This window comes from Faecalibacterium sp. I3-3-33, assembly GCF_023347295.1.
Lineage (GTDB): Bacteria > Bacillota > Clostridia > Oscillospirales > Ruminococcaceae > Faecalibacterium.
In genome coordinates this window covers 2,287,487-2,518,172 of sequence record NZ_CP094469.1, presented here as the reverse complement: position 1 = coordinate 2,518,172, position 230,686 = coordinate 2,287,487, and the positions used below count along the sequence as shown (strand labels likewise).

Genomic DNA, 230,686 nt, shown 5'->3' with positions numbered 1-230,686 from the left:
GCAGGGACGAGGGCAAGGGCGGTTCTTCCGACTTTGCGCTTTCTTGCTTTTTACGGAAAAATGCGCAAACAAAAAGCAGGCAGTGTCGTGGAAAGGAGGAGGAAAGCGACACTGCCTGCTGTATAGGAACCCCTGAACATTGCGGCTTGGTCAGGAGGGATTTGGTAGTCTGTCCGCCGTTCTGGCTATTGCCTCGCATAGAAACGGGAGACAGTTTTTTATGGGCCTGCTGTGCGCCGCTGCTGCGGCCGCACCCGCAGGGAAATGTGCCTGCATGGGCTTTGCGGGGAGAACCTTTCGGAGGTTATGGGGGATGTCCGTTCCGTTCTCCCTGAGTGCACCCTTATTATGCCAGACAATCGTGGCAATTCTTTGTGGTAAATTTGAACAGTTTGCAAATAAACGCCCTGCCCATGAAAAAAGACTGCTGAAAAGTCCGCGCCTCTCAGCAGTCCGAATCTGAAATTTTTGCGTTACACCCCAAAGAACTCCTTGGCGATGTCGGCGCTGCGCTTGGCGTCCTTGGCGTACCAGTCCGCGCCGATCTTCTCGGCGTATTCCGGGGTCAGCACGGCACCGCCTACCATGATCTTGCAGTCCAGCTGCGCCGCGTGCAGGGCGGCGATGGTCTCCTCCATGCTTTTCAGGGTAGTGGTCATCAGGGCCGAAAGGCCTACCAGATGCACATCCTTTTCCCGCACGGTATCCACCACCGTCTCCACCGGCACGTCCCGGCCAAGGTCCAGCACCTCAAAGCCGTAGTTTTCCAGAATGACCCGGACGATGTTCTTGCCAATGTCGTGCACATCGCCCTTAACGGTGGCAAGGACGATGCGTCCCTTGCTGGCGCTGCCCTCGCCCTTTTGGGCAATGGCGGTCTTGATCTCCTCAAAGGCGCTCTGGGCGGCGCTGGCGGCCTGCAGCAGCTGCGGCAGGAACAGGGTGCCTTTTTCGTACTTGGCACCCACGATGTCCAAGGCGGGGATCAACGCCTCGTCCACCACCTCCAGCGGCTGCTTTTCTGCCAGCAGGGCGCGGGTATGGGCGGCGGCATCGCCCTTCAAGCCCTTTTCCACCGCTTTCATCAGGGCGGCGTAGGGGCCGGTAAGTTCTGCTTCGGCGGCACTGGCGGCAGGCGCGGCTTTTGCAGCCTGTGCCAGCGCGGTGCTGGCGGGCACGCGGTCGGCAAAGCGCTCGATGTACTTTGTGCTCTGCTTGTCCCGGTTGGTCAGCACGTTGTAGGCGTACACCGCCGCCATCATCTCCTCGCTGGAAGGGTTCATGATGGCAAGGTCCAGCCCGGCGTACATTGCCATGGTCAGGAAGGTGGTGTTCAGGTAGGTGCGGCAGGGCAGGCCAAAGCTGATGTTGGACACGCCCAGCACGGTGCGCACTCCCAGCTCCTTTTTGCAGGCTTCCAGCGCCTGCACCGTGGCCAGAACATCCTCCTGCTGGGCGCTGGCGGTCAGGGTGAGGCAGTCGATGTAGATATCCTCCCGGGGGATGCCCGCTGCCAGCGCGGCCTCGGTGATGCGGCGGGCAATGGCTACGCGGTCTGCGGCCTTGGGCTGGATGCCTTTTTCATCGATGGCCAGACCCACGATGGCTGCGCCGTACTTCTTGCACAGCGGCAGGATGGCGGCAAGCTTTTCCGGCTCGCCGTTGGTGGAGTTGACGATGGGCTTGCCGTTGTACACCCGCAGACCCCGCGCCAGCGCTTCCACGTTGGAGGAATCCAGCTGCAAGGGCAGGCTGGTCACGCTTTGCAGCGCCTTGACCACCTGCTCCATCAGCACCGGCTCGTCCACGCCGGGCGCACCCACGTTCACGTCCAGAATCTGCGCCCCGGCCTCTGCCTGACTGACGGCCTGTTCCAGCACATAGTTCATGTCGCCCTCCCGCAGTGCCTGCTGGAAGCGCTTTTTGCCGGTGGGGTTGATGCGCTCGCCCACCACCGTGATGCCGTCCACTATGACCGCATCCACCGGGGTGCACAGCACCGAGGGCATCCGGTGCGCGGGACGCCCCGGGGTGCAGCCTGCAAAGGTACCGTTGAGCAGCTTGATGAACTCTGGAGTGGTGCCGCAGCAACCACCCGCGGCAAATAGGTGCAGCTCCCGGTAGGGCTTCATCTGTAAGGCAAACAGCTGCGGGGTGATGTCGTAGCCGCTGCCGTCTGCCCGGGGCAGACCGGCGTTGGGCTTGACGAACACCGGGAAGTTGCCGGGCACGGCTTCTGCCAGCCGCTTTGCCATGGGGAAGATCTCCTTGGGCCCCAGAGAGCAGTTGATGCCCACGGCGTCTGCCCCTAAGCCCCGGGCGGTGGCAGCAAAGCTTTCCACCGTGCAGCCGGTAAAGGTGCGCCCGCCCGCTTCAAAGCTCATGCTGGCCAGAATGGGCAGGTGAGTGTTCTCTTTGGCAGCCAGCAGGGCGGCTTTCAGCTCGTACAGGTCGGTATAGGTCTCAAAAAAGATCAGGTCTGCCCCGGCGGCTTCGCCCGCCTTCACGATGCGGGCATACTCGGCCACGGCATCCTCAAAGGCCAGCGTTCCGCTGGGTTCCAGCAGCTCGCCCAGCGGGCCCACGTCCAGCGCGGTCAGCGCACCGTAGGGCGCACAAGCGCGCTTGCAGTTGGCAATGCCTGCGGTGATGATCTGCTCCAGCGTGTAAGCACTGCCTGCCAGCTTGTGGGCAGAAGCGCCGAAGGTATTAGCGTTGACGATGCGGCTGCCCGCCGCAGCGTACTGCCCATGGATGCCCTCGATGAGCGCCGGGTCGGTGATGTTCAGCTCCTCCGGGCGTGCGCCCAGCTTGAGCCCGGCAGCTTGCAGCATGGTGCCCATGCCGCCGTCCAGCAGGATGGTATTGCTCTGCTTGAAAAGTTCATTCACTTGCACAGGTCTTTCCCCTCTTTCTGTATTCGCAGCGGGTGCGCAGCACACAATGGCCGCACCCGGCCAGCTGTCCCTTTACCGGGTGGTCGCTGACCCCCAGCAGGGCAGTCACGCTCTTGCGCGGGGTCATCAGGTTGGTGTCGGTGACGCACAGCCCGGTCTTGCGCACCGTGTCCAGTGCCGCTGCCACCAGCGGCTGCACCGCGATGTCCCAATCGCCGTAGCCGGGCGAAAAGCGCCCGGTCAGATACTTTCCCTCCGTGGCCGCCCACTGGCGCAGCTGCGCCTCGGCGGCATCGGCGGCCTGCTCGGCCAGTGCGCTGCCCAAGGCATCGGAGGCTACCCCGGCGGCAATGTCGCCCACGCCCGCCCGGCGTATCTGGGCATCCACTCCGGGTCCCAGCGTCACCGCCAGCAGAATGGCCTGCCCGCAGCCTGCCAGATGCTTGTGCACGTCCTCGCCGGGCAGAAGTCCGGCCTCGGTCAGGGCGGGAGTGTCTGCCAGCAGCCACACCGCCCGGGGCGTCGCCGCCGCCAGCAGCGGCACCGCGCACTTTTGCAGCAGTGCCAGCGTGGCGGCGTCTGGCGCGCCGCGTGCGCCGAAATACCGCGCTGCCTGCGCCAGATTTACACTCTGCGGCTTTTCTATCGCCAGCGGGCGGGGAACACCGATCGCCATGGGCCGCACCTCCTTACTTTGCTCGAATAAAGTACTATTCAGTATACCGCACTTGTGGGCTTTTATCAATCCCGCAAAAGAGGGGGAAAAGAAAAAAGGCTGCTCTGTTTTTTGAAAGCGGCCTTGCAGTGCGCGCGGTTTTTGCACACTTTCGGAGAGCACCGGCAGGTTTACCGGCAAAACAAAAACGCACGCTGATCCTCATCGAATCAACGTGCGTTTGCAGTATCGGAGTGGCGAGACTCGAACTCGCGGCCTCCTGCTCCCAAAGCAGGCGCGCTACCAACTGCGCAACACCCCGGCATCTGGCGGCACGGCTGCACCGCCAGAATATAGTATATCGTTTTTTACGCGGTTCGTCAATACAGAATCCGCAGTTGACAGCGCTGCACGGTCTGCTTTTTTCAGTCGGCAGAATCGGCAGCTGGCAGCAGCGGAAAAGGGCGCGGTAGCAGGCGCTTTTTGAAGAGCTGGGCGCGGTTTTGGTGCAACTGCCAAAAAGAGAACGCAAAAAATAGATAGAGTGCAAAATTTGTTGCGCTCTAGTTGCAAGATGGCCGGAAAGGTGCTATCATAACACTATATCGCCGGGAAGTGCGGCGGTAGGAAATTAGGCGGCAACTGAAAAAGAAAGGCACGGCGTAAGCGATGACGATACAGGAATGCTATAAAAAGATGGGCGCAGACTATCAGGAGGTGCTGGGGCGGCTGTATAACGAAGCCATGATCAGCAAATTTGTGCGGATGTTCTTGCAGGACGACAGCTTTCAGATTTTGGAGGAAGCGCTGCGCAGGGGAGACGTGAAAGAGGCGTTCCGCGGGGCACATACCCTCAAGGGCGTGTGCCAGAATCTGGGCTTTTCCAATCTGTACGCGCCTACCTATACCCTGACCGAGACCCTGCGCGCCGGGCAGCTGGAGGGCACGCAGGAGCAGTTTGCAAAGGTGGCAGAGCAGTATCAATGCACGATGGACGCCATCCGTGCGCTGGACTAAAAATCAATGCGGTGTCGGGAAGCTTTCGGGCTGCCCGGCATTGTTCTTTTATGGGTGCGGTTGAAAACGCAGAACCGCCCCTTGTACCGCCGCGCAGTTTGCGGTATGATAGACAAAAAGAGGGAAGGAGATCCCATTATGTCCAAACATATCCTTGTCTGCCTGCCCATCAGCGCAGAGCAGAGGGCCCGTATTGAGGCGGTGCAGGGCTTTGCATATCGCTTTACCACCCCGGATACTGCCACGGCAGAGGATGCCCTGTGGGCCGATGCAGTGCTGGGCAATCTGCCGGTTCCGCTGATCCGGCAGAACGATCATCTGGAGTGGTTCCAGTCCAACGCAGCAGGCCCCAATAACTATCTGGAGCCGGGGGTGCTGCCGGAGGGCTGCATCGTGACCAACGCCACCGGTGCTTATGGGCTTGCCATCAGTGAGTGTATGCTGGCAATGTGGCTCAGCCTGCTCAAGGAGCTGCCCACCTACCGGGATAACTAGCGGGAACACCGCTGGGCTCCCACCGGCCACTCTATGGGCAGCATTGTGGGCAGCCGGGTGCTGTGCGTGGGCATGGGCGATATCGGCTCTAACTTTGCTCGGCGGGCGTATGCGCTGGGCGCAGAGGTGGTGGGCGTGCGCCGCACGGTGCACCCGGACACCCCCTGCCCGGACTACTGCACCCGGGTGGTGGCGCAGAGCGAATTGGACGCAGAGCTGCCGCAGGCCGACCTTGTTGCGCTGAGCCTGCCCGGCACGCCGGAGACGCTGCATTTGTTCAATGCAGCGCGACTGGCGCTCTGCAAGCGTGGCGCCATCCTGCTCAATGTGGGCCGGGGCACTGCCGTGGACGGCGAGGCACTGGCAGCCGCCGTGCACAGCGGGCAGCTTTCCGGTGCAGGGCTGGACGTGACCGACCCCGAGCCGCTGCCGCCGGAGCATCCCCTGTGGGCAGAACCCAACGTGATCATCACGCCCCACGTCACCGGTGGCTTCAGCCTGCCCAAGACGCTGGACAACATTGTGGATATCTTTGCACATAACCTCAAGCGCTATGCCGCCGGCCAGCCGCTGGATAACCAGATGGACCGCCGCACCCAGTACGCCAGCGGCGCACGGCTGCAAAGCACGCTGTAAAACCGGCGCTGCTTGACAAAACGGCGTGGGGGCGTTATACTATAAATAGAAAAGGTGCTGTCTGCAATGGTCAGCTTCCTTTAGCTAAGTATGTCAATAAGAATGACCGCTCAGATTTGGTAAGCTGGGGCGGTCATTTCTTATTGTTATGGATCTCCTGAAAGATCGCCCACGAAATCTTGAACGTGATCCCGACTGTGCCGCCAATAATGACGAACAGCTGCAGAACGTTATCCAGTGTCATGTGGCATCCCCCCTTTCGCGTTTGCGTCCGGGGGAACCAGACAATAAGGTTTCACAGCCCCCGGAAGCTTGCCGGAGGAAGCTAGACCACCTTTTGTGCAGACAGCACCTGCCGCTTTTGGTGCGGCGGATTAAGTATAGCATAATCCAACGGGTTCTGCAATGAAAAACGCCCTGCGGCACAGTGCTCGTAGGGGAACGCAATATGCAGCTTGCCCTTACGACCCCAGCCGTGAAAATGTAGTGCCGGAGCGTCCGCAGACGCCCCGGCACTACGAAATTATAAATGGTATTTCCGCACGAAGAAAAAACTGCCGCACAACTGTGCGGCAGTTTTTTTGTATCTATGGTTTACAGCATCACTGCGCCTGTGCAAGGCAGGCGTCCATGGCGGTAAAGATGGCCTCGCTGGTCATGGTGGAGCCGGTGATGGCGTCCACACCGGCGGTGGAACCGGTCTGCGTCAGCTGGGCAGCCAGTGTCTCGGCGGCCTTGCCGCCCAGCTCCGGGGTCTCGGCGGAGGCGTCCACCTGCACGGCAGTCACCTTGCCGCCGGTCACAGTGACCGTGACGGTCACTTCACTCAGGCAGCCCTGTGCAGAGGAGGTGTAGCTGCCATCGGTCAGGGGTGCGGCGTTGTCGGCGGCGGGTACGGTGCCTGTGTTGTGGATATACAGGTTCAGCACAATGCCCATCAGCACGGTGGCTGCCAGCATGAGCAGGATATTACGGGTCATTTTTGCGGTCATGGTATGGTATCTTCTCCTTGGGGGTGATTATTTTGCGGGCTTGAAGCTGTCGCGCAGGGTGACCACCCGGTTGTACACGCCGGGGTTCTTGCTGTCCGGGGTAAAGAAGCCGGTGCGCACGAACTGGAACTTTTCGCCGGGCTTTGCGTCCTTCAGGCTCTCCTCCAGCTTGCAGCCGGTGCGCACGGTGACGCTTTCCGGGTTCAGGTAGTCCTTGTAGTCGCTGCCCTCGGGGATGCCGTTCATGTTGGCTTCGGTGAACAGCTTGTCGTACAGGCGCACCTCAGCGTCCACGCAGTGTGCGGCGCTTACCCAGTGGATGGTGCCTTTGACCTTGCGGCCATCGGCGGGGTTGCCGTTGCCGGTCTCCAGGTCGGCGGTGCAGTGGATGGCGGCAATGCTGCCGTCGGCGTTCTTATCTACGCCGGTGCACTTGACGATATAAGCACCCATCAGACGCACCTCGCCGTCCACGGTCAGGCGCTTGAACTTGGGAGGCGGCACCTCGGCAAAGTCCTCGGCATCGATCCACAGCTCGCGGGTAAAGGCTACCTTGCGGGTGGTGGTATCGTTGGCTTCGCGGTTGGGGTTGTTGGCTACGTCAAAGTACTCGGTCTTGTCGGCGGGGTAGTTGTCCACCACCAGATTGACCGGCTCCAGCACGGCAATGCGGCGCTGTGCGGTCAGGTCCAGCTCGCTGCGGATGCAGGCTTCCAGCTGGCGCATATCGATCAGGTTGTCAGACTTGGAGATACCGGCCTCCCGCACAAAGGTGAAGATGGAGGTGGGGGTGTAGCCGCGGCGGCGCAGACCGCACAGGGTGGGCATACGGGGATCGTCCCAGCCGTCCACGATGCCCATCTCCACCAGCTCGCGCAGGTAGCGCTTGCTCATGACCGTGTTGGTCATGTTCAGGCGGGCGAACTCGCGCTGCTTAGGGAACTCGGCACCAAAGATGTTCTCGATGACCCAGTTGTACAGCGGGCGGTGATTCTCGAACTCCAGACTGCACATGCTGTGGGTGATGCCCTCGATGGCGTCCTGAATGGGGTGGGCGAAGTCGTACATGGGGTAGATGCACCACTTGTTGCCCTGACGGTGATGCTCGGCGTACTTGATACGGTAGATGGCCGGGTCACGCATATTCATGTTGGGGCTTGCCAGATCGATCTTGGCACGCAGGGTCTTTTCGCCCTCCTGGAACTCACCGGCACGCATCCGGCGGAACAGGTCGAGGTTCTCCTCCGGGCTGCGGTCGCGCCACGGAGAGGGACGGGAGGGCTTGCCGGCATCGGAGCCGCGGTACTCGCGCATCTCTTCGCGGGTCAGGTCGTCTACATAAGCCTTGCCCTCGGTGATCAGCTTCTCGGCGTACTCATAGCACTTATCAAAGTAATCGCTGCCGTAGAAGATGCCGCCGTTGGGGTCGGCACCCAGCCAGTGCAGGTCCTCGATGATGCTGTTGACATACTCCTCGCCTTCGCGGGCGGGGTTGGTGTCGTCCAGACGCAGATTGAACTTGCCGCCGTACTGGTTGGCAATGGACCAGTTGATATAAATGGCCTTGGCGCTGCCGATGTGCAGATAGCCGTTGGGCTCCGGCGGGAAGCGGGTGTGGATCTGCTGCACCTTGCCCTCGGCAAGGTCGGCGTCGATGATATCCGTCAGAAAGTTTTTATCAGCCATATAGGTTCCCCCTGTCAGGGCACAGTGTGCCCTCTTATACTCATAATACTATATAATACACTATTTTGCGTTTTTCTTCAAGTACGGAGTTGCGCGGAACACGGGGGCAATCCTCTGAATAAAGGCTTCCCCCAGCCGGGAGAAGCCTTTAGCGAAAAATGGATGAAAAAAGGATACGAAGCGGTCTTAGTTGAAGGAGCGGAAGCCCTTGCCGATGATCTCGCTGGAGTTGACGATGGTGATAAAGCTGTGGGGGTCGTTCTCCCGCAGAAAGTTACGCAGCTGCAAGGCCTGACGGCGGGTCAGCACGGTCACCAGCACGCTGAGCTCGTGGTGGGTGTAGGCACCGTAGGCCTTTTCCACCGTGGCGGAGCGGTTCATATTATGGATGATGAAGTCCAGAATGGGCTGCGGGTTCGCGGTCATGATGGTGCACACCTTGCGCAGGCGGATATTTTCAATGGCACCGTCCACCACGAAGGACTTGCCGATGAGGCCAAGGATACAGTACAGACCGGTGCCCATGCCGAACCGCACGGCGGCAGCCAGCACGATGAGGATATCGCTGACCATCAGCGCCTTGCCGATCTCCATGGAGGTGTACTTGGCAAGGATCAGCGCCACGATGTCGGTGCCGCCGGTGGAGGCGCCGATGTCAAACACGATGGCGGCGCCCAGCGCGGGCAGGAACACCGCGAACACCAGATCCAGCATGGCATCGCCGCTCAGGGACACGCCAGAGGGGTACAGCCACTCGCAGCAGGACACGAAAAAGGAGAGTGCAAAGGAAGAGTAGATCGTCCAGCCCATGCACTTGATGCCCAAAAAGATAAAGCCCAGCACCACCAGCACCAAGTTGATGATCCACATAAAGCCGCCCACATTGATGCGGGGGAACAGGTCTGCCAGCAGAATAGATAGACCCGAGGTGCCGCCGAAAGCAAAGTGGTTGGGATTTTTAAAATATACGATGCCCACTGCCGTGAGCACAAGGCCGAGGTTCAGCAGGACGAAGAAATTTAGATTCTTCAGCAGATTTTCGCGGCTGAAGGCTTCTTTTAAACCGTTCATGGGTTCCCTCCATCAAAAAATGCAGTGATTTGGCCAGAATGCCATGCAAAAATATACTCCCCCTGTACAAGGAAGTCAAGGGATAAAAGAGAAGTTGTAGAAAAAGCCGGAAAACAGCCGATAAAAGGTGAAAAAACAGGCACATCCGGTGCATTTTGAACGTAAAAGGGCAAAACAAAGCGCCGCCCGCAGACGGTTTTGTCTGCGGGCGGCGCGGAGATTCAGTCCGGGAAAATGGAAAAGGACTTACAGGTTGAAGTAACGCTTTGCGTTGTCGAAGCAGATGCCCTTGACGATCTTCTCCAGAGCCTTCTCGTCGTTGGGGTACTCGCCGTCCTCGACCCACTGGCCGATGATGTTGCACAGGATGCGGCGGAAGTAATCGTGGCGGGTGTAGCTCAGGAAGCTGCGGCTGTCGGTCAGCATACCCACAAAGTTGCCCAGCAGGCCAAGGCTTGCCAGACGGATCATCTGATCCTCCATGCCGATCTTGTGGTCATTGAACCACCATGCAGAGCCGTGCTGGATCTTGCCCGGCACTTCGCTGTTCTGGAAGCAGCCCAGAATGGTGCCGATCTGTGCATCGTCGGCGGGGTTCAGGCTGTAAATAATGGTCTTGGGGCACTCATCGGTGTCGTTCAGGGCGCTGAGCAGCTGTGCGATCTGGCCGCCGCAGGTGGCGGTGTTGATCATGTCAAAGCCGGTGTCGGGACCCAGCAGGCTATTCATCTTGCGGTTCACGCCGCGCAGGCAGTTGTAGTGGAACTGCATGACAATGCCCAGACGATGATACTGCTTGCCCAGATGGATCAGGATGTAGGTCTGGTACTTCTCGGCCTCTTCTGCGGTGCAGCTCTCGCCCTTCATCACCTTCTGGTAGATGGCGTTCACCTCGTCCTTGGTGGCCTCACGGTAGGGAACGTAGTCCAGACCGTGGTCAGAAGCGCGGCAGCCCATCTCGGCAAAGAACTCGATGCGCTTGGTCAGGGCATCGGTCACGCAGTCGATGCAGGCCAGCTTTTCCTTGCCCACAACGGCAGCCAGCTTTGCCATATAATCGGCAAAGCCGGGCTTGTTGATGTTGATGGCCTTATCCGGGCGGAAGGAGGGAGCCACGGTGAACTTGATGGTGGGATCTTCCTTGATCTTCTTGTGCCAGTACAGGTCATCAATGGGGTCATCGGTGGTGCCGATGAAAGCCACGTTGCTCTGCTCGATCAGGCCGCGGACGGTCAGCTTGGGATCATGCTGCAGCTTGTCGTTGCACAGGTTCCATACTTCCTCAGCGGTGTCGCCGTTCAGCACGCCGTCGTAACCGAAGAAAACGTGCAGCTCCAGATTGGTCCAGTGGTACATCGGGTTGCCGATGGCCATGGGCAGAGCCTCGGCAAACTTCTGGAAGCGCTCGCGGTCGGGCTTGTCACCGGTAATGTACTCCTCGGGCACGCCGTTGGAACGCATCACGCGCCATTTATAATGATCGCCGAAATAGCTGCCGTCCGGGTTGCGGCCGCCCAGCCACACCTGCGTGATGTTCTCAAAGCGGCGGTTCTCGTAGATCTCGCGGGGAGGGATGTGGCAGTGATAGTCGCAGATGGGCATAGCGGCTGCATAGTCGTGATACAGATGCTGTGCGGTAGCAGACTGGAGCATGAAGTCCTTATCCATAAATGCTTTCATGGGATTTTAACTCCTTTTCTCTGATGAATTTGTTAAAATTTAGACAAAAACGGGCACGAAATTGCACCTGCCTGAAAAGGGCAGGCTGCCTTATCCTTAGTATACCGGAAAACGCCGATGTATACAACTGAAAAACTGCCAAAATTTCACCCTTAGAATTGTATAAACCGCTGGAAATGCGCTAAATAGCCATTTTTGGACTAAAAACATTGCACAAAGCACTTGACTTCTTTGTATACAACAGCATAAAATAGGAACAGAAGATGGCAGGGAAAACGAGAGCCTGCCATGCAAAGCAAGTTTATAAAGGAGATCAATGAAGATGGAAACTTTGAACTACAAGGTTCTGGAAGGCACTGGCTACAACGGCTACATCCTGAAGGATGCTCCCGTTAAGGTGATGCAGTTCGGCGAGGGCAACTTCCTGCGCGCATTCGTGGACTACTTCTACGATATTGCAAACGAGAAGGCTGGCTACAACGGCAAGGTCAAGCTGGTGCAGCCCATCGGCAACTTCCCCCAGATGGCAGACTGGATCAACGAGCAGGAGGGTCTGTACACCCTGTACCTGCGCGGCAGCGAGAAGGGCCAGAAGGTGGACGCAAAGCGGGTGATCTCCTGCGTGTCTGACTGTGTGTGCCCCTACATTGATGGCAAGTGGGACGAGGTTCTGGCTCTGGCTCGCTCTGAGGATCTGGAAACTGTTGTATCCAACACCACCGAGGCCGGCATTGCCTACACCAAGGGCGACAGCCAGTTCGATCAGGTTCCTCCCAACAGCTTCCCCGCAAAGCTGACCCGCGTGCTGTTCGAGCGCTACAAGGCTTTCAACGGCGCTGCCGATAAGGGTCTGGTCATCCTGAGCTGCGAGCTGATCGACAACAACGGCAAGGAGCTGCAGAAGTGCTGCAACAACTACGCCAAGGATTGGGATCTGGAGCCCGCCTTCATCGACTGGATGAACACTGCCAACACCTTCTGCTCCACGCTGGTGGACCGCATCGTTCCGGGCCGCATCCGTGACCCGCAGGAGCTGGCCGCTCTGGAAGAGGCCAACGGCTACCACGATACCGCTCTGGACGTGGGCGAAGTGTTCGGCGTCTGGGTCATCGAGGGCCCCGCAGGTCTGGAGGACAAGCTGCCGTTCAAGAAGGCCGGCGTCAACGTCATGGTCGTGCCCGACGTTACCCCCTACAAGAAGCGCAAGGTCCGCATCCTGAACGGCGCACACACCGGCTTTGTGCTGGGCGCTTATCTGGCAGGCTTTGACATCGTCCGCGACTGCATGCACAACGATACCGTGCGCGGCTTTATGAACAAGATGCTGCACGAGGAGATCATCCCCACCCTGCCGCTGGACAAGAAGGATCTGGAGGACTTTGCCTCTGCTGTTGAGGACCGCTTCAACAACCCCTTCGTCAACCACGAGCTGATGAGCATCTCCCTGAACTCCACCTCCAAGTGGAAGGCCCGCAACATGCCTTCCTTCCTCGCTTACATCGAGGAGCAGAAGCAGCTGCCCAAGTGCCTGACCATGTCTCTGGCTGCTTACATCGCCTTCTACTCCAACGATATTCAGGAGCGCACCGCTGACGGTCTGATCTGCAAGCGCCCCGCAGGCAACACCTACAAGATCCAGGACGACGCATGGGCTCTGGACTTCTACTTCGCACACAAGGATGACACCGCTGCGCAGCTGGTGCATGCTGTGCTGACCAACACCCAGATGTGGGATCAGGATCTGACGCAGATCTCCGGTCTGGAAGCCGCTGTGCTGGCAGATCTGGAAATGATCCGCACTCAGGGTGCCGAGGCTGCTTACAAGAGCTGCCTGTAAGCTGAAAAATCAACCTACCCGCACAACAAAAGGGCTGCTGCTTTGGGCAGCAGCCCTTTTGTGCGATACGATAAGGAGAAAAACTATGCCGCAGGCAATTCATATCAGCCCCATCGACAATGTGGTCGTTGCCCTGCACCCCATTGCCAAGGGCACGCTGGTGGAGGTGGACGGCCTTGCCGTCACCGCACTGGAGGATATCCCGCAGGGTCACAAGATGGCAGTCAAGCCCATTAAGAACGGCGAGAACGTCATCAAGTATGGTTTCCCCATCGGTCACGCCACCGCAGACGCCGCCCCCGGCACCTGGATGCACACCCACAACGTGCACACCAACCTGTCCGGCGAGGTGGAGTACAGCTATAACCCCGCCCCGGATCTGGCTCCGCTGCCTAAGGTCGAGCCGGAGACCTTTATGGGCTTCCGCCGCAAGGACGGCCGCGCCGCTATCCGCAACGAGATCTGGATCATCCCCACCGTGGGCTGCGTGAACGATATCGCCAAGAAGATCGTTGCCGACAATCAGGATCTGGTCACCGGATCCATTGAGGGTCTGTACACCTTCACCCATCCCTTCGGCTGCAGCCAGACCGGCCACGACCACGCACAGACCCGCAAGCTGCTGGCTGCGCTGGTGCGCCACCCCAATGCTGCCGCCGTTCTGGTGCTGCATCTGGGCTGCGAGAACCTGCAGCACGATCAGTTCGTGGAGGAACTGGGCGAGTACGACCACGACCGCGTCAAGTTCCTGACCTGTCAGGACGTGGAGGACGAGTTTGCCGCCGCCCGCGATATCCTGAAGGAACTGGCTGCCTACGCTGGGCAGTTCAAGCGCGAGCCCATCCCCGTGTCTGAGCTGGTGGTGGGCATGAAGTGCGGCGGTTCGGATGGCCTGTCCGGCATCACCGCCAACCCCACCATCGGCCGCTTCTCCGACATGATGGGTCAGCGCGGCGGTTCTACCGTGCTGACCGAAGTGCCCGAGATGTTCGGTGCAGAGGGCTTTTTGATGGATCGCTGCATCAACAAGGAAGTGTTCGTCAAGGCCGAGCACATGATCAACGGCTTCAAGGAGTACTTTATCAGCCACAACGAGGTGGTGTACGATAACCCCTCTCCGGGCAACAAGGCCGGCGGTATCACTACGCTGGAAGATAAGAGCTGCGGCTGCGTGCAGAAGGGCGGCACTGCCCCCATCATGGACGTCATCGGCTACGGCGACCCCGTGGTGACCAAGGGCTTGAATATGCTCTACGGCCCCGGTAACGATCTGGTGTCTGCCACCGCTATGACGGCAGCAGGCGCACACCTGATCCTGTTCTCCACCGGCCGCGGCACCCCGTTCTCCGCTCCGGCTCCCACCCTGAAGATCTCTACCAACACCCCGCTGGCAGAGAAGAAGGGCGGCTGGATCGATTTCAACACCGGTGTCATCGCCGACGGCGAAAAGACCATCGACAAGGCTGCAAAGGATCTGCTGGATCTGGTCATCCGCGTGGCCAGCGGCGAGCAGACCAAGGCTGAAAAGCACGGCTTCCGCGAGATCTCCATCTTCAAGGACGGCGTGGTTCTGTAACTGAAAAAGGGCTGCTGTACGGCAAAATGCGGTACGGCGGCCTTTTTGTGCTTGAAAATACGGAAAGGAAGTGTATTCTATATGATGGGTGCAAATGGCGCAGTATTGCTTTCTCTGCTGATCTATGCGGCGCTGATCTACGGTGCTGTGCGTCTGATCAAGTATTTTATCCGCTACGGCATCGATTACTACTTCCAAAAGCTGGAGCAGCAGCAGTCGCAGCAGACCGAGCACAAGGAATGACCCACCGGGGCGACCCGGAGGCAATAATAGGAGGCTTACTTATGAATCAGATCACCACCCGGTACATCACCGAGAACGGCGCCTGCTACGAGCAGTACGTCATCACCGACCCCGAGGCAAAGACCGCCCTCACCATCACCCCCGAGCGCGGCGGTATGATCACCAGCTTTACGCTGGACGGCGAGGAGTTTGTCTGGACCCGCCGCCCCAATTTCTCGGAGTGCAACCGTCCCCGCTTTGGCGTGCCGGTGCTGTTCCCCAGCTGCGGCAACCCGGATAACGGTGTGCACATCTTTGACGGCAAGGCTTACCCCATGGAGACCCACGGCTTTGCCGACCTGTGCGCATGGGAAGTGGAAAGCGTTGGCCCGGACGGCGTGACGCTGGCACTGGAATCCACCCCGCTGACCAAGTTCCTGTACCCGTTCGATTTCACCCTGCTGCTCAACTATAATCTGGAGGGCAACAAGGCTCTGGTCAGCCTGACCGTCATCAACGAGGGCAACACCGATATGCCTTTCAGCTTTGGCTACCACCCCTACTTTACTGCCTCCAAGCTGGAGAACGTGGAGTTCGATATCAAGTGCGCCACCTGCTCCGAAAACGCCAAGGGCGAGCAGCCCGCCGCCCCGGAAAAGATCACCCTTACCCGTAAGGAGGGCGCAGACAACACCATCCGTCTGCTGACCGGTGTGCAGTTCCCCATGACCCTGACCGACAAGGGCAACGGCCACAAGGTGACCGTGGACGCCGACGAGACCTTTGAAAACGGCGTGCTGTGGCAGCAGGATGCCGAGAGCTTTGTCTGCATGGAGCCTTGGAACGGCTGGGCCAACAGCGTGAATGAGGAAGGCAAGCACGAGGTGCTGGAGCCGGACGAGGCCATGACCAGCGAGTGGAGCATCACCATCGAGAAGGCCTGAAAAACCATTTGAAATGCGCGCCGCGCTGCTTTGCGCATAGTCAGCGGAAAAATTATTCTTAATTTGGGGCTCAGGAAAGTCTGCGGACTTTCCTGAGCCCCTTTTTCACGGGAAAGGAGCACTCTTTTCAGGATGGTGCAAAGCTTTTGATTTCAGTAAAGAAAATTTAGCACGCTGACCCGCAGTGCCGCGCTTTCGCAGAAAGCGGCGCTGCGAATGCCGTTTTCAGCCACGACCTACCTGTGAAAATGGAATACCGGAGCGTCCGCAGACGCTCCGGTATTCCAAAATTATAAATATTTTTTCCTTAGCTTATGCCTAGAGCGCAAGCGGAGGGCATTCAAAATCGTCCCGCCCGGAAAGGAAAACGGCCTTTAGTGGCAATTGCCGGTGCAGCCGCCCTTGTCGGCGTGGCAGGCGTGAGCGCCGCAGCTGTGGCCCTCCTCGTGGTCATGATGGGTGCAGCGGGCGTTGGGGTCAAAGACCAGCGTGCCGGCAAGATATGCCGCCGCAGCGCTGTCGGCGTCGCCGGTGATGCCGCCGCACAGCCGGATGCCGGCCTGTGCCAGTGCCATCTGTGCACCGCCGCCAATGCCACCGCACAGCAGCACATTTACGCCGTTGCGCACCAGAAAGCCCACCAGTGCGCCGTGGCCCTGCCCGTCGGTGGAGACCACCTCGGCGCTGGTAATGCGGCCATCCTCGGCGGTGTAGAGCTTGAACTGCGCAGAGTGGCCGAAGTGCTGGAACACCTGACCGTTTTCATAAGGAATTGCGATCTTCATACTAAAAACTCCTCCCTGTGTACGAGATTTTCTATCCCTATTCTAACAGATTGCGCTGAAATAGGGAAGGGCACCCGCGGTTTTTGCGCCTTTTGGAGCGGAAAACATAGCCGGTATGTAAAAATGATATCAGAAACTGCTGCAAAATGTATTATAATAGAGCCCGAAAAGAGGGTACAAGTATGAAAACAAAGCATCGCGGACAAATGTCCGAGTCCTTTCTTACGGCGGTGTTCCTTTCGCTGTCCGGCGGCTTACAGGATGCCTACACCTATCTGTTCCGGGGCAAGGTGTTCGCCAATGCCCAGACCGGCAATATCGTGCTGCTGAGCGCCAATATCATGGATGGCCGGTGGGATAAGGTGCTGCACTATTTGGTGCCTTTGTGCGCCTTTGCGCTGGGGGTTCTGGTTGCGGAAAAAATGCGGGAGCGCTTTCAGGCAATGCAGCGGCTGCACTGGCGGCAGCTGGTGGTGCTGGGCGAGGTGCTGCTGCTGTTCGCGGTGGGCTTTCTGCCGCAATCGCAGAACCTGTTGGCCAATGCCATCGTTTCCTTCTCCTGCGCCATGCAGGTGCAGGCTTTCCGCAAGGTGGACGGCTACGCCTTTGCCAGTACCATGTGCATCGGCGACCTGCGCAGCGGCGTGGAGGCTTTCTGCATCTGGCGCAAGACCCACGAGCCCCGCGCAAAGGACAGGATGGTGCGGTACTTCGGCATCATATTCCTGTTCGCGCTGGGGGCTGGGCTGGGCAGTAAAAGCGCGGCGCAGCTGGGCGGCAGAGCCATCTGGATCTCCTGCTGCTTTTTGCTGGTCAGCTTTGCGCTGATGTTCATCCGGGAGGAGCTGGAGGAGAACCCGGTCATCGAAAAAGACCTGACCGCTATCCGGCAGGAGACCCGGGAGATCGACCGCACCCTGAAACAGGAATTGCAGGAAGAACAGCGGGAACTGAAACAGAGCACCCGGAAATAACAGAAAAGGGGCTGCTGCACATCATTGGTGCAGCAGCCCCTTGCTGTATTGGTTTATTTGTGTTCTGCGCTCCGGGCACCGGCCTTGGTCAGCAGCTGCTGGAACTTGCGGGCGGCGGTGTTCAGCGGACGGTGATGGTCGTACACAAGGCAGATGGAGCGGGAGGGGATGATCTCCTGCAAGTGCAGCTGCACAAGTTCCCCGCTGGCCAGCAGGGGCGCTGCCATGGGCTCCGGCATAAAGGCAAGCCCCAGTTCGCTTTTGACCAGCGTAAGCATCTGGTCGGTGGTGGCGGCCTCGGTGTCCGGCTTCAGCACCGCGTCGTGTTCCAGAAAGAACTGCCGGTAAAAGCTGCGGGTCATGCTCTCTTCGTTCAGGCAGATCAGGGGATAACCGGCCAGTTCCTTTAGGTTCAGGGTCTGGCTGGCCAGCGCCGTAAAGGTCTTACCGCCCACAAGGACTTCATAAAAGGGCATCAGCTCTACCATTTTTAGCCCGTTTTCCACCTCTGCGGGGGTGGTCACGATGGCAAAATCCACCTCGCCGTTGCGTACCGCCTGCACCGCCTGCGGGGTGGAGTGGTTGGAGATGCGCAGCCGGATGCCCGGGTACTCGGTATGGAAAGCGCGCAGCTTTTCCGATAGGTAGATGTTCAAAGCGGTCTCGGTAGTGCTGATGCTGATGGCACCGTGCTCCAGCGTGGCGGTGGCGCTCAGCTCCTCTTCGGCGTCCTGGATCTGCACCGCCGCTGAGGCAATGCGGGAATACAGCAATTCGCCCTCCGGCGTTAAGGTGACGCCCCGGTTGGAGCGGATGAACAGCACGCAGTTCAGCTGGCTTTCCAGCCGGTTCATGGCGTGGGTGATGTTGGGCTGATTATTGCCCAGCACCCGCGCCGCGCGGGTAAAGTTCTGATACTTTGCTACATAGTAAAAGATTTTGTAGTATTCCCAGTCCACATACATGAGTGCGGCCCTCTTTCCTGTCGGGCTTCCGGCGCGGCCTGCGGCAGAAGCGGCTTTATGCTCTTCTTGTATCATAGCACGGCGCGCCGGAATTGCAAGCGCTTTTTACGGCGCGGTTGTGCCGGATGTGGGTAGCAGCCTTTGCAATGTAAAAAACATATTGCTGCTATACACAGGATACTTTTTACATATTCTCTGCACGCTCGTATAATATACACCGCGAACAGGAAACAAGAATGAAAAAGAAGGTAAATGAAGTTTATGCTGACTGCTGTTACTGGAATCAACTGGGGCGATGAGGGCAAGGGCCGCGTCATCGACCTGCTGGCCGAAAATGCCGATATCGTTGCGCGCTATCAGGGCGGCAACAATGCCGGCCATACCGTTGTGACCGAGAAGGGCAAGTTCATCCTGAACCTGCTGCCCTCCGGCATCCTGCACCCGGAGGTGACCTGCGTGCTGGGCACCGGTATGGTGATCGACCTTGAGCATCTGGCCGGGGAGATGGAGGCTATCGAGGCGCGCGGGGTGAAGGTGGAGCCGGAGAACCTGAAACTCTCCGATAAAGCTACCATCTCCATGCCGTGGCACAAGGTACAGGACGGGCTGGAAGAGGACCGCCTTGCCAAAAAGGGCAGCGCGTTCGGCTCTACCCGGCGCGGTATCGCCTATGCTTACAGCGACAAGTACCGCAAAAAGACCCTGCGTCTGGGTGATCTTTTGCATCTGGACGAGGAGCGCACCCAGAACCGCCTGCACATGATTTTGGACGCCAAAAACATGGAACTGGCGGGCTGCTACCATCAGGAGCCCATGAGCTACGATGCCCTGCTGAACTGGTGCAGGCAGCAGGCGGCGTACTTTGCGCCCTTCATCTGTGATGTGGGTGTTTTCTTGCAGCAGGCGCACGACAGCGGCAAGCGCATCGTGCTGGAAGCACAGCTGGGCGCGATGCGGGATATCGACTACGGCATCTTCCCGTTCACTTCCAGCTCCAACACGCTGGCGGCCTACGCGCCGCTGGGTGCGGGCATCCCCAACTGCAAGCTTGACCATGTGGTGGGCGTGCTGAAAGCCTACTCCACCTGTGTGGGCGCTGGCCCCTTTGCGGCAGAGAACGCAATGGACGAGGCGTGGAACGAAAAGCTGCGCAAGGCCGGCGGCGAGTACGGCGCGGCTACCGGACGTCCCCGCCGGGTAGGTCCCTTTGACTGCGTTGCCAGCCGCTACGGCCTGCAATGTCAGGGTGCGGATAAGATCGCGCTGACCAAGCTGGACGTTCTGAGCGGGCTGAAACAGATCCCGGTCATCACCGGTTACAAGCTGGATGGAGTGGAAGTCCCCCGCTTCGACACCCTGTCCGACCTTGACCGCGTGCAGCCGGTGGTCACGCTGCTGCCGGGCTGGAACAAGGATATCTCCGGCTGCCGCAGCTGGGCAGAACTGCCCAAGGAAGCCAAGGCCTATGTGGAGTTCCTTGAAAAGCAGCTGGGGCACGAGATCCAGTTTGTTTCCACCGGTGCCGAGCGCGAAAAATTTGTGCTGAAGGGAGAATGGCTGTGAGACATTTCATTGAGCCCGGCAGCTTTTCTCTGGCCGAGCAGCTGGCACTGCTCGACCTTGCCGACCGGATGGAGGCCGATCCCGCCCCCTACGCCCACCTGTGCGACGGCCGCATTCTGGCAACCCTGTTCTACGAGCCCAGCACCCGCACCCGTCTTTCCTTTGAGTCGGCCATGCTGCGGCTGGGCGGCAAGACGCTGGGCTTTGCAGGAGCCCAGCTTTCCAGCGCCAGCAAGGGCGAAACGGTGGCCGATACCGCCCGCGTGGTAAGCAACTATGCAGACGTCATTGCCATGCGCCACCCCAAGGAGGGCGCACCGCTGCGTGCGTCCATGTATGCGCGGGTGCCCGTCATCAATGCAGGTGATGGCGGCCACGCCCACCCCTCCCAGACCATGATTGACCTGATGACCATCCGCCAGCGCAAGGGGCGGCTGGATCATTTGACCATCGGCTTCTGCGGCGACCTCAAGTTCGGCCGGACGGTGCACTCCCTCACCGCCGCGCTGAGCCAGTTCGAGGGCAACCGGTTCGTGTTCATCTCGCCGGAGGAGCTGCGCATCCCACAGTACGTCAAGGACGAGACCCTGACTCCACTGCATCAGAACTACAAGGAGACCGCCGACTTGGAAGCCGAGTTGCCCGGGCTTGACGTGCTGTATATGACCCGCATCCAGAAAGAGCGCTTTTTCAACGAGGAGGACTACCTGCGGTTGAAAGGCTGCTATGCGCTGGACGAAAAGCTGCTGCAGCAGGCACCGCCTACCATGCCGGTGCTGCACCCGCTCCCCCGCATCGACGAGATCAAGCCGGACGTGGACAACGACCCCCGCGCCGCTTATTTCGATCAGGTGCATAACGGTGTGTATATCCGCATGGCAATTATACTGGCGCTGCTGGGCATCCCCGACCCGCTGACCGGGAAAAAGGTGCTGGAAAGTATATAAGTTGGAAAACAGGGCTGCTGCACAAAGCAAAGTGCAGCAGCCCTGTTTTTGCGTCTGGTATTTTTGCAGACTCACCTTTACGCCCCTCCCGTGAAAAGGCAATTCTGGAAAATCCGCAGATTTTCCAGAATTGCGAATTTTAAATAATTCTTCCGCTGAATATGCGCAAAGTGCAACAACGACGACCGCCGCCAGTGGCGGAAACAGGGAGAAGTTGTTGGGGCAGCGGCCAGCAAGACGCGAGTGCCGCCCAAGGCACGATGCGGATGTTGGGTGCCGCAACCCGGAAAACGCGGAGGGCATTCCCGATCGTCCCGCTATCCCCGCAGCGGCGGGTCTGGCACAAAAATCATGGTGCCCCGGGCAGAAAAAAGCAGCTGCGGCATCATGCAGCTGTACCCCAGCCACAGCACCGCCAGAATGCACAGCACCAAGAGCACCCGGCGCAAAAGCACCGGATGCCGGGCGGGGGAATAGCGTTTTCTGCGGTCTCGCTGCATAGGCTGTGCCCTCCTTTTTCAAGGCTCTGCCCAGCTTATGCCGCAGCAGAAAGAATTGTGCACCGGCGGGGTTTGTGGTAAGATAACAGGGAAGAACCACGGAGGAACTGCTTATGCTGACCATTACACTGCTGGGCACGGCTGCCACCATGCCGCTGCCGGAGCGCGCCCTGACCGCCGCTGTGGCCGAGTGCGGCGGGCACAGCCTGCTGCTGGACTGCGGCGAGGGTACCCAGACCGCCGCCCGCCGTGCCGGGGTGAACCTGATGCGCGCGGATGCCATCTGCCTGACCCACTATCACGGAGACCATATCTTTGGTCTGCCCGGGCTTTTGCAGACCCTTGGGGCGCAGGGACGCACCCGTCCGCTGGTGCTGCTGGGGCCGGAGGGGCTTTTGGAGGTCTGGCGGGCGGTGTCTGCTCTGACCGGGCCGCTGCCCTACGCGGTAAAGCCGCTGGTCTGCCGCGCCGGGCAGCCGGTGGCACTGGATGCTCTTTCGGATGGATGGCCCGCCGGGGCAACGCTGCTGCCGGTGGCAACAAAGCACCGGGTACGCAGTCTGGGCTACCGGCTGGACTTGCCCCGGGCGGGCAGGTTCGACCCGGAAAAGGCGCGGACGCTGGGCGTACCGGTGACCCAATGGCGGCTTTTGCAGCGGGGACAGGCTGTGCCGCTGGCAGGGCGCATGGTGCAGCCCGCCGAGGTGCTGGGCGCACCCCGCAAGGGGCTGCGGTTCGTCTTTTCCGGCGACAGTGCGCCCTGCCCGGCGCTGGAACAGGCGGCGCAGAGCGCAGACCTGCTGCTTTGCGATGCCACCTATGCCCTGCCGGAGCAGCAGGAGCAGGCCGCGCAGTGGGGGCACAGCACCTTTGGGCAGAGCGCGGCGCTGGCAGCAAAGGCTGGTGTAAAGCGGCTGTGGCTGGTGCACTATTCCCCCATGATCACCGACCCGGAACAGCAGCTTGCGCAGGCGCAAAGCATCTTCCCGGCGGCAGAATGCGGCTTTGACGGCAAGCGCATCACCCTGCATTACGAGGAGAACGAAGAATGAAGCTGACACTTGACCCCGGGGCAGCCACTCTGCTGGACGCCCTGCACGCGGCGGGCTACGCAGCCTATGCTGTGGGCGGCTGCGTGCGGGATAGCCTTTTGGGACGCACCGCCCACGACTGGGACCTGTGCACCAGTGCCCTGCCGCAGCAGGTGATGGAGCTGTTCGGGGCAGAGCAGTGCATCCCCACCGGTTTGCAGCACGGTACGGTCACCATCAAATACGGCGGGCAGCTGTACGAGACCACCACCTTCCGCACCGAGGGCAGCTATACCGATGGCCGTCACCCGGACGAAGTGCAGTTCGTACCGGACGTGCGGGAGGATCTTGCCCGGCGGGATTTTACCATCAACGCCATGGCGTATAATGAGGCCGAGGGTCTGGTAGACCCCTTTGGCGGGCAAAAAGACCTGCAAAACGGTCTGCTGCGGGCGGTGGGTGAGCCGCAGCAGCGCTTTACCGAGGATGCGCTGCGCATTCTGCGGCTGTACCGCTTTGCCGCAAGGTTCGGCTTTGCGCTGGACGCAGCCACCGCCCGGGCGGCGCGGCAGCTGGCACCGCACTTGGACTGCATCTCTGCCGAGCGCATTCAGGAGGAACTGGCAAAGCTGCTGGCCGCCCCGCAGCCGGGGGCGTATCTGGAGCCCGCCGTACTGGCTGTGGTGCTGCCGGAGCTGACCCCGGCGGCGCTTGAAGCCGCAAAGCCGGTGGTAGATGCCTGCCCGGCGGGGGAGGAAAACCTGCCGGTGCGCTGGGCGGCGCTGCTGGGCGCTCTGGGCGAGGCCGATACCCGCCGGGTGCTCAAACGGCTGCGCTGCTCCAACGCCTGCATTGAGGAGACCGCAGTGCTGGTGCGGGAAACTGCAGGGCAGGGCGTGTCCGAGGAGAAAGCTTCTGCACACCCCGGTGATATCCACATTCGGCAGCTTTTAGGCCGATACGGGCTGTGCACCGTGGAGCGGCTGTGCGCGCTGTGCGCGGCGCTGCACCCGCAAGCTGCCCCGACTTGCGCCCTTGCAGCGCAGCGGGCACGGCAGCTGGAAGCCGACGGCGTATGCTGTCGGGTGAGCCAGCTGGCGGTGAACGGACGCGACCTGATGGCGGCGGGTATCCCGGCAGGGCCTGCGCTGCGCCGGGTGCTGGAAGCGCTGCTGGACGGCGTCATCCGCGCAGAATATCCCAACGAAAAACCGGCGCTGCTGGCTGCGGCGCAGAAAATTATAGCGTCTTGACAAGCGGTTTATGCTGCGGTAGTATTATACTACTGTTTTAGTATGTTGAACTCATAAAAGGAGAACCTATGACCACTCAGAACCCTGCAAACCGTCCCCGCGCCCTCATTGCCATGAGCGGCGGCGTGGATAGCTCGGTGGCGGCCTGCCTGATGCAGCAGGCGGGCTACGACTGCACCGGCATCACCATGCGGCTTACCCACAACGAAACGCTGGGACAGTCCGGCTACCAGACCTGCTGCTCGGAAAAGGATATCGAGGACGCCGCCGAGGTGGCCTTTGCACTGGATATGCCGTATCAGGTGCTGGATTTTACAGCCGACTTCCGCGCGCAGATCATTGAAAAATTTATCCGCGTCTACGAGGCGGGCGGCACCCCCAACCCCTGCATCGACTGCAATAAATATATGAAGTTTCGCCACCTGCTGGACTGGGCGGAGGAACACGGCATGGAGTATGTGGTCACCGGCCACTATGCCCGGGTGGAACAGGACGCAGCCACCGGCCGCTGGCTGCTGAAAAAGGGGCTGGACGAGGGCAAGGATCAAAGCTATGTGCTGTATAACCTTACGCAGGAGCAGCTGGCGCATATTCGCCTGCCGCTGGGTGCGCTGCACAAGACCGAGGTGCGCGAGATCGCGCAGCAGCACAGCTTTATCAACGCCCAGAAGCACGACAGTCAGGATATCTGCTTTGTGCCGGACGGCGACTACGCCCGCTTTATGGAGCAGTTTACCGGCAAGCACTACCCCGCCGGAGATTTTCTGGATCAGAGCGGCAGGGTAGTGGGCACCCACAGCGGCGCAGTGCGCTACACGCTGGGGCAGCGCAAGGGGCTTGGCCTCGCACTGGGTGCACCGGTGTACGTCTGCGGCAAGGATATGCAGGCCAATACCGTCACGGTCGGGCCGGAGAGTGAACTGTTTGACCGCATCGTCTACGCAGAGGATGTGAACTGGATCGCCATTCCGGCGCTGACCGAGCCGCTGCGGGTCACCGCCCGCACCCGGTACCATCAGGCTGAGCAGCAGGCCACCGTTTACCCCGCAGAGAACGGTTTCCGGCTGGAATTTGACCAGCCCCAGCGTGCCCCCACCCCGGGGCAGGCTGCCGTGCTGTATCAGGGCGATGTGGTGCTGGGCGGCGGCACCATCACCCGCGTAGAAAAGTAAGGAGAACAAAATGCAGGATCAGTATTCCCGCACCCAGCTGCTGCTGGGTGCAGAGGCTATGGAAAAGCTGCACCACGCCCGGGTGGCAGTGTTTGGCATCGGCGGCGTGGGCGGCTATACGGTGGAGGCGCTGGCACGCAGCGGCGTGGGCGCACTGGATCTGATCGACGACGATAAGGTCTGCCTGACCAACCTCAACCGTCAGATCATCGCCACCCGCAGCACGGTGGGACAGTATAAGGTGGATGTGGCAGAACAGCGCATCCACGACATCGACCCCAACATCAAGGTGACCACCCACCGGTGCTTCTTTGGCCCGGAGACGCAGGACGACTTCGATTTTACCCAGTACGACTATGTGGTGGACGCCATCGACACCGTTACCGGCAAGCTGGCGCTGGTGATGAAGTGCAAGGAGGCGGGCACCCCCATCATCTGCTCCATGGGCGCAGGCAACAAGATGGACCCCACCCGCTTTGAGGTGACCGACATCTACAAGACCTCGGTCTGCCCGCTAGCAAAGGTGATGCGTACCGAGTGCCGCAAGCGCAAGATCAAGCACCTGAAGGTGGTCTACTCCAAAGAGCCTGCCATGACCCCCATCGAGGACGACTCCATCAGCTGCAAGAACCACTGCATCTGCCCCCCGGGCACCCAGCGCAAGTGCACTGTGCGCCGCGCAGTGCCGGGCTCCAACGCCTTTGTGCCTTCGGTAGCCGGTCTGATCATCGGCGGCGAGGTGGTCAAAGACCTTGTGGGCTTTGTACCGCTGAAGGGATAAAACAGACCGCAGCTTCCTTGCTGCGTGGGACGATTTGGAATACGCTCCGCGTTGCTCTGCGCATCATCAGCGGAAGAACGATTTGAAATTTTGAGGTTCTGAAAAGCCCGCGGGCTTTTCAGAACCTCTTTTTTACGCGCTGCAGCGTTCCATAACATAAAATTGCAACCAATTTGCAATTTGGTATTGCAATTGGGAAGGATATCGTGTATAATCTTCCCTGCACGAAAATGCAAACTGATTGCAAATTATTGAAAGACGACCCCCATGCGGGTCTTTGGAGCGATTATTTATGGAACTGTTTTTGGATGTTCTGGGCGAGACTCTGGTGGATACCGCTAAGATGCTGCCCTTTCTGTTTTTTGCCTACCTGCTCATCGAGTATATCGAGCATCGCCACGGCGAGCGCATCGAAGCGCTGCTGGCGGGCGGCGGACGCTGGGGTGCTGTGCCGGGCGCAGTGCTGGGCTGTGTGCCGCAGTGCGGCTTCTCCGCCATTGCGTCCAACTTCTACGCCTCCCGGGTCATCACGCTGGGCACACTGATGGCGGTATATCTTGCCACCAGTGATGAAGCTATCCCGCTGCTGGTGTCCATGCCCGCCTACTGGGATAAGCTGGCCGTCCTGATGGTCATCAAGGTGGTGTATGCCATCGTGGTGGGCTTTGTGCTGGACTTTGTGCTGCGGGGCGTGCTGCCCAAAGGGCTGCGGGGCGGCTACACCGGCCATGCCGACGAGGTGGATTGCCACGAGGAGCACAGCGATGCCGAGGGCAACGAAAAGCCCATCTGGCAGGCGGCGCTGCGCCACACGCTGGAGATCTTTGTGTTCATCTTCGCCTTCGGTCTGGTGTTTGGCATGATCGTGGAAGGCGTGGGCGAGGATGTGTTTGCCGAGGTGCTGGGCGGCATGGGCTTCTTCCAGCCGGTGGTGGCAGCTCTGGTGGGTCTGATCCCCAACTGCGCCGCCAGCGTGCTGCTGACCCAGCTGTATGTGGAGGGGGCGCTGCGCTTTTCCAGCCTTGTGGCGGGGCTGTGCACCGGTGCGGGTGTGGGCTTGGCTGTGCTGTGGCGCGCCAACCCCTCGTGGAAGCAGAACCTCTTCATCACCGGCCTGACATGGGCTGCTGGTGCCTTTGTGGGCGTAGCCATGCAGGTGGTCGTGGCGGTGTTTGCCTGACAGGTAAAATATTTTGGATTTTGGGACAGTGGAATGCCTGCGGGTATTCTGCTGTCCCATTTTTCTTTTCCCCCTCTCCCGCTGGACTTTGAAATGTGTTATACTGGGAGAAAACGATGCACACAGGAGAGATGACCATGCAATATAAGATTCTGGCAAGCGATTACGACAACACGCTGATGCCCTTTGGGGAAGCAAAGCCCCGCCCGGCGGTGGTAAAGGCGGTAAAAAAGCTGCAAGCCGCCGGGGGCAAGTTCGTGCTCAGTACCGGCCGCTCCTACCCGGGTATCCGGGATAAAAACCAGTTGGGCGGCATCCGGTACGACTACGCCATTACCTGCAACGGTGCCTGCGTGGTAGACAGACAGGGCAACGTAATAGCCGAGCATCCGCTTACCAGCGAGGAGATGTATGTGCTGGTGGATTTTTGCGAGGATTATAACTACCCGCTGCAATTCAACTTCCGGGATGCCTGTTACGCCTACTGCGAGTACGAGTATCTGCACACCGGTTATCAGATGATGAACAGCCCCGGGCTGGACTGCGTGGACGGCGAGGATCAGGACAGGCATCTGGTGGATATGCCCCACGCTGCCTTTGCCGCCATGCCGCCGCAGGAGGTGGAGCGCTTCCACGAAAAATACGGCTACCTTGGCCTGCACTGGATGCAGGTGGGTGCGCAGAACGCGGACGGCTACTGCTACTACGATATCGTGCGCGGCGGCATGGATAAGAGCGTAGGACTTGCCGACCTGTGCGCACAGATGGGGCTTACGCTGGCGGATGCCGTGGCCGTGGGCGATTCTGCCAACGATGTGGGAATGCTGAAGGTCGCAGGTCTGAGCGCTTGCATGGCAAACGGCACCCCAGACGCCAAGGCCGCTGCCGACCGGATCATCGGGGACGTGCGGGAGGACGGCGTGGCGGCGCTGATCGAGGAGCTGTGGTTCGACGGCCCCCGCGCGGAGCCCTCCGGCAAGGACTTTGGCTCTGCATGGGGCAATATTGAAAGTGCAGGCGGCAGCTTATGAGCTTTGCACCGGTGTACGATGACCGCAGCCGGGCGCTGATCTTGGGCACATGGCCCAGCCCCAAAAGCCGGGAGATGGCCTTTTACTACGGCCATCCGCAAAACCGGTTCTGGCCGCTGCTGGCGGCGCTGACCGGGGAGCCGCTGCCCGCGCGGGAGGATATCGCAGCCAAAAAGCAGCTGCTTTTGCGCCACGGGCTGGCGCTGTGGGACACGCTGGAAAGCTGCACCATCACCGGGGCATCAGATGCTTCCATCCGGGATGTGGTGCCCAACGATATCGCCGGGCTGCTGCGCAAAGCACCCATCCGGGCGGTGTTCTGCAACGGTGCCACGGCTTACCGTATCTACACAAAATATCAGCAGCCGCTTACCGGCATCCCGGCTGTCCGTCTGCCCAGTACAAGCCCCGCCAATGCTGCCTGCAGCCCTGCCCGGCTGGAAGCGCTTTGGGGCGCAGCGCTGGCAGACTGGATCGTAAAATAATGACAAGGCTGTAAATTCTTTTGCGGGATACTTGCGTTTTTTTGCGGACGTTGTATTATGGATATCATAAGGGGCGCACTGCCCCGGACAAGGAGAAATGACCATGAGCAAGATCATCCGCACCCAAAAGCCCAGCGTGCTGCCTTTTTACGCTATGGCGCTGGTGTTCGTGGTGCTGTGCGCGGTGCTGCCGGTGTATAAATTATGGGCGCTGCTGGTGGCGCTGGGCGGTGCCGCCGTGGCCTTTGGCGTGGCAAAAAAGACCTGCCCGCCCCGGGTGGTGGAGCACGAGGTGCCTTTCCACACCGGTGTGGAGGATGTGGACCAGATGCTGACCGATATCCAGCAGAAGCTGGACACCCTGCATGCGCTGAATGAAGCGTTGCCCGACCCGCAGCTGTCCGCCGCTATGACCCGCATGGAAAAGGCGGGACGCTCCATCGTGGAAGCGGTGGAAGCAAACCCCGCCAAGGCAAAGCAGGTGCGCCGGTTTGCCAACTACTACCTGCCGGACGCCGTAAACGTTTTGCAGCAGTACGCAAAGCTTGCAAAGCAGGGTGTGCGGGGAGAGAATGCCGCCGCCATCCGCGCCGAGGTGGAGCACAACGCCGCCTCCATTGCCACCGCCTTTGAAAACCAGCTGGATGCCCTGTACGCGGCAGAGAGCATGGACCTGTCCGCAGACCTGACCGTTTTGCAGAATATGCTGAAAGGGCAGGGTCTGAGCAAGTAAAACTGGAATATCCCCTTGGGATTTTGAAAGGAAGGAATCACTTATGGCTGACAATAACCTGAACTTTGATCTGGATGCCCCCCGCAGTGCCCACCCTGACGCTGGACCCCCCCCCGCTGCTGTGCCGCAGGAGGAAAAGCCCGCCGCTGCCCCCGCCCCGGAAGCACAGGTGAACCTGACCCCCGAGGAACAGGCCATGGTGGATCAGTTTGCCCAGAAAATCGACATCACCAACAGCCAGCAGGTGCTGCAGTATGGCTCTGCCTGCCAGAAGAAGATCGGCGATTTCTCCGAAGCTGCCCTCTCCAAGGTGTCCACCAAGGATCTGGGCGAGGTGGGCGATATGATCACCGACCTCATTGGCGAACTGAAGAGCTTTGACGCCAACGAGGAACAGCAGAAGGGCATCATGGGCTTCTTCAAGAAAAAGACCAGCCAGCTGGATGCTCTCAAGACCAAGTACGACAAGACCGAGACCAACGTGGAAAAGATCCAGTCCATGCTGGAAGCCCATCAGGTGCAGCTGCTCAAAGACATCGCCATGCTGGACAAGATGTACGAGCTGAACATGGCCTACTTCAAGGAGCTGAGCATGTATATCCTTGCAGGCAAGAAAAAGCTGGCCGATGTACGCGCCAACGAATTGCAGCAGGCTATGGATAAGGCTAAGGTCTCCGGTCTGCCGGAGGATGCACAGGCCGCCCGTGACCTTGCCGACCAGTGCGAGCGCTTTGAGAAAAAGCTGTACGATCTGGAACTGACCCGCAACATCAGCCTGCAGATGGGCCCCCAGATCCGTTTGCTGCAAAACAACAACACCATGATGGCGGAAAAGATCCAGTCCACCATCGTGAACACCATCCCCCTGTGGAAGAACCAGATGGTGCTGGCACTGGGTCTGGCACACAGCCAGCAGGCTATGCAGGCCGAGCGTGCCGTGACCAACATGACCAACGATCTGCTGAAGAAGAACGCCGAGGCGCTGAAGCTGGGCACCATCGAGACCGCCAAGGAGAGCCAGCGCGGCATCGTGGATATCGAGACCCTGCAGCAGACCAACAAGAGCCTGATCGAGACGCTGGACGAGCTGAACAAGATCCAGAGCGAGGGCCGCGCAAAGCGTGCCGCCGCCGAACAGGAACTGACCCGCATCGAGGACGAACTGAAAACCAAAATGATGGAGATCCGGAGCTGAAATGGCAAACGCTGATTTTTCTCAGAACAAACAAACCGCGCCCGGCGGCTTTGACGCGGGCAGCTACCGCGAAAAAGCAAAGCCGGAGCAGGCCGTAAGGCTGACGCCCCGCCAGCAGAAGCTGGCCGCACTGGAAGCAAAGCTGCCCGCAGCGCTTTCCACCCGGGCAGCGGCGCTGGCGCTGTGCGTTGTGGTGATGCTGGCAGCCTTTTTCGGCTTTGGCAGCGCCAAGCTGCGCGGCAAGTACAACACCGCCCGCCAGTGGTTCACCGCAGGGGTCGCCGCCGACAACGGCTATAACCTGAGCGAGGAGCTGACCACCCGGGAGAATACGGCAGCAAACATCCTGACCACCGCCTCCAACACCCTTGGCGCAGACAACGCCGAGGTGCTGGCTGCGCAGACGGCGCTGAACGATTTCTCCGCTTGTCTGCAGGCGGTGCAGAACGGCGGCAAAAGCCAGTCGCTGACCTCGCTGCCCTATTATCAGGGCAGCACGATGCACGCGCTGTATCAGGCTGACCAGGCGCTGGGCGCTGCCATCGACCAGCTGTATGCAAAATTGCAGGAGCAGGCCGCAGACCCCATGAAGATGGGCGCGGTGCAGGGGCAGTACGGTCAGTTCAACAGCGCAGCCACCATCATTGGCACTTTGCAGTACAATACGGCGGTGTATGAATATCAAAAGGATGTCGGCGGCTTTCCGGCCAGTGTGCTGGGCGCAGTTGCTGGCGTGAAGGAGGTTGAGCCCTTCGCATGAAAAACTTTGCAAAACGCATCAGCGCACTGGTGCTGGCCGTGGTGGTCAGCGCGGCAGTGCTGTGCCCGGCGGCCTTTGCCGCCCAGCTGCCCAGCCTGCCAAAAGACCAGTGCGTGGTGGACGATGCCGGTGTGCTGAGCAGCAGCACTGTGCAGACCATCACCGAACTGAACGCCCAGCTGGAATCCAGCTGCAGCGGCGCACAGATCGGTGTACTAACAGTAGAATACACCGGCAATGATTCCACGGAGGATTACGCTGTGCAGGCGGCCAATGCCTGGGGCATTGGTTCTTCTACCGGCAAAAATGGTGTGCTGATCCTGTTGGTAATGGAGACCCAGCAGTACGCCGACGGCGATTACTATATTGCCACAGGTGACGGCTTCCGCAACACTACCTTGGAAAAGCAGGCCAGCGCCATTGCCCAGACCATGGAAGATCAGTTTGCCGCAAAGGATTATGACGGCGCAGTGACCACCTGTGCCCGGAATGTGGCAAACACCATCGCAGATATTTACGGGGTCAGCCTTTCCGGCAGCGCCGGCAACGGCAGCACCGTGCAGCCCGGGCATCAGGGCAGCCAGAGCAGCGGCGGCAGCGCCCTGACCGACATCCTGACCCTTGTGGTCAGCGTTGTGCTGCTTATCGTCATCATCCGGTCTGTGGCCTATGTTTTTGCCAGCCCCTGCGGCTGGCTGTGGTGCTTCGGCGGCCCGCGGCCTCCTCGCAGACGTCGCGGCCCGCCGCCGCCCCCACCGGGCGGCTTCTACGGCGACTTCCGTGGCCCCCGGCCTCCGCGCGGTGGCGGCTTTGGCGGCATGGGCGGCGGCTCCTTCGGGGGCGGTGCCGGACGCGGCGGTTTCGGCGGCGGCAGCTTTGGCGGCGGCTTCGGTGGCATGGGCGGTGGCAGCTTCCATGGCGGCGGCGGTGGCCGTGGGCGGTAATGAGAATAAAAAGAGAAAGGCGGTGGCGCTTTACCACTGCCTTTCTCTTTTTTATGCCGTTTATCGTGAATGAAATTCATTTGACAAAACAATTTTTGTAACTTATACTGGATGACATCACGAAAAAATAAAGGAAGTATCTGTCATGCTGACTCTGGATAAGATCTACCACGCCGCCTTTGTGCTGAAGGACGTGGCGAGAAAGACCGACCTCATCGAAGCCCCCAAGCTGTCCAAGGACTGCCAGCTGTACCTCAAGACCGAGAACCTGCAGGCTACCGGCAGCTTTAAGGTGCGGGGCGCTTACTATAAAATCAGCCAGCTTTCCGAGGAGGAGAGCGCCAAGGGCGTCATTGCCTGCTCTGCAGGCAACCATGCGCAGGGCGTGGCGCTGGCAGCTACCCGGCGCGGCATCCGCAGCATCGTCTGTATGCCGGACGGCGCACCCCTGATGAAGGTGGAAAACACCAAAAATCTGGGCGCGGAGGTCTGCCTTGTGCCCGGCACCTACGACGAAGCCCACGATAAGGCCGTGCAGCTGCAAAAGGAGTATGACATGACCTTTATCCACCCCTACGATGACGAGCAGGTCATCGCCGGGCAGGGCACGATCGGTCTGGAGATCCTTGACCAGCTGCCGGATGTGGACGCTGTGGTGGTGCCGGTGGGCGGCGGCGGACTGATCTCCGGCATTGCCTTTGCCATCAAGACCCTGCGGCCGGAGGTCAAGGTGTACGGTGTACAGGCCGAGGGTGCCCCCAGTATGTACCGCAGCCTGCACGAGCACAAGTATCAGACCCTGAAAGCTGCCTCCACCTTTGCGGACGGCATTCAGGTCAAGACCCCGGGCGAGTTGACCTATCAGCTGTGCGAGCAGTATGTGGACGATATCGTTACCGTGACCGAGGACGAGACGGCGGCGGCCATCCTCTCCCTGATGGAGAACCAGAAGCTGGTGGCCGAGGGTGCAGGCGCTGTGCCGGTGGCGGCGGTGCTGTTCCACAAGCTGCCGGTGGAGGGCAAAAAGGTGGCCTGCGTCATCTCCGGCGGCAACATTGATGTGAATATCCTGAACCGCGTCATCACCCGTGGTCTTGTCATGAGCGGCCGCAAGGCAAACCTGACCATCGCGCTGGAGGACAAGCCCGGCCAGCTGAAAAAGGTGGCCGAGGTGGTATCCCGCTGTGGCAGCAATGTGGTGTCGGTGCAGCATGACGGCTCCGACCCCAATATGCCCATCTCCAGCTGCTTCCTCAAGCTGACGCTGGAGACCCGTGATGCCGCCCAGATCGAGCAGATCCGCACCGAGCTGACCAAGGCCGGCTTCCAGCTGGTCAGCGAGCGGGTGTAAACTTTATCGTTTGCCAGAGCGAAAAGAGAACTTGTCTTAAACTTAAAGTAATATAGAGGAGAAAATATACTATGAAAGTCATTTCTACCACCAACGCACCTGCCGCCATCGGCCCTTACAGTCAGGCACTGGATCTGGGCAATATGGTGTTTGTGTCCGGGCAGATCCCGGTAGACCCCGCCACCGGCACCATGGCCGATACCGTGGAGCAGCAGGCCGCACAGAGCCTTGCCAACCTGAAGGCGATTCTGGCCGAGGCGGGGCTTTCCATGAACAATGTGGTCAAGACGGTGATCTTTCTGGCCGACATCAACGATTTTGCCGCAGTGAACGCAGAGTACGCCAAGGCCTTTGCCGAGCCGTTCCCCGCCCGCAGCTGTGTGCAGGTGGCAGCCATCCCCAAGGGCGCAAAACTGGAGATCGAGTGCATCGCCGTGCGGGACTGAGCCAAAAAAGATAAGCAAAACGGGACACCGGAGCATCTGCGGATGCTCCGGTGTCCCGTTTTTTGATAATGTTTAAAACTGGTGCGGTTACTTCTGCACACCGGCCTCGCATTGCTCGATGAATTGCTTGGCCACCCGGGGGCTGCGGCCACCGGCGCGCAGGGCGAAGGCCTCGGCCTTGAGCAGTAGCTGCTCGGTGGGCATCTGGATGTTGTGCTGCTTGGCCAGTTCTTCCAGAATGGTCTCGAACCGGGCCTTTTCCGGCCGCTGGAAGGTGACCGTCAGGCCGAACCGGGCGGAAAGGCTCATCAGCTCCTGCCGGGTGTCGGCTTCATGGATGTCATCGCCGGTGCGGTCCGAGAGGGTCTCCTTGATGAGGTGGCGGCGGTTGGAGGTGGCGTACACCGCAATGTTCTGGGCGCGTCCGCCTACGCTGCCTTCCAGAATGGCCTTCAGGGCGGCAAAGTTGTCGTCGTTGGCGGTAAAACTCAGGTCATCGATGAACAGGATAAACTTGAGCGGGTTTGCCGCCAGCTTGTCCATCAGGTCGGGGATCTGGTACAGCTGGTTCTTTTTTACCTCTACCAGCCGCAGTCCCTCGGGCGCAAACTCGTTGGCAATGGCCTTTACCGCGCTGGATTTGCCGGTACCGGCATCGCCGTACAGCAGCACATTGTTGGCGGGCATCCCGGCCAGCAGCGCCTTTGTGTTGGCGATCACCTTTTCCCGCTCCTTCTCGTAGCCGGGCAGTTCGGAAAGGCGCTGCGGGTCGGGGTATTTTACCGGCACAAGCTGGCCGTTCTCCACCGTGAATACATGGTGCTTGGCAAACATACCGTAGCCCTTTTTGCCCACCTCGCTCATGCGCTGGGCGTAGGCGGCGGCAAGGTCGAGCTCACAGGTCTGCCACCGGGGCAGAAACGCCAGTTCCGGCCGCTGCGCCTGCTCCGAGTAGGCGGTCTGGAACAGCTCGTCCAGCGTCAGCCCGCACAGCTGCTGCAAAAATTGCAGCTCGCTGTCCAAGGCGCTCTGCAGCAGCGCGTCCAGCTGCCCGGCAGCGGCCTGTCGCACACAGATGGTCTCGGCCTCCAGCACAGCATTGCTCAGGTAGCTGCCCCAGTTGGTGGTGTACTCGAACAAAGCGGCCTCAAAGGCGGCTACGGCATCGCACACCGGACCGTAGGAAGAACTGCCGGCCTCCATGCGGTCGGTCAGGTCTAAAAGCCTTGCCACAACAGGGTCGTTCAGCAGGGCGCGGAACACAACAAGCCCATGCAGATGGGCATTCCATTCTCTTAATTTCATAGGTCGATCCCTTTTCCTCTCCATTAGCACATACCCTACAAAACGCAGGTACGCGGATATCAAAAGTATACAGCGGTTCGGGCGGGGATGCAAGGGGTGTTAAAAACGCTTCATCTTTGGGCTGATTCAGGTTACAAATTGTCGATTGACAAAAGCCCGGTTTATAGTATAATTTACATCAACAAATGCGCAGATGGGAAAAAGTACCACACGATCCCCACTGTTCAGAGAGCTGCCGTCTGGTGCAAGGCAGTCAGCGTTTCGTGCGGAAAATCATCCCGGAGCAGCCTGCCCAACGGGTGCAAACCCCTGTAAGCAGCGCCGGTTGCAGCCGTTACCGTGCAGGGCTTTGTTGGAAGCCCGTGAGAGGGTGTGCACAGCACGCCAACGAGAGTGGTACCGCAGAGAGCTTGATGTTACAAGGTCTTTGTCTCTTGAAAGAAGCAGGGGACAAGGGCTTTTTCTTTTTCGGAAGCTCTCCCTGAGGGAATGGATAAGAAGTGGAACAGGAATAGGAGAAACACCATGCAGTTGAATGGTTCTCAGATCTTTGTAGAGGTCCTGTGTGAGCAGGGAGTGGACACTCTTTTTGGCTACCCCGGCGGCGCTGTGCTGAACCTTTACGACGAGCTGTATAAGAATGCCGACCGCATCACCCATGTGCTTACCGCCCACGAGCAGGGCGCGGCCCATGCAGCGGACGGCTACGCCCGCGCCACTGGCCGCACCGGCGTGGTGCTGGCAACCAGCGGCCCGGGTGCCACCAATCTGGTCACCGGCATTGCCACCGCCTATATGGACTCGGTGCCCATGGTGGCCTTTACCGGCAACGTGCCCACCAGCAGCATTGGCAAGGACGGCTTTCAGGAAGCGTACATTGAGGGCATCACGGTGCCCATCACAAAGCATAACTTCACGGTGCGCCGGGTAGAGGACTTGGCTGACACCATGCGGGCAGCTTTCCGCATTGCGCAGAGCGGCCGCAAGGGCCCGGTGCTGGTGGATATCCCCAAGGACGTGACCGCAGCAGTGTGCGAGTTCACCCCCAAGCAGCCGGAGCCCATCCGCACCGTGACTACCTATAATGAGGAGCAGGTGCACTGGGCGGCAGACCTCATCAACGCCGCACAGCGTCCGCTGGTGTACTTTGGCGGCGGCGTGCGCAGCGCAGCCAGCTGCCAGCCGTTGCGGGATCTGCTGCACAAGGCGGAGATCCCCGCCACCTATACCCTGATGGCCGCAGGCGTTGTGCCCTATGGTGACCCGATGAATCTGGGCATGCTGGGTATGCACGGCTGCTACACCTCCAACCGGGCGGTGGCAGAGTGCGACGTGCTCATCGCGGTGGGCACCCGCTTTTCCGACCGCGTGGCGCTGAACCCCAAGACCTTTGCCAAAAACGCCACCATCATCCAGATCGACATTGATGCCAGCGAGCTGGGCAAGAACGTGGATGTGGATCTTTCCATCGTGGGCGATGCAGCCTATGTGCTGAACGCCATGCTGCCCCAGATCAAGCCCGCCAAGCACCCGGAATGGATGAAGATGATCCAGAGCTGGCAGGCACAGGATTACCACCCCGTGTCCGACCCTACCCGGCTGATGCCCCATCAGGTCATCGGCGAGGTGTGCAACCAGTGCGGCCCCGACGCCGTGTATGTTACCGACGTGGGTCAGCACCAGATGTGGGCGGCGCAGTACCTGCGCCACACCAAGAGCCGTGGCTTTATCACCAGCGGCGGCCTTGGTACCATGGGCTTTGGCTACGGTGCTGCCATTGGTGCCCAGATGGCACTGGGACGCCAGCAGCGTGTGGTGATGTTTACCGGTGACGGTTCCTTCCACATGAACCTGAACGAAGCCTGCACCGCTGTCAGCTACGAGCTGCCCATCATCACGGTCATCTTCAATAACTCGGTGCTGGGCATGGTGCGCCAGTGGCAGACCAGTTTTTACGGCAAGCGCTACAGCCAGACCGACCCCCACCGCAAGACCGATTTTGTCAAGCTGGCAGACGGCTTTGGCCTGAAGGGCTACCGCTGCACCAACCTGCCGGAGTTTCAGGAAGCCTTTGCAGATGCCTTGCAGCAGAAGGGCCCCACTTGGATCGAGTGCATCATCGACAAGGACGAAAAGGTGCTGCCCATGATCCCCGGCGGCGGCGATATCAACGACATCATCATGGAATAAGGAGGACACAGCATCATGGAATCTGATCAGCGCAGGGTCATCAGCCTGCTGGTGGACAACCAGAGCGGCGTTCTGGCCCGGGTGTCCAACCTGTTCTGCCGCCGCGGCTTCAACATCGACAGCCTTACGGTGTCTGCCACCAACGACCCGGCAGTCAGCCGCATCACAGTGACCATTACCAGCGACGAAAAGGCTTTGCAGCAGCTGGTATTGCAGACCGAGCGTCTGGAAGTCACCCGGCAGGTGTTCGTGCTGGACAGCGAAAAATCGCTGGAGCGGGAGCTGCTGCTGCTCAAGGTGGAATCGGACGTGCACAACCGCACCGAGCTGCGGGAGATCGCCTGCATCTACAAGGCAAAGATCATTGATCTTTCCCCGGACAGCATGGTGTTTGAACTCATCGGTCGGCCGGACAAGCTGGACGCTTTCCTGAAAATGTTCGAGGGTTACAACATCCTTGAGCAGTGCCGCACCGGCGTTACCGCACTGGAGCGCGGCGGGATGCACCAGCATATCCAGAAGCCGCCGCAGGAGGTGCGCTCCGTCCAGCTGCCCCCGCCGGGCGCAAGACGGGCATAAATCATATTGCTTTTCCGCTCAGGGTGAGCGAAAGATAGAACAGAGCATACAAGACCGGAAGATAAATCAACCAGTTAATGTAAAAGGAGACTAACGATTATGGCTATCAAGAAATACTACGATTCCGACTGCAACCTCGGCGTGCTGGACGGCAAGACCGTCGCTGTCATCGGCTTCGGCAGCCAGGGTCATGCACACTCTGAGAATCTGGCCGAGAGCGGCGTCAACGTTGTGGTGGGCCTGCGCAAGGGCTCTGCTCACTGGGAAAAGGCTTCTGAGTTCGCTGCCACCCACGAAAACTTCAAGGTGATGGAAGTGGAAGAGGCTGCCAAGGCCGGTGACGTTGTCATGATGCTGGTGCCCGACGAGCTGTGCGCCGATATCTACAACACGCAGGTGGCTCCCTACATGACCGAGGGCAAGGCACTGGCCTTTGCACACGGCTTCAACATCCACTTCAAGACCATCACCGCTCCCAAGAACGTGGACGTCATCATGATCGCCCCCAAGGGCCCCGGCCACATCGTGCGCCGCCTGTACACCGAGGGCGAGGGCTGCCCCTCTCTGATCTGCGTGGAGCAGGACTACACCGGTAAGGCCAAGGACATTGCTCTGGCTTATGCTTCCGGCATCGGCGCAGGCCGTGCAGGCATCCTGCAGACCACCTTCAAGGAGGAGACCGAGACTGATCTGTTCGGCGAGCAGGCCGTGCTGTGCGGCGGCGTTTCCGAGCTGATCCACGCCGGTTTCGATACGCTGGTGGAGGCCGGCTACGAGCCTGAGATGGCCTACTTTGAGACCTGCCACGAGATGAAGTTGATCGTTGACCTGATCAACGAGGGCGGCTTCTCCAAGATGCGCTACTCCATCTCCAACACCGCAGAGTACGGCGACTACCGCACCGGCAAGCGCCTGATCACCGAGGAGACCCGCAAGGAGATGAAGAAGGTTCTGACCGAGATCCAGGACGGAACCTTTGCTTCCGAGTTCCTGACCGAGATGAGCCCCAAGGGCGGCCGCAAGGTGCACTTCCTTGCCAAGCGCCGCATGGAGGCCGAGCTGCCCATCGAGAAGGTGGGTGCTGAGCTGCGCAGCATGATGAGCTGGCTGAAGAAGTAAGAGGAGAACCCTCTCAGGCCGCCTTTCGGCGGCCAGCTCCCCCGAAAGGGGGAGTTTTTGTTGAAAAGGGAACCTTATAGCTCCTCCGCGAAAACCTCTTCCTCTCGGGAGAGGTTGCACGGCGCAGCCGTGACGGAGAGGGCTTTATCAGAAAAGAGGATTTGCAATGAGAAGTGACAACGTGACCAAGGGCTCGGAGCGCGCGCCCAACCGCAGCCTGTTCTATGCGCTGGGCTACACCCCGGAGGAGCTGGAGCGCCCCCTCATCGGCGTGGTGAGCGCCTACAGCGAGATCGTGCCCGGCCACATGAATCTGGATAAGATCGCCGAGGCCGTCAAGGCCGGTGTGCAGATGGCCGGTGGTACCCCCATCCTGATCCCCGCCATCGGTGTATGCGATGGCATTGCCATGGGTCATGTGGGCATGAAGTACTCTCTGGCCTCCCGTGAGCTGATCTGCGACAGCGTGGAGACCATGCTGATGGCACATCAGCTGGACGGCCTTGTGCTGGTGCCCAACTGCGATAAGATCGTGCCCGGCATGGTGATGGCAGCGGTGCGCATGGATGTGCCCGCCGTGGTCTGCTCCGGCGGCCCCATGCTGGCCGGCAGCTACGGCGGCGAGGAAGTGAGCCTTTCCAAGATGTTCGAGGCCGTGGGTGCCTATAAGGCCGGTATGATCACCGACGAGCAGCTGGAGGACTGCACCTGCAACTGCTGCCCCAGCTGCGGCAGCTGCTCCGGTATGTACACCGCCAACAGCATGAACTGCCTGTGCGAGGCCATCGGCATCGCCCTGCCCGGCAACGGTACCATCCCGGCCGTGTACTCCAAGCGCCTGCAGCTGGCAAAGCACGCCGGTATGGCAGTGATGGAGATGGTGCGCAAGGGCATCACCGCGCGCCAGATCATCAACGAGCGCTCCATCCGCAACGCGCTGACCTGCGATATGGCGCTGGGCTGCTCCACCAACACGGTGCTGCACCTGCTGGCCATCGCCTACGAGGCCGGTGTGCCCATCGACCTGAAGCTGTTCAACGAGATCAGCGCCAAGACCCCCAACCTGTGCCATCTGGCACCGGCTGGCCCCACCCACATGCCGGATCTGTACGCAGCGGGCGGCATCCCGGCGGTGCAGGCAGAGCTGGCAAAAAAGGGCCTGTTGGACTTGGATGTGCCCACCGTCACCGGCAAGACCCTTGGCGAGAACATCAAGGGTGCCCGTATCCTGAACGAAAAAGCCATTCGTCCCATCGAGAACCCCTACTCTGAGACCGGCGGTCTGCAGATTTTGTGGGGCAACATTGCCCCGGACGGCTGCGTTGTCAAGCGCAGTGCGGTAGCCCCGGAGATGCAGCAGCATTCCGGCCCGGCGCGGGTGTTCAACAGCGAGGAAGAGGCCATTGCCGCCATCTACGCGGGCAAGATCGTTCCGGGCGATGTGGTGGTCATCCGCTACGAAGGCCCCAAGGGCGGCCCGGGTATGCGGGAGATGCTCAACCCCACCTCTGCGCTGGCTGGCATGAAGCTGGATAAGACGGTAGCCCTCATCACCGACGGCCGCTTCTCCGGTGCATCCCGCGGTGCTGCCATCGGCCACGTCAGCCCGGAGGCAGCCTCCGGCGGCCCCATCGGCCTGATCGAGGAAGGGGACACCATCACCATCGATATCCCCAACGCCTCCATCACGCTGGAGGTCAGCGATGCAGTGCTGGCAGAGCGCAAGGCAAAATACGTTGCGCCCGAGCCCAACATCAAGACCGGCTGGCTGAGCCGTTACGCCCGCATGGTCACCAGTGCAAATCTGGGTGCGGTGCTGAAATAAACGTAACGAAAGCGCCTGTTGTGCGGATGCACAACAGGCGCTTTTTTCACTCTCCGTATTTCATGAACATGGCGCGGACGGTGAGGAAGATGATCTTCCAGTCCACCCAGAAGCTGCGCTCCTGGATGTATTTCAGATCCAGCGCCACCCACTCGTCAAAGCTCATCTCGTTGCGGTGGGGTGCGATCTGCCAGTAGCAGCTCAGCCCGGGAGTGACGTACAGCCGCTGGCGCTGGTAGTCGCTGTACAACTCCACCTCCCGGGGCAGCGCGGGACGCGGCCCCACGATGCTCATGTCGCCCCGCAGCACGTTGAGCAGCTGGGGCAGCTCGTCCAGACTGGTCTTGCGCAGAAAATGCCCCACTCGGGTAATGCGGGGGTCGCCCTTGATCTTGAACACCGGGCCGTCCATCTGGTTCTGGCTCAGCAGCTCATTCAGCTGCTCCTCGGCGTCCGGGCACATGGTGCGGAACTTATACAGCCAGAACAGTTTGCCGTCCCGTCCTACCCGCCGCTGCTGGAAAATGGCTCCGTCTCCGGGGCTGTCCAGCACGATGGCAAGACTGATCACCAGCGCCAGCGGCGCAAGCAAGATCAACGCCAGCAGGGAGAATACGATATCCTGTGTGCGCCGCAGCACCCAGTAACGCCGATGGCTGCGCAGCATCTTCTCCCGGTCGATAGAAATTTGCGGGGCGGCGTTGATTGTTGACTCCATGCGATGACCCACTCCTGCCTGTAAAATCTTTACATTATTTTAACATAAAACAGGACGCAATTCAACCAGATAAAGCGCGGCGGACGGGGGCAGAAAGTATGCTGAAAAAAGTGCTGAAAAAAGTGAAAAAGGTAGTTGACAAAACCTCTTTCTCATGCTAAAATAAACAAGTCGTCCGGCACACAGATGCACAACAAATGAATATGGGCGTGTTCCCGAGTGGCCAATGGGGACAGACTGTAAATCTGCTGCTTTCAGCTTCGGTGGTTCGAATCCACCCGCGCCCACCAAACAAGAAAAATCCGAACCTGTTTCCGATTGGAGAAGGGTTCGGATTTTTCGTTTTCTTCGGGTACGATAACGACGGCTCCCGTGGAAGATACAAAACCCCGATACCTTGTCATAGACCGTAAGTCAATAACAAGATTTGGAGGGTATGATTATGAAGTACGATGAAAGAGCCTGCAAGTTTAACATGGATACCGGGTGTGTGGAACTGCTGCTCCGGGATGGGAGAAAAATCTCCATTGACTGCACCGGGGTTGAGGATGCACTGAATTTGACTATGGCACAGCAAACGGAATTGGACTACCTTATCTATAATGATCCACTGGGCTATGCAGATTTGATTCTGAACGGTGACCCAGAGGAATATTTGAAGAATGTGGCCGGGAGCCATGGGTTAGAAGATTAAGGGCAAAAAAATAAGAGGTGCGCCCAACTGGACACACCTCGGCGAGATACATCTATGTAAGACAGGGCGTTCCCTTTTCCGGGAGCGTCCTGCTGTTTTTATGCTGCGATGGGTGCGGCGTTCAGAGCCTCCTGCTCTTTCAGCCATTCCTCATATTCACGCTGACCTTCCTCGCTGTTGAAAAACTCAACCATGGAGGGATAAAAGCAACGTGCAAGGGTCTTGATTGCTTCATCCGGGTAGCCGGATTTGTTTGACTTCTTCTTTTTGTTCAAATAGTATCCTCCGAAAATCAAAGTTCCATATCCTGCCCACGCTTGCGGTTTTTCTGCGGCACATTCATGGTGCGCTCCTGCTTGGGGGCAAGAATCTTTTCCAGAAAGCTGCGAACCAGTTCAGGCGCACGGTGGAGGGCGTCCAGATAGGGCTTTACATCGTACCACAGGTCGTGGTACTTGTTGCTCCAATGAATGGTTTCCTTCTTGGCGGTGGAAAGTTCTTCTTTCAGGCGGCGGTTCTCCACGTCCATCATATAGCCGTGGTCGGCTTGCTTTTTCAGCTTGGAGAATTCTTCTTCGGTCAGCGAGTAGTTACCGAGAAAGGTGCGCTTGCCGATATAATCAAGATCGCGCGCATGAATGAGGGCTTCTTTCGTGAGCGTGGCCTTTTTCTGCACAGCGGCAAGTTCCTTCTCCTTTTTGGAGAGGGTCTGACTGGTTTTGGCAAGCGACTGCGCCTTTTGGTCGGCTTGGGCGGTCAGGCTGTCCAGCCGCTCCTGCTCCCGCTGGACTTTGAACTGGGTGACGGTCAGGTGTTCTTCGGTGCTGCCGCGCTCACCGCGCTCTACATCCGTGTACCCGGCATTGCGCATATAGTTGAAGAAATCGTCTTGCAGGACACTGTACGACTTCTTCAGGACTGGCTTGCCGCTCTTTTGCAGGACAGGCTTTCCAGCATCGTCCAGCAGGGGCTTGGAAGCCCACTTCTTGCTTCGGCTGACCTGCATGACGGTCTCCTTGACGGTGCCGACCAGTGCCTTGTCCTTGCAGCGTTTCGACCAGAGGATTTGCTTTTCCACCACAGGTACATAGACCACATGAAGATGGTAGTGGTAGACCTCCCGGCCTAGTGCTTCGGTCATGGCACGGTTGACTTCATCGGCGTGCATGACTGCCGAGAGAACATACTGCTCACCACCCACGATCTGAACGGCTGCTTTGTAGGCATCCTCATAGAACTGCTTGGCGAACTCATAGCCGCCGTGATTGTCAAAGTAGGCAGAGTTGACATCAAAGACAAGCTCGCAATAATGGGTGGCATCCGGCTTCAGGCCGCGCGTGGAGATGGTTCCGGCGGTTTCCAGTTGGGCGAACAGGTCAGTGTAGCTGGCGGTTGGCTTTTTGAAGTGGACGTTCCATGAGGTGCGCTGGGGGATAATGTCGGGGTTTCGATAGCTGTCCTTTTCGCGCTCGTTGTGCTGTTGGGTGTTGCCAACGGCCTTGTCCGAAACGGCGAGATTTCGGACACTGGTGCGGTCAACGCCATCGTTTCTTGCCAAAGGGCATCCCTCCTTTCAAGGTTCATCGAGAGGTGACGGGGAACGAAGATGCACTTCTTCGGAAGTGTAATAACCCACTATGACACTTTCATCCCTGCGGTCTGCAAAGTGTAGTGGGCTCTTCGAGGACTCTCCGAGGGGGAACGTCTCCTGCGGGAGAGTTACAATCAAGTTCGCACAATGCGAACTTGATCGCTCCGTACGCATCTGAAAAAATTGCGTACGGACTTCAAATAACCCGTACGGTCTGTACGGTGTACGGAAATCCGAAATATAAACGATACCACGTTTTAATTTGCTTCGATTCGCCGTACAGGTGCGTACAAGTACAGACCGTACAGGTTGTACGAACTTCTTCCGTAAAAAAATGCACTTTTTACGGGCAGGGGTGGACAAGCGGTTCGATGCCGACAAAACCCCGCACCCTGCGGCCACCGGGCAGATAGATGTTGTTGGTGGCTTCAAGGTTATAGCGGCGGTCATTCTGGCGCAGTTCTGCGCTGAAACGGATGGCAGACACGCTGTGACAGGCATTGTCCTCGCACCACTGCTTGTAAATGTCGTAGAACTCCTTGGAGCTGATGGAGTAGTCCGCCTTGAAGCGGAAATAGCCCTCGGACTCCATAAAGTCGATGACATTGTTGCTGCTGCGTTTGATGGTGTCCACGTTGGCGGCGGCTCGTTCGCTGACCGTGAAGCGGAAATCGTTCTGCACCAGCCGGTGCAGACCTTCCAGACACCAGAGCAGGATGCCTTCCAATTCGGCGCACATCTTTTCGACAAGGAAGGGGTCATCCGTGCGGTCAGCAGGCTTGTCCTTGGTGGTCAGGATGAGTTGGCGGCGAAAGAAACCGTCCGAATGGTCATACAGCGAGGTCAACGCGCCGTTGCCGAAGCAGAGAAACCGGGCGTAGATGTCCCGCTGGTAGCTCTGGACACCTTTGCGCTCCAAGTCCAGCTTGGCTTCGGCGGTCACGATGGTCTTGATATAGTTGGTCTTGGGCAGGGCGTTCATGTCCATGTCGTCGTCGATCATCAGCAGGCGGCGTTCCAGATCGGCACGGGCAAAGCGATTGTTCTCCACTTTCTGGACGCTGCCGTTGCTGGCGGCATCTCCCATGAGCCGCTTGAGCACCAGCCCAATGCGGGATTTGCCCTCGCCGCCCTTGCCAACGATGAGCATCATCTTCTGGCCTTTGGTGCTGGGGATCAGGCAGTAGCCCAGATATTCCTGCAAGGTGGGGATGTCAGCATCGTCCAGCAGCTCGTGCAGAAAGGTCAGCCAGCGGTCAGGGCTGGCGGCTTTGGGGTCATACTTCACAGGCAGGCGGTTCTGGCAGAACAGGCGGCTCTCTTGAAAAGAGCCGTCCGGCAGATGGTACACGCCGTTCTGGAGGTGGATGCAGTCCTGTTCAATGGGGAACGGGTCGGAAAAGGCCAGCAGCTTGATGGTCTCCAGAATGTTGGTGACCTTTTTGGACAGGCCGGAGGTGACATATTCCTCGGTGTTCTCCAAGATGCGCTGCTTGATCTCGCTCTCATCCTCTACCGGGCCGTCCAGCGTGTACAGCGTACTGTTGACGCATTTCAGCGGCCACTGTTCCAGAAAGGCGCGGCCAAACTGGACTTCATCGATCTTCTTGCCGTTGTACCAGTCCGGCCATAAGGGGTTGCGGGAAATGTTTTTCTTCATAGGGTGGTTCTCCTTTAGAAAAGTGAAGTGGCGGGTCTCACCGTGAGACCTGCCACTTCAGGTGAATGAATCGTCAGGCACACTTTGCCAGAGCAAGGCGGTCGGTGCGCTCCTCCAGCATCAGCAGGTACGACCCGGACAGCAGCTGTGCGGCGGCAGCGGCCTTCTGCTGGGGCGTTCCAAATGCAACGCAGTCCGTCAGGTGCTCGATGGTCTCGGTCGTGTGGAGGGCTTCTTCAAACCGTGGGTCATGCGGTTCCTCCGGGGTGGCGGGCTTGTAGCGCTCCTGCCAGTCGTGCAGCAGGTCGAGATAATCGGTCAGCACCCGCAGGCAGTAGGCGATGTCTGCCCACTGCTCGTCCGTCAGGCCACGCTTGGGCGGCAGTAGTGCGATGGCATTGGCGGGCGGTTTGTCCGGGTCAAGCCCGAAGTCGTGTATCAGCTTCTCGGCGGCTTGCCGGGGGTTCAGGTCAAACAGCTTGACGGTGAGGTCGATGGCATCTCCGTTGGCTCCACAGCCAAAGCAATAATAATAGGTGTCGTTCAGCTTCATGCTGGGGTCGCTGTCGGAATGGAACGGACAGCACACCATGCCATGGCGGTCGGGCTCCATGCCGTACATCTCTCCCACCTGCCGAACGGTGATGGCGGACTTGATCTTTTGATACAGGCTCAAGGGCATTCCTCCTTTGTTTCGTGCGTTGCACCAGAGACCCCAAAGTGGGAACTCTGGTATTTTTTGTCTTGTGCCTGAATATACGGAGAATTTTGCAGAAAGAGCAAAAAAGCGGCAAAACTGCAACGGAAAAAGAAAAAAGCCCTTACCGGTTGCAGGATTGCAACAGCAAGGGCGGAGAGGAAACCGTATATTGAACAAAACGGCAGAGCGTATTATAATGAGGAAAAAGCTCAAAAAGGAGGGCCGACCACATGGCACAGGAATATCTGCCCGCACCATCCAACATCCGTCTTGCGGACTTGATGAAAGAGCACAACATCAGCCAACCAGAACTTGCCAAGGAACTCGGCTGCTCTAAAAGCACTATCAGCCGTTTTATCAGTGGCGCAAAAGGAACCCTGACACATGAGCAGGTGCTGAAGATTGCAAGGCTGTTCAACGTGTCTACGGACTTTCTGCTGGGAGAAACCAACATCCCCGACCGCAAGAACTACGACATTGCCGAGTTGGGGTTGTCCGTGGAAGCGGCAAAGAACCTCTACACAGGCCGGGTCAATACAGAAGTGGTCAATCTGCTGCTGGAAAACGCCCGTTTTGCAGAGCTTACATACCGCGTGGCGCAGTATTTTGATGATACTTTTGCATCCGGCATCGCAGCACAGAATGCTATGCTCACGACATTGAGCACCCTGCTGCGTACAAGGGTCAAGACCCCCGGAAGCAGCCAAAGCCGCAAAGGACATCAGCCTTCGGAGAAAACCAGTGTATCAGGGCGACCTTGATGACATCGAGATGTACTTTATGGCGGCGGTCAAGGAAATCAAAAAGGGCATCGGGAGCCATTACGCCGAACAGGAAGCCATGAGCAAGAAAGTGGCCGAGAAGATGTTCAATGAACTGACCAAGGGGCAGGATGTGCAGCACCCAACGATCACGGCAAAGCAGTTGGCGGATGCAATGTTGGACAGCGTTTCAGGCATGGAAGGAGCCACGCCGGAAGCACTGGAACAGCTGCGAAGCGGTCTGTTGGGAATCTTGCAGTCTGCCGCAGAGCAGGAAAACGCCCATGAAGCAGACGAATGAACGGCTTTGTGCGCTGGCACAGAAAGGCGATGCAACTGCGCTGGACAGCCTGATCGACAACAACAAGTCCTTTATCGGCAAGGTGGCGAATGACCTTTTTCGCAGCATGAATCTGGCACAGGCTGGCTTGAACCTTGACACGGACGATTTGAAACAGGCGGGCAATCTGGGCTTGTGGAAGGCCGTGCCAAAGTTCGATGCAGCGCGCGGCATGAAGTTTATGACCTATGCGGCTCTTGCCATCCGCAACGCCATGATGGACATGGTGCGGGATGCCTTTGCCGCTTTTGAGCAGCGGATGGTGACGGAAGACAAGGACGGCGTCTGCTACCAGCGCGTTTCGCTGGACGATGTTCTGCCGGGAGAAGAGCAGCTGCGGCGCATCGAAGCCATAGCCGACCCTTATGCCATGCAGCCGCAGAGCATTATAGAGGAACAGGAATCGCGCCGGGAGCTGTACGATGGCCTGAAACGGCTGACCCAGCGAGAGCAGACCTATCTGCTGTACCGCTATGGCTTTACTGATGGCGAGGAACATCCGCTGATCGGCACAGCGATATACTTTCACCTGACAAAAGGCCGCGCCAAAAAGACAGAGGAACAGGCCATGGATAACCTGTGGCTGGAACTGCCGTGGTGGTTTATCTGAATTGGCAGAGAGGAATTGTGTCAAGTTGACATAATTCCTCCCGATAAGAGGGATGGGGGCGAAAATGCTGGCAATGTATCTGGCAGTTCTGGATGACCGGAGCAGCGAAGAACAATTTATAGATGTATATAATACCTACAAGCGGCTGGTCTACCATACCGCTTACAAAATTATGGGCGATTCGTATCTGGCAGAAGACGTACTGCAAGAAGTGTTTTTGTACGTTGCCAAAAATTTTTCTAAAATTCATCGAGAAAACTGTCACGAACTCGCCGCTTATCTCGTTAGTTGTAGTAGAAGCCGTGCATACGATATGCTTCGCAAGCAGCGAGAAGAACCGCTGGAAGAAGTCCCGGACGCACCAGACGATGCCCCGGTGCCGGACGATGCAGTAGTCAGCACCGATAACATCCAACACCTGACAGAATTGATTGGACAGATGAAACCAATGTATCGTGACCCACTGCGCCTTTTGGCAATGGGCTATACCAACCGGGAGATTGCCGAATCGCTTGGACTGACGGATGAAGTGGTTCGGATGCGGCTTTTCCGTGGAAGAAAACTATTGTGGAAGGAGCTAAACAGCCATGAGTGAGCGGACAGAAGTTTCTTTTGACGCTGCATTGATGATGGCACTCCGTGCAGATGCACAAAAAGAACTGGACGAACTGCCAACTCCAGCACAGCTTAAGGAACGCTACCCGGATACTTCCCGATGGGATGCTCGCCTGAAAGCGGCATTGCATAAACGCCGTCCGGTGCTGAAACGAGTGCTTGTTGCAGCCATGACGCTGGTAATTTTAACTCTCGGCGCACTTGCAGTAAGTGCGGACTTCCGCAAGGCAGTCTATACGATGATTCAGAAGTTCCTGCCCATTGAGATGCAGCTGACGTATCAAGTGGACGGCGAACCGTTGGAACGATTACCGGATGGATACAGCGATCATTATGTGCCGGACGGCTTTGAAATGGACGATGCGCAGAAATTTGAACGAGCAGAAAACTTTTTACATGTTTACTCGTCAAAAGAAACAGAGGAAAGCTACACTGTCCGTTGTTCAATTATCCAGCCGGGGCAGCAGTCCCTATTTGATAATGAGCATACAGTGTACGAAACCGTAAAGGTCGGAGAAGCAGATGCAACTTTGGGAACGAGTGCAAGCGAAAACGGAGACACCGTTTATATTTTAAGCTGGGAGCAAGGAGGCGTTTCAAACACGATTATGGGAAACATTTCACGAGATGAGATTATGAAAATTGCTGAAAACGTATTTTAATATGAAACTCCATGCTATTTGTTAGAATCAACAAATAGCATGGAGATTCTTTGTATAAGCGTACAAACATAACGAAAAGCAGAGATTTTTTCAAAAAAGCTGTCACAAACATAAGGCGAGCTACGTTGACTAAGCAAAAGCTCCTATTAGGAGCAAAAGATTGGAGGTGTATTGTCTATTTATGATGAGAAAAAAAGAAAAAGTAATCACAATGACTGTGACCTTGATTTTGGCGGTCATACTGATTTGTATAAAAGTCACTCACTTTGTGATAATAGAACGTCCATTGAAACAATGCAGGATAGTATCAGCATACCATCTTACAGTAGACACTAATGGTGCTCAAATTGACCAGTCTTGGCTATTTGAAAAGGATGACCTGACATATATAGATATTGCCAAAACTTTTGAGCAGACATATTTTGTCACTGATTATGCTGGTGGTTCTGGTGATAGCGGTGCACTCAATGAACTCACGATAGCTTTTGGTGAAACAATGGACGGAATGCCAGATATTCGCATAACGGTTTCTGAAAATGGCTACATTCAAATCAATGGTAAAAGAGCATATCCGCTTTCTCTTAAATATGCAGGCAAGAGGCTTTACGTACATCTTTTGGGGTGCTTACAGGATGGAGCCGATCTGCAGCAATAAGAATGACTAAGCAGAAGTTCCTGTGGAAGGTAAATGCATAAAAGTTTGCATGGAGGTGATTCCGATGCAGGATAAAAGTGAATCTTAAAAATAAATAGCTATTATGATGGATGATGGACGGAGCGAAACCATTACTGGAAACACCAGCAGATAATGTAAGGAGATTCTTTTATGAAAAATATTACTAGAAAAACTTTTTTGAAATCGGAAATAATCCTACCATTACATTTGCTCTAAATAAATGAGGCCGTCAATGAAAGCAAGGATTGTTCGTTATGGTTTTATAGGTGTCGTTGCAGTGCTTATAATTCTATGTGGAATGAAATTTAGCAATATGTACAAAGATTACCAAAAGCTTCAATTCAACCAAGAACAGATCGATACACAAGTATCTGTTTTGATGTCTATGCTTTTTTCAGACTTGTACTATTCCGACCCCATTGATTTGGGCGAGACCAAAGAGCATGCAGATGAACTTAGCGTTTTGCTTCAAGTAACATCCTATGATGAAATTCCTCATTTTAACGATATTGCCAACAAATTGATTGAAATATCGAAGAATGTTGAGTCACGTCCGGCATTTAGTGAACAGACAATTGAACTGTTTCAAAGTTTTATTTACAATCTTGGAAAACCTCTTTCCGATGATATAGATACGTTGAGTACATCTCTATATGAATCGATAATGTCAGAGAGCGTTGAAGGATAGGACTATTTTTACATAGTTTGAATTTATTATGCGTGGAACTAAAAAATATAAGATTGTTAAATTTTTCAGACATTTCGGTGCTATTATAATATTGCTATGGCTAATTTCTATCGTAAGATTTCCGTATTCTTTTGATAAATTGCAAGTGTTATCAAATAAAAATTTTGAAAGCGTTTCAAATTCTGTGTTAACTCTTGTTGATTGTAAATCGACCGAATCGAAGTCTTCAATTGATTTTTTACTAACTGATGGAAAGCAATATTACATTATAACGGCAAAACGTTTCTTTATAGGGAATCGATATGATTTATCCCAGCTGATGCCTTTCTCAGAAGGAACAAGTTATAGCTATACAGACTGTTTCACCAAGGTGAATGTTATTCAATCAGGCAATAAATTGTGTTTAGATGAGGAAAGATATGTTCAACCTTATATCTTATCGTTTCTCTTTTTGTGCGTTGTGCTAATGCTCAATATTTTGGGAGATAAATCCACTCCAGAGGAATAGAGATAATGACGTGCATTTATAAAGCCCTTGAAATATGGTGGAAAAAGTGTGAATAGCAATTTGATTTCCCTTCCAAAAGCAACTCACACTCAATTTACTACATGGTGGGCGCAATATTAAAAAAGGGGTAGCCTGGAATGAATGGTTTAGATAAAGTTATAGAGCATCTGAATCATGCGCATTTAGATGCTCTATTAAATCCACCAACCAATGATATGATATTGGAACACTTAAAAAAAGAAATGGGACATATTCCAGCTGATTATATTGAATTTCTGAAGCAATGTAATGGACTGACTCTCTATCATAGCGGAGACTATTGTTTATTTGATGCTCAAGAAATTCTTTCGTTCCATTTTAGTAATGATAATTTATTATGTAGGTCGGCATGGAAAATTGGATATTGGATGGGATATGATATTGTCATTAACGTGGATGACATAGAAAAAGAGTATCTTTATGCGGGGGACTGTTGCTCAACAGATGAATTTATATGTGTTGGAAATATACTGAATTTCATTGAAGAAATTGTTAAAAATGGAGGTGATCCTTACTGGACAATCAACGAAAATCAGTACAGAGATTTTTCAAAAAAATAATTTCAAAGTCAAATACTTTCGTCAGTTGATCCGATACCGGACGGAAGATGGTATTGCCCGGATTGTGGGAACTTAAATGATTCTTACGAACTTTTGCAAAAACTGTGGAAAAGTCCGATAAATGAATAAGTCGGTATGAGAGGTTATTTTGCATCCGTTAAACGCTTTTGAAAATATGAAGTTTTTGCTATGAGAGAGATAATTATTGAACCGCATATTAGAATTGGACAATTAAAATTAGGCATGACATCAGATGAGCTAGAAAATGCTCTTCTACAAATGAAGAAACAGTGGTCAAATTCTTCTGATGAAGCAATGCAAATGGAATGTTGTGCGGAAACTGATGATCCTAATTTGATAACCGGACGATATATGGATAATGATTCGTTCTTTCTTGTGCAGTATCGGAACGGAAAAGCTACTGAAATCGGCATCCAGAGAGATTTGTCTAAAGTGGTATCAATAAAATTGTTCGGGATAGATATGTTTAATACAACCGCCGAGTGTATTATTGATAGCTTAATGAAAAAGGACAACGTTATTTGCAACGAAAAGGACTTGCAACTTGGAACGGAATATCTTTTCCCTGAAATTGGAGTCCGACTTTGGAGAGAGCGAGCATTTCATCTCAAACTGTTGAAAGACCCGTTATACATGGAAGAGATGCAGGCTGTATTAGAAGACGAATATCAGTATCAATACTTCCAGATGGTTACTGTGATGGGGTGAATTGCTAACGATCAATGGGATTTGATATAACTTTTCCGCTTGTGGTACATAGCGATGACCACAGCTATCTGCTAATACGGGTGAACTAATTTGAAGTATTTTATTGACGAAGATCAAAGAAAAGCCTTACACAGCAGCTGCTATTTGGAATTTCAACAAGGGCAGTATCATGACAAGTGCTGGCTTGACACATCTATTAGCATCAGTGATGAAGTATGGAATAGCCGCCATGTTTCAGATCTGATTCTTGAAGTGATTCCAGAGTTTGACTTTTATGGAATAACAATCGTTACAAAAGTACAATGGGATAATATTTTAACAAAAAGTCAATCGGATGGATGTACTTGCAAAGAGATTATTGCAGAAGCAGTTCCTTGGGCAGCAAAGTGTTTTGAAACGAATGATGTGTTCACTATCATAGGGATGTGAGTCGAACTTTCTCGGAGAATAACAGTGATACACAAAGGAGAGTGTAACATGAAAAAAATTCTTACAGCAATCGTATCGGTAAGCATATTTATTGTTGGAATTTTGCTTATACTTTGTGCGGACACTAATTTTTTATGGTATGCCTTTAATCAAAATGTTCGCCTTACAGTAGTTGCAGGGATTCTCATTGCACTTGTTGGTGGCGTTGGTTTGATAATGAATCTTTGGTGTATTCTAAAAGAATTGTACAGTAAATAGTTTATTGAAGGTTAAACTTCCAGTCTGCCATGGTCGCAGCCAAGAGAGATAATATTCAAACTTACTACTCAGCAAAAGCTAGGCACACTCCAAGAATTTATTATAGAGGGTGAATATCCCGCGCTTTGAACAATTTAACGATGAATATATTGTGCGATATGGAGAATTTCATTTGCGCGTTCACCTCGAATTGACTTGCAACGCAAAATGCGTTACAATGAAGACGAGGTGATAACCATGGAAAAAACGATGACACTGAATCTTCGTGTCAACCCTACTGTCAAGCAGCAAGCCGAGGATGTCCTAAAGCAGCTCGGCATCCCGATGGCAACCGCCATTGATATGTACCTGCGCCAGATCACCCTGACTGGCGGCATTCCCTTTTCGCTGTCCCTGCCGAAGGCTCCTGCGGCTCTGAACGCCGATACCCTGACCGATGACCAGCTCCATGCAGCCTTGCAGGTGGGCATCAAGGAGATTCAGAACGGTGATACCGTGGATGCTGCAAGCGCATTCGCACAGTTCAGGGAACAGCACAGATGAAACAGTATGACGTGAAAATTTCTCATGCGGCCCTCAGCGACATGGAGCAGATTTACAACTACATTGCTGACCGTCTGCTTGAACCTGATACGGCTATGGGGCAGTACAACCGCATTGCAGAAGCTATCCAATCGCTGAACATCCTGCCGGAACGCTGCGCGCTGGTGGAAAGTGAACCAGAGCGTACCCAAGGGCTGCGGCAGATGCTGGTGGACAACTACTCGGTGTTCTACATTGTGGGTGAGGATGCCGTGTCGGTGGCCCGTGTGCTGTACAGTGCATCCGACCTTGTACGCCGCTTGCGGAGAATGAAGTGAAAGGGGTGTTTGCATGACCGCCGTAATTTACGCCCGCTATTCCAGCGACAACCAGCGTGAAGAATCCATCGAAGGTCAGATTCGCGAGTGTACGGCCTACGCCGAAAAGAACGGCATTACCGTGGTCAAACACTACATTGACCGCGCCCTTTCCGCCAAAACCGATAACCGCCCGGACTTCCAGCAGATAATCAAGGACAGCGAGAAACGGTTGTTTGACATTGTGCTGGTCTGGAAGCTCGACCGCTTTGCCCGGAACCGTTACGATTCAGCGCACTATGAGTACCAGTTAGAGAGGAATCATGTCAAGCTGGTATCTGCCACCGAGCCGATCTCGGAAGGGCCTGCCGGAATCATGGTCAAGAGTATGCTGACTGGCATGGCCGAATACTATTCGGCAGAGCTGTCCGAAAAGGTTGTGCGCGGCATGACCGAGAATGTCCTCAAGGGCAAGTACAACGGCGGCACCGTTCCCATTGGCTTCAAGGTAGATGAGGAGAAGTTCTTTCAAATCGACCCGCTGAAAGCTCCCTTTGTGGTAGAAGCCTTTCAGCGGTACAACGATGGCGCAACTATGAAGGAACTGATGAACTGGCTGAACGACAGTGGCGTGACCACCAACCGCAATCAGAAGTTTACCTACAACAGTGTTCAGAAGCTGTTGACGAACAAACGGTACATCGGAGAAAACCACTTCAAGGACATTGTGATGCCCGACAGCATCCCGGCCATCGTGGACAGGGACTTGTTTGAGGAAGTGCAGCTGAAAATCAAAAAGAACAGCCGCGCTCCTGCCCGCCACAAGGCCGAGGACGATTATCTGCTGACCACCAAGCTGTTCTGCGGAATGTGCGGCGCGATGATGTTCGGGGAGTGCGGCACGAGCAGGAACAAGACGGTACATCATTATTATAAGTGTGCCAACGCCAAGCGCACCAAGACCTGCAAGAAAAAGACCGTCCGTAAGGAATGGCTGGAAGATCTGGTCGTGGCCGAGACCATGAAGCTGATTCAGGACGATGCCGTGATCAATGCCATCGTTGCAGAAGTCATGGAGTTGCAGGATCAGGAAAACACCACGCTTCCTTTGCTGGAAAAGCAGATGCGCGAGGTGGAGAACGGCATCGAGAATATGCTGAACGCTATTCAAGCAGGTGTGCTGACCAACTCCACCAAATTGCGGCTGGAAAAGCTGGAAGCCCAGCAGAAAGAACTTGAGATTCGGATCGCCGAAGAAAAAATCGCTCGGCCGCGGTTAAGCGAAAATCAGGTTCGGTTCTGGCTGACCCGGTTCCGCAAGCTCGACCCGAATGTGAAAAGCCACCGTGAAACGCTTATCAATACATTCGTGAATGCTGTTTATCTCTATAATGAAAAAGTTTTGATTGCATTCAACTACAAAGACGGCACAAAAACCATCGCTTTCGATGAAATCGCCGCCAAAGATGCCCCAGAGGGCAATGGTTCGGATTTAGGTTGCTTCGCTCCACCAAAAAGCCTCAACGTATACAAGTACGCTGAGGTTTTTGTTTTGTGACGAGGTTAAACTCATAAAGCGGGTGGATTCGAACAGCAGCGGAGCCGACCGCCGCCTGCGGCGGAAACAGGGAGGCGAGGCTGGGGCAGCGCTCCGCTTTTTCAAAGCCCTGCCAAGGGGCTGCGGAAAAAGCGGCAAGCGCAACTCGTAAGACCCGCCGAATAGTCCGGCGGGAAAAAAGCCCCTGTGCAACAGCGACGACCGCTGCCAGCGGCGGAAACAGGGAGGAGCTGTTGGGGCTGCGGCCAGCAGGATGCGCGTGCCGCCCAAGGCACGATGCAGCCGCTGGGAGCCGCGACCCGGGTTCCTTTTCTGCGCGGCTCGCGCAATCCACCCGCGCCCACCAAAAAAACGCAACGTATCAAAATACGCTGCGGTTTTGTTTTACGATACTTTTTCCTGCTATTTCTGCTTCACCCGCCTGTCAGAGCAGCTGCGCTAGAATACTGTTTTGAACAATAAGCCCGGCGGGGGTCAGGGCGAGGGTGCGGCCATCGAAGGTGGCGTACCCGGCGCGGACGCAGTTTTGCACAAAGGCCAGCTGTGCGGTGGAAAACTGCTTGCCATACAGAGTTTTGTAAGCTTCAAGGTCAAGCCCCTTGCGCAGTCGCAGCTGTAAAATAAGGTAGTCCTCTGCACCGCAATTGCCGTCCATAATGGGCGCGGCGGCGTCCTGCAGAAAGGCGGCGGTGTCCGGCGCGTAGCAGAACCGCTTGCCGCCCATGCAGGAGTGCGCCGCAGGGCCAAGGCCCAGATAGTCGCCGCAGTCCCAGTAAATGAGGTTATGCTTCCCCTCGTAGCCCGGCTTTGCAAAGTTGGAGATCTCGTACTGGCGGTAGCCGTGGTGCTCCAGCTGCTCCACGGCGTAAAGGTAGAAATCAGCAGCTTCATCGCTTGTGGGCAGACCCTCTGGCGGGTGCTTGCCGAAGGCAGAGTCCGGCTCGATCTTTAAAAGGTAAGCCGAGATGTGGGTGGCACCGCCCTTTTCGATCAGTTCCAGTGTCTCGTCAAATTCGGCCTGCGTATAATGGGGCAGCGCCAGCATGATGTCGCCGCTGATATTCTCGAACCCGGCACGCCGGGCAGCGGCAAAGGCTGCCCGTGCCTGCTTGGCATTGTGCGGGCGGCCAAGGGTGCGCAGCTGGGTGTCCCGGGCGGACTGCACCCCGAAGGAGATGCGGTTCACTCCCGCCGCCCGGAAGCCCCGCAGGCTCTCCTCAGTAACGGTCTCGGGGTTTGCCTCCAAGGTGATCTCTGCACTGGGCACGGGGGCTGCTGCCCGGATGAGCCGCTTGGCCTGCGCAGGGGTGAGCAGGCTGGGCGTGCCGCCGCCGAAATAGACGGTATCCGGTCGTAGGGGCGCGTCCGGCGCAAAGCGGTGCAGCTCCCGCAGCAGTGCGTCTACATAAGCGTCCGGTACGCCCCGCTCCCCGGGGTGGGAATAAAAATCGCAGTACCGACATTTGGAAAAACAGTAGGGAATATGCAGATAAAGTCCAAGGGACATACAATATCACAGCCTTTTTCATGAAACGTTCATTTCTATGCAGTATACTATATTCCGTAGACCGGAGCAAGAGAGAAATGCTCCGGCAGAATAGACTGGAGGAACCCAGATGAGTTACAACAATTACAACCGTGGCTATGCAGAGCCTACAATGACCTCGGCTGATTATATGACCCGCACCTACCGCTGGATGGCGCTGGGACTGCTGATCACCTTTGCAGCGGCCTTTGTCACCGCGACCACCCCGCTGTTCTACGTGGTCAACTCGCTGTATCTGCTGTTCACCATTGCCGAGCTGGCGCTGGTGTTCGTGCTGAGTGCCCGGGTGCAGAATATGTCCGTGGGCACGGCAAGAGGCGTGTTTTTGGGCTACGCCCTGCTCAACGGCATGGTGCTGAGCTATTATTTCCTTGCCTTTGATCTGGGCACACTGGTGCTGGCCTTCCTTGCCACCTCGCTGTATTTCGGCCTGATGGCAGTTTACGGCACCACCACCCACAAGGACCTGTCCGGCTGGGGCCCCAAGCTGATGATGGCACTGTTTGCACTGATCGTTACCGGCTTCGTTGGTGTGCTGTTCGGCATGGGCTTTATGACCACGGTGCTGTACTCCGGCATCGGTCTGGTGGTGTTCATGCTGCTGACCGCCTACGACACCCAGAAGCTGAGCCAGATGTACTCCTACTACGCAGGGGACAGCGAGCTGGCGGAAAAGGCTTCCATCTACGGCGCACTGACCCTGTATCTGGACTTCATCAACATCTTCCTGTATGTGGTGCGTCTGCTGGGTCTTAACAGCCGCCGCCGCGACTAAGCGTACAGCGCTGCAAAAGCATTGATAAGTTGAAAATCGGTCAGGCCAGCGGGTCTGACCGATTTTTTTGTTCTATAAAGAATGGGGCCGGGATTTTCTCCCGACCCCATTTTTTATGATAGAACCTGAAATTTTAAGTTGATACTCAAAGCATCTTTACAGCCAGCGCCTCGGTGGTGTGCTCCTGTGCTTCGGTGCTGCCGGGCTTATCGTCTAGAATGTACCGCAGCACAAGCACCTCGGCCACATACAGCACCGCCACCTTGATGGGGATGCTTCCGGAATCCAGCGGGCTTTCCTGTGCGCCGCACAGCAGCACGATGTCTGCCAGCTTTGCGCCGGGGGAGTCCTCGTAGTGGGTGATCAGGATGATCTTTGCGCCGTTGGCCTTGGCGGTGCGCAGGGTCTCCATCAGGTCGCGGGTAGCGCCGGAGTAAGAGACGAACAGCACCACGTCCTGCTCGGTCATCAGGCTGGCAGCCATGATCTGCATGTGGCTGTCGGCGGCGGCGCGGAACTTGTTGGTGATGCAGGCGAACCGGGCGCAGATCTCGTTGGCAGCGGCCATGCTGCCGCCCTGTCCCATGCAGAACACCTGCCGGGCGCTGTGCAGCAGCGCTACGGCCTGCTCCACGGCCTGCGGCGAAAGAGCGTTCTGGGTGCCGTTGATGGCGGTCATGAACAGCGCCGAGGCGTGCTCGCACAAAGTAGCAGTGTCGGCGTCCGGGGCGGGCTCCTGCTGGTTCACCAGCACACCGGTGGCGTTGGCCTGCGCCAGCGCAATGCGCATTTCGTGGTAGCCCTCAAAGCCCAGCGCCCGGCAGAACCGGAACACCGTGGCCTCGGCCACCTGACACTCTCTGGCCAGAGATGATATGGACAGATACTGTGCCTCCGCAGCGTGCTGCACCAGATATTCGGCCACCGTGCGGCCGGATTTTGTCAGGTCGCCCTGATGCTGCTGCAGCAGCTCCCAAAAATTTGTAGACATTCTTTTCCTTCTCCTGACTTGGGCCGCCGGCGGGTGCCGGTGCCGTGTTCGTGCTTACCTTCTTATATAAAAGTATAAGAGAAACCGCACTGCTGTGCAAGAGGCGTAATGAACACATTTTACCCGCCAGTTCTGTGCAGAGGGCACAGTTTTGGCGGAAAAAACGATTCAAAATGTGAAAATACTTTTCATTTTTGCGATTTTGAAACTGAAAGTGATTTTCAGAATAGAAGGGGAAAGTGTACTGTTTTGTAACTATTTTGACAAGTGAAGTGTGCGAAATTATTGTGTTTTTTCTAATATCCCACAATTTTGTGCAGACTGCCGGGTTTGAAAATGAAAATTTATGAAAAGAATGAATAGACAAAATGAAAATAATTTTCTATAATTAGGCTACAAACAACGGCTGCGGACACGAGCAGCCGCTACGGGCAAAACGGAGCACGATCCCCGATGGGTCGAAGAAGATGAACAAGGAGAATCTACCATGAAAAACTGCATTTCCCGCCGTTCGTTCCTGAAGGCTGCCGGTATTCTGGGCGCTGCCGGTGCACTGGCCGCCTGCGGCGGTTCCTCCTCTAGCAGCACTGCTGCTTCCTCCACCGCTTCCTCTGCTGCTGCAAGTGCCGCCAGCACCGGCGCAAGCATCAAGCTGTGGACATACCCCATCGGCGGCTGGGGCAATGACGATACCGTCCAGAACCTGATCTCCAGCTTCAACGCAAAGTACCCCGACATCAAGGTGACCGTGGAGTATCTGGACTACACCAACGGCGACGATCAGGTGAACACCGCCATCGAGGGCGGCAGCGCACCCGATCTGGTCATGGAAGGCCCCGAGCGTCTGGTGGCCAACTGGGGTGCCAAGGGTGTTATGGCTCCGCTGAATGATCTGTGGACCGACGATGCCAAGAAGGACATCTACGCTTCTGTGGAGTCTGCCTGCCACAATGAGAAGGGCGACTACTACGAGTACCCCCTGTGCATGACCGCACACTGCATGGCCGTGAACATGACCAAGGTCAAGGAAGTGGGCGCGGACAAGTACATTGATACCGACAAGCACACCTGGAGCACCGAGGGCTTCCTGAACACCGTGGACGCACTGTACAAGGGCGGCTACGAGAACGTGGCAGCCATCTACTGCAGCGGTCAGGGCGGCGATCAGGGCACCCGCGCCATCATCAACAATATGTACGGCGGCACCTTTACCGATGCAGCCCACACCAAGTACACTGCCGACTCTGCCGAGAACATCAAGGCCATTCAGGCTCTGTATGATGCAAAGGGCGTCAACTTCGATCCCTCCATCAACGGCGGCGAGGAGATCACCCTGTTCCGCAACGGCACCCTGCAGATGGCTTTCTGCTGGAACATTGCACAGCAGCTGAACGCTGACACCGCTGCCGCAGGCCAGACCATCAGCGGCGACGAAATCTTCCCCATGGCATTCCCCACCGCAAGCGGCGATCCGAAGCTGTGCGGCGGCATCTGGGGCTTTGGCATCTTTGATAACGGCGACGAGGCCAAGATCAAGGCTGCAAAGACCTTTATCGAGTTCATCGCTGCCGATCCCGATCAGGTCAAAGACAGCGTGCTGGCTTCTACCTACTTCCCCGTCCGCACCAGCGTGGGCGACATCTACGCCGGCAACGAGGTCATGAGCGAGTACAGCAAGTTTATGAACTATCTGGGCGACTACTACCAGATCACCCCGGGCTGGACCACTGCCCGCACCGAGTGGTGGAATATGCTGCAGCGCGTGGGCTCCGGCGAGGCCGTCGAGACTGCTGTCAAGACCTTTGTGGACAACGCAAACGCAGCCGCTGCTGCCGAGGCATAAGCGCTACTTTCTCTGAACTGCATCACAGCTGAACCGCAAGGCCCCTTCCTCCGGGTGAGGGAGGGGCCTTTTTACGGAAAAAACACTCTCAAACGAAAGGTCTGGTGATCCTCTTGGCTGCAAAGACGGCAATGAAAGAGCCCAAACGCAGCAGTGCGCTGGTACGGCGCGAAACCTTCGCCTCCTACTGCTTCCTGCTGCCCAGCCTGATCTTCTTTCTGGGGTTCGTCATCTACCCCATGATCCTCTGCGTGGTGACCAGCTTCTTTGACTCCACCATGAACCGCGCGGACATCTTTGTGGGTCTGGCAAACTACAAGACCCTGTTTGCCGACCCCATCTTCCTTGGTGCATTAAAGAACACCTTCGTCATCGTCATCGTGTCGGTGCCCATCACCTGCATCTTCTCGCTGTGGGTGTCCTCCGCCATCGTAGACCTGCCGGAGTGGGCGACCAGCCTTTTCCGCTGCGTGTTCTACCTGCCCGTGGTCACCGGCTCTGTCGCCGTTACCGTGGTGTGGAAGTGGATGTACAACAACTACTACGGCATCTTCAACTATCTGGGCAAGAGCCTTGGCATTCTGGACAAAAACATCAACTGGCTGGGTGACGAGCGGTTCGCACTGGGCTGTATCATCCTGATCTTGCTCACCACCTCCGTGGGTCAGCCCATCGTGCTGTACGTTTCGGCACTGGGCAACGTGGATCAGTCCATCGTGGAGGCTGCCGAGGTGGACGGCGCGACCGACTTCCAGTGCTTCTGGAAGATCAAGTGGCCGGCCATCATGCCCACCACCCTGTACATTCTGGTCATCACCACCATCAACTCCTTCCAGTGCTTTGCACTGATCCAGCTGCTGACCTCCGGCGGCCCCAACCACAAGACCGATACCATTATGTACTACATCTACTACACCGCCTTCAAGCAGTATAAGTACGGCTACGGCAACGCCATGGGCGTGGTGCTGGCGGTGATCATCGCCATTCTGTCTGCTGTCCAGTTCAAGATGGGCAACAAGGATAATTAAGGAGGTGCGGAACAATGCGTGCAACTGCTGCAAAAAAGCAAAAACCGTTGGAGCGCCATCCCAGTAAACTGAAAAAGATGAGCGCCTACGCCATTCTGGCGATCATCCTCATCAGTATTATGGCGGTGCTGTTCGCCTTCCCGCTGTACTGGATCATCACCGGCTCCTTCAAGACCGGTGCCGCCATCAATGCCACTACCCCCGAGTGGTGGCCCAGCCAGTGGGTGTTGACCAACTACCAGAAGCTGTTTGCCGGCAAGCGTGCCCCGCTGTGGCAGCTGGCTGTGCCCTTCGGCTCCAAGTTCAGTACCAACGGCGAGCCCATCTACTTTTCGGTGGGTCCCATGGCACCCGCTGCCATCCGCTGGATGATCAACACCGTGTTCATGGCCGTTATGTCCATGATCCTTACCTGCCTGACCGCCGCCATGGCCGGTTATGCGCTGGCAAAAAAGCGCTTTGTGGGCCGTAAGCTGCTGTTCACCCTTATCGTGTGCGCTATGGCGCTGCCCAAGCAGGTCATCCTGATCCCCCTGCTGCGCGAGATGAGCGCCCTGAACCTGTACAACACCATCTGGGCGGTCATTTTCCCCATCGTGGGCTGGCCGTTCGGCGTGTTCCTGATGAAGCAGTTCAGTGAGGGCATCCCCACTGAAATGCTGGAGGCTGCCCGCATCGACGGCGCAAGCGAGGCACGCACCTTTGTCAAGATCGTGCTGCCCATGGTCAAGCCCGGTATCGGCGCGCTGGCTATCTTTACCTTCATCAACAGCTGGAACGACTACTTCATGCAGTTGATCATGCTGTCCAGCACCAGCAACCTGACCATCTCTCTGGGCATTGCAAAGCTGCAGGCAGAGAACAGCACCGACTTTGGCCTGATCATGGCAGGTGCCGCATTGGCTGCTGTGCCTATCATCATCATCTTCCTCATCTTCCAGAAGTACTTCACCAAGGGCATCGCAATGGGTGCTGTCAAGGGCTAAAATTGCGACCGCCGCCTGCGGCGGAAACAGGGAGCAATTTTTGGCGCAGCGGTCTGCAAGACGCGAGACCCGCCCAAGGGTCGAAGCGGATGCAGGGCACCGCAAGAGGGCACTGAAGCCGTTACCCGAAACAGAGAGCGTTGGAGCATGATGTTCAGGGAGCAATTTTTGGCGCAGCGGTCTGCAAGACGCGAGACCCGCCCAAGGGTCGAAGCGGATGCAGGGCGCCGCAAGAGGGCACTGAAGCCGTTACCCGGAACAGAAAGCGTATAAGCTTGATACAACCTACAATTATAATTAAAGAAGGGCTTGAAACATGAAAGATATCAAAAAATATCAGGGTGTCATCCCTGCCTTTTACGCCTGCTATGACGCAGAGGGCAACATCTCGGTGGGGGGCGTCAAGGCACTGACCCGCCACCTGATCGCCAAGGGCGTCAAGGGCGTGTATGTGGGCGGCTCCTCCGGCGAGTGCATCTACCAGAGCGTGGCAGAGCGCAAGACGGTGCTGGAAGCCGTGATGAGCGAGGCCAAGGGCAAGCTGACCGTCATCGCACACGTTGGCTGCAACAACACCGCCGACAGTGCAGAGCTGGCCCGCCACGCCGAGAGTGTGGGCGTGGATGCCATTGCCTCCATCCCGCCCATCTACTTCCACCTGCCGGAGTACGCCATTGCCAAGTACTGGAACGATATGTCCGCTGCCGCTCCCAACACCGAGTTCGTTATCTACAACATCCCGCAGCTGGCAGGCACGGCACTGACCATGAGCCTGCTGAACGAGATGCTGAAGAACCCCAACGTGGTGGCTGTGAAGAACAGCTCCATGCCCACGCAGGATATCCAGATGTTCAAGGATGCCGGTATCGCCGCCCGCGGCGAGGGCAACTTTGTGGTGTTCAATGGCCCGGACGAGCAGTTTGTTTCCGGTCGCGTCATTGGCGCAGACGGCGGCATCGGCGGCACCTACGCCGTGATGCCGGAGCTGTATCTTGCCATGAACGAGCATCTGGAAAAGGGCGAGATCGCAAAGGCACGCGCTATCCAGTACGAGGCCAACCGCATCATCTACAAGATGTGCTCTGCCCACGGCAACCTGTATGCGGTGCAAAAGGAGATCCTGCGCCGGATGTACGGCTTGGAACTGGGCAGCGTGCGCGCCCCGATGCCCGGCCTGATCCCCGAGGATGAAGCCGTTGTGGCCGAGGCACAGGCCATGATCGAAGCCGCCATCGCAAAGCTGTAACAAAATAAAAGCGCCCCTCTCCGTCTCTTTTTCAGAGGGGAGGTGGGCGCTTCTTTTATTGGAGGAAACGCGAATGATCTGCGATACCCTGCAGCATCTGGGACGGTACAGGGGACTGCACCCCAACTTGGATACCGCCATTGACTACCTGCTTACCCACGACCTTGCCGCCCTGCCGCTGGGGCGCACCGAGGTGGACGGCGACAAGGTGTTCATCAACCTGATGGACGCCACCCTGCACCCGGACGCGGGCTACCACCCGGAGTACCACAAGCGCTACGCCGATCTGCAAGTAGACCTTACCGGCAGCGAGGGCTGGGGCTACACCAATCTGCCCGGCGCGGAGATCGGGGAATTTACCGGGGACTGCGGCTTTCAGGACAGTACCAGCGTAGTGACCGGTGCACTGGGCGAGGGACGCTTTGTGCTGTTCTTCCCGGAGGAGCTGCATAAACCCGGCCTTGTACAGCACGGCTGTGTCAGCGTGCGCAAGGCGGTCGTCAAAATCAGAATGGAGGAGTAAGACCATGGATAAGGAAAAGCTGTTTGCACAGATCAAGGGTGGGCTTATCGTGTCCTGTCAGGCACTGGAGCACGAGCCCCTGTATACCAAGGAGGGCGGCGTGATGCCCCTGATGGCAAAAGCTGCCGCCATGAGCGGCGCTGTGGGCATCCGTGCCAACACTGTGCGGGACATTACCCAGATCAAGCAGGTGGTGGACCTGCCGGTCATCGGCATCATCAAAAAGGACTACCCCGGCACGCCCATGTACATCACCGTCACCATGAAGGAAGTGGACGAGCTGGTGGCCTGCGGGGTGGATATCCTTGCCGTGCAGGGCACCGGTGCGCTGCGCCCGGACGGCTCCACCTCGGCACAGTTCATCCGCGCCATCAAGGCAAAGTACCCTGAGCAGCTGGTGATGGCTGACTGCGATAACCTTGAAAACGCCATGCTCTGCGCCGAAGCCGGTGCCGACTTTGTGGGCACCACCATGCGTGGCTACACCCCCGAGACCACCGGCATTGACGATATCGACTTTGACTTCATCCGCAAGCTGTCCGCAGAGTGCCCGGCAAAGATCATTGCCGAAGGTCACATCCACTACCCGGAGCAGGCGGTCAAGGCACTGGAAGCCGGTGCCTTTGCACTGGTGGTGGGCGGTGCCATTACCCGCCCGGCAGAGATCACCGCACGCTTTACCGGTGCCATCAACGCCGCTAAAAAGTAACACAGGGGAGTGCCTGCTATGAAACACTATCTTGGTATCGACATCGGCGGCACAGCCGTAAAGCTGGGCATCGTGGACGAAGCCGGCGCGGTGCTGGCGAAAGCCGAAGAGAGCGTAAGCTTTGACGGCTACCGCACCCCCATCCTGACCAGCGTGCTCAAAGCCGCGCAGGCCTTCCTTGCCGCGCAGAGCGTCCCGGCGGAAAGCCTTGCGGGCATCGGCGTGTCTGCCACCGGGCAGATCGACAGCCGCAAGGGCATCGTGGCGGGCACCTGCGGCAACCTGCCCAACTACATCGGCGCACCCATCAAGGAGGAGCTGGAAAAGACCTTTGGCTTGCCCGTCACGGTGGCCAACGACGCCAACTGCATGACGCTGGGCGAGGTGTGGGTCGGCGGTGCACAGGGCTATACGGACGTCATCGGCGTGACGCTGGGCACCGGCGTGGGCGGCGGCATCCTGACCGGCGGCCGTCTGCTGGAAGGTGCGCGGGGTCTGGGCGGCGAGCTGGGCCACTACCGCACCCACGCGCTGGACGGCGTGGACTGCACCTGCGGCGCAAAGGGCTGCTGGGAACGCTACGCCGCCACCACCGCACTGGTGCGCGCCACGCAGGAAAAGGATCCGGCATGGAAGGATGGCCGCGCCATCTTTGCCGCCGCCGAGGCGGGCAGCGAGACGGTGCTGGCGCTGCTGGACGCATGGACGGACGAGATCGCACAGGGACTGGCGGGCATGGTGCATATCTTCAACCCGCAGCTGATTTTGATCGGTGGCGGCGTGTCTGCCCAGCAGAAGCTGCTCATCGACCCCATTGCTGAAAAGGTGAAAGCATCCGTCATGCCCGCCTTTGCCGAGGGGCTGGAAATTCGTGCCGCGCAGCTGCACAACGATGCCGGGATGGTAGGCGCGGTGTACTACTTCCGGCAGACGATGGAAAAGGAGTGATTTGGCTATGAAAAAGCATATTCTCTGTCTGGGTGATTCCAACACCCACGGCTATTGCGCCGATCCCAACGACTGCGCCGACCACGGTATCCGCTTCAACGAGGACGAGCGCTGGACCTGCCGCCTGCAGAAGGCGCTGGGCGAGGAGTATCTGGTCACCGAGGAGGGACTTTCCGGCCGCACCACCGTGTTCGTGGACCCGCTGCATGAGTCCATGGATGCGCTGAGCGTGGCCTACGCCCTGCTCAAGAGCCACGAGGTCATCGACCTGCTCATCATCATGCTGGGCACGAATGACGTGAAGGAGCGCTTTGGTGCAAACGCCGCCTGCATCGGCGCGGGCATGGAGCGGCTGCTGCTCAAGGCGAAGAGCGTGGACTGCTGGGGCGGCAAAGCACCCAACATTCTGGTGGTGGCACCGCCCTGCATCAAGGACGGCTTCCACGATGCCGTCATGGGCGCAGGCTGCGTGGAAAAATCCCGCGGGGTCGCCGAGCAGCTGCGCATCGTAGCCGAGCGGCAGGGCGTGCACTTTATGGACGCCGCTGAGTGCGAGTTCAACGAGGTGGACTTTATGCACCTGACCCGCAAGGGTCACGCCCGGCTGGCAGAGCTGCTGACCGCAGAGGTGCCGAAGCTTATCTGAGTAAAAAGATGTCAGAGCGATCCCGGAAGGCCTGCGGGCTTTCCGGGATCGCATTTTCATGCAAGCAGGGGAGAAAGCGCGATTTCCGGGACTGCATGGAAAAGCCACGCGGCAAGCGCTGCTTTTTCCTCCATACTGCCGCCTTTTTTGTTGACAAGGCACCGGCTTGCTATTATAATAGTGTAGTCAAAATGGCATTCCTGTGCGGCTTTGTGGCTGCGCGAAAGAAATACAGCTAATAACAAGGAGAGATTCTCAAATGGCACAAGAGATCAAGATGTCCGCTGCCGGTCTGAAGGCAATGCAGGAGGAGCTGGAATACCTCAAAACCGTCCGCCGTAAGGAGCTGGCTGAAGAGATCAAGGAAGCCCGCAGCCACGGCGACCTGTCTGAGAACAGCGAGTACGACGAGGCCAAGAATACGCAGGGTCTGGTGGAGAACCGCATCACCGAACTGGAGCAGACCATCAAGAACGCAGTTATAATCGACGAGAGCGAGCTGAGCGTGGATAACGTCTCCGTGGGTACCCACGTCACCATCCGCGAGACCGGCGAGGACGAGGCCGAGGAATACGATATCGTGGGCCGCACCGAAGCTGATGCCTTCAACGGCAAGATCAGCGATGAGAGCCCCGTGGGCCACGCCCTGATGGGCAAGGCTGTGGGCGAAAAGGTCGAAGTGCTGCTGCCCACCGGCCAGACCGTGGAGTACACTGTGCTGGCTATCACCCATTCTGCAAACTAAGTAGGAGTAACCATGGAAGAGCAAAAGAGAAACCCCGCTGCGGGTCTGTCCGAGAGCGAGCAGGTACAGGTGCGCCGCCAGAAGCTGGCCGACCTGCAGGCCGCCGGCAACGACCCCTTTACCCTGACCAAGTTCCCGCAGGACGCTTATTCTGCCGACCTGAAGGAAGAATTTAAGGAACTGCCCAACGAGACCGACAGCGGCAAGCTGGTGGCACTGGCAGGCCGTATGATGTCCAAGCGCGTCATGGGAAAGGCAAGCTTTGCCCATCTGCGCGACGACAAGGGCGATATCCAGCTTTACGTCCGCCGCGACGAGCTGGGCGACGAGGCCTACGCTGCCTTTAAGAAGCTGGATGTGGGCGACATTATCGGCGTGAAGGGCGAGGTGTTCCGCACCAAGACCGGCGAGCTGAGCGTGCGCGCCACCGAGCTGACCCTGCTGGCCAAGAGCCTGCGCCCCCTGCCCGAGAAGTTCCACGGCCTGACCGATACCGAGATGCGTTACCGTCAGCGCTATGTGGATCTGATCGCAAACCCGGAGGTGAAGGACACCTTCATCAAGCGCAGCCAGATCCTGAAGGAAATCCGCGCCTATCTGGACGAGAAGGGCTTCTTGGAGGTTGACACCCCCATCCTGACCCCGTTCGAGATCGGCGCTTCTGCCCGTCCCTTCTACACCCACCACAACAGCCTGAACATGGACATGGTGCTGCGCATCGAGACCGAGCTGTACCTCAAGCGCCTGATCGTGGGCGGTATGGATCGTGTGTACGAGGTAGGCCGCATCTTCCGCAACGAGGGCATGGACCCCAAGCATAACCCGGAGTTTACCTCCATTGAGCTGTATCAGGCCTTTACCGATTTCCATGGCATGATGGATCTGGTGGAGGAGCTGTACAAGCGCCTTGCCCTCAAGATCTGCGGCAGTTTGGTCATTCCGTATCAGGGCAAGCAGATCGATATGGGCCACTGGGAGCGCCTGACCATGGTGGAGGCCGTGAAGAAGTATTCCGGCGTGGACTTCAACGACTGGCAGACTGATGCGGACGCCATCGCTGCCGCCAAGGCGCACCACGTGGAACTGCCCGAGGTGCCCACCAAGGGTGCCATCCTGGCCGAGTTCTTCGACGCCTTTGTGGAGGACAAGCTGATCCAGCCCACCTTCATCTACGATTATCCTGTGGAGATCAGCCCGCTGGCCAAGCGTAAGCCGGATGATCCCGCCTTCACCGAGCGCTTCGAGTATTTTATCGACTGCACCGAGTACGGCAACGCCTTCAGCGAGCTGAACGATCCCATCGACCAGAAGGGCCGCTTCGAGCGTCAGGTGGCCGAGCGCAAGGCGCTGGAGCCCGAGTGCAAGGCACAGGTGGATTACGATTACATCAACGCACTGGAGTACGGTCTGCCTCCCACGGGCGGTCTGGGCTTCGGCGTGGACCGTCTGGTGATGCTGCTTACTGATAGTGCATCTATCCGTGACGTGCTGCTGTTCCCCACGATGAAGCCGATTGAGCAGTAAAATGCAAAATTAAAACGCAGATACGATGAATTTCAGAACGATATTCAAGCAACATCTGCGGTACTACACCACAACTACACCAATTTTGGGACGTTTTCCCGAAAAGGAGCCTTACAAAGCGGTGTGGTGTAACAAGTGAATAGGTGGATTGGTGTAGTAGCCAAACCTATAGAATGAAACCCAGCAAACGCTTTATAGTGGCTATGAAGTGTTTGCTGGGTTTACTTGTATCTTGCAATATTTTAAATCGGCTTATGACAGTTAATATGCTTACAGTAAAAGGAGAAAATTAAATGCCATATATAAGCGATTATAAGCCGCTGTTTCCGGAAACAGGTTTGTTTGAGCGGAGCATTACCACTTCTGTATATAAAAACATTCTTCAAAACTATGAGGATAATTCCGAAGATTTACAATATATTGAGGACATTATAGAGATTTTGCAATACTATATTTTTGAAGGCAAAAACGAGATAGTGGATGAAGATGAATATTCTGATGACGAGATATTTTCCAATAAAAAACAGGCAGCATTGTTAGTGATGAACATAGCTACGGCTTCCATTAAAAATAATGATATTCTTTATATGGATTATCTGGCAATAATGGCACAGAACAGTGTTATTGTCGGAGATTGGAATCGTGCGATTTCCTATTATTTTGAATTATTAAATGAAGACGGTGTTCTAAACGCAGATTACGATGAAAGCTACTACACTGGAGAGTTAGAGCTTGCGGCTAAAATAATACATAATATTTGTGTATTGTATTTTGTTGGATTGAAATCTGATGAATTTTCTCATATAAAACAAAAATATAATTATATTTTTAAACTTGAATCCGAATGGACGAAAAAGTTGATTAGAAGCAATCCGAACTTAAAAGAAAGCTTTGAAAAAAATTATAATACACTGTATGACTTTACGAATGGAATCTTATATTATGATTCTGATTATGAATCTAGTCCTATAAATTCTCCTAGCTTTATGAAAGCTATTTGTTTGGATGCTGAAAAATCGCGCCAGAAACATATACCTAATTTAGAAGCGGAAATTCTAATTGTCAATGATGATGACGACATATATCTTTTGGATCCGTCTATACCGTTTGATATGGAGGTTGTTACTAAGATTTTAACTGATTCCCTATTTGGACATGATCAAGCCGACGAGAATACCGTTGTTGCAGAAGATGTAGACCAAACAATGCTGCCCATCGATAAAAAATGCGATTCGACTGACAGCTTGCTCAGTGAACTTGAAAATCTTACAGGGTTGCAGGAAGTAAAGAAAGAAGTATCTTCAATTATCAATCTCTTAAAACTTCAAAAGATTCGTAAAGAAAAGGGACTTCCGGAACTTCCTGTTTCCCGACATCTTGTATTTTCTGGCAATCCCGGCACAGGCAAAACAACAGTTGCCCGACTGCTGGCACAAATTTACCACGAACTGGGAATTCTTTCTAAAGGTCAGTTAATCGAAGTCGACCGTTCAGGATTGGTTGGTGGCTATGTTGGGCAGACTGCAATCAAGACGCAGGGCGTTATTCAGCAGGCTCTGGGCGGAGTACTGTTCATTGACGAGGCGTATACACTGGCTAGAGGAAACGATTCTAATGACTATGGTCAAGAAGCAATTGACACAATCCTGAAGGCAATGGAAGACCACCGAGATGATTTGGTAGTCATTGTTGCAGGCTATCCTGATTTGATGGAACGTTTTGTGAACTCTAATCCGGGTTTGAAATCGAGATTTAACAAGTACATTTATTTTGAGGATTATACGCCAGAGGAACTTCTGGAAATCTTTGATTCCATGTGTAAAAAGTGTGGGCTTACCGCCACGCAGGATGCGCGAGATTTGGTACTGAAGCATTTTGAAAAAGAATACGCAAACCGAAATGAAACCTTTGCCAATGGTCGTGAGGTTCGCAACTTCTTTGAAAAGGCCGTTGTTAATCAGGCGAATAGACTAGCACTGGAATTGAATATTAATGATGAGGATGTTTCAACATTAACAGCTGAAGATGTTAAATAAAGAGGAAACTAGATGTGAATGAAAGCAAATCAGAAGAAAAGAAGCAGCTGGGATTTACGAAAGAAATTCTGGATTATTTAAAGAAAAATCCATCTGTAGCGATTGCAGTTGTTTCTGCGGCAATTACCATAATGTCTATTCTTAGTAGTTATGCGGGCAGACTTGCAAATATTACTTTTCTGAAATATTGGGGAATCGATAGTTCGTATGCAGGACTTGAAAAAGAAAATGTTCTGTATCGTGTGGTCAATTCCGCTATATGGATCGCAGTAATTTGGAGCATAAGCATACTTCTTCAAAATGTGTTTATTCGCATTTATCATGATTCTATATCATACCACTATGCAAAAAATGAGATAAAAAATCTGGTAAAAATACATAAGCGCGGTTTGGAGGAATTGAAAAAAACAGAAAAGGCATTTTGGAGTGACAAAAGCGCAACTGAAGCAGACTATGCGAGATGGTTGATAATTAAAGCACATAAAATGCACTTAGAAAATCAATCCACGGAACTTAATCAATTACAAAAAATTGTCCATTGTGACATTCGAGGATTTCAAAAACGTGTTCTTGTATATCTCATTGTTGCTGAAGTTGTTCTCTTTCTTGCAATGTGGTTATCTACACTTTCGTCTAATTTATCAACGATATTAACCACATTTATTGGTAGTGCTTCCATCCTTATTATCATTTCATTATTGTCTTTTCATGTCACTAAAAATCAACGAGACACCCTGAAAAAGCAACCTGCTGATGATTTAGAGAAAGATTTTTCAGAGCGTGCAGAGGCAATACGAAAGTTAGAACGTGAACAGTATGAATTAAATTATCTTATTTACAAACCACAGTTAAAAGATTTTATCTTTAATCTGCTAGTGGCAACTATCATGATACTGTTATCTATGCCTATTGAGGGCTATTTTAATGCTCGTCTTTCTCAAACTTTTTTAATTGTCACCGAAAATGAAAAAAGTGAAGCTATTCTCTTTCACGGAGGCGACACATATATTCTTGAAGAAGCAAAGATTGATGAAAATACAATTGTTATTGATACGTCAAAACAGCGAATCTTGAAGACCGATGATATTTCTTTTGAAAAGAAAACTTTTGAGTCTGTTGTAAAGAAATAAATGTCATACAACCTTGTCAAGAGGGCTGGCACCGTCCAGCCCTCTCTCTTTTTGCCAAAGTTTCCCTTGTCTTTTCTTGCAAGTTGCCGAAAACAACGCGTTTTCAAAAGTTTTTGTTGACACGGCTCGATTTTTGTGGTAATCTATCCCAACAATTGAATATAACATATTTTTACATATTCGTTCAGACCCTGCGGGGCTGAACATTTTGGCTTTCAGCCGTTACATAACCGACTAGCATGACCTTCCAGAAAAAGCGAAGGCAGGGCTGGTCTGTTTTGTGACGGCTTTTTTGTTGCCGTTTTGCTTGTTGCACCTTGAAAACCGCATGACCGTCTGCATGGGATACCCGGCCATGACCCCAAAATGGGAGAGCCGGAAAACGCCGCCGGAAGGGGGCAGGAAATCCATGCGGGGAGAACGGCAGGACGTTGATTTCCCAGTTGCGGAGAAAAACGATGTACTCAAAATGAGCACATCGTTTTTCCGTAACGCCAATGAAAGGATGGAATGCCTATGAGTAATTTTACCCCTGCATGGATCAAGAAAGGCTTCTTCAACGAATCCCTGTTTTGTGACGATTTTCTCAGCACCCACCAGCTCCTCTATGTGAATGGCACATTTTTCACCCCGGACGGCAGGGTCACAGACACCATGAACCTGCGCTGTGAAATTTTCGATATGCTGCGAGACCATATCGGCGCAAATATCGCCAAACGGGTCAGCAATGTCGTGGACGTACTGAAGCTGGCGGCACAGGTGGAGGACTTCCCGCCCATCACCGACCGCATTGCGCTGGCAAACGGCACCCTGTATCTGGACGGCACCTTTCAGGAAGGCAAGCCGGAGATCGTCCGCAACCGGCTCCCGGTCAAATATGACCCGAAAGCTGCCCAGCCCATCCACTGGCTGCTGTTCCTGTCCGACCTGCTCTACCCGGAGGACATTCCCATGGTGCAGGAGTTCATCGGCTATTGCCTGATCCCCAGCAACAAGGGGCAGCGCATGATGGTCATCAAGGGCAACGGTGGCGAGGGCAAGTCGCAGATCGGCGTGGTGCTGTCCCGGCTGTTCGGCTGCAATATGAAGGATGGCAGCATCGGTAAGATCTCGGAGAACCGCTTTGCCCGTGCCGATCTGGAGCACACCCTGCTCTGCGTGGACGACGATATGCGGATGGAAGCCCTGCGTCAGACCAACTACGTCAAGTCCATCGTGACCGCACAGGGACAGATGGACTTGGAGCGCAAAGGCAAGCAGAGCTATCAGGGCTGGATGTATGCCCGCCTGCTGGCGTTCAGCAACGGTGATCTGCAGGCATTGTATGACCGCTCGGACGGTTTCTACCGCCGACAGCTTATCCTGACCACCAGAGAGAAACCTCTGTCTCGTGCGGACGACCCGGACATTGCCGAGAAGATGGCTGCAGAGGTCGAGGGTATCCTGCTATGGGCATTTGAGGGCTTGCAGCGGCTGGTGAAGAACGGCTTTCAGTTCACCGAGAGCGACCGTGCCAAGCGCAACCGGGAACTGGTGAAGCGGGATAACAACAATGTGTTCGATTTCCTCGAATCCGAGGGCTACATCCGCCTGAAGGCGGATGCCTGCACCAGTTCGAAAGAGCTGTATGAGGTTTACAAGATGTGGTGTGAGGAGAACAGCCTGAATGCGATCAAGGCCAGAGGGTTCAGCGATGCGCTGATCGCCAACCAGCGCAGGTATAATCTGGAATCCACCAACAACATCGTCAATTCGTCCGGGCGGAGAGTCCGAGGCTTTGTGGGCATCGAAGCCCTTGTGCAGCCCGACCTCACCCCCAATGGCTGGCGGACGTGACCCCCATAAAGGAGAATATGGGCGTTTTGCTGCGTACGTGCGTACGCGGCAGATGCTTTTTCTCTGTACGCACGTACGCAGCGATTGACCGAAAACGCGCCATATAAGGGGCTTTGGTTGGTGGTCAAAACGACCACCAACCAACCCCATAGCGTTAAGTGCCGGAAAGCGGCACTTGCCAGCATCCACCCAAATCCCCAAAATGGGAATCAGGGTGAGATGGCCGTTATCAGACCGTTTATCTGCCTGTTACCATTTTGGTAACAGGCAAAATCAGAGGGGCAAAATGACCCTCTGAAAACCGGACGAGCTGTCCATACGGGACAGCTTGCCCGGTGCAGGAGTGCAGAGGACGCAGTCCTTTGCCCCAGTGATATGATGCTGTGCGTCATATCCTACTGGGTATTATCTGGCGCAAAACGGCGGCAGATCCAGCAGCTCCGCTGCTGCGTTTTTCCACGCCAAGCTGTTGAAACGGAGGGATGTCTATCTGAAATTAACGCGACACAACGGACGAGCCGGAACCCACGGCACCTATAACCCAAAACACAATGACCGCAGTTTCAACCTTGCCAACAGTGAGCACATCGACCCGGAACGAGCCAAGGGCAACATCTACTGGGATTGCTTCCACGGTTTCCGTTCGGCTCTCGATCCGCAAGACCCGGACGATCTGGCAGCGACCTTCTCAGATGTGGAACGGCAATTCTACGAGACCCACTACACGGCCTTCATCGAAAACCAGAACGAGCGTAACGCAAAGATCCGGCACGCCGAACGAAACCGCAGCATTCCCGACCTGCTGTCAGCCGCAAGACCTGCCCGGAAGAAACCATCTATCAGCTGGGAACGCTGGATGAACACGCTTCCGCAGAGGACTTGCTGAACATCGTCACCGAGTTCATTGACGAGTTCAAGTCCAAGTTTGGCGACCATGTTCATGTGCTGGACTGGGCGTTGCATCTGGATGAAAGCACTCCCCACATCCATGAGCGTCATGTGTTCGACTGTGAGAACAAGTACGGAGAGGTCGCACCCCAGCAGGAAAAGGCACTGGAAGCGATGGGCTTCGACTTGCCCGACCCGGACAAGCCCCTCAGCCGCCGCAACAACCGCAAAATCACCTTCGATGCCGCCTGTCGAAAAATGCTGTTTGAGATTGCAAAACGTCATGGGTTAGATTTGGAGGAAGAAGCGGAGTACGGCAACCGCAAATATCTGGAAAAGCAGGACTTTATCCTTGCCAAGCAGAAGGAGCAGCTTACCGCCCAGCAGAACAAGCTGGACGAATTGACCCTCAAGGTCAACGACATGGAAGCGCTGATCGATGAAGTTTCGGCTGCGGCCTACGACAAGGCGGTGGAGGTCGTGACGGACGTAGTGCGCACCGAGACCCGGAAGGAAGATATGCGGATGATCGAGGACACGAAGAAGTGGGTGCTATCCCCAGAATGCAAGGCTCCCAAAGCCACGAGGGAATATGCCGCCCACCGTTTGGATGGCGTGCTGGACAAGTTCCTCAAGACCATGCAGACCAATGCTATTCGCTTGCAGGAAAAACTCCTGAGACCGGAAATCCGGCAGAAAGGCAAGGAGCAGGTCAGGGAGAAAGCGCGGGATTCCGTTCTGCAACTGCTGAGCCGTTTGCAGGCAGAACAGGCACAAAACAAACCAGCGGCACAACTCCGCACACAGGAGGGGCACTCGGAAATCTGAACTCATCGGGAACGTTTGGGGCAGAAAGCTGGCACTTTCTGCCCCGGCACCCGGTTACAAGGAATTGGAGGTGCAAGTGAAAGAAGTTCCGATTTGGCAAAAGAGTAATCTGACCTTGGAGGAAGCGGCGGCTTACTCTGGGATCGGTATCAATAAACTGCGGTCAATGACCGATAGCGATGAATGCAAGTTCGTCCTTTGGAACGGAACCAAACGGCTGATCAAACGCCGTAAGCTGGACGAATATCTGGACAAGGCATTCTCGATCTGATGCGGTTCAAAAATTGATCGTTTGATGTTGCAGGGAGTCTTGCGTCATGGTATACTCATGGCGTAAGGCTCCTTTTCAACATTCTGTGCATGAAAAGGAGAGTTTATATGCAAAGACGTAAAGATAATAAAGGCCGTGTTTTGAAGGATGGCGAGGTCTACCGCAAGAGCGACGGGCTGTATATGTACCGTTGGACTGCGAAAAACGGAAAACGCCATACCATCTATGATGCAACCTTGGAGGGGCTGCGCGAAAAGGAAGAGAAGATCCAGCATGACTTGGCAGAAGGCATCCGCATCCCGGAGTGCAGTCTGACTCTGAACGATCTGTTTGAACTGTGGCGTAAGAACAAGGTGGGCTTGAAAGAACATACCTTCGCCAATTACGTCTATATGTACAATCGGTTCGTCCGGGATGAGATCGGCATGATGAAGCTCAGGGACATTCGCAAGTCGGATATCCGCAGCTACTACAATGGCATCGTCCGTAACGGCAAGATGGCGTTGAACACGCTGGAAACAATTCAGAATGTTCTCCATCAGGTCTTTGCGGTGGCGGTGGACGATGAGTACATCCGTGTGAATCCCACGGATGGTGTCCTGACGGCTATAAAAGCCGCCCACCAGTACGAAACGCCCAAACGCCACGCTCTGACCCTGCCCCAGCAGCAGGCGTTTCTGAATTTCATCAAGAAAACGCCGAAGTTCCAGCACTGGCTCCCGATGTTCACCTTCATGCTGGGTACCGGATGCCGCATCTCGGAAACGGTTGGCCTGTGCTGGGGTGACATCGACTTCGAGAGTGGGTTTATCACCATCCAGCACAATCTGGTGTACCATGACCACGAGGTCGGCGGCTGCTATTTCACCATGTCCACACCCAAGACTGCCGCAGGCAAGCGGGCGATTCCGATCTTGCCCGAAGTGCGGAAGGCACTGGAGCAGGAGCGCACCAACCAGCAGGAGCTGGAACTGGTATGCGAATACGAAATCGACGGAATCTCGGACTTCGTATTCCTGAACCGCTTCGGCCAGCCGCAGAATCCGCAGACGGTTAACCGTGCCATCAAGCGCATCAGCGTGGCATACAACGAAGCCGAACTGGAAAAGGCCGAAAAGGAAAAGCGGGAGCCGCAGCTGCTGCCGCCCTTCTCCTGCCATAATCTCCGGCACACGTTCTGCACCCGGCTGTGCGAAAATGAGACCAACCTGAAGATCATTCAGGACATCATGGGACACAAGGACATCAGCACTACGATGGAGATTTACGCAGAAGCCACCAAGGAAGCCAAAGCCCATTCCTTTGCAAATCTGAACGGTAAACTGGGCATTTCGGTCTGAAATCTACTACACCAACCACTACACCACTTTTACACCAAATTGCCGGTAAGTTGTGGAGAGTTGCGTAGGGTGACGTACGGGAGCAGGAAAAAGGAAGCCGCATGGATAGGCTTATAACGGAAAATAAAGCCATTTGTGAGCCTTCCTTGACCTGTCCCCACGATGAAGCCGATTGAGCAGTAAATTTCCAATTTGTAATTAGAAAAGCCTGAAACTTCTTGATGTACCGAGAGGTTTCAGGCTTTTTCTTTTGATGAATTTCCAGTAAAAACTACGCCATACGCCAATTTTACGCCAAACGATGCAGGATTTTGTGCAGAGCAAAAAGAGCGTTGTTCTAGTTTTGGTGTAAGAATCGGGCGTGTGGTGGATGGGTGTAGACCTGTAAAGGGCTGCATCACAAAGTGGATTCATGGATCTGCAAACGGACAGCCGGAACTTTTCACCACAGAAGAAGTAAATGTGAAAAACATGGAGGTTTTCTTATGAACAAACTACTTTCCTGCCGCTACAACATGGACACCAACCGGGTGGAAGCCCGGTTCGAGGATGGCACCACCGTTGCCATCGACTGCACCGCCATCGAGGACGAGTACGGCAATACTCCGACGCAGCGGGCAGAGTTGGACTGGCTGCTGTTCAACAGGCCGCTGGAGTACGCGCAGCTTGTGCTGAGTGATAAGATGGAGCATTATCTTTCCCTTGGCTGCGAACACGGCAGATTAGAGGACTAACCTTACATAGAAGCAACAACAGCCCCGCTCTGGTGAAGGAATCCAGAGCGGGGCTGTGTTGATGAAGGAGAAATGAAGGGAATATCAGGTTTTACAGATTCAGTTCGTACTGCTCCACGGTCAGGTTGACATCACTGCCGGTGGCCGCAAAGGTGATGTCCTGCGCCGACTGCGGGGTATAGATCCATGCGGTCATGGTCTGCTCGCCATCGTTGGCGAAAACTTCGATGCTGTTTTTATCCAGCAGGATGCGGAGCTTGAGTGCACCGTTCTGGCTGCGCACCTTGCAGCTGCGGCGGTGAACGATGTCGGCACGGGAACCGGCATAGCTGCGATCCAGCGTCAGCTCGGAAGTGTATGGATCGTAGGTCAGGCTGGTGTGATGGTCTGCATCGGCGGCCAGCTTCAGGGTGAAGGAGCGGTATTCGCCGGGCTGCACCGTGACGGTCAGGTCGGCCACACGGCCTTTGATGCCTTCCAGAGAAGTTTCGTTTTGCACCGTCACATTTTCGTGGAAGATGCGCTTGCCGTGGACGGCATCCAGCTCCCGCACCGGGGCCTGAACAATGCGCCCGTCCTTGATGTGCAGTTCGCGCGGGCAGATGGTCTGTCCGAACCACTTGCAGCCCTGAGGCTTATCCTCGGTGTCCGACCAGGTCTGCAGCCATGCGGTCATGATCCGGCGGCCATCCGGGGCAAGGGTGGTCTGGGTGGCGTAGAAGTCGATGCCGCCGTCCATCAGCTGCACGTTTTCCTTGGTGAAGGTGTGGGTGGCTTCGTCGTAGCTGCCGATGAAGGCAATCACGTTGTGACCGTTGTGGAACTCGCCCTTGGGCAGCATCTCCATGGGGCCGAGCATCAAGACCTGCTTGCCGTCCAGTGGGAAGAAGTCCGGGCACTCCCACATTTTGCCGTACTGATTGTTGCAGCGTTCCAGCACCGTGACAAAGTGCCAGTCGAAGCCGTCCTTGCTCTGGAACAGTGCCGCTGCGCCGCTGCCGTCCTCGGTCAGGCAGACGGTGACGGCGGAGTAGGTGCCATCGGCCTCACGCCAGATCTTGGGGTCCCGGAAATCGAACCTGCTGAAGCCTTCCGGCAGGTCTTTCTGGGTCAGCACCGGGTTGCAGGCAGGCTTTTCGTAGTCGAGACCGTCACCGATGGCAATGCTCTGGGTCTGGATATCCCGCATCTCCCCATTGGGCTGCTTTTCTGCCACCACGCTGGTGTACATCAGCAGCTGCCTGCCGTCGTCCATCTCGGTGGCAGAGCCGGAGAAACAGCCGGGGCCATTGTCTGCCGGGGAATCCGGTGCGAGCGCGCAGGGCAGATACTCCCAGTGCAGCAGGTCGGTGCTGACCGCGTGCCCCCAGTGCATGGGGCCCCAGTGGGTCGCATAGGGATTGTACTGATAAAACTGATGATACTGCCCCTTATAATAGGAGAAGCCGTTGGGGTCGTTGAGCCAGCCCACATAGGGGGTCATGTGGTAGACAGGGCGTTCCGCCGGGGAAATGGCAGCGCCGTGCTCGGCTTCGTAGGCACGAGCTTTGTTCAAAATTTCACTTGGCATCGCGGATGCCTCCTTGCGTCTTAGAATCAGGCGTTAGCCTTGTAGCGGTCGTATGCGCCCTGGTAAGCTGCCAGCAGCTTATCCATGCCGCAGCTATTGGTCAGGGTGTCCAGATAGGCTGCCCACTCGCTGTCGGAGGGGCCACCGTCCTTCAGCCACAGACCTTCCTGCTCAGAGACTGCATTCTCAAAATCTGCACGGTAGCGGTCAATGGTGTCCAGTTCCTCGCTGGTGAACACGCAGTCGATGGGGTAGGTGGTGGCGTCGTCCACAAAGGGCATCCAGTAGTTCTCAAGGTCGGTAAGACGCTCGATGGCACGGTCCTCCATGTAGAAGTACTCGTCGTAGTACTCGCTGAGAATCAGCTTGGGACCCCAGACCTCGTAGGTAGACTTCAACTCACCGGCACCCTTGTTGTACTTTGCCTTGGCCTCCTCCTCGGTGATGGACTTCCACTTGCCGTTGGCGTCCTGCTCGGTGAAGAACACGCCAATGGGGCCGTACTGCAGCTGCATCACGGTCTCGCCGTCATACCACTGGTCAAAGAACTTCAGCAGGTTGGCAGGGCTCTGGCACTTGTTGGTCACATTCAGGTTGCCACTGTTGGTACCGCCGCCGGTACGTACGGTGACGTTGTGGGTGCCGTCCGGGCCGTCCAGCACGGGCAGGAACACATAGTCCTTGGCGTAATCGCCCATCAGTTCCTCGATGTACCACCAGGTGGAAACGCCCAGATAGCCCTGTGCGCCCTTAGCCAGCAGCTGGTTGGCATCCTGACTGAACATCTCCACGTCCATCAGACCCTCGGCGTACCAGTCGTGGAAGTAGGTGACCGCCTTGCGGTAGTTGTCCTCGGCGCAGACAAAGCGGCACTTGCCGTCCTTCTGCAGAACCAGATCGTTGCACACATCGTTAGGCCAGTTGGTGAAGCCGAAGCCTGCGTAGAAGATGTTCTGACCCCAGCACCACTCGTCAAAGCCGGTGGACATGGGGATGGTGCTGCCGGGTGCATTACCGTAGACCTTGGCAGACATATCGTTGTCCTTGAAGGCCTTCAGGGCGGTGTGCAGCTCGTCCAGCGTGGTGGGCACTGCCAGCCCCAGCTCGTCCAGCCAGCGCTTGTTGATCATGGAGAACTGCGGAATGGTGAAGATGCTGTAATCCTCGTCGTCACCGATACCGGCAGTGCCCATCTGCTCGGCAGCGGGCAGACCGTAGATGCAGCCGTCGCTCATGGTGATAGCGGCGCGGATGTTGGGGTGCTCGTCCAGGATCTTGGTCAGGTTGGGCATGATCTCGGCGTTGATATAGGGGGTCAGGTCCAGGAAGGTGCCGTCTGCACCGTAGTTGGCGATATCGTAGTTGGAGAAGCCCACACCCATAAAGGCATCCGGCAGCTGGTCGCCTGCAATGCGGATGTTCACCTGCTCGCTGAGGGAGTCGCTCATGGTCTCGTAGTTGAGTTTAACGCCCACGTTATCTGCCAGCTTCTTCAGCACCTCGTTGTCGTTGTAGCCGGGGCTCAGGGCAGACTGACCGCCCACGATGTCAAAGCTGGTCTGGTCGGTGTTGGAGGGGTCCGGTCCAGCGGCCTTTTTGCTGCCGCCGCAGGCAGACAGTGCCACGGCAGAACCGGCAACGGCGCAAACCTTCAGGAAATTGCGGCGAGAGATCATCTTTTTCATGGTTGTTCTCCTTTTCTGTAATGTTATATCAGATTCTTTTCGTTTTCTGGAATGGGCAGCGGCTTCAGTGCCCTCTTGCGGTGCTCTGCATCCGCTTCGTGCCTTGGGTGGCACTCGCGTCTTGCAGGCTGCGGTCGAAATTTTAGCCTTTCACGGCACCTGCCATGAAGCCTTTTTCAAAATACTTCTGTACAAAGGGGTAAACGATCAGCATGGGGGCAGCTGCCACGATGATGGAAGCAAACTTGATCATTTCGGTCAGCTTATTCAGTTCTGCAAAGCCGCCCGCTACCATGGAGGATTGGCTGGCACTGGTGGAGCTCTTGATCAGGATATTGCGCAGCACCAGCGGCAGCGGAGCCTGATCGGCTCTCAGGTAGATCAGAGCGGTGAACCAGTCGTTCCAGTAGGCCACCATGCTGTACACCACCATAACTGCCATGATGGAACGGCTCAGGGGAATGACCATCTTTACAAAGACGGTCCACTTGGAGGCACCGTCGATCTCGGCGGCTTCCAGCAGTTCTCTGGGAATGTTGTTCTCGAAGAAGTTGCGGACGATGATCACGTTGCCCACAGCCACCACACCGGGCAGGAACAGCGCCCACATACTGCCCAGCAGACCGGTCTGCTTGACGATGAGGTAGGTAGGCACCAGACCGCCGCCGAAATACATGGTGATGACGAAGAACAGGCTGATGTACTTGCGCCCGGGCAGATCCTTCACGCTCAGCGGGTAAGCCACAAGATAGATCATGACCACCGAGTAGATGGTGCCGATGACAGTGTACTTGATGCTGTTCAAAAAACCGGAGAACAGCGCACTGTCTGCAAACACAGCCTGATAGCCCTTCAGGGTGAACTGGCTGGGCAGCAGGAAGGTCTTGCCGGCGTACACATCGTAGGGATCCGAGAAGGATGCCACCAGAACGTAGTACAGCGGGTAAGCCACAATGAGCATGACGGCGGCGCAGATGACCACCAGAACGATGTCGCTGACCTTATCGGACAGACCGCCGGGCTTCTTTTGACGGGATGCTGCAATGTTTTTTGCCATAACGGTTCGCCCCCTTTACACAAAGCTGACGTCTGCCGCCTTCTTGGCGATGCGGTTGACGATGATAAGCAGGATGATGTTGACCACCGTGTTGAACAGACCCACAGCGGTGGAATAGCTGTACTTGGCGTTGATGATGCCCTGTTCATAGACGTACACGGCGATGATATCACTGGTAGCCTTGTTCAGCTCGGTCTGCAGCAGCAGCACCTTTTCAAAGCCCACGTTCATCAGGTTGCCTACACTCATAATGAGCTGCAAAACGATCATGGGTACCAGCTCCGGAATATCAATGTGCAGGATGCGCTGGAACATGGAAGCGCCGTCGATCTTGGCTGCTTCGTACAGGCTGGTATCCACAGCAGCCAGACAAGCCATATAAATGATGGTACCCCATCCGGCTTCCTGCCAGATGCCGGAGGCCACATAGATGGTGCGGAAGGCGGTGCTCTCCGAAAGGAAATCCACGCTGGTGCCGAGGATCAGGTTCAGCAGACCGCCCGACGGACTGAGGAAGATCTTGATCATACCGCAGATGACCATGGTAGAGATGAAGTGCGGCGCATACAGCACCGTCTGCACCACCCGCTTGAACTTTGCAAAGCGCAGCTGGTTGATGCACAGGGACAGGATGATGGGGATGGGGAAACTCCACAGCAGGCTGTACAGGCTCAGCAGCACGGTGTTTTTGATCATGCGCACACAGTTGGGTGCGGTGAAGAACCGTTCAAACCAGTACAGGCCGACCCACTCGCTGCCGGTGATGCCGCGGCTTGCCTTGAAATCGCGGAAGGCGATCTGGATGCCGTACATGGGCCAGTACTTATAAACGATGGTCAGCACCACCGGGATCAGCAGCATCACATAGAGCTGCCAGTTTTCCCGCAGCCGTTGGCTGAGGCTTTTGCGGTGGACCGGGATAGCGTCCAGCTGACGTGCAGCAGCTGGCGAGGTCTGCGTCATAAAAACTCCTCCTTCTGTTTTTACGCTGCCCACAGACCCGTGGGCGGGGTTCCCTGCCGTTCGGGGATCGTTTTTGCCGTTTCTCGTGAAACGTTACACGGCTTGCAACACAAAGATAGCACGCCAGCGTTTTTGTGTCAACAGGATTTTACGCAAAAAACGCCTTGTATCCATGTTTTCAATGTTTTGCACACTCGGAGTAGGATGTTTTTGTGCAAATTGCAGCATTGTGCAGCCGTGAAACGGTTCATGAAATTTCACGAAAAAAGCCTTTACATTCTGGAAAAACCATGCTATACTGAAGCTGCAAGAACCTCAGAGTTAGCAGGAATACAGCAAAATTTCCTTTGATATATATCCACTTGAAATAGAAACGTTTCACGAACAAAGGAGTGGCCCGCATGGCAAAACAGAACACCGCCCCTACTATGAAGGATGTGGCCAAGGAGGCAGGAGTCTCTCTGGGCACTGTATCCAAGGTCATCAACGGCATCCCGGTGGGCGAGGAATACCGCAAAAAGGTGGAGCAGGCCATCAAGGAACTGGACTACCACCTGAACGCCTATGCGCGCGGCCTGAAAAGCAACCGCACCAATACCATCGCCGTCATCCTGCCCACCATCGCACATCCCTATTTCGGCCTGATCGCTCATTGCATCAACAGCTCGCTGCAAAAGCGCGGCTACCGGATGCTGCTCTGCGATACCGACTATGACAATGAAAAAGAGCAGGAAATGATCCGCATGGCCGAGCAGAACAAGGTGGACGGCATCATTGCCCTGACCTATGACCCGAAGCTGGAAGTACCCTCGGAGATCAACTCCGTCTCCATCGACCGGTATCTCGGCACCAACATCCCCTGCGTGGCATCAGATAACTACGCAGGCGGGCGGCTGGCCGCCGAAAAGCTGATGGAAAACGGCTGCAGGAAGCTCGCCTTCCTGCGCGTCGGTTCCAGCATCGTGGGCGAGACCAACAAACGCAAGGACGGCTTTGTGGCCGCCTGTGAAGCCGCAGGCGTTCCTTATGAAATAAAGAATCTGGAAGATGCGCGGGACGGCACCGTCTTTGACCCCATGGCCGAGTTCGCGGTGTTCCTGGACGATCATCTGCAGGACGGCGTGTTGGAGTTTGACGGCATCTTCTGCGTGACCGACCGTCTGGCCTACCAGATTGTTCAGCTGCTGCGTCTCATGGGGTTTCGGGTGCCCGAGGACGTGCAGGTCATCGGCTTTGACGGGCTGCGCACCTTCGGCGACATGGATTATTACTGTTCCACCATCGTTCAGCCCGTGGACGCCATCGCAGAGACCTGCGTGGAAGTCGTGCTGAACGAGAACCGCGCCAATACCCCCTCCCTGCTGTGCCTGCCGGTCAGCTATGCTTACGGCGGCACCACCAAGGCATGACCGCCCCGGAAAAAGGCCGGTGGTACTGGGCAAAAAACTGGCTGCATTACCACTGGGTCTATCTCGTCATCGCAGCCCTGGTGCTTTGGGTCGGCATCAGCTGGCTGGCCAACGCCCTGCACTGGGGCGAGACCCTGCCGGACTATCAGATCGCCTATGTGGGCAAAAGTTCTCTGCCGGAGGATACCGCCCATGCCATTGAAGCAGCCTTTGCACAGTACGGCGAGGATCTGAACGGCGATGGCGTTGTCTGCGTCAGGCTCAACCAGTACGTCAGCGACACAGAGGACGTGGAAAACGCCTCGACCTATGCACTGGCGGCGCAGATGCAGTTTCTTTCCGACATGAACGCTGAGGACAGCTATTTCCTGCTGTTGGACGACCCGGCGCATTTTCAACTGGACTATCAGGCACTGGCAAACTGGGACGGCACCCCGCCGGGCGACAACGACTATACCGCCACCGGAAAGACCGTGCCTTGGGCAGACTGCCCGGTGCTGGCCGGATACGACCTTGGAACGTATCAGACCACCGTGTTGGGAACCACCGTTACTGGCAGCAGCGCAGAACTGGTAAACGGATTATTTTTAGGCCGCAGGGCCTTTTATGAAGAGCCCACGAACGAAAAAGCCGCTCATGCCCGGGAAGGAGCACAGCGGCTATGGAAGATTCTGACGGAAGGAGCAACTCCATGAAACGGAAATGGTTGTGTGTTGTAGCACTGGCGCTGGCGGCAGTGCTCTGTACCGGCTGCGGTGTGAAGGATGAAGATTTGAAAAGCGACCCGCTGGTAAATGCGGATGGCACCGCCCCGGTGGGCAAAACACTGGTTGCCCCTGCTCCGCCGGAGGGCTTTACCCTGCTGGACAACAAAGACATCCTTGCAGCCAACGGTCTGTACTATGCTTCCTGGGTCAGCGGAGACCCCCAGCCCTACGAAAACAGCGAGGGGAAAACCGTAGACCTCTACGATGCCCAGCTCACGCTTGTCGTGCAGGAAAACAAGACGGAGGACAAAGCCGCCTCTGCGGTAGAGGGCTGGCAGACGCTGGCACAGCAGAACTACGATATTTCCGACACACAGACCCTGACTGCCGCCGGGCAGGAATATACGGTCATTCAGTTCACCTATCAGGATGAAAGCAATCCGTATGCGTCCGGCGTTGCGGCCTTCGCACAGCGCGGCACAAGTGCAATCGAGTGGGAACTTTCCTGTCAGGACAGTTATTCCGGCGATGCGCTGAAAGTCCTGACCGATTTTCTGAACAGCTGTACTTATTAAAGGAGGGCTTTCCATGGGACTGTTTTTTCCGAGTGACCCCATCGTCCACGGCCAGCGCGCTAAGGGTCTGCCCCGTTATCAGGAACTTCTGGAACGCGACTGGAAAAGTTTCCTCTTCGCCGACTTCGTGACGCTGGGCCTGTGCATCCCGTATGGTCTGGGCGTGGGCTACGCGCTGCTTTCTTCCAGCCTACTGGTGCTGCTCCCGGTCTGCATTCTGGGCGGGCTTCTGGTCGGCCCGGCGATCTCCGGCATGATGGATGCGTTGTTCCGCAGCTACCGGGATGCACCCCGCGGCTGGTGGGAAAATTACTGCAAGGGCATGAAGCAAAACTGGAAAGCATCCCTTCTGCCCGGCATCGTATTCTGCCTTGCGCTGGGCATCGAGCTGTTCTTCGGCATGGTGCTGTTCTCTGCGGAACAGCTGCCGGGCATCGGGACACTGGCCGTTTTCTTTGTCGGACTGCTGTTGCTGCTGATGCTGTTCACCGCCTTTTGGCCGCAAGTGGTATTGTTTGAAGAAAGCAACCTTCACCGCCTGCAAAATGCCGTGCTGTTCTGCCTGAAATACGGCAAGCACGTTCTGGGTGCAGCCGCACTTCAACTGGCATGGTGGCTGCTGTTTGTGTTGTTTTTGCCGTGGACGGGCTTTCTGGTGCCCTTCCTCGGTGTGTGGTTTATCTGGTTCGTCTGCTTCTTTTTGCTGTACAACGATTTCAATGCCGCCTATGGCATTGAAGAAAAGATCAGCCAACAGTTCCCGGAGCAGACACCCCGCTACGATGAATGATAAGGAGAAGGACTCATGGACATTTTAACGATTGGTGAAGTTTTGATCGACCTGACCCAGACCGGCAAGGATGAACGCGGCATCCCGCAGTTCGCAGCAAATCCCGGCGGTGCACCGGCAAATCTGGCGGTGGCAGCCGCCCGGCTGGGCGCACAGACCGCCTTTATCGGCAAGGTGGGGGCGGATGCCTTTGGCCGCTACCTGAAAGAGGTTCTGGCAGAGAACAAGGTGGACGTTTCCGGCATGGCGGTGGATACAGACCACCCCACCACCATGGCTGTTGTTTCGGTGGATGCCACCGGTGAGCGGGATTTCAGCTTCTACCGCAGTGCCAATGCCGATGTGATGCTGTGCAAAGAGGACATTTCGGAGGGTGCTCTGAAAGCTGCCAAAATCGTCCACTTTGGTTCTGTCAGCCTGACCGCTGACCCCTCCCGTACCGCCACGCTGGACGCTGCCGCCCGTGCCAAAAAGCTGGGTGCTGTCATTACTTATGACCCCAATTACCGTGCAAACCTCTGGAAAAACAAAGAGGAAGCCATTGCCCAGATGAAAGCTCCCCTGCCGCTGGTGGATATTCTGAAAGTGTCCGATGAAGAACTTCCCCTGCTCACCGGCACGACCGACTGCGAGAGCGGCACGGCACAGCTGGCACAGAACGGCATCAAGCTGATTTTCGTTACCCTCGGCCCGGACGGTGTGTTCTATCGCTTTGGCGAAAAGACCGGTCATGTGGCGGGCGTTCCCTGCAAGGTAGGCGACACCAACGGCGCAGGGGATACCTTCTTTGGGGCTGCTCTGTCCAAACTCTGCAAGGAGGAGCTGGACACCCTGACGGTGGAAAAGCTGGAAAGCATTCTGGCCTTTGCCAACAAAGCCGCCAGCATCACCACCAGCCGCCACGGTGCGATTCCCGCCATGCCGACGCTGGCGGAAGTGGAGGGCTGACCAATGGCACAGGATTTTTCTGCCCGCCTTGCCAAGCACAAGGACGAACTGGAATGGCTGTTCATGGAGCTGTACCACAACCGGGAAGGGCTGGAAGTTCTGGAGCGGGAGATGGCAGAAGCCTACAACGCCCGCAGCGCTGAGCTGAAAGCACTGGACAAAGCCCGCACCGCCGACCCGGAGTGGTACAAGCGGGGCAATATGTTCGGCATGACCATGTACACCGACCTCTTTGCCGGAAATCTGAAAGAACTGGCAAAGAAACTGCCCTACCTCAAGGAGCAGAAGCTGACCTATCTGCACCTGATGCCCCTGCTGCAGATGCCCCACCCCCACAATGACGGCGGCTATGCGGTGGAGGATTTCGACACCGTAGACCCTGCCCTTGGCACCAACAAAGACCTCGAAAACCTGACCCGTGAACTGCGCAAAGCCGGCATCAGCCTGTGTCTGGATTTCGTGATGAACCACACCGCCAGCACCCACCGCTGGGCGATGGCGGCAAAGGCAGGCGACCCGTGGTTTCAGGCGTATTACCACCTCTACGAGGACCGCACCATCCCCGACCAGTACGAGCAGACCGTTCCGCAGGTGTTCCCCAACACTGCGCCCGGCAACTTTACATGGTGTGAGGAGATGCACAAGTGGGTGCTGACCACCTTCCACGACTACCAGTGGGATCTGAACTATGCCAACCCGGCGGTGTTCGTGGACATGACAAAGAGCATCCTGCACCTTGCAAATCTGGGCGTGGAAGTGTTCCGCATCGATGCCGTGCCTTATATCTGGAAACAGCTGGGCACCACCTGCCGCAATCTGCCGCAGGTGCACACCATCGTGCGGATGCTCCGCATGGTGCTGGAATGCGTCTGCCCCGCGGTCATCCTCAAGGGCGAGGTGGTCATGGCTCCCAAGGAGCTTGCGGCCTATTTCGGCACGCCGGAAAAACCGGAATGCCACATGCTCTACAACGTATCCACGATGGTCAACCTATGGAGCGCCCTTGCCAGCCGGGACACCCGGCTGCTGAAAGCCCAACTGGATGCCCTCCACGCCCTGCCGGACAACTGCTGGTTCGTGAACTATCTGCGCTGCCACGATGACATCGGCTGGGGTCTGGACGAAGCGGTGGAAAACCGGCTGGGCATCGACCCACAGAAACACAAGGAATATCTGTACCATTTCTATGAGGGCAATTTCCCCGGCAGCTGGGCAAAGGGCGAGCTGTACAACTACGACCCCGCCACCGGCGATGCCCGGAGCTGCGGCACCACCGCCAGCCTGTGCGGCGTGGAGCAGGCACTGGAAAAGGACGATAAAACCGCACTGGACTATGCGGTGAAGCGTGACCTTTTGCTGCACACTGCTATGGCATTCTTGCAGGGCTTCCCCATGCTGAACTGCGGAGATGAGATCGCACAACTCAACGGCTGGGATTACAAAAACGACCCCGACCGTGTGGAGGACAGCCGCAATTTGCATCGCAGCAAATTCAACTGGGAGGACGCAAAGCAGCGCACCCAAAAAGGCACGCTGCAAAACCAGCTGTGGCAGGGCATGGATCAGCTGCGCCAAATGCGTGCAGACCCCTGCTTTGCCCCGGATGCGTGGGTAACAACTTGGGACAGCCACAACCCCGGTGTGCTGGCGCTGGTACGCAAGCGCGGCGAGGAAACGCTGGTGGGACTGTTCAACTTTACCGAGTACCCGGCAGGCGCCAGTCTGGACGCTCTGGGTGGCGAGTATCACACCCCGGAGGGCACTTCCGTCTGGCTGGCGGATGTGGAACTGGAACCCTATCAGGCGCTGCTGGTAAAAAACAAATAAGTAAAATGGGTCATCCGGCTCTCTCTTTTCGCCAAAGTTTTCATTGTCTTTTCTTGCACACTGCCGAAAGTGGCGTGTTTTCAAAACTTTTTGTTGACACGGCTCGATTTTTGTGGTAATCTATTCCAACAATTTAATATAACATATTTTACTTAGAGTTCCAGCTCGGCTCCCAAAGGAGCCGGAGCAAGTTTTTAACTTTCTGATCGCTACATAGCAAACCCGAACCAAGGCTATCCCGGAAGGGATGGTCAGGTTCAGGTTGTTGTGTGGCGATTTTTTATTGCCAAATCCAGCACCGCACCTTGAAAACAGAAAGACCGTCTGCATGGGATACACGGCGATGACCCCGCAAGGGAGAGCCGGGAAACGCCGCCGGAAGGGGGCAGGAAAGCCATGCAGGGAGAACGGCGCACCCAATATCAACTGGTCAAAATGGCCAGTTGATGTGGTGAATGACGCAAAACGTCATTCACCAGAATAACCTTCTGCGTTACGGCTGACCCCATGTGGACATTTTGACCACATGGGGTGAATTGCCGCAGCTTGAATCAATGTAGACAATTTGTCCACATTGACTCTGTCCGTGTTACAGCTGACCTCGACTTGACATTTTGTCAAGCCACGGTGAAATCCGGTAAGTGCTGCTTTTCAGTACTTACCAAATGACCGTAACACGGTCGCTCTGTGGTGGGTTACGAAAACCGTAACTCACCACTTGGAAGTGGTAAATGGACAAATTGTCCACTTACCACCCAGCTATAACGCACAGATTTTAGTTGGTGATCATTTTTGATCACCAACCAGACAATCGTAACGCTTTATTGTGCGAAAGTGGCTGTTACCATTTTGATAACCGCCACGCATCTGTAACGTTTGGGCAAATAATGCTTTTCATTATCCACCACACACCCGTAACAACCAAAGGAGGATTTCTATGACAACAGAACAATGGGAACGCGAAAATCAGGACACTCTGATGGAATATTTCATTGATGGCGACCCCAGTGTGCGCAGAATCCAGTGTGAATACTGCCGCAAGGTCATCTACACCCAGACCCGAAACCGCAAATATTGCAGCTTTCAGACCTGCGGCCACAAGATGTTGAATCTGCGGAAAAGCCTTAAAAAGCGTGCCGAACGTGGAACGTACACCTGCGCTTGCTGCGGGGAGCAGTTCTTACCGATCCGGGCAGATGCCAGATATTGCAGCAATGCCTGTCGGCAGAAAGGCTACCGCCAGCGTAAAGCGAATGCTGCTTCTATCCTGTAAAGTGGTGCTTCCCATTTTGGGAAGTACCACTTTACCGTAACGCCTAATCGCTTACTCCCAAATCCCCACAGTGGGAATTTGGACTGTCATCTGAAATCAAGTTCCGCTTTCCGTAACTTGATTTTAGCCGTAACGAAGCCACCGGAGTTATCATTTTGAGAACTTCGGTTTTATCTGTAACACGTCACCCCCACTCCGTAAAAATCAGGTGATCAAAATGAGCACTTGATTCTACCTGTAACGCCTCAAGGTCGTTGAAAATCAGGTTGCCAAGATGACAACCTGATTCTGACCGTAACAGAATCAGTGGGTCAAAATAGCCCACTGAAAAAGCCGGACGAGCTGCGGGCAGGGATTCGCAAATCTGTGCCTGTCAGCTTGCCCGGAGCAAGAGTGCAGAGGTGCGGGTCGCCAGTGGCGACTTCAAAAGGCCGCAGGCATTTTGAAGCACCGACCGAGCCGACAGGCGAGACCGCAGCCCTGTGAAGGGAGTCAAGGGGGAACGCCTTGCCCAGTGATATGATGCTGTGCGTCATATCCTACTGGGTATTATCTGGCGCAAAACAGCGGCAGATCCAGCAGCTCCGCTGCTGCGCTTTCCCCGCCAAGCTGTTGAAACGGAGGGATGTCTATCTGAAATTAACACGACACAACGGACGAGCCGGAACCCACGGCACTTACAACCCCAAGCACAACGACCGCAGTTTCAACCTTGCCAACAGTGAGCACATCGACCCTGAACGAGCCAAGGGCAACATCTACTGGGACTGCTTCCACGGTTTCCGCTCGGCTCTCGCTCCACCCAACCCAGATGATCTGGCGGCGACCTTCTCGGATGTGGAACGGCAATTCTACGAGAGCCGGTACACGGCTTTCGTTGAAAGCCAGAACGAGCGCAACGCCAAAATCCGGCACACGGAGCGCAACCGCTCCATTACTGACCTGTTGTCCAGCCGTAAGACCTGTCCGGAAGAGACGATCTACCAACTTGGAACGCTGGATGAACACGCTTCGGCAGAGGACTTGCTGAACATCGTCACGGAGTTCATTGACGAGTTCAAGGGCAAATTTGGCGAACACGTTCATGTGCTGGACTGGGCACTGCATCTGGATGAAAGCACGCCCCACATCCATGAGCGCCATGTGTTCGACTGTGAGAACAAGTACGGCGAGGTAGCTCCCCAGCAGGAAAAGGCGTTGGAAGCACTGGGCTTTGAACTGCCCGACCCGGACAAGACCCTCAGCCGCAGGAATAACCGCAAGATCACCTTTGATGCCGCCTGCCGGAAAATGCTGTTCGAGATTGCAAAACGGCATGGGCTGGATCTGGAGGAAGAAGCAGAGTACGGCAACCGCAAGTATCTCGAAAAGCAGGATTTTATCCTTGCCAAGCAAAAGGAGCAGCTTGCCGCCCAGCAGGACAGGCTGGACGAGCTGACCCTGAAAGTTTCGGATATGGAGACCTTGCTGGAAGATGTTTCGGCTGCGGCCTACGACAAGGCAGTGGAGGTCGTGACGGACGTAGTGCGCACCGAGACCCGGAAGGAAGATATGCGGATGATCGAGGACACGAAAAAGTGGGTGTTATCGCCGGAGCGCAAAGCACCACAGGCTACACGGGAGTACACCGCCAAGCATCTGGACGGTGTTCTGAACAAGTTTCTCAAGACGATGCAGACCGCTTCTGCCCGTTTGCAGAAGGCTCTGCTGAAGCCGGAAGTCCGGCAGAAAGGCAAAGAGCAGGTCAAGGAAAAGGCACGGGATTCGGTGTTGCAACTGCTGAACCGTTTGCAGGCAGAACAGGCACAACGGAAGCCATCTGCGCCGCCTACCGCCGAAAAGCCAGATAATTGTTTTCAATAATAGTACGAGGTGATGTTTATTGAGCAAAGAAGTCAACGAAGAACGCACTCCCCGAACCGTTGCGGACGTGAAAGAAATGCTCACCAAGCACTCCAACGGAGAGATCCAGCGAACGATTCAGAACTGCATCACGATTTTGCAGAACGACCATGTGCTTGCTGATGCCATCCGGCTGAACCTGTTGAGCGAGCGCATCGACATTGTAAAGCCTGTAGGTTGGCCCCGCTCCGGCAAGACCCTGAACGATACCGACATGAAGTATATTCTGCGCCGAATGGAAAAATACGGCATCTCCAGCGAAAAGAAAATCGAATCTGCTATCCGCATCGTTGCCAACGAGAACCGCTATCATCCCACCCGGGACTATCTGAACAGTCTGAAATGGGATGGAACAGAGCGGATAGCCCACGTCCTACACCATTTTCTCGGTGCTGCGGAGGACGAGTACACTTGCGAAGCCATGAAGATCTTCCTGCTGGGAGCCATCAAGCGGGTATTCCAGCCGGGATGCAAATTTGAGACCATGCTCTGTCTGGTGGGCGGTCAGGGAGCGGGAAAGTCCAGCTTTTTTCGTCTGCTGGCGGTCAAAGACGAGTGGTTCTCGGACGACCTGCGGCGGCTGGACGATGACAACGTGTACCGCAAACTGCAAGGTCACTGGATCATTGAAATGTCAGAGATGATCGCCACCGCCAACGCCAAGAGCATTGAGGAAATCAAGAGCTTTCTCAGCAAGCAGAAGGAAACCTATAAAATCCCCTACGAGACCCATCCTGCCGACCGTCTGCGCCAGTGCGTCTTTGCTGGTACGACAAATCGGCAGGATTTTTTGCCCCGTGACCGCACGGGCAACCGTCGATTCATTCCCATTCCGGTTGATGCGGAACTGGCCGAAGTTCACATTCTGGACAAAGAGGAGGAATCCCGTGCCTATATCGACCAGCTCTGGGCAGAAGCTATGACCATCTACAACAGCGGAGACTATAAGCTGGCGTTCAGCCCTGCCATGCAGGAAACGCTGCAAGCCCATCAGCAGGACTTCATGCAGGAAGATGCACAGGCTGGCATGATCTATGCCTTTCTGGAAGACTACACGGGTGATCGGGTGTGTTCCAAGCAGCTCTATGCGGAGGCGCTGGGCAACACCAACATCCCGGCAGAGTGGGAAACCCGTGCTATCTGCGAGATCATGAACACGGGCATTTCGCGCGGCGATATCCAAGGCTGGCAGGCGCACAAGACCGCCAAGCGTTACCCGAAGTACGGCGTTCAGAAAGGCTGGGAGCGCGTAACCAGCCCCGAAACCGGGGCTGAAAATTTCTCCGAAATAACGGATGCGGAAGCCAAGCAACTGGGCTTTCCCTTCTGATGGACAGCGGTTACACGGTCAGTTACAGATTCGGTTACGCAGCAGTTACAGCGCAAAAGCCGCATGATTGCTGCGTTTTCCGCTTTCTGTAACCATGTAACCTTAAAAAGATAATAAAAAGTATAAAGTCCACCGAATGTCCTGCGTACAGAAAAAGAGAGTTTTCCTGCCCGGTTACAGGCGTTCGGTTACAAGGAATTGGAGGTCTGCCTATGAAAGATGTCCCGATTTGGGAAAAGAGCAATCTGACGCTGGAAGAAGCTGCGGCTTATTCCGGCATTGGCATCAACAAGCTGCGTTCATTATCGGATAACGAACATTGCCAGTTCGTGTTGTGGGTGGGTTCCAAGCGGCTCATCAAGCGGCGCAAGCTGGATGAATATACGGAGCGAATGTACTCGCTTTGAAAATGTCCCGGATATTTTTCAAAACGTCTTGCAGAGAATGGCGTATCTGTGGTACTATGAACACAGAACAACGCTCTTTTCTGTACCGCAATGTAGAAAGGAGCGACGCTCATGGCAACAACTCAGAATACGAAACGCAAAGACAAGGCGCGTGTGGTTCTCCGCAAAGGGGAATCCCAGCGCAAAGATGGCAAGTACGATTTCCGTTGGACTTCCCCGGATGGCAAGCGGCATTCTATTTATGCCGCGACCTTAGAGGAACTTCGGGAAAAGGAAAACGACATTCAGCGAGATTCGCTGGAAGGCATCAAGGCAGAAGCACGGTACGTCACCCTGAACGATGTGTTCACCCTGTGGGCAAAGGTCAAGCGTGGTCTGAAGGACAACACCTTTCAGAATTATCTGTACCTTTATCGGCAGTTCGTGGAGCCGGATTTCGGCAAATCGAAGGTGTCTGCGCTCAAGAAGTCGGACGTGAAGCAGTTCTACAACACGTTGGCGGATGAGCGGGGCTTGCAGATCTCTACGATTGACAGCGTACACACGGTTTTGCATCAGGTGCTGGACATGGCGGTGGATGACTGCTATCTGCGGAGCAACCCTTCGGACAATGTTCTGCGGGAGCTGAAAAAGGCACACCAGTTTGAAACCAACCGCCGCAAGGCACTGACCGTGGCAGAGCAGAATCTGCTGCTGTCCTACCTCTCCAAAACGCCGAAGTACCAGCACTGGTATCCGATTTTCGCGGTCATGCTGGGAACTGGTTTGCGCGTAGGAGAAGCCACTGGTCTGCGCTGGTGCGATGTGGATTTTGAGGAAGGGACGATCTCCGTCAATCACACGCTGGTCAACTACGACCACCGTGAGAACAACGGCGGCAAGAAGGGCTGCTACTTCAACTGCCACTCGCCCAAAACAAAGGCCGGGGTCCGCACTGTTCCGATGATGGACTTCGTGAAAGAAGCCTTTGAAAAGGAACGTGCCTATCAGGAAGAAGCAGAGATCCATTGCACGGTAACGGTGGATGGCTATACGGACTTCATCTTCATCAATCGTTTTGGTGAATGTCAGCATCAGGGAACGCTGAATAAAGCGATCCGCCGCATCATCCGCGACTGCAACGATGAAGTTCTTGCCAAAGACCCGGACAGTACCGTTCTTCTGCCGCGTTTCAGTTGTCATACCCTGCGGCATACGTTCACGACCCGGATGTGCGAAGCGGGCGTGAACATCAAGGTGATTCAGGATGCGTTGGGACACTCGGATATTTCCACCACTTTGAACATCTATGCAGATGTGACCAAGGAACTGCGGAAGTCTGAATTTGAAAACCTTGACCGCCAGTTCGCGCAGTGGAAAGACCCTGAAGAATAAAAATAAAGCGTACGCCAAATACGCCATACGCCATTTACGCCAATTCATACGCCAAACGATACAGTTCGGATAAAGGCTTGTGTAGAGATGTAAATGGAAGGGTAAAAATCAACCCTTGCGGTGTAGAGTAATATCAAGAAATAAAGGCTTATAACTGTTCGTCGATGACATCCCCACGATGAAGCCCATTGAGCAGTAAAATACAAAATTAAGGCGCAGATACGATGAAATTTTGAACGAATTTCAAGCGGCATCTGCGGTACTACACCACAACTACACCAATTTGGGGACGTTTTCCCGAAAAGGAGCCTTACAAAGCGGTGTGGTGTAAGAATCGAATAGGCGGATTGGTGTAGTAGGTACACTGAACTCGTAAAGACGAAAAAGGCAGGTACACTGTGGAAACATGGTGTGCCTGCCTTTGTGCTTATTATTGAAAGATAATACGAGAAAGTTGTGGAAAGAATGTTAGACCACGCATCAAATGTACATTCACAACTATAATTCATGGCAGGGAGCTTAGGACACAAAAGTTCATCCGATGCAGTTTTCTATGCATCCGATGAACTTTTTTCAGTAGCGTTTCCTTTTAAGCCACCTTGGTCTTTCGCAGATACCCCCATGCTGCCAATCCAACGAGCAGAACGATCTTGATCGGTGCCGATGCCAGCAGTACATCTGCCTGAAAGAAGGCATGCCCGCCTGCATAGAGAAAATCAAAGCCGATCATTTTATACAGTAATGCGTTGGAAAGTCCAATGCCCCCTGCCGGAAGCAGGGTGGATAGCCATTCTCCGAAGGAGCCCGGCACGACCATATAAACAATCAGCGGTGCCACCACACTGATCAGCGCCACAGACAAAGCGGTCAGGTTGTTCTTGGCCCATACGGATGCCATCAGCACAAAGGCCACCTCCGCAAAGAAGATCAGGAAGTTTGCCACCAGCATGACCCACTCCATCTGGCCAACGGTATACGGCAGCAGGCTGGTCACAGAAAACAGCCATTGCACGGAAGTTTGGGTACTTTCCCAACCAAACAAAGCATTCGTGACCAGGATCCACACCACGCCGCAGAGCAGATACGCCGCCCCTGTGATACTGAACGCCGCCGCCAGCTTTGCCGCTGCAAGCCGCAGACCGCCGTTTTTTGTGCACAGTTGGATGTCCTGCGCTCCGGTCTGTGCATCCGATGCAAACACCGGGGCTGCAATCACTGCGCACAGCAGGGTGAGCAGCAAGCTCAACAGGGTCTGGTAATCCATTGCGTCTGAACTGACCCCAAATGAATAGGTGAACGGTTTTTGTACAGCATCGAACTTTTTCTGTGCAATGGCCTGCGCCTGCTCATAGCCGGGCTTTCCGCTTTGTTCCAGCCAGATCACCGATTCCAGCCGTTTGGGGAGCTGGCTGTAAAAGTTCTGCATATCCTCTGCGGTCAGCCCCATCACGCCCGGTGCCATGCCGGTTTTCAAGTCGGCAAAGGCTTCCTTTGCGTTGTTCACAAGAGGCTGATACCGGGCAAGTTCTTTATAAAATACCTCGACCGGGATATCGTTGATGGAGCTTGCATCATACTGCCGGTACACCCGCTGATAGGCTTCCAGTGCTTCCTGCATGACATCCGGCGTGATGGTACCGGATACCTGCTGCTCCTGCCGTTTCCGGATTGCTTTCAGACCCGTGTAACGCACTTCGTTTCCGCTGGCATCCAGTTCCGTCCAGCCGATAAAGGTCACCGGCAGATATGCCATGACCACGGCCAGCACCAGCGCAATGGCCAGCAGAATAGCTGTCATACGGGTTTTGCACACACGTTTCAATTCCAAACGATACAGGTTCATTTTGCTTCCTCCATTTCCTCCGGGAACAGCCACAGATACAGATCTTCCAGCCGGGGCTGTGCCGGGACGCTGTCCGGCAGCTGCGGTGCATCCGCCAGATACCGCAATGTTACCGTTCCGTCCGGCTCGTTGCGCAGGTTCACTACTCGCAGCCGGTATTCCCACCGGGCAAGCTGTTCCATCGGGATATTCCCCTGCCAGACTTTGGCTTCGATCTGCTTTACCAGCCCTTCGGTGGTGTCCTGTGCAATGATTTTGCCAGCCTTCATCACGGCATTTTCGGCCGCAATGTATTCCACATCCGAAACGATATGCGTTGAAATGAGAACGATCCGTTCCTGCGCAAACTCCGACAGCAGATTGCGGAAGCGCACCCGTTCTCCGGGGTCCAGCCCTGCCGTGGGCTCATCTAGAATTAAAATTTCCGGGTCGTTGAGCAGTGCCTGTGCGATGCCTACCCGGCGCTTCATACCGCCGGAAAGCTTTATGATCTTTTTGCGGCGCACCTCAGTGAGGCTTACCCGCTCCAGCAGCGCGTCGATCTGCCGGGCAGCCTCTGTGCGCGGCAGACCCTTGAGCGCCGCCATATATTCCAGATAGTCCTGCACCGTGAATTCCGGGTAAAACCCGAATTCCTGCGGCAGATACCCCAGCTTTTCCCGGTAGGCCGCACCAAGCGTCCCAATCTCCACCCCATCGCACAAAATCCGGCCACTGCTAGGCCGCAGAATGCCCGCCAGCATCCGCATTAAGGTTGTTTTGCCTGCACCATTCGCCCCCAGCAGTCCCCACACACCCGGCGTGAGAGTGATGGACACATCATCCACCGCCGTTTTATCCCGGTATCGCTTTGTAATATTCTGAATTTTCAGTTCCATGACTTGCTCCTTTCAGCCTTCTGCAATATATTCTGACCGGGCGGCAAGCCGGATGCACTGCAACACCATACAGAGCACCAGCACGCCCGCCGCCAGCGGCAGACCTTTCGGCAGTTCCGATAATTGCACGAACCGCAGCAAACACAGCTGCCCTGCAAACAGCGGTACAGCCCCGGTCATCATCCATTCCGGGCGCACCCAGCGCAGCAGCAGAAGCAGCTCATTGTTTGCGGTCAGGAATGGCACGGTCAGCACCGCCAGCAGTTGCCCGATGCTCCATGGCACGGCTGCCCGCACATTGAGTACCAGCACTCCCAGCAGGATCGTTTCCCCCGCCAGCAGCAGCAAAAACCGCATCACCAGCGGACGACCGATTCCTGCATATGTGGCTTGTTCCAGTTCAAGCATCTTATATTGACTTGCCCGGTATAAAAACGGCAGACCGAGCAGGGCTGTCAGCATGGCAAGTGTGCTCAGACCAAACAGTGCATTGCGTAATGTCCATGCCTTCTCCCACAGGGCAAGTTCCCGACCCACACTGTACAACGTCAGTGCCGCCATTGCTTCCAGCGCCCAGACCTTCCAGCCCAGCAATTTGAACTGGCAGTGCAGCAAATCACGCCAATCACTCCGTTGTTTTACGACATGTTCCGCCCGGCAGCGGCGCAGCAGCGTTTTCGGTGCGGCTGTGTCAAGCTCTGTCGCCAGTGCTCTGGACAGTTCTTTTTCAAAGGCTCGATTCATCTCCAGTCCTCCTTTTCCAATTGCATTTTCAAGGTTTTCAATGCGGCACGCAGGCGGGACTGCACTGTGCGCAGGGGCAGACCTGTGATCTGCGCGATCTCCCGCAATTTAAGCTGTTGTGCGAACCGCAGCAATACCAGTTCCCGCTGTTCTGGCTCCAGCTGGGCCGTCAGCGCTCGCAGGTTTGCTTTCTCCTCTGCCGCAGCAAAGCCGCTTTCCTGATAGGCGGGTTCGCCCGGCAAGCTCTCCAGTGATACCTCCGTCCGCTCCATCGTACGGTTCAGATCGATGCAAATGTTTTTTGCGATTTTGTACAGAAAGGGACGGAATGCCCCCTGAAATCCACCACAGGAATCCAGCCAGCGCACCGCTTTCAAAAAGGTTTCCTGTGCTGCATCCTGCGCCTGCTGCTCGTCCGCTGTATGCCAACGGCAATAGTTCAGAATTTGTGGATAGTACGCTGTAATCAGAGTGTCCAGCGCACCTGTATCTCCGCTCTGCGCTTTCCGCAGCAATAATTCTGTCTGGATACGGTTCACCCCCTTCCTGTCTATTAAAACGTTCCACATCATCAAAATGATTTCTGTTTTTTCAAAAATTTCAAATAATTGCCTTTATTATGTTCTTATAGCTTTATTATAATAAAGAACCTTGTGTTTTTCCTTGTCAAGAGCGCTGGCATCGTCCAGCCCTCTCTTTTTTATCTTCTTTCTCCTTCATCATAAAAAGCCGCACCCCGCAGGCCGATCCCACGGCAGCGGGGTATGGCTTTTATACGCTCTGGCGCTGCGCAAGACCCGGAGCGCATAAAACGAAAAAAATTCTCAAAAAGGGTTGACATTCTGCCTGCCCTGTGGTATTATACTTGAGCAGTCAGCGAGAACCGCTGAAAGGCAAAAAGTAAATATCGCGGGGTGGAGCAGTCTGGTAGCTCGTCGGGCTCATAACCCGAAGGTCGTTGGTTCAAATCCGGCCCCCGCAACCACCAAACAGGTTGAACTTTATAAGTTCAACCTGTTTTTTGCGTTCCTATACTTATACATAAACGGTCATTTTTGCGATTTTGCACGATTCCGTCTGCACGGCATCCAGAAGATATCGTGCTTGTTGACCACGAAAAAGCGTAAAATATTCCCATTTTATAATAAGAATGTTCTGGCAAAGACCGTCTTTTTCTGTTATACTCTAGCCAATGAATACGGCTGTAACAGGAGGATGTTATGGAAAAGAATGTACTGAACACCGATCTCACCGGCAAGGTAGCCGTTGTCACCGGCGCAAGCGGCACGCTGTGCTCCATTTTTGCCAAGGCGCTGGCACGCGCCGGTGCAAAGGTGGCGCTGCTGGGCCGCAACATGGATAAGCTCAAGGAGCTTGCGGACGAGATCGAAGCCGAGGGCGGCATCGCCAAAGGCTACACCTGCAACGTGATGAACAAGGCCAACTGCCTGCAGGTAGCCGAGGACGTGCTGGCAGACCTTGGCCCCTGCGATATCCTTGTGAACGGTGCAGGCGGCAACAACGCCCGTGCCAACACGGACAAGGAATATTTTGAGATGGCCGATCTGGAAAGCGACACTGTCACCTTCTTTGATCTGGACGAGAGCGGCGTGGAGATGGTGTTCAACCTGAACTTCATCGGCACGCTTCTGCCCACGCAGGCCTTTGCCCGCCAGATGGTAGGCCGCGAGGGCTGCAACATCCTGAACATTTCCAGCATGAACGCCTACCTGCCCCTGACCAAGATCCCTGCCTACTCCGGCTCCAAGGCTGCTGTGACCAACTTTACCCAGTGGCTGGCGGTGCATTTCAGCAAGGTGGGCATCCGGGTCAACGCCATCGCGCCGGGCTTCTTTGCCAGCGAGCAGAACGCAAAGCTGCTCTTCAACGAGGACGGCACCCCCACCGACCGCACCAAAAAGATCCTTGCCGCCACCCCCATGGGACACTTCGGCGACAGCGAAAAGGACCTTGTGGGTGCACTGCTGTTCCTACTGAACAATGATGCAGCGGGCTTCATCACCGGCATCTGCCTGCCGGTGGACGGCGGCTTCTCGGCCTATTCCGGAGTGTAATAAGTACTGCGAAATATAACAAAAACCACCCCTGTCTCCCGGTGCAGCAGCCCGGCGGGACAGGGGTGGTCGTTTTCAGCGGGGTGGAACAAAAGGCTTCCCCCAGCCGGGGGAAGCCTTTATGTGGAAAATTTATGAGGTCACTTCTTCGGGTGCTTTTTGCGCCACGCAAGCGCAAGGGCGACCGCAGCGCACGCCAGCACGGCCAGCGGCCAAACGGAGGCCAGCGCCACCACCAGCTGCTGCAAGCCGTTCACAAAGTTGCCCCAGCCGGAGGTAAAGGCGGTGCCGATGCGGGAGAAGAAGCCTTCGTCCGCAGGGGTGTAGGTCTGCACCTCGTTCAGGTCGATATACACGGTGCACTGCTGCACCTGGTTGCTGTACCAGTCCAGCTGGCTCTGCCAGCTCTCGATCTGGGACTGCACCTCGGTGAGGGAATCCTCGATCTGTAACAGGTCGGAAAGAGTTTCGGCCTGTGCCTGAAGCTGCTGTAAGCGGGTGCGCTGTGCCTGCAGATTGGCAAGCCGCGCGGACACGTCCATATACTGGGTGGTCACATCATCGGCCTGCTGGCTGCGGTAGGTCACATTGCCGGCAGCGGCAACAGCGTCCAGAAAGCTCTGGTAGTTGGCCTGCGGCACCCGGTAGGTCAGGTTGACCGAGCGGCTGGAACCGGTGCGCGTGTACTCGCTGCTGGATTCCAGATAGCCGCCCGCCTCGGCAAGGGCGCTGTCCAACGCACTGCGGGCTGCTTCGTAGTCCTTGCTTTCCAGCGTCAGGTTGGCGGTGTAGATGATCTTGGCACTATCCACCGCAGGGGCAGCAGCCTCGGTGCTGCCGGTGCCGCTGTACTCCGTTTCCAGAGAACGGTCGTCTGCCTCCAGACTATAATTCACCGCCTCGGGGGCGCTGTCCAGCGCGGCGTGCTGGAGATCAAACCCGCCTGCTGCCACAGAGGCAGCGGAGCTGTCGGCAGCGCCTTCGGCTGCGTACAGGGCGGGTGCGCTGCTTTTGGCGCTGCCCATCCCGATGCCCAGATGCAGGGTGCTGTAACCTAGCACGCACACGGCCAGACAGGCGGCCAGCGTGCCCAGCTGCTTTACCGGGAAGTGGATGGGCTTTTTCTTCTTGGGTTCGATATTCAGGGGTGCTGCGGGTGCAGCGGTCTGCGGGGCAGGGGCGGCCATCATGGGTTCAGCCTTTTCCTCCGCAGTCAGGGTGTCGGTCATGGCCAGCAGTTTTGCCTTCAGATCGTCCGGGGCAGTCAGGTCATCGACCTCCATCTTATATTCATACCACCTCATCTTCGATCTCCTCCTTCAGCATCGTATGTAACTGTGCCCGTGCGCGCCGCAGCCAGCTTAGTACCGTGTTTGTGGGCACCGCCATCATCCGCCCGATCTCTGCCGCAGTGTATCCCTCGTAGTAATGCAGATAGATGGCATTGCGGTAGTTTTCCGGCAGCGTGCGGATGGCATCCAGCACGCTGCCGTCCTCTTCCAGAACATCGGGGGCGGGCAGGTTCTCGTCCAGTTCGGTGTCCTTTTGGTGGGCGGCGCGGGTCAGATCCCGGCAGCGGTTGATGGCCACCCGCAGCAGCCATGCTTTGAGATGCTCCTCACTCTCAAAGATGCCGTTGTAGTGCAGCAGCTTTTCAAACACATCCTGCACCACATCTTCAGCATCGGCTGCGCAGCGGCAATTATGCACCGCAGTGCGGTAGACGGTGTCGCTGTAACGCTGCACCGCCAAGGTAAATACTTCGTTTCTGGTCAGCTGTCCCATTGTTATAAACTCTCCTTGGATGCCCGGAAGCGGGCTTCTCGATGGAATGTTTGTGGTTCTCACGGGGACGTTCACTCAATATACGGCTCAGCATCCCCGATTATTGCAGAACAAAACCCGGATCCTTCCATTTTTTGTGTGCTGGACGCACCGGGCCGCAAGGTACGTCCACGTTCTCCGACAGAGGTTGGATATCCTGCCGGTTTACCGGTCAGTATACCACGGAATCGCAAAAAAGTAAAAGAGGAGACCCCGTGTAAAAAACTAAGAATGTGTTTGTCGCACTCCGCAGAGTGCGACAAACACGAATATAAATAATAGTCTTTCCGCTGAATATGGCCAGAGCAACGCGGAGGCCATTTAAATCGTCTCATGGACAAGGAATTGCTGCACACGGGGATGTACGGCGGTTCCTTCATTATTTATAGATCCTTTGCAGCAGCGCCAGCCGCTCGGAGAGAAAGGTCTCGGCCTTGGGGTGGTGCAGCCAGCATTTGCCATCGGTGCTGTGCACCAGTTTTTGCGCCAGTGCGGCAGGGGCGGTGTCGATGGCCATCACGTCCTGCATGGTCAGTTGCAGGGTGAGCGCCGCCGGAACATCCGGCAGCGGCGGCAGCGGGTCCTCCCACACAAAGGGCGGCAGCAGCTGCACTGCCACGGTCAGGCGGGTGCACTCCTCGGTCAGCAAAAGGGCGGCGGGGGTGCCGTCCGGCTGCACCTGTAAGCTGCTGTATAAAAGCTGCATCCGGGCAGGGGAGAGCAGCCGGGTCAGGCCCTCGGCCGGAGCTGCCGCAAGCTGTAAATACCCGGCGGCTTCCTCCCGGTAGATACGCCGGGCGGGGGCGTGCAGCCCTGCGTAGAGGGCGGGCAGCATAAAGCTGCCGCTTTTTTCCAGCGCCTGCTGCGCCAGCAGATAGAATTCGGTCAGCGGGTACGCCGCATCCGGCTGCGGCATCCCGAAATCCGGCCGCGATACATGACCTCCACCCATGGGAACCTCCGTGTTTTTCTTGACATTTCGTGCAAAATGGGCTATACTGCAAATAGAAAGGGTGCTGGCTGCAAGGGTCAGTTTCCTTCGGCTAAGTAGTCAATAAGAATGACCGCTCAGTGTTTGCGAGACTGTGGGCGGTCATTTCTTATTGTTATGGATCTCCTGAAAGATTGCCCATGAAATTTTAAACGTGATCCCCACTGTACCGCCGATGACGACAAGCAGTTGCAGAACATCATTCAACACCATGACGCATCCCCCCCTTTCGCATTTGCGTCCGGGGGAACCGAGCAATAAGGTTTCACAGCCCCCGGACACTTGCCGGAGGACGTTAGACCACCTTTTTATGCAGACAGCACCCGCCGCCGTTTCCGGCGGCATTTTTATTTTAACATACTTTCCACAGTATTACAATCAAAAATCTGATTGTAAACCCTTTGCAAACTTTTCCGTTGACCTGCGGCGCACCGGTGCGGTATACTCGGGCACAGATGCCTTGCAAAACGAAAAAACAGAGGGGAAAACTGACTATGAAAGACAAAAAACTGACTACCTACCAGATGGCTGTTACCGCTGTGATGGCTGCCGTGCTGTGCGTGCTTGGCCCGCTGACCGTGCCCATCGGAGCCGTGCCCATCTCGCTGGCAAACTTTGTCATCTGCCTGACCGCATGGCTGCTGGGGCCGAAGTTCGGCACCCTGAGTGTGGTTATCTATCTGGCGCTGGGCGCCATCGGCATTCCGGTGTTTTCCGGCTACGGTGCCGGTCTTGCCAAGCTGGCAGGCCCTACCGGCGGTTATCTGGTGGGCTATCTGCTGCTGGCTTTCATTGGCGGTATGTTCATTGAAAAGAGCAAGGGCAACCCGGTGATCTCCGCTGTGGGTCTGGTGCTGGGCGATGCCGCCTGCTATGTGCTGGGCACCGCATGGTTCGTGTTTCAGATGCAGTGCGAGCTGGGCTACGCGCTGACCGTCTGCGTCTACCCCTTCATTGCACTGGACTTGGGCAAGATCGTGGTGTCCTGCATCGTGGGTGCGCTGCTGCGTAAGCGCCTGACGCAGGCAGGCGTGCTGAAACTGCAGAATGCAGTTTCAGAATGATGAGCCTGCGGCAATGATGTGCTGCGCAATGAGGTTGTTCCTGCGGAACAAATGATGCACCTGCTGCGCAGGCATGAATATAATGGAAAACAACAGCAAAAACCCTGCGTGAAAAATCACGCAGGGTTTTTGCTTGCGCATTTTATCATTTGTACGCACCGCACACAACATCATTGCCGTAGGCTCATCATATTCCGCATAAGCGGAATACATCATTCCTCATACCCCAAGGTGGCTGCCATGACCGCCTTGATGGTGTGCATCCGGTTCTCGGCCTCGTCAAACACGATGCTCTGGGGGCCTTCGAACACCTCGTCGGTTACCTCCATGGCGTCGCGGCCAAAGCGCTCGCCCATCTCCTTGCCCACGGTGGTCTTGTGGTCGTGGTAGGCGGGCAGGCAGTGCATAAATACTGCATCAGGGCCGGCAATATTCATCAGATCCTGATTGATCTGGTAGGGGGCCAGATCGTGGATGCGCTCAGCCCAAACCTCTACCGGTTCACCCATGGACACCCACACATCGGTGTACAGCACATCTGCGCCCTTTGCGGCCTTGACGGGGTCCTCTTCAAAGGAGAGGGTAGCCCCGGTCTGGGCGGCAATGGCCTGACACTGTTCCACCAGCGCGGGGTCGGGCTGATACTTTTTGGGTGCACAGGCGGTGAAGTGCAGACCCATCTTGGCGCAGCCCACCATCAGGCTGTTGCCCATATTGTAGCGGGCGTCGCCGAAGTAAACGAAGTGAATGCCCTTCAGATGGCCGAAATGCTCCTGAATGGTGAGGAAATCGGCTAAGATCTGAGTGGGGTGAAACTCGTTGGTCAGGCCGTTCCACACCGGCACACCGGCGTAGTGCGCCAGATCTTCCACGATCTGCTGGCCGTAGCCCCGATACTCGATGCCGTCAAACATCCGTCCCAGCACCCGGGCGGTATCGGCGATGGATTCCTTTTTGCCGATCTGGCTGCCGGAGGGATCCAGATAGGTCACTTCCATGCCCAGATCGTGGGCGGCCACCTCAAAGCTGCACCGGGTGCGGGTGGAGGTCTTTTCAAAGATCAGGGCAATGTTCTTGCCCCGCAGCTGGTCGTGACGGATACCGGCCTTCTTTTTGGCCTTCAGGTCAGCGGCCAGCTCCAGCAGTTGCCCGATCTCAGCAGGGGTGTAGTCCAATAGCTTCAAAAAGCTCCGATTTTTCAGTTCCATTGTATATTTCCCTCTCTATGCAAACGCTCTTGAATATTTATTCAAGTTGTGGTTCTATTATAGTACGTTGCATCGGGAAGGTCAAGAGGGAGCTTACAACTCCAGTTCTACCCGGCGTCCGGTGGGCTTATAGGGGGTCAGCCGGACACCGGCGTGCTCGAACATGAACCGCGCTGCAATGCTGGAATCACTGTCGTGGTATTTGTCGCCGTAGTACACCACCTCGGCAATGCCGGACTGGATGATGGCCTTGGTACACTCGTTGCAGGGGAACAGGGTCACATACACCCGGGCACCCTTCAGGTTGTTGTGGGCGCTGTTGAGGATGGCGTTCAGCTCGGCATGGCAGACATACATATATTTGGTCTGCAAGGGCGCACCCTCCCGCTCCCAAGGCATCTCGTCATCGCTGCAGCCCATGGGCATGCCGTTGTAGCCCAAGGAAAGGATCTTGTTTTCCGGGCTTACGATACACGCGCCCACCTGACTGTTGGGGTCCTTGGAGCGCATGGCGGTAAGCAGCGCAATGCCCATAAAATATTCGTCCCAGTTGATATAATCCTCGCGTTTCATCGCGTAAAACCTCCTGCCCCTTCATGTGGGTCTGCGGCTTGACAAACCCGGAAAAATAGACTATACTACGAATAGAAAGAGCGCTGACTGCAATGGTCAGCTCCTCATCCGGCTAATCAGTCGTAAAGAATGACCGCTTGCTTTCTGAGGGCATGAGCGGTCATTTCTTTTTGCCGTTGGAAATCGTCCATGTAATCTCGAAGGTAATGTAAACTGCTCCGCCAAGAAGCGTGAGCAGCAACACGACCTGTTCAAACGTCATGAAGCATCCCCCCTTTCCGCTTTCGCGTCAGGGGAAGCAAAAAGTTTTTCGTCCCCTCTGGCGCGCAGCCGGAAGGAGCTAGACCACCGATTATGCAATCAGCGCCTTTTCACCGCCGAAGCGGCACTTACAGCATACCACAAAACCCGCATATTTGCAACGAAAACTCCCGGTCTCGCACCTGTACGCGCTGCCGGGAGTTCTGCTTTTTCTACCCACCCGTTTTGCACCCGAATGTCAACTTGCACAAAACAGTGCCCGGAAGTTTGGCAGGCGCTTTTGCTAAAATTTGAAACGATATATTTAAAAATCGTTTCAGATGTGGTATTATCTTTGTAAAATATGCCACAAAAACGGAGAGAACGCTCCGTGCGGCGGAAATGAGGGAAAAACCGATATGAAATACGCAAGCAACAACATCCGCAATATTCTGATTGCCGGCCATGCCGGCAGCGGCAAGACCACGCTGACCAAAGCACTGGTCTATTTTTCGGGCGCTGCCGAGCGTATGGGCCGGGTTGAGGACGGCACCACGATTTCGGACTTTGATCCCGAGGAAGCAAAGCGCAAGGCCAGCCTGTCGGCGTCCGTTGTGCCGGTGGAGTACGAGGGCATCAAGTACAACCTGATCGATGCACCGGGTCTGTTCGACTTTGAAGCAGGCGAGTACGAGGGCATCCGCGCCGCCGAGAGCGTGCTGGTGTGTGTGTCCGGCCGCAGCGGCGTTACCGTGGGCGCAGAAAAGGCGTTCCAGCTGGCACGCAAGAACGGCAAGGCCACCATGGTGTTCGTTTCCAAGTGCGATCTGGAAAACGCCAACTACTTCAAGATCCTTGAGGATATGAAGATCCGCTTCGGCTCCACCGTCTGTCCCTGTGTCGTGCCCGCAAAGCTGGATGACGGCACCCCCGTGTACATCAACCTGTTCAGCCAGAAGGCCTTCAAGTACGAGGGCGGCAAGCAGATCCAGGTGGACCTGCCTGACATCGGCCACCGCTTCCAGGGCTTGATCGAGGCCATGGGCGAAGCCATTGCAGAAACTGACGATGAACTGATGGAAAAGTTCTTCGGCGGCGAGCCCTTTACCACCGAGGAGATCGTGGAGGGTATGCGCAAGGGCGTTAAGGACGGCCTGATCACCCCCGTGTTCTGCGGCAGCGCCGTGAATATGCAGGCATTGGATATGCTGCTGTTCAATATGCACAAGCTGCTGCCCAGCCCGGAGCACGAAGCCAGCACGCTGGCCGAGGATGCCAACGGTGAGCCGGTGGAGCTGCACTGCACCGAAGACGAGCCCACTGCCGCCTACGTCTTTAAGACCGTGGCCGACCCGTTCGTGGGCAAGCTGAGCTATCTGCGTGTCATCAGCGGCAAGGTGACCGCAGGCGAACCGCTGACCAACGCCCGCACCGGCGAGGTGGAAAAGATCACGAAGCCCCTGACCGTCCTTGGCAAGAAGCAGATTGAAAACGACGGCATCGGTGCCGGTGATATCGGCGCAGTGGCAAAGCTGGTGAGCGCAAAGACCGGCGATACCCTGTGCGATGCAGACCGCGTGGTCAAGCTGCCCGCACCTGTGTTCCCCAAGCCCAGCCTGTTCATGGCTGTTACCGTGGCCAAGAAGGGCGACGAGGGCAAGATCTCCAGCGCACTGGCACGCCTGATGGAAGAAGATCCCACCCTGTGCTACATCAACAACGCCGAGACCCATCAGCAGGTCATCGGCGGCTTGGGCGAGCAGCATCTGGACGTGGTCAAGGCCAAGCTGAAGAACAAGTTCGGCGTGGAGATCGGTCTGGAAGCTCCCCGCATCGCCTACCGCGAGTCCATCCGCAAGGCCTGCCAGAAGCAGGGACGCCATAAGAAGCAGACCGGCGGCCACGGCCAGTTCGGCGACGTTATCATCAACTTCGAGCCCTGCGACAGCGAGCAGGTGGTGTTCGAGGAGAAGGTGTTCGGCGGCAGCGTGCCCAAGAACTTCTTCCCCGCCGTGGAAAAGGGCGTGCGTCTGGCTGCCGAAAAGGGCGTGCTGGCCGGTTACCCCGTGGTTGGCCTGAAGGCTACCCTGCTGGACGGCAGCTACCACCCGGTGGACAGCTCTGAAATGGCCTTTATCATGGCCGCAAAGCTGGCCTACAAGGCCGCTATGCCGGAGGCCGGCCCCGTCATTCTGGAGCCCATCCACACCCTGAAAGCTCATGTGCCGAACGACAACACCGGCGACATCATGGGCGATGTGACCAAGCGCCGCGGCCGTGTGCTGGGCATGGAGCCGGACGAGGACGGCTTGCAGACCATCATTGCCGAGGTGCCGCTGGCAGAACTTGCAAACTTTACCACCTTCATCCGTCAGACCACGCAGGGTCGTGGCTGGTTCACCACCGAGTTCGCCCGCTATGAGACCCTGCCCGAGATGCTGGTGCCTGCCGTTGTGGAGCAGGCCAAGAAGCTGGGCAATCTGGACGAGGCCGCAGACGACTGAGCCCTGAACCCCTGATTTGACATTTTCCTGAGCCCCCGCCGACACTTTTTTCCCTCTGTCGGCGGGGGCTTTTTTGCGTAAAAATGGAACACCGGAGCGTCCGCAGATGCTCCGGTGTTCCGCAATGATAAAGACTTTTTTCTGCTGAAAATGCTCTGGCCGTTACACGCCCGAGGCACCGTAGTTTGCCAGCACGCGGGCAGAGGGATCGTTGACGTTGCAGCCCGGCCATGCCTTGTTGGGCATCCAGAAGCCCACGATGGTGCGGCTCTGGTCGTGGTAGTACTTCTCAAAAATTTCGCGGTAGAACAGGCTTTCCTTGGTAAAGGGCATGCAGTGTGCCGAGTAGTTTGCCCGGCGCATCTGGAACTCCTCTTCGGTGTACAGGCTCTCGGCGTACTCCTTGATGTCGTCCACCATGCTGTGACCCACGGCGTCCGAGAAGGCGGCCTTTTCGCGCCACAGGATCTCCGGCGGCAGCCAGTCGCCCTCAAAGGCCTTGCGCAGCAGATACTTGCCCTTGCCGTAGCGGTTCAGCTTCTTTTCCGGATCGATGGCCATGACGTAGCGCACAAAATCCAAGTCGCCAAAGGGCACCCGCGCCTCGATGCTGTTGGAGGAGATGCAGCGGTCTGCCCGCAGCACATCGTACATGTACAGCTCACGGATGCGCTTCTGGCTCTCCTGCTGGAAGGCGTCGGCGGTGGGGGCGTAGTCCGTGTATTTGTAGCCGAACAGCTCGTCCGAGATCTCGCCGGTCAGCAGCACACGCACATCGGTCTGCTCGTGGATGGCCTTGCACAGCAGATACATACCCATGCTGGCGCGGATGGTGGTGATATCCCATGTACCCAGCAGCCGGATGACCTCCTCTAAGCTGCTGAGCACCATCTCGCGGTTGATGATGATCTCGTGGTGCTCGCTGCCAAGATAGTCCGCAGTCTGCCGGGCGTATTTCAGGTCAATGGCATCGGTGTCCATGCCGATGGCAAAGGTGCGGATGGGCTTGCCCAGTTTCTTGGCGGCAATGGAGCACACCAGCGAGGAGTCGAGCCCGCCGGAGAGCAGGAAACCTACGGGTGCATCGGCGTCCAGCCGCTTTTCCACACCGGCGATCAGCTTCTCGCGGATGTTCTGCAGGATGGTGGGCATGTCGTCCTGCATGGGGGCGGGCACATCGGCGATGTCCTCGTAGCGCACAAAGCGGCCGTCGCAGTAGTAGCTGCCAATGGGGAAGGGACGGATATCATCGCACCAGCCGATGAGGTTGCGCATCTCGGAGGAAAAGGCAATCTTGTGGCTGGACTTGGAGTAGCCGTAGAACAGCGGACGGATGCCGATGGGGTCGCGGGCGGCGATGAGCCTGTCCTTGCGGGAATCATACATAATAAGTGCAAACTCCGCGTCCATGTGGCGGAACATATCCAGCCCGTACTCGTAGTACAGCGGCAGCAAAATCTCGCAGTCGCAGTCGGAGCAGAACTTGTAGCCACGGCGCTTTAAGATCTCTTTCTCGAACCGGAAGCCGTACAGCTCGCCGTTGCACACCACGCAGTCAGCGCCCCGGTAAAAGGGCTGCATCCCCTCCGGGGTCAGTCCCATGATGGCAAGCCGCCCAAAGCCCATCAAGCCGTAGGGCCCCTCCACCACCCGCTGGTCGTCCGGCCCGCGGTCCACGGTGCGCAGCAGATACTCTTTGAACTTTTCGGCACTCAGGTCGTGCCCCGTATAACCCATAACACAACACATACTTCTTACCCCTCTTGTAAAAACGATAAAAATAAAAATACGGCAGCACATTCATCCCATAGTCCTAGGACGAATATGCTGCCGTATCCGTGGTGCCACCTAAATTACCGGCATACGCAATACGCCGGTCACTTTTGTGCGCTCTCCCCGTTGAAAGCACTGCCGCGATAACGAGCGGCGCACGTCTGCCCCTACTGCTGCACACGCAGGTTCAGGGAGCGGCTCACGGGTGTTCTTCGGGCTTCGTTTTCTGCGCGGTTTCCACCGTCCCGCGCTCTCTGCAAGAAAAACCTGAGGCCTTACTTTTCCCGGTCAACGCTTTTATTGTCTGCATTGTATCACGGGTTTTTGTCCGTGTCAACACAGCAGGCGCATTTTTTTGCAGGCTGTTCTTCCGCTGCGGACGGTGCCGCGTTCTGCGCGCAATGACGGCACAGCCCGTACAGCACACTGCCCTCGCATTGCAGGGTAAAGCCGTGCTCTGCCATCAGGTGGGCGCGCACTTCATCCATAAAATGGCAGTCCAGGTGATAGATGCGCCCGCACTGCACGCACTTGAGGTGCAAATGCTCCCGGCAGTGGCGTCCCTCGTCCACATACTGGAACACCGCCCGCTCGCCCTTGTCAGCTACATATTTCATAATGCGCTGCTCGCCCGCCAGCTTGTCCAGATAGCGGTACACGGTGGTGGGGTTGGGGCTTGCGCCCTGTGCCTCCAGATGCTCCAGAATGTTGGAGGCGCTTACTGCATGCTGGCGGTTGTTGATGAGGTAATCCAAGATGAGCTGCCGGGTGCGGGTGTTGTAGCCATCGCTTCGTGCCATGAGAAATTCGGTCCTTTCCGGTGTAGATGTGTTGTTTTTTATTCCTATTGTAGCACAGTTTGCTCTTGGATGCAAAAGAAGCAGGCAGAAAGTCGGTCTGTTTGGCGACAAGCACAAAAAACATTGTAAAAAGCAGCAAAAATGGGGTGTAATCTTTGTGTAAAACGGAAAACACGCCAAAGTTAAGCAAAAAGTCTTGTAAAAAATGCCCTAATGTGAAATAATATACTGGATAAAGTGGTTGGATTGCAGCCGGGATACAAGCTGGCTGAACATGAAGAAGAAGAAACCGGCCGCGGTGGGTTTGCGCTGCCGGTTCGGACGTTTTGGAACGTTTTTGGAGAAGAAGACAACGAAGAATAGGAGAGTGTGCTTATGAAAGAGCAGGAAGCACAGGCAAAGCTCAGCCTGAAGCTACAGGCGTACCAGTACCTCAAAACCAAGATTTTGAACTGCGAGTACCGCCCCAACGAGTTTCTGAACGAGCAGAAGCTTTGCGCCGAGATGGGCAACATCAGCCGCACCCCCATGCGGGATGCGCTGGGGCGTCTGGAGCAGGAGGGGCTGATCACCATTCTGCCCAAAAAGGGCCTGATGGTCTCCGGCATCACCGAAGAGGACGTGCACAGCATGTTTGAGATGCGTCTTTTGGTGGAGCCCTACGCCCTGCGTACTTACGGCAACGCCATCCCCCGGGAGCAGCTGGAGGCCTACGCCGAACTGATGCACCACAGCGAGCGCATTGAGGATTTCTGCGAGTCGGACGATGACTTCCACGAACTGCTGATGAGCACCCTGCCCAACAAGTATCTGCGCGCTGCCTACGACCGCATTACCGGTCTGAACACCCGTTTCCGCATTATGACCGGCAAGGTGAGCATGATCAATCAGGAGCAGACCTGCGAGGAGCATCTGCAAATTCTGGACGCTGCTCTGGCAGGGGACTGGGACGGCGCAGCCATGGCGCTGCAGCACCATCTGGAGCTGGCCCGCGATAAGGCCGAGGGCGTTATCAAGGTCATCCGCCTGTGGTAAAAGAATAAAAATTAAAAGGTCTGCTGCACCGTACCGGTGCAGCAGACCTTTTTCGCTTTTACGAGAAGGAACACAGCATAGAAGGAAGTCTCCCTCAGATAAGGTGGTTTTCAAGGCAGTAATGATAGACCCCGTCCTCTTCCACAGAGCGGCAGCGGACGGCAGCTCTGGTCTTGACCTCTTCGAGCGCGTTTCCCATGGCAACGCCTGTACCGACTGCTTCCAGCATTTCAATGTCGTTCCGTCCGTCCCCAAAGGCAATGGCTTCGGACTTTGAAAATCCATAATGCGCCAAGACCGCCCTTACAGCGTTTCCCTTGCCGCAGGAGAGCGGAATAATATCTACTGCCTTGTCCCACCATGCGGTGATCTGTGTGGCGTGCGTCCCCTGTAAGATCTGTGTGTATTCGGCGCTGTTGCAGGAGCACATGATCTGATAGATCTCCTCCTCGCACAGCGCATCAAAATGCTCGGAAATCACCAGCTTTTCGCTGCCAAAGGAAAAGTATTGTGCCAGATCGGGGTCTGTCCCGTTTGTTACGATAAAGTGCTCATTGCTGATAGCAGCTGCCCGGTGCATCTGCTTCAGGTTTTGTAGAATCTTGTGTTTGTCGTCAGCGTCCAGCGGATTTTTGAAGAGCACAGTATCCTTGCTGCGGACATAGGAGCCGTTGAAGGTAAGCCAGATATCAAAATCGACACCTTCAAAATGCGGGATGGAGAGATAGCCTCTGCCGGTCGCCATGCACAACAAGACCCCGTTTGCTTGCAGCTGCTGTAAAGCCTGCACAGTTTTTGGGGATGGCTCCTTGCTGCCCAGCTTGAGCAAGGTTCCGTCTACATCAAAAAAAGCAATTTTTATCATACGACACCTCTGGTAAAAATATTTTTATTTCTCCACCTTGCTCAGCAGGATGCGGTCGTTATCAAGGTTTTTGCCCGCGTTTTCGCGGAACTTTTCCAGCAGGTCGTCCACGGTCATCCTGCTGCGCGCGGCACCCTTTACATCAAACACGATGCGTCCGGCGTCCATCATCAGGGTGCGGTTGCCCAGCTCCAGCGCCTGATGCATATTGTGGGTCACCATCAGGCAGGTGATCTTTTTCTCGGCCACAATGCTCTTGGTCAGTGCCAGCACCTTTTCGGCGGTGGCAGGGTCCAGCGCGGCGGTGTGCTCGTCCAGCAGCAGGAGCTTCGGGGTGACAAGGGTAGCCATAAGCAGGGTAAGCGCCTGCCGCTGCCCGCCGGAGAGCAGCCCCACCGGCTGCTTCATGCGGTCCTCCAGCCCCATGTCCAGCAGGGCAAGCTTTTCGCGGAAGAGCGCCTTATCCTTGCGGGAGATGCGGGAGAAGATGGCATTGGGCGCAGTGCCTGCCCGCAGGTAAGCCAGCGCCAGATTTTCCTCAATGGTCATGTTGGGCGCGGTGCCCTTGAGCGGGTCTTGGAACAGATGCCCGATGACCTTGCTGCGCTGGTGCTCCGGCGCAAAGGTGATGTCCTGCCCGCCCAGCAGAATGCTGCCCTCGTCGGCGATAAAGCCGCCGGTGATGGCGTTGAACAGGGTGGATTTGCCCGCGCCGTTGGAACCCACGATGGTGGCAAAATCTCCGGCTTCCATCTGCAGGCTCACCCCATTCAGCGCCACCTTTTCGTTGACGGTGCCGGGGTTAAAGGTCTTGTGCAGGTCGTTCAGCTGCAGCATTTCCATTTTACTGTCCCTCCCTGTTGGTCACGGTGCGGCGGGCGGCGTGCCGGCGCTTTTCAAAGGCAAAGTGCTCCCGGATGGCGGGCATGGAGATGGCCACTGCCACAATGATGGCGGAAACCAGCTTCATGGCGGCGGCGGGCACGTTGAACCGCAGCGCCACTGCCACGATAAAGCGGTACAGGCAGCTGCCGAACACCACGCCAAGAATGCGGCGCAGCATGGTGCGCTTGCCCACCAGCGTCTCGCCGATAATCAGGGAAGCCAGTGCAATGGTCACCATGCCGGTGCCCACGTTGATATCGCAGCTTTTCTGGTACTGCGCCAGCAGCCCGCCGGACAGCGCACACAGCGCACCGGACACGCACAGACCCACCGTGATGGTAAAGGCGGGGTTGATGCTGGAAGCCCGCACCATGGCGGCATTATCGCCGGTGGCGCGGATGGAAAGACCCAGCCGTGTGCCCAGAAAGCCCAGCATCGCCGCGCAGGCGATGGCGATAATGACTGCCGCCAGCGCCAGCTTGTACCAGCTGCCCAGAAAGCCCAGCGAAGTTTTTGCCATCGAGAAGATGGTAGGGGTCTTGACCAGCGACATGGTGGAAGAAAAGCCCATCACCGCCAGATTGATGGTGTACAGGCCGGTGTTGACGATGATGCCCGCCATGATGCTTTCCACCCCGAGCCTTGTCTGCAAAAAGGCGGTGACAAAGCCGGAGCACACCCCCGCAGCCATGGCTGCCGCCAGCGCAAGGATGGGGTGGCCGGTCAGTGCCACCTGACAGGCCACGGCGCAGCCCAGCGTAAAGCAGCCGTCGGTGGAAAGGTCGGCAATATTCAGGATGGAGTAGCTCAGAAACAGTGCCAACGCCACCAGTCCGTAGATGCAGCCCAGCTCCAGCGCTGTCTGCAAGACGTTGAGGGAAAAGATACTCGCCAGCATGGTGTATGCTCCTTTTATATTATTTTGAATGCGCGCCGCGTTGCTCTGCGGAGTGCGACGAACGCATTTTCACGGGAGAGGGGAACCACTTTCCCCAGAACCGCCAAAAGCTCTCCCTTGCGGGAGAGCTGGCAAAACCGTCAGGTTCTGGCTGAGCGGGGCGTTCAGGAGAAGTTCTCGGCGGTGGTCACTTCGGTAATTTCGGTGCAGTAGGGCTTGAAGGCTTCCTTCAGGGCTGCCAGATCCAAGCCCAGCGCCTCGGCGGTCTCGGTGTTGATGGTAACGATGCCGTTATCAAAGGTCTGGTAGGGCAGGTCTGCGGGGGTCTTGCCGTCGCACAGCAGCTGGCTGACCATATCGGCGGTGGCCTCGCCCAGCTGGACGTAGTCCACGCCGTAGCCCACCAGTGCGCCGTTCAGCGCAAAGCTGTCGGCACCGGTGTAGTGCTGCACACCGGCCTCGATGAAGCTCTCATAGATGGACAGCTCGGCGGTCATGATGGTGTTATCGGTGGGGGTGAACACGGCCTTGACCCCGGCGGCTACCAGTGCTTCGGCAGCCATCTGCACCTCGGCGGTGGTGGTGCCGTTCTTTTCCACCACCTTGATGCCGTTCTTCTCGCAGAAGGCCTTGGCGTCCGCAATGGCCTGGGTGGAGGCATCCTGACTCAGGTCGTACAGCAGACCGATGGTGTCGATGCCGGGGTTTGCCGCCACGATCAGGTTCATGATGGCATCGGTGTTCAGCGCATCGGAGGTGCCGGTAATGTTCTCCTCGCCGTCAAAGCCTGCGGCGGCGGGGTCGGTCACGGCAGAGTAGACCACCGGGATGTCGGTGTCCTCCACGGCAGCCAGCATGGTAGCGGCGGTAGGGGTGGCCACAGCTACGATCACGTCCACGCCGTCAGCCACAAGGTCTGCGCCGATCTGGTTCAGGTTGGACTGGTCGGCCTGTGCGTTGGCGTAGTAATCAGCGTAATCAAAGGTGACGCCCTTCTCCTTGCCGATGGCATCCAGACGGCTCTCCACAGATTCTACAATCTGGTTGAGGGAGGCGTGGTCCACATAGTTGACGATGCCCACCTTGAAGGTCTCGCCAGCGGTGCTGCTGGAAGCAGCTGCGGAGGAGGAGACCGATGCACTGGAGGCAGAGCCGGAAGCAGCGCCGCCGCAGCCGGTGAGTGCCATGGCAGAAACAGCGGAAGCAGCCAGAGCGGCCTTCAGGAAGCTGCGGCGGGAGATCATGTTCAGGTTTTTCATAGTGGTAACTCCTTTCCCGGAGCGGGCGGCAAATCAAAAGACCCGCTCCCTTTGCGGGACGGGTCTTAAAACAAAACGACCCTGTCCCTGTGTGTTATCCACAAGGACAGGATCGGTAAATACGATTCTGCGGTGCCACCTTGCTTGCTCTGCATCCAATACAGCAGAGCCACTCACGGAGAGCCAACACTCCCCTGTCCTGTAACGGAGACTTCCGTCCAAAGCTACTAGGGTTTGTGCCCGTTTGCCCGGCCCTCGGCGGCCCACGAAACTCTGCCCCGCTTTCGCCCGTTTGCACTGTCCGGGCTCACTGCAGATGCGCTGTGCAGGTTCTCTTCCGCCTCATCGGTTTGATTGCATTATACACTTTATCTTCGTAAAGTCAAGAGGGAATTTGAAATTTTTATTTTCCTGCCCGGTCAAAGTCATTCTTCTGCCGGGGTGCCGGTGCTGCGGCGCTTGCGGCGCACAAAGCAGGCAACATACACCACCCATACCGGAATGGTCACGGCGGTCACCACCCGGCTTGCAGAAAGCCCGGCGGCCTGATACACAAAGTCGATGCTGCTTGCGCCCGCCGGGCAGAGCACCGCCATCAGTCCCTCGTCCACACGCAGGATGCCGGTCTTTTCGCCGTTGACGTAGGCGGTAAAGCCGTCATCGTAGGGTACGGAGAAAAAGACTAGGTTTGGCTTGTCCATCGTGATCTCGGCATGGAAGCCTGCATTGTTCATCTGGAACACCGAGCAGCTGTGGGCGCGGCGGTCGGCGCAGTCCTGCGTGTAGCTGTCGTAGTGCAGGTCATCCAGCAGGGCGTCCGGCAACTCGGTCAGGTAGGAACTGTATTTTTCTACGTCCTCGTCCTCCAGCACCAGCGCCCGCAGCAGCAGGTTGGAGCGCAGGGTCTTGATCGAAGCCTCGTAGGTGGCCTCGGTCACATAGTAGTCGTAGGTAAAGCCCATGGGCACATAGTTGTCGTTGTGGTACAGCGCGTAGCCGTCCACATCAGCAAGATAGGTCCAACCCTCGTCCGCCTCGTCCTCAAAGCTTTCGCGCTTTTCCGGGGTGGTGATGAGGTACTCCACGCTCAACAGACCACGCAACGCGTAGTTTGTGATCTCCGGCTCGCTGCGCACGTCCCGCTTGACCCCCAGCCCCGGGTAGAAGCTGAGGATGCTGGGAGCCGCTGTGCTGCCGAAATATTGCAGGCAGCTTTTATCCAGCCACATCCCGATGTTGTCGTGGATCTTGTAGGTGTCGATGCGGTAGTCACCCTCCGGCAGGGCGTTTTTCAGCAGCAGGGCGTTAGTGTCCTGCTCCACAAGGTCGCTGTCGGTGTGCCACTGGCCAAACTTGCCAATGCCGATGTGCACCATGGTGAACGCGCAGGCAAATACCAGCACCGCCGCCGTCATGCGCTGGGCAAAGCGGCTGTCCTGCCGCCATACGCCGCAGAGGTAGCGGTACAGCATAAGCCCCAGCAGGCCAAAGCCCAGCACGGTAAAGAACTGTCCCGGGTTCTTCAGCACGCCGAAGGACCATGTCTCAGTGGTGTCGTCCCGCACGGGCACAACGGCAAAGACCAGCGTAGCCAGCATGATCCAGCTGATGCCCCGGGCAGGCGCGTCCAGATCAATGTCCGGGTCCTCCAGCGCATTCACGGTCATGGCGGCAAGGATGAGGGTGGGCATATAGTACCAGCGTGCGTAGTAGCTGGAATTCAGGGCGTAGAAGGCGCTGTTCAGCACCGGCACCAGTGCGCACACAGCGCATACCGCTACGATGCGCTTTTTGCTGTCGGCTTTGCGGCTGCGCCAGTAGGCCATGGCACCGGCCAGACTGCACAGCGGCAGATAGGCCGTCATGCTCGTCCACTTGATGACGCCCTCCGACCAGACCGAGGTGAGGTAAGGGGAGTCCGGCGGCAGGATCCAGCTGAGCAGGATGGCCAGATACTGCTGCACCTTGGCATAGGTCAGAAAGCCCCAGCCGGAGGAAAGGTCGATGGTGCGCGGGTTCTGCAGCAGACTGAGCACCGCCGGGAACAGCAGCAGACAGCCCATGGCAACGCCCAGCACGCTCTCCCACAACAGATGCCCGAACTTGCGCCCGGTCAGCCGGAAGTCCTTGGCGGTCAGCTTGCACACAAAGTAGATACACAGGAAAATTACCTGTCCCACAAAGAAGAAATAGTTGTTCAGCAGGTTCACCGCCACCCAGAAGGCGAACAGGCCGTGACGGTTTTCATAAATGGCTTCGTCCAGCGCCCAGAGCAGGTAGGGGAACAGCGCTACCACATCCACAAAGTGGTTGAAGAACACGTTGTACACTGCAAAGCCGGAAAGCGCGTACAGGCAGGCACCCAGCACCGCGTAGTTCGCGTTTTTAACGTAGCGGCGCAGGTACAGGTACGCGCCGCCGCCCGCCACGCCGAACTTGAACACCAGCAGCGGCACCATCATATAGGGCAGCCAGCTTTGCGGCAGCAGCACCGACAGCCAGAAAAACGGCGAGCCGTACAGGTAAAAGGAGTAGGCGTTCATCACCCCGCTGCCAAGGTCGGTCGCCCACGAAAAGGTATTGTGCGGCGCACCGTCAAAGGCGCTGTCCGGGTAGCCTGCGCCCTTGACGAAGCCATTCATATACCGGTAAAAGCTGATCTGCTGGCTGTTGAAATCGCCTGCATAGTGGAAAAAGCCGCCGTCAAGGAGATAGAAGGGCAGAAAGAATACTGCCGCCGTCAGGGCGCACAGTCCCACCGCCTGCCAGAACTTTTTACGGTCCTGCTCCCTTGGTGTGAGCAGCCGTGGTTTTATAAACTTTTCCATAGCGTTCCTCTTTCTCCGCGCACCGGCGCGGAAGTGGATTTGATGTCACCTTGTAGTATAGCACGGCGGCGGGCAAGAAAAAAGGGCTTGACAACCAAGCGCGGGGCGGGTATGGTGAAGAAAAGGAGACGTTTGCCATGCTGTATCCCTTCAGCGCCTTGCTGGCGCGCATGAAGTATATTACCCGGTGGAGCCTGATGCACTCCACCCGGGCGGAATCCCTCAGCGAGCACACCTGTGACACCGCGCTGCTGGCGCACCTGCTGTGCCTCATCGCCAAGCACTACACCGGCACGCCCTGCCGCCCCGAGGTGGTGGCGGTGGCGGCGCTGTACCACGACGCCCCGGAGATCATCACCGGGGATATGCCCACGCCGGTCAAATACCACTCCCCGGCGCTGCGGGACGCCTACAAGGCGCTGGAGACCGAGAGCGTGCGCTCCATGGCGGCCCTGCTGCCCGCAGAACTGGCCGCAGAGCTGACCCCCTGCATGGACGGCAGCGCCCTGACGGCAGAGGAGCACCGGCTGCTCAAAGCCGCCGACCGGCTGAGCGCTCTGATCAAATGCACCGAGGAGCAGCGCAGCGGCAACCACGAATTTGACGCCGCACTCACGCAGCAGCGCGCTGCGCTGCAAGCCATGCACTGCCCGGAAGCCGACTGGTTTCTGGAGCACTGCCTGCCCTGCTACACCCAGAATCTAGACGAGCTGACGAAGTTGTAACCATACGTCTTGCCGCCGGGGAATGTTCTCTTTTGGTGGCAAAAGAGAACCGGAAAAGTGCATTGCGCTCTGCGGGAGGACTTTCTGCTTGTTTTCAGCGTGCAAAGACGCTCCGCTGGGCCAGAGGCAGGGAGGGGTGTTCCGACTCCCCCCTCCCTACCTCTGGACTCCACCCACCCCGCAACGGGTCAAGGGCTGCACGCCCTTGACAAACCTAAAGAAGAAGTCGAAGCACAAAAAAGCTAGCGCTGCGCCAGTCGGCGCTATCGCTTTAACGCTTTTTTCGCTTCTCCATTTATAGCCCCTCAGTCGCTGCGCGACAGCTCCCCCCGGGGGAGCAAGTTTGCCCGCCGCAGCGCCGCGCTTTCGCAGAAAGCGGCGCGGCAAATGCCGTTTCCGGTCACGACCCCTCCCGTGAAAATGCAATACCGGAGCGTCCGCAGACGCTCCGGTATTGCTCTATTTAAAATATTCTTTCCGCTAATTATGGCTAGAGCGCAGCGGAAGCCATTTTAAATCGTTACTCAGCCCGCAGCTTACGGGAACGGTATTTCCCGCACATCGTCGGGGTCCAGCCCGGCTTTGCGCTGCTCTTCAAACACGGCAGCGATCAGCTCGTCCAAGTCCTCTAAATGGGTCAGGGTGCAGCAGTAGCGGCGCAGGGCGGCAGCGCCCTTCAGCCCCTTCATGTAGTGCATGGTCTGGGCACGCGCCTGCGGCATGGCCACAAATTCGCCCTTCTGCTCTACCATCTCCTCCACCTGACGGCGCAGCGCGTTCATCCGCGCCTGCAGGTTCGGCTCCTTGGGAGCGGGCAGACCCTCCAGCGCGGCGTTTACCCGCTCAAACAGCCACGGGTCGCCCAGTGCGCCCCGGGCGATCATCACGCCGTCGCAGTTTGTCTCGCGCACCATGCGCAGCGCGTCCTCGGCGCAGTGGATATCGCCGTTGCCCAGCACCGGCACTTTTACCGCATCCTTTACCCGGGCGATGATCTCCGGGTCGATGCCCGGGGTATACATCTGCTCCCGGGTGCGGGCGTGCACCGCCACCAGCGCCGCGCCCGCCTGCTCGCAGGCTTTGGCGCACTCCACGGCGGTGATGTGGTCGGCGTCCCAGCCCTTTCGCATTTTTACGGTGACGGGGCGCTTAGTGTGCGCCACTACCTGCTCCACGATGCGCCCGCAGCGGTCGGGATCCAGCATCAGCTTGCTGCCCGCCCCGCCGGAAACGATCTTGGGGGCAGGGCAGCCCATGTTGATATCCACAAAGTCAAATTCGTACTGCTCGATGGCGGCGGTGGCTTCGCCCATGATCTCCGGCACCTCGCCGAAGATCTGCACCCCATAGGGGGCGCCGTTAGGCTCTGCCTTCAGCAGGCTGACAGTCTTATGGTCGCCGTACACCAGCGCCCGGCTGGACACCATCTCGCTGACCGTAAAGCCCGCGCCGTGCTGTGCCATCAGGCGGCGGCAGGGGGCATCCGTAAAGCCCGCCATAGGGCCGAACACCGCCCGGTGGGGCAGGATGATATTGCCGATCTTCAAAGGTTCCATGGGTTCTCCTTGTATTTGTTTTGGGGTAGACGATTTGGAATGCGCTCCGCGTTGCTTTGCGCATATTCAGAGGAAAAATTATTTTTAATTTCGCGTTTGGAGCGACCGCGTTTGCGGAGCGCAGCGCAGCAATGAAAGCCCCAGTGGGGCTTTTAAGCGGCAGAGCAGTCTGCGCTAGCAGATGGAGGGGCTTTGCCCCGACAAGCTCTGCGGAGCGCTCCAAACGCATTTTCACGGGAGGGGTCGTGACGGAAGCGGCAGCTGCTTTCCTACCATACACCGTAAAAAGGGGCTGTTGCGCCAAATGCTGTGCAACAGCCCCTGTGGTTTTATGTTACATCTTCTCGGGCACGTTGATCTTGAACATGGTGAGCACGTTGAAGATGGCGTTCTTCACGCCGATGCACAAGGCAAGGCGCGCCTGCTGCACGGCGGGGTCTGCGCCCTGAATGCGGCAGTTGCCGTAGAAGCGGTGGAAGGCGCTTGCCAGATCAATGACAAAGCGGTTGATGCGGCTGGGGTCGTACTTTTCAGCAGCCATCACGATCTCCTGCGGGAAAGCGGCCAGCATACGGATCAGATCCATCTCGGAAGGCTCGGTGAGCAGGGTGGCGTCGATGTGCTCTGCACCGGCAAACTGCACACCCTCGCTCTCCATCTTTTTCAGGATGGAGCAGATGCGGGCATGGGCGTACTGCACATAGTACACAGGGTTGTCGTTGTCGGTCTTGACGGCCTGATCCAGGTCAAAGTCGATGCCGCTGCCTGCGTCGTGCATATTGAACAGGAAGCGTGCGCTGTCGATGGGCACTTCCTCCAGCAGGTCGGTCAGGGTGATGGCGTTGCCGGTGCGCTTGGACATACGGACAGGCTGACCGTCCCGCATCAGGTTGACCATCTGCATCAATACAACGTCCAGATCCTCGCCATTCAGGCCGATGGCATCCATGGCACCCTTCATGCGGGCCACATGACCGTGGTGGTCTGCGCCCCACACGTCAATGGCCTTGGCAAAGCCGCGGGTAGCCAGCTTGTTGTAGTGGTAGGCGATATCGGCGGCAAAGTAGGTGGGGATGCCGTTGGCGCGGACGAGTACCTCGTCCTTGGCCTCTTCCTCGGTGCCGTCCTCGGTCTTTTTCTTGTTCACAGTGCCGTACTTGGCAGCATACTGGGCGCTGCGGTACATGATGGCACCGTCCTCGGCTTTGTAGCAGGCACCCAGTTCCAGCAGCTTGTCCACCACAGCCAGAACTGCGCCGGACTCGTGCAGGGTGCTCTCGTGGAACCAGACATCGTAATCAATGCGGTACTTGCCGAGGTCCCGCTTCAGGGCGGCAATGTTCTTGGGCAGGGCGTAGGCCACCAGTGCGTCCTTCAGGGCGGCAAAGGCTTCGCTCTCAAACAGAGCTTCCTCGTCCATACCCTTGCAGGCGGCAACGTACTTGTCGCCGTTCAGCTGGGCGAACTCACCGGCCAGCACCTTGATGTCGCCGCCCTGATAGCACTCTTTGGGCAGGGGATAGGCCTCCTCGCCGCAGAACTGCTGCAGGTAGCGCACCGCCAGACTTTTGCCGAACTTCTGGATCTGGTTGCCGGCGTCGTTGATATAGAACTCGCGGGTCACATCGTAGCCGGACCAGTCCAGCACAGCGGCCAGACAGTCGCCCAGTGCGCCGCCGCGGGCGTTGCCCATGTGCATGGGGCCGGTGGGGTTGGCAGAAACGAACTCCACGTTGTACTTTGCACCCTTGCCGTGGTCGGTGCGGCCATATTCCTTGTTGGCACAGGCACCCAGCACCACGCCTGCCCAGAAGCTCTGGGACAGGAACAGGTTGATGAAGCCGGGACCGGCGACCTCCACCTTGGAGAACACGCTGTTTTCAAGAGAGGGCAGATGTGCCAGCAGGGCGTCTGCGATCATCTTGGGAGCCTTGCGCCAGGTGCGTGCACCGGCCATGGCGAGGTTGGAGGCGATATCGCCGTTCTTCACGTCGGCGGGGATCTCCACGATAAAGGCGGGCAGCTCTGCCTCGGGCAGGGTGCCGTCTGCCATAGCAGCCTTGGCGGCTGCGGTCAGCAGAGCGCGTGCCTCGTCCAGCGCAGCCTGCCGGGGGTTGTAGTTCTGGTAGGTCTTTTCAAAATCAGTCATGGGTCGGATTCCTTTCACAGTCTCAGGGAACTTCATCAATTCACATGGGTCACGGTAACTTCCAGACGGTTGCGGCTCACCAGCTCGGCGCTGTCGGCATCCAGCAGGTAGGCAAACCGGGCGGTGCCGCCCTTTTCGGTCAGGTGACAGTCGATCTCGTCCGCAGTCACGCCCAAGGTCATGGAGCCGAAGCCGGTCTCGTAGTGGCACAGGTTGCGGCGGCCTTTTTCGATCAGCAGCTGGGTGCCTGCCCCGCCGCCCTTGCCGAACCGCAGCATGGCCACCCGGCTGCCGTCTGCGGCGATCTTCAGGGTGGTGGTGCAGCCCTCGTAGCCGGTGGTCTCGGTCTCGCGGTAGGTCACATAGTAGCTGCCGCCTTTCAGCACAAAGCTGCCCCGGGTCATCAGCTCCACAAATTCTTCTTTTTCCTCTTCCGCAGCCGGTTCGTCCAGCCGCTGCTCAATGCGGCTTTTAATGCGGATGATATAGTCTTCCTTCAGTGGCTTGCTCACGTTGTTTTTCCTTATCAATATTTATCAATGGCGATCTGCTCCACCGGGCCGCCCTTGTACTCGCCCAGAAACAGGTCTGCCGTCTGCACAAAGCAGTCCGGCACATCGCTGACGTAAAAGTGTGCCTGCCCGTTCTCGTGGTCGGCGCGCAGCCCGCGCTCGGCGAGCATCCGCTCCAGATGATGGGCGGCGGTCATGGCAGGGTCCACCAGCGTGACCTGCGGCCCCATAAACTCCCCGATCATGCTTTTCAGCAGCGGGTAGTGGGTGCAGCCCAGGATCAGGGTATCCACCCCGGCCTCGCGCACCTCGGTCAGGTACTGGGCAATGACCAGCTTTGTGACCTGCTGCTTTCCGGCCTCACTGTGATCCACATACCCGGCCTCCACCAGCGGTACGAACAGCGGGCAGGGGCGGGCGGTGATCTCCACCCCGGGCACCAGCTGCCGCAGCAGCTTTTCGTAGCTGCGGGAGCGGATGGTGGCGGCTGTGCCAATAACGCCGATGCGGCGGTTGCGGGTGACAAAGGCTGCCTCCCGGGCGGCGGCGTCCACTACGCCAAGGTAGGGCACCGGCAGCTGGGCTGCCTCCGCAGCCGGGTAGGTGCTGCTCACCGTACCGCAGGCGGCCATGATGCACTTAACGTTTTTGGAAAGCAAAAAGGCCACGTCCTGCCGGGCGTACTGCAAAATGGTCTCCGGGCTGCGGCTGCCGTAGGGCACCCGGCCGGTATCGCCGAAGTAGATGATATCCTCATGGGGCAGGCGCTTGCGCAGTTCCCGCACGCCGGTCAGGCCGCCCAGACCGCTGTCGAACACACCGATGGGGCGATTATCCATGCTGCTTTTCCGTCCTTTCCACCGCCAGTGCGATCAGGCGGTCGATGAGCTGCGGCACCGGCAGGCCCTCGTGCTCCATGAGCTTGGGGTACATGCTGATGGCGGTAAAGCCGGGGAAGGTGTTGATCTCGTTGATGAGCACCCGGCCGGTGTTCTTTTCCACAAAGAAATCGCACCGTGCCAGCCCCTCGCAGTTCAGTGCAGTGTAGGCCATGGCGGCGTAGGTCTTTACCTCGTCCAGCTTGGCCTCCGGCAGGTGTGCCGGGATGACGGTCTGGCTCACGCCGTTCTTGTACTTATCATCATAGGTGTAGAACTCTGCACCGGCAAGGATCTCACCGGGACGGGTGGCAACAGCGGGGTCGGAGCCGATGACGGCGCACTCCACTTCCTGTCCGTCCACAAAGGCCTCAAACACCACCTTGCGGTCGTTTTCCAGTGCAAGGGCGATGGCGGCCTTCAGCTCATCCTGACTGGACACCTTGGAGATGCCCACACTGGAGCCTGCGTTGGCGGGCTTGACGAACACCGGCCAGCCCAGCTTTTCTTCCACACCAGCGCAAACGCCCTCCAGATCCTTCTCGATCTCCCAGCGGTTGGCGGCTACCCACTTGGTGTGGGGCACACCGTTGGCTTCAAACAGGGCGTTGGCTACGGCCTTATCCATGCACACAGAGCTTGCCAGCACGCCGCAGCCCACATAGGCGATGCCTGCCAGTTCCAGCAGGCCCTGCACCGTGCCGTCCTCGCCCCACAGGCCGTGGAGCACCGGAATCACCACGTCAAGGTGCATCTTTTCCACCCGGCCGTCCGGGGTAAACAGGATCATGCCGTGGTCGGCGCGGTCCGGGCTGATCACGCAGGGCATATTGCCGGGCAGCTCTTCCCAGCTGCCATCGGCCATCTGTTCCGCCGTGGCCTCGGTATAGAGCCAGCGGCCCTCCTTGGTGATGCCCACGGTGAGCACCTCGTATTTGCTGCGGTCGATGTTGCGGACAAAGTTGCCCACAGAGACACAGCTGACCTCATGTTCGCTGGACATACCGCCGAACAGCAGCGCCACACACATTTTATTTGCAGACTGCATGATATCTCACTCCTATTTATAAAGCCCCCGGTAAAGGGGCGGCTTCAAACCGGTAAAATGCCGTTTCGATTCATTATACAATATCTACGCCCGCGATGCAAGCAGAATGCAAAAAAGCTGCCTTGGGACAAAAAGACGCCGGCTGCGAAAAAAGTTTCTCAAAATCGCTTTTTTCTGCTTGACGGATTGAAAAACGCGTGGTACAATGATATCACCTCTTTTGCGGGGTTATTAAGTGCGCCTGTTTTTACAGCTGCCACCCGCACCCGAGGGAGGTTCAAAACAACCGTTATAATGGAGGTGTCAACAAATGACCGTTAAAATCACTCTGGCCTGCACCGAGTGCAAGCAGCGCAACTACAACACCACGAAGAACAAGAAGAACAACCCCGATCGTCTCGAGATGAAGAAGTATTGCCGTTTCTGCAAGAAGCACACCGTTCATCGCGAAACCAAGTAAAAGAAAGGCGGAGCATAATGGCAGACAAAACCGAGAAAAAGCCGGGCTTTGTGGCCAAAGCTAAAGCCGCTGTGAAGGGCTTCTGCGCACGGGTCGCAAAGTTCTTCCGCGATACCAAGAGCGAGCTGAAGAAGGTGGTCTGGCCGTCCAAGCAGGACGTCAAGACCAACACCATCGTCGTGCTTGTGACCGTCGCGATCGCAGCGGTTGTGATGATCCTGCTGGATGCCATCTTTGGTGGTATTCTGGGCCTGATCATCGGCGCCTGAGAATCATCTTGAAACGGAGGGTCAACCAAAATGGAAGAATCAACCAAGCTGGTAGATGAGTCCACTGAGGCTCTTTGGTATGTTGTGCATACCTATTCCGGTTACGAGAACAAGGTCGCCAACGACCTGCAGACCATGGTGGAGAACCGTCACCTGCAGGAGCTGATCTGCGACATCAAGGTTCCCGTCGAGATGGTTCCTGAGATCGACAAGAACGGCAAGCAGAAGATGGTGGAGCACAAGCTGTTCCCCGGCTACGTTCTGGTCAAAATGGTGATGAACGACGATACCTGGTATGTCGTGCGTAATACGCGCGGCTGCACCGGCTTTGTCGGCCCCGCCTCCAAGCCCGTTCCGCTGACCGCTGAGGAAGTGGAGAAGATGGGCGTGGAGAAGGCTGCACCGCTCAGCGTCGATTTTGCTGTCGGCGATACCGTGCAGATCACCGCCGGTCCTCTGGAAGGCTTTATGGGCCTTGTGGAGGCCATTGATACCGAGAACTTCAAGGTGAAGCTCAAGGTCAATATGTTCGGCCGCGAGACCCCCGCAGAGGTGGAGATCGGTCAGGTCGAGCTGCCGTAACCAACCGGCAAGTTCCGTTTACCAAGGTAAGACCGCAGTGCGGTTCTTATAGAGCGTGTGCAGCGTGCACGCGCTCGTGGGAGGCGCAGAGACACTGCGCCGCAACTCACCACAGATTTTTGGAGGTGCATTTATCATGGCACAGAAAGTTACTGGCTACATTAAGCTGCAGATCGAGGCCGGCAAGGCGACTCCGGCTCCCCCTGTTGGCCCTGCTCTGGGTCAGAAGGGCGTCAACATCATGGCGTTCACCAAGGAGTTCAACGAGCGTACCAAGAACCAGATGGGTTATGTGATCCCCGTCGTCATCACCGTGTACGCTGACCGCTCCTTCAGCTTCATCACCAAGACTCCTCCGGCAGCTGTTCTGATCAAGAAGGCCGCTGGCATCAACACCGCTTCCGGCAAGCCCAACAAGGAAAAGGTTGCTTCTCTGACCGCCGCTCAGGTGGAGGAGATCGCCAAGACCAAGATGCCCGACCTGAACGCTGCTTCTCTGGAAGCTGCCTGCAGCATGGTCCGCGGCACCTGCCGTTCCATGGGCGTCACCGTCGAGGGCTGAGACATAAACAGTGGGAGGGCATAACACTGCCCGCATGACCACACAGGAGGATATACAATGAAACATGGCAAGCACTATGTCGACGCTGCAAAGCTGGTCGATTCTACTAAGGCATACGATGTGAACGAGGCTCTGGAGCTGGCTTGCAAGACCGCTTCCGCCAAGTTCGACGAGACCGTCGAGCTGCACGTCCGTCTGGGCGTTGATGGCCGTCACGCTGACCAGCAGGTCCGTGGCGCTGTCGTTCTGCCCAACGGCACCGGCAAGACCGTCCGCGTCTGCGCTATTGCTAAGGGCCCCGCAGCTGCTGCTGCCGAGGCTGCTGGCGCTGATATCGTTGGCGATGACGAGCTGATCGCAAAGATCGCCGGCGGCTTCATGGATTTTGACGTCGTCGTGACCACCCCCGATATGATGGGCCGCGTTGGCCGTTTGGGTAAGGTTCTGGGCCCCCGTGGTCTGATGCCCAACCCCAAGGCCGGCACTGTGGCTCCCGATCTGGGCAAGGCTGTCAGCGAGGCTAAGGCTGGTAAGATCGAGTACCGTCTGGACAAGCAGAACATCATCCATGTGCCCGTGGGCAAGGCTTCTTTCGGTGCAGAGAAGCTGTACACCAACCTGGACACTGTGATGGAGGCTATTGCCAAGGCAAAGCCCGCTGCAGCTAAGGGTACCTACTTCAAGAGCGCTACCATCGCCACCACCATGGGCCCTGGCATCCGTCTGAACACCCTGAAGTACGGTGTCTGATTTTAGTTTCTGATGTTTTTCTGCCGTTCTGCGGAATGGCAGAAAATTTTGTCAGAAAATTCAAAAAAACACTTGACAACGCCGCACGTTTGCGGTATTATAATCATGCTGTTTTTAAGACAGCAGGCGCTGGAGTCCAGTGTAAAGTTTGACCGCCTGCCGAGAAACGTGCGTAAAGTTGCTTTATGCCTCTCTCTCGGCGCAGTGCGCGGGAAAGAGGCTTTTTTCATTGCTCCGGCTTTCGATACAAGTTTTTGAAACGAGGTGAAACCGAATGCCCAGTGCAAAGATTCTTTCTGAAAAGCAGGCTTACGTCGCTGATCTGAAGGCAAAGTTTGAGAGTGCGGTTTCCGGCTGCGTCGTCGCTTACGGCGGCATTAACGTCGAGAACGACACCAAGCTCCGTAAGGAGCTGCGTGAGGCAGGCGTTGATTACATGGTCGTGAAGAACACCATGCTGCGTCTGGCAGTTAAGGGTACCGCTCTGGAGGGTCTGGCTGAGAACTTCAAGGGCGACACCGCTGTCGCTTTTGCTCACGAAGAGGATCCCATGGCTGCTGCCCGCATCCTGTGCAAGTATCAGGATGGCGATAAGTCCAAGAAGTTCGTCGTGAAGGCTGGCTTCATGGAAGGCAAGGCTATGAACGCCGCCGAGACCAACGCCATCGCAAAGCTGCCCAACCGCGAAGGTATGCTGTCCATGTTTGCAGGCGCCCTCACCAGCACTCTGTCTGGTCTGGCCGTTGCAATGCAGGCTTATGCCGACAAGCAGGAGGAGCCCGCTGCCTAATGGCCGCGTGACCGCCGCTTAACAAAAAACTGAAACAAACTAAAACCATTGATATTGGAGGGTTATTACCATGGCTTCTGAGAAGATTACTGCCATCATCGAGTCCGTCAAGGGCCTGACCGTTCTGGAGCTGAAGGAACTGATCGACACCTACTGCGAGGAGTTCGGTGTTTCTGCTGTTGCTGCTGCTGCTCCCGCTGCTGCTGGCGCTGCTGCTGCCGCTGAGGAAGAGAAGACCGAGTTCGACGTCATCCTGGCTGAGGCTGGCGCTACCAAGATGCAGGTCATCAAGGTCGTTAAGGAGATCACCGGTCTGGGCCTGAAGGAGGCTAAGGCTATCGTTGATGGCGCTCCCAAGGCTGTCAAGGAGAAGGTCTCCCAGGCTGAGGCTGACGACATCAAGAAGAAGCTGGAAGAGGCTGGCGCTAAGGTTGAGGTTAAGTAATTTAACCCCTTCTCTTACCGTTCTTTCTTGAACATCAAGAGGTCTGCTCCGTAAGGTGCAGGCCTCTTTTTTCTCCCGTGAAAATGCAATCCCGGAAAGTCCGCAGACTTTCCGGGATTGCTCTATAAAAATATTTTTCCGCTGAAGATGCCCAAAGCACAAGCGGAGGGCATTTTCAATCGTTTCCTTATCAAAAAAGGCTGCCGCACAAAATCTGTGCAGCAGCCTTTCGCGTTATTCCTCCGGTGCAGCCTTGCACTTCTCCACATAGGCTGCGATCTTGTCGATCTGGATCTGTGCCACGGCACGACCGGTCTCGTATACGCGGCGCAGCTGGGCGGCATCGCGCTCCATAGAGGGAATCTCCAGCGGGATGGGCGGGCGGATGACGAATGCCCGGCCGGACTGCTCCAGCATGGAAATATAGGCCAGCGTTTCATTGTAGCGCTGGTGCCGGTCTGCCACGGCCTCCACAAAGGCGGGGTAGCGCACAAACTTCGCCCGGATAAGGGGCAGCATCTTGTTTTTCTGCTTTACAAAGCCTTTGGGCTGGGTCAGGATGATCAGGTTGCGCTTGTAGCCGATGGACTCAAAAAAGCGCACAGGAATGGAATCCGCAACACCGCCGTCCAGCAACTGATAGTGGCCAATCTTCACGATCTTGGCCGCCAGCGGCATGGATGCCGAAGCCTGCATCCACTGGATATCCTCGGCGTCGCCGGTGCGACACTTGCGGTAGATGGGCTCGCCGGTGCGTACATCGGTGCACACCACAAAAAAGTCCATGGGGTTCTCCCGGAAAGCCTCGGTGTCAAAGGGATCCAGCTTTTCCGGCACGATATGGTAGCAGAACTGCTCGCTGTACAGGTTGCCAGTGCGCAGCAGGTTGCCAAAGCTGGCGTAGCGCTTGTCGGCGCAGTATTCCGTGTTGTAGCGGATGGTGCGTCCGATCTGGTGCGACTTGTAGTTGCAGCCGAACACTGCCCCCGCCGACACGCCAACGGCACCGTCCAGCTGGATGTTATGCTCCATCAGCACATCCAGTACGCCAGCGGTGAACATTCCGCGCATAGCGCCGCCTTCCAGCACAAGTCCTGTTTTCATACCATTTTCCTCCTCGTCCGGTCAAAAATCCCGGATATTACCCTTCTCCTATTAAGAATAGTATACTCAAAAACCGCGAAAGAACAAGGGAGGATAAACCAAAAATGACCCGACAACCTCACGAAGTTTCGGTATTTTTGGACAAGGTCATACTTTTAGAAAAAACGAAGAGGTTTGGTGTCGTATTTTTACGAATTTTGGCAAGAAAACCCCTTGTCAAAGCGGAGTGCTTCCGGTATACTAGGTGAAACATTATATCATGGGTGCGTGTGGCGCGCGCCCGGGAATGGAAAACAGGCGGGCGCTTTTCGCGGCGAGAAAGCCGATGGCAGAAAACGCGCCTATAAGGGTTGGAGGATATACTTTATGAAGATGCTGGAAGATCGTATCCGCAAGGACGGCATTGTGCGCGAGGGCAACGTACTCAAGGTGGACAGCTTTATCAACCACCAGATGGACATCCCGCTGTTCCGCGAGATGGCACGGGAGTGGAAGCGCCTGTTTGCGGGCAAGCCCATCAATAAGGTGCTCACCATCGAGGCCAGCGGCATCGGCATTGCGGCTGTGGTAGCCAGCGAGCTGAACGTGCCGGTGGTGTTTGCCAAAAAATCTATGAGCATCAATCTGGACTACGACAACTACAAGACCCAGATCCAGTCCTTCACCCACAAAAAGATCTACAACGTCATCGTCTCCAAAAAGTTCCTCACCCCGGAGGATCATGTGCTGATCATCGACGATTTTCTGGCCAACGGCTGCGCCCTGATGGGCCTGCTGGAACTGGCCGAGGAAGCTGGTGCTACCGTAGAGGGCATCGGCATTGCCGTGGAAAAGGGCTTCCAGCAGGGCGGCGAATTGATCCGCAGCAAGGGCATCCAGCTGGAAAGCCTTGCCATCGTGGACGCTATGGACAGCACCACCGGCGAGATCACCTTCCGTCCCCAGCCGAACCAGAACTAAAAATCATTATACATTTCAGCGTAACGGAATGTCTGCGGACGTTCCGTTATTTTTTTTGCACCTGCCGCTTCCCTTTACGACCCCTCCCGTGAAAAGGCAATTCTGGAAAATCCGCAGATTTTCCAGAATTGCAAATTAAAAATCATTTTTCCGCTGACTATGGCCAGAGCGCAAGCGGAGGCCATTCAAAATCGTCACGCCCCATCAAAGCTGTCCCCATCAGCGGGCAGGGCAGCGGCTTGCGCGTCTGCGCTGCCGCTGTCCGCTGCTCGGGGGACGCCTTTGTATACCAGCGTCTGTTCCAGCACCTCCGCGCAGACCGGTGCCGAGAGACTGCCACCGGCGGTGGTCCAGCTGTGGGGCTCATCCAGACAGACCAGACACAAAAACTGCGGGTCATCGATGGGTGCTACCGCCACAAAGCTGGCAATGCGGGCTTTCTCGTCGGCGCTGTCCAGCTTTTGGCTGGTGCCGCTTTTGCCGCCCACCCGGTAGCCCGCGATCTGCGCGTTGCGCCCGCCGCCGTACAGCACCACTGCCTCCATCATCTCCCGCATGGTGGCAGAGGTGGCGGGCTGGATGACCTGCCGCTTGCACACCGGGGAATTGTGCTGCAAAATGCTGCCGTCCGGTGCGAGGATATCCGAGACCAGATACGGCTGCATCAGGCGCCCACCGTTCACCACCGCGCAGACGGCAGCAGCCATTTCCAGATAGGAAATTTTGCTGCTCTGCCCGAAGGCGCAGGAGGCCAATTCTACCGGCCCCATGCGGTCGGCGGTGTAGTACAGGCTCTTTTTCGGCTCGGCGGGCAGGTCGATGCCGGTGGGCTCCCGCAGGCCGAAAGCGGCAAAATAATCGCAGAAGGCCTGCTTGCCCAGCCGCGCTCCGATCTGGATAAAGCTCTGGTTGCAGGAGTTTTCCAGTGCCTGCGTCACGGTCTGGCTGCCGTGGCGCTTGCGATTGGCGCAGTGGAACCGTGTACCCGCCACCGAGATAGAGTCCCCGCAGTAAAAGGTAGAGTGCCGGGTGATGGCTCCGGCGTCCAGCGCCGCCGCGCAGGTGATGAGCTTGAACACGCTGCCCGGCTCGTACAGGTCGCTCACCGCCTTGTTGCGCCACTGGGTCTGCTGAGCCAGCTGTAAGGCGGCAGCGCGCTCTTTACCGGAAAGGGCATCCACGGCTGCGCGCGCGGCCGTGTCGGCGATGACCCGGGGCTGGTTGGGGTCGTAGGCCGGGGTGGTGGCCATGGCCAGCACCGCCCCGGTGTTTACCTCCATCACGATGCCCACGCTGCGGGCGGCTACATGGTGCTCCTGCACCGCATAATTCAACGCATTTTCCAGATAATGTTGAATATTTGCATCGATGGTCAGCCGCAGTCCGCTGCCCTCCACGGGGGCAAGCTCGGTCTCGTAGCTCTGTGCCAGCGTATAGCCCCAAGCGTTCACGGCGGTCAGCACCACCCCGTTCTGTCCGGTAAGGGTGTCGTTGTATTCAAGCTCCAGTCCGCTGACCCCGGCGTTGTCCACGTTGGTGAACCCCAGCACCGAGGCCAGCAGCTCCCCCTGCGGGTACCAGCGCTTGGAATCCTGATTGATGCGCACGCCGGTGATGCCGTTCGCCGCGCAGAAATCCCGCACGGCATCGGCGGTTTCGCGCTCCACACGGTAGCGCAGAAGGCAGTCGTTGGAGCGCCGGTCGCTGAACTTTTCCAGCAGTTTTGCCTCGTCCAGTTCCAGAATCTCCGCAAGTCCCTTGGCGGCAAGGGCAAGCTTATCCTCCGGCATCTCCCGGGGGCTGGCGCGCAGGGTCCAGCAGCTGCTGTTGGCGGCAAGCAATGCGCCGTCGGCGCTGTATATTTTGCCCCGGTCGGCGGGCACAACGGTGTCCCGCAGCTGCTGTCCCAGCGCCCGCTGGGTGTACCAGCCGTCGGTGCATAATTGCAGCCAGAACAACCGCCCGATGAGCCCTGCAAAGCAGACGGCGCACAGCCCCACCGCAATGAGCCGTGCCCGCAGACGGAACGCTCGCTCCGGCAAAGTGCGCAGGGCGTCCGTGGGTTTTGAGCCGCGCATGGCAGCACCCCCTTTGCGGGCAGTTTATGCGCCCGGCGGCAGCTTATATGACTAACCGCCCCCGCACCCGCGTACAATAACAGAAACGGAGGTGACCGGGATTGCACAGAACTGCTGCCCGCAAAGGGCTGCTGCGGCCGCTGCCGCCCATGGACCTGCCCTTTCTGGTGCTGGTGCTCACGCTGGTAGCCTTTGGGCTGGTGATGCTGTGCAGCGCCAGCAGTGCGGTGGCACTGTACCGGCGGCAGGACGCCTTTGCCTATGTGCGGCCGCAGCTGCTGTACGCCGCCATGGGGCTGGTAGCCATGTGGATGGCCAGCCGGATGGACTACCACATTTATCACAAGCTGGCGTGGCCGCTGCTGGCGCTCTCGCTGGTGCTGCTGACGGCGGTGCTGTTCATGCCGGAGTATAACGGCTGCAAGCGCTGGCTGGTGCTGCCGGGGCTTGGCACATTACAGCCCAGCGAGATCGCTAAATTTGCGGTGGTTCTGGTATTTGCACACATCATCGCCCTGAACCACGACCGCATGGGCAGCTTTGCGGTAGGGGTAGTGCCCTTTGCGCTGGTGCTGGGGGTGGTGGCGGTGCTCATGCTGCTGGAGCCTCACCTTTCCGGTACGGTGCTGATTTTAAGCATCGGTGCGGTGCTCATGTTCGTGGGCGGCACCGGGCTGCGGTGGTTCATGCTGGCAGGGGCGGGCGGTGCTGCCGCCATTGGCACGGCCATCGTGCTGATGCCGGAGCTGGTGCCCTACGCCGCCGACCGGCTCAACTCGTGGCTGGACCCCTTTGCCGATCCGCTGGGCGATGGACACCAGACCATCCAGAGCCTGTACGCCATCGGCTCCGGCGGGGCGGCGGGGCTGGGGCTGGGCAACAGCCGCCAGAAGCATCTGTTCGTACCCGAGCCGCAGAACGACTTCATCTTTTCCATCCTCTGCGAGGAACTGGGTTTTCTGGGCGCGTGTGCAGTGATTTTGCTGTTCAGCGCGCTGCTGTGGCGGGGCATCACGCTGGCGGCGCACGCGCCGGACCGGTTCGGCGCACTGCTGGTGGTGGGCTTTGTGGTGCAGGTGGCGCTGCAGGCGGTGCTGAACATCGCGGTGGTCACCAATACCATCCCCAACACCGGCATCAGTCTGCCCTTTTTCTCCTCCGGCGGCACCAGCCTGATGATGCTTCTGGGCGAGATGGGCATCGTGCTTTCCGTCTCCCGGGGCGAAAGCTGATAAAGACCGGCATTTCCTGCCGTAATGGGGCAGGACCGGCGCGGAAATACCGGAAAAAAGCGGACAAATGACCGGACAAATCCCGCAGACGGCGGGAAGACCGTTTCCGGTGCATTTCTTTGACCAAAGACCCTCGTTTTGCATACCATGGGGTATCTTTTGCAGAACGGGGGTCTTGGCATGGCTGGGGATTGGATCATTACGGGCGGGCGGCCTTTGCAGGGCAGGGTGGAACTGCCTGCGGCCAAAAACAGTGTACTGCCGCTGCTGGCAGCAGCGCTGCTGTGCAGCGGGCCGGTGCGGCTGCAAAATGTGCCGCGCCTGACCGATGTAGAGGACTGTCTTGCCCTGCTGCGGGGCGTGGGCTGCACGGTGGGCTGGCAGGGCGCATCGCTGGCGGTGCAGGGGCGGCCCATGCGCACCGACCTTGCGCCGGAGGCCGCAGGCCGGATGCGGGCGTCCATTTTGTTTTGCGCGCCGCTGCTGGCGCGGCTGGGGCGGGTGAGCACCGTGCTGCCCGGGGGCTGCCGCATCGGGGCAAGACCCATCGACCTGCATTTGCAGGGGCTGGCGCAGATGGGGGTGCGGCAGCTGCCCGCAGCACCCGGACAGCTTACTTTGTACGCCCCGGCGGGGCTGCGGGGCGCGGAAATTTGTCTTGCTTTTCCCAGCGTAGGCGCTACCGAAACGCTGCTGCTGGCCGCTGCCACAGCGCAGGGGCAGACCGTGCTGCACGGCGCTGCAAAAGAACCGGAGATCGCGGATCTTGCCGCTTTCCTCAACGCCTGCGGCGGCTGCGTGGAGGGTGCGGGCACCGACACCATCCGGGTGCAGGGAAAGCGCTGCCTTGCGGGCTGCACCTTTGCGCCGGTGGCAGACCGTATCATCGCCTCCACGCTGGCCTGTGCGGCGGCTGCGGCGGGCGGAAGGGTGGAGCTGACGGGCTGCGCACCCGGGCTGTATGCGCCGCTGCTGGAAATTCTGGAACAAATGGGCTGCACCGTAGAGCGGGCGCACGATGCTGCCGCCATTTCACGGTTCGGGGCGCTGCGCGGCGCGGGAAATGTGCACACTGCACCCTATCCCGGCCTTGCCACGGACGCCGCCCCGCTGCTGGCGGCGGTGACGCTCTGCGCACAGGGCGAAAGCCGCCTGCAGGACAGGGTGTTTGAAAATCGTTTTGCCTGTGCCGAGGGTTTTGCGGCGCTGGGCGCGAATGTCCGGGTGGCAGAGCGCACGCTATATGTGCAGCCCGGCGGGGCACTGCACGGGGCAAAACTGACCGCACCGGACCTGCGCGGAGGGGCGGCGCTGGTACTTGCGGCGCTGGCTGCCCGGGGCAGCAGCCGCCTTGGCGGGACAGAATTTATCCGGCGCGGCTATGCGGACCTTGACCGGCTTTTGGCGGGGCTGGGCGCACAGATTATGCAGGAAATACCCGCCCGGAGCGGGCTTGTGAAAAAAACACCCACGAAAAAGCAATTTTGTCTTGCAATCGGTGCAAAAAAATGATACGATACAGTTATATAAATATCGTATGATAATTTCTGTGCGGCATTTGCGCAGTTCCACATAAAAATCCGATGGAGGACAAAGTTATGGCATTGATGCTCGATGAAGAACTGGACGAAAACGTTACGACGATCAAGGTGATCGGTGTAGGCGGTGGCGGCGGCAACGCTGTGAACCGCATGGTGAGCGACGGCCTGCAGGGCGTGGAGTTCATCGCCATGAATACTGACCAGCAGGCACTGGCTAAGAACCATGCCTCGGTCAAGGTGCAGCTGGGTTCCAAGCTGACCAAGGGCCGCGGTGCGGGTGCAGACCCGGAGATCGGCCAGCGCGCCGCTGAAGAAAGCAAGGATGAGATCGCCAACGCCCTCAAGGGCTCCCAGATGGTCTTTATCACCGCCGGTATGGGCGGCGGCACCGGCACCGGTGCGGCACCCGTTGTGGCCGAGGTGGCACACGACTTGGGCATTCTGACCGTTGGCATCGTTACCAAGCCCTTCTCCTTTGAGGGCAAGCGCAAGATGGGGCTGGCGGAGCAGGGCATTGCCAACCTGCTGATGCACGTTGACAGCCTGATCGTCATCCCCAACGAGCGCCTGAAGATGATCAGTCAGGAAAAGATCACCCTGATGAACGCCTTCCAGGCCGCCGACAACGTGCTGCGTCAGGGCGTTGAGTCCATCTCTGCCCTGATCAACGTGCCCGCCTTCATCAACCTGGACTTCGCCGACGTGCGCTCCATCATGAAGGATGCCGGCTACGCCCACATGGGCGTGGGCAGCGCCAAGGGTGCCGGCAAGGCCGAGAACGCCGCCAAGGCTGCAATTTCCAGCCCGCTGCTGGAGACCAGCATCGCCGGTGCGCACGGTGTTATCATCAACATCACTTCCAGCCCGGACATTGGTCTGGAGGACGTGGAGACCGCCGCAGGCCTCATCACCCAGAGCGCACATCCCGATGCAAACATTATCTGGGGTACTGCCTTTGATGAGAATCTGTCCGATGAGATGCGCGTGACCGTTGTGGCCACCGGCTTCGACAACAAGAGCGCCAGCGACCTGCGCAACAGCATCAACAACGCCATGGGCGGTGCACAGTCTGTGCCGACTGCGGTGTTCAGCAGCGACACCGGCGCAGCCGCAGCCCCGGCATCCACTGCCGCCCCGGCTGCTGCTGCTCCGGCTGAAAAGAAGGCCGTGGAAGAGGAAAGCAGCGACAACCGTTACTACGATGAGCTGCTGGCCATCCTGAACAAGCGGAAGTAATTACAGGCTACAATGGGGCTGGCAGCTGCGCCCATGCGGTCAGCGAAAGCCCCGTGCAAGGTGTGCATGGGAGGGCATCATGGTGCAGACAGAGCGGGAGACCGGTGCCCTGCGCGGACAATTTGCCCGGCAGGCCGCTGTACAGGCATCTGCCGCAGCACAGGCGGAAAGCGCCCGGGCGCAGGCAGAGCAGCTGAGCCGCAAGCTGGCTGCCGCACGCGCCGAGGTGCGCCGGTACCAGACCCGGATGTTCGCCTTTGAGCGTACTCTGCTTGCCCTCAAGCACGATAATGCAGAGCTGGAATCCGCCTGTGAGCAGGCGCGGGAGCAGTTGGAACAGGCCAATGCCCGGGCAGAAAAGGCCGAAGCCGCCTGCCGCAGAGCGGAAGCTGCTCTTGCCGCCATGCAGCAGACCGCCCCGGAAGCACCTGCGCAGCCGGACACCGCCCCCGAGGCTGTGCCGCAATGCGAGGCTGCACCGGAACAACCTGCGCCGGAAACGGAAGAACTGCTCTGTGCCCCGGAACAGGCACTGCCCCCGGAGCCTGCACAGCCTGTATGGCAGCCGGAGACCCGGCTGGAACAGATGGCTGCGGAGCTGATGGGCTGGTTCGATGCCATGATGCCCCAAGAATGAATCTTAAAAGGACTGTTGCGTGTTTTGCGCAGCAGTCCTTTTTCTTTCTGCGTAGGACGATTTGAAATGGCCTCCGCTGCGCTCTGGCCATCATCAGAGGAAAGATTGTTTTTAATTTGCAATTCTGGAAAATCTGCGGATTTTCCAGAATTGCCCTTTCACCAGAAATAGGTTTCAGTACGGATTGAATTGCATTTATACAACCGGGAATGAGAACGTTTGCAGAAAATACTGGAAAATGGCAGAAATGTTGCACGTAGCCTTGCATTTTGCTGTAAAATCCAGTAAAGTATAAATGAATGCAATAAAGCGGATGCCAGGGAAAACCTATTACATCCAGTCAGTGCGGACGGTACACCCGGAACAAAGCCGGGACAGAAGGCTGCGCCGCAAAAGGAGAAACATGGCCATGAACGAGAAACCGAAGATTCTGATCGCGGATGATTCCGAGATCAACCGTGCCCTGCTCAAGGAGATACTGGGCGATGGCTATGACTATCTGGAAGCGGAGGACGGCGCAGCAGCGGTGGAGCTGATGCGGCAGCGCACGGATATCTCTCTGTTGCTGCTGGACCTGATGATGCCCGGCATGGACGGCTTTGATGTGCTGCGGGTGATGAAGTACCACGCATGGCTGGACGAGATCCCGGTCATCGTCATTTCGGCGACAGAGGACACCGCCAACATCGAGCGTGCCTACGATCTTGGGGTGACGGACTATATCCGCCGTCCCTTCGAGCGGATCATGGTGCTGCGCCGGGTGAAGAATATCCTCATGCTGTACGCCAAGCAAAAGCGGCTCACCCGCCTTGTCACCGATCAGGTGTACGAAAAAGAGCATAACAGCGTGCTGATGATCAGCATCCTGAGCCATGTGGTGGAGTTCCGCAACAGTGAGAGCGGGCTTCATGTCCTGCACATCCGCACCCTGACCGATCTGCTTTTGCACCGGCTGGCGCAAAAGACCGACCGCTATCAGCTGGACGAAAGCGATATCGCCCGCATCAGCACCGCCTCGGCGCTGCACGATATCGGCAAGATCGTCATCCCGGAGGAGATCCTGAACAAGCCCGGCCGCCTGACCGCCGAAGAGTTTGCCATCATCAAGAACCATACTGTGGCGGGTGCGCAGATGCTGCAGGATCTGGGACAGGCGATTGCGCAGGACGAGCCGCTGTTGCAGGTGGCGCACGCCATCTGCCGCTGGCACCATGAGCGCTGGGATGGCAATGGGTACCCCGACCGGCTGAAAGGGGACGAGATCCCCATTGCGGCGCAGGTGGTGGCACTGGCGGACGTGTACGATGCCCTGACCAGTGAGCGCTGCTATAAGCACGCTTACGACCACGACACTGCGCTGCGCATGATATTGAACGGCGAGTGCGGCGCTTTTAACCCGCTGCTGCTGGACTGCCTGCGGGAGTCCTCGGAGCAGCTGCGCACCGAGCTGAACCGCTCGGAGTGGGACAGGGGCTTCCGGCAGGAGACCCACCGCCTTTCCGAGGAGATTTTGCACCGGGAAGCGCTGCCCCGGGAGAACCACTCCCAGCTGCTGCTGGAGCAGGAAAAGGAGCGCACGGATTTCTACGCCGCCCAGTGCGGCGGCATCCGGTTCGACTATGACCTGCTGGCAGGCAGCGTGACCGTGTATGACTACCATGCCGAGCCCTTGCAGCAAAAGACGGTGGCCGATTTTGCGCAAGGCAGGGGACTTGGCTTTTTGAACGAGCAGGATCGGCGCAAGTTCTCCAAGGCCATCAGCCGCGCCACGCCGGAAGCACCGGACGTGGTGCTTCCGGTCATGGTGCAGCGGGACGGGAAGCCGCACCTGCACCGGATGGCGCTGCATACCATCTGGAGCGGTGCCGGGGTGCGCCGCTGCGTGAACGTGCTGGGTCAGCTCACCGATGAACAGCACCGCGTGGAGCGTCAGACAGAGCTGCTGACCGCCACCGACCCGGAGGAAGATCCCGCCCGGTTCCTACGGCGGTTGCAGGGCATCTTTGATGTGGTGCGTCTGGTAGACCCGGAGCACCGCAAGGTGCTTGCGCTGGACAGTGACGGCATCCTGACCGAAAAGCCCGGCAACTGCCACATGATATGGAACAAGGATACCCGGTGCGAAAACTGCATCTCGGCCAAAGCCTACGCCCGCAAGACCATTCTGAATAAGATCGAGTTCAAGGACGAGGAGGCCTATTTTGTCATCTCCAAGTACATCGAGGTAGGCGGCAGGGGCTGTATGCTGGAAATGGTCACCCGGCTGACGGATGGCCGCTGGCTGGATATGGGCGGCCACCGGCTGCTGCTGGACCGCTGCGACGGAATGGAACGCAGCGCCTTCGTAGACCCCTTGACCGGGGCCTACACCCGCCGCTATTTTGATAAGTTCCTTGCCGGGGGCGAGATGCACGGCGGCGTAGCCATGATCGATGTGAACCAGTTCAAGTCGGTCAACGACAGCTTTGGGCATCTGGTAGGGGACGAGGCACTGCAAACCGTGGCCGCAGCCATGCAAAGCTGCCTGCGCCAGACCGATATCCTGATCCGCTACGGCGGCGATGAATTTTTGCTGCTGATGCCCCAGAACTGCCCTGACGGCGTGGAAAGCGTCATCCGGCGGGTGCAGAACGCTGTGCAGGCGGCACGGGTGCCCAGCCACCCGGGGCTCCGGCTTTCGGTAAGCATTGGCGGCGTGTGTGATGTGCATCCCCTGACCGAGGCCATCCGGCAGGCCGATGCCCGGATGTATTGCAATAAAGAAAACGGCGAGCAGGTGCTATAACCGCAGCTGACAACAAAAAAGAGACAGGCGACCCTTTCCGGGAAGCCTGTCTCCTCTTTTTATAAAATGAATCTTTTATTTCCGCTGCCGGGCGGCGATCTGCGCGGCAGTGGGCGGGATATCGCCCTGTGCTGTCTTTTCCAGCTGGCTCAGGCGGCGGTCCAGATCGGTGAGCCGCTGCGAGACGATATCCGGCAGATCCTGCTGGTCCAGATCGTCGGCGGGGTTCACCGCCTTGTTGTTGATGCGCACCACCTCGGCGGGCACGCCCACGGCGGTGCAGTTGGCGGGCAGGTTGCGCAGCACCACGCTGCCTGCGCCGATGCGGGCGTTATCCCCGATGAACACCGGGCCCAGCACCTTGGTGCCCGCGCCGATGAGCACGTTGTTGCCCAAGGTGGGGTGGCGCTTTCCGGTATCCTTGCCGGTACCGCCCAGCGTTACCCCGTGGTAGATGGTGCAGTTATCCCCGATCTCGCAGGTCTCGCCGAACACGATGCCCATGCCATGGTCGATGAACAGACACTTGCCGATGGTAGCACCCGGGTGGATCTCGATGCCGGTGCGGTGGCGGCCATGCTGGCTGACCCATCGCGCCAGAAAAAAGTGCTTGTGCTCGTACAGCCAGTGCGCAATGCGGTGGTACACCAGAATGTGGAATCCCGGGTACAGCAGCATTACCTCCAGCACGCTGCGTGCGGCGGGGTCCTTGCGCTGGATGTTCCGCGCGTCCTCAAGTAAACCCATGCGGAAAACCTCTCTTTCCCATAAACACCCGCCCACGCGGCGGGGCTCTCCCTTTTACCGTATTATAATAGCACAGCAGGCAACGAAAGTACAGTGCTGTACTAGGGATTGTGGAACAAAATGGCATTTATTTTGCCGCGCTGACCGGGTTTTGGGTAGAGTATCCAAAATTCGGCGAGAGATGCCAGAAACCTTTTAGCACCTGTTTTTGCGTACAGCCATTGACATATTTTGCGGTTCTATGATAAAATAATACGAATGAAAACGCAACCATCATAAAAAGGAGAAACACCATGCTGTGCAGCGCCCAGAACCCGAAACTGAACAAGCAGTTCGCGTCCGGTTTTGCCGTGGCTTCGTTGTTTCCTTTTTTTGCGCAATGAGCTTTTCCCTTTGCGGGGAAAAGTTTTTTTTTGCCCGTTTTCGGGCACCTGACACCCAAAAATATCATTACAGGAGGGAACCGCGATGCTGCTGACAAACGCTGTGAACACCGAGGGACGGCCGCTCGAGATCTATGTAAAGGATGGAAAGATCGCTGCCGTAGGGCAGGATCTTTCCGCCCTTGCCGCCGAGAATGAGACGGTGGTGGATGCCGGTGGGCTGACTGTGCTGCCCGCATTTGTGGATCTGCACTGCCACTGGCGCACCCCGGGCTTTGAGTACAAGGAGGACATCGAGACCGGCAGCCGCGCCGCCGCCGCCGGTGGCTACACCTTTGTAAACCTGATGCCTAACACAAAGCCCGTCTGCTCTTCCGCCGCACAGGCCATGATGGTGGAGCAGAAAGCCGCCGAGGTGGGGCTGTGCGATGCAAACCAGACCGTCTCCATCACCGAGAACTTTGACGGCGTGAGCATCGACCACCTCAAGACCCTGCCCGCCAGCGTGAAGTTCATCACCGAGGACGGCCACGGCGTGCAGGACAACGCCACCATGGCGCGGGCGTTTGCCATCTGCACCCAGAAGGACATCACGGTCATGAGCCACGCCGAGGATATGGAGATCAGCCCGTGGGACTACCGGCTGGCCGAGGATATCGAGACGGTGCGCAACTGCTGGCTGAGCGAGTATTACCAGACCCGGCTGCACATGTGCCATGTATCCACCCGGGGTGCGCTGGACGCCATCCGCATGGCAAAGCTGCGGGGCGCACCGGTCACCTGTGAGGTGACCCCCCACCACCTGTGGTTCACCAACGACAGCTGCGACTACCGGGTCAACCCGCCCATCCGCACCGCCGATGACGTGGAGGCACTGGTGGAGGGCATCCGCACTGGTATCGTGGATGCCATTGCCACCGATCACGCACCCCACTCCGAAGAGGATAAGCTGAAGGGCATGGCCGGTATGGTGGGCAGCGAGACTGCCTTCGGCGTGTGCTACACCAAGCTCTGCAAGCAGGAGGGGCTGCCGCTGGAGCTGCTGGTGCACCTGATGAGCACCCGCCCTGCCGAGATCATGGGTCTTGCCAAGGGTCAGCTGGAGCCGGGCTTCGATGCCGACTTTGTGCTGGTGGATCTGGACACCCCCTACACAGTGGAAAAGGAAAAGCTGCACTCCAAGAGCCACAACACCCCCTTTGACGGCGCACAGCTCTACGGCAAGGTGTTTGCCACCATCAAGGCCGGTAAGATCACCTATCAGGCCGAGGAGTAAAAAGAACGAAACCCTCTCAGGCAAAGCCGTCAGGCTTTGCCTGAGAGTACGGAAAGCAGTTCGCATATCACGAAAAGAAACAGTTGCCCTCAAGAGAAAAAGCTCCCCCTTCGGGGGAGTTGGCGCGCAAGCGCCTGAGAGGGTTCTACAATACGACTTACAGGAGGACAACCAAATGACGAACATGGACAAACTGTACGAAGCTGTGGAAGCCCGCGGCCCGGTGTGCGTGGGTCTGGACACCGACTTCAGCTACCTGCCTGCCGATTTTGTGGACAGCACCCTGACCAAGGGCGAGAACATCGTGCGCTTCAACAAGAAGCTCATTGATGCCACCAAGGCTGTGGCAGGCTGCTACAAGGTGCAGATCGCTTATTATGAGTCTCTGGGCATGGAGGGCATGAAGGCCTACGCCGACACTCTGAAGGCTGTGCGCGAGGCCGGTGTGCCGGTGATCGCGGACATCAAGCGCGGTGACATTGCCAAGACTGCCGAGATGTACGCCATGGGTCACTTCACCGGCGATTTCGAGAGCGATTTCGTTACGCTGGCACCCTACATGGGTCTGGACTCCATCAGCCCCTACCTGCCCTATGCTGAAAAGCAGGGCAAGGGCATGTTCGTGCTCTGCCGCACCTCCAACGGCGGCGCTAAGGACTTTGAGTACGAGAAGCTGGCCGACGGCCGCCACGTCTACGATCTGGTGGGCGACAAACTGAACGCGCTGGGCAAGGACTACATGGGCGAGCACGGCTACTCCTCCATCGGTCTGGTCATCGGCGGCACCCACATCGAGGAGGCTACCGAGATCCGCGCAAAGTATCAGGACAGCTTCTTCCTGATCCCCGGCTACGGCGCACAGGGCGGCAAGGCCGAGGATATCGCCCAGTACCTGACCAAGGGCAACGGCGGCGTGGTCAACTCCAGCCGCGGCATCCTGCTGGCTTACAAAAAGCAGCCGGGTGTTGCCTTTGACGAGGCCGCTTACAACGAGTGTGTGAACATGAAGGAGGCCATTGCTCATGCGTGTAGCCTGCTGTGAAGCCACCGTCCTGCGCAATGAGGTCATTGCCCCGGACATCCGTCTGCTGACCGTGGTGTGGCCGGACCGCGACCACGCCCCCCACGCAGGCCAGTTCTTCACCCTGCGCTCCTGGGGTGCAGACGAAGCCCCCTTTCTGTCCCGTCCCATCAGCGTGCACCGCTGGAACCCGGACAGCAGCACCATCGAGTTTTTGTATCAGGTGGTGGGCGAGGGCACCGAAAAGCTGGCACAGCTCAAGCAGCAGGATACCTTCCAGCTTACCGGCCCCATGGGCAACGGCTTTGATGTACCGGAGATCGTGAGCAAGTACAAAAAGATCGCCGTGGTGGGCGGCGGCATCGGCACTGCGCCTATGTTCCAGCTTACCCGCGAACTGGCCGCTGCCGGGGTAAAGCCGGATGTGTTCTTCGGCTTCCGCGACACCCCCTACTGCATGGAGGAGTACCGCAGCATCGCAAACCTCGTCAAGGTGTCCACCGACACCGGCGCGGTGGGCTTCCACGGCTTTGTCACCCAGCTGTACGACCCCGCCGATTACGACGTGGTGCTGGTGTGCGGCCCCACCGTGATGATGAAGAACGCTGCCCGCCTGTGTGCGGAAAAAGGCACCCCCTGCTTTGTGAGCATGGAAAAGAAGATGGCCTGCGGCATTGGTGCCTGCCTTGGCTGCACCTGCGAGACCAAGGGCGGCGAGGGCAAGAGCGTGTGCAAGAACGGCCCTGTATTTGACGCAACGGAGGTGTTCTTCTGATGGCAGACCTGAAAACCAACCTGCTGGGCTTTGTGATGAACAGCCCGGTCATCGGCGCGTCCGGCACCGTGGGCTACGGTGTGGAGTACGAGGAGCTGGCCGATTTTGCAAAGATCGGCGGTATCTCCGGCAAGGGTCTTACCCTGCACGGCCAGTACGGCAACAAGGGCGAGCGCCTGTGGGAGACCCCCTCCGGCCTCATCAACAGCATCGGCCTGCAGAACCCGGGCGTGCAGCACTTTATTGACGTGGAGCTGCCCGAGATGCTGGAACTGAAGCAGAAGTACGGCACGGTGGCCATTGCAAACCTTGGCGGCCACAGCGAGGAAGAGTATGTGGAAGGCGCTGCGATGCTGAGCGAGAGCGCAGTGGACATCGTGGAGCTGAACATCTCCTGCCCCAACGTCAAGGTGGGCGGCATGGCCTACGGCGTAAAGGCCGAGGCTGCCGGTGAGGTGGTGCGCATGGTGCGCGCTGCCTGCAAAAAGCCCCTGATGGTCAAGCTGAGCCCGCAGGCAGAGAACATCCCCGAGATGTGCAAGGCTGTGGAGGCCGCCGGTGCGGACGCTATCAGCCTGACCAATACCTTTCAGGCCTGCGCCATCGATCTGGAAAAGCGCCGCCCGGTGTTCAACAACATTTTTGCCGGTCTGTCCGGCCCGGCGGTGCGCCCCATCGCCCTGCGCATGGTATGGCAGGCCGTGGGTGCCGTGAACATCCCGGTGGTGGGTCTGGGCGGCATTGCCACCGGCCGCGACGCACTGGAGTTCATCATGGCAGGCGCTGCTGCAGTGCAGGTGGGTGCCGCAAACTTTGCAAACCCCCGCGCCATGGAGACCATTGCAAACGAGATGGCAGCATGGATGGACAAAAACGGCGTGAAAACGCTGGACGAGATCCGCGGCTGCGCCCGTCATGCAGAATAAAAGCTGATATATCCATAAAATATCTACAATTATGTGCATAAAATAAAACTTAACGCATAAATTTGCAAATGCCGTAAAAGCGTGGTACAATACCACCCAAAGGAATATAAACCACTGAAAAGAGAGGGAGAAGTACAATGAGTGAAGCACTTGAAATTCTGAAGAGCTGTGACGCATTTCTGGAGGGTCACTTCCTGCTGTCCTCCGGTCGGCACTCCGGCGCATACTGCCAGATGGCTTATCTGCAGCAGTACCCGGACCGCTGCGCCGAGGTGATGAAGGCTGTGGCTGATAAGGTCAAGGAGATGGATGTGGACGTCATCGTCGGCCCTGCCATGGGCGGTATCGTGTACGCCTACGAGCTGGCCCGCCAGACCGGTAAGCGCGCTATCTTTACCGAGCGCGTGGACAACGTGATGTGCCTGAAGCGCTTTGCCATCCACCCGGGTGAAAAGTGCATCATCGCCGAGGACGTGGTGACCACCGGCATCTCCTCTCTGGAGACCAAGCGCGTCATCGAAGAGGCCGGCGGCATCTGCCTTGGCATCACCTGTGTGGTGGACCGCACCAAGCCTGAGGCTCCGTCTCCCATTCCCATTCTGGCCAGCGCCCTGAAGCTGGACCTGCCCAACTACACCCCGGAGGAGTGCCCCATCTGCAAGGAGGGCAAGCTGCCGCTGGTGCATCTGGGCAGCCGCAAGATGAAGCAGGAAGCAAAGCAGACCCTGTAAACTGAAAGCTTTTGTTGAAACGAGGAAAACTATGAACGCATATCTTCTTTTGGCAAACGGCATGGTCTTTGCCGGACAGTCCGTGGGCGCGCAGGGCGTGACCGTGGGCGAGGTGGTGTTCGCCACGGGCATGGTGGGCTTTCAGGAGACCCTGACCGACCCCAGCTACTATGGCCAGATCATCACCCAGACCTATCCCCTCATCGGCAACTACGGTATGAACCACGATGACATGGAGTCCGACCGCATCTGGGCAAAGGGCTACATCGTGCGCGAGGCCTGCACCACCCCCTCCAACTGGCGCTGTGAGGAAACGCTGGACAGCTTTTTGAAAAAGAACAACACCATCGGCATCGAGGGCATCGACACCCGCCACCTGACCCGCATCATCCGGGAGAGCGGCGTGATGAACGGCGCCATCCTGACCACCTTTGACCCCGCTGACCCGGCCAACAAGGCCGAGACCGAGGCACTGCTGGCTGAGATCCGCGCCTACGCCGTGACCGATGCCGTGAAGAACGTGACCTGCGCCGCACCTGAGGTGTTCAACCCGGAAGGTGAGACCCATATCGTGCTGATGCACTACGGCTGCAAGCGCAACATCGTGCGCTGCCTTGTCAAGCGCGGCTGCAAGGTGACCGTGATGCCTGCCTTTGCAACGGCAGAGGAAATCAAAGCCCTTGCCCCGGACGGCATTATGCTGTCCAACGGCCCCGGCGACCCCGCCGAGCCGGTGGAGATCATCGAGAACCTCAAGCACATCTTTGAGTTGAACATCCCCACCTTCGGCATCTGTCTGGGTCACCAGCTGTCCGCACTGGCAGCCGGTGCCAAGACCATGAAGCTGAAGTACGGCCACCGCGGTGCCAACCAGCCTGTGACCGACTTTGAGTCCGGCCGCACCTTTATCACCAGCCAGAACCACGGCTATGCGGTCGTGGGCGAGGAGCTGCCCGCCGAGATGGGCGAGGTGGCACAGGTGAACGCCAACGACGGCACCTGCGAGGGCATCAAGTACAAAAAGTGGAACTGCTTTACCGTGCAGTTCCACCCGGAAGCAAACGGCGGCCCCAAGGACACCGAATTCCTGTTCGACCGCTTCCTGAACAACGTCAAAGCAGCAAAGGAGGCACGCTGAAATGCCGAAGGACCCCAGAATCAAAAAAGTGCTGGTCATTGGCTCCGGCCCTATCATCATTGGTCAGGCTGCGGAGTTTGACTACTCTGGCACGCAGGCCTGCCGCGCCCTGAAAGCAGAGGGCATCGAGACCGTTCTGCTGAACTCTAACCCCGCTACCATCATGACCGACCCGGACGTGGCCGACCATGTGTATATCGAGCCCATGACGCTGGAAGTCGTGGAGCGCATTCTGGACATTGAAAAGCCGGACTCTGTGCTGCCCAACCTCGGCGGCCAGATGGGTCTGAACCTGTCCATGGAGCTGGCACGCTCCGGCTATCTGGACCGCACCGGCATCCGTCTGCTGGCCTGCAAGCCCGAGACCATCGACCGTGCCGAGGACCGCGAGCTGTTCAAGGAGACCATGGAAAAGCTGCACCAGCCCATCATCCCCTCTGAGGTGGTGGAGACCCTGCAGGACGCACTGGACTGCGCCGACCGCATCGGCTACCCGGTCATCGTGCGCCCGGCCTTTACCATGGGCGGCACCGGCGGCGGCATCTGCGAGACCCGCGAAAAGCTGATCGAGATCGGCACCAACGGCCTGCGCCTTTCTCCCATCCATCAGATCCTGGTGGAAAAGTGCATCGCCGGCTGGAAAGAGATCGAGTACGAGGTGATGCGCGACCACAAGGGCAACGTGATCACCGTATGTAACATGGAGAACCTCGACCCCGTGGGCATCCACACCGGCGACTCGGTGGTCGTGGCTCCCTCCCAGACCCTGACCGACCACGAGTACCAGATGCTGCGTACCGCCGCACTGGATATCATCACCGAGCTGGGCATCGAGGGTGGCTGCAACTGCCAGTTCGCCCTGAAGCCGGACAGCTTCGACTATGCGGTCATCGAGGTCAACCCCCGTGTGTCCCGCTCCTCCGCGCTGGCATCAAAGGCTACCGGCTACCCCATTGCCAAGGTGGCAACCAAGATCGCCATCGGCTACACACTGGACGAGATCACCAACGACGTTACCGGCAAGACCTGCGCCTGCTTCGAGCCTGCGCTGGACTACATCGTGGTCAAGTACCCGAAGTGGCCGTTTGATAAGTTCGTCTACGCCGACAAGTCTCTGGGCACCCAGATGATGGCTACCGGCGAGGTGATGAGCATCGGCAACAGCTTCGAAGCCGCCATGATGAAGGCAGTTTCCTCCATTGAGCTGGGCATGGACACCCTGACCCACAAGCCCTTTGAGGAGCTGACCGACGAGGAAGTGGTGGAGCACATGCACGTTCAGGACGCCGAGCGCGTGTTCTGCGTGTACGAGGCGCTGAAGCGCGGCATCGATCACAAGGTCATCTACGATATCACCAAGATCGATTGGTGGTTCCTTGATAAGATGCAGCATCTGGCAGATCTGGAAAAGGGTCTGGCACAGTGCAACGGCCAGCTGTCTCTGGAGCAGTACAAGACTGCCAAGAAGTACGGCTTCCAGGATAAGACCATCCGCCGTCTGGCACAGGTGGACACCCTGCCCGTGGAGAACTACCGCGCCGGCTTCAAGATGGTGGATACCTGCGCTGCTGAGTTCTCGGCCAATACCCCCTACTTCTATTCCACCTACGACGGCGACAACGAGGCCGCAGGCTTCATCGCCGAGAAGGAAGCCGAGACCGCTGCCAAGGGTGAGCCCAAAAAGAAGAAGGTGCTGGTCTTTGGTTCCGGCCCCATCCGCATCGGTCAGGGCATCGAGTTCGACTACTGCTCTGTGCACTGCGTGTGGACGCTGAAGAAGAACGGCTGCGAGGCCATTCTGGTCAACAACAACCCCGAGACCGTTTCCACCGACTTTGATACCGGCGACCGTCTGTACTTCGACCCGCTGAACCCGGAGAGCGTGGACAACATCATTGCCACCGAAAAGCCGGATGCCTGCGTGGTGCAGTTCGGCGGACAGACCGCCATCAAGCTGGCCAAGCACATGGACGAGATCGGTCTGCCCATTCTGGGCACCCCGGCGGACGCCATCGACGAGGCCGAGGACCGCGAGCGCTTTGACGAGCTGCTGGAGCGCTGCAACATCCCCCGCGCCCCGGGCCGTACTGTGTTCAATCTGGACGAGGCTCTGGCCGCTGCCGAGGAGATCGGTCTGCCGGTGCTGATGCGCCCCTCCTATGTGCTGGGCGGTCAGAACATGATCGTGGCCTACAACAAGGCTGACATCATCGAGTACATGGGCGTTATCACCGAGCACGTTGACATGGATCATCCGGTGCTGCTGGATAAGTACATCATGGGCACCGAGTGCGAGGTGGACGCTATCTGCGACGGCGAAAACTTCCTGATCCCCGGCATCATGGAGCAGGTGGAGCGCACCGGCGTGCACTCTGGCGACTCCATCTGCGTCTACCCGGCACAGCACCTGACGCAGGACGAGATCGACACCATGGTGGACTATACCGGCCGCTTTGCCCGCGAGCTGCACGTCACCGGTCTGGTCAACGTGCAGTACGCCGTTTCCCATGGCCGTGTGTACGTCATCGAGGTGAACCCCCGCTCCTCCCGTACCGTGCCGTACATCTCCAAGGTCACCGGCGTGCCCATGGTGGATATGGCCGTGCGCTGCTGCCTGGGCGAGAAGCTGACGGATATGGGCTACGGCACCGGTCTGCACCCCAATGCCCCCTATGTGGCGGTAAAGGTGCCCGTGTTCAGCTTTGAAAAGTTGCACGCCGTGGATACCCAGTTCGGCCCCGAGATGAAGTCCACCGGCGAGGTGCTGGGCATTGCACCCAACTACCACGACGCCCTGCTCAAGGGTCTGATCGGTGCAGGCTACACCTTCAAGACTCCCGGCCCGGGCAGCTGCTGCATCTTCACCGTGAAGGACAGCGACAAGCCCGAGTTCGTGGATATTGCATGGAAGCTGAAGGATATGGGCTATAAGCTCTACGGCACCTCCGGCACCTGTGCATGGCTCAACAAGCACATGGTCCCCTGCAACGAGGTGCGCAACATCTCCGGCGAGGCTCCCAACATCGTGGATCTGCTGCAGAGCGGTCTGGTGGACTATGTGTTCTCCACCAGCGCCAAGGGCCGTGACCCCCGGCGCGATTCCGTCCGCCTGCGCCGCAAGGCCGTGGAGCTGAGCATCCCCTGCATCACCGCAGTGGATACCGCCGCTTCTCTGGTGGACTGCCTGCGCAGCGAGCACAGTCTGGCTAACATCCCGCTGGTGGATATTGCCACCCTGTACCGCGGCAAATAAGCCGTAACACCCGCATAAAACAGCTCTTTACAGCGCCTGCCGAAACGGTGGGCGCTGTATTTGTGCGGGGTGCACGGAACTGAATGTGGTTCGTGCGCAATAAACTACATTTCGTGCGCAATCCATCGAAAACAGTGCGCGAAATATGTTATACTCAACAACGCAAAATTTGCCAAAAGACGTTACTTTTGGACATTCCAGGAGGATATCGATACATGACCCGTTCCCAGATGATCGAAACCGTGGCACGCAAGACCGGCTTTACCGAAGCTCAGGTCGAGACCACGATGGATGCAATGTTTGACCAGATCGCGGACTGCCTGCGTGCTGACGAAAAGGTGACCATCGCCGGCTTTGGCCGCTTTGAGATGCGCCCCCGCAAGCCGAAGGCTTACACCAACCCCAAGACCAAGGTCTCCAGCCAGCTGGAGTCCACCTCCATCCCCGGCTTCAAGGCCAGCGGCCGCTTCAAGCAGAAGCTGGAAGCCGGCAAGAAGAGCGTGGAAGAGACCGCCTGATCCCTGCATAATGAGAACCGTACCCGTGACCCCGGGTGCGGTTCTTTTTGTTTGCCAAAAACTCTGTTGTGAAAATGGGATATCGGAACGCCCGCAGGCGTTCCGATATCCCGAAATTCAAAATCATTTTCCGCTGAAAATGCCCAGAGTGCAACGACGACGACCGCCGCCAGCGGCGGAAGCAGGGAGGAGTTGTTGGGGCAGCGGCCAGCAAGACACAAGTGCCGCTCAAGGCACGAAGCGGATGCTGGGAGCCGCAACCCGATAAGCGGAGGGCATTTTAAATCGTCCTGCCCTGCGTGCGGCGCACGGTATCTTTTGGTTTCTCTGCTGACAAGCGCGGCATTTCATGCTATACTTGTTGCAACGAGAAAAACGCCACAAAAGAACGGAGTTGTCCAAATGCTTTACAGCGAGTTGCAGTGCAGCGAAGCCATCCACAAGGCTGTGGAACGCATGGGCTTTGCCGAAATGACAGAAATTCAGGAAAAGACCATCCCCCTCATGCTGGCCGGGCATGATGTCATTGCCAAGGCACCCACCGGTACCGGTAAGACCTGTGCCTTTGGCATCCCGGTGGTGGAGCATATCCAGCCGGAAAACAAATACCCGCAGGCCGTCATCATGGCACCCACCCGGGAGCTTGCCCAGCAGATCGCTGAGGAACTGACCAACCTCACCTACTTTATGCCCGAGGTGCAGGTGGCCTGCGTGTACGGCGGCGCCAATATGGAAAAGCAGGCAAAGCGTCTGGCCGAGGGCTGCCAGATCGTGGTAGCCACCCCGGGCCGCCTGATGGATCACTACAAGCACCACAGCATCGATATCTCCCATGTGACCCAGATCGTGCTGGACGAGGCCGACGAAATGCTGAACATGGGCTTTTATAAGGATGTGCGTCACATCATCGAGATGATGAAGGCACGCAAGGCGCTGTCCATGTTCTCGGCCACCATCAGCCGCGAGGTGATGGATATCGGCTGGCTGTACCAGCACAACGCCGAGGAGATCACCGTGCAGCCCCGGGAGGAAAGCCAGCCCAAGATCACCCAGTATATGCTGGAGACCTCCGGCCGCAACAAGCTGTCGGATCTGGCACAGATCATCATCGGCGAGGGCTACAAGCGGGTCATGGTGTTCTGCGATACCAAGTTCAACACCGCCACGCTGGCAAACCAGCTGGCACGGCTGGGCTTCTCGGTGGATTGCCTGCACGGCGACCTCTCCCAGAAGGAGCGCAACCAGATCATGCAGGCTTTCCGGGACGGCAAGCTGGCTATTCTGGTGGCGACCGACGTTGCCGCCCGCGGCATTGATGTCTCGGACGTGGATGCCGTTATCAACTACGATGTTCCCGGCGAGAACGAGCACTACACCCACCGCATCGGCCGCACCGGCCGCGCCAAAAAAGAGGGCGTGAGTTACCTGTTCTATGTGCCGGAGGAAAAGAAGCGTGTGCAGGAGCTGCTGCGCCTGACCCGCAATACCGACCTGTGCACCCCGGTGCACTTCGACTTCAACCACGAGCATATCGTGGTGGAGAAAAAGCAGGACAACGCAGACCGTTTCCAGATCAAGTGCTATTTTTAAAGGAAGGAGCTGCTGTACGACCTTGTGCGGCGGCTCTTTTTGCAAAAAGGCTTGACCTTCCCCTTTGTGGAAGGTGTAGAATACTCCCGTAAGGAGGGGGTCGTGACCCATGAAGATCAACGAAGTGGAAGCCGCCGTCGGCGTGACCAAAAAGAACATCCGCTTTTATGAGGAAGAGGGGCTCATCAGTCCCAGCCGCGAGCCGGGCAACGGCTACCGCAGCTACTCGCAGGCGGATGTGGAGCGCCTGCGCCGCATCAAGCTGCTGCGTAAGCTGGACGTGCCGCTGGCAGAGATCCGGGAGATGCTGGAAGGGCAGCGCACGCTGGCCGAGGGCATGAGCCTGCAGCTGGAACGTCTGCGCAGCCGCCGCGCCGACTTGGAGGAAGCAATCGGCTTTTGCACGCTGCTCCAACAGGAGAACGGCCCTCTGGAACAACTGGATGTGGAGCAGACGCTGGCGCGCCTGACCGCACGGGAAGAACAGGGAGTGACTTTTGTGAACATTGAACGTACCGACCAAAAGACCCGCCGCATCCGGGGCGCCTGCATCGGTGCTGCCCTTTTTGTGGCCATGATGGCCTTTATAATGGCCACCATGGGCTGGGCAGTTTACACCGACCCGCAGGATGCCCCGCCGCTGCCGCTGCTGGTGGTGATGTTCGGCATCCCGGCGGGCTGCATCGTAGGCACCCTGAAGGTGCTGCTGGATCGGATCGAAGAAATCGGAAAGGGAGAAGAAGATGCTTATCGTAACTATTAACGAGATCCCGGGCAAAAAGCTGGAGGCACTGGGCGTGGTGCGTGGCAGCACAGTGCAGAGCCGCAACCTTGGCCACGACATGATGGCCGGCTTCCGCACCCTTGTGGGCGGCGAGGTGACCGACTACGCCGATATGCTCACCGAAGCCCGGCAGATCGCCACCGGACGCATGGTCAAGGACGCTGAAAGCCTTGGCGCAGATGCCATTGTGGGCATGCGGTACGCCTCTGCCAGCGTCATGCAGGGCGCGGCAGAGGTGATCGCTTACGGAACGGCGGTGAAATTCGTATGACGGTAAAAGAAAAACAGAGTTTCGGCCTGTACTTCCTGCTCGCCTTCGGCATGGCGTGGCTGTGTCAGGTCGGCGGCTGCATGGCACTATTGCAGCAGAATAATGCGGTGCTGTATCAGCTGGCGCTCATCGTTACCATGTTCTGCCCGCTGCTGGCGGTTCTGCCGGTGCAAAAGGCATTTCTGCGCCAGCCCACCGGTATCGGCTGGAAGGTGCAGGGCAAGCGTCGGTTCTGGCTGGCGGCATGGTTCGGCCCGGCGGTGCTCACTCTGCTGGGCGCAGTGCTGTATTTTGCAGTGTTCCCCTCCCGGCTGGACTTTTCCGGCAGCTGGCTGGTAGCCGCCTACGGCGGTGAGATGGACGCGCAGACCCTGCGCAGCCAGCTGGGGGTCTCTACCCTCAGCTATCTGCTGCAAAACGGGCTGTTTGCGGTGCTCCTTGCCCCAGCCATCAATATGTTCCCCGCGCTGGGCGAGGAGGTCGGCTGGCGCGGCTACATGATGCCTCGCCTGAAAGAGCGGTTCGGTCTGCTGAATGGCCGTCTGCTGGGCGGCGTTGTGTGGGGCATCTGGCATTGGCCGCTGATGCTGCTAGTGGGCTACGAGTACGGCATCAACTATCTGGGCGCACCCCTGTTGGGTCTGGTGGTGTGGTGCGTGGTCTGCTTTGCCCTCAACACCCTGTTAGATATCCTCTACGAGAAAACGGAGTGTATCTGGGTGCCCGCCATTGCGCATGGAGCGTTCAACGCCATTGCGGCGCTGCCGCAGGTGCTGGTCACCCCGGCAGATGCTTATTATAATGTACTGGGTCCCATGCCCATTGGACTGATCGCCGCACTGCCGATGCTGGCGGCGGCTGTCTGGCTGACCCTGCGGGAAATGAAGCAGGAAGAAAAGAACTGAATCCCAAGGCAACAGCCGCTGCACTTTTGTGCGGCGGCTGTTTTTGCGCAGAAATGGTGGAAGAAAGGTCAAAACATCCCCTGAAACTGAGCAAAAAACTGGATGATGTATACAAAGCGCAAAAAAAGCCGAAAAAAATGTAAAAAAGACTTGCAAAAGTAGTTGCGGTATGGTACTATATGTGAGCGCCAAGCGCTGAGACAAAAGAATGACTTCTGAAAGCTCGGCAGGAAGCCCTTGAAAAGAACCAATAGACGCTGAAAAGTTCCGGTTGATACCGAAAAACTCAAAGCGATCCAAGTTCACAAAACTTCAAAAGCTTCTCAAAAAAGTGCTTGACAAAAAACCGCTTCTGTGGTAAAATAATCAAGTCGTCAGCCGATAAGGCCGCGGCGCACAGGACCTTGAAAATTGAACAATATCGAAAGAACTTGTAACGGAACCTATTTTCGTGTTGGAAAAACACGGTAAACAATTCCAAACAAAAGTAATTCACACAGGACGCAAGCGATTGCGTGCTGAGCGAAACAAGATTTAACACTTTTAAGTGATAAATATCATTTATAAAGAGTTTGATCCTGGCTCAGGACGAACGCTGGCGGCGCGCCTAACACATGCAAGTCGAACGAGCGAGAGAGAGCTTGCTTTCTTGAGCGAGTGGCGAACGGGTGAGTAACGCGTGAGGAACCTGCCTCAAAGAGGGGGACAACAGTTGGAAACGACTGCTAATACCGCATAAGCCCACGGGTCGGCATCGACCAGAGGGAAAAGGAGTGATCCGCTTTGAGATGGCCTCGCGTCCGATTAGCTAGTTGGTGAGGTAACGGCCCACCAAGGCGACGATCGGTAGCCGGACTGAGAGGTTGAACGGCCACATTGGGACTGAGACACGGCCCAGACTCCTACGGGAGGCAGCAGTGGGGAATATTGCACAATGGGGGAAACCCTGATGCAGCGACGCCGCGTGGAGGAAGAAGGTCTTCGGATTGTAAACTCCTGTTGTTGAGGAAGATAATGACGGTACTCAACAAGGAAGTGACGGCTAACTACGTGCCAGCAGCCGCGGTAAAACGTAGGTCACAAGCGTTGTCCGGAATTACTGGGTGTAAAGGGAGCGCAGGCGGGAAGACAAGTTGGAAGTGAAATCCATGGGCTCAACCCATGAACTGCTTTCAAAACTGTTTTTCTTGAGTAGTGCAGAGGTAGGCGGAATTCCCGGTGTAGCGGTGGAATGCGTAGATATCGGGAGGAACACCAGTGGCGAAGGCGGCCTACTGGGCACCAACTGACGCTGAGGCTCGAAAGTGTGGGTAGCAAACAGGATTAGATACCCTGGTAGTCCACACTGTAAACGATGATTACTAGGTGTTGGAGGATTGACCCCTTCAGTGCCGCAGTTAACACAATAAGTAATCCACCTGGGGAGTACGACCGCAAGGTTGAAACTCAAAGGAATTGACGGGGGCCCGCACAAGCAGTGGAGTATGTGGTTTAATTCGACGCAACGCGAAGAACCTTACCAAGTCTTGACATCCTGCGACGGTTCTGGAAACAGAACTTTCCTTCGGGACGCAGAGACAGGTGGTGCATGGTTGTCGTCAGCTCGTGTCGTGAGATGTTGGGTTAAGTCCCGCAACGAGCGCAACCCTTATGGTCAGTTACTACGCAAGAGGACTCTGGCCAGACTGCCGTTGACAAAACGGAGGAAGGTGGGGATGACGTCAAATCATCATGCCCTTTATGACTTGGGCTACACACGTACTACAATGGCGTTAAACAAAGAGAAGCAAGACCGCGAGGTGGAGCAAAACTCAGAAACAACGTCCCAGTTCGGACTGCAGGCTGCAACTCGCCTGCACGAAGTCGGAATTGCTAGTAATCGCAGATCAGCATGCTGCGGTGAATACGTTCCCGGGCCTTGTACACACCGCCCGTCACACCATGAGAGCCGGGGGGACCCGAAGTCGGTAGTCTAACCGCAAGGAGGACGCCGCCGAAGGTAAAACTGGTGATTGGGGTGAAGTCGTAACAAGGTAGCCGTAGGAGAACCTGCGGCTGGATCACCTCCTTTCTAAGGAGTCAGGCAATGACAGAGCATCTAAGATGGTCAGTCATTGGAACAGGTGATACGTGAGAGTTTAAGTAGATATTGTTCGATTTTGAGGGCCCTGAAAAGGACACTCAAAGACGTACCTTGAAAACTGAATAATAACTGCGAAACAAAGATTATAGTAAGTTCTTTTTTAAGAAATATTACAATTTCAAAAGGAAGGGTAACAATAATCTTCGTTGGCAAGAGAGAATCAAGAGGATACCAAATGTTCCAAAAGAACGTTTGAAAGGTCAAGCGAACAAGGGCGCAGGGCGAATGCCTTGGCACTGGGAGCCGATGAAAGACGTGATAAGCTGCGATAAGCTTCGGGGAGCTGCAAATAAGCATTGATCCGGAGATTTCTGAATGAGGAAACTCACCTGGGTTCATACTCAGGTACGTTATACTGAACTTAAAAATAGGTATATCGAGGGAACCGCCTGAACTGAAACATCTAAGTAGGGCGAGGAAGAGACATCAAACGAGATTCCGTAAGTAGTGGCGAGCGAACGCGGAAGAGGGCAAACCGGGAGTAGAAATACTTCCGGGGTACGGACTGCTTTTAGGACTTAATCTGTTAACCGAACGGCATGGGAAGGCCGGTCAGAGAGTGTGAGAACCACGTAGGTGAAAACGGAGAGAGCTGCGCAGGATCCAGAGTACGGCCAGACACGTGAAACCTGGTCGGAATACGGGGGGACCACCCTCCAACCCTAAATACTACCCAGTGACCGATAGCGTATAGTACTGTGAAGGAAAGGTGAAAAGCACCCCGGGAGGGGAGTGAAAAAGAACCTGAAACCCTGTGCCTACAAGCACCTAGAGCACGTCAATGTGTGATAGGGTACTTTTTGTAGAACGGTCCGGCGAGCGATTGTATGCAGCAAGGTTAAGGACTTAAGGTCTGGAGCCGAAGCGAAAGCGAGTTTGAAAAGGGCGTTAAGTTGCATACAATGGGCCCGAAACCGGGTGACCTACCCATGGTCAGGTTGAAGTGGAAGTAAAATTCCATGGAGGACCGAACCGACCTCCGTTGAAAAGGCGGCGGATGAACTGTGGGTAGCGGAGAAATTCCAATCGAACCCGGAGATAGCTGGTTCTCCCCGAAATAGTTTTAGGACTAGCCTCAAGTTAGATACCTGGAGGTAAAGCACTGAATAGCCTAGCGGCCGAGAGGTTAGCGAAGCTTATCAAACTCAGAATGCCAGAGTATTGATGCTTGGGAGTCAGACAGTGTCAGATAAATGTCATTGTCAAAAGGGAAACAGCCCAGATCTACAGCTAAGGTCCCAAAGTCAGGTTAAGTGGAAAACGATGTGAAGATACGTAGACAACCAGGATGTTGGCTCAGAAGCAGCCACACATTCAAAGAGTGCGTAATAGCTCACTGGTCGAGCGTCTTTGCGCGGAGAATTTAACGGGGCTAAACCTGACACCGAAGCTTAGGCAATACAGTAATGTATTGGGTAGGGGAGCGTTGTATACGCGGTGAAACAGTAGCGCAAGCGGCTGTGGAGTGTATAGAAGTGAGAATGCCGGAATGAGTAGCGCGAATGCAGTGAGAATCTGCATGGCCGAAAGCCTCAGGTTTCTGGAGGAAGGTTCGTCCGCTCCAGGTTAGTCGGGAGCTAAGGTGAGGCCTAACGGCGTAGCCGATGCACAGACGGTAGAGATTCCGTCACCACCAAAAGAGTTAAACACAGGGACACATTTGAAGTCTCGGAGCCGGGTGTTGGTTCCGGTAGCGATCGAGGGAAATTAGTACCGAAGTCCGGGATGGAAGATGGCGAGAAAAGCTGTGTGTATTTCTGCGGTGCCCGTACCGCAAACCGACACAGGTAGGTAGGAAGAAGATTCTAAGGCCAACGGGAGAAGGGTTGTTAAGGAACTCGGCAAATTGACCCCGTAACTTCGGGAGAAGGGGTGCTCCAGAGATGGAGCCGCAGAGAATCGGCCCAAGCAACTGTTTACCAAAAACACAGGTTTGTGCTAAATCGAAAGATGACGTATACGAGCTGACGCCTGCCCGGTGCTGGAAGGTTAAGAGGAGATGTGCAAGCATTGAATCGAAGCCCCAGTGAACGGCGGCCGTAACTATAACGGTCCTAAGGTAGCGAAATTCCTTGTCAGGTAAGTTCTGACCCGCATGAAAGGCGTAATGATTTGGGCACTGTCTCGACAGCCCGCCCGGCGAAATTGTAGTACCGGTGAAGATGCCGGTTACCCGCGACAAGACGGAAAGACCCCATGGAGCTTTACTGTAGCCTAATATTGGGTTTCGATGTTGCATGCACAGGATAGATGGGACACTGGGAAGCAAGTGCTTTGGCATTTGTGGAGTGGCCGTTGGGATACCATCCTTGCGATATTGGAATTCTAACCTGCGCCTTTGAATCAAGGCGGGGGACATTGTTAGGTGGGCAGTTTGACTGGGGCGGTCGCCTCCTAAAGAGTAACGGAGGCGTTCAAAGGTTCGCTCAGCTTGAACGGAAATCAAGCAAAAGAGTGCAAACGCAGAAGCGAGCCTAACTGCGAGACTGACGGGTCGAGCAGTAACGAAAGTTGGAGTTAGTGATCCGGTGGTATGTGAGTGGAAATGCCATCGCTCAACGGATAAAAGTTACCCTGGGGATAACAGGCTGATCTCCCCCAAGAGTCCACATCGACGGGGAGGTTTGGCACCTCGATGTCGGCTCATCGCATCCTGGGGCTGTATTCGGTCCCAAGGGTTTGGCTGTTCGCCAATTAAAGCGGTACGCGAGCTGGGTTCAGAACGTCGTGAGACAGTTCGGTCCCTATCTGTCGTGGGCGCAGGATATTTGATGGGAGCTGTTCCTAGTACGAGAGGACCGGAGCGGACGTACCTCTGGCGCACCAGTTGTTCTGCCAAGGGCATAGCTGGGCAACTATGTACGGATCGGATAAACGCTGAAAGCATCTAAGCGTGAAGCCGACCCAAAGATAAGATATCCCATTGTTTCAAACAAGTAAGACCCCTTGAAGACTACAAGGTTGATAGGCACGATGTGTAAGTGGAGTGATCCATTCAGCAAGCGTGTACTAATAGGTCGAGGGCTTGACCACAATTCGCTTGAGACTTTTAAGTCAACGAAAAAATGTTAGCAGTGATTATTCAGTTTTGAAGGCACGTCCTTCTAAAAATACTGGACAGTAAAGCAGAAATGTGATATACTGATTCAGTCAAATCGGTCGGTGTCGATGACGGTAAGGTTCCACCTGTTCCCATTCCGAACACAGAAGTTAAGCTTACTTGTGCCGAAGATAGTTAGCTGGAAACGGCTTGTGAAAATAGGTAGTCGCCGACTTAACAAAGAGCTCTGAGATGAAAGTCTCAGGGCTTTTTTGTTGCATAAAAATATGACATGATTTTTGGTTGTAATGCCAATAGGTCAGGACTTGACAGAAACACTACTATGTAATACAATGTAGATAAGCTACTACGCATTACATACTAGCGGAGAGGAGGACTTATGGAAAACAATGCACAACTTTTAAAGGGTGTTCTGGAATATTGTGTCCTGAAATTGATTGCGCAAGAGCCGACCTATGGCTATGAGATCGTGATGCATTTGAAACAGGTCGGATTTTCTGACTTGAGTGAAAGCACACTCTATCCGCTGCTATTGCGCTTGGAGCAGCAGGGAAAGGTTACGGTAGAGCGCAGACCTTCCCCCAAGGGACCAAGTCGAAAATATTACGTCGTAACGGAAGAAGGACGGCAGGCGCTTCTTGAGTTCCGGCAGGATTGGAGCCAGCTCTGCCAGCTGGTGAAAAAAATTTTTAAGGAGGAGCCAGATGAATAAGTATTTTGCATTGCGAAAAACAAACCGGATGCGTACCGAGTTGCTGACTGAAAAAAGTCAGGAGCAACTTAAAGAAGTGATTCGTTATCTTCGCCGGGTCAGCTGGGACTTCTGTGGTATCGAACTTGTGCGCAGCGATTTGCTTGATATTGCAATCCAAGCCAACAAGGAAAATCAGGAACTGTTTCATTCGATTTCGGACGCAAAGACCTTTGTGGACGAGGTCAAGCCCAGCTTGAAAACACTGAGAGCCGGGGATTACTTCTGGTATGTTGCACCGCTGTATTTCTTTTTTGGGTGGGGCGTGGAAGGCTTGCTGCTCTATCCGGTAATTGGAAATTGGGTTTTTGAGCTTTCGGTAGGCTATCTGATGCAGTTAGCTGTTGCATTGACCGCGTTTTGCATACTGTTCCGCCGGATGATGGAGCAGGTAGGTTTTCCTCCACGGGAACACTGGCTCAAATATATCGCTTGGATGGCGCTATATATCGTAGTGCTGTATGGGACAGGCTGGTTCTTTACCCGGATCGCGGGTAAGATTGTACTGCTGCGGCTTCCGATTCTTAGCTATTCAATCTTTTGTCTGCTTCTGGGTGCGGGACTGTATGCAATCCATTTCTGGCAATATGGAAAAGACCCACGACTGAGTGCTCGCATATAAAGAAAAAGCGGGGCTGCATACCTTAATAGGTAGTCGCCGACTTAACTAAAAGCTCTGAGATGAAAGCCTCAGGGCTTTTTTGTTGCGCTAAAGGGTTGCAGAACGGGGAAAAAGCTGGTATCCTCAAAGCAGGAAAGGGTGAGAGTATGCGTTCGGACAGAACCCGCAAGGATACAGCAAAGTATTATGCAGTGGTACTGGCATTTTTACTGTTTTGCAGCATCATATTTTATGTGCAGGCACATTACCAGCACACCTCGGCGTCCCGGCCGGAGGACGATTATCAGGGCAGGATACCGCAGTTTCATAGCAGCGTAGATCGGGATGCTGACGGCGTAGACGATCAATTGGATATTCTGAACGGAGCAATGGCCTATGTGAGCACACATCCAAAATACAAAAGCCGCTATTATGAGACCGGTTATCCTGACGATGGTTATGGCGTTTGCACCGATGTAGTTGCTTATGCCTTGAAGAATGCAGGATATGACCTGCAAGTGCTTGTGGATGCAGATATCCGGGAGCAGCCACAGGATTACATGGTAGCAGAACCGGATGCAAACATAGATTTCCGACGGGTGCGGAACCTGAAGGTGTTTTTTGCACACACAGCAGCTGCCCTGACCACAGATGTCTCAGAAATAGAGGAATGGCAGGGCGGCGATGTTGTGATTTTTGAAAGACATATCGGTATCGTGTCCGACCGGCGAAATAAAAACGGAGTGCCCTATATCATTCACCACAATGACCCATGGCAGGCGGCTTACGAGCAGGACATTCTGGAAAAACGCACCGACATCGCGGGCCATTACCGAATTTCAAAATAAAAGCGGCCCCGCTGCACTGTGCATAACAGTGCGGCGGGGCCGCATACTTTATTGGGTGGTGTACCGGTTACGATACAAGCCTCAGCTTAGCCCTTGCCTGCGCAGCCGAACAGCTCGATCTTCTCCTTGCACTTGGCCTCGATGGCCTTTGCGCCGGGAGCCAGCAGCTTGCGGGGGTCGAAGCCCTTGCCCTGCTGATCCTTGCCTTCTTCGATGTACTTACGGGTGGCCTCAGCAAACACCAGCTGGCACTCGGTATTGATGTTGATCTTGGAAACGCCCAGGCTGATGGCCTTTGCGATCATCTCATCGGGGATGCCGGTGCCGCCGTGCAGAACCAGAGGAATGTTGTTGGTGGCCTTGTGGATGCGGTCCAGAGCCTCGAAGTCCAGACCCTTCCAGTTTGCGGGGTAGACGCCGTGGATGTTGCCGATGCCGGCAGCCAGGAAGTCGATGCCCAGAGCGGTGATTTTTGCGCACTCTTCGGGATCAGCGATCTCGCCAGCGCCCACAACGCCGTCCTCAACGCCGCCGATGGAGCCGACCTCGGCCTCGATGCTCATGCCGTGAGCGTGTGCCAGAGCAACCAGCTCCTTGGTCTTTTCCACGTTCTCCTCGATGGAGTAGTGGCTGCCATCGAACATGATGGAAGAGAAGCCGGCCTCAACGCAGGCCTTGCAGCCCTCGTAGGTGCCGTGATCCAGATGCAGAGCAACGGGAACGGTGATGCCCATGGAATCGACCATGGCGCTGACCATAGCGGCAACAGTCTTGAAGCCGGTCATGTACTTACCTGCACCCTCGGAAACACCCAGAATGACGGGGCTCTTCATTTCCTCGCAGGCGGTCAGGACTGCCTTGGTCCACTCCAGATTATTGATGTTGAACTGCGGCACACCGTAGTGGCCATCGCGTGCCTTGAGCAGCATTTCGGTTGCATTTACCAACATTATTCATTACCTCCAAAAATTATCGGGGTTCCGGCTCTGCCACACACCGCATTGTGCATGGTTTAACAAGCCCACATGGTTAGTATACCCCAAACTGCGCCTAAAATCAATCCGAACAGGCGCTTTTTCTTGCATAGAGCTGCTGCGGAACGGGCACGGCACAAAGCAGCTCCAGCGGCTGCATCAGAAACATATCACGTTTGGCGACAAAAATCCATATATGCTGCAACATCTGCCTTGCGCGCGGGCGGCGCGGGTTTTCAACACATTTTAACATTCGTCAAAATGATATTGGAGGAAATTGCAAAAGAGGACAATTTCCGGTTTAAAAAATTGTCACAATTCCGACTTGAATTTTACAAATTGTAAGGCTTTTGCCAAGATATGGGGGAAGCTGCTGTTGAAAACCCGGTGGAAACTGTTTAATTCCACCCAGAAAACAGGCGCTGCGGCTGGACTTTTACACACTTTCCACCAGGTTTTCAACTTGTGGAAAAATCATAGGCTGTTTACGGAATGTATAGCCATTTTTTGTGGAAAACTTTTTGCCTTGGCAAAACAGCGGAAATGCGCCGGGCTTCCCGGGCGGCGGGCAAAACATTTTTACAGCCGCCCAGTCTGGCAGGGAAGCTGCGTTTTACTGAAAAAATTTTAGGTGTCTGGGAATAAAATCCCTGCAATTTGTGGCGAAGCCGGACGAGATATGGTATACTTTATCTTGGATTATCATAAACAAAATAAAACGCTCCGGCGCGGCACTGCCCGCCCGGAACGGAAGGAGCATAAAAAGATGGAAGAACGTAACCAGCCGCGCCGTCCGCGCCGCGATGCAGAGCAGCCGCAGCAGAAGAGTGAGAGCCTGATCTACGGCAAAAACCCGGTGACCGAGCTGCTGAAGAGCGGCTCCGGTGTGGACACCGTGCTCATTGCCGAGGGGATGGCTCCGGCAGTGGCGGCATACTATACAGCACTGGCCAAGGAAGCCGGCGCAACGGTCAAGCGGGTGCACCCCAACAAGCTGCGCCTGATGACCGGCACCGAGAGCCATCAGGGCGTAGCGGCCTTTGCCAGCGAGATCGAGTATGCGACCGTGGAGGATCTGCTGGCAGCAGCCAAGGCCAAGGGCGAGCCGCCGTTTCTGGTGCTCAGCGACGGCATTGAGGATCCCCACAATCTGGGGGCAGTCATGCGCAGCGCATTGCTGTGCGGTGCCCACGGCATCGTCATCCCCAAGCGGGGTGGTGCATCCGTTACCCCCACCGTCATCAAGTCCAGCGCAGGCGCTGCCGAGCGTCTGCCGGTGGCGCGTGTGGCCAATATCGGCGAGACCATCCGCCGCCTGAAGGAGCAGGGCGTGTTCGTCTACTGCGCCGATATGGACGGTGTGTCTCTGCGCAAGAACAACCTGACCGGCCCCATCGCACTGGTACTGGGCAGCGAGGGCAGCGGGGTGTCCCAGCTGGTCAAGAAGCTGTGTGACGGTGTGGTGCGGCTGGATATGGCTGCCCCCGGCACCGGCGTGGATAGCTATAACGTTTCGGTGGCGGCAGGTATCATCCTGTACGAGATCCAGTCGCAGCGCGCCGTAGAAGAATAAAACAAGCGGTAAACTCCATCCAGAACAGTGGGAGGGACAAGGATGCCGAACAATAAAAATGAACGCAAGGGCAAGCAGGCGGGGGAGCTCTCGGCAGAAGAGCGGTTCCGCAACTTTTTCAGCACCAGCGTGATCGATCTGCCCGAGGAAATGACCCGCCGGGATGAGCCTGCCCCGGTGGAGGAAAAGCCCAAGGCCGGGCTGATGGGCAAGCTGTTCGGCCACGACAAAGAAGAGACGTCCGCCCCGGCACAGCCGGTGCTGGAGATCCCCACCGGCGAGATCCTGCTGGGGGCAGATGCAAAGCCGGTGCAGCCGGAGCAGGAGGACATGGCGCTGGAGCTGCGCACCGCAGACCCTATTCCGGCTATGCCGATGCAGCCTGCCCGGGTAGAGCCTGCCAAGGCTGTCCCGGCAGAGCCGGTGCCTGCACCCAAGGCAGCTGCTGCCGTGCAGCCGCAGCCGGAAAAGCCTGTACCCCAGCCGGAGCCGCAGCCTGTTGCAGCCCCCAAAAAGCAGCCCAACGCAAAGAACGCCCCGGAGACGCTGCTGCCGCAGGAGGAGCTGGAGCAGCGGGAGATGCAGCAGCTGAAGGATATGCTCAACGACATGAGCGGCAAGGCAAAGCCTGCCCCGCAGCCCGTAAAACCTGTGCAGGCGCAGCCTAAGGTGCAGCCCGCACCTGCACAGCCCGCCGCAGAGCCGGAGAAAGCCCCTGTAAAGGCCGCACAAAAGGCCGCCGAGAAGCTGCCGTCAGCGGTGTTTGCCAACGCTCCGGCAGACCCGGAAACGCTGCCGAAAAAGCCTGAGAAAAAGTCGATTTTCCAGATGTTCGGCACGGCAGAGGACGAAAAGCCCGCTGCCCGCAAGCCGGAAAAAGAGGATACCATGAGCCTGCCGCTGCTCCCGCTGGAGCAGGATGGCGCTCCTGCTGATGAAACAGCACCCGCACCGGCAGCTGCCGCCCCTGCGGCTCCGGCACAGCCCGAGACCGCACCCGCAGCAGAAGCAGCTGCCCCTGCCGAGGATACTGTGCCGGAATCCACCACCGACAAGCTGCACCACATGGCCGCAGAGCTGACCTTGCGCTGTGTGCTGGCGGGCATTCTGGCCGTGGTGCTGCTGCACCTTGGGCTGACGGCAGAGCGTCTGCTGCCGCCGCTTTCGGTGCTGGACCCGGACGCTGCCCCGGCGGCGTTCTATGCGGCCAATCTGCTGCTGTTTGCCGCCAGCCTGCTGGTGGGCTACCCGGTACTGCGGGACGGTCTGACGGGTCTGCGCGGTCGTCCCAGTGCAGACACCATGCCCGCGTTGGCTGCTGTGGCAGCCCTGCTGCAGGCGGTAGTGGCCATGCTGAATGCCAACGCCTACCGCAGCACTGAGGGCATCGGTCTGCTGACCGGTATGGCGGCGCTGGGACTGTTTCTGGCGCTGGTGGGCAGCCGGGTAATGCTGGCTGCCGTGCAGGGCGGCTACGCGCTGGCCGCAGAGGGCGGCGAACTGCGGGGCGCTTACCGCACCCGAGATAAAGACCTGATCCGCGCCCTCGCCCGGGATCTGGAACAGAAGGACCCATGGGTGCTGCTGAGCCGCCCGGTGCAGACCGCCAGCGATGATTTTGTGGAGCAGAGCCTCAGCGAGCGCGCCAGCGAGCGCCGCGCCCGCAAGGTGGCCTATATCCTGCTGGCGGCAGCAGTGCTCAGCGGCGTAGCTTTCCTGCTGTTCGGCGGCAGCATCAACTGCGCCGTGGCTGCGGCTGCGGCTGTGCTGTGCATGGGCGCGCCCCTTTCCTCGGTGCTGGTGCCCGGTCTGGCGGCGCTGCGGCTGCAAAGAGCGGCTGCCGCTGTGGGCGCTGTGGTGCCCGGCTGGGCTGCCATTGAGGAGCTGGGCGGCATCGACACCATTGAGCTGGACGCCGATGACCTGTTTACCGCCGACAGCGTAACGCTGGAGGATATCCGTATCTTCAAGGGCGGCCGCATCGACCGCGCCATCCTGTATGCGGCCAGTGTGCTGAACGAGAGCTGCGATACCCTGCGCGGGCTGTTCAGCCAGATCATCGAGGACCGCACCGATATCCTGTTCCCGGTCAAGGATCTGGAGCAGCACACCGGGCTGGGTTTCTCGGCATGGTGCGACAATAACCGCATCCTCATCGGCACCCGCCGCTACATGGAGCAGGAGGGCGTTACCCTGCCGGAGCAGGATTACGAGGACGGCCACTCCAAAAACGGCGAGCTGCAAATTTTGTATCTGGCAGTGTCCGGCAATCTGCATGCCATGTTCGTGCTGCGCTATGTGGGCGGCCGCAATGTGGCACGCAGCCTTGTTTCCCTGCAAAAGGAGAACATCCGTCTGCTGGTCACCAGCAAGGACCCCAGCCTGACGGCACGGCACATCACCGAGGCGTACCATTTGCCGGAGGGTATGGTCACCGTGCTGGACGGCGAGCAGTGTCAGGCCATTGAAGCCGCTGATGCTGCCCCGGAAAAGCCCAAGTGCTGCCTGTACCACCACAGAGGCTTTGCCAGCCTGACTGGCGGCTTGCAGGCCGCAGATCAGGCACAGAATGCCGAGACCAGCGCCACCACGGTGCAGTTGGTGTCGGTGTGCTTCTCGGTGTTCATTGCAGTGCTGCTGACCTACGCAGGCAGCATCTGGCAGCTTTCCATCGCCACAGTGCTGATGTATCAGGCTGCATGGAGCGCCCTGAGCATCGCCGTCTGCGCCCTGAAGCAGCATAGCTGATTTTTATAGCAAAGGGGCAAGGTCAAGCAGCATTTGTAGATGCTGTTTCCAATCACGACCCCTCCCGTGAAAATACAAGCCCGGAAAGTCCGCAGACTTTCCGGGCTTGTTCTAATTTAAAATAGTTTTTCCGCTGATTTTGCCCAGAGCAAACGCGGCGGGCATTTTAAATCGTTTTATCGGAGAAGAATCCACCGCACAAAATACGCTGTGCGGTGGATTCTTTTCAATGTAGCTTTTTGCGCTTTTCGTAGTCGTTCAGGGCGGTCAGCGCCTCGCCGGAGAGGGGAACGAGCGCCAGCATATTGAAGATGGTCATCAGTCCGATGCCCACATCGCCCAGATCCCACACCACGGTGTAGGCCTGTGTGCCGCCCACCAGCAGCATGGCCAGCGCCAGCAGCTTGTAGGCGGTCTGGCTCCACCAGTTGTCGCCGCACAGATAGGCCACGTTGCCCCGGGCGTAGTACAGCACCCCCAGAAAGGTGGAGAAGCTGAACAGCGCTAAGATCACCGCAATGAATACGATGCCGAAGCTGCCCAGATGGTACTGCATGGCGGTCTGCAAAAGGCCCATGCCGGTCAGCCCGGCGGTGATGTCCTGCGGCACCAGCAGCATCAGAAAGGCAGTGCAGCTGCAGATGACCACCGTGTCGATCAATACGCCCAGCGCCTGCACAAGACCCATCTTTACCGGGTCGTCGCACTCCGCAGCGGCAGCGGCGCAGGGGGCAGAGCCGCTGCCTGCCTCGTTGGAAAACAACCCGCGCTTGACGCCGTTCATCAGCACCGCACCAAAGCCGCCAGCAGCCACCTGACGCAGGCCGAAGGCCTCGGCAAAGATGCGTGCCAGCACGGCGGGCAGCTGCCGGAAATTCAGTACCACGATGCCCACCGTGATGACAAAGTAGCACACCGCCATGACCGGCACGATGAAGTCAAGGCTTTTTACGGTGGCGTTCTTGCGCAGCACGATCAACGCCGCCAGCAGGGTAAGCACTACGGTGGTGGCCAGCGGCGGGACGTGAAAGGCGTTTTCAAAGGCAGAGCTGACCGAGTTGGAGATGACTTGGCTGATGCCGCACCAGCAGATCAGACCGGATACCGCAAACAGCACCGCGCACACCGAGCGCTTAAGCTTTTTGCCGCGCTTGCGCTCGGCCAGCACATGCAGGTAGTAGGCCGGGCCGCCCCGCCAGCCGCCGTACAGCGGGTCCGGCACGCGGTATTTCTGCGCCAAGGTGGACTCCACAAAGGAGGTGGAAGCACCCAGCAGCGCAGTGACCCACATCCAGAACACCGCGCCCGCACCGCCCGCCGAAACAGCGGCCACCACGCCCACAAGGTTGCCCATGCCTACCCGGGTGGCGGTGGAGATGACCAGTGTCTGGAAGGAGGAAAGCCCGCCCGCAGCCTGCTTTTTTTCGCACACCGCGCCGATCATATCCCGGAACAGGCGCACCGGCAGCAGCCTTGTGCGCAGGGTAAAGCCGATACCGGCTGCAAACAGCAGCACCACCATAAAGGAGATGCCAATGCCGCCCGCCACCGGCAGGGTGAACAAATCGCCCCACAGCAGGCGGTAAAGCGCTTCAATCAGATCAACTATCAAGAAAACAGCCTCCTGTACTTTTGAGAAATAAAGTTGCTACTTCATTATAGTACAGCACAGAAGAATTGTAAAATCTAAAATATTGATAGTATGGATTTGCCAAACTGAACGCAGTGTGGCAAATGCAGTTTGCCTTTACGACCCCGCTTGTGAAAACGCGTTTGTCGCGCTCCGCAGAGCGCGACAAACGCAAAATTAAAATAATTATTCCGCTGAACATGCCCAGAGCTTAAGCGGAGGGCATTTAAATCGTCCTACAAAAAAGGGACTGCTACACAGTTTGTGCAGCAGTCCCGGAGGAAGAAGCGCCTTTCAGCGCGGGAATAGCTTACAGGATATCGATGTATTCACCGGCCAGCGCCTTGTTCATGCTGCGCACGGCGCAGAACTTGCCGCACATGCTGCAGGTGTCGCTGTGGTCGTCCTCGGGCAGGCGGGCATCCCGGATGGCCTTGGCGGTCTCGGGATCCAGCGCGCAGGCGAACTGTGCATCCCAGTCCAGTACGCGGCGGGCATCGCCCATCTTGTCGTCAATGTCCCGGGCGTGGGGGATGCCCTTGGCGATGTCGGCGGCGTGGGCGGCGATCTTGGATGCTACGATGCCCTGCTTTACATCGTCCACGTTAGGCAGTGCCAGATGCTCGGCGGGGGTCACATAGCACAGGAAAGCCGCACCGCTGGCGGCTGCCACTGCGCCGCCGATGGCTGCGGTGATGTGGTCGTAGCCGGGGGCGATATCGGTGACCAGAGGTCCCAGCACATAGAAGGGTGCGCCCATGCAGATGCTCTTCTGCACCTCCATGTTGGCAGCCACCTGATTCAGGGGCACATGGCCGGGACCCTCCACCATCACCTGCACGTTGTGTGCCCATGCGCGCTTGGTCAGCTCGCCCAGACGCACCAGTTCCTCGATCTGGCACACGTCGGTAGCGTCAGCCAGACAGCCGGGACGGCAGGCGTCGCCCAGAGAGATGGTCACATCATGCTCGGCGCAGATCTCGCAGATCTCGTCAAAGTGCTCGTAGAAGGGGTTCTCGTTGCCGGTCATGCTCATCCACGCAAACACCAGAGAGCCGCCGCGGCTCACGATGTTCATCTTGCGCTTGTGCTTGCGGATCTGCTCGATGGTCTTGCGGGTAATGCCGCAGTGCAGGGTGACAAAGTCCACGCCGTCCTCTGCGTGCAGGCGCACCACATCGATAAAGTCCTGTGCGGTCAGCTCAGCCAGATCCCGCTGGTAGTGAATGACCGAATCATACACCGGCACAGTGCCGATCATCACCGGGCACTCGTGGGTCAGCTTCTGGCGGAAGGGCTGGGTGTTGCCGTGACTGGACAGATCCATAATGGCTTCTGCGCCCATGTTCACGGCGCTCATCACCTTCTGCATCTCAATGTTGTAGTCCTTGCAGTCGCGGGAAACGCCAAGGTTCACGTTGATCTTGGTGCGCAGCATGGAGCCCACGCCCTCGGGGTTCAGGCACTTGTGGTGCTTGTTGGCGGGGATGGCTACCTTGCCCTCGGCGACCCACTGGCGGATCTCCTCGGTGGTGCGGTATTCCTTTTTGGCTACGATCTCCATCTCCGGGGTAACGATGCCCTTGCGGGCGGCATCCATCTGGGTGGTATAAGTCTGCATACGCTGTGTTCCTCCAAATGACAGTTTATCTCTGAACAGCAGGGTGCTGGTCATACAGATGTAGTGGTAGGTAGCCGTCATTCAGAAAAAACAGTACGCTCTGGATGCCGACACCTGCGCAAAATACGCTTTTCATGTTGGTTTTCTCCATGAATTTTGTAACGCGGCCCAAGGTGGTGCCCCCGGTTTGCCGCGGGATGATAGCTTACTTTATGATCTGCTCCGAAAGGGCGCGCAGCTCCCGGCACTCGGCCTCGATGTCCTTTGCGGCAAAGATGGCACTTACCAGCGCCACGCCGTCCACGCCGGTGCCCTTGAGCTGCAGAATGTTCTCCTTGTGGATGCCGCCAATGGCTACCACCGGCACATCCACGGCGTTGCAGATGTCGATGAGGGTCTGCCGGGGCATCTCGCTCACGTCCGTCTTGGTGTGGGTGGCAAATACCGCGCCCACGCCAAGATAATCTGCACCGTGCGCCACAGCGTCCAGTGCTTCCTGCACCGTGTGGGCGGAAACGCCGATCATCATTCCCTCGCCAACGCGCTGGCGCACCTGTGCGGCGGCCATATCGTCCTGTCCCACATGGATGCCCTCGGCGTGGCACTGCAAGGCCACCTCCACGTTATCGTTGATGAACAGCGGCACACCGTACTGCTGGCACAGGGCGTGGATCTGGATGGCTTCCTGCAAAAAATCGGCGTCGCCCAGCTGCTTTTCCCGCAGCTGCACGCAGGTGGCACCGCCCTTCAGGGCACTTTCCACCTGCTGATACAAAGTCTGCTCGCCCACCCATGCGCGGTCGGTCACCGCGTACAGGAGCATGGTGTGTTTATCGCACTTCATAGTTTGCGCCTTTCTCCAGCTGTTCGGGGGTCATGTTGTAAATGGCATCAATGATGTAATTGCGGTAGGTGGCATTGCCGTCCTGCGGGGTGAGCCGCTGGTGGGCAACTTCGCCCGCCAGACCCATGGCGCACACTGCTGCAGCGGCAGCCTCCAGCGGATGGCCGGGATTGGCGGTGACAAAGGCTGCCGTCAGGGCAGAAAGCTGGCAGCCCGTGCCGGTGATGCTGCTCATCATGGCGTTGCCGTTGCGGATGCAGTAGGCCTTTTGTGCATCGGCTACGATGTCGATGGCACCGGTAATGGCAACCACCGCACCGGTGCGGGCGGCAAAGGCCTTGGCAAAGGCCACGGCACTGTCTAAGTTTTCCTCGGTCACCTTGTCGGCTACATCTGCATCCACGCCCTTGGTGGTGCCCGCGCCGGAGGCAAGGGTCTTGATCTCCGAGATGTTGCCACGGATCGCTGTGAACTGCACCTCCCGCAGCAGGCGGAAGGCGGTGTCGGTGCGCAGACGGGAAGCACCGGCACCCACGGGGTCCAGTACCACAGGGTGTCCCAGCTGGTTAGCTTTTTTGCCCGCCAGCAGCATACTGGTGACGGTGCGGCTGTTCAGCGTGCCGATGTTGATGTTCAGCCCGCCGCAGATGGCGGTGATCTCCTCCACCTCGGCGGCATCATCAGCCATGATGGGGGAAGCACCGCAGGCCAGCACCATGTTGGCGCAGTCGTTCACGGTGACATAGTTGGTGATGTTGTGGATCAGCGGGCAGCGGCTGCGCAGGTTTTCAAAGGCGGTCTTGAGCATTTCGGGAACCTCCGCTCAGGAAAGGCTGTTCTGCATGGAGCGCAGAGCACCGGAGCGCTGCAGGCTGAACACCACGGCACCGGCGATCACTGCACCTACGGCGGTGGAGATGAGGAAGGGCACGATGTAGGCGTAGAAGGCGATGTCCGCAGCGCTCTTGCCCATCAGGAAGATGGCCACGGGCCATGCGCACAGGCCGCCCAGAATGCTGGTGCCGAACACCTCACCCACCACGGTGGCGATCAGGTTTTTGGTCTTGTGGTATGCAAGGCCGCACAGCAGTGCACCGAACATACTGCCCGGGAAAGCCATCAGGCTGCCCAGACCCAGCAGGTTGCGCAGCAGGGAAGCCACAAAGGCTACGCCCACGCCCCACCAGGGCCCCAGCAGAACAGCGCACAGCACGTTGACCATGTGCTGCACCGGGGCGCACTTGCTGCCGAACATGGGAAAGCTGAATACGCTGCCCACCACGCACAGGGCACAGAACATACCGGCGAGGGCAAGCTTTTTGACAGAGAGATTCTTCATGATAAATTGGCTCCTTTTCAACCATCTGCGGCAGCGCAGGACGAATACCGGCGCTCCCGCAACAAAACAGCCCGTGCCCGCAGCAAGGCGGGAACAGGTACGGAAGGTGCGGTCGAAGCTTACTGGCTTCCTCTCACGCCGGAACACGGCTTCCCATCGCTGCATTCATCCAAGGCTCAGGGCGCTCCCCCTCAGCCGGCTGCGGAACCTCCGCAGAGGGACAAAAAAACAGGAGGAGCCCGGCGCGGCTCCTCCTGCAAAAAATCATAAAGGGTATGACTTCCTACGGCGGCATTATCCGCATCAGGTAAAAGGGTCGAAGCTTGCTATACTTCCTCTCAGCCCGCTGCACGAGCTCCCCTGTGTTTGATTGTGACTGTATTTTACACCTCTTTCCCCAAAAATGCAAGAGGGAAGGGGACGATTTAGAATGGCCTCCGCGTTGCTCTGGCCATATTCAGCGGAATTATTATTTTAATTTTACGTTTGGAGCGACCGCGTTTGCGGAGCGTAGCGTAGCAATGGAAGCCCCAGTGGGGCTTTTAAGCGGCAGAGCGGTCTGCGTTAGCAGATGGAGGGGCTTTGCCCCGACAAGCTCTGCGGAGCGCGACAAACGCTATTTTCACGAGAGGGGCTGCAATGGTTAAAGGGAGGTCTGAATTGTAAATGCAGTTGACCGTTACGACCCTTCCTGTGAAAAAGTAGTTCCGAAACGCCCGCAGGCGTTTCGGAACTACAAATAAAAATAATTCTTCCGCTATTTATGCGCAAAGCGAACGCGGAGCGCATTTTTGATTGTTATACTGCATAAAACCAGAGCCGCCGTGCAGGGGTCTGCGCGGCGGCTTTGGTCACAGAAAGGAGAATAATATGAAAAAGCAGAGAAAGTCGGTTTAACCCATGGTCACCTGCACCGTTACCTCAGTACCGGCGGCAGCCAGCGGCAGTACATTGCCGGAGATGGTCTTGCCGTCCACAGTAACGGCCTTGATGCCGTGCTGCACCCCGGCGGCGTTATCCACCGTGATGTGGTAGACTGCGCCGCGGAAGCGGCGGGTCACGGTAAAGCCGGACAGGGTGTGGGGAATGCAGGGGTCTACCTTCAGGCCGTCCAGGGTGGGCTGGATGCCCAGAATGTACTGACTGATGTTGAAGAAGGTCCATGCCGCCGTGCCGGTCAGCCAGCTGTTTTTGGCTTCGCCAAAGGTGGGGGCGTCCTTACCGGCTACCATCTGGCTGTAAACGTAGGGCTCGGTGCGGTGGATCTCGGAAATGTCCTCAATGTAGGCAGGGCAGGTCTTGCGGTACACTGCAAAGGCGCGGTCGCCGTGGCCGAGCGTTGCCTCGGCGCAGCTGATCCACGGGTTGTTGTGGCAGAAGATACCGGCGTTCTCCTTGTATCCCGGAGGATAGCTGGAGATCTCGCCCAGATTCAGCTGGTAGCTGGTGTAGGCGGGCTGCAGCAGCACCACACCGTATTTGGTGTCCAGCCGCTCTTCCACACTGGCAAGTGCCTGTGCGGCTTGTCCGCTCTCCTTGCCGATGCCGGCCATGACGCACATGCCCTGCGGCTCAATGAAGATCTGACCCTCGGTGCACTCCTTGCTGCCAACGGGCTTGCCGAAAGCATCGTAGGCACGGCGGAACCATGCGCCGTCCCAACCGGCGGTCAAGGTGGCCTGCTCCACGGCATCAATGTGCTTGCGGGCGGCAGCGGCTTCCTCGGTCAGATTCAGATGGTCGCACAGCTGGGCGTATTCGTGGCCGTACTTGACAAACATACCGGCAATGAAAACGCTTTCGGCCACGGGGCCCTCGCTGGGGCCGGTGATCTGGAAGCTCTCGCCCGGGTGCTCGGAGAAGCAGTTCAGGTTCAGGCAGTCGTTCCAGTCGGCGCGGCCGATCAGCGGCAGGCCGTGGGGGCCCAGATGGGTGCAGGTAAAGTTGAAGCTGCGGCGCAGATGCTCCATCAGGGTCTGCGCCTTGGTGGCGTCGTTATCAAAGGGCACCTGCTCTTCCAGAATGGACCAGTCGCCGGTCTCCCGCAGGTAGGCGGCGGTACCGGCAATGAGCCACAGCGGGTCATCGTTGAAGCCGGTGCCGATATCCCGGTTGCCCTTTTTGGTCAGGGGCTGGTACTGGTGGTAGGCGCTGCCGTCCTCAAACTGGGTGGCGGCGATATCCAGAATGCGCTCCCGGGCGCGGGAGGGGATAATGTGCACAAAGCCCAGCAGATCCTGACAGCTGTCCCGGAAGCCCATGCCGCGTCCGGTGCCGCTTTCGTAGTAGCTGGCAGAGCGGCTCATGTTAAAGGTGACCATGCACTGGTACTGGTGCCAGATGTTGACCATGCGGTTCAGCTTTTCCTCGCCGGACTCCAGATGGTAGGTGGACAGCAGCTGCTCCCAGTGGGTGCGCAGGGCGGCGCGGGCGGCATCGACCTGTGCATCGGTGGCGTAGCGCTCCATCATGGCGTGGGCGCGGGTCTTGTTGATGACACCCGGCGCAATGAACTTTTCCTGCTGCGGGTTCTCGATGTAGCCAAGACCAAACAGGATGCTGCGGCTCTCGCCGGGGGCGAGGGTCAGGTGGATGTGCAACGCACCCACCGGTGCCCAGCCGTGGGCAATGCTGCCGGAGCAGTGCCCGGCGCGGACAGCCTGCGGGTCTGCCGGGCCGCCGTATACGCCGCAGAAGGCATCTCGGGTGGTATCAAAGCTGTCCACCGGGCAGTTTGCCCAGAATACGGCGTAGTGGTCGCGGCGCTCGCGGTACTCGGTCTTGTGGTAGATGACGCTGCCCTCTACCTCCACCTCACCGGTGGAGTAGTTGCGCTGGAAGTTAGAGCCGTCGTCCACGGCATCCCACAGGCAGAACTCCACATAGCTGAACAGATCCAGCTCCTTGACTGCGGTGCTGCTGTTGCATACCGTCACCCGGTCCAGCTCACAGGCATCGCCCTTGGGGACAAACAGCTCTTGCCGGGCGGTCACGCCGTCCTTTTTGCCCTCCAGAATGGTGTAGCCCAGACCGTGGCGGCAGCTGTAACTGTCCAGCGGGGTCTTGGTAGGCTGCCAGCCCGGGTTCCATACGGTGTCACCGTCCTTGATGTAGATCCGGTGGCCGTCCATGTCCAGCGGGGAGTTGTTGTAGCGGTAGCGGGTCAGGCGGCGCATCCGGGCGTCCCGGTAAAAGCTGTAACCGCCCGCCGTGTTGGAGACCAGACTGAAGAAGTCCTCGCTGCCAAGGTAGTTGATCCACGGCAGGGGCGTCTGCGGGGTGGTGATGACGTATTCCTTATTCTGGTCATCAAAATATCCGAACTTCATAATGCTTCCTCCTTAAAACTGCGCCTTGTCAGGTGGGCAGTACGTCGATTGCGAAAACGATTAAGGCGTTGCGAAAGAAGCAATCTCATCACGCTAAGCATACCCTATCCCACCCAAAAATGCAAGAGCTTTTTGCAAAAATCTCAACGGAAATTTAAAAATAATCTGCGCAGCCCCGGCGGTTTTTTGTGGCTTTCTGCGCTGCACAAACCGGCGAAACGCGGAACGAAAGACCTGAAACCCCATTTTAAAAGTAATATATACATACGGCCTTTGACACCGAAAACCATAACGAAACTGCAACGAAAATTTTTCTATTTTAATCGAAATGTAACGAAAGTGAATCGAGGTGCACAATTTTTACAGGTCATATTGGAACAAAATGCCAAAAGTGATGCAGTTAAGCTAAAACTTTTACATTTTCGCTTGATTTTTGATGCAGAATGCGATATATTGAGATTGCGAAAACGATTAAGGAACTTGCGAGAAACATCCCGCTGCTCCTATCCTCGGAAGGAGGCTACAAGATGCCGTCCCTGAAGGATCTGGCGAAAGAATGCGGCGTATCCGTCGCAACCGTCAGTAAGGCGCTGAACGACCAGCCGGACATCGCACCGGCCACGCGGGAGCGCATCCGTGCAGCGGCCCGCCGCATGGGGTACCTGCCCAACGCAGCGGCCAGGGCGCTGAAAACCAACCGTACTTACAACCTTGGCGTTCTGTTCGTAGATGAAAAACAGAGCGGCCTGACCCATGAGTACTTCTCCGCAATGCTGGACAGCTTCAAGGTAGAAGCGGAAAAGCGCGGCTACGATATCACCTTCATCAACCACAACATCAGCGGCAAGTCCATGAGCTATCTGGAACATTGCCACTACCGGGGTGTGGACGGCGTGGTGATCGCCTGTGTGAACTTTTACGATCCGCAGGTGGTGGAGCTGGTCAACGGCGATGTGCCGGTGGTGACCATCGACCATGTGTTCAACAACCGGATGGCGATCCTTTCAGACAACGTGGTGGGCACAAAGGCTCTGGTACAGCAGGCATGGGCCTGCGGGCACCGGCGCATCGCCTTTATCCACGGCGAAAAGACCGCTGTTACCGAGAACCGCTTGGCAGGCTTCTATCAGGCCTGCGAGGAGCTGGGGCTGAAGGTGCCGGAGGAGTACGTCCGCTGCAGTGTGTACCACGATGTAGATCGCTGCGCAGAGGAGACCCGGGCGCTGCTGGCACTGCCGCAGCGGCCCACCTGCATCATCTTCCCGGATGACTTTTCCGCACTGGGCGGCTACAACGCCCTGACTGAAGCGGGCTTGAGCATCCCGGAGGACATCTCGGTGATGGGATACGATGGCATCTATCTCTCCCGGGTGGTCAAACCCCCGCTGGTGACCTACCAGCAGAACACCAAGTCCCTTGGCAGGCTGGCGGCGGATAAGCTGATCGAGCTGATCGAGCATCCGCGTGTGACCCTGCCGGAGCAGATCCGGGTGTCCGGCAAACTGCTGGACGGCGGCTCCGTCCGCATCCTTTAACAAAGGCCCACAACTCCCAGCGCGGAGTTTTTGAGAATGAATTTTTTTATTGGAAAACCATGAAGGAGGTTTACCCTTATGAAAAAGATCTCTCGTCGTAATTTCCTGCTCGCTTCCGGTGTCGTGACTGTTGGTGCTGCTCTGGCAGCCTGTGGTGGCGGTTCCTCCAGCAGCACTGCTGCTTCCTCTGCTCCTGCATCCTCTGCAGCTGCTTCTGCTCCGGCTGCCGCCGAGGGCAAGGTGCTGAACATCTGGTGTTGGAATGATGAGTTCCAGAGCCGCTTCAACGACTACTATCCCGAGGTCAAGGAGATCGCAGCCGACAAGTCCACCACCACCCTGAAGGACGGCACCACCGTGAAGTGGACCATCAACGCCAACGAGAACAACAACTACCAGAACAAGCTGGACGAGGCTCTGCTGAATCAGGACTCCGCTGCCGATGACGACAAGATCGACATCTTCCTGATCGAGGCTGACTACGCTCTGAAGTATGTGGATTCCGACTACGTTCTGGATGTCAAGAAGGATATCGGCCTGACCGATTCCGATCTGGCTGGCCAGTACCAGTACACCAAGGATATCGTTTCTGTGGACGGCAGCCAGCGCGGCACCACCTGGCAGGCTACCCCGGGTCTGTTCGCATACCGCCGCAGCATTGCAAAGGAGGTTCTGGGCACCGATGACCCCGCCGAGGTGCAGACCTACCTGTCCGACTGGGATAAGTTCAATGATGTAGCTGCCAAGGCTGCTGCCAAGGGCTACAAGATGCTGTCCGGCTTTGACGATGCTTACCGCACCTTCTCCAACAACGTCTCCGCACCTTGGGTCACCGGCACCACCGTTACCGTGGACGAGAACCTGATGAAGTGGGTGGATCAGACCAAGGAGTACACCGACAAGGGCTACAACAACAAGTCCAGCCTGTGGGACAGCCAGTGGGCTTCCGATCAGGGCCCCACCGGTAAGGTGTTCGGCTTCTTCTACTCCACTTGGGGCATCAACTTCACCCTGCTGGGCAACTCTCTGGCAACTCCTACCGCTGAGGGCGGCAAGGAAGAGGTTGGCAACGGCATCTACGGCGACTACGCTGTGTGCGAAGGCCCTCAGCCCTACTACTGGGGCGGCACCTGGATCTGCGGCGCAGCCGGCAGCGACAACCTTGAGACCATCAAGGACGTTATGCTGAAGCTGACCTGCGATGAAGCCATCATGAAGCAGATCACCATGGATACGCAGGATTACACCAACAACGAGAAGGCCATGGAAGAAATCGCCAAGAGCGATTACAAGTCCGACTTCCTCGGTGGCCAGAACCACATCGCTCTGTTTGCAGAGGCTGCAACCAAGATCGATATGTCCAACGCCGGCCCGTACGATCAGGGCCTGAACGAGAGCTTCCAGAACGCTTTCAAGGATTACTTCACCGGCAACGTGGAGGAGGATGCCGCCAAGGCAAACTTCGAGACCGCCATCAAGGAGAAGTACCCCGAGCTGACCGACGTGGTATGGCCCGCATAAGCGGTTTTACTCCGAACTGAAAATTGAAGCAAAGGGGCGGGCGGCGTATCTCGCCCGCCCCTTTGGTTTTGCTGTGACCCGGCAGGAGGGAGATCTCATGGGAGAAAAAACAAAGAAGAAAGGGTCGATCAGCTACGCGAAATGGGGTTATATCTTCATTGCACCGTTCTTTATCATCTTCGCGGCATTCCAGCTGATCCCTCTGGCGTCCACCATCTATTACAGCTTTTTTGAGTATTACCGCAGCGGTCTGAAGATCATCGGACCCAACTTTGTGGGCCTGAAAAACTACATCACCCTGTTCGCGACCGATCTGCCCAAGTATTTCAGCAACACGCTGATCCTGTGGATCATCGGTTTTATCCCGCAGATCATCGTCTCGCTGCTGCTGGCGGCATGGTTCACTGACCTGCGGCTGAAGCTGAAAGGGCAGACCTTCTTCAAAACGGTCATCTACATGCCCAACCTGATCATGGCCTCGGCCTTCGCCATGCTGTTCTTCGCCCTGTTCTCGGATAACGGCCCGGTGAACGCAGTGCTGCTGAGCATGGGCTGGATCAAGACCCCCATCAGCTTTCTGAATACCGTGTGGGGCAACCGTGGTCTTGTGGGCCTGATGAACTTCCTGATGTGGTTCGGCAACACCACCATCATGCTGATGGCAGCCATTATGGGCGTGGATCCCACCCTGTACGAGGCTGCGGAGCTGGACGGCTGCACGCCGAACCAGATGTTCTGGAAGATCACCCTGCCCCTGATCCGCCCCATTCTGGTCTATGTGATGATCACCTCCATGATCGGCGGATTGCAGATGTTCGATGTGCCGCAGATTTTGACCAACGGCAAGGGCGGCCCCGACCGTACCTCCACCACCATGATCATGTACCTGAACAACCACCTGTTCAGCAAGAACTACGGCATGGCCGGTGCAGTATCTGTGGTGCTGTTCCTTGTGTGTGCAGTGCTGTGCGTCGTCGTGTACTTCTCGCTGACCAAGGAGGATGACGGCCTGACCAAGGCCCAGCGCAAGGAACTGAAAGCAGCCAAAAAGGCTGCTGCCAAAGGAGGGAAATAAGTATGGCACATACGCCTAAAAACCAGTCCGAAAAGGCGATCTTGACCGCCCGCCGTGCGTGGTGCTATCTGGTGCTGGTGCTGATCAGCTTTCTGTGCCTGTTCTTCTTCTATGTGCTGATCATCAACTCCACCCGCACCCACTTCGAAATTCAAAAGGGCTTCTCGCTGATGCCGGGCAAGTCCATCATCACAAACTTCCGCAACGTGCTTACGGACGCCAACATCCCAGTGGTGAGCGGCATCCGTAACAGTCTGCTGGTGTCTGCCTGCTCGGCAGCGCTCAGCGTCTACTTCTCGGCGCTGACGGCCTACGGCATCTATGCCTATAACTTCAAGTTCAAAAAGGCCGCCTTTGCCCTGATCCTGCTCATCATGACCATGCCCACACAGGTGTCCGCACTGGGCTTTCTGCAGTTGATCTCCAAGATGGGCCTGAAAAACAGCTTCATCCCTCTGATCGTTCCCAGCATTGCGGCACCCACCGTGTTCTTCTTCATGAAGCAGTATCTGGACGCCTCCCTTCCCATGGAGATCGTGGAGGCCGCCCGCATTGACGGCGCAGGCGAGTTCTATACCTTTAATAAGATCGTGCTGCCTATCATGAAGCCGGCTCTGGCTGTGCAGGCCATCTTCTCCTTCGTGGCCAGCTGGAACAACTACTTCATCCCGGCTCTGGTGCTGGACACCGCCGACAAAAAGACCTTGCCGATCCTGATCGCCCAGCTGCGCAGCGCGGACTTCCTGAAGTTCGATATGGGCAAGGTGTACATGATGGTGGCTATTGCCATTCTGCCGGTCATCGTCGTCTACCTGCTGCTGTCCAAGTTCATCGTCCGCGGCGTTGCTCTGGGCGGTGTTAAAGGCTAAAATTGCGACCGCCGCCTGCGAGCAAAGACTTCCCCCGCTCCGGGGGAAGATGTCACGCAAGTGACAAAAAGGGGAGTACAGGGAGCAATTTTTGGCGCAGCGGTCTGCAAGACGCGAGACCCGCCCAAGGGTCGAAGCGGATGCAGGACACCGCAAGAGGTTTTAAGCGAACAATAACACCTTCATTTCTCTGTTACAGCATAGCAAAGCCCCCGGGGGATACACCCTCGGGGGCTTTGTGCGTGATAAAAGCTTAAATCAATATTCCATCGCAATGGTCGATTTCGTGCTGGATGATCTGCGCCGTCCAGCCGGTAAAGGTCTTGATGCGCGGCTTGCCGTCCATGGTCTGGTACTGCACCTTGATGCTCTGCCAGCGCTTTGTTTTCCGCACGCCTTCCAGTGAAAGACAGCCTTCCTCGGCTTCGTACTGGCCGGATTTTTTCAGGATGACCGGGTTGAACAGCACCAGATATCCGTCCTCAGCTTCCACTGCAATGATGCGTTTGAGCACGCCGATCATGTTGGCGGCCATGCCCACACAGCCGTCGGCGTGGGCGGTCAAGGTGTCCAGCAAGTCCCGCGCAATGGGGGCGTCCTCCGGGGCGGCAGGGGCAGACTTCTGCGCCAGAAACAGCGGGTCGTGCATGATAGGCTGGATCATAGTAAAATCTCCTTTATTCTTCAGTTCTGCTTAAAAGGATGCCTGCCAGCAGCCCGGCAGCAGCCGGAAGCACCCAGCCAAAGCCCAGTGCCGCCAGCGGCAGGGCGTTGGCAAGGGCAGAAAGCGGGCCAAGCGGCAGCGCGGCGGCAATGCTCTGCACGGCGGTGCAGCCGATGCACAGCGGATAGACCCGGCGGCGCTGCTCCAGTCCGGGCACAAAGGAAAGCGTAATCAGCACAATGGCTACCGGGTACAGGGCATTGAGCACCGGGACGGATAACCGTAGGATCTCTGCCAGCCCCAGATTGGAGAACAGCATACTGGCGGCGGCAAAAAAGGCGGCAAGGGCAGGGTAGGGGATGCGGGGCAGCAGGGTGTGGAAATATTCCCCCACACAGGCAATCAGCCCCACACAGGTGTTGAAGCAGGCCAGAATAAAGATGGCCGCAAGGAGCACCAGCCCTGCTTTGCCGAACAGCCGCTCGGCCAGCACGGTCAGCACCTCGGCACCGGTGGAAAGGCCGGGCGCGGCGGCACCGGTCAGTGCTCCGGCGTGCCCCAGCATGGCGTAGACCGCCAGCAGCAGCCCGCCCGCCACAAGCCCGGCGCGGATGGCGCTGCGCTGCACGTCCTGCTCCAGGGCAACACCCTGCGCCCGGATGTTCATGGCAATGACCGCGCCAAAGTTGAGTGCCGCAAGGGCGTCCATGGTCTGGTAGCCGTACAATACGCCCTGTAACACAACAGCGGAACGATACGCCTCGGTGGGCGCAGCGTACTGCGCCGCCAGCGGGTACAGCAGGCAGCCGCCGAACAGGATCAAGATCAGGACCAGCAGGCAGGGGCAGAGCAGCCTGCCCAGCCAGCGGGTGAGCCTGTCCGGGTGCAGCGCCACCAGAAAGGCCGCGCTAAAGAACAGCACGGAATACCCCAGCTGCAGCCCGGCGTTGCTGCCCAGCAGCGGGGTGAGCATGGCAAAGGAGGTGCTTGCGGTGCGCGGAATGGCCAGACACGGCCCGATGGACAGATAGATCAAAATCATGAACACCTGCGCAAACACCGGGTGCACCCGCCCGGCCAGCTTATCCAGACCGTCTGCCCGTGCCACCGCGATGACCCCTGCAACGGGCAGACCCACGGCGCTGATAGCAAGCCCCAGAAAGGCGGGCCAGAAGTTTACCCCGGCCTTTGCACCCAGATCAGGCGGGAAGATCAGGTTACCTGCCCCGAAAAACATGGAAAATAACGTAAAACCGACAAGCAGCAGCTTGCGGCCCTTGAGCGCTTGTGTCAATGCCGTCCCCTCTTTCCTGCGCTGGTGCCAAAGCTGCACCGCATACGGTATCCAGTTTACACTGGATGTAAATTCATGTCAAGCGTGCGATGGTTGAATAAAAGTATATACAGCGTGAGCCGCCCCGCCGCAGGTGGTGCACAGGTCATTCCCCTTTGCGGGACGGTATGGTATACTATACCTTATAATAGGCAGTGGAAGAGGGCAGTTTATGAAGCAGAACAAGCAATTTTTTCGCCGTCTGCTGGCGGTGGCGTTCTGGCTGGCGGTGTGGCAGGCCGCAGCCATGGCCATCGGGCAGGAGGTGTTTTTGGTATCGCCGGTGCAGGCGCTGCGCACCTTGGTGCAGCTGCTGCCAAGGGCAGATTTCTGGCAGCGGGTGGGCTTCAGCTCCGGGCGCATTTTGCTGGGTTTTGTGCTGGGCGCAGTGGTCAGCGTGGTGCTGGCGGTATGCGCCGCTCGGTGGAGCGCCGCCGATGCACTGCTGGCTCCGGTGATGCAGCTGGTCAAGGCCACGCCGGTGGCAAGCTTTATCATACTGGCGCTGGTCTGGGTGCGGGGCAGCGCCCTTTCGGTGCTCATCAGCTTTTTAATGGTGCTGCCGGTGCTGTACGGCGTAGTGCGCACCGGCATTGCCGGGGCAGACGTGCAGCTGCTGGAGATGGCGGCGGTGTTTCGTCTGCCGCCGGGTCGTCGCCTGCGGTCGATCTGGCTGCCTGCGGTGCTTCCGGCCTTCCGGCAGGGGTGCAGCGTGGCGCTGGGCATCTGCTGGAAAAGCGGCGTGGCGGCCGAGGTCATCGGTCTGCCCAACGGCAGCATCGGCGATGCGCTCTACCGCGCCAAGATCACCCTTTCCACCGGGGAGTTGTTCGCGTGGACCTTTGTCATCATCCTGCTGAGCGCAGGTTTTGAAAAGCTGTTCCTGTTTGCACTGGATAAAGCCGTAGGCGCAGTGCTGGGAGAGGAGGGGACAAAATGCTGAAGCTTCAACACCTGACAAAACGGTTCGGCACAGCGCCGCTCTTCACCGACCTGTGCATGGAGGTGGACACCCCCGTGGTGCTGTGGGCACCCAGCGGCTGGGGCAAGACCACCCTGCTGCGCATCCTGATGGGGCTGGAACGCCCCACCACCGGCAGTGTGGAGGGCGTAGGCCGGGTGGCGGCGGTCTTTCAGGAGGATCGTCTTTGCCCCCAGCTGAATGCGGTGCAGAACGTCACTTTGGTGCTGCCGGGGGCAGAAAACCAGTACAAAGAGCAAATTATAAGTGATTTTCAACAGCTTGGAATGGATTCTGCCGCCTTGCAGCTGCCCGCCCGCAGGCTTTCCGGCGGGCAAAAGCGGCGGGTGGCACTGCTGCGGGCGCTGTGGGCACCCAGCGACACCCTGCTGTTGGACGAGCCCTTTACCGGCATGGACCCGGACACTTTGCAGCGGGCGGCGACGCTGCTGCGGCAGCGCTGCGCGGGCAAGCCGGTGCTGCTGGCCACCCACGATGAAAGCGCCATCCGCGCCCTTGGCTGGCCGGTGATGGAACTGAAAAAGATGGGACGCTCTTGAATGCCCTCCGCTTTGCTCTGGGCATCATTTAAGGAATTTTTATTTTATATGTTGCTTTTGTCGCGCTCTGCGGAGCGCGACAAAAGCTGCTTGTTTTAAAATTACCTATAAAGCAAGGACGAGCAGCCCACGGGCTGCTCGTCCCTGTATTATAGAATATTCTTTACCCGAACAGGCTTTTGGTGTTGTGAGAGTATACAGAAAGGACTAATCCTACACAAATATACAGCATAAGCACCGAACTGCCGCCGGCAGAGTAGAAGGGCAAAGTGACGCCGATGACCGGAAGCACCCGCAGGTTCATGCCCACGTTCACCGCGATCTGCGCCATCAGGGCACCGCCGATACCGGCACAGATGTAGCTGCCCAGCAGATCCTCGCTGCGGGCACCGGTGGCAAAGGTCTTGATCACCAGCGCCAGCAGAACGCCCAGCACCACGCAGCAGCCCACAAAGCCCGCCACGTTGCCGATCCAGCTGAGGATGAAGTCGTTGTGGGCGTTGGGTACGCTGTAATACCGGCCGGTGAATAGGCCGTTGCCAAAGATGCCGCCGGAGCCCAGCGCGATCTCGCCGCGCTGCTGCTGGTAGATGATGTTCTTCCACACCGTCTCGCTTGGTGCCCAGCCGGTGGTGTTTTCCGGGTCCAGCACCGCCAGAATGCGGTACCACTGGTATCCCTTGCCGATCTTATCGCTGAAAAAGGCAAAGGCTACCGCCACGGCAGCGCCCGCCGCCGCAAAGGCTGCAAAGATATACTTCCAGCTCAGCCCTGCTGCAAACATCATGCAGCATCCGATGATGCCGTAGATGATGGCCGTGCCGTCATCGCCCTGCACATGGATGATGGCAATGGGCACCAGCAGATGCAGCAGCAGCTTTGCCAGCTCCTTTGGCTCGTTGATGCGGCTGCGCACGTTGTTCAGGTGCATGGCAAAGGTCAGGATAAAGCTGATCTTTGCCAGCTCTGTGGGCTGAAAGGTAAAGCCGCCCAGCTTGTACCAGGAGTAGTTGTCGGTATCACCGGCGTTGTAGCCGATGGTCAGCGGGCCGATGGATACGTTGCGGATGACCAGCGTGGGCAGCACCAGACCCCACGTCAGCACAACGTGCACCGGCCACACCTTTACAAGGCTGCGATAGTCCACGCAGGAGAGCAGCAGTGCGATCACGATGCCAATGACGGAAGCGCCCGCCTGCACCAGCGCCCGGCGGTAGTCGCCAATGCCGATGATGGCACCGGTCACCTCGTCGGTGGCAAAGCCGTTGCCCTGCTTAGCTGCCCAGGAGGACAGCGCCAGCACCGCCATAACGCTGCTGAAAATGCACAGCAGCAGATAGATCTTATCGGTGCGCTTAAAATATTGTCGAATGCTATCCAAGGAAAGCACCGCCTTTCGTCAAAACAGTCTGCCGGGGCATACCTGCGTACAGGCGATAAAAACCCAGCATATCGCTATTATACACAAATCCCCGTGCCAATGCAATGTGCCGTGTGTGACGGAATGGTAAAACATTGCCGGGAAGCTTGACAAAGCCCCGGCGGCATCCTACAATGAACCTGTGGACGCAGCCTTGCGTACAACAGCCCCGGCAGTGTGCCGGGGGAGAGGAACGGAAAAGAAGAAATGGAACATACAGTTTATCGCCGCCTGCTCAGCGCAGTGTGTGCCATCGCACTGGCCTTTACGGCAGTGTGCCCGGCAGTAGCCGCCGCGCCGGAGGACACCACCGACACCCCCCAGACCCTGACTGCCTCTGAGGTGCAGGAGATGCAGCAGACAGATGCCGCCGTCACCGCCCTGACCGACAGTGCCGCCTACGCCGGAATGTCGGAGGAAGAACGTCAGGTGGCTGCGCTGGCGCAGCTGGACGAGCTGGCGGCGCAGGGGCTTATAAAAAAGGACAGCATCTATGTGGATGCGGAAAACGGCATGATAAGCTTTACTTACAGCTGCGGTGCGCTGGGCGGTATTCTGCTCACTGACACCGAGAGCGAGGCAGACGCCGCCCTGCCCGGGCCGGAGCCGGAGGATGCACCCGCCCTGCTCGCCGCCGAGAACGGCACCGTGGGCAATGCAGTCATCTACTATGCCTTTGATAACGGGGTCAACAGCAACCGCTACCCCTACTATTCTTATATGAAGGACTACTGGAACGGTTTCGGGCTGGACACCCATCTGGACATGATGGTGACCGTCTCCGACCTGAAGCGGATGGCAGATTACGACCTTGCCATCCTCAGCGCCCACGGCGCGTACTACACCTATGAGTATGGCTGGCTGTGGAAAAAACAGGCCACCGCGCCCATCCTCCTGCTGCTGGAAAAATCTGATTTCTGGAACGACCTGCGCTACGGCATGGATCTGCTCAGCCACCGGGTCATCAAGGTAAACGGCTGCTACGCCGTCACCGGAGACTTTTTCGGCAATGCCTACCGGGGCGGTAAGCTGAACGGCACCATCGTGCTCTCGGAGACCTGTGAGTTCTACGGACGCAGCGGCCATGTGGACACCACCCTTTCGGACGGGCTGCTCTCCGGCGGGGCAAAGGCCGTGGCGGGCTTTGTGAACAACGTATACAGTGTATATTCCCGCAGTATGCTGTGGGCGACCGTGAACCGCCTGATCGAGGGCAAGACCTTGCAGCAGGCCATTGATTACGGCCTTGAGGTCTACGGCGAAAACGACATCGTGTGGTATCTCAACCAGAACACCGGACGGCGTCCCCACCCGGCGGCGTCCTATCCCATCATTCAGGGCGATAGCACCGCCCGGCTCACCGCGCCCGGCACGGCAGCGAACGGCGTAGCGGAGCAGACCCCTGCTGCCGCCTGACCATTGCACTTTTGTGCGTTTTATATTATACTTAGGGATGGCAGAGCGTCTGCCATCCCTTTTTAAACGATGAGGTAACCTTCATGTCAGAATATATCACCCATTCCCGCGCCGAGACGGTGGCGCTGGGCAAGCGGATGGCCGCTGTGCTGGCTCCCGGGGCGCTGATCGCCTTTACCGGTGGTCTGGGCGCAGGCAAGACCGCCTTTACCGAGGGTCTTGCCGAGGGTCTGGGCTGCACCGACCCGGTGTCCAGCCCCACCTTTGCCATCGTGAATTACTACCGGGGCCCGCGCCCGCTGGCGCACTTTGACCTGTACCGCATCTCTACCGAGAACGACCTGTGTGCGGCGGGCTTCTACGATTATCTGGATCAGGGCGCTGTGGTGGCGGCAGAGTGGAGCGAAAACTTTGCCGACCTGCTGGCGCTGGAAAACCCCATCCGGGTGAACATCGACCGTCTGGACGATACCACCCGCAAGATCACCATTGAGGGGGTGACGGTATGAATATTCTGGCCGTGGATACGGCGGGCAAGACCGCCGGTGTAGCGCTGCTGCAGGACGACCGCCTGCTGTACGAGGTGTATCTGGACGGTGGCATGACCCACAGCGAAACGCTGATGCCTATGATCGACACCTGCTTAAAGATGTGCGGGCTAACCTGCGCGGACATCGACCTGTACGCTGTCAATGCAGGCCCGGGCAGCTTCACCGGCCTGCGCATCGGGCTGGCTGCCGTCAAGGGTCTGGCTTTCCCGCGCGAGACTTTGTGTGCCCCGGTGTCTACTTTGGAAGCGCTGGCCGCTGCCCACACCGGCGAGGGTACGGTGCTCTGCGCACTGGACGCCCGCCGCGCACAGGTATACAGCGCTGCCTTTGACCTTGCCACTCACGCCCGCCTGCTGGACGATGACGCCCGGGCGGTGACAGATCTGGCGGATTTTGTAGAAAATTGCAAAAAGCCTCTGTTTTTTGTTGGTGATGGCGCGGGTCTGTGCTATAATAAATACAGTAATGTGCTGGGCGTGCTGCAAACACCCCCGGCGCTGCGGGGCGGTCGTGCCGCTGCCGTAGCACTTGTGGCAAAGCAGATGGCCGCAGCCGGGCAGGCTGTGCTGCCGGAGGCGCTGCTGCCGGACTACCACCGCCTGAGTCAGGCGGAGCGGGAGCGGGCCGAGCGTCTGGCTGCCGAAGCCGCAGCAAACAAACAATAAAAGCGGAACTGTGACTACTCACAGGGAAAGGACGTTTTTCCATGGCAAAACCCATTGCACTTGCCGCCGATCATGGCGGATTTGAACTGAAAGAGGCTGTCAAGGCACATCTGGAGGAGCTTGGTCTGGAGTATATCGATTTTGGCACCCACAGCACTGACAGCGTGGACTACCCCGATATGGCTGTGCCCGCTTGTGACGCAGTGGTGAGCGGCCAGTGCGAGAAGGCACTGCTGTTCTGCGGCACCGGTGTGGGCATCAGCATGGCAGCCAACAAGATCAAGGGCATCCGCGCCTGCTGCTGCTCCGACAGCTTCAGCTGCGAGTATACCCGCCGCCACAACGACGCCAACGCCCTGTGCATGGGCGGCCGCGTAGTGGGCGCAGGCCTTGCCTGCCAGCTGGTGGATATCTTCCTGAACACCCAGTTCGAGGGTGGCCGTCATCAGCGCCGCATCGACAAGCTGACCGCACTGGAAAACCGCTGATTTTCTCTGAAGCGTAATTGAGCCTTTTGTGCGCCCACCGGGCGGGCAAGGCCACAGATCAGTACCCGATAGAATGTTCTATATAAATTAAGGAGCGTGTTTTTATGACCCCGATGATCGTTGAACATCCGCTGCTGCAGCACAAGATCAGCCTGCTGCGCAACAAACAGACCGGCACCAAGGAGTTCCGTGACCTCGTTGGCGAGATTGCAACTCTGCTGTGCTACGAGGCTACCCGCGATCTGCCGCTGGAAGAGGTGGAGATCGAGACTCCCATCACCATGGCAAAGACCAAGGTGCTGGCAGGCCGCAAGCTGGCTCTGGTGCCCATCCTGCGCGCCGGCATGGGTATGCTGGACGGCATGCTGACCCTGCTGCCCGCTGCCAAGGTCGGCTTCATCGGCCTGTACCGCGACGAAAAGACCCTGCAGCCTGTGGAGTACTTCTGCAAGTTGCCGCAGGATATCGCTGAGCGCGACGTTCTGGTGCTGGATCCCATGCTGGCTACCGGCGGCAGCGCCATCGACGCCATCACCCAGATCAAGAAGCACGGCGCAAAGCGCATCAAGTTCATCGGTCTGCTGGGCGCACCGGAGGGCATCAAGGCTCTGCACGAGGCACACCCCGATGTGGACATCTATCTGGGCGCACAGGACGACCGCCTGAACGAGAACGGTTACATCGTGCCCGGTCTGGGCGATGCAGGCGACCGTATCTACGGCACAAAGTAAAAACAGCATAAAGCTTTTTCACCGCCGCCTCCCGCCCGGAGACGGCGGTTTTTTGCGTCTGTGGAGCGCGACAAACGCATTTTCACGAAAAAGAAGATGCTGCCCTCCACGACTCCTGCCTGTGAAAAAAGGGTTCAGAAAAGTCCGCAGACTTTTCTGAACCCTGAAATAAGAAATAATTTTACATTAGCTTATGCGCAGAGCAACGCGGAGCGCATTTAAATCGTCTGACATTACATCTCGCTGCTGCGCAGAAAACGCACCAGAAGGGGCAGCTCGTACAGCAGCATCAGCAGCCAGCCCACCGCGTAGCTGAAGGGCAAGGCTTCGATATCCATCTTCATCACCAGCACAAACAATGCGGCGGCAGCCACACGGCCGCCCATGTTCAGCATACTGCTGTTCAGGGTGATCTTCAAGTCGCCCATGCCGCGGAAAAAGCCCTGAATGCCGTTGGTGGCGGCGGGCATCAGATAAAACAGCGAGATGGTGCGCAAAAACCGCACGCCAAGGTCCACCACGGCAGGGTCGGCGGCAAACAGCCGGATGATGGGCTCAGCAAACAGCAGGCAGACACCGGTAAGCAGCAGCGCATAGACAAATTCGATGCGCATACCGCAGTGGTAACCCTGTCGCACCCGGTCGGTCTTGCCCGCGCCCCGGTTCTGCGCCATCAGGGTGGTCATGGCGTGGCCGATGTTCTGCTGCGGGGTGTAGGCAAAGTCGTCGATGCGGGAGGCGGCGGTAAAGGCCGCCATGGCGTTGACGCCCATGGTGTTCACGATGGCCTGCACCGCAATTTTGCCCAGCTGCACCGTGGCCTGCTGCATGGCGCTGGCCCAGCCGTAGCTTACGGTCTTGCGCAGCAGCTTGCCGTCATACACCAGCCATCGTCTGCCCAGCTGCAGGACTGGCACCTTATAGCGGATGTACACCACGCACAGCAGGCAGCAGGCAGCTTCGCTGAGCACGGTGGAAAGGGCGCAGCCCTCGCTGCCCCAGCCCAGCGCCTCCACAAAAAACAGGTCGCCGCCGATGTTCAGCACGGCACTGATCATCAAAAAATACAACGCGCTCTTGCTGTCGCCCAGCGCACGCATGGTGGCAGCAAGGAAGTTATAGAAGAAGGTGAAGATCAGCCCCGCAAACACGATACGCAGGTAGTTCACCGCAATGGGCAGAATAGCCGCGGGCACCTGCAGCAGCCGCAGCAGCGGGTCTGCCAGCAGCACGCACAGGGCAGAGAAGGTCAGGGAGAACACCGTGCCCGCAATGGCGGTAGTGGATACCTGCCGCTCCACCAGCTCGGTGTCCCCCGCGCCAAAGGCGGTGCTGACCAGAATGCCCGCGCCCAGACACATCCCGTTGATGAACAGGATGGCAAGGGTCATCAGGGGGTTCGAGGTACCCACGGCAGCCAGTGCATCCTCGCCCACAAACTTGCCCACGATGATACTGTCGGCGGCGTTGTAGGTAAGCTGGAACAGGTTGCCCAGCACCAGCGGGATGGTAAATTTGATCAGCAGCGGCGTAATAGCACCGCTGGTCATGTCCTTGGTCATGAAAAACGTCCTCTTTCCTATTGATAGAAGCAGCCGCTTACACGATGCTGGCGCGTCCGCTGAAAATGGCCAGCGCCGCGCGGCTGTTGCAGTTGGCCAGCAGCTGGGCGGCGGCGTGCAGGGCAGCACCGGCGCTGACCGAAGCGGGGATGGCATCGGTGCGCAGCACCTGCTGGGCGGCACGCTGGGCATCCCGGCTGGCCACAGCGGAAACGTTATCCACCACATAGCTGTTGTAGTTTTCCGGCACGATGCCGTAGCCGATATCCGGGATGCCGTGGGGGCCGGTAAGCCCGCCGCCCAGCACCTGATTTTCATACGGCTCCACCGCCACGATGCGCACATCGTTCGTCCATGCCTTGATGGTCTCGCCCACGCCGGTCACAGTACCGGCGCTGCCCACCCCGATGGTAATGGCGTCCACAAGGCTCTTGTTCTGCCGGGCAATGCTTTGCACGATGGCAGGGCCGGTGACCCGGCGGTGATATTCCGGGTTGTCATCGTTGGCAAGCCAGTTCATATAGTACCAGCCGTTCGCGGTGGCGGTCTGCGCCGCCAGCGCCCGTGCCCCGGCCAGACCGCTGCGGGCGGGGCTGTGCCGGATCTGTGCGCCCAAGCGCAGCAGGTACTCCTGTCGCAGGGCAGGGGCGTCCTCCGGCATAACCAGCACGATGGGGTGCCCGGCGGTCAGGCTGGCCAGCGTAAGGGCGGTGGCAAAGGGGCCGGAGGCTGCTTCAATGATGGGCTGCCCCGGGGCAAGCTGCTTTTTTTCAATGGCAAGGGCCAGCATCCCCTCGGCAAGGCCGTCCCGGGCGGTGCCGGTGGGGCCGTTAAAATCCAGATACGCGTACAGATGCCCCTTCAGCCCGCAGGCGGCGGCATAGCCCCGCAGCTCCACAATGGGACAGGCAGTGGTAAGGGTCTGGTAAAAATTAGAGTAGATCGGCACAAGGGCACTCCTTTCTCTTGGGATACAACACTATTATCCTAACGCAAAGCCCCCGGCTGCGTCAAGATGCCTTTTGGCAAAAACAGCGAATTTCGGGCAGATATTTCAGAAAAAACTCCGAAATCCCCTTGACAAGGGGCAGGGGTTCTGGTATACTCCATCCGTAAAGCAAAAAAACTTTACAACATAGCAAGTACAGACAGCAGAGCACCGGGGGTCAACAGCAATGGCAAAAGATCTGGAAATGGGGTATCTGCTGGACTTTTATGGCGAGGTGCTTACCCAGAAGCAGCGCGAGATGCTGCGCCAGTATTACAACGATGATCTTTCGCTGAGCGAGATCGGCGAAAACTTCGGCATCACCCGGCAGGGCGCACGGGACGCCATCAAGCACGGCGAGACCACCCTGAAGGAACTGGAAGAAAAGGTAGGCTTTGCAGCCCGCTACCGGCGGGTGCAGCAGAAGCTGGAACAGTTGGAACAGCTGGTCATCGACACCCGGTTCGAGTGCACCGGCCCCCGCGCCAATATCACCACCACGGAGTATGTGGAAACGCTGACAAAAATGCTGGAGATCATCCGCTCGATGGATGAAGCAAACGAAAGCTGATCGAATTTTGAAAGGAGCACCGCACAATGGCATTTGAATCCCTGACCGACCGCCTTGCCGGTGTATTCAAAAAGCTGCGCGGTCACGGTAAGCTGACCGAGGCAGATATCAAGGCCGCCATGCGCGAGGTGCGGATGGCTTTGCTGGAGGCCGATGTCAACTACAAGGTTGCCAAGGACTTCTGCGCAAAGGTATCCGAGCGTGCCATGGGTCAGGAGGTCATGGAGAGCCTGACCCCCGCCCAGCAGGTGGTCAAGATCGTCAATGAGGAGCTGGTAGCCCTCATGGGCGGCAGCGAAGCCGCCCGCCTGAACATCAAAAACAAGGGGCAGACGGTCATCATGCTCTGCGGCTTGCAGGGCAACGGTAAAACCACCCACGCGGCAAAGCTTGCCAAGTTCTATATCAAGCAGGGCCGCCGCCCCATGCTGGTGGCCTGCGATATCTACCGCCCTGCGGCTATTGACCAGCTGCAGGTGGTGGGCAAACAGGCCGGTGCGCCGGTGTTCACCCTGCCCGGCGCAAAGCCGCCGGAGATCGCCCGCAAGGCACTGGCGCACGCCAAGGACTACGGCAACGACATCGTCATTCTGGATACGGCAGGCCGCTTGCAGATCGACGAAGTGCTGATGCAGGAGCTGGTGGACGTCAAGGCCGCCGTTCCCGTGGACGAGACCCTGCTGGTGGTGGACGCCATGGCCGGTCAGGATGCCGTCAATGTGGCTAAGACCTTCAACGAGACGGTGGGCGTGGATGGCATCATCCTCACCAAGACCGACGGCGATACCCGCGGCGGTGCAGCGCTTTCCGTGCTGGCTGTTACTGGCAAGCCCATCAAGTTCCAGGGCACCGGCGAAAAGCTGGATGATCTGGATGTGTTCCACCCGGACCGCATGGCAAGCCGCATCCTTGGCATGGGCGATGTGCTCAGCCTGATCGAGCGTGCACAGGATGCCGCCGACGAAAAGGCCGCCGAGGAGACCGCCAAGCGGCTGATGGAAAACAAGTTCGATATGAACGATATGCTGGAGCAGTTCGCCCAGATCCGCAAAATGGGCGGTGCGGGCGCGATGCTCAGTATGCTGCCCGGCGCTTCCGGCATCGACGCCAGCCAGATCGACGATAAAGCCTTTGACCGCATCGAGGCCATGATCTATTCCATGACCAAAGAGGAGCGGGAAAAACCTTCCATCATCAACCCCAAGCGCAAGCGCCGCATTGCCGCAGGCAGCGGTACCCGCGTGGAGGACGTGAACAAGCTGCTCAAGCAGTACGAGATGATGCAGAAGATGATGAAGCAGTTCAAGAAGAGCCCCAAGGGCTTTGCCCGCCGTCTGGGCGGCATGATGGGCAATCCCAATGCCTTCCGCGGACTGAAATAACAACGGTATACAACCCCGGCGGGGTTTGTAACATATATCAAAAACAACATTTTTGGAGGATATCTATTATGGCAGTTAAGATTCGTCTGCGCCGCGTTGGCGCCAAGAAAGCTCCCTTCTACCGTGTTGTCGTTGCTGACAGCCGCTTCCCCCGCGATGGCCGCTTCATCGAGGAGATCGGCACTTACGATCCCAACAAGGAGCCCTCTGAGGTGAAGATCGATGCCGAGAAGGCAAAGCAGTGGATCGCTAACGGCGCTCAGCCCACTGATACCGTTCGTGTCCTGCTGAAGAAGTCCAACATTCTGTAAGTAGGGGAGGGCTGACTCATGCAGGAGCTGTTGCTGGCAGTTGCCCGCGGTCTCGTGGAGGACAAGGACGCCGTCAAGGTTACGGTGGACGAGCCCCGCGAGGACGGTATCATCGTCTACCACCTGAGCGTGGCAGAGGGAGATATGGGCCGTGTCATCGGCAAGCAGGGCCGGATCGCAAAAGCCATTCGTGTGGTGATGCGCGCGGCTGCTGTGCGGGTCGATGAAAAGGTCCTTGTTGAGATCGACTGAGCACCCTACTGGCCCTTTGCCTTTGCGGCAAGGGGCCTTTTTGCTATTACCAGGCTCGCCCTCTCCGGCATTGCTTGCGCAATGCCACACTCCCCCTTTTGTCACTGCGCGACATCTTCCCCCGGAACGGGGGAAGTCTTTCCTCAAAGGGAGAGGCAAGGGCCTGACCGGTACGTTCTTGGCTCTCCCTCTGGGAGAGCTGTCACCGCAGGTGACTGAGAGGGCGAGGATGCTACACAGGAGCATTCTGAACAAACAAGCAATACACCACCTCTTCGTCAAAAAGCTCCCCCCTCGGGGGAGCTGGCAATGCCGCAGGCATTGACTGAGAGGGTTCTTACAGGAGAAAACAATGCAGCAATATCTGGAAGCCGGAAAAGTTGTTACCACCCACGGTGTGCGCGGGGAAATGAAGCTGGAGCTTTGGTGCGACGGGGTGGATTTTTTGAAAAAAGCGGGTCGCCTGTACCCTTCGGCACAGGGCGGCAAAGCCTATAAGATCCTTTCCATCCGTCCACAGGGGCAGATGGCGCTGCTCCAGCTGGAGGGGGTCAGCGATATGGACGCCGCCCGGGCACTGCGCGGGCAGGTGTTCTATTTTGACCGCAACGATGCCACCCTGCCCGCAGGGCGGTGGTATGTGGCAGACCTCATCGGGTGCGAGGTGCGGGACGCTGACACCGGCAAGGTGTACGGTGTGGTGACCAGCGTAGACCACCCGGGTGCGCAGGATATCTACACCGTCAAAGCACCCAGCGGCAAGGAGTATATGTTCCCCGGGGTGGATGCCTTCCTGAAAGAGCGCAACCCGCCGGAGGGATATATCCTCGTCACCCCCATCCCCGGCCTGTTGGATGACGATTTTGACAGCGAGCGGGAGGAGGAGTAAGCCATGGGAATGCGTGTGGATATCGTGACTCTGTTCCCGGAGATGTGCCAGCAGGTGCTGGACGCCAGCATCATCGGCCGAGCGGCAAAGCGGGGCTATATTGAGACCCACTGCCACCAGATCCGGGACTACACCCTGAACAAGCAGAAGCAGACCGACGATTACCCTTACGGCGGCGGCTGCGGCATGGTGCTGTACGCCCAGCCCATCGCGGACTGCCTGCGGGCGGTGCAGCGCGAGGTGGCCGAACAGGGACGCCCCGCCCCGCACATCGTGTTCCTGACGGCGGGCGGACAGCGCTACACCGAGGAGCACGCCAAGCGCTTGGCACAGTACGACAACCTGACGCTGGTCTGCGGCCACTACGAGGGCATTGACGAGCGTGTCATCGAAGCTTTTGCGGACGAGGAAATCTCCATTGGTGATTATATCCTGACCGGCGGCGAGCTGGCCAGCCTTGTGGTGGCAGACAGCGTGCTGCGCCTGAAGCCCGGCGTATTGGCCGAGCAGAAGGGCTACGAGGAGGAAAGCTACTGGGACGGCCTGCTGGAATACCCCCAGTACACCCGCCCCGAGGTGTGGGAGGGCCGTGCCGTGCCCGAGGTGCTGCTGGGCGGCGACCACGCTAAAATCGACGCGTGGCGCGGCGAGCAGAGCCGCACTCGCACCCGTCTGCGCCGCCCGGAGCTGTACGAGCAGTGGTGCACGAGCCACCCCATTGCCGAAGTGCCCAAGTGGAAGCGGGGCGAGAATGTCCGGCTGGTAAAGACCGCCGAGCAGTTTGCCGCCGCCGCAAAGCTGTTTGCCGAGGGACGGCAGGCTGTCTGCGCCGACAACTGGACGCCGGAATACTGCCGCGCTCTGACCGAGCCGCAGTTTTTGCTGCAATTGCAGCAGGAAAAGGCGGCGGGCTGGGTGTGCTACCTGCACACCACCAAGGATGTGCCGGACGGCATGGTGTGCGTCAGCCATAAGGCGGGGCATATCGAGCACCTGTTCGTCACGGAAAAAGCCCGGGGCAACGGCATTGGCGCAAAGCTGCTGGATTTTGCCCGCAAAAAGCTGCCGGAGCACGCACACCCGGTACTGAGTGTGCTGAACACCAACACCCGCGCCATTGCGCTGTATACCCGCATGGGCTGGCAGCTGGACGGCAGCACCAGTCTGGAATTTGACCCGCAGCAATACCCTACCGTGACGCGTAAATGCGCACTGGTGCAGATGCGCTACGCAGGCCCTGCGCAGGAGTGAGCCGCGCCGGAAATATCGGTAAAAATACACAAAATTCAGAGGAAAACTCCCCGGCAGTCTAAAAGTTGTTGAAAACTTTTGTATTACCCCTCTAACCTTCGGGGTATAATTTTATTGTCTTTGTACAAAACCTGAAAAATGCTCCCTGTTTCATTGGGAAAAGCGCCAAAAATGCAAAAGGGGACTGTACAACCGTTTCGACTTGCGCTAAAATGAGTGTAACACAACAGGCACACTATGCTTTTGTACACCAAAACGATATTAGATAGGAGCGCTTTACTATGTACGTAAAAGAAGTTACCGTTGAAAATCAGGTTGGTCTGCACGCTCGTCCGGCTACCTTCTTTATCCAGAAGGCAAACGAGTTCAAGTCTTCCATCTGGGTCGAAAAGGAAGAACGCCGCGTGAACGCAAAGAGCCTGCTGGGCGTTCTGTCTCTGGGTATCGTTGGCGGCACCACCATCCGCATCATCGCTGACGGCGCTGATGAGCAGGCTGCCGTGGACGGCCTGATCAAGCTGGTGGAGTCCGGCTTTGCAGAGTAAGTCTGTATCACAAGCAACAGAAAGCGGCGGGGGCTCCCTGCCGCTTTTTTAGTACGCATTTTTACCGCGAGGGATTCCGCTGTAGGGAGTCCTCCATAAACACTGAGGAAGGTGCTGCATGACTAAGGCCGAACTCTACCAAAAAGCCTGTATGCTGCCGCTGCTGCCCGGGGTGTATATCATCCGGGACAAAAGCGACACCATCATTTATATCGGCAAGGCCAAGCGCCTGCGCATCCGGGTAAGCCAGTATTTCCGCGAGGGCGTGCCCCACGACAACAAGGTCAGCCAGATGATCGCCCATGCCTACGCCTTTGACGTCATCGTCTGCCAGAGCGAGTTCGAGGCGCTGGTGCTGGAAGCCAGCCAGATCAAGGCGCATACGCCCAAGTACAACATTCTGCTCAAGGATGACAAGGGTTACAGCTATATCCGCGTCACCCGGGAGGACTGGCCGCGCCTTTCCTTCACCCTGCAAAAGGAGGAGGACGGGGCAGAGTATATCGGCCCCTACACCTCCAGCTTTGCCGCGCGGCAGATGGCAGAAACGGCTATGGACGCTTTTTTGCTGCCGCGCTGCTCCAAACGCTTCCCGCAGGAGATCGGCAAAGGGCGCCCCTGCTTGAACGCCCATATCGGCAAGTGTATGGCGGTGTGCAGCGGAAAGATCAGCTGCGAGACCTACAATCAGGCGGTCAAAAACGCGGTACACCTTATCCGCTACGGCAAAAAGGATATCCTGAAAACCCTCAACGAGCGGATGCAGGAAGCTTCCGACCGGCTGGAATTTGAGACCGCCGCCCTTCTGCGGGATCAGATCAACGCCATCACCAAGCTGACGGCAGGGCAAAAGGTGGTGGTAGACCCGGACGTGGAGATGGACGTGGTGGCGCTTGCCGGTACACCGGACAGCGTGTGTGCGGCGGTGCTGCGCTTCCGGGAGGGACGGCTGACCGATAAGCGGGAGTTTCTGTTCCACGATACCTCGGATATCGACGCGGTGCGGGAGGAATTTCTGCCCCGGTACTATCTGGACGATGAACAAATTCCCAAGATCATCGCGGTGGACGCGCTGCCGCCGGACATGGACGCCTTGCAGCAGGCGCTGAACCAGAAGCGGGGCAGCGAGGTACAGCTGTATGTGCCCCAGCGGGGCGATAAAGCGCATCTGGTGGAGATGGCGCACACCAACGCGGTGGAGCGTCTGGCGCGGGAGAGCGGACGCTACGCCCGGGAGGAAAAGCTGCTGGACGAGCTGGCGCAAGTGCTGGGGCTTTCAAAGCCGCCCCGCGCCATCGAAAGCTACGATATCTCCAACTGGGGCGATGGCAGCAGTGTCTGCGGCATGGTCACCTTCAAGGACGGCAAGCCCTTCAAGGCAGGCTACCGCAAGTTCAAAATGAAGACCGTGGCGGGCACGGACGACTACGCTTCGCTGGCAGAGACCGTCTCCCGCCGGGCGGCAGAGTACGAAAAATACGCTGCACAGGCCGAAAACGGCCAGTCCAGCGGCAACTGGTTCGGGCAGAAGCCAGATCTTTTGCTGATGGACGGCGGCAGGGGACAGGTGAGCGCCGCAAAGGAAGCGCTGGCCGGTACGGCACTGGCAGATGTGCCGCTGTACGGCATGGTAAAGGATGACCACCACCGCACCCGCGCCATCGTGGACAGCGACGGGCGGGAAATTGCCATCAACATGAACCGCGGCACCTTTACCTTCATCACCGCCATTCAGGACGAGACTCATCGCTTTGCCAACGCCTACCGCAAGCAGCAGATGAAGCAGAAAAGCTACTCCTCCACCCTGACCGAGGTGCCGGGCGTAGGCCCTAAAACCGCCAAAGCCCTGCTGGCGCAGTTCAAGAGCGTGGGCGCAGTGAAGGATGCTACCCCCGACCAGCTGGAAAACACTCCCGGTGTGGGCAAACAGCTGGCGCAGACCATCTACGAGTATTTTCACGGGAAAGCATAAAAACACCCCCGGCATCTGTTTTCGTTCGGATGCCGGGGGTGTTCTGCGTTCAGGGGTCAATTGGTATAGGAGATGGAGAAATCGCCGGTGACAGAATCGAGGGAAATTTTACGAGAGGTATTTGCTTTGCCATTATGGATCGAGGTGCCCTTAAGCTCATTGGTGACGAGGGTATAGTCCGAGGCGCTGCCCTCCAAAGTCAAGTCGGTATCGCCGGTGATGACCGAGATGTTGACATCCCGAGCACCGGACAGCATACCGATCGTGCAGTCGCCCACGGCAATTTCGGCATCGAATTCCGGTGCGGTCAGATGGTCAATGCGACAGCCGCCCATGGCAAGATTGAAATCCGCATCCTTCACAGTCAGGCTGTCGGCAGAGACGCTCCCCATGGCAAGTTCCAGATCCAGTTCTTCCACAGAGAGCGTGCCAAGGTCAACGTCGCCCATGGCAAGATCAATGTCTACCTCATGCAGGATATTTTCCGGAGCTGTAATGGTGAGCACAGCACCGTCAACATCAGGGGGAGCGTAGTATTTCGGGATATGGTAGGAAAACTCTGCGGTTCCGTCTTTTTTGTTGGAATGGGTGAGGTACCGGGTTCTAAAGCCATCAAACTGTAGCGTGATATCAGAAACGTTTGGGTCAACAACAAAGAGAATGGTACCATAGTCCAACTTCAGCGATAGTTTATCGCTGACCATCTCAGCAGAGAGGGAGAAAGTCAAGCCGTCTGGAGTGGAAACAGGAACTGCGGGCTGCGTGGAGGCACTCTCGGCAGCTGTTTCCGCAGAGGAAGCAGGAATTTCCGAGGCAGGAGAGATGGACTCGACCGGCTGCACCGGGGTGGCTTTGGTATGCTGGAAGAAAAAGCAAAACAGCACCAGCACCGCCAGAACAGCCAGCCCGCCGCCCAGCACCATACGCCAGCGGGAATGCGCCTTGCGGGCAGGGGATGCCGGGGCGGCAGAGCTGTCTGCCGGGGGCTGCTCGTCCAGAATTTTGCGGGCGACCTCCTCGGGGCTGCCAAGCTCTGCAATGGCGCGGGCTTCGTTCTCTGGCCCGGCGGTATCCAGATAATCCTCGTAATAGCTCAAAGCGTCCTTGCGCTCGGCCTCCGGCAAGGGGGCCAGAAGCTGCTCCAGCGCAGCAAGAAATGCAGTACGGGTCATAAATCATTCCACCTCTCTGAAAAATGTGTCAATGGAAGAACGGTAACGGCTCCACTCCTGCGCGTAGGCGGCAAGCTGCGCCCGCCCGGCGGAGGTGATCTGATAATAGCGGCGGTTGCGGCCGTTAAAGGGTGCATCGTAGACCGTGAGCAGCTGGTCTTTCTGCAGCCGGCGCAGCACCGGGTACAGGGTGGATTCGCTCAGTTCCAGCGTGTGGGTGATCTGTTGGGTGATCTTGTAGCCGTAGGTACCTTCCGGCTCCTGCGCCACCACGGACAGCACAATGGCGTCCAGCAGCGCGGCACTGATGGGAAAACTCATGTGGGAACAGCCTCCTTTCGGCGTGGTCTGTTTCTATAATATTATATAGCATATAATATTGCACAAGTCAATAGGGAATTTACCCTCTCAGTCTCGCTGCGCTCGCCAGCTCCCCCGAAGGGGGAGCTTTACCGCACGGACTGGCAGATAACAAAAAAGCTCCCCCTTTCGGGGGAGCAGACTGAGAGGGTCGAACTTCTTAGTTTTCAGAAGAGATGTCCTGTCCGAAGTACTTTTCGCTCAGGGTCTTTAAGGTGCCGTCGGCGCGCAGCTCCTCAATGGCGGTGTTCAGCGCGTCCAGATAGGCGGTGTCCTCGCTCTTGAGCACCGGGATGGCCACATGGGAGGCTTCAGCGGTCTGTGCCACCAGCTTGAAGTCTGCGTCCGGGTGGACGTTCAGGTAGTCGTAGAAGGAAACATCTGCGTTCAGGGTGGCGTCAATGCGGCCGGCGGTCAGCAGCTGGATGGTCTCTTCCAGCGTGTCGATGCCCTGCACGGTAGCGCCGTAGCTCTCGGCAAGCTCCATGTAGGTGGAAGCCAGACTGTTGGCGGTGGTCTTGCCCTTCAGGTCCTCAAAGCTGGTAATGTCAGTATTGTCCTTGCGCACCGCCAGCGCAGTGTGGATGTAGCCGTAGGGAGTGGTGAAAGCGTAGGTCTTGGCGCGCTCCTCGGTCACTTCCACGCCGTTGCACACCATGTCGTAGCGGCCGGCATCCAGACCGGCAAACAGGCTGTCCCAGTCGCTCTCCACATACTCCGGCTCTACGCCCAGCTTTTCTGCAATGGCGCGGGATACCTCCACGTCATAGCCCACCAGCGTGTCGGAGGAATCATGGTAGCTCCACGGCTGCCATGCACCCTCCAGCGCTACCACCAGCTTGCCGCTCTTCTGGATGCTGTCCAGCTTGTTCAGCGGTGCGGAGCTGGCGGTGCTGGCGGCGGTGTCCTTGGAAGAGCAGCCGGTCAGACTGAGCACCCCGGCGGCGGCCATAACGCCCATCAGAGAAATAAAGGTTCTGCGTTTCATAAGTAAAAATTCCTTTCTGTCGTGAAAAATGCAAAAAGAGAAATGGTTTTATTCCGTATGGGCGATCCTACGCAGGAAAGCCCGGGTGCGCTCCTCCTTGGGGGATGCAAAGAACTGCTGAGAGGGTGCCTGCTCCACTACCACGCCGTTTTCCATGAACACGGTCTTGGAGGACACGTTGCGGGCAAAGCCCATCTCGTGGGTGACCACCAGCATGGTCATGCCCTCTTCGGCCAGCTGCCGCATTACGCTGAGCACTTCGCCGGTCAGCTCCGGGTCAAGGGCGCTGGTGGGCTCGTCAAAATAGATGATCTCCGGGTCGGCGGCAAGGGCGCGGGCGATGGCCACCCGCTGCTGCTGTCCGCCGGAAAGCTGGCGGGGGTAGTAGTCGGCACGGTCGGCAAGGCCTACCTTGGCAAGCATCTTCATGCCGATCTCATCTGCCTGCTCCTTGGGCAGCTTACGCGCTACGATGAGCCCTTCGGTCACATTCTGCAGGGCAGTCTTGTTGCGGAACAGGTTGTAATTCTGAAACACAAAGGCCGTCTTTTTGCGCAGCCGGGCAATGTCGGCGCGGCTGGCATGGGCAAGGTCGAAACTTTCGCCGTCAAACACCAGCTGCCCGGCATCGGCAGTTTCCAGAAAGTTCAGGCAGCGCAACAGGGTGGTCTTGCCGGAGCCGGACGGCCCCAGAATGGCCACCACATCGCCTTTTTCTACGGTCAGGTCTACCCCGCGCAGCACGGGCAGTTCGCTGGTGACCTTCCGCGCACCGGGGCGGTGGAAAAAGCCGGGTTTTGCATAGGTGCGGAAGGTTTTTTGCACATTGCGGATCTCAAGCATAGCCATAGATGCGCACCTCCCTTTTTACTGGAAGCCGCGGGCGTTGAGCTGACGTTCCAGCAGCGCCTGCAGCTTGGTGATGACGGTACAGAACAGCAGATACACCACAGCCACCTCACAGTAGATGGGCAGAAAGATGTAGGTGCGGGCGGCTACCCGCTGCCCGGCCATGAACAGCTCTGCCACCGTGATATTGGACGCCAGCGAGGTGTCCTTGATCATGCCGATGAGGGAGTTGGACAGTGCAGGCACGGCGGTGCGCAGTGCCTGCGGCAGCACGATGCGGCGCATGATCTGCCACCAGCTCATGCCCACGCAGTACCCGGCCTCCAGCTGCCCCTGCGGCACGCTTTCCAGCGCACCACGCATGGTTTCGGCGCAGTAGGCACCCTCGTTGAAGGCAAAGGCGATGACTGCCGCCGGAAAGGCGTTCAGCATGATGCCCACGCTGGGCAGGCCGTAAAAGATGATGAACAGCTGCACCAGCAGCGGCGTGCCCCGGATGACCCAGATGTAGAACCGGGCGATCTGCCGCAGCACCGGCACGTTGGCGTACTGCACCAGCGCCACCGCCACCGCGATGATTATGGCAAAAAAGAAGGAGAGAAGGGTCAGCGGAATGGTCATGGTCAGGCCTGCCGTCAGGATACGGGGCAGCGCTTCCACCAGTACACTGACCGTGCGGTTGGATAAAAGTGCTTCAAACATCGGTTTTTCCTCAAAGCTTAAAAATACGCGCTCCGGCAAGGCTCTTGCCGGCTAAAGCAGTATATACCTTAAAGTAGGGTTTAAGTCAAGAGACTGAGTCACCAATCCCTACAAAACCTACCAGAATACTATAATAGCATGAAATGCCCCGCAGCGCAAACGGTTTGCACAAAACGTGTGATGTGCCCGAAAAATTGCATAAACTTGTTAAATATTTGTGCAATGCGGCAGAAGCTTGACGCTGTGGACGCTTTCGTGTACAATGGTCATAGTAGTGCGCAGGCGCGGGGCAACGGCCCGGCGCGGCGCAAATCCACCGGCAGGGGGCTTTCCCTCTGTCCGGTGCAGACACGGAGGATACGAACGTGAAAAAGTTTAGTATTGGTGTTCTGGGTGCAGGTACCTGGGGCATGGCTCTGGCACGGATGCTGACCGTCAGCGGCAACGATGTGCAGGTGTGGTCGGCCATTGAGGCCGAGGTGGACAACCTTTCCACCACCCGGGTACACCCCAATCTGCCGGGGATGGTCATCCCGCAGGAGCTGCGTTTTACCAAAAGCATAGAGGAAGTGTGCACCGGCAAGGATGTGCTGCTGTTTGCAGTGCCGTCGGTGTTCGTGCGCGCCACGGCGGCCAAGGCGCGGCCCTATATCCGCTCCGGCCAGATCATCGTGGACGTGGCAAAGGGCATTGAGCCTGATACCTTATATACCATGACCGAGATCCTTGCCGACGAGCTGAGCCACGAGAACGGCCCCCGCGCGGTGCGTCTGGTGGCGCTCAGCGGCCCCACCCACGCCGAGGAGGTGGCACTGGATCTGCCTACCACCATCGTTTCCGCCAGCCCGGATCTGGAGGCTGCCGAGGTGGTGCAGGAGGTGTTCAGCAACACCTGTATGCGCGTGTACACCAACACTGATATCAAGGGCGTGGAGCTGAGCGGTGCTATGAAGAATGTCATTGCGCTGGGCGTTGGCATCTCCACCGGCCTTGGCTACGGCGATAACGCCCGCGCCGCCCTGATCACCCGCGGCATTGCCGAGATCGCCCGGCTGGGCGTGGCGATGGGCTGCAATGTCCAGACCTTTGCGGGTCTGGCCGGTATCGGCGATTTGATCGTTACCGCCACCAGTATGCACAGCCGCAACAACCGCGCTGGTATCCTGATCGGCAAGGGCGAAAGCCCGGAGCAGGCTGTGAAGGAGGTCGGCATGGTAGTGGAGGGCATCAACGCCCTGCCCGCCGCTATGGAGCTGGCCGAGAAGTACCATGTGGAAATGCCCATCGCCCAGACGGTGAACGCCATCGTCAAGGAGGGCATGAGCGCCAGCGACGCGCTGCGCAACCTGATGTCCCGCGACCGCAAGAGCGAGATGCCGCAGGGCTATGAGAGCGTGTGAACCTGAATAAGTAGAAAGGGTACTCCTGAAATGCCATGGCATTTCAGGAGTACCCTTTTCTGTTTGGGGGGAGCGGCGGGAAGTGCAGCAAAATTATTAAAACTTTTTACAGAAAACAGACACAAAAGGGTAGAAGGTCGGCAAACTTTCTGCTATACTGAAAACGATAGAATTTTTGGCCAGTGCAGCCGGAACAGGGCGGCGGGCACTGGCACTGCAAGAAGGAGGAATGAGAGATGCCCTCTACCTACGCACACCGCCGCTTTGGCGCAAATGTGCTGGACCATCTGCCCGCATCGCTGCGGGAAAAGCTGGAGGCGCACCGGGAACTGTACGATATCGGCCTGCACGGGCCGGATCTGCTGTTCTATTACCATGCGGAAAAGTCCACCCCGGTCGCCGCGCTGGGCAATGCCATGCACGACGAGCAGGGCAGAACGTTCTTTGACCGGGCACGGCGGGTGGTGCACGAGGAAGCCGACCGCGAGGCTGCGCTGGCCTACGCGCTGGGCTTTGTGTGCCATTTTGCGCTGGACAGCACCTGCCACCCCTTTGTGGAGCAGTTTACCCGGGAGAGCGGTGTGACCCACTGCGAGATCGAGACCGAGTTCGACAATATGCTGCTGCGCCGGGACGGCTATGACCCGCTGACCTTCTTTACCGCCAGCCATATCCACCCCAGCGCGGCAAACGCCCGGGTCATTGCGCCGTTTTACAGGGATATTTCGGAGCAGACCGCGCTGGAAGCCCTGAAGGGGATGATCCTGGTGCATAAGGTGCTGCAGGCCTCAAACCCGGTCAAGCGCTGGGTGGTGCTGACCGGCATGAAGGTGCTGGGCAAGTACGATGGGATGCACGGCCTTGTGGCAAACCCGCAGCCGAACCCGCAGTGCACCGAGAGCAACCGCAAGCTGGATGCGCTGTACGCCAAGGCTTTGCCGCTGGCAGAGCGGCTGATCTTAGAGTATGTGGCAAAGCTGGACACGGACGAGCCACTGGATGCCGCCTACGACCACACCTTTGGGGAATTTTAAAAACTCCGCCGTCCGGCGGTGCAAGGGGAAAAGGGAAAATACGATGAAAACTGAAAAATTCAAGGTGACACCGCTGGAGCGGGCATGGATCTTATACGATGTGGGCAACTCGGCCTTTGTGCTGATGATCGCCACGCTGGTGCCCATCTTCTTCAATGCGCTGGCCGAGGCCGGCGGCGTGAGCAAGGTAGACTATCTGGCCTACTGGGGCTATGCAAGCTCTATTGTTACGGTGGTCACCGCCATTCTGGGCCCCATTCTGGGCACGCTGGCCGATACCAAGGGCTTTAAAAAGCCCATCTTCATGCTCTGCCTCTTTGTGGGCGTCATTGGCTGCTGCGCTATGGGTCTGGCGGGCACATGGCTGGCCTTTCTGGTCATTTTTATCATTGCCAAGATCGGCTACTCCGGCAGTCTGGTGTTCTACGACTCCATGCTGGGCGATGTGACCACCCCGGAGCGGATGGACATGGTGTCCTCCCGCGGGTACGCATGGGGCTATATCGGCAGCTGCGTGCCCTTTGTGGTCTGTCTGGCGCTGGTGCTGGGCAGCAGTGCGGTGGGGCTTAGTCAGATGACCGCGCTGTCCATCGCGCTGGTCATTACCGCCGTATGGTGGCTGGTGGTCACCCTGCCGCTGCTGAAAAAATACCGCCAGATCAACTATGTGGAGGTGGAGCAGCACGCCATCCGCCAGAGCTTTGTGCGCATCGGGCAGACCTTGAAGCATCTGCCGCAGGACAAACAGGTGTTCTGGTTTTTGCTGGCCTTCTTCTGCTACATCGACGGCGTGTATACCATCATTGATATGGCTACCGCCTACGGCACGGCACTGGGACTGGACACCACCGGTCTGCTGCTGGCGCTGCTGGTCACCCAGATCGTGGCTTTCCCCTCGGCGCTGATCTTCGGCCGCCTGAGCCAGAAATATGAATCCAAGACCCTGATCCCGGTGTGCATCGCGGCCTATACCGGCATTGCCGTCTTTGCCTTCTTCCTGAAGAGTCAGTGGCAGTTCTGGGTGCTGGCCGTGGTGGTTGGTATGTTCCAGGGCGGTGTGCAGGCACTGAGCCGCAGCCACTTTGCCAAGATCATCCCGCAGGAAAAATCCGGCGAATACTTTGGCCTGTTCGACATCTGCGGCAAGGGAGCCTCCTTCCTTGGCACCATGATCGTCAGCGTGGGCAGCCAGCTGACCGGCAGCGCCAACGTGGGTGTGGGCTCCATTGCCATCCTGTTCGTCATCGGCTTTGTGCTGTTCGGCATCTCCACCCGGACAGAGGAGACAAAGCAGGTCTGACCAACTTTATGAACAAAACCGAAGCCCGGAGCGTCCGCAGACGCTCCGGGCTTCGGTTTTGTTTGCTTTGTCTGCAGAAGGAGCCGCTGTACAAAATGCTGTCGGGCGGGGGCGGCACGGGTGAAATTATCATGCAAAAAATACATCCTTGAAAAAAGTGGAATTAACCTATTGACAAACTAGGTAGAACGGGATATAATGCAAACATCCAATCCACCAGTCTTGTAGGAAAATGAAACAGAGGTTCCCCGGCGGGTGGTACATAGAGGGATGGAAAAGTTTTACCGGAAGGAGGGCACAAAGATGAAGCTGATCTGGAAAGAACTGCTGCACGCAAATTATCGCTGTGGGCGAATGCATACCAACCGGGCGCAGGCATCGGATGTGTATTGTATGTTGCCCTCGGCTGTGCGAATGTACACCCGAATGTGACAGCAGCAGCTCCGGTGGACCACACTGCCCGGTGCGCCTTTGAAAACGCATCGGGATTTTTTGTACACAGCAATAATACTTTTGGTATATAAAGAGAGGTAAATAACAATGTCTGAATATAAATTTGAGACCCTGCAGCTTCATGTCGGTCAGGAGCAGGCCGACCCCGCCACCGATGCCCGTGCAGTACCCATCTACCAGACCACGTCTTATGTGTTCCGCAACAGCCAGCACGCCGCAGACCGCTTCGGTCTGGCCGATGCAGGCAATATCTACGGCCGTCTGACCAACTCCACGCAGGATGTGTTTGAAAAGCGCATCGCAGCGCTGGAGGGCGGCGTGGCAGCACTGGCTACCGCTTCCGGTGCAGCTGCCATCACCTACACCATTCAGGCACTGGCACAGGCCGGCGACCACATCGTGGCACAAAAGACCATCTACGGCGGCAGCTACAACCTGCTGGCCCACACTCTGACCCAGTTCGGCGTCAACACCACCTTCGTGGATGCCCACGACCTTGCACAGGTGGAGGCCGCCATCCAGCCCAACACCAAGGCTGTCTATCTGGAGACGCTGGGCAACCCCAACAGCGACATCCCGGATATCGACGCCATTGCCGCTATCGCCCACAAGCATGGTCTGCCGCTGGTCATTGACAACACCTTCGGCACCCCGTACCTCATCCGTCCCATCGAGCACGGCGCAGACATCGTGGTGCACTCTGCCACCAAGTTCATCGGCGGCCACGGCACCACGCTGGGCGGCATCATCGCGGACAGCGGCAACTTCGACTGGAAGGCCAGCGGCCGTTACCCCAACATTGCCGCCCCGAACCCCAGCTACCACGGCGTCTCCTTTGCGGATGCCGCAGGCCCTGCCGCCTTTGTTACCTACATCCGCGCCATCCTGCTGCGTGATACCGGCGCTACCATCTCTCCCTTCAACGCATTCCTGCTGCTGCAGGGCACCGAGACCCTGAGCCTGCGCATTGAGCGTCATGTGGAGAACACCAAAAAGGTGGTGGAGTTCCTTGCCAACCACCCGCAGGTGGAAAAGGTGAACCATCCCTCGCTGCCGGATCACCCGGATCACGCCCTGTACCAGAAGTATTTCCCCAACGGCGGCGCGTCCATCTTTACCTTTAACATCAAGGGCGGCCGCGAGGAGGCCTTTACCTTCATCGACAACCTGAAGATCTTCTCTCTGCTGGCCAATGTGGCGGACGTAAAGAGCCTTGTCATCCACCCGGCCTCCACCACCCACAGCCAGCTGACCGATGCCGAGCTGGCCGAGCAGCAGATCTATCAGAACACCATCCGCCTGTCCATCGGCACCGAGCATATTGATGATATCCTTGCCGATCTGGAAGCAGGCTTCGCAGCCGTCCGCGGCAAGTAAGCAGCGATTCTCTTTCCCGCAAAGGGAATGTGATCTTCCTTTTATTCCTGTCCTAGTCTCCATAAGTGTGCGACAAGACCCCCGGCTGCCCGCCGGGGGTCTTGTCATCATTAAAAAAGTGGTTCAGAAACGCTTGTGGGCGTTTCTGAACCACAAATTATACTGCCGTTTTTTCGATTAGCGGCCAATCAGCAGGTCGCGGCGGCAGCGCAGACCCACAGAGAGGGTAGCATTGCTGCCCAAGTGCCGCAGGGTGACGCGGGTGCCGGACTTCTGTCCCTCGCACAGCAGCGAGAGGTTCAGGGTGGTGGTGTTCTTCTCGGTCACCAGCACCAGCGTTTTTATGCCGCTTGCCTGCAGGGCCTGCATATCCTCGATGGTGGTGCGGAAGGTGGCCACCTCGGCGGGGACGTCCAGCGTCAGCACGCCGTCCTTCTGGCGGGCGGTGTACAGCAGCTGTTTGCCCAGCAGACCCTTGACGGTGTAGCGCGCCTCGGCCTTTGCGGTGTCGGCCAGCTCGTCGCCGGAGATCAGCATAATGTTGCCCTGAATGGGGTTGCCCTCCGGGGCACCGTAGCCGCCGTAGCTGGGATCTTTTTCGCCCACGGCAACATCACCGCTGTGCAGTGCAATGTCGCCCTGCACCATCTGCTCCTGCGGGGGCAGATAGCCCTCCACGCAGGTAGAATCCACCTCGGCGGCAAAAGCGCCCACGCTCAGCATGGCGGCGGCACACACCGCCACAGCAGCACAGCTCAGGGTACGGACAAACTTTTTGTTCAGCAGCTTCATAGGAAAAATACCTCCTGAAAACGGCAGCCGCAGGGACTGCCTTGTTTTTTTTGCATCATAATTGTTTTTTAAACCATGGTTCAGCTGCGGCGCATCCACAATGGAAAACCGCCGTATCTGCTTTGTAAACGGATACGGCGGCCGGATTATTGCAAATAATTCAAAAATTTTTATTTTCAGGGATTTTCTGGTTTGTTTTCGGTGTCATCGCGGTTGAGGATATCCATGAACTCCTCGCCGGTGATGGTCTCCTTCTGGTACAGGTACTGTGCCAGCTCGTCCAGCTTTGCGCGGTTCTCGGTCAGGATGCGGATGGCCTTTTCGTGCTGGGTCTTGACCAGCTCTACCACCTTCCGGTCAATCTCGCACTGGGTCTGGGCACTGCAGGCCAGCGAGGTATCACCGCCCAGATACTGGTTGTTTACGGTTTCCAGCGCCACCATGTCAAATTCATCGCTCATTCCGTAGCGGGTCAGCATGGCGCGGGCAAGCTTGGTGGCCTGCTCGATATCATTGGACGCGCCGGTGGTGATGGAGTTGAAGGCCACCTCCTCGGCGGCGCGGCCGCCGGTCAGGGTGGCGATCTTATTTTCCAGCTCGGCCTTGTTCATCAGGTAGTGGTTGCCCTCGTCCACCTGCATGGTGTAGCCCAGTGCACCGGAGGTGCGGGGGATGATGGTGATCTTCTGCACAGGAGCAGAGTTGGACTGCTTGGCTGCCACAAGGGCATGGCCGATCTCATGGTAGGCTACGATGCACTTTTCGTGGTCGGTCAGGATGGAGTTCTTCTTCTGGTAGCCGGCAATGACCACCTCGATGCTCTCCTCAAGGTCGGCCTGCGTCACGCTCTTGCGGCCCGCCCGCACGGCACGCAGGGCGGCTTCGTTTACAATGTTGGCCAGCTCTGCGCCGGAGGCACCGGAGGCCATGCGTGCCACGGTGTTGAAGTCCACACCCGGGGCGATCTTCACCTTTTTGGCGTGTACCTTCAAGATCTCCTCGCGGCCCTTCAAATCGGGCAGCTCCACGGGCACACGGCGGTCGAACCGGCCGGGACGGGTCAGGGCAGGGTCAAGGGAATCCGGGCGGTTGGTGGCTGCCAGAATGATGACGCCGGTGTTGCCCTCAAAGCCGTCCATCTCGGTAAGCAGCTGGTTCAGGGTCTGCTCGCGCTCATCGTTGCCGCCAAACTGACCGCTGTTGCGCTTTTGACCAATGGCGTCGATCTCATCAATGAATACGATGCAGGGTGCTTTTTCTTTGGCCTGCTTGAACAGGTCGCGCACCTTGGAGGCACCCATGCCCACGAACATCTCCACGAACTCCGAGCCGGAGATGGAGAAGAAGGGCACGTTGGATTCGCCTGCCACGGCCTTGGCTAACATGGTCTTGCCGGTGCCCGGAGGGCCCACCAGCAGGATGCCCTTGGGCATGGAAGCACCAATCTCCTCGTACTTTTTGGGGTCATGCAGATAATTGACGATCTCCTGCAGGTTCTCCTTGGCCTCGTCCTCACCGGCCACATCCGCAAAGCGGATGCCGTGGGTGGACTGCACATACACCTTTGCGTTGGATTTGCCCGCGCCGCCGAACATCATGGAACCCGGGCCGCCGCCTGCTTTTTCCATCAGCTTTTTGTTCATCTGGTTGCCGATGAAGCTGAACAGCAGGATGGGCAGCACGAACCACAGCAAAAAGCTGAGCACCGGCGAGCCCTGCTCCACGATCTCACTGGAGAACTGCGCGCCCGCATCGTACAGACGCTCGGTCAGGCCGGGGTCGTTCATCAGGCCGGTCTTGTAGATCTGCTTGTTGTCCTTATCCGTAAAAATGATCTGGTTGGACTGGATATCTACCTTGCCGATGTTCTCCTGCTCGGTCATGCTCATAAAGGTGCCGTAGTCTACCTCCTGCACCTGACGCTCGGCCAGCCACGGCATGACCACAAGGTTGATGACCAGCAGCACCAGCAGCACGATGGCATAGTAGATAGCCAACGGCTTTTTGGATGGCTTGACTTCTTTCATGGGAACTTTCCTCCTTCTATTATAAAGTGGGTTTCCACCCGTTTGCTGCGTCCAGTATACCACACCTTGCCGCCCGGCAACAGCGCAGCGAGGGCAACTTTGCAAAAACTTAGCAGTTTCTTAACAAAGAGGGCTAAAGCCGCTCAGTTACCATATTATAGGTGCGCAAAGGGCTAGCCGGATGAGGGGGCAGGGGAGCAACGACCTCAATTTTGCATGATTTACCCCATGGTATTGTGAAATGCTTTCATCTTTATCCTGAACGAAACTTCTTGACACTTTCTGGCAGGCGTGCTAAAATTATCTCACTTTCAACAAAGCGCAAATGCGTTGACGGGGATAAAACGATCTTTCTTCTGCGTGCAGAGAGCCGCCGGGTGGTGCAAGGCGGGTGCAGAGAACTTCGGATACTGGCCCCTGAGCGGCAGAACTGAACGGACAAGTAGGTTCTGACGGACGCCCACCGTTACAGGGGCAGCGATTCGCCGTTTTGGCCGATCGTGCAAAGTGGCTGTACCTGACCGTGCAGCAAGGAGAGTGGTACCACGGGTGCCCTGTAAAAGCAATTTACAGGCTCTCGTCTCTCAAGGTTTTCGCCTTGAAAGACGGGAGCCTTTTTGTATGCGGATACCCCTTCAGGCATCGCTACGCGATGCCAGATTCCCCCTTTTGTCACCTACGGTGACATCTTCCCCCGGAGCGGGGGAAGTCGGCCCTCTCGGGGACGCCTTTGGGCAATACCGCAAACGTTACCGCATTCCGGAAAGCCGTCCCCTTGGGGAAGGTGGATGCGAGTGAAACGAGCAGACGGAAGGGGTGCATTTTTATGCACCACAACATCAGGAGGACAACAGGATGATGGACGCTACCAAGTACGCACCGGGGTACTACCCGGTACCCGCCGGTTATGACAGCTGGGTAAAAAAGGACCATATTGAAAAGGCTCCCGCATGGTGCAGCGTGGATCTGCGGGACGGCAATCAGGCACTGATCGTGCCCATGAGCCTTGCAGAAAAGCTGGAGTTCTTCCAGATGCTGGTGAAGATCGGCTTCAAGGAGATCGAGGTGGGCTTCCCCGCCGCCAGCGAGACCGAGTACGAGTTCCTGCGCACCCTGATCGAAAAGGACATGATCCCCGCCGACGTTACCGTGCAGGTGCTGACCCAGTGCCGCGACCACATCATCCGCCGCACCTTCGAGGCAGTCAAGGGTGCACCCCGGGCGGTGATCCACTTCTACAACTCCACCTCCGTGGCACAGCGGGAGCAGGTATTCCACAAGTCCAAGGAGGAGATCAAGCAGATCGCCGTGGACGGCGCAAAGCTGGTCAAGCAGCTCAGTGAGGAATACGAGGGCAACTTCCTGTTTGAGTACAGTCCCGAAAGCTTTACCGGCACCGAGGTAGATTACGCCGTAGAGGTGTGCAACGCCGTGCTGGATATCATGCAGCCCACCCCGGAGCGCCCCATGATCATCAACCTGCCGGTGACCGTGGAGATGAGCATGCCCCATGTGTACGCCAACCAGATCGAGTATTGCGACAAGCACCTGAAGTACCGCGACAGCGTGATCATCTCCACCCACCCCCACAACGACCGCGGCACCGGCGTAGCCTGCGCAGAGTTGGCAGTGCTGGCGGGCGCACAGCGCGTGGAGTGCTGCTTGTTCGGCAACGGCGAGCGTACCGGCAATGTGGACGCCGTAACGCTGGCGATGAATATGTACAGCCACGGCGTAGACCCCAAGCTGGACTTCTCGGATATGCCTGCCATCTGCGCCACCTACGAGCGGGTGACCCGGATGCACATCTACGAGCGCACCCCCTACGCCGGACAGCTGGTGTTTGCCGCCTTCTCCGGCAGCCATCAGGACGCCATTGCCAAGGGCATGGCGTACCGCAAGCAGACCGGCGAGCACCGCTGGACCTGCCCCTACATCCCGGTGGACCCCCACGACATCGGCCGCACCTACGACGCCGACGTCATCCGCATCAACAGCCAGAGCGGCAAGGGCGGCATCGGCTTTGTGCTGGAGCAGAACTACGGCTACAACCTGCCCCCCAAGATGCGGGAGGCGCTGGGCTACAAGGTCAAGAGCGTGTCCGACCACAGCCACAAGGAGTTGAGCGCCGCCGAGGTGCTGCACATCTTCGAGGATACCTACCTCAACCGTGCAAAGCCGCTGAACGTGGTGGAAGCCCACTTTGCACAGGTGAACGGCATTACCGCCACGGTCACGCTGGAGCTGAACGGCCAGCGCAAGGTGGTCACCTCGGTGGGCAATGGCCGTCTGGATGCCGTAGCCAACGCCATCCAGAGCGCCACCGGCATGGACTTCCATCTGGAAAACTACTCGGAGCACAGTCTGGACGAGGGCTCCACCTCCCGCGCAGCCTCCTATGTGGGGCTTGTCTGGGGCGATAACACAGTCACATGGGGTGCCGGTACCGACACCGACATCATCGTGGCCGGTATCCGCGCCCTTGTCAGCGCGATCAATAATCGATAAAAAAGGAGAAAACTACCATGGGAATGACCCTGACGCAGAAGATCCTTGCCGCACACGCCGGACTGCCGGAGGTCAAGGCAGGCCAGCTCATCAACGCAAAGTTGGACATTGTGCTGGGCAACGATATCACCACCCCGGTGGCCATCAACGAGTTTGAGCGCGCCGGTTTCGACCGTGTGTTTGATAAAGAGCATATCGCTATCGTGCTGGACCACTTTGTACCCAACAAGGATATCAAGAGCGCTACCCAGTCCAAGCAGTGCCGGGAGTTTGCCAATAAGTACGATATCCTCAACTTCTACGATGTAGGCCAGATGGGCATCGAGCACGCGCTGCTGCCGGAAAAAGGCATCGTCACCGCCGGTGACTGCGTGATCGGCGCGGACAGCCACACATGTACCTACGGTGCGCTGGGTGCCTTCTCCACCGGCGTAGGCTCTACCGATATGGCCGCAGGCATGGCCACCGGCATGGCATGGTTCAAGGTGCCCTCTGCCATCAAGTTCGTGCTTACCGGCAAATTCAATCCCCGGGTGTCCGGCAAGGACCTGATCCTACACATCATCGGCATGATCGGTGTGGACGGTGCACTGTATAAGTCTATGGAGTTCACCGGCCCGGGCGTGGCAGGGCTTACCATGGACGACCGCCTGTGCATCTGCAATATGGCGATTGAGGCCGGTGCCAAGAACGGCATCTTCCCGGTGGATGAGGTGACCAAGGCTTATCTTGCAGGCCGCAGCCAGCGCCCGCCGGTGTTCTACGAGGCCGACCCCGATGCTGTGTACGAAAAGACCATCGAGATCGATCTCGGCGCACTGGAACCCACCGTCAGCTACCCCCATCTGCCTGAGAACACCCATGTTGCCAGCGAGGGCAAGGACATCAAGATCGATCAGGTGGTCATCGGCAGCTGCACCAACGGCCGCTTAGAGGACATGGAAGCCGCCTACAACATCCTCAAGGGCAAGCACATCGCCAAGGGCGTGCGCGGCATCATCATCCCCGCTACCATGGCTGTTTATAAGGAATGCATCCTGCGTGGCTGGACCACCGCCTTTATCGATGCGGGCTGCATTGTATCCACCCCCACCTGCGGCCCCTGTCTGGGCGGCTACATGGGCATTCTGGCAGCGGGCGAGCGCTGCGTTTCCACCACCAACCGCAACTTTGTGGGACGCATGGGTCATGTGGACAGCGAGGTCTATCTGGCCTCTCCCGCCACCGCCGCCGCCAGCGCCCTGACCGGCTATATCACCGACCCGCGCACGGTCTGACCCGAAAGGAGCATGAGCATGAACGCAAGAGGTTCTGTTTTCAAATACCCGGATAACGTGGATACCGACGTTATCATCCCGGCACGCCACCTGAACACGCAGGACGCCAAGGAACTTGCCAGCCACTGCATGGAGGATATCGACAAGGACTTTGTGAACCGGGTGCAGCCCGGCGATATCATGGTGGGCGGCTGGAACTTTGGCTGCGGCTCCTCCCGCGAGCACGCACCCCTGTGCATCAAGACTGCCGGTATCGCGGTGGTCATCGCCAAGAGCTTTGCCCGCATCTTCTACCGCAACAGCATCAACATTGGTCTGCCCATCATGGAGTGCCCGGAGGCTGTGGACGCCATCGAGGCAGGGGACACCGTTCGGGTAGACTTTGACACCGGCGTCATCACCGACGAGACCAACGGCAAGGTGTTCCACGCCGAGCCCTTCCCGCCCTTTATCCAGAACATCATCTCCGCCGGCGGCCTGATGAAGGCCATTCAGAAATAAGCCCCATCCCCATCCGTGAAAATGTGTTTGGAGCATAAAAGGAGTACCTCATGGAAAAAAATATTGCTGTCATCTGGGGCGATTGCTCCAGCCCGGAGATCGTAAAGCAGACCCTCCGGGTGCTGGATAAGGTGGCCGAAAAGTACGGCCATACCTTCCACTACACCGCTGCCGCCATGGGCGGCGAAGCCATTGATAAATACGGCGACCCGCTGCCCCAGCACGAGCTGGACAAGTGCCTTGCCGCCGACAGCGTGCTGCTGGGCGCGGTAGGCGGTCCCAAGTGGGAGGGGCTGCCCGGAGAACAGCGGCCGGAAAAGGGTCTGCTGCGGCTGCGCGCCGGGATGGGGCTGTACGCCAACAACCGTCCTGCTAAGATCTGGCCGCAGCTGGCACCTGCCAGCCCCTTAAAGCCCGAGATCGTGGCACAGGGCATTGACTTTATCATCGTGCGGGAGCTGATCGGCGGCGTGTACTTCGGCAATCACGAGACCCACACGCTGGAAAACGGCGAAAAGCAGGCTGTGGACACCATGCCCTATGCAGAGCACGAGATCGAGCGCATTGGCCGCATCGGCTTCGAGACCGCCCGCAAGCGCCGCAAAAAGCTGTGCTGCGTGGATAAGGCCAATGTGCTGGACACCAGCCGCCTGTGGCGCACCGTGATGCACCGGCTGCAGGCCGAGTACCCGGATGTGGAGTACAGCGAGATGTTCGTGGACAACTGCGCCATGCAGATCGTGAAGAACCCCGCGCAGTTCGACGTGATTGTCACCGAGAATATGTTCGGCGATATCCTGTCGGACGAGGCTTCCATGATCACCGGTTCCATCGGCATGATCCCGTCCTCCAGTCTTGGCGACGGCACCCGGGGCCTGTATGAGCCCATCCACGGCTCCGCCCCGGACATTGCAGGCAAGGACATCGTAAACCCCACTGCCTGTATCCTGTCCGCCGCTATGATGCTGCGGTACTCTTTTGGCATGGCAGAGGAAGCCGATGCCATTGAGAACGCTGTGAGCCGTGTGTTGGATAAGGGTCTGCGCACCGCCGATAACATGAGCGATGGCTGCACCTGCCTTGGCTGCACCGCCATGGGTGATGCCATTCTGGCAGAGATTTAAGCCGTAGCGCGGGACGATTTGAAATGCGCTCCGCTTTGCTCTGCGCATAGTTCAAGGAAAAATTATTTATAATTTCGGAATACCGGAGCGTCTGCGGACGCTCCGGTATTCTATTTTCACGGGAGGGGTCGTAAAGGTACGCGGCGGTGCTGAACCTTCTCATGAAAAAAGGGATTCTGAAAAGCCCGCAGGCTTTTCAGAATCCCTAATAAAAATACTGACTCTTCTGAGAATGTGCAGAGCGAAGCGGAGCACATTATAAATAAGTCCGCTTACAGCATCTTGGAGAGGAAGGCTTTCAGGCGGGGGTGCTTGGGGTTGGTGAACAGCTCCTGCGGCGGCTCATCCTCCTGAATTTTGCCACCGTCAATGAAGATGACCCGGTTGGACACCTCGCGGGCAAAGCCCATTTCGTGGGTGACCACCAGCATGGTGATGCCGGTGTGTGCCAGCTCCTTCATTAGTTCCAGTACCTCGCCCACCATCTCGGGGTCAAGGGCGCTGGTGGGCTCATCGAACAGGATCACGTCCGGATCCATTGCCAGCGCGCGGGCAATGGCGATGCGCTGCTGCTGGCCGCCGGAGAGGCTCTTGGGGTAGGCGTTGGCCTTGTCGGCCAGACCCACGCGAGCCAGCAGCTCGTCTGCGCGGGCAGAGATGGCTTCCTTGTCCTTCAGCTTCAGCAGGCTGGGTGCCAGCTCAAGGTTCTTTTTCACGGTCAGGTGGGGGAACAGGTTGAAGTGCTGGAACACCATGCCCATCTTCTGGCGCACGGCGTCAATGTGTGCTTCGTCCACCTCGACGCCCTCAAACTTGATAGAGCCGGAGGAAGGGGTCTCCAGCCGGTTCAGGCAGCGCAGAAAGGTGGACTTGCCGCAGCCGGAAGGGCCGATCAGGCACACCACATCGCCGCGGTAGATATCAAGGTCGATGCCCTTCAGCACGTCCAGCGTAGGGTCGGCCTTTTTTGCGCCGCGCTTCTTTACGCCGCCATAGGTCTTGGTCAGGCCGCGTACTTCCAAAATCTTATCGGTCACTTTGTGCCAGCCTCCTCTCAAACTTGCCCAGCAGCCATGTAAACAGCATAACAAGGATCAGGTAGATCAGTGCAACGCCCAGCAGGGGGAACATGGCTTCGTAGGTACGGTTCATAATGCCCTGTGCAGCATACAGCAGCTCCTTGCCGCCGATGGTGGTGATCAGGGAGGTATCCTTGAGCAGGATGATAAACTCGTTGCCCAGTGCAGGCAGCACCGCACGGATGGCCTGCGGGATGATGATGACCACCATGGTGGTCATGTAGTTCAGGCCAAGGCTGCGCCCGGCTTCCATCTGGCCGGGGTCCACAGCCATCAGGCCACCGCGGATGATCTCGGATACATACGCGCCGGAATTGATGCCCAAGGTCAGTGCACCCACCATAGTAAAGTTGCGGCTGTTGGCAAAAATGACCATGCTCATGATCAGCAGCTGCACCATCATAGGCGTGCCGCGGATGATGGTGGTGTACACCTGACACACCGCGTTAAAAAAGCCCAGCACCGCATTTTTGTGGCCGGGGCGCTGCTGGTCGTGGGTCACGCGCACCAGCGCCACCACGCTGCCCAGCACTACGCCCAGCGCCAGCGCCAGTGCGGTGACCAGCAGGGTGGTGCCCACACCGTTGATGTACTGCATCCAGCGGTCCTTCAGCAGAAAGGCCTGATAAAATTTAAAAAAGAAATCCTGTCCAAAGCTTAGCTTTGTGCCGCTGTTGAGCAGCTCTTTGAGCAGTTCGTATTGCGCAGCCATTCACATCCTCACTTTCTGTTTGTCAATAAATTGTAACCACTTTTTTCTAAAAAAAGAGGTGCCCCGGAGCGGGGCGCCTCCTTGGGTACGGAAATGGTACAGGGCACGCAGCTTAGTTTGCGTTGATGTACTTGTCCACGATGGCCTGCAGAGTGCCGTCAGCCTTCAGCTCCTCCAGAGCCTTGTTGACAGCGTCCTCCAGTGCAGAACCCTTTGCCATGCCGATGGCGTAATCTTCCTCGGCGTAGCTGGTATCCAGCACCTTCAGGCCGGGGTTGGCGGCAACGTACTCCGTAGCGGGAGCGTTGTCGATGACCACTGCATCCACCTGACCGTTGTTCAGTGCCTGCACGGCGGTCAGGCCGCTGTCGTAGGCCACAACAGAGTCCTCGCCGAAGTCATCGGAGCAGTAGATGTAGCCGGTGGTGCCGCGCTGGGTACCGATCTTCTTGCCGGCCAGATCATCGGGAGAAGCAATGTCGGAATCGTTCGGAACAATGATGGACTGGATGCCGGTGGCGTAGCTGTCAGAGAAGTCCATCACAGCCTTGCGCTCGTCGGTCACGGTAACGCCAGCCATCACGATGTCGGCCTTGCCCTGCTGCACGCTGAGCAGTGCGGCGTCAAAGTCCATGTCATCGATCTGCAGCTCCAGACCCAGCTTCTCAGCAATGGCCTTGGCGGTGTCCACATCGATGCCCTCGAGCTCACCGGAGTCGGTGGTCATCTCGTACGGGGGGAAGGTGGCGTTGGTAGCCATGGTCAGCTTACCAGCCTCCACGGTGGTCAGTTCAGCAGCAGCGGCGGAAGAAGCAGCCTCGGAGGAAGCGGCAGAGCTTGCCACAGAAGAAGCAGCAGAGCTTGCGGAACCGCCGCAGGCGGTCATAGCCAGAGCAGCAACGGAAACGACAGCGGCAGCCATGAAGCTGCGGCGAGAGATCTTTTTCATATTCAAACACTCCTCAATCTATGCAATATAGTTTGCTTTGCCCCGATGGGATGCGATTCATCGCGCTTTCGGGGAACGCACTTAGTATAGTTTGTACAAAACAAAAAGTCAATACTTGTGCATAATAATCCGTGAAATTGAAACGATTTTGCAAACATTTATGCAATAACGGAGAAAATGTGTGAATATATGCGGTATAAACCGTTTTTTACAGGCTTCTTGCGATCTCCTCCGCGCTGCGCTTGGGCACGCAGTAGTCGCGGTTTTCGTCCAGATAGTACTTTACGCCGGTCTGCTCGGTCATGGGTACGATGCTGGCTTTGTGGGTGGGGTAGCCGAAAGCCACCATAAAGGCCAGCTTCTGCGGCTCCTCAATGCCCAGCAGCGCGGTCAGGGCGGGCTTATCGATCGCGCCCATGATGCAGCTGCCCACACCCTTGTCCCATGCGGCAAGGGTCATGTTGGCCAGTGCAATGCCGGTGTCGGTGGCAAGGTCGCCGGAGATGGCGGTATCCTGCACCACGGCTGCATAGAAGGTGGGCAGCTCGTCCGCCTTGGGCGTGCCCTGCTCCGGCGGCAGGTAGCCAGCCCACTTGACCAGCGGCTGCACCTTGGCCACCATCTCCGGGCTTTGCACCAGCACCAGCCGCACCGCCTGCCGGTTTGCCCCGCAGGAGGACAGCCGTACGGCCTGTACGATATCGTCCACCACGTCCTGCGGCACAGGCTTTTGCGCAAACCGGCGATAGGTGCGGCGGGTAGTCAGAAGTTCCATTGCGTTCATAGTACTCACTCCTTTTTACGGAACGTATTATAAAAAGTATAACAGATGCCGCAGCGCCTTGCAAGAAAAAGCCTGAAATCATGGGAAAAAGCTTTTTACAAAAAAGGAAAAAGGTATTGACAAAATGATACCGGGGGGGGGTATATTATAGAGGAACAAGCTCCTGTTTTGTAGTAGGAGCTGAAAATAAAAGATCGTGAGGTTGATTGTTATGTCTAATATCTCTCGTCGTCAGTTCCTGAAGGGTGCAGGTGTCGCCACTCTGGCTGTTGCTGCTGCTGGTGTGCTGGCTGGCTGCTCCAAGGAAGATGTTCCCGTGATTCCCGAAGTGACCACTCGTCCTGTGCTGGTCATCTTTATGGAAGACCGCGGTAATGGCGAAACTCGCGTTGTGGGCGAGCCGGTTAAGATCGATGTTCTGAAGACCGAGAACTCTGTGAAGGTTGCTGATATCGATAAGAAGCTGATTCCGGATAACTATCATCTGGAGAACGAAAAGGCAGTCGTTGAGATCCGCAAGGATACCTCTAAGGGCGAGCACATCATCGTCTTTGTGACTGATGTGACCTACACTCCTGTTACCAAGGAAGTTGATATTAAGGTGGCTATCACCAATCCGAAGGCTGGCGAAGCTGTCATGACTACTGTGAAGGCTACCGTTAAGACGGATGCAACCACTATTTCCGCAAGAGAAATCACTCTGCCGGAAGGCTTTACTTGGGCAGAGGGTACCGATATGGACAGAAAGTACGATATCGCTACCTACGTTTTCCCCATTAAGCACATTGCTTGATTGCGCGCGTAGAACTCAATAACTACTAAAAAAGGGCATCCGCTTTTGCGGATGCCCTTTTCTTGCTTGAATGATGTTTGTTGAAATTTAAGCCTCTGTTTCGCTGCTACCTTGGTAGCGTGCAACCCCCTTCCGTCAAAGCCTGCGGCTTTGCAAACCCTCTCAGTCACACTGCGTTCGCCAGCTCCCCCTTTCGGGGGAGCTGGCATCGAGCATAGCGAGATGACTGAGAGGGTCTTACTTCTTCTTCGGCAGCGGCACGCACAGCACCAGACTGATGCCGATGGCCAGCGCCACCGCAATTTTAAAGGTGCTGATGCCCTTGGCAAGAGCAAGGGTGTTTTCGTTCTGGATAAAATAGTAAGCCGTGTAGTAGATGCCCGCGCCCGGCACAAGCGGGAAAATGCCGGACAGCAAAAACACCGTGACCGGCGTTTTTTGGGTAATGGCAAACACGCGGGTAAGGATGGTAAGCGGAATGACCGACAGCAGGGATGCCGTGGCGGCGTCTGCGCCCAGCAGGGTCAGAAGCTCGTACCCCAGCCAGCCCACAGCGCCCACCAGCGCGCAGTAAGGCAGGCTGCGCCGGGGGCACGCAAACAGAATGGCAAAGCTCAGTGTGCCCACCCCGGCCAGAAAAAACTGCGCCGTCAACTCGCCGATCTGTACAGCTGTAAGGGACATCATACCACGACCACCCCCGTAAATACCTTGTACAGCCGCAGCACAAGGCCGGTGCCTATGGCAATGCTGGCGGCAATCAACAAAGCGTCGATCATGCGGATGGTGCCGGAAAGGTAATCGCCCTGCACAAAGTCCCGGATGCCCATGGTAAAGGCGATGCCCGGGGTCAGGATCATCAGCGTACCGATGATGGCGTGGCTGGCAGAGGTGTGCAGCAGATTGCACAGCAGGATGCACACCAGCGTAATCAGCGCGGCGGTGCTGATCTTCTGGAAGCCGCCGGGCACCTCGTGCCGCCCGCACCACAGCAGGTACCAGCTGGCAACCAGTCCCGCCCCGGCGGCTGCCAGCGCGCTGCGCAGGTTGCCGCCGAACATCATGGCAAAGCAGAACGCCCCGCACAGCCCGGACAGCAGCTGCACATGGTCTTTGGGGAAGGGCAGCTGCCGCGCCAGCACCAGACGGCTCTCGGCTTCGTCCAAGGTCATCCCGGTCTGGGCGATCTGGCGGGAAAGCTCGTTCACCGCCGCCACTCGCCCCAGATGGGTGGTGCGCACCGGCACGTTGCGCACCTCGCTGATCTCGGCAGTGCCGGCGCTGGCAAAAATGCCGTTGGTCAGCACATAAACGTGGAACTCCCGCAAATGGAAGCTGCGCGCCATGATCTCCATGGTCTGCTCCACCCGGAACACCTCCGCGCCGTTTTCCAGCAGGGTCTGCCCTGCGGCCATGATAAAATCCATAATGCGGCGGCGCAGCTCTTCATCGGGAAAAGGGTCTCTGCTGTTCATTGCCTGCTCTCCTTGCAAAAGATGATACCCTATTTTATCATGTGCACCAGCCGCATACAAGAGCACATAATAAAAAGCTCTGGAAACACCAGAGCTTTCTTGCGAAAAGGGTCGGAATATGTTATAATCATTTTGTCGCTGAAAAGTGACCGAAAGGTACTGCACATACGGCAGGCGGTTGGCCCTCACTTCCGGAAGGAGGTGAGAAAATGCCTATTACTTTGACATTCCACTTGTTTGGATTTACGTTTACGATCAAGGTAAGAAAGTAAAAACCGCCACCCCGGCAGGTGACGGTTTTTCTTTGGATAAAAGTTAAACTAAAAACCTAAAGGGCCAACCGCTTGTCGCAGTGCCTTTTGTAGTTATAGTATAACCTTTTTTGTGCGCATTGTCAAGCAAAACGGGCGCTGCGGCACGCCGGAAGCCATATCCCTACCCAAAAACTTCGTTGAAGGTGTTGACAAATGCCGCCGATGGGTTTATTATAGTGTCAATATCACAAAAATGGCTGTGAAGAGAAGAGTAGGCCTTCGCATTGATCCTTACCAGAGAGCCCGGGCGGTGGAAAAGGGCAGGAAACAGGAAGCTGAAAATGGTCTCGGAGCCGTGCGGACGAGGCGCAGGAGTGCTAAGCCCGCAACGGGATGCGCCCGTTACAGCGTCCGGCTGTAAGCAGCACACGCTGCCGCAGCATCGAGGCTGTATCCGTAAGGATGCAGTGAACCAAGGTGGTACCACGGAAGTATGTTCATGCCTCCGTCCTTGCAGAGTCTAAGGCTCGTAAGGACGGGGGCATTTTTTCATACATCCGTTCAAGGCCGCGCACGGAAAGGTGCCGTGCGGGCAGCAGTACATAATAGAGAACAAATAGAGAGGGAACAAAACTATGATTACTCGTCGCGATTTTCTGAAAGTTACCGGTGTGGCAGCCGCAGCCGCTGCCCTGACTGCCTGCGGTGGTTCTTCTTCCACTGCTTCTTCCGCTGCTGCATCCGGCAGCGTGGCATCCTCTGCCGCAGCTAAGCTGGACAAGATCAAGGTGGCTGTGCCCAACGATACCACCAACGAGGCCCGCGCCCTGACCCTGCTGGAGAAGAACGGCTTCTTCAAGCTGAAGGCAGACGCCGGCCTGACCGCCACCAAGAACGACATTGAGGAGAACCCCCTGAACGTCACCGTGGACGAGGTGGAGGCCGCTCAGGTGCCCAACGTCCTGCAGGACGAGGACTACGCCGTCATCAACTCCAACTACGCCATCTCTGCCGGTCTGAACCCCATGACCGATGCACTGGCCATGGAGGACGGCTCTTCTGCTTACGTCAACATTCTGGTGTGCAAGGACGGCAATCAGGAGGAGCCCAAAATCAAGGCTCTGGCCGCTGCTCTGCAGAGCCAGAAGGTGAAGGACTTCATGGACGAGACCTACAAGGGCTCCGTGGTGTCCGTTGTGGAGAACCCCACCGACGGCTATGATTCCACTGTGGATTATGACGCTCTGAACGGCCAGACCGTCAGCTGTGCCGCTACTCCCGCTCCCCACTGCGAGGTGCTGGAGGTGTGCAAGGAGATCCTTGCCGCCAAGGGCATCACGCTGGATATTCAGGAGTACGACGACTATGTGATCCCCAACCAGGTCGTTGAGGACGGTCAGGTAGACACCAACTACTTCCAGCATCAGCCGTATCTGGACAACTTCAACGCCGAAAAGGGTACCCATCTGGTGACCGTTGCCGGTATTCATGTAGAGCCCATGGGCATCTACGGCGGCAAGCAGGACAGTCTGGCACCCATCGAGGGATAAGCTAAAGGAGCAATTTCTGTGATCGAACTCAAGTACCTTTCCAAGACCTTCCAGATGAAGGATGGCGCGGTGAAAGCGCTGCAAAACATCAACCTCACCATTCCCGATGGCTCCATCTATGGTATCATCGGTATGTCCGGTGCGGGCAAATCCACGCTGGTGCGCTGCATCAACCTGTTGGAGCGCCCCACCGGCGGCAGCGTGGTGATCGACGGCGTGGCAATGGAGACTTTGTCTCCCGCCTCGCTGCGCAAGCGCCGCCGGGAGATCACCATGATCTTCCAGCAGTTCAACCTGCTTATGCAGCGCACCTGCCTGAAGAACGTCTGCTTCCCCATGGAGCTGGCAGGCGTAAAGAAGGCGGAGTCCGAAAAGCGCGCCATGGAGCTGCTGGAGATGGTGGGTCTGCCGGATAAGGCCAACGCCTACCCGGCACAGCTGTCCGGCGGTCAGAAGCAGCGCATTGCCATTGCCCGCGCACTGGCAACCAACCCCAAGGTGCTGCTGTGCGACGAGGCCACCAGTGCGCTGGACCCCAACACCACCCACTCCATCCTGACCCTGATCAAGGATATCAACCGCAAGCTGGGCATCACCGTTGTGGTCATTACCCACCAGATGAGCGTAGTGGAGGAGATCTGCGACAGCGTGGCCATTCTGGACGGCGGTGTGGTCGTGGAACAGGGCTCGGTACAGGAAATTTTTGCAAACCCCAAAACGGCGGCTGCCAAGCGTCTGGTGGCCCCCAACGGCGGCAGCGCAGCGCGGGATCTTTCCTGCTTTGCGCCGGATGACCATGTGGTGCGCGTTACCTTTAATGGTTCCTCCACTGCAAAGCCGCTGGTGGCAAGCCTTGCCGCCGAAAAGGGCATTCTGGTGTCGGTGCTCAGCGCCGATACCCGCGATCTGAGCGGCCAGTGCTACGGCTCTATGCTGCTCAAGCTGCCCGCAGAGCTTGCTGTCGCACAGCAGGCTATGGAATATATGCGCAGCCAGTCCGGCGTAACGGTAGAGGAGGTGACCGGTATATGAATATCGCAGATTACGGTTTTGCCATCTGGGAGACCTTTTATGTAACGGTGCTCTCCACCGCCTTTGCGCTGGTGTTGGGTCTGCCGCTGGGCGTGCTGCTGGTAGCCGGTGACAAGGACGGCATCCTGCCCCTGCCCGGTTGGCTGATGCACCTGATCAACATCGTCATCAACATTCTGCGCAGTGTGCCTTTCCTGATTTTGATGATCTGTGTGTTCCCGCTTACCCGCGCCATCGTGGGCACTACGGTGGGCACCAAGGCTACCATCGTTCCGCTGGTGGTCGCCGCCTTCCCCTTTGTGGCACGTCTGGTGGAGACCAGCCTGCGGGAGCTGGACGAGGGCGTGGTGGAAGCTGCCCAGAGCATGGGTGCTACTCCCTTCCAGATCATCACCAAGGTCATGATCCCGGAGTGCCTGCCCGGCCTGATCTCCAGCATGACCACCGCATTGACCACCATTCTGGGCTATTCTGCCATGTCCGGCGTCATCGGCGGCGGCGGTCTGGGCAAAATCGCCCTTTCCTACGGCTACTACCGCTACCAGACCAACATCATGATCGTCTGTGTGGTGCTGCTGGTGCTGATGGTGCAGGCGTTCCAGTCTGTGGGTACCCTGTGGGCCACCAAGAGCGATAAGCGCCTGCGGAAATAAGAAACTTTGAATTTTCGATTCCCCGCCGGAGGCAGCCCCTCCTGCGGGGAATCGTCCTTCCCGACCAAAAAAACCAGCAAAGGAGTATGTTGTATGAACCGTGATACCATCTGTGTGCAGGGCGGCTATACCCCCGGCAACGGCGAACCCCGTCAGATCCCCATCATCCAGTCCACCACCTTCAAGTACGCCACCAGCGAGGACATGGGCAAGCTGTTCGATCTGGAGGCAGACGGCTATTTCTATTCCCGCCTGCAGAACCCTACCTGTGACATGGTAGCCAAAAAGATCTGCGAGCTGGAGGGCGGCACCGCCGCCATGCTTACCTCCAGCGGACAGGCCGCAAACTTCTTTGCCCTGTTCAATATCTGCGAGGCAGGGGACCACATCGTGGCCTCCAGCACCATCTACGGCGGCACCTTCAACCTCATCTCGGTCACCATGGCAAAGATGGGCATCACTGCAACCTTCGTAGACCCTCTGTGTACCGAGGAGGAGCTGAACGCCGCCTTCCAGCCCAACACCAAGGTAGTGTTCGGCGAGACCATCGCAAACCCCGCCCTGACCGTGCTGGATATTGAAAAGTTTGCCAAGGCCGCTCACGCCCATGGCGTGCCGCTGATGGTGGACAACACCTTCCCCACGCCGGTCAACTGCCGCCCCTTTGAGTGGGGCGCGGACATCGTGACCCACTCCACCACCAAGTACATGGACGGTCACGGTGCAGTGCTGGGCGGTGCCATCGTGGACGGCGGTAAGTTTGACTGGATGGCCCACGCCGAGAAGTTCCCGGGTCTGTGCACCCCGGACGACAGTTACCACGGTATCACCTACGCCGAGCGCTTCGGCAAGGAGGGGGCTTTCATCACCAAGGCCACCGCGCAGCTCATGCGGGACTTCGGCTCCATGCAGTCCCCCATGAACGCCTATATGCTGAACCTGGGTCTGGAAAGCCTGCACGTTCGGATGCAGCGCCACTGCGCCAACGGCATGGCGGTGGCACAGTTCTTGGAAAACCACCCCAAGGTGGCCTATGTGAACTACTGCGGGTTGGAAAGCAGCCCCTACCACGCACTGGCGCAGAAGTACCTGCCTAACGGCAGCTGCGGCGTGGTGAGCTTTGGTCTGGCCGGCGGACGTCAGGCTGCCAGCACCTTTATGAAGGAGTTGAAGCTTGCCGCCATCGAGACCCATGTGGCAGATGCCCGCACCTGCTGCCTGAACCCCGCCTCCAGCACCCACCGCCAGATGAACGACGAGCAGCTGGCTGCCGCCGGTGTGCCCGCTGAGCTGGTGCGCATGAGCTGCGGTCTGGAATCTGCCGAGGATCTCATCGCCGATATCGCGCAGGCACTGGATAAGGTATGAAAGGAGCAACCATCCTATGCCGCTGATCATCCCCAAGACCTTACCCGCCTTTGATGCCCTGTATGAGGAAAACGTCTTTGTCATGCACCGGGAGCGGGCGCTGGCGCAGCATATCCGTCCGCTGGAAATTCTGATCCTGAACCTGATGCCCACCAAGATCGCCACCGAGACCCAAATTGCCCGGCTGCTGGCCAACACCCCGCTGCAGGTGCACATGACCCTGCTGCAGACTGCCAGCCACTCTGCCACCCATGTGTCGGCTGCTCACCTTGAGGCCTTTTACAAGACCTTTGACGAGGTAAAGAACAACCGCTATGACGGCATGATCATCACCGGTGCGCCGGTGGAGACCATGGACTTTGAGCAGGTGGACTACTGGAACGAGCTGTGCGAGATCATGGACTTCAGTGAAACGAACGTCTACTCCACCCTTCATGTCTGCTGGGGC

At 57.4% G+C, this 230,686-nt stretch carries 211 protein-coding genes, 3 tRNA genes, 3 rRNA genes, 1 pseudogene, 1 riboswitch and 3 other annotated features (1 of these 222 only partly in view); of the genes and pseudogenes, 146 read left to right on the top strand and 72 right to left on the bottom strand.

Annotation, left to right across the window (positions count from 1 at the left end):
- Positions 1–473: 473 nt before the first annotated feature.
- The 3 genes from MTP39_RS11880 to MTP39_RS11870 all read right to left on the bottom strand — a co-directional run bounded on the left by MTP39_RS11880 (position 474) and on the right by MTP39_RS11870 (position 3,874).
- Positions 474–2,897 carry a homocysteine S-methyltransferase family protein gene (locus MTP39_RS11880; RefSeq protein ID WP_249240672.1) on the bottom strand — a complete coding sequence of 808 codons (2,424 nt, stop codon included), beginning with the start codon at positions 2,895–2,897 and terminating at the stop codon, positions 474–476.
- Positions 2,884–3,573, bottom strand: a complete 690-nt coding sequence (locus tag MTP39_RS11875) for a methionine synthase (protein ID WP_249240671.1) — start codon at positions 3,571–3,573, stop codon at positions 2,884–2,886. The genes MTP39_RS11880 and MTP39_RS11875 overlap by 14 nt, the downstream gene beginning before the upstream one ends.
- A 228-nt stretch (positions 3,574–3,801) precedes the next feature.
- A tRNA-Pro gene (locus tag MTP39_RS11870) sits at positions 3,802–3,874 on the bottom strand.
- 347 nt (positions 3,875–4,221) lie between these two features.
- Here MTP39_RS11870 and MTP39_RS11865 point away from each other — a divergent pair.
- From MTP39_RS11865 to MTP39_RS11855, 3 genes and pseudogenes are all read left to right on the top strand, one after another.
- On the top strand, positions 4,222–4,569 hold the full coding sequence (locus MTP39_RS11865; RefSeq protein ID WP_249240670.1) for an Hpt domain-containing protein: 348 nt from the start codon (positions 4,222–4,224) through the stop codon (positions 4,567–4,569).
- A gap of 138 nt (positions 4,570–4,707) precedes the next feature.
- A complete protein-coding gene (locus MTP39_RS11860; protein WP_249240669.1) occupies positions 4,708–5,064 on the top strand; it encodes a hypothetical protein in 357 nt (118 codons plus the stop codon).
- A 12-nt stretch (positions 5,065–5,076) separates the two neighbouring features.
- Positions 5,077–5,700: pseudogene (locus MTP39_RS11855) on the top strand (NAD(P)-dependent oxidoreductase); the annotation flags it as partial.
- Positions 5,701–6,302: 602 nt separating this feature from the next.
- Here MTP39_RS11855 and MTP39_RS11850 read toward each other — a convergent pair.
- From MTP39_RS11850 to uxaC, 4 genes are all read right to left on the bottom strand, one after another.
- Positions 6,303–6,692, bottom strand: coding sequence for an FMN-binding protein (locus MTP39_RS11850; RefSeq protein WP_217297600.1), 390 nt, complete (start codon positions 6,690–6,692; stop codon positions 6,303–6,305).
- Between the two features lie 27 nt (positions 6,693–6,719).
- A complete protein-coding gene (locus tag MTP39_RS11845) occupies positions 6,720–8,378 on the bottom strand; it encodes a glutamine--tRNA ligase/YqeY domain fusion protein (protein WP_249240667.1) in 1,659 nt (552 codons plus the stop codon).
- A 186-nt stretch (positions 8,379–8,564) separates the two neighbouring features.
- Positions 8,565–9,449 (bottom strand): YitT family protein, encoded by an 885-nt coding sequence (locus MTP39_RS11840; RefSeq protein WP_249240666.1) that lies wholly within the window; start codon positions 9,447–9,449, stop codon positions 8,565–8,567.
- 246 nt (positions 9,450–9,695) lie between these two features.
- A complete protein-coding gene (uxaC, locus tag MTP39_RS11835) occupies positions 9,696–11,129 on the bottom strand; it encodes a glucuronate isomerase (protein ID WP_249240665.1) in 1,434 nt (477 codons plus the stop codon).
- Positions 11,130–11,451: 322 nt separating this feature from the next.
- On the opposite strand from uxaC, the gene MTP39_RS11830 reads away from it, so the two are divergent.
- From MTP39_RS11830 to MTP39_RS11815, 4 genes are all read left to right on the top strand, one after another.
- A complete protein-coding gene (locus MTP39_RS11830) occupies positions 11,452–12,966 on the top strand; it encodes a tagaturonate reductase (protein WP_249240664.1) in 1,515 nt (504 codons plus the stop codon).
- 85 nt (positions 12,967–13,051) lie between these two features.
- A complete protein-coding gene (locus MTP39_RS11825; protein WP_249240663.1) occupies positions 13,052–14,542 on the top strand; it encodes a UxaA family hydrolase in 1,491 nt (496 codons plus the stop codon).
- Between the two features lie 81 nt (positions 14,543–14,623).
- On the top strand, positions 14,624–14,785 hold the full coding sequence (locus tag MTP39_RS11820) for a hypothetical protein (protein WP_249240662.1): 162 nt from the start codon (positions 14,624–14,626) through the stop codon (positions 14,783–14,785).
- Between the two features lie 41 nt (positions 14,786–14,826).
- Positions 14,827–15,708 (top strand): aldose epimerase family protein, encoded by an 882-nt coding sequence (locus tag MTP39_RS11815; protein WP_249240661.1) that lies wholly within the window; start codon positions 14,827–14,829, stop codon positions 15,706–15,708.
- A gap of 374 nt (positions 15,709–16,082) precedes the next feature.
- On the opposite strand, the gene MTP39_RS11810 is transcribed toward MTP39_RS11815, so the two are convergent.
- On the bottom strand, positions 16,083–16,493 hold the full coding sequence (locus tag MTP39_RS11810) for a NifB/NifX family molybdenum-iron cluster-binding protein (RefSeq protein WP_249240660.1): 411 nt from the start codon (positions 16,491–16,493) through the stop codon (positions 16,083–16,085).
- A gap of 182 nt (positions 16,494–16,675) precedes the next feature.
- Here MTP39_RS11810 and MTP39_RS11805 point away from each other — a divergent pair, with 182 nt between their 5' ends.
- A complete protein-coding gene (locus MTP39_RS11805) occupies positions 16,676–17,467 on the top strand; it encodes a YoaK family protein (RefSeq protein ID WP_249240659.1) in 792 nt (263 codons plus the stop codon).
- Between the two features lie 53 nt (positions 17,468–17,520).
- On the opposite strand, the gene MTP39_RS11800 is transcribed toward MTP39_RS11805, so the two are convergent.
- Positions 17,521–18,432 (bottom strand): LysR family transcriptional regulator, encoded by a 912-nt coding sequence (locus MTP39_RS11800; RefSeq protein ID WP_249240658.1) that lies wholly within the window; start codon positions 18,430–18,432, stop codon positions 17,521–17,523.
- Positions 18,433–18,684: 252 nt separating this feature from the next.
- Here MTP39_RS11800 and MTP39_RS11795 point away from each other — a divergent pair, with 252 nt between their 5' ends.
- Together MTP39_RS11795 and pyrB are read left to right on the top strand one after the other, a co-directional pair.
- A complete protein-coding gene (locus MTP39_RS11795) occupies positions 18,685–19,995 on the top strand; it encodes an adenylosuccinate synthase (RefSeq protein ID WP_442899401.1) in 1,311 nt (436 codons plus the stop codon).
- Positions 19,986–20,942: an aspartate carbamoyltransferase gene (gene pyrB / locus MTP39_RS11790; protein ID WP_249240657.1), complete on the top strand. Its 957-nt coding sequence runs from the start codon at positions 19,986–19,988 to the stop codon at positions 20,940–20,942. The genes MTP39_RS11795 and pyrB overlap by 10 nt, the downstream gene beginning before the upstream one ends.
- A 317-nt stretch (positions 20,943–21,259) precedes the next feature.
- Here pyrB and MTP39_RS11785 read toward each other — a convergent pair whose 3' ends face one another.
- A complete protein-coding gene (locus tag MTP39_RS11785) occupies positions 21,260–21,442 on the bottom strand; it encodes a hypothetical protein (RefSeq protein WP_005920766.1) in 183 nt (60 codons plus the stop codon).
- Between the two features lie 113 nt (positions 21,443–21,555).
- On the opposite strand from MTP39_RS11785, the gene MTP39_RS11780 reads away from it, so the two are divergent.
- The 13 genes from MTP39_RS11780 to MTP39_RS11720 all read left to right on the top strand — a co-directional run bounded on the left by MTP39_RS11780 (position 21,556) and on the right by MTP39_RS11720 (position 33,804).
- A complete protein-coding gene (locus tag MTP39_RS11780; RefSeq protein ID WP_249240656.1) occupies positions 21,556–22,494 on the top strand; it encodes a ribonuclease Z in 939 nt (312 codons plus the stop codon).
- Positions 22,491–23,726 carry a CCA tRNA nucleotidyltransferase gene (locus MTP39_RS11775; RefSeq protein WP_249240655.1) on the top strand — a complete coding sequence of 412 codons (1,236 nt, stop codon included), beginning with the start codon at positions 22,491–22,493 and terminating at the stop codon, positions 23,724–23,726. Before MTP39_RS11780 ends, MTP39_RS11775 begins: the two co-directional genes overlap by 4 nt.
- Positions 23,727–23,794: 68 nt before the next feature.
- A complete protein-coding gene (mnmA, locus tag MTP39_RS11770) occupies positions 23,795–24,898 on the top strand; it encodes a tRNA 2-thiouridine(34) synthase MnmA (RefSeq protein WP_249240654.1) in 1,104 nt (367 codons plus the stop codon).
- A gap of 10 nt (positions 24,899–24,908) precedes the next feature.
- Entirely contained in the window at positions 24,909–25,679 is a 771-nt protein-coding gene (locus MTP39_RS11765) for a tRNA threonylcarbamoyladenosine dehydratase (RefSeq protein ID WP_249240653.1), read from the top strand.
- A 292-nt stretch (positions 25,680–25,971) separates the two neighbouring features.
- A complete protein-coding gene (locus MTP39_RS11760) occupies positions 25,972–26,859 on the top strand; it encodes a putative manganese transporter (protein ID WP_249240652.1) in 888 nt (295 codons plus the stop codon).
- 137 nt (positions 26,860–26,996) lie between these two features.
- On the top strand, positions 26,997–27,890 hold the full coding sequence (locus tag MTP39_RS11755) for an HAD family hydrolase (RefSeq protein WP_249240651.1): 894 nt from the start codon (positions 26,997–26,999) through the stop codon (positions 27,888–27,890).
- The gene (locus MTP39_RS11750) at positions 27,887–28,375 is read left to right on the top strand and encodes a DNA-deoxyinosine glycosylase (protein WP_249240650.1); all 489 of its coding nucleotides are present in this window, start codon (positions 27,887–27,889) and stop codon (positions 28,373–28,375) included. The genes MTP39_RS11755 and MTP39_RS11750 overlap by 4 nt, the downstream gene beginning before the upstream one ends.
- Positions 28,376–28,478: 103 nt before the next feature.
- On the top strand, positions 28,479–29,108 hold the full coding sequence (locus MTP39_RS11745; RefSeq protein WP_015537494.1) for a 5-bromo-4-chloroindolyl phosphate hydrolysis family protein: 630 nt from the start codon (positions 28,479–28,481) through the stop codon (positions 29,106–29,108).
- 43 nt (positions 29,109–29,151) lie between these two features.
- Positions 29,152–30,303, top strand: coding sequence for a toxic anion resistance protein (locus MTP39_RS11740; RefSeq protein WP_249240649.1), 1,152 nt, complete (start codon positions 29,152–29,154; stop codon positions 30,301–30,303).
- Position 30,304: 1 nt separating this feature from the next.
- Complete coding sequence (locus tag MTP39_RS11735) at positions 30,305–31,063, top strand: LemA (protein WP_249240648.1); 759 nt, start codon at positions 30,305–30,307, stop codon at positions 31,061–31,063.
- Positions 31,060–32,007, top strand: coding sequence for a TPM domain-containing protein (locus MTP39_RS11730; RefSeq protein WP_249240647.1), 948 nt, complete (start codon positions 31,060–31,062; stop codon positions 32,005–32,007). The genes MTP39_RS11735 and MTP39_RS11730 overlap by 4 nt, the downstream gene beginning before the upstream one ends.
- A gap of 145 nt (positions 32,008–32,152) precedes the next feature.
- The gene (ilvA, locus tag MTP39_RS11725) at positions 32,153–33,358 is read left to right on the top strand and encodes a threonine ammonia-lyase (RefSeq protein ID WP_249240646.1); all 1,206 of its coding nucleotides are present in this window, start codon (positions 32,153–32,155) and stop codon (positions 33,356–33,358) included.
- Positions 33,359–33,429: 71 nt separating this feature from the next.
- A complete protein-coding gene (locus MTP39_RS11720; RefSeq protein WP_249240645.1) occupies positions 33,430–33,804 on the top strand; it encodes a RidA family protein in 375 nt (124 codons plus the stop codon).
- Positions 33,805–33,891: 87 nt separating this feature from the next.
- Here MTP39_RS11720 and MTP39_RS11715 read toward each other — a convergent pair whose 3' ends face one another.
- Positions 33,892–35,109 carry an ATP-binding protein gene (locus tag MTP39_RS11715; RefSeq protein WP_249240644.1) on the bottom strand — a complete coding sequence of 406 codons (1,218 nt, stop codon included), beginning with the start codon at positions 35,107–35,109 and terminating at the stop codon, positions 33,892–33,894.
- Between the two features lie 181 nt (positions 35,110–35,290).
- Positions 35,291–35,547, top strand: a binding site (T-box leader).
- An 87-nt stretch (positions 35,548–35,634) separates the two neighbouring features.
- Between MTP39_RS11715 and ilvB the strand changes: the two genes are divergently transcribed.
- From ilvB to ilvD, 4 genes are all read left to right on the top strand, one after another.
- Positions 35,635–37,299, top strand: a complete 1,665-nt coding sequence (gene ilvB / locus MTP39_RS11710) for a biosynthetic-type acetolactate synthase large subunit (protein WP_249240643.1) — start codon at positions 35,635–35,637, stop codon at positions 37,297–37,299.
- Positions 37,300–37,314: 15 nt separating this feature from the next.
- Complete coding sequence (gene ilvN / locus MTP39_RS11705; protein ID WP_249240642.1) at positions 37,315–37,878, top strand: acetolactate synthase small subunit; 564 nt, start codon at positions 37,315–37,317, stop codon at positions 37,876–37,878.
- Positions 37,879–37,977: 99 nt separating this feature from the next.
- On the top strand, positions 37,978–38,997 hold the full coding sequence (gene ilvC, locus MTP39_RS11700) for a ketol-acid reductoisomerase (protein ID WP_217297619.1): 1,020 nt from the start codon (positions 37,978–37,980) through the stop codon (positions 38,995–38,997).
- A gap of 166 nt (positions 38,998–39,163) precedes the next feature.
- Entirely contained in the window at positions 39,164–40,822 is a 1,659-nt protein-coding gene (gene ilvD, locus MTP39_RS11695; protein ID WP_249240641.1) for a dihydroxy-acid dehydratase, read from the top strand.
- Between the two features lie 46 nt (positions 40,823–40,868).
- Here the strand turns inward: ilvD and MTP39_RS11690 are convergent, their stop codons facing one another.
- A complete protein-coding gene (locus tag MTP39_RS11690; protein ID WP_249240640.1) occupies positions 40,869–41,540 on the bottom strand; it encodes a sugar transferase in 672 nt (223 codons plus the stop codon).
- A 205-nt stretch (positions 41,541–41,745) separates the two neighbouring features.
- On the opposite strand from MTP39_RS11690, the gene MTP39_RS11685 reads away from it, so the two are divergent.
- Positions 41,746–41,830 (top strand) — tRNA-Tyr (locus MTP39_RS11685).
- A 152-nt stretch (positions 41,831–41,982) separates the two neighbouring features.
- Positions 41,983–42,234: a DUF6061 family protein gene (locus MTP39_RS11680; RefSeq protein ID WP_249240639.1), complete on the top strand. Its 252-nt coding sequence runs from the start codon at positions 41,983–41,985 to the stop codon at positions 42,232–42,234.
- Between the two features lie 98 nt (positions 42,235–42,332).
- Here the strand turns inward: MTP39_RS11680 and MTP39_RS11675 are convergent, their stop codons facing one another.
- The 4 genes from MTP39_RS11675 to MTP39_RS11660 all read right to left on the bottom strand — a co-directional run bounded on the left by MTP39_RS11675 (position 42,333) and on the right by MTP39_RS11660 (position 46,167).
- Positions 42,333–42,509 carry a hypothetical protein gene (locus tag MTP39_RS11675; protein ID WP_249240638.1) on the bottom strand — a complete coding sequence of 59 codons (177 nt, stop codon included), beginning with the start codon at positions 42,507–42,509 and terminating at the stop codon, positions 42,333–42,335.
- A gap of 17 nt (positions 42,510–42,526) precedes the next feature.
- Positions 42,527–43,792 carry a plasmid recombination protein gene (locus MTP39_RS11670; protein WP_249240637.1) on the bottom strand — a complete coding sequence of 422 codons (1,266 nt, stop codon included), beginning with the start codon at positions 43,790–43,792 and terminating at the stop codon, positions 42,527–42,529.
- A 376-nt stretch (positions 43,793–44,168) separates the two neighbouring features.
- Positions 44,169–45,485: a DNA primase family protein gene (locus MTP39_RS11665; RefSeq protein ID WP_249240636.1), complete on the bottom strand. Its 1,317-nt coding sequence runs from the start codon at positions 45,483–45,485 to the stop codon at positions 44,169–44,171.
- A gap of 73 nt (positions 45,486–45,558) precedes the next feature.
- Complete coding sequence (locus MTP39_RS11660) at positions 45,559–46,167, bottom strand: CHC2 zinc finger domain-containing protein (RefSeq protein WP_249240635.1); 609 nt, start codon at positions 46,165–46,167, stop codon at positions 45,559–45,561.
- 248 nt (positions 46,168–46,415) lie between these two features.
- Here MTP39_RS11660 and MTP39_RS11655 point away from each other — a divergent pair, with 248 nt between their 5' ends.
- From MTP39_RS11655 to MTP39_RS11590, 14 genes are all read left to right on the top strand, one after another.
- Positions 46,416–46,946 carry a helix-turn-helix domain-containing protein gene (locus MTP39_RS11655; protein WP_249240634.1) on the top strand — a complete coding sequence of 177 codons (531 nt, stop codon included), beginning with the start codon at positions 46,416–46,418 and terminating at the stop codon, positions 46,944–46,946.
- Positions 46,927–47,247 (top strand): hypothetical protein, encoded by a 321-nt coding sequence (locus tag MTP39_RS11650; protein ID WP_249240633.1) that lies wholly within the window; start codon positions 46,927–46,929, stop codon positions 47,245–47,247. The genes MTP39_RS11655 and MTP39_RS11650 overlap by 20 nt, the downstream gene beginning before the upstream one ends.
- On the top strand, positions 47,231–47,896 hold the full coding sequence (locus tag MTP39_RS11645; protein ID WP_249240632.1) for a sigma-70 family RNA polymerase sigma factor: 666 nt from the start codon (positions 47,231–47,233) through the stop codon (positions 47,894–47,896). The genes MTP39_RS11650 and MTP39_RS11645 overlap by 17 nt, the downstream gene beginning before the upstream one ends.
- Positions 47,897–47,960: 64 nt before the next feature.
- The gene (locus MTP39_RS11640; RefSeq protein ID WP_097791711.1) at positions 47,961–48,491 is read left to right on the top strand and encodes an RNA polymerase sigma factor; all 531 of its coding nucleotides are present in this window, start codon (positions 47,961–47,963) and stop codon (positions 48,489–48,491) included.
- Positions 48,484–49,173, top strand: coding sequence for a DUF4367 domain-containing protein (locus MTP39_RS11635; protein WP_177512599.1), 690 nt, complete (start codon positions 48,484–48,486; stop codon positions 49,171–49,173). The genes MTP39_RS11640 and MTP39_RS11635 overlap by 8 nt, the downstream gene beginning before the upstream one ends.
- 181 nt (positions 49,174–49,354) lie before the next feature.
- Positions 49,355–49,828: a hypothetical protein gene (locus MTP39_RS11630; RefSeq protein ID WP_177512597.1), complete on the top strand. Its 474-nt coding sequence runs from the start codon at positions 49,355–49,357 to the stop codon at positions 49,826–49,828.
- Between the two features lie 253 nt (positions 49,829–50,081).
- Complete coding sequence (locus tag MTP39_RS11625; RefSeq protein ID WP_154256099.1) at positions 50,082–50,537, top strand: hypothetical protein; 456 nt, start codon at positions 50,082–50,084, stop codon at positions 50,535–50,537.
- A gap of 645 nt (positions 50,538–51,182) precedes the next feature.
- A complete protein-coding gene (locus MTP39_RS11620) occupies positions 51,183–51,644 on the top strand; it encodes an SMI1/KNR4 family protein (protein WP_146746961.1) in 462 nt (153 codons plus the stop codon).
- Between the two features lie 189 nt (positions 51,645–51,833).
- Complete coding sequence (locus MTP39_RS11615; RefSeq protein WP_249240631.1) at positions 51,834–52,373, top strand: hypothetical protein; 540 nt, start codon at positions 51,834–51,836, stop codon at positions 52,371–52,373.
- A 90-nt stretch (positions 52,374–52,463) separates the two neighbouring features.
- Complete coding sequence (locus MTP39_RS11610) at positions 52,464–52,802, top strand: hypothetical protein (RefSeq protein WP_249240630.1); 339 nt, start codon at positions 52,464–52,466, stop codon at positions 52,800–52,802.
- A gap of 48 nt (positions 52,803–52,850) precedes the next feature.
- Positions 52,851–53,060 carry a hypothetical protein gene (locus MTP39_RS11605; RefSeq protein ID WP_249240629.1) on the top strand — a complete coding sequence of 70 codons (210 nt, stop codon included), beginning with the start codon at positions 52,851–52,853 and terminating at the stop codon, positions 53,058–53,060.
- A 237-nt stretch (positions 53,061–53,297) separates the two neighbouring features.
- Entirely contained in the window at positions 53,298–53,603 is a 306-nt protein-coding gene (locus MTP39_RS11600; RefSeq protein ID WP_249240628.1) for a type II toxin-antitoxin system RelB/DinJ family antitoxin, read from the top strand.
- Positions 53,600–53,920 (top strand): type II toxin-antitoxin system RelE/ParE family toxin, encoded by a 321-nt coding sequence (locus MTP39_RS11595; protein ID WP_249240627.1) that lies wholly within the window; start codon positions 53,600–53,602, stop codon positions 53,918–53,920. Before MTP39_RS11600 ends, MTP39_RS11595 begins: the two co-directional genes overlap by 4 nt.
- Positions 53,921–53,933: 13 nt before the next feature.
- On the top strand, positions 53,934–55,457 hold the full coding sequence (locus MTP39_RS11590; RefSeq protein ID WP_249240626.1) for a recombinase family protein: 1,524 nt from the start codon (positions 53,934–53,936) through the stop codon (positions 55,455–55,457).
- A gap of 424 nt (positions 55,458–55,881) precedes the next feature.
- Here the strand turns inward: MTP39_RS11590 and hemW are convergent, their stop codons facing one another.
- Positions 55,882–56,964, bottom strand: a complete 1,083-nt coding sequence (gene hemW, locus MTP39_RS11585) for a radical SAM family heme chaperone HemW (protein WP_249240625.1) — start codon at positions 56,962–56,964, stop codon at positions 55,882–55,884.
- Positions 56,965–57,073: 109 nt separating this feature from the next.
- Here hemW and MTP39_RS11580 point away from each other — a divergent pair, with 109 nt between their 5' ends.
- A complete protein-coding gene (locus MTP39_RS11580; RefSeq protein WP_249240624.1) occupies positions 57,074–57,778 on the top strand; it encodes a Bax inhibitor-1/YccA family protein in 705 nt (234 codons plus the stop codon).
- A 145-nt stretch (positions 57,779–57,923) separates the two neighbouring features.
- Here MTP39_RS11580 and MTP39_RS11575 read toward each other — a convergent pair whose 3' ends face one another.
- Complete coding sequence (locus MTP39_RS11575) at positions 57,924–58,769, bottom strand: MurR/RpiR family transcriptional regulator (RefSeq protein ID WP_249240623.1); 846 nt, start codon at positions 58,767–58,769, stop codon at positions 57,924–57,926.
- A 487-nt stretch (positions 58,770–59,256) separates the two neighbouring features.
- Here MTP39_RS11575 and MTP39_RS11570 point away from each other — a divergent pair, with 487 nt between their 5' ends.
- The 18 genes from MTP39_RS11570 to MTP39_RS11485 all read left to right on the top strand — a co-directional run bounded on the left by MTP39_RS11570 (position 59,257) and on the right by MTP39_RS11485 (position 78,030).
- Positions 59,257–60,612, top strand: coding sequence for an extracellular solute-binding protein (locus tag MTP39_RS11570; protein ID WP_249240622.1), 1,356 nt, complete (start codon positions 59,257–59,259; stop codon positions 60,610–60,612).
- A 131-nt stretch (positions 60,613–60,743) separates the two neighbouring features.
- On the top strand, positions 60,744–61,640 hold the full coding sequence (locus tag MTP39_RS11565; RefSeq protein WP_055186388.1) for a carbohydrate ABC transporter permease: 897 nt from the start codon (positions 60,744–60,746) through the stop codon (positions 61,638–61,640).
- 14 nt (positions 61,641–61,654) lie between these two features.
- On the top strand, positions 61,655–62,626 hold the full coding sequence (locus tag MTP39_RS11560; protein WP_249240621.1) for a carbohydrate ABC transporter permease: 972 nt from the start codon (positions 61,655–61,657) through the stop codon (positions 62,624–62,626).
- A gap of 316 nt (positions 62,627–62,942) precedes the next feature.
- A complete protein-coding gene (locus MTP39_RS11555; RefSeq protein ID WP_249240620.1) occupies positions 62,943–63,872 on the top strand; it encodes a dihydrodipicolinate synthase family protein in 930 nt (309 codons plus the stop codon).
- Positions 63,873–63,945: 73 nt separating this feature from the next.
- Entirely contained in the window at positions 63,946–64,395 is a 450-nt protein-coding gene (locus tag MTP39_RS11550) for a YhcH/YjgK/YiaL family protein (protein ID WP_249240619.1), read from the top strand.
- Between the two features lie 4 nt (positions 64,396–64,399).
- A complete protein-coding gene (locus MTP39_RS11545; protein ID WP_005920659.1) occupies positions 64,400–65,104 on the top strand; it encodes an N-acetylmannosamine-6-phosphate 2-epimerase in 705 nt (234 codons plus the stop codon).
- Between the two features lie 18 nt (positions 65,105–65,122).
- Positions 65,123–66,052, top strand: a complete 930-nt coding sequence (locus tag MTP39_RS11540) for an ROK family protein (protein WP_249240618.1) — start codon at positions 65,123–65,125, stop codon at positions 66,050–66,052.
- Positions 66,053–66,059: 7 nt separating this feature from the next.
- On the top strand, positions 66,060–66,698 hold the full coding sequence (locus MTP39_RS11535) for a GDSL-type esterase/lipase family protein (RefSeq protein ID WP_249240617.1): 639 nt from the start codon (positions 66,060–66,062) through the stop codon (positions 66,696–66,698).
- A gap of 259 nt (positions 66,699–66,957) precedes the next feature.
- Complete coding sequence (gene greA / locus MTP39_RS11530; protein WP_055186361.1) at positions 66,958–67,443, top strand: transcription elongation factor GreA; 486 nt, start codon at positions 66,958–66,960, stop codon at positions 67,441–67,443.
- Positions 67,444–67,455: 12 nt separating this feature from the next.
- The gene (lysS, locus tag MTP39_RS11525) at positions 67,456–68,967 is read left to right on the top strand and encodes a lysine--tRNA ligase (RefSeq protein ID WP_249240616.1); all 1,512 of its coding nucleotides are present in this window, start codon (positions 67,456–67,458) and stop codon (positions 68,965–68,967) included.
- 293 nt (positions 68,968–69,260) lie between these two features.
- Positions 69,261–71,003, top strand: a complete 1,743-nt coding sequence (locus MTP39_RS11520; protein WP_249240615.1) for an AAA family ATPase — start codon at positions 69,261–69,263, stop codon at positions 71,001–71,003.
- Between the two features lie 14 nt (positions 71,004–71,017).
- On the top strand, positions 71,018–72,133 hold the full coding sequence (locus MTP39_RS11515) for a hypothetical protein (RefSeq protein ID WP_249240614.1): 1,116 nt from the start codon (positions 71,018–71,020) through the stop codon (positions 72,131–72,133).
- A gap of 516 nt (positions 72,134–72,649) precedes the next feature.
- Positions 72,650–73,969 carry a DNA primase family protein gene (locus tag MTP39_RS11510; RefSeq protein ID WP_249240613.1) on the top strand — a complete coding sequence of 440 codons (1,320 nt, stop codon included), beginning with the start codon at positions 72,650–72,652 and terminating at the stop codon, positions 73,967–73,969.
- Between the two features lie 469 nt (positions 73,970–74,438).
- Positions 74,439–74,855, top strand: coding sequence for a hypothetical protein (locus tag MTP39_RS11505; RefSeq protein WP_249240612.1), 417 nt, complete (start codon positions 74,439–74,441; stop codon positions 74,853–74,855).
- Positions 74,849–75,685, top strand: coding sequence for a plasmid recombination protein (locus MTP39_RS11500; protein ID WP_249240611.1), 837 nt, complete (start codon positions 74,849–74,851; stop codon positions 75,683–75,685). Before MTP39_RS11505 ends, MTP39_RS11500 begins: the two co-directional genes overlap by 7 nt.
- Before the next feature lie 76 nt (positions 75,686–75,761).
- Positions 75,762–75,956: an excisionase gene (locus MTP39_RS11495; protein WP_156059779.1), complete on the top strand. Its 195-nt coding sequence runs from the start codon at positions 75,762–75,764 to the stop codon at positions 75,954–75,956.
- A 107-nt stretch (positions 75,957–76,063) separates the two neighbouring features.
- Positions 76,064–77,296, top strand: coding sequence for a tyrosine-type recombinase/integrase (locus MTP39_RS11490; protein ID WP_249240610.1), 1,233 nt, complete (start codon positions 76,064–76,066; stop codon positions 77,294–77,296).
- Positions 77,297–77,781: 485 nt separating this feature from the next.
- The gene (locus tag MTP39_RS11485; RefSeq protein WP_249240609.1) at positions 77,782–78,030 is read left to right on the top strand and encodes a DUF6061 family protein; all 249 of its coding nucleotides are present in this window, start codon (positions 77,782–77,784) and stop codon (positions 78,028–78,030) included.
- A gap of 91 nt (positions 78,031–78,121) precedes the next feature.
- On the opposite strand, the gene MTP39_RS11480 is transcribed toward MTP39_RS11485, so the two are convergent.
- The 4 genes from MTP39_RS11480 to MTP39_RS11465 form a co-directional block, all read right to left on the bottom strand.
- Positions 78,122–79,600 (bottom strand): glycoside hydrolase family 32 protein, encoded by a 1,479-nt coding sequence (locus tag MTP39_RS11480; protein ID WP_249240608.1) that lies wholly within the window; start codon positions 79,598–79,600, stop codon positions 78,122–78,124.
- A gap of 26 nt (positions 79,601–79,626) precedes the next feature.
- Complete coding sequence (locus MTP39_RS11475) at positions 79,627–81,285, bottom strand: substrate-binding domain-containing protein (protein WP_249240607.1); 1,659 nt, start codon at positions 81,283–81,285, stop codon at positions 79,627–79,629.
- Positions 81,286–81,427: 142 nt separating this feature from the next.
- Complete coding sequence (locus tag MTP39_RS11470; RefSeq protein ID WP_249240606.1) at positions 81,428–82,342, bottom strand: carbohydrate ABC transporter permease; 915 nt, start codon at positions 82,340–82,342, stop codon at positions 81,428–81,430.
- Between the two features lie 15 nt (positions 82,343–82,357).
- The gene (locus tag MTP39_RS11465; protein WP_097783259.1) at positions 82,358–83,305 is read right to left on the bottom strand and encodes an ABC transporter permease; all 948 of its coding nucleotides are present in this window, start codon (positions 83,303–83,305) and stop codon (positions 82,358–82,360) included.
- A 401-nt stretch (positions 83,306–83,706) separates the two neighbouring features.
- Between MTP39_RS11465 and MTP39_RS11460 the strand changes: the two genes are divergently transcribed.
- The 11 genes from MTP39_RS11460 to MTP39_RS11410 all read left to right on the top strand — a co-directional run bounded on the left by MTP39_RS11460 (position 83,707) and on the right by MTP39_RS11410 (position 95,847).
- Positions 83,707–84,714 (top strand): LacI family DNA-binding transcriptional regulator, encoded by a 1,008-nt coding sequence (locus MTP39_RS11460; protein WP_249240605.1) that lies wholly within the window; start codon positions 83,707–83,709, stop codon positions 84,712–84,714.
- The gene (locus MTP39_RS11455) at positions 84,711–85,409 is read left to right on the top strand and encodes a hypothetical protein (protein WP_249240604.1); all 699 of its coding nucleotides are present in this window, start codon (positions 84,711–84,713) and stop codon (positions 85,407–85,409) included. Before MTP39_RS11460 ends, MTP39_RS11455 begins: the two co-directional genes overlap by 4 nt.
- On the top strand, positions 85,406–85,996 hold the full coding sequence (locus MTP39_RS11450) for a hypothetical protein (RefSeq protein ID WP_249240603.1): 591 nt from the start codon (positions 85,406–85,408) through the stop codon (positions 85,994–85,996). The genes MTP39_RS11455 and MTP39_RS11450 overlap by 4 nt, the downstream gene beginning before the upstream one ends.
- A gap of 13 nt (positions 85,997–86,009) precedes the next feature.
- Positions 86,010–86,786 (top strand): hypothetical protein, encoded by a 777-nt coding sequence (locus tag MTP39_RS11445; RefSeq protein WP_249240602.1) that lies wholly within the window; start codon positions 86,010–86,012, stop codon positions 86,784–86,786.
- 15 nt (positions 86,787–86,801) lie between these two features.
- Entirely contained in the window at positions 86,802–87,734 is a 933-nt protein-coding gene (locus MTP39_RS11440; protein ID WP_249240601.1) for a carbohydrate kinase family protein, read from the top strand.
- 3 nt (positions 87,735–87,737) lie between these two features.
- Positions 87,738–89,561 carry an amylosucrase gene (locus MTP39_RS11435; protein WP_249240600.1) on the top strand — a complete coding sequence of 608 codons (1,824 nt, stop codon included), beginning with the start codon at positions 87,738–87,740 and terminating at the stop codon, positions 89,559–89,561.
- A 937-nt stretch (positions 89,562–90,498) separates the two neighbouring features.
- Positions 90,499–90,834 carry a hypothetical protein gene (locus MTP39_RS11430; protein ID WP_149794481.1) on the top strand — a complete coding sequence of 112 codons (336 nt, stop codon included), beginning with the start codon at positions 90,499–90,501 and terminating at the stop codon, positions 90,832–90,834.
- 519 nt (positions 90,835–91,353) lie between these two features.
- Positions 91,354–92,697 (top strand): hypothetical protein, encoded by a 1,344-nt coding sequence (locus tag MTP39_RS11425; RefSeq protein WP_249242062.1) that lies wholly within the window; start codon positions 91,354–91,356, stop codon positions 92,695–92,697.
- A gap of 76 nt (positions 92,698–92,773) precedes the next feature.
- Positions 92,774–94,066, top strand: a complete 1,293-nt coding sequence (locus tag MTP39_RS11420; protein ID WP_249242061.1) for a virulence-associated E family protein — start codon at positions 92,774–92,776, stop codon at positions 94,064–94,066.
- 212 nt (positions 94,067–94,278) lie between these two features.
- Positions 94,279–94,473, top strand: coding sequence for an excisionase (locus MTP39_RS11415; protein WP_207697709.1), 195 nt, complete (start codon positions 94,279–94,281; stop codon positions 94,471–94,473).
- A 111-nt stretch (positions 94,474–94,584) separates the two neighbouring features.
- On the top strand, positions 94,585–95,847 hold the full coding sequence (locus tag MTP39_RS11410; protein ID WP_249240599.1) for a tyrosine-type recombinase/integrase: 1,263 nt from the start codon (positions 94,585–94,587) through the stop codon (positions 95,845–95,847).
- Between the two features lie 589 nt (positions 95,848–96,436).
- Here MTP39_RS11410 and MTP39_RS11405 read toward each other — a convergent pair.
- The 4 genes from MTP39_RS11405 to MTP39_RS11390 are packed head-to-tail and all read right to left on the bottom strand — an operon-like array spanning position 96,437 to position 99,884.
- Positions 96,437–97,690: an ABC transporter permease subunit gene (locus MTP39_RS11405; protein WP_249240598.1), complete on the bottom strand. Its 1,254-nt coding sequence runs from the start codon at positions 97,688–97,690 to the stop codon at positions 96,437–96,439.
- Positions 97,687–98,568 (bottom strand): ABC transporter ATP-binding protein, encoded by an 882-nt coding sequence (locus tag MTP39_RS11400; protein ID WP_112090847.1) that lies wholly within the window; start codon positions 98,566–98,568, stop codon positions 97,687–97,689. Before MTP39_RS11400 ends, MTP39_RS11405 begins: the two co-directional genes overlap by 4 nt.
- 12 nt (positions 98,569–98,580) lie before the next feature.
- On the bottom strand, positions 98,581–99,312 hold the full coding sequence (locus MTP39_RS11395; RefSeq protein ID WP_249240597.1) for a hypothetical protein: 732 nt from the start codon (positions 99,310–99,312) through the stop codon (positions 98,581–98,583).
- Positions 99,309–99,884, bottom strand: a complete 576-nt coding sequence (locus MTP39_RS11390) for an RNA polymerase sigma factor (RefSeq protein WP_249240596.1) — start codon at positions 99,882–99,884, stop codon at positions 99,309–99,311. Before MTP39_RS11390 ends, MTP39_RS11395 begins: the two co-directional genes overlap by 4 nt.
- 336 nt (positions 99,885–100,220) lie before the next feature.
- On the opposite strand from MTP39_RS11390, the gene MTP39_RS11385 reads away from it, so the two are divergent.
- Together MTP39_RS11385 and MTP39_RS11380 are read left to right on the top strand one after the other, a co-directional pair.
- Positions 100,221–100,297 (top strand) — tRNA-Met (locus tag MTP39_RS11385).
- Between the two features lie 235 nt (positions 100,298–100,532).
- Positions 100,533–101,387, top strand: coding sequence for an SDR family oxidoreductase (locus tag MTP39_RS11380; RefSeq protein ID WP_249240595.1), 855 nt, complete (start codon positions 100,533–100,535; stop codon positions 101,385–101,387).
- Positions 101,388–101,527: 140 nt separating this feature from the next.
- Here the strand turns inward: MTP39_RS11380 and MTP39_RS11375 are convergent, their stop codons facing one another.
- The 3 genes from MTP39_RS11375 to MTP39_RS11365 form a co-directional block, all read right to left on the bottom strand.
- Positions 101,528–102,691 carry a DUF4349 domain-containing protein gene (locus MTP39_RS11375; RefSeq protein ID WP_249240594.1) on the bottom strand — a complete coding sequence of 388 codons (1,164 nt, stop codon included), beginning with the start codon at positions 102,689–102,691 and terminating at the stop codon, positions 101,528–101,530.
- Positions 102,678–103,172: an RNA polymerase sigma factor gene (locus MTP39_RS11370; RefSeq protein ID WP_249240593.1), complete on the bottom strand. Its 495-nt coding sequence runs from the start codon at positions 103,170–103,172 to the stop codon at positions 102,678–102,680. Before MTP39_RS11370 ends, MTP39_RS11375 begins: the two co-directional genes overlap by 14 nt.
- 418 nt (positions 103,173–103,590) lie before the next feature.
- Positions 103,591–104,163 (bottom strand): hypothetical protein, encoded by a 573-nt coding sequence (locus MTP39_RS11365; protein ID WP_249240592.1) that lies wholly within the window; start codon positions 104,161–104,163, stop codon positions 103,591–103,593.
- 533 nt (positions 104,164–104,696) lie between these two features.
- Here MTP39_RS11365 and MTP39_RS11360 point away from each other — a divergent pair.
- Positions 104,697–105,266: a biotin transporter BioY gene (locus MTP39_RS11360; RefSeq protein ID WP_249240591.1), complete on the top strand. Its 570-nt coding sequence runs from the start codon at positions 104,697–104,699 to the stop codon at positions 105,264–105,266.
- Here MTP39_RS11360 and MTP39_RS11355 read toward each other — a convergent pair.
- The 3 genes from MTP39_RS11355 to MTP39_RS11345 form a co-directional block, all read right to left on the bottom strand.
- Entirely contained in the window at positions 105,258–105,482 is a 225-nt protein-coding gene (locus MTP39_RS11355) for a hypothetical protein (RefSeq protein ID WP_249240590.1), read from the bottom strand. The two genes, MTP39_RS11360 and MTP39_RS11355, sit on opposite strands and share 9 nt — an antisense overlap.
- Entirely contained in the window at positions 105,479–106,474 is a 996-nt protein-coding gene (gene argF / locus MTP39_RS11350) for an ornithine carbamoyltransferase (RefSeq protein WP_249240589.1), read from the bottom strand. Before argF ends, MTP39_RS11355 begins: the two co-directional genes overlap by 4 nt.
- A gap of 93 nt (positions 106,475–106,567) precedes the next feature.
- The gene (locus tag MTP39_RS11345) at positions 106,568–107,047 is read right to left on the bottom strand and encodes a deoxycytidylate deaminase (protein WP_005920543.1); all 480 of its coding nucleotides are present in this window, start codon (positions 107,045–107,047) and stop codon (positions 106,568–106,570) included.
- 659 nt (positions 107,048–107,706) lie between these two features.
- On the opposite strand from MTP39_RS11345, the gene MTP39_RS11340 reads away from it, so the two are divergent.
- Entirely contained in the window at positions 107,707–109,791 is a 2,085-nt protein-coding gene (locus MTP39_RS11340) for an elongation factor G (RefSeq protein WP_249240588.1), read from the top strand.
- A 162-nt stretch (positions 109,792–109,953) separates the two neighbouring features.
- Here the strand turns inward: MTP39_RS11340 and asnB are convergent, their stop codons facing one another.
- Entirely contained in the window at positions 109,954–111,540 is a 1,587-nt protein-coding gene (gene asnB / locus MTP39_RS11335; protein ID WP_249240587.1) for an asparagine synthase B, read from the bottom strand.
- 62 nt (positions 111,541–111,602) lie between these two features.
- Positions 111,603–111,865: a binding site (T-box leader), on the bottom strand.
- Positions 111,866–111,878: 13 nt separating this feature from the next.
- On the bottom strand, positions 111,879–112,364 hold the full coding sequence (locus MTP39_RS11330) for a Fur family transcriptional regulator (RefSeq protein ID WP_055186382.1): 486 nt from the start codon (positions 112,362–112,364) through the stop codon (positions 111,879–111,881).
- A gap of 375 nt (positions 112,365–112,739) precedes the next feature.
- On the opposite strand from MTP39_RS11330, the gene MTP39_RS11325 reads away from it, so the two are divergent.
- On the top strand, positions 112,740–113,399 hold the full coding sequence (locus MTP39_RS11325) for a GntR family transcriptional regulator (protein WP_249240586.1): 660 nt from the start codon (positions 112,740–112,742) through the stop codon (positions 113,397–113,399).
- Between the two features lie 94 nt (positions 113,400–113,493).
- On the opposite strand, the gene MTP39_RS11320 is transcribed toward MTP39_RS11325, so the two are convergent.
- The 5 genes from MTP39_RS11320 to MTP39_RS11300 all read right to left on the bottom strand — a co-directional run bounded on the left by MTP39_RS11320 (position 113,494) and on the right by MTP39_RS11300 (position 120,134).
- Entirely contained in the window at positions 113,494–114,264 is a 771-nt protein-coding gene (locus tag MTP39_RS11320; RefSeq protein WP_249240585.1) for an HAD family hydrolase, read from the bottom strand.
- Positions 114,265–114,288: 24 nt separating this feature from the next.
- Positions 114,289–115,101: an ABC transporter ATP-binding protein gene (locus tag MTP39_RS11315; protein WP_330221086.1), complete on the bottom strand. Its 813-nt coding sequence runs from the start codon at positions 115,099–115,101 to the stop codon at positions 114,289–114,291.
- Positions 115,102–115,108: 7 nt separating this feature from the next.
- Positions 115,109–116,047, bottom strand: a complete 939-nt coding sequence (locus tag MTP39_RS11310) for an ABC transporter permease (RefSeq protein WP_118658701.1) — start codon at positions 116,045–116,047, stop codon at positions 115,109–115,111.
- Positions 116,048–116,211: 164 nt separating this feature from the next.
- Complete coding sequence (locus MTP39_RS11305) at positions 116,212–117,306, bottom strand: ABC transporter substrate-binding protein (RefSeq protein WP_249240583.1); 1,095 nt, start codon at positions 117,304–117,306, stop codon at positions 116,212–116,214.
- 425 nt (positions 117,307–117,731) lie between these two features.
- Complete coding sequence (locus MTP39_RS11300; RefSeq protein WP_249240582.1) at positions 117,732–120,134, bottom strand: YfhO family protein; 2,403 nt, start codon at positions 120,132–120,134, stop codon at positions 117,732–117,734.
- A gap of 137 nt (positions 120,135–120,271) precedes the next feature.
- Between MTP39_RS11300 and yfbR the strand changes: the two genes are divergently transcribed.
- Positions 120,272–120,859, top strand: coding sequence for a 5'-deoxynucleotidase (yfbR, locus tag MTP39_RS11295; protein WP_249240581.1), 588 nt, complete (start codon positions 120,272–120,274; stop codon positions 120,857–120,859).
- Between the two features lie 536 nt (positions 120,860–121,395).
- Here yfbR and dusB read toward each other — a convergent pair.
- The 5 genes from dusB to MTP39_RS11270 form a co-directional block, all read right to left on the bottom strand.
- Positions 121,396–122,415, bottom strand: a complete 1,020-nt coding sequence (dusB, locus tag MTP39_RS11290; protein ID WP_249240580.1) for a tRNA dihydrouridine synthase DusB — start codon at positions 122,413–122,415, stop codon at positions 121,396–121,398.
- A 334-nt stretch (positions 122,416–122,749) separates the two neighbouring features.
- On the bottom strand, positions 122,750–124,564 hold the full coding sequence (gene argS, locus MTP39_RS11285) for an arginine--tRNA ligase (protein WP_249240579.1): 1,815 nt from the start codon (positions 124,562–124,564) through the stop codon (positions 122,750–122,752).
- 35 nt (positions 124,565–124,599) lie between these two features.
- Complete coding sequence (locus MTP39_RS11280; RefSeq protein ID WP_249240578.1) at positions 124,600–125,076, bottom strand: DUF1934 domain-containing protein; 477 nt, start codon at positions 125,074–125,076, stop codon at positions 124,600–124,602.
- Between the two features lie 14 nt (positions 125,077–125,090).
- Positions 125,091–125,915: a glutamate racemase gene (gene murI, locus MTP39_RS11275; protein ID WP_249240577.1), complete on the bottom strand. Its 825-nt coding sequence runs from the start codon at positions 125,913–125,915 to the stop codon at positions 125,091–125,093.
- Positions 125,908–127,002 carry a D-alanine--D-alanine ligase family protein gene (locus MTP39_RS11270; RefSeq protein WP_249240576.1) on the bottom strand — a complete coding sequence of 365 codons (1,095 nt, stop codon included), beginning with the start codon at positions 127,000–127,002 and terminating at the stop codon, positions 125,908–125,910. Before MTP39_RS11270 ends, murI begins: the two co-directional genes overlap by 8 nt.
- A gap of 310 nt (positions 127,003–127,312) precedes the next feature.
- Here MTP39_RS11270 and rpmG point away from each other — a divergent pair, with 310 nt between their 5' ends.
- The 7 genes from rpmG to rplL all read left to right on the top strand — a co-directional run bounded on the left by rpmG (position 127,313) and on the right by rplL (position 130,860).
- Positions 127,313–127,462 carry a 50S ribosomal protein L33 gene (gene rpmG, locus MTP39_RS11265; protein WP_005920501.1) on the top strand — a complete coding sequence of 50 codons (150 nt, stop codon included), beginning with the start codon at positions 127,313–127,315 and terminating at the stop codon, positions 127,460–127,462.
- Between the two features lie 17 nt (positions 127,463–127,479).
- Complete coding sequence (secE, locus tag MTP39_RS11260) at positions 127,480–127,731, top strand: preprotein translocase subunit SecE (protein WP_005920499.1); 252 nt, start codon at positions 127,480–127,482, stop codon at positions 127,729–127,731.
- A 30-nt stretch (positions 127,732–127,761) separates the two neighbouring features.
- Positions 127,762–128,313, top strand: coding sequence for a transcription termination/antitermination protein NusG (gene nusG / locus MTP39_RS11255; protein WP_005920497.1), 552 nt, complete (start codon positions 127,762–127,764; stop codon positions 128,311–128,313).
- A 136-nt stretch (positions 128,314–128,449) separates the two neighbouring features.
- Complete coding sequence (gene rplK / locus MTP39_RS11250) at positions 128,450–128,875, top strand: 50S ribosomal protein L11 (protein WP_005920496.1); 426 nt, start codon at positions 128,450–128,452, stop codon at positions 128,873–128,875.
- Between the two features lie 57 nt (positions 128,876–128,932).
- On the top strand, positions 128,933–129,625 hold the full coding sequence (gene rplA, locus MTP39_RS11245; RefSeq protein ID WP_005920494.1) for a 50S ribosomal protein L1: 693 nt from the start codon (positions 128,933–128,935) through the stop codon (positions 129,623–129,625).
- A gap of 274 nt (positions 129,626–129,899) precedes the next feature.
- Positions 129,900–130,415, top strand: a complete 516-nt coding sequence (gene rplJ, locus MTP39_RS11240; RefSeq protein WP_112090439.1) for a 50S ribosomal protein L10 — start codon at positions 129,900–129,902, stop codon at positions 130,413–130,415.
- A gap of 70 nt (positions 130,416–130,485) precedes the next feature.
- Positions 130,486–130,860: a 50S ribosomal protein L7/L12 gene (rplL, locus tag MTP39_RS11235; RefSeq protein ID WP_005920491.1), complete on the top strand. Its 375-nt coding sequence runs from the start codon at positions 130,486–130,488 to the stop codon at positions 130,858–130,860.
- A gap of 234 nt (positions 130,861–131,094) precedes the next feature.
- Here the strand turns inward: rplL and MTP39_RS11230 are convergent, their stop codons facing one another.
- Positions 131,095–131,964 carry a patatin-like phospholipase family protein gene (locus MTP39_RS11230; protein ID WP_249240575.1) on the bottom strand — a complete coding sequence of 290 codons (870 nt, stop codon included), beginning with the start codon at positions 131,962–131,964 and terminating at the stop codon, positions 131,095–131,097.
- 366 nt (positions 131,965–132,330) lie between these two features.
- On the opposite strand from MTP39_RS11230, the gene MTP39_RS11225 reads away from it, so the two are divergent.
- Positions 132,331–132,924 carry a xanthine phosphoribosyltransferase gene (locus MTP39_RS11225; protein ID WP_005920489.1) on the top strand — a complete coding sequence of 198 codons (594 nt, stop codon included), beginning with the start codon at positions 132,331–132,333 and terminating at the stop codon, positions 132,922–132,924.
- Between the two features lie 194 nt (positions 132,925–133,118).
- Here MTP39_RS11225 and MTP39_RS11220 read toward each other — a convergent pair whose 3' ends face one another.
- A complete protein-coding gene (locus MTP39_RS11220) occupies positions 133,119–135,002 on the bottom strand; it encodes a peptidoglycan D,D-transpeptidase FtsI family protein (RefSeq protein WP_249240574.1) in 1,884 nt (627 codons plus the stop codon).
- A gap of 149 nt (positions 135,003–135,151) precedes the next feature.
- Here MTP39_RS11220 and MTP39_RS11215 point away from each other — a divergent pair, with 149 nt between their 5' ends.
- From MTP39_RS11215 to MTP39_RS11195, 5 genes are all read left to right on the top strand, one after another.
- On the top strand, positions 135,152–136,234 hold the full coding sequence (locus MTP39_RS11215) for an FtsW/RodA/SpoVE family cell cycle protein (RefSeq protein WP_249242060.1): 1,083 nt from the start codon (positions 135,152–135,154) through the stop codon (positions 136,232–136,234).
- Positions 136,235–136,414: 180 nt separating this feature from the next.
- Entirely contained in the window at positions 136,415–137,746 is a 1,332-nt protein-coding gene (locus MTP39_RS11210) for a UDP-N-acetylglucosamine 1-carboxyvinyltransferase (protein ID WP_249240573.1), read from the top strand.
- A gap of 86 nt (positions 137,747–137,832) precedes the next feature.
- The gene (gene ftsZ / locus MTP39_RS11205; RefSeq protein ID WP_249240572.1) at positions 137,833–139,011 is read left to right on the top strand and encodes a cell division protein FtsZ; all 1,179 of its coding nucleotides are present in this window, start codon (positions 137,833–137,835) and stop codon (positions 139,009–139,011) included.
- 79 nt (positions 139,012–139,090) lie between these two features.
- Positions 139,091–139,648, top strand: a complete 558-nt coding sequence (locus MTP39_RS11200; protein ID WP_249240571.1) for a hypothetical protein — start codon at positions 139,091–139,093, stop codon at positions 139,646–139,648.
- A 409-nt stretch (positions 139,649–140,057) separates the two neighbouring features.
- A complete protein-coding gene (locus MTP39_RS11195; RefSeq protein WP_249240570.1) occupies positions 140,058–142,433 on the top strand; it encodes a diguanylate cyclase domain-containing protein in 2,376 nt (791 codons plus the stop codon).
- Between the two features lie 75 nt (positions 142,434–142,508).
- Here the strand turns inward: MTP39_RS11195 and epsC are convergent, their stop codons facing one another.
- On the bottom strand, positions 142,509–143,180 hold the full coding sequence (epsC, locus tag MTP39_RS11190) for a serine O-acetyltransferase EpsC (protein ID WP_154252530.1): 672 nt from the start codon (positions 143,178–143,180) through the stop codon (positions 142,509–142,511).
- A gap of 468 nt (positions 143,181–143,648) precedes the next feature.
- On the opposite strand from epsC, the gene MTP39_RS11185 reads away from it, so the two are divergent.
- The 18 genes from MTP39_RS11185 to MTP39_RS11100 all read left to right on the top strand — a co-directional run bounded on the left by MTP39_RS11185 (position 143,649) and on the right by MTP39_RS11100 (position 164,155).
- Complete coding sequence (locus MTP39_RS11185; protein ID WP_249240569.1) at positions 143,649–144,839, top strand: dihydroorotase; 1,191 nt, start codon at positions 143,649–143,651, stop codon at positions 144,837–144,839.
- 175 nt (positions 144,840–145,014) lie between these two features.
- Positions 145,015–145,881, top strand: a complete 867-nt coding sequence (pyrF, locus tag MTP39_RS11180) for an orotidine-5'-phosphate decarboxylase (RefSeq protein ID WP_055186832.1) — start codon at positions 145,015–145,017, stop codon at positions 145,879–145,881.
- Positions 145,862–146,635 (top strand): dihydroorotate dehydrogenase electron transfer subunit, encoded by a 774-nt coding sequence (locus MTP39_RS11175; protein WP_249240568.1) that lies wholly within the window; start codon positions 145,862–145,864, stop codon positions 146,633–146,635. The genes pyrF and MTP39_RS11175 overlap by 20 nt, the downstream gene beginning before the upstream one ends.
- Positions 146,635–147,561, top strand: coding sequence for a dihydroorotate dehydrogenase (locus MTP39_RS11170; protein ID WP_249240567.1), 927 nt, complete (start codon positions 146,635–146,637; stop codon positions 147,559–147,561). Before MTP39_RS11175 ends, MTP39_RS11170 begins: the two co-directional genes overlap by 1 nt.
- A 137-nt stretch (positions 147,562–147,698) precedes the next feature.
- Positions 147,699–148,292 carry an orotate phosphoribosyltransferase gene (gene pyrE, locus MTP39_RS11165; protein ID WP_005920457.1) on the top strand — a complete coding sequence of 198 codons (594 nt, stop codon included), beginning with the start codon at positions 147,699–147,701 and terminating at the stop codon, positions 148,290–148,292.
- A gap of 31 nt (positions 148,293–148,323) precedes the next feature.
- The gene (locus MTP39_RS11160) at positions 148,324–149,430 is read left to right on the top strand and encodes a carbamoyl phosphate synthase small subunit (RefSeq protein WP_249240566.1); all 1,107 of its coding nucleotides are present in this window, start codon (positions 148,324–148,326) and stop codon (positions 149,428–149,430) included.
- A 1-nt stretch (position 149,431) separates the two neighbouring features.
- Positions 149,432–152,683, top strand: coding sequence for a carbamoyl-phosphate synthase large subunit (carB, locus tag MTP39_RS11155; RefSeq protein WP_249240565.1), 3,252 nt, complete (start codon positions 149,432–149,434; stop codon positions 152,681–152,683).
- A 215-nt stretch (positions 152,684–152,898) separates the two neighbouring features.
- Positions 152,899–153,201, top strand: a complete 303-nt coding sequence (locus MTP39_RS11150; protein ID WP_005920451.1) for an HU family DNA-binding protein — start codon at positions 152,899–152,901, stop codon at positions 153,199–153,201.
- Between the two features lie 402 nt (positions 153,202–153,603).
- Positions 153,604–154,791 carry a DEAD/DEAH box helicase gene (locus tag MTP39_RS11145; protein ID WP_249240564.1) on the top strand — a complete coding sequence of 396 codons (1,188 nt, stop codon included), beginning with the start codon at positions 153,604–153,606 and terminating at the stop codon, positions 154,789–154,791.
- A gap of 109 nt (positions 154,792–154,900) precedes the next feature.
- Positions 154,901–155,554, top strand: coding sequence for a MerR family transcriptional regulator (locus MTP39_RS11140; RefSeq protein WP_249240563.1), 654 nt, complete (start codon positions 154,901–154,903; stop codon positions 155,552–155,554).
- Entirely contained in the window at positions 155,535–155,846 is a 312-nt protein-coding gene (locus tag MTP39_RS11135) for a heavy metal-binding domain-containing protein (protein WP_005920073.1), read from the top strand. The genes MTP39_RS11140 and MTP39_RS11135 overlap by 20 nt, the downstream gene beginning before the upstream one ends.
- Positions 155,843–156,751, top strand: a complete 909-nt coding sequence (locus tag MTP39_RS11130) for a CPBP family intramembrane glutamic endopeptidase (protein WP_249240562.1) — start codon at positions 155,843–155,845, stop codon at positions 156,749–156,751. Before MTP39_RS11135 ends, MTP39_RS11130 begins: the two co-directional genes overlap by 4 nt.
- A 560-nt stretch (positions 156,752–157,311) precedes the next feature.
- Positions 157,312–158,822 (top strand): 16S ribosomal RNA (locus tag MTP39_RS11125).
- A gap of 270 nt (positions 158,823–159,092) precedes the next feature.
- Positions 159,093–161,927, top strand: a 23S ribosomal RNA gene (locus MTP39_RS11120).
- A gap of 125 nt (positions 161,928–162,052) precedes the next feature.
- A 5S ribosomal RNA gene (rrf, locus tag MTP39_RS11115) occupies positions 162,053–162,169 on the top strand.
- Together the 16S, 23S and 5S rRNA genes form the textbook arrangement of a ribosomal RNA operon.
- A 165-nt stretch (positions 162,170–162,334) precedes the next feature.
- Positions 162,335–162,667, top strand: a complete 333-nt coding sequence (locus MTP39_RS11110) for a PadR family transcriptional regulator (RefSeq protein WP_249240561.1) — start codon at positions 162,335–162,337, stop codon at positions 162,665–162,667.
- A complete protein-coding gene (locus tag MTP39_RS11105; RefSeq protein WP_249240560.1) occupies positions 162,660–163,328 on the top strand; it encodes a hypothetical protein in 669 nt (222 codons plus the stop codon). The genes MTP39_RS11110 and MTP39_RS11105 overlap by 8 nt, the downstream gene beginning before the upstream one ends.
- A 146-nt stretch (positions 163,329–163,474) precedes the next feature.
- Positions 163,475–164,155 (top strand): DUF1287 domain-containing protein, encoded by a 681-nt coding sequence (locus tag MTP39_RS11100; RefSeq protein ID WP_249240559.1) that lies wholly within the window; start codon positions 163,475–163,477, stop codon positions 164,153–164,155.
- An 86-nt stretch (positions 164,156–164,241) separates the two neighbouring features.
- Here MTP39_RS11100 and fba read toward each other — a convergent pair whose 3' ends face one another.
- Positions 164,242–165,105, bottom strand: coding sequence for a class II fructose-1,6-bisphosphate aldolase (gene fba / locus MTP39_RS11095; RefSeq protein WP_005920439.1), 864 nt, complete (start codon positions 165,103–165,105; stop codon positions 164,242–164,244).
- Positions 165,106–165,808: 703 nt separating this feature from the next.
- Between fba and rlmB the strand changes: the two genes are divergently transcribed.
- Both rlmB and MTP39_RS11085 read left to right on the top strand, forming a co-directional pair.
- Positions 165,809–166,702: a 23S rRNA (guanosine(2251)-2'-O)-methyltransferase RlmB gene (gene rlmB / locus MTP39_RS11090; protein ID WP_055186112.1), complete on the top strand. Its 894-nt coding sequence runs from the start codon at positions 165,809–165,811 to the stop codon at positions 166,700–166,702.
- 42 nt (positions 166,703–166,744) lie between these two features.
- Positions 166,745–169,450, top strand: a complete 2,706-nt coding sequence (locus MTP39_RS11085) for a cell envelope biogenesis protein OmpA (RefSeq protein WP_249240558.1) — start codon at positions 166,745–166,747, stop codon at positions 169,448–169,450.
- A 226-nt stretch (positions 169,451–169,676) separates the two neighbouring features.
- Here the strand turns inward: MTP39_RS11085 and MTP39_RS11080 are convergent, their stop codons facing one another.
- The 6 genes from MTP39_RS11080 to MTP39_RS11055 all read right to left on the bottom strand — a co-directional run bounded on the left by MTP39_RS11080 (position 169,677) and on the right by MTP39_RS11055 (position 178,213).
- On the bottom strand, positions 169,677–171,062 hold the full coding sequence (locus tag MTP39_RS11080) for an alanine/glycine:cation symporter family protein (protein ID WP_249240557.1): 1,386 nt from the start codon (positions 171,060–171,062) through the stop codon (positions 169,677–169,679).
- A 328-nt stretch (positions 171,063–171,390) separates the two neighbouring features.
- Positions 171,391–172,701 (bottom strand): phosphomethylpyrimidine synthase ThiC, encoded by a 1,311-nt coding sequence (thiC, locus tag MTP39_RS11075; protein ID WP_113992436.1) that lies wholly within the window; start codon positions 172,699–172,701, stop codon positions 171,391–171,393.
- Positions 172,702–172,906: 205 nt separating this feature from the next.
- The gene (gene thiE / locus MTP39_RS11070; protein WP_249240556.1) at positions 172,907–173,545 is read right to left on the bottom strand and encodes a thiamine phosphate synthase; all 639 of its coding nucleotides are present in this window, start codon (positions 173,543–173,545) and stop codon (positions 172,907–172,909) included.
- Positions 173,532–174,353: a hydroxyethylthiazole kinase gene (gene thiM, locus MTP39_RS11065; RefSeq protein WP_249240555.1), complete on the bottom strand. Its 822-nt coding sequence runs from the start codon at positions 174,351–174,353 to the stop codon at positions 173,532–173,534. The genes thiE and thiM overlap by 14 nt, the downstream gene beginning before the upstream one ends.
- Before the next feature lie 15 nt (positions 174,354–174,368).
- Positions 174,369–174,884, bottom strand: a complete 516-nt coding sequence (thiW, locus tag MTP39_RS11060) for an energy coupling factor transporter S component ThiW (protein WP_015536868.1) — start codon at positions 174,882–174,884, stop codon at positions 174,369–174,371.
- Between the two features lie 263 nt (positions 174,885–175,147).
- A riboswitch (TPP riboswitch) is annotated at positions 175,148–175,256 on the bottom strand.
- A gap of 521 nt (positions 175,257–175,777) precedes the next feature.
- Positions 175,778–178,213 (bottom strand): GH36-type glycosyl hydrolase domain-containing protein, encoded by a 2,436-nt coding sequence (locus MTP39_RS11055; protein ID WP_249240554.1) that lies wholly within the window; start codon positions 178,211–178,213, stop codon positions 175,778–175,780.
- A gap of 527 nt (positions 178,214–178,740) precedes the next feature.
- On the opposite strand from MTP39_RS11055, the gene MTP39_RS11050 reads away from it, so the two are divergent.
- The 4 genes from MTP39_RS11050 to MTP39_RS11035 all read left to right on the top strand — a co-directional run bounded on the left by MTP39_RS11050 (position 178,741) and on the right by MTP39_RS11035 (position 183,213).
- On the top strand, positions 178,741–179,748 hold the full coding sequence (locus MTP39_RS11050; RefSeq protein ID WP_249240553.1) for a LacI family DNA-binding transcriptional regulator: 1,008 nt from the start codon (positions 178,741–178,743) through the stop codon (positions 179,746–179,748).
- A 78-nt stretch (positions 179,749–179,826) separates the two neighbouring features.
- Complete coding sequence (locus MTP39_RS11045) at positions 179,827–181,269, top strand: twin-arginine translocation signal domain-containing protein (RefSeq protein WP_236131356.1); 1,443 nt, start codon at positions 179,827–179,829, stop codon at positions 181,267–181,269.
- Positions 181,270–181,366: 97 nt separating this feature from the next.
- The gene (locus MTP39_RS11040; RefSeq protein WP_249240552.1) at positions 181,367–182,344 is read left to right on the top strand and encodes a carbohydrate ABC transporter permease; all 978 of its coding nucleotides are present in this window, start codon (positions 181,367–181,369) and stop codon (positions 182,342–182,344) included.
- 2 nt (positions 182,345–182,346) lie between these two features.
- Positions 182,347–183,213 carry a carbohydrate ABC transporter permease gene (locus MTP39_RS11035; RefSeq protein ID WP_097778848.1) on the top strand — a complete coding sequence of 289 codons (867 nt, stop codon included), beginning with the start codon at positions 182,347–182,349 and terminating at the stop codon, positions 183,211–183,213.
- Between the two features lie 253 nt (positions 183,214–183,466).
- Here the strand turns inward: MTP39_RS11035 and MTP39_RS11030 are convergent, their stop codons facing one another.
- Positions 183,467–183,877: a peptide deformylase gene (locus MTP39_RS11030; protein WP_249240551.1), complete on the bottom strand. Its 411-nt coding sequence runs from the start codon at positions 183,875–183,877 to the stop codon at positions 183,467–183,469.
- 13 nt (positions 183,878–183,890) lie between these two features.
- Positions 183,891–185,171 (bottom strand): branched-chain amino acid transport system II carrier protein, encoded by a 1,281-nt coding sequence (gene brnQ / locus MTP39_RS11025; protein WP_256468820.1) that lies wholly within the window; start codon positions 185,169–185,171, stop codon positions 183,891–183,893.
- Between the two features lie 211 nt (positions 185,172–185,382).
- On the opposite strand from brnQ, the gene MTP39_RS11020 reads away from it, so the two are divergent.
- Both MTP39_RS11020 and MTP39_RS11015 read left to right on the top strand, forming a co-directional pair.
- Positions 185,383–186,153, top strand: coding sequence for an ABC transporter permease (locus MTP39_RS11020; protein WP_249240549.1), 771 nt, complete (start codon positions 185,383–185,385; stop codon positions 186,151–186,153).
- The gene (locus MTP39_RS11015; protein WP_249240548.1) at positions 186,147–186,731 is read left to right on the top strand and encodes an ABC transporter ATP-binding protein; all 585 of its coding nucleotides are present in this window, start codon (positions 186,147–186,149) and stop codon (positions 186,729–186,731) included. Before MTP39_RS11020 ends, MTP39_RS11015 begins: the two co-directional genes overlap by 7 nt.
- Positions 186,732–186,894: 163 nt before the next feature.
- Here MTP39_RS11015 and MTP39_RS11010 read toward each other — a convergent pair whose 3' ends face one another.
- Positions 186,895–188,121 (bottom strand): FtsW/RodA/SpoVE family cell cycle protein, encoded by a 1,227-nt coding sequence (locus MTP39_RS11010; protein WP_442899400.1) that lies wholly within the window; start codon positions 188,119–188,121, stop codon positions 186,895–186,897.
- A 237-nt stretch (positions 188,122–188,358) separates the two neighbouring features.
- Between MTP39_RS11010 and MTP39_RS11005 the strand changes: the two genes are divergently transcribed.
- The 5 genes from MTP39_RS11005 (at position 188,359) to upp (ending at position 192,002) form a co-directional block, all read left to right on the top strand.
- Entirely contained in the window at positions 188,359–189,567 is a 1,209-nt protein-coding gene (locus tag MTP39_RS11005; protein ID WP_249240547.1) for a hypothetical protein, read from the top strand.
- 83 nt (positions 189,568–189,650) lie between these two features.
- The gene (gene tsaE / locus MTP39_RS11000) at positions 189,651–190,076 is read left to right on the top strand and encodes a tRNA (adenosine(37)-N6)-threonylcarbamoyltransferase complex ATPase subunit type 1 TsaE (protein ID WP_236131348.1); all 426 of its coding nucleotides are present in this window, start codon (positions 189,651–189,653) and stop codon (positions 190,074–190,076) included.
- On the top strand, positions 190,073–190,783 hold the full coding sequence (tsaB, locus tag MTP39_RS10995; protein WP_249240546.1) for a tRNA (adenosine(37)-N6)-threonylcarbamoyltransferase complex dimerization subunit type 1 TsaB: 711 nt from the start codon (positions 190,073–190,075) through the stop codon (positions 190,781–190,783). Before tsaE ends, tsaB begins: the two co-directional genes overlap by 4 nt.
- 41 nt (positions 190,784–190,824) lie before the next feature.
- Complete coding sequence (gene rpiB, locus MTP39_RS10990; protein ID WP_112090383.1) at positions 190,825–191,271, top strand: ribose 5-phosphate isomerase B; 447 nt, start codon at positions 190,825–190,827, stop codon at positions 191,269–191,271.
- A gap of 104 nt (positions 191,272–191,375) precedes the next feature.
- Positions 191,376–192,002: a uracil phosphoribosyltransferase gene (gene upp, locus MTP39_RS10985; protein ID WP_005920380.1), complete on the top strand. Its 627-nt coding sequence runs from the start codon at positions 191,376–191,378 to the stop codon at positions 192,000–192,002.
- Between the two features lie 233 nt (positions 192,003–192,235).
- On the opposite strand, the gene MTP39_RS10980 is transcribed toward upp, so the two are convergent.
- Both MTP39_RS10980 and MTP39_RS10975 read right to left on the bottom strand, forming a co-directional pair.
- Positions 192,236–193,564, bottom strand: coding sequence for an MATE family efflux transporter (locus tag MTP39_RS10980; protein ID WP_249240545.1), 1,329 nt, complete (start codon positions 193,562–193,564; stop codon positions 192,236–192,238).
- Positions 193,565–193,601: 37 nt separating this feature from the next.
- Positions 193,602–194,513, bottom strand: a complete 912-nt coding sequence (locus MTP39_RS10975) for a pyridoxal-phosphate dependent enzyme (protein ID WP_249240544.1) — start codon at positions 194,511–194,513, stop codon at positions 193,602–193,604.
- A 226-nt stretch (positions 194,514–194,739) separates the two neighbouring features.
- Between MTP39_RS10975 and MTP39_RS10970 the strand changes: the two genes are divergently transcribed.
- The 8 genes from MTP39_RS10970 (at position 194,740) to uvrC (ending at position 201,725) form a co-directional block, all read left to right on the top strand.
- Positions 194,740–195,123, top strand: coding sequence for a sigma factor-like helix-turn-helix DNA-binding protein (locus MTP39_RS10970; RefSeq protein WP_015536880.1), 384 nt, complete (start codon positions 194,740–194,742; stop codon positions 195,121–195,123).
- A 26-nt stretch (positions 195,124–195,149) separates the two neighbouring features.
- A complete protein-coding gene (gene ffh, locus MTP39_RS10965; protein ID WP_249240543.1) occupies positions 195,150–196,505 on the top strand; it encodes a signal recognition particle protein in 1,356 nt (451 codons plus the stop codon).
- 68 nt (positions 196,506–196,573) lie between these two features.
- A complete protein-coding gene (gene rpsP, locus MTP39_RS10960) occupies positions 196,574–196,816 on the top strand; it encodes a 30S ribosomal protein S16 (RefSeq protein ID WP_022257433.1) in 243 nt (80 codons plus the stop codon).
- Between the two features lie 18 nt (positions 196,817–196,834).
- Positions 196,835–197,068 (top strand): KH domain-containing protein, encoded by a 234-nt coding sequence (locus tag MTP39_RS10955; protein WP_249240542.1) that lies wholly within the window; start codon positions 196,835–196,837, stop codon positions 197,066–197,068.
- 352 nt (positions 197,069–197,420) lie between these two features.
- Complete coding sequence (rimM, locus tag MTP39_RS10950) at positions 197,421–197,957, top strand: ribosome maturation factor RimM (RefSeq protein WP_236131345.1); 537 nt, start codon at positions 197,421–197,423, stop codon at positions 197,955–197,957.
- A gap of 3 nt (positions 197,958–197,960) precedes the next feature.
- Positions 197,961–199,208, top strand: coding sequence for a tRNA (guanosine(37)-N1)-methyltransferase TrmD (gene trmD / locus MTP39_RS10945; protein WP_249240541.1), 1,248 nt, complete (start codon positions 197,961–197,963; stop codon positions 199,206–199,208).
- Between the two features lie 281 nt (positions 199,209–199,489).
- Positions 199,490–199,753 (top strand): HPr family phosphocarrier protein, encoded by a 264-nt coding sequence (locus MTP39_RS10940; protein WP_005920365.1) that lies wholly within the window; start codon positions 199,490–199,492, stop codon positions 199,751–199,753.
- A gap of 118 nt (positions 199,754–199,871) precedes the next feature.
- Complete coding sequence (uvrC, locus tag MTP39_RS10935) at positions 199,872–201,725, top strand: excinuclease ABC subunit UvrC (RefSeq protein WP_249240540.1); 1,854 nt, start codon at positions 199,872–199,874, stop codon at positions 201,723–201,725.
- A 56-nt stretch (positions 201,726–201,781) separates the two neighbouring features.
- Here the strand turns inward: uvrC and MTP39_RS10930 are convergent, their stop codons facing one another.
- From MTP39_RS10930 to MTP39_RS10910, 5 genes are all read right to left on the bottom strand, one after another.
- The gene (locus tag MTP39_RS10930; RefSeq protein ID WP_249240539.1) at positions 201,782–202,897 is read right to left on the bottom strand and encodes an HAAS signaling domain-containing protein; all 1,116 of its coding nucleotides are present in this window, start codon (positions 202,895–202,897) and stop codon (positions 201,782–201,784) included.
- Positions 202,898–202,900: 3 nt separating this feature from the next.
- A complete protein-coding gene (locus MTP39_RS10925; protein WP_249240538.1) occupies positions 202,901–203,218 on the bottom strand; it encodes a PadR family transcriptional regulator in 318 nt (105 codons plus the stop codon).
- 199 nt (positions 203,219–203,417) lie between these two features.
- Entirely contained in the window at positions 203,418–204,245 is an 828-nt protein-coding gene (locus MTP39_RS10920; protein WP_249240537.1) for a transporter substrate-binding domain-containing protein, read from the bottom strand.
- 48 nt (positions 204,246–204,293) lie between these two features.
- On the bottom strand, positions 204,294–205,094 hold the full coding sequence (locus MTP39_RS10915) for an amino acid ABC transporter ATP-binding protein (protein ID WP_330221060.1): 801 nt from the start codon (positions 205,092–205,094) through the stop codon (positions 204,294–204,296).
- A gap of 18 nt (positions 205,095–205,112) precedes the next feature.
- Positions 205,113–205,796: an amino acid ABC transporter permease gene (locus MTP39_RS10910; protein ID WP_249240536.1), complete on the bottom strand. Its 684-nt coding sequence runs from the start codon at positions 205,794–205,796 to the stop codon at positions 205,113–205,115.
- 365 nt (positions 205,797–206,161) lie between these two features.
- On the opposite strand from MTP39_RS10910, the gene MTP39_RS10905 reads away from it, so the two are divergent.
- From MTP39_RS10905 to MTP39_RS10890, 5 genes are all read left to right on the top strand, one after another.
- A complete protein-coding gene (locus MTP39_RS10905; RefSeq protein ID WP_097778862.1) occupies positions 206,162–207,196 on the top strand; it encodes an NAD(P)H-dependent glycerol-3-phosphate dehydrogenase in 1,035 nt (344 codons plus the stop codon).
- Positions 207,197–207,432: 236 nt separating this feature from the next.
- Positions 207,433–208,230: a zinc dependent phospholipase C family protein gene (locus MTP39_RS10900; RefSeq protein WP_249240535.1), complete on the top strand. Its 798-nt coding sequence runs from the start codon at positions 207,433–207,435 to the stop codon at positions 208,228–208,230.
- 43 nt (positions 208,231–208,273) lie between these two features.
- Entirely contained in the window at positions 208,274–209,530 is a 1,257-nt protein-coding gene (locus MTP39_RS10895) for an MFS transporter (protein WP_249240534.1), read from the top strand.
- A gap of 303 nt (positions 209,531–209,833) precedes the next feature.
- Positions 209,834–209,962, top strand: a complete 129-nt coding sequence (locus tag MTP39_RS14040) for a hypothetical protein (protein WP_256468819.1) — start codon at positions 209,834–209,836, stop codon at positions 209,960–209,962.
- A 108-nt stretch (positions 209,963–210,070) separates the two neighbouring features.
- Complete coding sequence (locus tag MTP39_RS10890; RefSeq protein WP_249240533.1) at positions 210,071–211,360, top strand: O-acetylhomoserine aminocarboxypropyltransferase/cysteine synthase family protein; 1,290 nt, start codon at positions 210,071–210,073, stop codon at positions 211,358–211,360.
- A 177-nt stretch (positions 211,361–211,537) separates the two neighbouring features.
- Here the strand turns inward: MTP39_RS10890 and MTP39_RS10885 are convergent, their stop codons facing one another.
- Positions 211,538–212,152 (bottom strand): transcriptional regulator, IclR family protein, encoded by a 615-nt coding sequence (locus MTP39_RS10885; RefSeq protein WP_249240532.1) that lies wholly within the window; start codon positions 212,150–212,152, stop codon positions 211,538–211,540.
- 176 nt (positions 212,153–212,328) lie between these two features.
- Positions 212,329–214,179, bottom strand: coding sequence for an ATP-dependent zinc metalloprotease FtsH (gene ftsH / locus MTP39_RS10880; RefSeq protein ID WP_249240531.1), 1,851 nt, complete (start codon positions 214,177–214,179; stop codon positions 212,329–212,331).
- A 321-nt stretch (positions 214,180–214,500) separates the two neighbouring features.
- Positions 214,501–214,767 (top strand) — a binding site (T-box leader).
- 267 nt (positions 214,768–215,034) lie between these two features.
- On the opposite strand from ftsH, the gene MTP39_RS10875 reads away from it, so the two are divergent.
- The 4 genes from MTP39_RS10875 to leuB are packed head-to-tail and all read left to right on the top strand — an operon-like array spanning position 215,035 to position 219,589.
- Entirely contained in the window at positions 215,035–216,687 is a 1,653-nt protein-coding gene (locus MTP39_RS10875; protein ID WP_112090426.1) for a 2-isopropylmalate synthase, read from the top strand.
- 17 nt (positions 216,688–216,704) lie between these two features.
- Complete coding sequence (leuC, locus tag MTP39_RS10870; RefSeq protein ID WP_055186143.1) at positions 216,705–217,964, top strand: 3-isopropylmalate dehydratase large subunit; 1,260 nt, start codon at positions 216,705–216,707, stop codon at positions 217,962–217,964.
- Between the two features lie 18 nt (positions 217,965–217,982).
- On the top strand, positions 217,983–218,465 hold the full coding sequence (gene leuD / locus MTP39_RS10865; protein ID WP_055186144.1) for a 3-isopropylmalate dehydratase small subunit: 483 nt from the start codon (positions 217,983–217,985) through the stop codon (positions 218,463–218,465).
- 50 nt (positions 218,466–218,515) lie between these two features.
- Positions 218,516–219,589 carry a 3-isopropylmalate dehydrogenase gene (leuB, locus tag MTP39_RS10860; RefSeq protein WP_249240530.1) on the top strand — a complete coding sequence of 358 codons (1,074 nt, stop codon included), beginning with the start codon at positions 218,516–218,518 and terminating at the stop codon, positions 219,587–219,589.
- Between the two features lie 272 nt (positions 219,590–219,861).
- On the opposite strand, the gene MTP39_RS10855 is transcribed toward leuB, so the two are convergent.
- The 4 genes from MTP39_RS10855 to MTP39_RS10840 form a co-directional block, all read right to left on the bottom strand.
- On the bottom strand, positions 219,862–220,626 hold the full coding sequence (locus MTP39_RS10855; protein ID WP_330221059.1) for an amino acid ABC transporter ATP-binding protein: 765 nt from the start codon (positions 220,624–220,626) through the stop codon (positions 219,862–219,864).
- Complete coding sequence (locus MTP39_RS10850; protein WP_249240529.1) at positions 220,616–221,380, bottom strand: amino acid ABC transporter permease; 765 nt, start codon at positions 221,378–221,380, stop codon at positions 220,616–220,618. Before MTP39_RS10850 ends, MTP39_RS10855 begins: the two co-directional genes overlap by 11 nt.
- Before the next feature lie 112 nt (positions 221,381–221,492).
- Positions 221,493–222,329 carry a basic amino acid ABC transporter substrate-binding protein gene (locus tag MTP39_RS10845; protein WP_249240528.1) on the bottom strand — a complete coding sequence of 279 codons (837 nt, stop codon included), beginning with the start codon at positions 222,327–222,329 and terminating at the stop codon, positions 221,493–221,495.
- 208 nt (positions 222,330–222,537) lie between these two features.
- Positions 222,538–223,113 (bottom strand): nitroreductase family protein, encoded by a 576-nt coding sequence (locus MTP39_RS10840; protein WP_249240527.1) that lies wholly within the window; start codon positions 223,111–223,113, stop codon positions 222,538–222,540.
- Between the two features lie 211 nt (positions 223,114–223,324).
- On the opposite strand from MTP39_RS10840, the gene MTP39_RS10835 reads away from it, so the two are divergent.
- On the top strand, positions 223,325–223,906 hold the full coding sequence (locus MTP39_RS10835; protein WP_249240526.1) for a twin-arginine translocation signal domain-containing protein: 582 nt from the start codon (positions 223,325–223,327) through the stop codon (positions 223,904–223,906).
- A 237-nt stretch (positions 223,907–224,143) separates the two neighbouring features.
- Here the strand turns inward: MTP39_RS10835 and MTP39_RS10830 are convergent, their stop codons facing one another.
- Positions 224,144–224,590, bottom strand: a complete 447-nt coding sequence (locus MTP39_RS10830) for a threonine/serine exporter family protein (protein ID WP_249242057.1) — start codon at positions 224,588–224,590, stop codon at positions 224,144–224,146.
- A complete protein-coding gene (locus MTP39_RS10825) occupies positions 224,590–225,381 on the bottom strand; it encodes a threonine/serine ThrE exporter family protein (protein WP_249240525.1) in 792 nt (263 codons plus the stop codon). Before MTP39_RS10825 ends, MTP39_RS10830 begins: the two co-directional genes overlap by 1 nt.
- A gap of 889 nt (positions 225,382–226,270) precedes the next feature.
- Between MTP39_RS10825 and MTP39_RS10820 the strand changes: the two genes are divergently transcribed.
- From MTP39_RS10820 to metA, 5 genes are all read left to right on the top strand, one after another.
- Complete coding sequence (locus MTP39_RS10820; RefSeq protein WP_117526771.1) at positions 226,271–227,185, top strand: MetQ/NlpA family ABC transporter substrate-binding protein; 915 nt, start codon at positions 226,271–226,273, stop codon at positions 227,183–227,185.
- Between the two features lie 18 nt (positions 227,186–227,203).
- Entirely contained in the window at positions 227,204–228,217 is a 1,014-nt protein-coding gene (locus tag MTP39_RS10815; RefSeq protein WP_249240524.1) for a methionine ABC transporter ATP-binding protein, read from the top strand.
- A complete protein-coding gene (locus MTP39_RS10810) occupies positions 228,214–228,870 on the top strand; it encodes a methionine ABC transporter permease (RefSeq protein WP_249240523.1) in 657 nt (218 codons plus the stop codon). Before MTP39_RS10815 ends, MTP39_RS10810 begins: the two co-directional genes overlap by 4 nt.
- A gap of 93 nt (positions 228,871–228,963) precedes the next feature.
- Positions 228,964–230,238 (top strand): O-acetylhomoserine aminocarboxypropyltransferase/cysteine synthase family protein, encoded by a 1,275-nt coding sequence (locus MTP39_RS10805; RefSeq protein WP_249240522.1) that lies wholly within the window; start codon positions 228,964–228,966, stop codon positions 230,236–230,238.
- 16 nt (positions 230,239–230,254) lie between these two features.
- Positions 230,255–230,686 carry the 5' end (the start) of a homoserine O-acetyltransferase MetA gene (metA, locus tag MTP39_RS10800; protein ID WP_249240521.1) on the top strand. 507 nt of this gene lie beyond the right edge of the window, so 432 of the gene's 939 nt are visible here — the first part of the coding sequence; the start codon lies at positions 230,255–230,257; the stop codon falls past the right edge of the window.

Coding starts and splice junctions, on each gene's coding strand:
- MTP39_RS11875 (WP_249240671.1), bottom strand. CDS start 3,573: ATGGCGATCGGTGTTCCCCGCCCGCTGGCGATAGAAAAGCCGCAGAGT.
- MTP39_RS11865 (WP_249240670.1), top strand. CDS start 4,222: ATGACGATACAGGAATGCTATAAAAAGATGGGCGCAGACTATCAGGAG.
- MTP39_RS11860 (WP_249240669.1), top strand. CDS start 4,708: ATGTCCAAACATATCCTTGTCTGCCTGCCCATCAGCGCAGAGCAGAGG.
- MTP39_RS11850 (WP_217297600.1), bottom strand. CDS start 6,692: ATGACCGCAAAAATGACCCGTAATATCCTGCTCATGCTGGCAGCCACC.
- MTP39_RS11845 (WP_249240667.1), bottom strand. CDS start 8,378: ATGGCTGATAAAAACTTTCTGACGGATATCATCGACGCCGACCTTGCC.
- MTP39_RS11840 (WP_249240666.1), bottom strand. CDS start 9,449: ATGAACGGTTTAAAAGAAGCCTTCAGCCGCGAAAATCTGCTGAAGAAT.
- uxaC (WP_249240665.1), bottom strand. CDS start 11,129: ATGAAAGCATTTATGGATAAGGACTTCATGCTCCAGTCTGCTACCGCA.
- MTP39_RS11830 (WP_249240664.1), top strand. CDS start 11,452: ATGGAAACTTTGAACTACAAGGTTCTGGAAGGCACTGGCTACAACGGC.
- MTP39_RS11825 (WP_249240663.1), top strand. CDS start 13,052: ATGCCGCAGGCAATTCATATCAGCCCCATCGACAATGTGGTCGTTGCC.
- MTP39_RS11820 (WP_249240662.1), top strand. CDS start 14,624: ATGATGGGTGCAAATGGCGCAGTATTGCTTTCTCTGCTGATCTATGCG.
- MTP39_RS11815 (WP_249240661.1), top strand. CDS start 14,827: ATGAATCAGATCACCACCCGGTACATCACCGAGAACGGCGCCTGCTAC.
- MTP39_RS11810 (WP_249240660.1), bottom strand. CDS start 16,493: ATGAAGATCGCAATTCCTTATGAAAACGGTCAGGTGTTCCAGCACTTC.
- MTP39_RS11805 (WP_249240659.1), top strand. CDS start 16,676: ATGAAAACAAAGCATCGCGGACAAATGTCCGAGTCCTTTCTTACGGCG.
- MTP39_RS11800 (WP_249240658.1), bottom strand. CDS start 18,432: ATGTATGTGGACTGGGAATACTACAAAATCTTTTACTATGTAGCAAAG.
- MTP39_RS11795 (WP_442899401.1), top strand. CDS start 18,685: ATGAAGTTTATGCTGACTGCTGTTACTGGAATCAACTGGGGCGATGAG.
- pyrB (WP_249240657.1), top strand. CDS start 19,986: ATGGCTGTGAGACATTTCATTGAGCCCGGCAGCTTTTCTCTGGCCGAG.
- MTP39_RS11785 (WP_005920766.1), bottom strand. CDS start 21,442: ATGCAGCGAGACCGCAGAAAACGCTATTCCCCCGCCCGGCATCCGGTG.
- MTP39_RS11780 (WP_249240656.1), top strand. CDS start 21,556: ATGCTGACCATTACACTGCTGGGCACGGCTGCCACCATGCCGCTGCCG.
- MTP39_RS11775 (WP_249240655.1), top strand. CDS start 22,491: ATGAAGCTGACACTTGACCCCGGGGCAGCCACTCTGCTGGACGCCCTG.
- mnmA (WP_249240654.1), top strand. CDS start 23,795: ATGACCACTCAGAACCCTGCAAACCGTCCCCGCGCCCTCATTGCCATG.
- MTP39_RS11765 (WP_249240653.1), top strand. CDS start 24,909: ATGCAGGATCAGTATTCCCGCACCCAGCTGCTGCTGGGTGCAGAGGCT.
- MTP39_RS11760 (WP_249240652.1), top strand. CDS start 25,972: ATGGAACTGTTTTTGGATGTTCTGGGCGAGACTCTGGTGGATACCGCT.
- MTP39_RS11755 (WP_249240651.1), top strand. CDS start 26,997: ATGCAATATAAGATTCTGGCAAGCGATTACGACAACACGCTGATGCCC.
- MTP39_RS11750 (WP_249240650.1), top strand. CDS start 27,887: ATGAGCTTTGCACCGGTGTACGATGACCGCAGCCGGGCGCTGATCTTG.
- MTP39_RS11745 (WP_015537494.1), top strand. CDS start 28,479: ATGAGCAAGATCATCCGCACCCAAAAGCCCAGCGTGCTGCCTTTTTAC.
- MTP39_RS11740 (WP_249240649.1), top strand. CDS start 29,152: ATGGCTGACAATAACCTGAACTTTGATCTGGATGCCCCCCGCAGTGCC.
- MTP39_RS11735 (WP_249240648.1), top strand. CDS start 30,305: ATGGCAAACGCTGATTTTTCTCAGAACAAACAAACCGCGCCCGGCGGC.
- MTP39_RS11730 (WP_249240647.1), top strand. CDS start 31,060: ATGAAAAACTTTGCAAAACGCATCAGCGCACTGGTGCTGGCCGTGGTG.
- ilvA (WP_249240646.1), top strand. CDS start 32,153: ATGCTGACTCTGGATAAGATCTACCACGCCGCCTTTGTGCTGAAGGAC.
- MTP39_RS11720 (WP_249240645.1), top strand. CDS start 33,430: ATGAAAGTCATTTCTACCACCAACGCACCTGCCGCCATCGGCCCTTAC.
- MTP39_RS11715 (WP_249240644.1), bottom strand. CDS start 35,109: ATGAAATTAAGAGAATGGAATGCCCATCTGCATGGGCTTGTTGTGTTC.
- ilvB (WP_249240643.1), top strand. CDS start 35,635: ATGCAGTTGAATGGTTCTCAGATCTTTGTAGAGGTCCTGTGTGAGCAG.
- ilvN (WP_249240642.1), top strand. CDS start 37,315: ATGGAATCTGATCAGCGCAGGGTCATCAGCCTGCTGGTGGACAACCAG.
- ilvC (WP_217297619.1), top strand. CDS start 37,978: ATGGCTATCAAGAAATACTACGATTCCGACTGCAACCTCGGCGTGCTG.
- ilvD (WP_249240641.1), top strand. CDS start 39,164: ATGAGAAGTGACAACGTGACCAAGGGCTCGGAGCGCGCGCCCAACCGC.
- MTP39_RS11690 (WP_249240640.1), bottom strand. CDS start 41,540: ATGGAGTCAACAATCAACGCCGCCCCGCAAATTTCTATCGACCGGGAG.
- MTP39_RS11680 (WP_249240639.1), top strand. CDS start 41,983: ATGAAGTACGATGAAAGAGCCTGCAAGTTTAACATGGATACCGGGTGT.
- MTP39_RS11665 (WP_249240636.1), bottom strand. CDS start 45,485: ATGAAGAAAAACATTTCCCGCAACCCCTTATGGCCGGACTGGTACAAC.
- MTP39_RS11660 (WP_249240635.1), bottom strand. CDS start 46,167: ATGCCCTTGAGCCTGTATCAAAAGATCAAGTCCGCCATCACCGTTCGG.
- MTP39_RS11655 (WP_249240634.1), top strand. CDS start 46,416: ATGGCACAGGAATATCTGCCCGCACCATCCAACATCCGTCTTGCGGAC.
- MTP39_RS11645 (WP_249240632.1), top strand. CDS start 47,231: ATGAAGCAGACGAATGAACGGCTTTGTGCGCTGGCACAGAAAGGCGAT.
- MTP39_RS11640 (WP_097791711.1), top strand. CDS start 47,961: ATGCTGGCAATGTATCTGGCAGTTCTGGATGACCGGAGCAGCGAAGAA.
- MTP39_RS11635 (WP_177512599.1), top strand. CDS start 48,484: ATGAGTGAGCGGACAGAAGTTTCTTTTGACGCTGCATTGATGATGGCA.
- MTP39_RS11630 (WP_177512597.1), top strand. CDS start 49,355: ATGATGAGAAAAAAAGAAAAAGTAATCACAATGACTGTGACCTTGATT.
- MTP39_RS11625 (WP_154256099.1), top strand. CDS start 50,082: ATGAAAGCAAGGATTGTTCGTTATGGTTTTATAGGTGTCGTTGCAGTG.
- MTP39_RS11620 (WP_146746961.1), top strand. CDS start 51,183: ATGAATGGTTTAGATAAAGTTATAGAGCATCTGAATCATGCGCATTTA.
- MTP39_RS11615 (WP_249240631.1), top strand. CDS start 51,834: ATGAGAGAGATAATTATTGAACCGCATATTAGAATTGGACAATTAAAA.
- MTP39_RS11605 (WP_249240629.1), top strand. CDS start 52,851: ATGAAAAAAATTCTTACAGCAATCGTATCGGTAAGCATATTTATTGTT.
- MTP39_RS11600 (WP_249240628.1), top strand. CDS start 53,298: ATGGAAAAAACGATGACACTGAATCTTCGTGTCAACCCTACTGTCAAG.
- MTP39_RS11595 (WP_249240627.1), top strand. CDS start 53,600: ATGAAACAGTATGACGTGAAAATTTCTCATGCGGCCCTCAGCGACATG.
- MTP39_RS11590 (WP_249240626.1), top strand. CDS start 53,934: ATGACCGCCGTAATTTACGCCCGCTATTCCAGCGACAACCAGCGTGAA.
- hemW (WP_249240625.1), bottom strand. CDS start 56,964: ATGTCCCTTGGACTTTATCTGCATATTCCCTACTGTTTTTCCAAATGT.
- MTP39_RS11580 (WP_249240624.1), top strand. CDS start 57,074: ATGAGTTACAACAATTACAACCGTGGCTATGCAGAGCCTACAATGACC.
- MTP39_RS11575 (WP_249240623.1), bottom strand. CDS start 58,769: ATGTCTACAAATTTTTGGGAGCTGCTGCAGCAGCATCAGGGCGACCTG.
- MTP39_RS11570 (WP_249240622.1), top strand. CDS start 59,257: ATGAAAAACTGCATTTCCCGCCGTTCGTTCCTGAAGGCTGCCGGTATT.
- MTP39_RS11565 (WP_055186388.1), top strand. CDS start 60,744: ATGAAAGAGCCCAAACGCAGCAGTGCGCTGGTACGGCGCGAAACCTTC.
- MTP39_RS11560 (WP_249240621.1), top strand. CDS start 61,655: ATGCGTGCAACTGCTGCAAAAAAGCAAAAACCGTTGGAGCGCCATCCC.
- MTP39_RS11555 (WP_249240620.1), top strand. CDS start 62,943: ATGAAAGATATCAAAAAATATCAGGGTGTCATCCCTGCCTTTTACGCC.
- MTP39_RS11550 (WP_249240619.1), top strand. CDS start 63,946: ATGATCTGCGATACCCTGCAGCATCTGGGACGGTACAGGGGACTGCAC.
- MTP39_RS11545 (WP_005920659.1), top strand. CDS start 64,400: ATGGATAAGGAAAAGCTGTTTGCACAGATCAAGGGTGGGCTTATCGTG.
- MTP39_RS11540 (WP_249240618.1), top strand. CDS start 65,123: ATGAAACACTATCTTGGTATCGACATCGGCGGCACAGCCGTAAAGCTG.
- MTP39_RS11535 (WP_249240617.1), top strand. CDS start 66,060: ATGAAAAAGCATATTCTCTGTCTGGGTGATTCCAACACCCACGGCTAT.
- greA (WP_055186361.1), top strand. CDS start 66,958: ATGGCACAAGAGATCAAGATGTCCGCTGCCGGTCTGAAGGCAATGCAG.
- lysS (WP_249240616.1), top strand. CDS start 67,456: ATGGAAGAGCAAAAGAGAAACCCCGCTGCGGGTCTGTCCGAGAGCGAG.
- MTP39_RS11520 (WP_249240615.1), top strand. CDS start 69,261: ATGCCATATATAAGCGATTATAAGCCGCTGTTTCCGGAAACAGGTTTG.
- MTP39_RS11510 (WP_249240613.1), top strand. CDS start 72,650: ATGAGTAATTTTACCCCTGCATGGATCAAGAAAGGCTTCTTCAACGAA.
- MTP39_RS11490 (WP_249240610.1), top strand. CDS start 76,064: ATGCAAAGACGTAAAGATAATAAAGGCCGTGTTTTGAAGGATGGCGAG.
- MTP39_RS11485 (WP_249240609.1), top strand. CDS start 77,782: ATGAACAAACTACTTTCCTGCCGCTACAACATGGACACCAACCGGGTG.
- MTP39_RS11480 (WP_249240608.1), bottom strand. CDS start 79,600: ATGCCAAGTGAAATTTTGAACAAAGCTCGTGCCTACGAAGCCGAGCAC.
- MTP39_RS11475 (WP_249240607.1), bottom strand. CDS start 81,285: ATGAAAAAGATGATCTCTCGCCGCAATTTCCTGAAGGTTTGCGCCGTT.
- MTP39_RS11470 (WP_249240606.1), bottom strand. CDS start 82,342: ATGGCAAAAAACATTGCAGCATCCCGTCAAAAGAAGCCCGGCGGTCTG.
- MTP39_RS11465 (WP_097783259.1), bottom strand. CDS start 83,305: ATGACGCAGACCTCGCCAGCTGCTGCACGTCAGCTGGACGCTATCCCG.
- MTP39_RS11460 (WP_249240605.1), top strand. CDS start 83,707: ATGGCAAAACAGAACACCGCCCCTACTATGAAGGATGTGGCCAAGGAG.
- MTP39_RS11455 (WP_249240604.1), top strand. CDS start 84,711: ATGACCGCCCCGGAAAAAGGCCGGTGGTACTGGGCAAAAAACTGGCTG.
- MTP39_RS11450 (WP_249240603.1), top strand. CDS start 85,406: ATGAAACGGAAATGGTTGTGTGTTGTAGCACTGGCGCTGGCGGCAGTG.
- MTP39_RS11445 (WP_249240602.1), top strand. CDS start 86,010: ATGGGACTGTTTTTTCCGAGTGACCCCATCGTCCACGGCCAGCGCGCT.
- MTP39_RS11440 (WP_249240601.1), top strand. CDS start 86,802: ATGGACATTTTAACGATTGGTGAAGTTTTGATCGACCTGACCCAGACC.
- MTP39_RS11435 (WP_249240600.1), top strand. CDS start 87,738: ATGGCACAGGATTTTTCTGCCCGCCTTGCCAAGCACAAGGACGAACTG.
- MTP39_RS11430 (WP_149794481.1), top strand. CDS start 90,499: ATGACAACAGAACAATGGGAACGCGAAAATCAGGACACTCTGATGGAA.
- MTP39_RS11425 (WP_249242062.1), top strand. CDS start 91,354: ATGATGCTGTGCGTCATATCCTACTGGGTATTATCTGGCGCAAAACAG.
- MTP39_RS11420 (WP_249242061.1), top strand. CDS start 92,774: ATGCTCACCAAGCACTCCAACGGAGAGATCCAGCGAACGATTCAGAAC.
- MTP39_RS11415 (WP_207697709.1), top strand. CDS start 94,279: ATGAAAGATGTCCCGATTTGGGAAAAGAGCAATCTGACGCTGGAAGAA.
- MTP39_RS11410 (WP_249240599.1), top strand. CDS start 94,585: ATGGCAACAACTCAGAATACGAAACGCAAAGACAAGGCGCGTGTGGTT.
- MTP39_RS11405 (WP_249240598.1), bottom strand. CDS start 97,690: ATGAACCTGTATCGTTTGGAATTGAAACGTGTGTGCAAAACCCGTATG.
- MTP39_RS11400 (WP_112090847.1), bottom strand. CDS start 98,568: ATGGAACTGAAAATTCAGAATATTACAAAGCGATACCGGGATAAAACG.
- MTP39_RS11395 (WP_249240597.1), bottom strand. CDS start 99,312: ATGAATCGAGCCTTTGAAAAAGAACTGTCCAGAGCACTGGCGACAGAG.
- MTP39_RS11390 (WP_249240596.1), bottom strand. CDS start 99,884: ATGATGTGGAACGTTTTAATAGACAGGAAGGGGGTGAACCGTATCCAG.
- MTP39_RS11380 (WP_249240595.1), top strand. CDS start 100,533: ATGGAAAAGAATGTACTGAACACCGATCTCACCGGCAAGGTAGCCGTT.
- MTP39_RS11375 (WP_249240594.1), bottom strand. CDS start 102,691: ATGAGGTGGTATGAATATAAGATGGAGGTCGATGACCTGACTGCCCCG.
- MTP39_RS11370 (WP_249240593.1), bottom strand. CDS start 103,172: ATGGGACAGCTGACCAGAAACGAAGTATTTACCTTGGCGGTGCAGCGT.
- MTP39_RS11365 (WP_249240592.1), bottom strand. CDS start 104,163: ATGGGTGGAGGTCATGTATCGCGGCCGGATTTCGGGATGCCGCAGCCG.
- MTP39_RS11360 (WP_249240591.1), top strand. CDS start 104,697: ATGAAAGACAAAAAACTGACTACCTACCAGATGGCTGTTACCGCTGTG.
- MTP39_RS11355 (WP_249240590.1), bottom strand. CDS start 105,482: ATGATGTATTCCGCTTATGCGGAATATGATGAGCCTACGGCAATGATG.
- argF (WP_249240589.1), bottom strand. CDS start 106,474: ATGGAACTGAAAAATCGGAGCTTTTTGAAGCTATTGGACTACACCCCT.
- MTP39_RS11345 (WP_005920543.1), bottom strand. CDS start 107,047: ATGAAACGCGAGGATTATATCAACTGGGACGAATATTTTATGGGCATT.
- MTP39_RS11340 (WP_249240588.1), top strand. CDS start 107,707: ATGAAATACGCAAGCAACAACATCCGCAATATTCTGATTGCCGGCCAT.
- asnB (WP_249240587.1), bottom strand. CDS start 111,540: ATGTGTTGTGTTATGGGTTATACGGGGCACGACCTGAGTGCCGAAAAG.
- MTP39_RS11330 (WP_055186382.1), bottom strand. CDS start 112,364: ATGGCACGAAGCGATGGCTACAACACCCGCACCCGGCAGCTCATCTTG.
- MTP39_RS11325 (WP_249240586.1), top strand. CDS start 112,740: ATGAAAGAGCAGGAAGCACAGGCAAAGCTCAGCCTGAAGCTACAGGCG.
- MTP39_RS11320 (WP_249240585.1), bottom strand. CDS start 114,264: ATGATAAAAATTGCTTTTTTTGATGTAGACGGAACCTTGCTCAAGCTG.
- MTP39_RS11315 (WP_330221086.1), bottom strand. CDS start 115,101: ATGCTGCAGCTGAACGACCTGCACAAGACCTTTAACCCCGGCACCGTC.
- MTP39_RS11310 (WP_118658701.1), bottom strand. CDS start 116,047: ATGCTGGCGAGTATCTTTTCCCTCAACGTCTTGCAGACAGCGCTGGAG.
- MTP39_RS11305 (WP_249240583.1), bottom strand. CDS start 117,306: ATGAAAAACCTGAACATGATCTCCCGCCGCAGCTTCCTGAAGGCCGCT.
- MTP39_RS11300 (WP_249240582.1), bottom strand. CDS start 120,134: ATGGAAAAGTTTATAAAACCACGGCTGCTCACACCAAGGGAGCAGGAC.
- yfbR (WP_249240581.1), top strand. CDS start 120,272: ATGCTGTATCCCTTCAGCGCCTTGCTGGCGCGCATGAAGTATATTACC.
- dusB (WP_249240580.1), bottom strand. CDS start 122,415: ATGGAACCTTTGAAGATCGGCAATATCATCCTGCCCCACCGGGCGGTG.
- argS (WP_249240579.1), bottom strand. CDS start 124,564: ATGACTGATTTTGAAAAGACCTACCAGAACTACAACCCCCGGCAGGCT.
- murI (WP_249240577.1), bottom strand. CDS start 125,915: ATGGATAATCGCCCCATCGGTGTGTTCGACAGCGGTCTGGGCGGCCTG.
- MTP39_RS11270 (WP_249240576.1), bottom strand. CDS start 127,002: ATGCAGTCTGCAAATAAAATGTGTGTGGCGCTGCTGTTCGGCGGTATG.
- rpmG (WP_005920501.1), top strand. CDS start 127,313: ATGACCGTTAAAATCACTCTGGCCTGCACCGAGTGCAAGCAGCGCAAC.
- secE (WP_005920499.1), top strand. CDS start 127,480: ATGGCAGACAAAACCGAGAAAAAGCCGGGCTTTGTGGCCAAAGCTAAA.
- nusG (WP_005920497.1), top strand. CDS start 127,762: ATGGAAGAATCAACCAAGCTGGTAGATGAGTCCACTGAGGCTCTTTGG.
- rplK (WP_005920496.1), top strand. CDS start 128,450: ATGGCACAGAAAGTTACTGGCTACATTAAGCTGCAGATCGAGGCCGGC.
- rplA (WP_005920494.1), top strand. CDS start 128,933: ATGAAACATGGCAAGCACTATGTCGACGCTGCAAAGCTGGTCGATTCT.
- rplJ (WP_112090439.1), top strand. CDS start 129,900: ATGCCCAGTGCAAAGATTCTTTCTGAAAAGCAGGCTTACGTCGCTGAT.
- rplL (WP_005920491.1), top strand. CDS start 130,486: ATGGCTTCTGAGAAGATTACTGCCATCATCGAGTCCGTCAAGGGCCTG.
- MTP39_RS11230 (WP_249240575.1), bottom strand. CDS start 131,964: ATGAAAACAGGACTTGTGCTGGAAGGCGGCGCTATGCGCGGAATGTTC.
- MTP39_RS11225 (WP_005920489.1), top strand. CDS start 132,331: ATGAAGATGCTGGAAGATCGTATCCGCAAGGACGGCATTGTGCGCGAG.
- MTP39_RS11220 (WP_249240574.1), bottom strand. CDS start 135,002: ATGCGCGGCTCAAAACCCACGGACGCCCTGCGCACTTTGCCGGAGCGA.
- MTP39_RS11215 (WP_249242060.1), top strand. CDS start 135,152: ATGGACCTGCCCTTTCTGGTGCTGGTGCTCACGCTGGTAGCCTTTGGG.
- MTP39_RS11210 (WP_249240573.1), top strand. CDS start 136,415: ATGGCTGGGGATTGGATCATTACGGGCGGGCGGCCTTTGCAGGGCAGG.
- ftsZ (WP_249240572.1), top strand. CDS start 137,833: ATGGCATTGATGCTCGATGAAGAACTGGACGAAAACGTTACGACGATC.
- MTP39_RS11200 (WP_249240571.1), top strand. CDS start 139,091: ATGGTGCAGACAGAGCGGGAGACCGGTGCCCTGCGCGGACAATTTGCC.
- MTP39_RS11195 (WP_249240570.1), top strand. CDS start 140,058: ATGAACGAGAAACCGAAGATTCTGATCGCGGATGATTCCGAGATCAAC.
- epsC (WP_154252530.1), bottom strand. CDS start 143,180: ATGGGTTTACTTGAGGACGCGCGGAACATCCAGCGCAAGGACCCCGCC.
- MTP39_RS11185 (WP_249240569.1), top strand. CDS start 143,649: ATGCTGCTGACAAACGCTGTGAACACCGAGGGACGGCCGCTCGAGATC.
- pyrF (WP_055186832.1), top strand. CDS start 145,015: ATGACGAACATGGACAAACTGTACGAAGCTGTGGAAGCCCGCGGCCCG.
- MTP39_RS11175 (WP_249240568.1), top strand. CDS start 145,862: ATGCGTGTAGCCTGCTGTGAAGCCACCGTCCTGCGCAATGAGGTCATT.
- MTP39_RS11170 (WP_249240567.1), top strand. CDS start 146,635: ATGGCAGACCTGAAAACCAACCTGCTGGGCTTTGTGATGAACAGCCCG.
- pyrE (WP_005920457.1), top strand. CDS start 147,699: ATGAGTGAAGCACTTGAAATTCTGAAGAGCTGTGACGCATTTCTGGAG.
- MTP39_RS11160 (WP_249240566.1), top strand. CDS start 148,324: ATGAACGCATATCTTCTTTTGGCAAACGGCATGGTCTTTGCCGGACAG.
- carB (WP_249240565.1), top strand. CDS start 149,432: ATGCCGAAGGACCCCAGAATCAAAAAAGTGCTGGTCATTGGCTCCGGC.
- MTP39_RS11150 (WP_005920451.1), top strand. CDS start 152,899: ATGACCCGTTCCCAGATGATCGAAACCGTGGCACGCAAGACCGGCTTT.
- MTP39_RS11145 (WP_249240564.1), top strand. CDS start 153,604: ATGCTTTACAGCGAGTTGCAGTGCAGCGAAGCCATCCACAAGGCTGTG.
- MTP39_RS11140 (WP_249240563.1), top strand. CDS start 154,901: ATGAAGATCAACGAAGTGGAAGCCGCCGTCGGCGTGACCAAAAAGAAC.
- MTP39_RS11135 (WP_005920073.1), top strand. CDS start 155,535: ATGCTTATCGTAACTATTAACGAGATCCCGGGCAAAAAGCTGGAGGCA.
- MTP39_RS11130 (WP_249240562.1), top strand. CDS start 155,843: ATGACGGTAAAAGAAAAACAGAGTTTCGGCCTGTACTTCCTGCTCGCC.
- MTP39_RS11110 (WP_249240561.1), top strand. CDS start 162,335: ATGGAAAACAATGCACAACTTTTAAAGGGTGTTCTGGAATATTGTGTC.
- MTP39_RS11105 (WP_249240560.1), top strand. CDS start 162,660: ATGAATAAGTATTTTGCATTGCGAAAAACAAACCGGATGCGTACCGAG.
- MTP39_RS11100 (WP_249240559.1), top strand. CDS start 163,475: ATGCGTTCGGACAGAACCCGCAAGGATACAGCAAAGTATTATGCAGTG.
- fba (WP_005920439.1), bottom strand. CDS start 165,105: ATGTTGGTAAATGCAACCGAAATGCTGCTCAAGGCACGCGATGGCCAC.
- rlmB (WP_055186112.1), top strand. CDS start 165,809: ATGGTATACTTTATCTTGGATTATCATAAACAAAATAAAACGCTCCGG.
- MTP39_RS11085 (WP_249240558.1), top strand. CDS start 166,745: ATGCCGAACAATAAAAATGAACGCAAGGGCAAGCAGGCGGGGGAGCTC.
- thiC (WP_113992436.1), bottom strand. CDS start 172,701: ATGCAGACTTATACCACCCAGATGGATGCCGCCCGCAAGGGCATCGTT.
- thiE (WP_249240556.1), bottom strand. CDS start 173,545: ATGAAGTGCGATAAACACACCATGCTCCTGTACGCGGTGACCGACCGC.
- thiM (WP_249240555.1), bottom strand. CDS start 174,353: ATGCTCAAGACCGCCTTTGAAAACCTGCGCAGCCGCTGCCCGCTGATC.
- thiW (WP_015536868.1), bottom strand. CDS start 174,884: ATGAAGAATCTCTCTGTCAAAAAGCTTGCCCTCGCCGGTATGTTCTGT.
- MTP39_RS11055 (WP_249240554.1), bottom strand. CDS start 178,213: ATGAAGTTCGGATATTTTGATGACCAGAATAAGGAATACGTCATCACC.
- MTP39_RS11050 (WP_249240553.1), top strand. CDS start 178,741: ATGCCGTCCCTGAAGGATCTGGCGAAAGAATGCGGCGTATCCGTCGCA.
- MTP39_RS11045 (WP_236131356.1), top strand. CDS start 179,827: ATGAAAAAGATCTCTCGTCGTAATTTCCTGCTCGCTTCCGGTGTCGTG.
- MTP39_RS11040 (WP_249240552.1), top strand. CDS start 181,367: ATGGGAGAAAAAACAAAGAAGAAAGGGTCGATCAGCTACGCGAAATGG.
- MTP39_RS11035 (WP_097778848.1), top strand. CDS start 182,347: ATGGCACATACGCCTAAAAACCAGTCCGAAAAGGCGATCTTGACCGCC.
- MTP39_RS11030 (WP_249240551.1), bottom strand. CDS start 183,877: ATGATCCAGCCTATCATGCACGACCCGCTGTTTCTGGCGCAGAAGTCT.
- MTP39_RS11020 (WP_249240549.1), top strand. CDS start 185,383: ATGAAGCAGAACAAGCAATTTTTTCGCCGTCTGCTGGCGGTGGCGTTC.
- MTP39_RS11015 (WP_249240548.1), top strand. CDS start 186,147: ATGCTGAAGCTTCAACACCTGACAAAACGGTTCGGCACAGCGCCGCTC.
- MTP39_RS11005 (WP_249240547.1), top strand. CDS start 188,359: ATGGAACATACAGTTTATCGCCGCCTGCTCAGCGCAGTGTGTGCCATC.
- tsaE (WP_236131348.1), top strand. CDS start 189,651: ATGTCAGAATATATCACCCATTCCCGCGCCGAGACGGTGGCGCTGGGC.
- tsaB (WP_249240546.1), top strand. CDS start 190,073: ATGAATATTCTGGCCGTGGATACGGCGGGCAAGACCGCCGGTGTAGCG.
- rpiB (WP_112090383.1), top strand. CDS start 190,825: ATGGCAAAACCCATTGCACTTGCCGCCGATCATGGCGGATTTGAACTG.
- upp (WP_005920380.1), top strand. CDS start 191,376: ATGACCCCGATGATCGTTGAACATCCGCTGCTGCAGCACAAGATCAGC.
- MTP39_RS10980 (WP_249240545.1), bottom strand. CDS start 193,564: ATGACCAAGGACATGACCAGCGGTGCTATTACGCCGCTGCTGATCAAA.
- MTP39_RS10970 (WP_015536880.1), top strand. CDS start 194,740: ATGGCAAAAGATCTGGAAATGGGGTATCTGCTGGACTTTTATGGCGAG.
- ffh (WP_249240543.1), top strand. CDS start 195,150: ATGGCATTTGAATCCCTGACCGACCGCCTTGCCGGTGTATTCAAAAAG.
- rpsP (WP_022257433.1), top strand. CDS start 196,574: ATGGCAGTTAAGATTCGTCTGCGCCGCGTTGGCGCCAAGAAAGCTCCC.
- MTP39_RS10955 (WP_249240542.1), top strand. CDS start 196,835: ATGCAGGAGCTGTTGCTGGCAGTTGCCCGCGGTCTCGTGGAGGACAAG.
- rimM (WP_236131345.1), top strand. CDS start 197,421: ATGCAGCAATATCTGGAAGCCGGAAAAGTTGTTACCACCCACGGTGTG.
- trmD (WP_249240541.1), top strand. CDS start 197,961: ATGGGAATGCGTGTGGATATCGTGACTCTGTTCCCGGAGATGTGCCAG.
- MTP39_RS10940 (WP_005920365.1), top strand. CDS start 199,490: ATGTACGTAAAAGAAGTTACCGTTGAAAATCAGGTTGGTCTGCACGCT.
- uvrC (WP_249240540.1), top strand. CDS start 199,872: ATGACTAAGGCCGAACTCTACCAAAAAGCCTGTATGCTGCCGCTGCTG.
- MTP39_RS10930 (WP_249240539.1), bottom strand. CDS start 202,897: ATGACCCGTACTGCATTTCTTGCTGCGCTGGAGCAGCTTCTGGCCCCC.
- MTP39_RS10925 (WP_249240538.1), bottom strand. CDS start 203,218: ATGAGTTTTCCCATCAGTGCCGCGCTGCTGGACGCCATTGTGCTGTCC.
- MTP39_RS10920 (WP_249240537.1), bottom strand. CDS start 204,245: ATGAAACGCAGAACCTTTATTTCTCTGATGGGCGTTATGGCCGCCGCC.
- MTP39_RS10915 (WP_330221060.1), bottom strand. CDS start 205,094: ATGGCTATGCTTGAGATCCGCAATGTGCAAAAAACCTTCCGCACCTAT.
- MTP39_RS10910 (WP_249240536.1), bottom strand. CDS start 205,796: ATGTTTGAAGCACTTTTATCCAACCGCACGGTCAGTGTACTGGTGGAA.
- MTP39_RS10900 (WP_249240535.1), top strand. CDS start 207,433: ATGCCCTCTACCTACGCACACCGCCGCTTTGGCGCAAATGTGCTGGAC.
- MTP39_RS10895 (WP_249240534.1), top strand. CDS start 208,274: ATGAAAACTGAAAAATTCAAGGTGACACCGCTGGAGCGGGCATGGATC.
- MTP39_RS14040 (WP_256468819.1), top strand. CDS start 209,834: ATGAAGCTGATCTGGAAAGAACTGCTGCACGCAAATTATCGCTGTGGG.
- MTP39_RS10890 (WP_249240533.1), top strand. CDS start 210,071: ATGTCTGAATATAAATTTGAGACCCTGCAGCTTCATGTCGGTCAGGAG.
- MTP39_RS10885 (WP_249240532.1), bottom strand. CDS start 212,152: ATGAAGCTGCTGAACAAAAAGTTTGTCCGTACCCTGAGCTGTGCTGCT.
- ftsH (WP_249240531.1), bottom strand. CDS start 214,179: ATGAAAGAAGTCAAGCCATCCAAAAAGCCGTTGGCTATCTACTATGCC.
- MTP39_RS10875 (WP_112090426.1), top strand. CDS start 215,035: ATGATGGACGCTACCAAGTACGCACCGGGGTACTACCCGGTACCCGCC.
- leuC (WP_055186143.1), top strand. CDS start 216,705: ATGGGAATGACCCTGACGCAGAAGATCCTTGCCGCACACGCCGGACTG.
- leuD (WP_055186144.1), top strand. CDS start 217,983: ATGAACGCAAGAGGTTCTGTTTTCAAATACCCGGATAACGTGGATACC.
- leuB (WP_249240530.1), top strand. CDS start 218,516: ATGGAAAAAAATATTGCTGTCATCTGGGGCGATTGCTCCAGCCCGGAG.
- MTP39_RS10850 (WP_249240529.1), bottom strand. CDS start 221,380: ATGGCTGCGCAATACGAACTGCTCAAAGAGCTGCTCAACAGCGGCACA.
- MTP39_RS10845 (WP_249240528.1), bottom strand. CDS start 222,329: ATGAAAAAGATCTCTCGCCGCAGCTTCATGGCTGCCGCTGTCGTTTCC.
- MTP39_RS10840 (WP_249240527.1), bottom strand. CDS start 223,113: ATGAACGCAATGGAACTTCTGACTACCCGCCGCACCTATCGCCGGTTT.
- MTP39_RS10835 (WP_249240526.1), top strand. CDS start 223,325: ATGTCTAATATCTCTCGTCGTCAGTTCCTGAAGGGTGCAGGTGTCGCC.
- MTP39_RS10830 (WP_249242057.1), bottom strand. CDS start 224,590: ATGTCCCTTACAGCTGTACAGATCGGCGAGTTGACGGCGCAGTTTTTT.
- MTP39_RS10825 (WP_249240525.1), bottom strand. CDS start 225,381: ATGAACAGCAGAGACCCTTTTCCCGATGAAGAGCTGCGCCGCCGCATT.
- MTP39_RS10820 (WP_117526771.1), top strand. CDS start 226,271: ATGATTACTCGTCGCGATTTTCTGAAAGTTACCGGTGTGGCAGCCGCA.
- MTP39_RS10810 (WP_249240523.1), top strand. CDS start 228,214: ATGAATATCGCAGATTACGGTTTTGCCATCTGGGAGACCTTTTATGTA.
- MTP39_RS10805 (WP_249240522.1), top strand. CDS start 228,964: ATGAACCGTGATACCATCTGTGTGCAGGGCGGCTATACCCCCGGCAAC.